Origin of the sequence: Mycetocola sp. 2940, from assembly GCF_040548835.1 — a bacterium.
In the GTDB taxonomy this organism is placed as follows: Bacteria; Actinomycetota; Actinomycetes; order Actinomycetales; family Microbacteriaceae; genus Mycetocola_A.
Genome location: NZ_JBEPSK010000001.1, coordinates 113049 through 343734, shown reverse-complemented (window position 1 = coordinate 343734; position 230686 = coordinate 113049). Strand labels below are relative to the sequence as shown.

Below are 230686 nucleotides of genomic sequence, written 5' to 3'. Positions count from 1 at the left end.
AGACGCAGGAATCGGCGTCATCGACTACGCCGGTGGAACCGCAGTCCACATCAACGCCGGTGCAGCCGCCCTCGCCCTTGCCCTTGTCCTGGGCAAGCGCGTTGGATTCCAGAAGGGCATCCAGAAGCCTCACAACGTTCCGCTGACCCTCCTCGGCGCGTCGATCCTCTGGTTCGGCTGGTTCGGCTTCAACGCCGGCGCCGAATGGCTCAACGGCCTCGCCAACACCGGCCTCATCGTGATCAACACGCTCGGCGCAACCGCTGCAGCGATCATCGGCTGGCTGGTCATCGAGAAGCTCAAGGACGGCAAGGCCACGTCGGTCGGCGCCGCATCGGGTGCCGTCGCCGGCCTCGTCGCCATCACCCCGGCGTGTGCCAACCTCACCCCGGGCTGGGCACTTCTGCTCGGTGTCATCACCGGAGCGATCTGCGCCCTGGCGATCGAGCTCAAGTTCAAGCTCGGCTTCGATGACTCCCTCGATGTCGTCGGCATCCACCTCGTCGGTGGCCTCGTCGGAACCCTGTACCTGGGCTTCTTCGCCACCGAGACCGGCCTCTTCCTCGGCGGCGGCTTCGAACAGCTCGCGGTTCAGTTCATCGCAGCCTTCGCCGTGCTGGTGTACTCCTTCCTCGTCGCCGGCATCGTCGGCTTCGCCATCCAGAAGACTCTCGGCTTCCGGGTGAAGAACGAAGACGAGATCGCCGGGGTCGACACCTCGGTCCACGGCGAAGAGGGTTACGCCCTCGAAGTCGTCTAGATCACACCTCGAAACGGGATGCCGCCTTCCGCGGCATCCCGTTTTGTCGTTTCCGGGGACGCTCCGCCGCCCGCCGTAGGATGAGGCCGTGGCATCCTTCAGTGCAGTCCTCCGTTCCGTCGTCGCGTCGCTGATGCGCACGACGAACATCAAGGCAGAAGTGGCTTCCCCGGGTCGGCCGAACGGTGCGACGGAACCGGGACGCTATGGCAGTACGGCCACCGTCGAAGTGGATGCCACGCGGGTCGGCCGAGTCCGGATGGCATATGTGCCGTCGACGGACGGCAACCCCGACCCGGGTGAGATCGTCTGGACCTGGGTGCCGTTCGAAGAGCGTGACGGCCGGGGCAAGGATCGCCCGGTGCTGCTCGTCGCCGCCGAGCCGAGCGGAGCGGCCCTTGCGGTGCAGCTGACGAGCAAACCGCATGGCGACGCTGAGAACTTCGTGTCGATCGGCCGGGGGAGTTGGGACGCCCAGGGCCGGCCGAGCTGGGTCGGGATCGAGCGGGTGTTCCGCGTCCATCCCGACGGGATGCGACGCGAAGCAGCCGCCCTCGACGCCGACCGTTTCTCGCAGGTGGCCGGTGCGATCAGGGCACGGTACGGCTGGCGTTGAACGGAGCACCACCCGAAGCGCGTTAGAATTTTTCCACCGATCCGGACGGGGAGTCTCATCAGAATCATCAGCTACAACCTCCGCAAGCATGCTGCAAGCGCCGAACTGATCGGCCTGGAAACGTTGTACGAAGCCGATGTCCTGTGCCTGCAGGAGGCCGACAGCGAGCTCCTGCCCGAGAGTGTGGGCAATCTGCGCCTCGCCGACTCCACCCGGGCGAACCGGCTCGGACTGGCGGTCTACTACAACGTCGACCGGTTCGAAGCGATCACGACGACAGCGTTCGAGCTGAAGAAGTCGATGCATGACCGGCTCTTCTCACCGGCCACGGAGCGACTGATCGCGACGAAGCTCTTCGACAAGGAGGCCGGCCGGGAGATGCTCGTCGCCTCCTTCCATGCGGCGCCCCTGACCGCACTGAACTCGCTGCGTCGCCATCAGATCAAGACGGCCCACGCGGAACTGCACTCGCTTGCCGAAGGCATCCCGACCGTGATGGTCGGCGACTTCAACTACCCGATCTTCAAGAAGAACCTGCGCCGCCGGATCCAGGAGATGGGCTACGAACTGTCCCTGAGTGACGAGCGGACCTATGCCCGTTATGTGATCTTCCGCGGGCACTTTGATTTCGTGACGAGTGTGAACATGGGCATCGACGAAGTGAAGACGCTTCCACGAGGGGCGTCGGACCACCGCGCGATCCTCGTCACCACGTCGTATCTTCCCTGAACAGGGGCTGTTTACGGGGCTCTGCGAGCGTGAGGGGTCGACAACGGGCCTCATCCTCAGTACCGTGCTCCAAAAGATGAGCATGTCTCACGATTGACTCGCGTGACGAACCCGCAGCCTGCCCCCGGCGGCGAGTCCCAGCCCGAGCGAAGAGGTCTTGACTGCTCTGTCATCACCCTCGCAAAGGAGCACGAGTGAAAGTTCATACCTTGACGGCAGCGGTCTGCGCCGCCGTTCTCACGACAGTCGCCCTCGCCACACCGGCGTCGGCCCGCGGTCAGTATCCCCCCATCGGCGTCGACCATCAGGTCCTCGCCGACGGGATGATGGCGCCGCTCTCCCTCGACGTACAACCCAACGGAACGGCGTGGATCACGCAGAACTTTCCCGGCGTCCTCACCAAGGTGACGGCGAAGGGCGAACAGGTCGACGTCCTCACCGGCAATGGCGACGAGATCAGTGCCGTGACCACACGCGGCAATACCGTGTACTACGCCCAGGTCTCGGCGGATGCCACCCATAGCCGCTCAGTGCTCATGAGCGTCACCGAGGGGAGTGCACCGGTGCAGGTGGCGGACCTCCGCGCCCACGAGGACCAGGAGAATCCTGACGCCGTGAACACGTATGGGTTCGTGGACCTGCCGGAGTCGTGCGCCTCACAGTTCGAGCCCGCCGCCGAGCCGTTCCTGCAGCCCACCTACGCGGGTGCAATCGACACGCACCCGTACGCCTCACTGGCGACGAAGGACGGGATCTACGTCGCGGATGCCGGGATGAACGCGATTCTCAAGGTGGGTTACGACGGAGACGTTTCAACCGTTGCCGTGCTGCCGCCGACGGAGCCGGTCGTTACGACCGCCGAGGTCATCGCTCTGTACGGCTTCCCCGAGTGCGCCATCGGCTATTCCTACCGGTTCGAGCCGGTGCCGACCGACGTCGAAATCGGTCCGGGAGGCTGGCTGTACGTCACCACGCTTCCGGGTGGGCCTGAGGACCCAAGCCTTGGCGAGCGTGGAGCGGTATACAGGGTCGACCCCTCCACCGGCGACGTTGAACTCTTCGCCACGGGCTTTGTCGGTTCGACGGGCCTCGCGGTCTCAAAGAAGGGTGTTGTGTTCGTCGCCGAGATGTTCGGAGGTGCGGACGGAACAGGACAGGTATCCGTCATCCCGCCGTGGGGCGGCGAAGCGGTAGCAGAGTTCCCGGTCTCGTCACCGGCGGCGATCGAACTCTCAGGGAAGAACCTCTACCTCACCAAGGATGCCTTCGTGCTCGGTCCGGAAGGCCCGCAGCCGATCGGCAAGCTGGTCAAGGTGGGCCTGACCGGCAAGTCGCTGAAGGCGTATCTCGGCTAGCAGCGCAACCAGGCGGAAGTGCCGTGCGCCACTGACCGGCGCACGGCACTTCTTTGCCTCAGCGGCCCTCTTCGGACAGGATCTCACGGACTGTCCTCACAGCCGTGCGCACGAAATGGGGGTTCGTGTCGCTGTAGTAGGGAATGATCAGCCCAGCCTGGTGCAGGGCGAAGCCACGCCCGCGATTCCATGTCCCGTCGTCCACCCGCAGCGTTGCCCGGAATTGCCGCCGGCCGGTCGGGCCGAAGACGCTCCACGCGGCGATCACATCCGCAGCCGGGTCGCCAACCCCGGCCCCTCCCCAGTCGAGAACCGCCGCCAGCCGGCCGTCGGCCACAAGGAGGTTCGGCCGAAGCAGGTCGGTGTGGATCCACACCGGGGCACCCGTCCACGCCGGTGTCTCGAGCGCCTCGTCCCAGGCCGCGGTTGCTGCCGTTGCGTCGATGACGCCAGCGGATGCCGCGAGGGCGTCGCGCGTGATGGCATCCAGTTCCCGGAGCGGCCTTCGCCCCGCCGGAGGAGCATTCGTGGGGGCGATACCCCGCAACTCGGTGAGAAAGTGCGCGAGGTCCCTGGCCGCCTGCACCTCGTCGTCGACGCCGTCGTCCGAGTACGGCGAGCCGTCGATCCACTCGTAGATGGCCCAGGGCATCGGGTAGAACGCCGTGGGGGAGCCCGCGCGCACCGGGCGGGGGATCGGAAGCGTCAGTTGTGACCCAAGCACCGGCAGCCACGTCAGCTCCCGCTCGAGATCGGGCGCCCACCGGGGCACGCGGGGGATGCGGACAAGAAGATTCTCACCAAGCCGGAACACGGCGTTCACGGTTCCCGTCGACCGAACCTCCCGAAGCGGCAGGCGTGCGAGATCCGGGACCTGGTCGGCGAGCAGGCGGGCCACCAGCTTCGCGTCGATCGCGACTTCGTCGTCGTGCATGGTCATGCGTTCTCGTCCCTGACAGAAAAAAGGCCCGCGGAATCCGCGGGCCTTTCGTTGTGGGCGATACCGGACTCGAACCGATGACCTCTTCCGTGTGAAGGAAGCGCGCTACCAACTGCGCCAATCGCCCAATTCGCGCGAACCTGGCGGTTCACAACGACGTCTTATCGTACCGGAACCGGACTGCCCTCGCGAACCACATGGCATCCGTTTTCGCGTCTTTCCGCCGCGAAATGACAACGCGGTAACTCGATTTTGTTTCTCGGCTCATCATCAAGTAGAGTCTTTCAAGCACGCAGGAATGCGAGCAAATGCGGATGTGGCGCAGTGGTAGCGCATCACCTTGCCAAGGTGAGGGTCGCGAGTTCGAATCTCGTCATCCGCTCGAGTGTTGGGGTTAGCCTTCGGGTTGACCACGGCATGTGGGCAACCACACGCGGTGGCGTGGCCGAGAGGCGAGGCAGCGGCCTGCAAAGCCGTCCACACGGGTTCGAATCCCGTCGCCACCTCACACTCAAAACTGAATTATCATGGCACGTAGCATGAGCGATTGGCGCAGCGGTAGCGCGCTTCCCTGACACGGAAGAGGTCGCTGGTTCGATCCCAGTATCGCTCACAGAGAAATAGCCCGGACAGAAATGTCCGGGCTACTTCTGATTAACGGCCGGATAGAACCGGCGCCCCCTGGACCGCATGCGCCGCGCTCCAGCAGCGGCGCTCCGGTGACGCAAAAGCACCCTATGAGCCCGCATTCGGTGCATTCGCGTCACCGGAACCCCGGATGCGCCAGCATTCGGTGCGTTTGCGTCACCGGAACCAGGATGCCGCACCACCTCCCGCAGACGGACGGCAGGCCGGCCCGCGGCACACACTCCGGTGACGCAAAAGCACCCTATGAGTCCGCATTCGGTGCATTCGCGTCACCGGAACCACCGATGCGCCAGCATTCGGTGCGTTTGCGTCACCGGAACGACGGATGCCGCTCCACCCCGCGGACAAAACGTCCGGGCTTTTCTTGCGTCGACGCGGTTGACCGCAGGCGCAAATTGAGCGATACTCACGTCCCTCCAAGGGGGGCTGCCTGTGAAAAAGCTGGGACCCTACACTCGGATCACTGAGCGCTTGACCCTACAAGCGCCGATGACTAAGGCAAGGCACATTCCATGGGTGATCCCGAGCCCACGGCTTTCGCACGCTCACGGACAGTGTCGTGCTGAGGGCCGGAGATGACGACATCGACAGTGTCGTACCCAGCCAGCGTGCACGCACGTTGTCACCCCGAGCGCAGGACCTGACGCTACTCGGAACGGTCTGGGTGGCCGGAATCGTCGTCACAACTCTTCCCCTGGTGAACTTTTCATTCGGTGCCGGCGTTCGCAGCTTCGCGCTCGACGTCATTCTCGACGCGGTGAACGCCTGCATCGCCCTGCTCGCCGCCTATCTCGTTCACGGCCGGTTCCTCCGTCAGGGACGACTTCAGGACCTCCTCCTGACCCATGGCCTCGTGCTGCTCGCTCTCGCTGGACTCGGGGTGACGATCCTCACAGACACGGTTGGTGGCGCCCCCGTACAGGCGGCCGGAATATGGCTTCCTGTCGCCGTCCTGTCGGTTGCCGCCGTACTCATCGCCGCAGCGGCTCTCGTGGATGCTCCGCCGATCCGGCGAGCGGAAACCCGGAAGTGGTCTGGCATCTCCGTGGTGACCGAGGTCTGTCTGCTCAGCGTTCTGTTGACGGTAATCAGCTCGTACGAGGATGAACTGTCGAGCTTCTTTTCGGCGGGCGAGACATCGACGGTGGCTGGCCACCCGCTCGTCGTCGCCGGCCACTGGTGGGTCGGGCTGTGGTTCTTCGTCGCATCCATCGCCTTTGCACACCGGTCGTCGTGGTCCCTCGACCCGCTCCTTCGCTGGACTGCACCCGCCTTCGCTCTCGCGGGTTTCGCGCGGGTGAACTATGCGCTCTTCCCCGAAGTCCATACCGAATGGCTGTATGCAGGCGATGTCTTCAGAACGGCGTGTTACCTCCTGCTCCTCGTTGGGGCCACCCGCGAAATCCGCCAGTACTGGAACGCCCAGGCAGGTGTAGCCGTCCTGGAGGATCGCCGGCGCCTCGCCCGGGAACTGCACGACGGCGTGATCCAGGAACTCGCATTCATCAAGTCACAGAGCCTCACCCTGACGGAGCCTTCAGCGACGCCGGTGCGTATCGTCAGCGCGTGCAACCGTGCGCTGGACGAAGCTCGGGCGGCACTCCAGGCGCTCGGCCAGACCGGGGACGAGCCGCTCGGCCTCATGCTGCACCGTACGGCTCAGGAGCTCGCCGAACGCCATGGCGTTGACCTCGAAGTCGATCTCGACGACTCGGTCGAGGCGGTCGCCGAACAGCAGCATGCCGTGCTGCGGATCACCCGCGAGGCCGTCTCAAACGCTGTCCGCCACGGTAAGGCCCAACGCGTGCGCATCATGTTGACCAAGACCGGCCACAGTCGCTGCCTGACGGTTACAGACGACGGCACCGGATTCGATTTGGCCTCAACGCTCGCCTCGGCGTCGGGATACGGGCTGACGAGCATGAGGGAGAGGGCAGAGCTGCTCCCCGGAACATTCACGATCTACTCGCAAAGCGGACAGGGAAGTGTGGTGACGGTGACATGGTGACGACAGACCGGATCAGTGTGGTGATGGCAGACGATCATCAACCGTTGCGGGCCCGCATCCGATTCGCACTCGAAGAAGGCGGCTGCGACGTTCGCGGCGAGACCGCCAGCGCCGATGAGGCTGTCCGCCTCGCCATCGAGCATCAGCCCGATGTCGCACTCCTCGACATTCACATGCCGGGAAACGGCATCCATGCCGCCCAGCAGATCAGCCGCGACGTTCCTGGAACGGCGATCGTCATGCTCACCCAGTCGACCGAGGACGAGGATCTCTTCGATTCGCTTCGAGCCGGGGCGTCCGGATACCTTCTCAAGGACACCGACCCCACGCTGTTGCCGGACGCCCTGCGAAGTGTGCTGCGGGGGGAGGCGGCCATGCCCGCCACTCTCGTGACCCGGATTCTCGACGAGTTCCGTGGGCCGACCAAGCGTCGGTTCATGCGCAAATCAGCGGCCGTGTCGAAGCTCAGCGCCCGGGAGTGGGAAGTGATGGAGATGCTGAGCCAGGGGCTTTCCACCGAAGACGTCAGCAAGCGACTGTTCGTGTCGCCGACGACAGTGCGGGTGCATGTGTCTGCAGTCCTCCGCAAACTCTCGGTCAGCGACCGGGAGAGTGCGTTCCGCTTGCTCCGTGACGAGTAGAAGACGCCCCCGTCAGTGCCAGGCCGATGAACGAGACGCCGAGCGCCTCAGCTTCATCGACGGTCAGTTCACGCGAACCGACGACGACGTAAGGCCCATCCGCGGCTCCGCTGATCGGATCCACCGACATACAGAGCCGCGCAACCACCCCGTCTTCCACGTCGAGGGGCGCACCCTCGTGCACCCAATCGTCTTCCCCGCGCGCCGCGTCGTGTCGGGTGACGCACCAGCACGGGCATTCAGACCGCGCGGTGATGTCGGTGACGGATTCTGCACTGTCTGACCGGGACATCTGAGGTCCTTTCGGTGGGGCCCAGCCCCCTGGGGGTGTTGCGGTGAGTAAGAGGAACCGGGCCCGTTCGGGCGGGCCCGGTTCCCCGTTTCAGCGAAGGCCGATGTTGACGTAGTAGGTCTGGCTGTCGTCGAGCTTGACGCCCACCCGCCAGTAGTTCCCACCCGTCCCGGTCTTCCAGTTGTAGATGTACTGCGCGCTGGCCGCGTCGAAGCGGAACACGCTTCCACTGTCAGCCGACACGGCGTACACCGACTCGTCGACAGCCGCCGTCATCGCACTTCCCTTCACCGGAGTCAGCCAGGTGGGCGCGACCGTCGATGAGACTGACGCTCCCGCCGCGTTCTTCAGCTGGAACTTCACCGGAACGGTGCTTCCTGCCTTGAATACGCTGGTCGACGTTCCGATCTGGTGAGCGGTGTCGTTGATCGGCTGCGCGAACCCTTCGAACCGGTAGATGACCCGGTACGTTCCGGTGATCGTCGTCGTGTTTCCCGCCTTGTCGACCGCGGTCGCGGTGTAGGTCCACGAGCCGACGCCGTTGGAGGTGCCACCGGCGACGGTCACCGAGCAGGATGCCACGCCGGAGAATTCGTCTGTGGCGGTGCAGGTCGCGGCTGGGGTGGAGCCCAGCGTGTAGATGCGGCCCTGGACGTTCACGTCTGCTGCTGTCAGCGCCGGCTTCTCCTGGTCGATCTGGATTCCGTCGACAACGACCGACCGGGTGTTCCCGGCCTTGTCGGTCGCCGTTCCGCTTGCCGTGTTCGTGCCGTTCGCCGAGAGGATCACGGGGTCGGGGCAGGCCGCGATTCCAGAGAGGGCATCCGAGCAGATGAAGGTCACCGTGACGGGTCCGCTGTACCAGCCGCTCGCCGTCAGGTTTCCTGCCGTCACAGCTCCGCTGATCGCCGGCGCCGTCTTGTCGAGCTTGACGGTGACGGAGTCGGTTCCCACGTTCCCTGCCGTGTCTCTGGCAGATCCGGTGATCACCTTGCCTGACGTTTCAGCCGAGACCATGACGGATGGGCTGATGGACGCGACGCCCGAGCCTTTGTCGTCATCCTTTGCCGAGAACTGGACGGTGACGGTGGAGTTGTTCCAGTCATCGGCGTTCGGTGCGGGCGACAGAGAGTGGCTGACCGTAGGAGCGATGTTGTCCCACTTGAGTGCGACCGCGTTCGGACTTTCGACGTTTCCTGCCTTGTCGACCGCGTAGTAGGTGATCGTTCCCGTGCCGCTGCCGGTCAAGGGAACCTCGACCGATGCGCTCGTTCCCGCGGTCACCTGGACCGGGCCACCGTCAACGCTGTACCGGATCTCCTGAACTCCGGAGAGCCCAGTCTGGTCGACCGCGTTCAGCACAACCGTGGCGGTGTCACCCTTGCAGTAGTCGTTGACCGCCGTGCAGGTGTTGTTGCTGGTCGAGCTGGGCGGAGTGCCGTCGATGTTGATCCCGCCGACCTTTGCGCCTGCACTCGAGTTGCCTGCCTTGTCGACCGACGGCTCGCTCGTGACGGACTGGTTGGCGCCGTCGCTCTTGAGCACCTGGCTGGTGGGGCAGAATCCGATCCCGGACAGAGCGTCCTTGCAGCTGAAGTCAACGGTGACTTCGCCACGGTACCAGCCGACACTGTTCGCCTCGGTGGTGGGCTGGCCGGTGACCACCGGAGACGTCCGGTCGATTTTGATGCCTCGAACGGATGCCTCCTCACTCGTGTTTCCCGCCTTGTCGCGAATCGTCACCGGTCCGGCGCCGAGGTCGACACCCTCACCGGTGACAGTGCTGGCTTCCGGCTGGGTCGCCGGGTCGAGCCCGGAGAGCCCGTCGTCGCCGACCCACTCCACCTGAACATCGCCCCGGTGCCATCCTGCGGCGTTGGGGGTTGCGGGGATGCCGACCAGGGTCGGCCGGGTCTTGTCGATGTTGATGCCATCGACGACTGCCTGACTGCGGTTGCCCGCAACGTCCACAGCATCGCCCTGAACGCTCTGGCCTGCTCCTTCATTCGTCTTCGTGGTGTCGCCCGCACAGCCGGCGACACCGCTACGGATCCCGGAACCGACGTCGTCACAGGTGAACCGCACGTCGACATCCGTCCGGTTCCAGCCTGCGGCATTCGCCTGAGGCGACGCGAGACCGGAGATCGTCGGAGCGATCGTGTCGACGTTCACCGACACCGTGTTCGTGCTGGCGCTTTCTTCCGCGTTGCCTGCGATGTCGACACTCCAGAAGGTGATCGTGTGGGTTCCCGTGGACAGGTCGGCGGTGAACGGTTCACCGTAGGTCTTCCGGGGGCCGTCGTCGATCGTGTAGTAGGTGGCTGCGACACCGGAGCCGTTGTCCGAAGGCTTGAACCCTACGGGGATTCCACTGGTCGTGAACCATCCGGTCTCCGGGGAGATCGGGTTGATCACCGTGGTGGTCGGCGCCGTCCGGTCGATCTTGACCGTGAGAGCGTCTCCGGCGGTTTCGACGTTGCCTGCCTCATCGGTGCTCCAGAAGATGATCTCGTGAACACCGTCACTCGAGAGTTCGAAGGTGCCGTCGTATGCCGTGGCGCTTCCTCCGTCGACCGTGTACTGGGTGGTCACAGCGGTTGAGAGGTTGTCGCTCCCGGTAAGGGTCACTGGAACCGCGGTGGCGAACCAGCTGCTCGCCGGAATCTCCGGGATGCTCGCGGCGGTGGTGGGAGCGGATCGGTCGATCGCGATGCCGGTCACCGTCGTGGTGACCGTGTTGCCCGCGACGTCGACGCAGCTGGCGGTTGACGACAGGTTGCTTCCCTCGCCCTGGACGATGTCGTCCTCGGGCTGAGCGGTCGGCCCGGAGAGCGCGTCGGTGCAGGTCCACGCGACCGTCACATCGTCGGTGTGCCACCCGCTGGTGAATTTGGCGGTGAGTACCGGCGCGGTCGTGTCGACGGAGACGCCGGAGACCGTGACGCTCGTGCTGTTGCCGGCGGCATCCGTAGCGGTGGCCGTCGTGGACTGGTTCGCGCCCTCACCGAAGGTGTGGCTGTCGGGTGCGTCGTTCACTCCTGACAGTTCGTCGGTCGCGGTGAAGTCGACGGTGGCCTCACTGTTGTACCAACCGGCGGCGTTCTTCGATTCGCGGATCTTCGAGCTGAGAGCCGGTGCCGTCTTGTCGACCCGGATTGTGGCGGAGTCGGTGGCGGTGTTGCCGGCCTCATCGGTTGCAGTGCCGTCCACCGTCGTTGTGCCTTCAGCGGTGACCGTGGTTGGGAGAGTGCACTCGGCGACTCCGGATCCCTGGTCGAGGCAGGTGAAGGTGACCGTGACATCCGTGTTGGTCCACGTACCGCCGGTGTAGTCCGACGGGGTGAAACCGTGCCGGATGCTCGGTGCCGTGGTGTCGATTCGGACCTCCGCGGTCTGGAGCTGCTCGGTGTTGCCGGCCGTGTCGGTGCTGAAGTAGGTAATCGTGTATGCGCCCTCGGTGTCGAGGGTGAAGCTGGCGCCAGTCTGAAGCGGGCCCCCGTTGATCCGGTACTGGGTCTTGGCTACGCCGGACAGGTTGTCAGCAGCGACCAGGGCGACGGTGACAGCGTCGTTCACCCATTCGTTCGACGTGCCGTCGATACCGGTGGTCGGAGCGGTCCGGTCAATATTCACCGGGGGAGTACTCGTGGCGGTCGTGGTCAGCCCGGCGCCGTTGACGGCGGATGCTGAGCTCGTCAGGCCACTGCCTTCTCCGGTGATCACTGTGTCGGCGACAGCCGAAGGAACGCCCGACTCGGGGTCGCTCGCCGTCCAGCGGACGGGAACGTCTCCGGCGTACCATCCGGCGCTGTTGGGTGCCGTCTTCGGCGCACCTGAGAGCAGGGGCGCCGTGGTGTCGCCTGCCGCGACGGTGACCGACAACCGGGCGATGTTCCCTGCTGCGTCCGTTGCCGTGCCGCCGACAACGGTCCCCGGCTGCACAGTCCTGGAATTTGAGTTCGTTCCATCAGCGAGACAGGTCACGGTGCCCGACGATGCGCCGCCTCCCGACAAGGAGTCCGGACAGTCGAAGGCGACGGTTGTCGTGCCATTGGGGTTCTTTACCTGGGTAGCGCTGATCGTGGGCGCGGACTTGTCAATCTTCACGGGGATCGATCCGGTACCGACATTGCCGACCCGGTCGCTCTGACCGGGTGAAGTGATCGTGCTGATCCCGTTAGCCGAAATCGTCGACGTCGAGAACGGCTGGCTTGTGGCCACGCCAGACCCGGAGTCGGTGGCCGTCCAGGCGAGCGTGACGTTGGTGTTGTTCCAGCCAGCCGCGTTCGGGGCGGGGGACAGGGAGCCGGTGATCACGGGAGCGGTGTTGTCGACCTGGTAGAGGGTCTGCGCGGTTGTGCTCGGCCCTGTGCAGTTGCCATTTTTGTTGAAGGCGTTCGACGCGTTGAGGGTGTATGCCTTCGCACCGTTGACCGAGTCGGCCGGGCCCCTGAAAACCCACGTCTGCTTCACGGTCTCAGACGTGAGGTCACCCGTGAAACCAGCCGGTACGCCGCTGATGCACGTCGCTCCATCAGTGGTCAGCGTCAAAGTCAGCGCAGCGCCGGCTTTCGCATAGAGCACGCCGCCGACGGTTGCCGTCCCGGCGCCGCCGCCCGAAAAGCTCGCGCTGGTTCCGGCCGCGTACGCAGGCGGAACGCTCAGCCCACTCGCGAGAAGCACGAGCACCGCGGCGACGGTGCTCCAGATTCGGCTGCGCAGAACCGGTCTGCGTGTCGGCTCATGTGGAGCCTGGAGCGGGCCGTTTCCGACGTCGATCATGAGAAGTCCTTTGGCTTGCGTGTGGGGCGCACGGGTCGAGTAATCGTTCGACGGTACGGGCGCGCCTGCTCCGAGGGCCAGCGTTACAGCGTTCAAATGCATGAACGCATCGCTGATCGGCGTTCAACTTCCTAAACGCGCCATCCCAGCGGATGGAGTGCCGTCAGGCTGCGAGCATCCCGAGGAAGACGCCCGCGAGCATCGCCGGCCCGAACGGAATCGCGGTCTTCAGGCTCGCGCGGCCCGACGTCAGGGCGATCAGGGACGTCAGACCGCCGATGAGGAAGCCGACAGTGCCGCCGATAACGAGCGGCATCCAGCCGAGGTATCCGAGCATGAGGCCGATCAAGGCGGCGAGCTTGACGTCGCCCATGCCGATGCCTGATGGCGAGATCACCGCGAGCACGAAGTAGAGCGCGAAGAGGCCGGCGCCGGCACACACCGCCCCGAGAAACGCAGCCCAGTCGCCGGTCATCAACGATGTGCAGGCAAGCAGCACGACCAGCGCACCGAGGCTCGGGTAGAGGACGGCGTTCGGCAGCCGCTTCTCGATGAGATCCACTGTGCCGAGAACGACCGCAACAGCAGCGAATACGCAAATTGCCGGCAGTAGCCATGCTGCACCGAACAGCGCCGCAGAGAGGGCAAACAGAAATGCTGTCGCGCCTGCAGTCGCTACGCGGGCGGGGAGCGGAAGGTGCCGTGGGCTTTTCAGGACTCTGCCAGTGACGGCGCCCAAAGCAACGCCGACGATGCCGCCCATCAGCCCGAGAACCGGCACCAGCCAGAACGGCGTCATGTCAGCGCGCGCGAAGACGAACGAGGAAACTCATACCTGCCGCTGATCATGCCGCGAGACTACCTCACGCATGGCGCGGCGGGACGGCACGGTCGATCCGGGAGCGTTTAGGGATTCGAACGCACCAGAGGTCCCTGTTTAGATCTTTGAACGCCTTCGTCTCGTGAGGGACCCTCAGCTTGCGCCAAGCTTTGCCAACACGGTCGACCCGGACCGGCTGCCAACAGATTGGAAGAACCTTGAAGCTCCATAAACGCATTCAGGCGCGCCTCAACGGCATGCGACACGAGGAAGGCGCGACCGCCGTCGAGTACGGCCTGGTCGTCTCACTCATTGCCATCTTCATCATTGGCGCCATCGGAACTATCGGAGCCGCGCTCCTCGGCATCTTCAATGGCGCCACAGCGGCGCTCTGACCACGCGCCTCATCTCCTCAAGCGTCATGCCAGAGCGGAGCACGCGCAGCCGGCGTTTAGGAATCTGAACGCACAACCGGGCGACGTTTAGTCCTTTGAACGATTTTCATCTGGTGAGGATTGCTCAGTTCCGCCTAGCTTTGCCGTTACCTGCTCGGTCGATCCGGACCAGCTGCCACAACAGATTGGAAAAACAATGAAGCTCTACACCCGCATCCAAGCCCGCATCAACAGCCTGCAGAACGAAGAAGGCGCAACCGCCGTCGAGTACGGTCTGATCGTGTCGCTCATCGCCATCTTCATCATCGGCGCCCTGACCTTCCTCGGAGGCGCGCTCGACGGGCTCTTCCGCGACATTGGCGGTCGTCTCTAAGCGCGACTTGCCAAATATCCGCACAGCAGCGGACCAACCGAGCAGTGGTGGTTCCCGATCAACATCGGGAACCACCATCTCACCCAGGAAAGGACCACGGATGTTCAAAACCCGCATCTCCAGAAGCGAAGATGGTGCCGCTGCTGTTGAGTTCGCGCTCGTCCTGCCGGTCCTCATCCTCCTCATCCTCGGGCTGATCGAGTTCAGCCTCGTCTTCAACACCCAGATCTCCCTCACGAACGCGGCTCGAGAAGGGGCGCGAGTAATGGCCATCCAGAATGATCCGGGCGTCGCCCGAGCGGCCGCGATCAACGCTGCACCGGGGGTGACCCCTGCCGTGACCGGGGGAAACATCGCCATCACCCCCGCGAACTGCGGGGCAGGGGACACCGTCACTGTCACCATCGACTACAACGCCGAACTGATCACCGGGTTCTTCGGTACAGCTCTCGGCCTGACCGGACGGGGCGTGATGCTATGCGGTGGCTGAATGAACGGATCCGCGACGACCGCGGAGCCACCGCTGTCATGGTCGGCCTTCTCATGGTCCCGCTGATCGGATTCCTGGCCATCGCTCTCGATGTCGGCGCACTTTACGCAGAACGGGCACAACTGCAGAACGGCGCAGACGCGGCAGCCCTTGCCATCGCCAACGATTGCGCGTTAGACGACTCCTGTGATAATGCCGCGGGCCTTTCCCAGACGTTCGCTAACGCCAACGCGAATGACGCCGCCGCAAACGTCGGCGGCATCAACTATCCGACGGCCAACAGCGTGCGCGTCGTAACCAGCACGAGAGACGCTGCCACGGGGGACGCCGCCATGCGGCATCCGTTCGCAGCGATGATCGGAACGGAGTTCTCCACGGTCGAAGCGGAGGCAACAGCTGAGTGGGGATCACCGGTTTCAAGCGCTACTGTCTTGCCGCTTGCAGTTTCCTTGTGCGAGTTCGAAAGGGCGATCGACGTCAACGGGATATTCACCGGAGAATTGCAGCTGTTTCGAATCGACATGAATACGCCCTGCCCCGGTCCGGATGGGCATCCCATCCCCGGAGGCTTCGGCTGGCTCGATCTGGTTGCCACCGGTGAATGCTCGGGCATCATCGAGCGCGAGACGCTGCCAAGTCGACCGGGCATCGCGTTCCCGAATACCCCGGCTTGTAATGCAGTGCTGACAAGTCTGGAAGGCAGCACCATTATCGTCCCGATCTTCGACGGAGGGACCGGCACAGGCGCCGGCGGCACCTTCCGTATCCACGGTTTCGCGGCGTTTGAGGTGACCGGCTGGCGGTTCACCGGTGGGCGCGTCAATGTCGATCCCGCAGCACCGGCGTGCACTGGATCCTGCCAGGGCATCCAGGGACGCTTCGTCGAGTGGGTGTCACCGGATGCCGCTGGCGTCGAGATCGGCGGGCCGGACCTCGGCGTTACCATCATTCGGCTTAGCAGGTAGGAGAAAGACATGAAAACACGACTGATCGGCGCAATCCTCGCCGTGGTACTCGCTGTGATCGGCACCGTCGTGCTTACCGGCTACGTCCGCACCGCAGACGCCCGCGCATCGGCAGGCGCCGAGATGGTGTCCGTATACGTCGTAAAGGAAGCGATCCCGGCCGGCACCAAAGCCGAAGACGCCGTAGCAAACTTTGAGGTCAAAGAAATACCCGCACTTGCCGCGGTTAAGGGACGCGTCACAAAGCTGGCTCAACTCGACGGTACCGTCTCTGACGTTGCGCTGGTTCCCGGCGAGCAGCTGCTGAGAAACCGCTGGGTCGCTCCTGAAGATCGCGATAACAGCGACGTGGCACTCCCGGATGGCATGCAGGAGCTCAGCATCGCGCTCCCGGTTGAGCACGTCGTCGGCGGGAGCGTCAAGGCTGGCGACACCGTCGGGATCGTCGTGTCCGCGACGCTGAAGATGCCCCCAGACGATAAGGAGATCCAGTTCACCGAGCAGATCTTCCACAAGGTCCTCGTGCTTGACGTGCAGAAGGGATCGACCACCCAGGCCAAGGAAGCCGCCGCGGCAGCAGACGACGCGACGTACGACACGATCATGGTGACCCTCGCGAGGCCAACCGACGACGTGCAGAAGATTGTCTGGGGGCAGGAGTTCGGTTCGGTCTGGCTGACTCTCGAACCTGAAGAGGCCGACGAAAGCGGATCCCGCGCCATCGACGGTGGGAAGGTGTTTACGCTATGAGCCGCGTGCTGCTCATCAGCCGCAGCCGCCGCTTCGAAACACGGCTCCGCTCGCTGATCGGGACCGACATGGACGCAATCATGGGCAACTCCGTCGCCAAGGGCGCGCCTGCTGTACTCCGGAGACTGGTGCCAGGGGATGAGCCCGTGGTAGCACTACTGGGACCCGCCTTGTCTTACGCCCAGGCGTACGAATTCTCAGCTGGTATATCCACGCTCTACCCGCGCACCAAGATCATGCTCGTGCGCGACTGCAAGGACTGGGAGAACGAAAGGTGGCTCACGACTATGAGGGTTGACGGAATAGCGAGTCCCGGGCTGGATGACCGGGCCCTGGTGGCAGCGGTCGAGAACCTGGCGGTCAGCCTATCCGAGGCGCCCCCGGTTGAAGCAGAACGGTTCGATCCGCGCCCCGCTGGCGAATCCGACCTTGATGGGTTCTCCAGTGACGCTTCGACGGACAGTGACGCTCCGACGGATAGTGACGCTCCGACTGACGAAGATTCCGTGTCCAACGAAGCAATTGCCTCCTCCATCGACGAGGAGTGGGGGACTCCTGATCAACAGGGGGGGCCGGTGGACGCGAATACGGTGGCCCAGCAGGACTCTGAGGAGACCTGGCCAGCCGCCACAGGCGAGTTGCAGCCAACGTCTCCCGCATTCAGGGGGCAGATCATCACGGTCGTGTCTCCGAAAGGCGGAATGGGCAAAACCACGGTCGCAACGAACCTGACCATCGGACTCGCGCGACTCGCACCGATGTCAGTGGTCCTCGTCGACGCAGACGTTCAATTCGGCGACGTGGCGACGGCGCTGGCGCTCGATCCGGTCTACTCCCTGCCGGACGCGGTGTCGGACGTCGCAGCAAGCGATGCGATGATCCTCAAGACCTTTCTCACTCCCCATCCCTCGGGGTTCTTCACGATTTGCGGTTCACCGTCGCCGATCGAGGGAGATCGGGTCACGGGTGAGCAGTTGAGCCACCTCATCGGCCAGCTCTCGCAGGTCTTCCGCTATGTCGTCGTCGATACGGCGCCGGGCCTAGGGGAGCACACCCTCGCAGCGATTGAACGGGCCGACGACATGGTTGCGATCTGCGGCATGTCGGTCACCAGCGGACGCGGCCTGCGCAAATATCTGGAGGTGCTGTCCTCGATCGGGATCATGCCACTCGAGCGGCACGTCGTCCTCAACTGCACCGATCGTTACAGCGGCCTCTCCGTTCGGGATGTCGAATCGACAACCGGTGTGCATATGGACGTCGCCGTCCCACGTTCCAAGGCAGTCGTGCTCTCCTCGAACCGCGGGATCCCCGTTCTGCAGGAGAAAGCGAAGAATCCGGCGTGGAAGGCCTACTCGGCCCTCGTACGCCGCTTCGATCCCTCCGTCGACCGATCACGGGGCCGGCACGCTAGAACGGTGGCCCTCAAATGAAACTCACTGATCGTGTCGACGCCGCCCGTCGTGACGGGCATGCTTCGGTAACCGACAGGACGGCGTTCCAGCGTCCAGTAGCCGTTGCGACACCGCACCCGCCTAGCGCAATGACGGACAACCCGCCGGCTCCGGTGGGGCCGGCAAGCGCCTCCGCAGCCGTGACTTCGGCTGCGGCTACGGCGGTCCCATCCGTTCCCCTTCCAATCGACCCTCTGTTCGAACTCAAGGAGAAGGCGGCGCAGGCGCTATTCGAAAGGCTCGGCGCCAGATTGAACGACCCGAACCTGTCGGAGGAACAATTGCACTCCTTCGCCAGGGCGGAGTTGAGCACCATCGTCGCCGCGGAGAAGGTGCCGTTGAACGCAGAGGAGCGCGCCCGGCTCATCGACGAGATCGGTGCCGACGTCCTCGGCTACGGCCCGATCGAAGCCCTGCTCTCGGAGGATGCCGTCACGGAGATCATGGTGAATGGCCCGGATCAGATTTTCGTTGAGCGTTCGGGAAGACTCAGGCTGGACCCCGCCCGCTTCTCCAGCGAAGCGCAACTGCGGAGGGTGATCGAGCGCATCGTCGCAAGGGTCGGCCGCCGCATCGACGAGTCGTCCCCACTCGTCGACGCGCGACTTGCAGACGGCTCGCGGGTGAATGCGATCATCCCTCCTCTCGCCGTGGATGGTTCCTCATTGACGATCCGGAAATTCGCACGTGAACCGTTCACGGTGACCGATCTCATCCGGTTCGGAACGATGAGCCCGGACATCGCCGCCGTTCTCGATGCTTGCGTCAAAGCGAAGCTGAATATCATCGTCTCCGGCGGTACCGGCACCGGCAAGACGACCCTTCTCAACGTGCTCTCCGGGTTCATTCCCGCGGACGAGCGGATCATCACCATTGAGGACGCTGTCGAACTGCAACTGCAGCAGGAACACGTGATCCGGCTCGAGTCGCGGCCGTCCAACATCGAAGGAAAGGGCGAAGTCACTATTCGCGACCTCGTGCGGAACTCCCTCCGCATGCGACCGGATCGCATCGTTATCGGCGAATGCCGCGGCGGCGAAACTCTCGACATGCTGCAGGCGATGAACACTGGACACGAGGGCTCGATCTCCACAGTGCACTCGAACTCCCCGCGTGATGCCATCTCCCGCCTGGAGACTCTCGTGCTCATGTCGGGAATGGATCTGCCCTTGCGGGCGATTCGGGAACAGATCGCCTCGGCGATCGACGTGATCGTGCAGATCAGCCGTCTCAAGGACGGGTCCCGCCGGATCACCCACGTGACCGAGGTTCAGTCGATGGAGGGAGACGTCGTGACTCTGCAAGACGCATTCGTCTTCGACCACTCGGCAGGCATCGGATTCGACGGAGCGCTGCTCGGGCACGCCGTTGCCACCGGTGTCCGACCGCGATTCGCTGAGCACTTCGCTGAGCTGGGAATACACCTCTCACCGCACGTCTTCCAGGCGAACCTGGCCTCGCGGGACATGCGATGAACGAGATCCTGTTCGTCGCCGGGGCGGTTGCAAGCCTGCTCGCGATCCTCACCGTGGTCTTCGTAGTGATCGCTCCTCCTGCCCCGCGGATCCCGGTGGAACGACGCCGGGCGCCGGGCGACATCCAGGCCTCAGGACTTACCCGACTGACTGACCGGACCGTCGGCGCCATCGACGGCGCGATCGTACGCCGCGGAAGAGCCCCATTCAGCGCCGAGCAGCTCGAACAGGCGAGCATCCGGATGAAACCGTCAGCGTTCCTCATAATGGTGATCGCTGCCGGACTGGTCCTCGCGATCGTCGGTCTGGTCGCCACCATCGGAACCCTGTGGATGTTTCCTGCGATGATCATCTTCGCGGCACTCGCTCCATTGGGCGCCACAATAATGCTCAATATCAGGGCTTCGAAGCGGCGCGCAAGATTCGCGGACCAACTCGATGAATCACTCACGCTCCTGGCGGGCGGGCTACGCGCCGGTCACAGTCTCCTCCGCGCGGTGGATGCGGCATCCCAGGAGACCGAGTCACCAACCTCTGAGGAATTCGCGCGCGTTGTGAATGAAACTCGCATCGGGCGAGACCTGGGGGATGCCCTGAGCAACACGGCGACGCGGATGCGCAGCGAGGACTTCGAGTGGGTGGCGCAGGCCATTGCCATCAACCGTGAGGTGGGCGGCAACCTGTCGTTGGTGCTCGACCAGGTCAGTCATACCATTCGCCAGCGCAATCAGATCCGACGGCAGGTGAAGGGCCTGGCTGCGGAGGGGAAGATGTCCGCCTGGATTCTCATCCTTCTGCCCATTGTCGTTTTCCTCTTCATTCTTTTGCTCCAGCCTTCGTACCTCGATGCCTTCTTCGGCAACATCCTGGGCATACTCGCCCTCATCGTCGCTGTGATTTTGCTCATCGTCGGCTCATTCTGGATGATGGCCGTCGTCAAGGTGAAGTTTTAGGAGCCACCATGATTGCCATACTCGCGTCGCTGGCCATCGCCGGCGGGTTCGGCGTCCTTGTCGGGATCCTCGTTGCAGGGGGGCGCAGGCAGGTTGCCGGCCACACGGCCGAGGGATTGCCTCCGGTGGCAGCGCCCCGATCTGCCGCCGCCACGCTCCGCGCAAGCGCGCCGAAGGGTTACCTGGCGATGCTAGATCGTCATCTCGCCCTGGCGGGGCGGCCCCCGTCGTGGACGATTGACCGCATCCTCATAGCCAAGCCTGTCCTCGCGACCGTCGGCGGCCTCATCGCGCTCGTCTGGATCAGCGGTGACCCGGTGCCATTGCGATTTCTGGGTGGGCTTGTCCTCACGGCACTCTGCATCTTTCTCCCAGACCTCCTCCTGTACAACAAGGGACAGAAGCGACAGGAAGACATCCAGAACGCCCTTGCCGACACTCTCGACCAAATGACGATCGCTGTCGAAGCCGGGCTCGGGTTCGAAGCGGCGATGGCAAAAGCTGCGACAAACGGCAAGGGGCCGCTCGCAGAAGAGTTCATCCGAACGCTGCAGGACATGAGCATCGGGCGGGCCCGCAAGGACGCCTACCAGGCCTTCGGGGACCGCACGACGTCGCCCGACCTTCGCCGGTTCACGCGCTCGGTGGTCCAAGCGGACACGTACGGGATTGCAATTGCATCGGTGCTGCGTATTCAGGCGGACGAGATGCGGCTACGGCGGCGCCAGCGAGCGGAAGAGCAGGCGATGAAAATCCCAGTCAAGGTCCTCTTCCCGCTGATTTTCACGATCCTGCCCGTGCTGTTCATCGTGCTGCTCACACCGGCTGCGCTTGGCATGATCGCGGCTTTCACCTGATCCGTCGCTCACGACAGCGCGCGGATTTCCAGCGTCGCTGGTATCCCGAGGAAACGGCCGAACCGGGCGACCGCATCCTGCAGCAGTGACATCTGGATCTCGGTTAGTTCGCCGAAGAGTGTGACTGCGACAGCGGGGCCGTCTTTGGTGAGCGTGCGTTTCCACGACCCCACCGTCCGGGCGTCGATCACGATCGCGCGCTCGATCAGGTCCGCCCGGGACGCCGCGTGGGCGAGAACGACCCGCAGGTCCTGGTACGCGACGATCGTCTCGTCGTACATCGGCAAAAGGAAGGCACCGGTCAGACGGTCGGGCCGCAGTGGGATGGATGCCGCGTCGCGCGCTGAGAACCACGCGATCCCGTTCTCGTCCACGACCGACTCGATCTTGTCCTCCAGCCGCGCCAGTGCCGCACGGCTGTCGCGCACCGGGAGGCTCGACCAGGTCGTGAAGTCCCGGACCGTCGCGGGCCCGTGACTCCGGACGTAGCGGAACACGAACTCGTCGAGGGCGGACTCGTAGGGCCGCTCGTCGCCGGCTGACACGGGAACACGGTCGTCGAAGAGGGCGTAGGTGTGCTGGCGCCCGCGGCGCGGACCGTTGCAGATCAGCTCGTTGAGCTCGGCGTGCATGAGGAGGTAGGCCAGCCGCGGACCAGCCGCTTCGATACCAGCCTCCGAAAGTCGAGCCGCGAGTTCCGCCCGGGTCCGGGTTGCTCCGCCTGCGAGGGCACCGGCGAAGACGCCATCTGCCCGGGCGAACACTCCGTCGTCGAGCTCCGCTCTGCGGTACCAGTACGCGTTGAGCGCGTGGACCCGTGGGCGAGTCAGCCGCAGGATCCAGCGGGCATCCTCCCGGGTAAGAAAATGCCAGGTCGGCCGCAGCACATGCGTCCGCACGATGTCACCCCGGCTGAACGCTTCCTCGACGTCCGCATCGGTGCAGTCCCGAACCCGCTCCGCCAGTGACCACTTGGCCTCGGCGAACTCCTGCGCCTGCACCGCCCCCAGCCAGCCGACGGCATCCGCCACGGTGTCGAACGGCTCGCCGGCGAGGCGCTGCGAAACGAGCCTGCGGCGGACGATGTCGAGCGGATCCACCTGCCTCCTCCGTCCCGATCACAGCCAACCGGCGGCGAGGTCATCCGTTCCGGTCGCAGTCATCTGGCCCACCGGGTGACCTCGTCCGAAACGGATGACTGCGGCAGCGAACTACGGCTTCAGCACAACCTTGATGCAGCCGTTCTCCTTCTTCTGGAACATCTCGTACATCTGCGGGGCTTTCTCGAGGGGCACCCGGTGGGTGACGAGGTCCTCGACACCGAGCGGGTCGCTCGGGTCCTCGACGAGGGGCATCAACTCGTCCCTCCACCGCTGCACGTTGCACTGTCCCATCCGGATGCTCACCTGCTTGTCGAACAGGGTCTTCATCGGCATCGGGTCTGCTTCGCCGGCGTAGACACCGCTCAGCGACACGGTGCCGCCGCGGCGGACGGAGTCGAGTGACGCATACAACGCCGCCAAACGATCGACGCCTGCCGTGTCCATGAGTTTCTTCGCGAGGGCGTCCGGCAGCAGGTTGACCGCGCTCTGGGCGAACGCCGCACCGGGGTTTCCATGCGCCTCCATGCCGACCGCTTCGACAACGGAGTCGGCGCCCCGACCGTCCGTCGCGTCGCGAATCTGCTCGACGACGTCGTCGGTCAGGTCAAACGTCTCGATGCCGTACCGCTCCGCCATCTCGCGGCGCTCAGGCACGGGTTCGACCGCCAGCACGCGATGCCCCAGGTACTTTCCGATGCGGCCGACGAATTGCCCGACCGGCCCAAGGCCCATCACCGCGAGGATGCCGTCGGACGGCAGGTCCGCGTAGACGACACCCTGCCAGGCGGTGGGAAGGATGTCACTGAGAAAGAGGTACCGATCGTCGGGCAGGTCATGGCCCACCTTCGTGGCGTTGAAGTCCGCCAGTGGGACCCGCAGGCGCTCGGCTTGCCCGCCGGGAACCGACCCGTACAACTCGGTGTACCCGTAGAGGGTCGCGCCCGTGCCCTTCTCGGTGTTCTGCGTCGTCTCGCACTGGGTGTGCAGCCCGCGCGTGCACATGTAACAGTCGCCACACGCAATCACGAACGGGATCACCACCCGGTCGCCGGGGAAGAGCCGGGTCACCGCCGACCCCACCTCTTCGACGACTCCCATCGTCTCGTGGCCGAGCACATCACCCTTGGTGAGGAACGGGCCCAGCATTTCGTAGAGGTGCAGGTCGGAACCGCAGATCGCGGTGGAGGTCACCCGGATGACGACATCCGTGGGTTTCTCGATACGAGGGTCGGGGACGGTCTCAACGGAGACGGAACGTTTTCCTTGCCAGGTGAGTGCCTTCATGCCCCTTTCCTACGCCTCTCCGGCGCGCGCGTCGATGCCTTGACGGTGCCATGCCCGCCCAGTAGCGTGACCGGGCGCGCCCTCGACCGCGTCGGGAAGGGAGAGAAAAACTTCTGCCTACCGCGCGGGCACACGCCGCGCAACGCACCATTCGCCGAGGGATGCAGTAACTAGGCTGCACTCATGAGCGCTGACATCGACGCACGTCCGAAGACCCCGAAGCCGACCCTGCGCGAGCTGTGGACGGACCGGGTCGGCTACCTCGGCACCCGGAGCATCCAACTCCTCGTCATCATCACGCTGGGCAGCGTGCTCGTCTACGCGATGGTGCAGCTCAAGCTGGTCGTCATCCCGCTGCTGATCGCCCTGATCGTCGCCGCCGCAGCGGCACCGGTGATCCTCTGGCTCCGCCGGTTCATGTCCAACCTGCTCGCCGCGTGGGTCGCGCTCCTCGGCGGAACGATCGTCTTCGGCGGCATCATCACCCTGATCGTGTTCGCTGTCCGCGACCAGTGGGACGAACTCGCGAAGTCAGCGGTCCAGGGATTCGACCAGCTTCTGACCTGGCTGGAGGATGGTCCGCTTCCGATCGACGAGCAGCAGATCCAGGATGCCCGCGACGCGACGATCGAGTTCCTCACCAGCAGCCAGTTCGGCACAGGTGCCCTCGCCGGGGTGTCGGCCGCCGCCAACTTCGTCACCGGCGCGCTCCTCGCAGTCGTCATCCTCTTCTTCTTCCTGAAAGACGGCGACTCGATCTGGAACTTCTTCCTCAAGCCCCTGCACGGCGAACGGTTCGCGCGCGGCAAGCGGATCGGCCACACCGGCGTGCGGGTCCTCGGCGGCTACGTGCGCGGCACAGCGTTCATCGCCCTGGTCGACGCGGTCTTCATCGGCGCCGTCCTCTTCATCCTCGGCGTTCCGCTCGCCCTTCCGCTCACCGTGATCATCTTCCTCAGCGGTTTCGTCCCGATCGTCGGCGCAACCGTCGCCAGCATCCTCGCCGCCCTCGTCGCGCTGGTCGGTACCGAGAACGGCCCGTTCACGGCGCTCATGGTCATCATCGCCGCGATCGTCGTGAACCAGCTCGAGGGCAACTTCCTCCAGCCCACCGTCATGGCCCAGTCGCTCAAGCTTCACCCGTTGGTCATCCTCGTAGCGCTCACCGCGGGAACGATCCTCGGCGGAATCACCGGTGCTGTGCTGTCGGTGCCGATCGCGGCCGTGGCGTGGGCGATCGTCAAGGTCTGGAACGGTCCCGATCCCTCGCTCGAGCGCCCCGAGAAGAAGAAGAAAAAGAAGGATCGGGCGCTTCCTGCTGCGAGCGCTACAACCCCTGCTCCGCCTGCGCCGTAGGCGGCATCGCGGCCTCTCGCGAAACGGATGCCACGGCATCCGTCGCGAAGCCGGCGAGGATCTCTGCGACTTCCGCCGCCTTCGTGTGCTGAACGACGTGCGCCGCACCGGGCACCTCCACGAGCCTGCCGTTCCGCGCCGTCGCCGTGAGCCGGGCCGACCAGCCGCGGGGGGCGATGGGGTCACGTTCGCCGCGCAGAACGAGCACGGGGACGGACACGAGCGGCAGTCTCTGCTCGGTCCGGTACCCGATCATCACCGGAAGCTCGGTGAGGTACCAGCGGATGCCACTGCGCACGTAATCCGTCGCCACGATCCAGTTCGCGACCGGCGTCTCCCGCAGCGTGTCCCGCGCGAGGCGCATGCCCTGCTGCCACGGCATCCGCGCCCTCTCGTCGACGACCGGGCCGGCCAACACGATTCCTGCGACGCCTGTCGGATGCACGGCAGCGGTCTCGACAACAAACTGGGTTCCCATCGAATGTCCGAGAAGGATCGCGCCGGCGAGGCCCTCCGACCGGAGAAACTCGGCGAGGAGCGCGGCGCCGGCTTCGACCGTCAGCTGGCGTTCGGGGCGCGGGGCGGCACCGAACCCGGGCAGGTCGACGACGTGGACGGTGCCGAAGCGGCAGAGCTCGCCGGCAAGACGCTCGAAGTATCGCGACGACACACCAATCCCGTGCACGAGGACGAAAGCCTGACTGCCCGCCCCCGGCGAGGCATCCCACCGCTTCACGAGCATGGTGAGGTCGCCGAAGACGAAGGTGGTTCGATCGTCGGCCCTCACGACCGCGTTCCTTCGAAGGCAGCATGCATGGGTGCTGAAAGTACTGGGGGATAGGACACGTCGTGGTTCCTCTCACGTCGTCGGGTGGGTTCACTCTAAGCCGCAACGGCCGCAAGCGGCTGAACGCACGAACGCGATCCCCGACGACGCTAAAGTTGGAGAGTCTTTACAACTAAGAGGAGCAAACCTACGTGTCTGACGGATTCGAAAGATTTACCGACCGTTCCGTTGTCGCGATGCGCGTCAACGGCGAGTTGAAGGATCTCGCGACGACGCTCACCGACACCGACGAGGTCGAAGCGGTGACGATCGACTCCGCCGACGGGCTCAGCATCCTCCGGCACTCCGCAGCACACGTGCTCGCCCAGGCCGTGCAGAAGGTGAACCCGGACGCCAGGCTCGGCATCGGCCCTCCGATCACCGACGGTTTCTACTACGACTTCGATGTGCCCGAATCCTTCACACCCGAGGACCTCAAGGCCCTGTCGAAGGAAATGGACCGGATCATCCGACAGGGCCAGCGCTTTGTTCGCCGCGTGGTCACTGACGACGAAGCGCGCGAAGAGCTCGCGAGCGAACCGTTCAAGCTCGAGCTGATCGGCCTCAAAGGCGGACCGGCCGAGGGCGCCGACAACGAGAACGTCGAGGTCGGGGGAGCGGAACTCACCATCTACGACAACGTCAACCCGAAGACAGGGGAGACGGAGTGGAAGGACCTCTGCCGCGGCCCGCACCTGCCGAACACCCGCATGATCGGGAACGGTTACGCACTCACCCGGGTCGCCGCCGCCTACTGGCGCGGTTCGGAGAAGAACCCCCAGCTCCAGCGCATCTACGGAACGGCCTGGCCGACCAAAGACGAGCTGCGGGCGTACCAGTCGCGCCTCGAGGAAGCCGCCAAACGCGACCACCGCAAGCTCGGTGCCGAGCTCGACCTGTTCAGCTTCCCCGACGAGATCGGGTCCGGCCTGGCGGTGTTCCACCCCAAGGGCGGAATCATCCGTTCCGAGATCGAGAACTACCTCCGCGAACAGCTGATCGAGAACGACTACGAACTCGTCAACACGCCCCACATCACCAAGGGTCACCTCTTCGAAACGAGCCAGCACCTCAACTGGTACCGCGACGGTATGTTCCCGCCGATGCACATCGACGAAGAGACGGATGCCGACGGCAACGTCACCAAGACGGGCCAGGACTACTACCTCAAGCCCATGAACTGCCCGATGCACAATCTGATCTTCCGGGCGCGCGGGCGCAGCTACCGGGAACTCCCGCTTCGGCTTGCTGAGTTCGGCACCGTGTACCGCTACGAGAAGAGCGGAACCCTCTCAGGACTGACCCGGGTGCGCGGCCTCACGCAGGACGACGCCCACATCTACGTCACGCAGGATCAGATCAAGGACGAGGTCGGCCGTCAGCTGCAGTTCGTGCTCGAGACGCTTCGCGGCTACGGTCTCCACGATTTCTACCTCGAGCTCTCGACCAAGGACCCGGTGAAGTTCGTCGGCGACGACGCGATCTGGGAGAGCGCGACGCAGACCCTGCGGGAAGTCGCCATCGACTCAGGCCTCGAACTCGTCAACGACCCGGGTGGGGCAGCGTTCTACGGTCCGAAGATCTCCGTCCAGGCACGCGACGCCATCGGCAGGACCTGGCAGCTGTCGACCGTGCAGCTCGACTTCAACCAGCCCGAACTGTTCGAACTCGAGTACACGGCCGCCGACGGCACTCGCCAACAGCCGGCGATGATCCACCGCGCGCTCCTCGGCTCGGTTGAGCGTTTCTTCGCGATCCTGCTCGAGCACTACGCCGGCGCGTTCCCGGTGTGGCTCTCACCGATCCAGGCGATCGGCATCCCGGTCGCTGAGGAGTACGCCCCCTACCTCGACGAGATCGCCGCGAAGCTGAAGAAGCGCGGCGTCCGTGTCCAGGTGGACCACAGCGATGACCGGATGCCCAAGAAGATCCGCACGCACACCAAGGCGAAGATTCCGTTCCAGCTCATCGCCGGCGAAGACGACCGCGCCAATGGCGCGGTGAGCTTCCGGTTCCGTGACGGAACGCAACTCAACGGCATCCCCGTCGACGAGGCGATCGAGAAGATCGTGTCGTCCATCGCAAGCCATGCGCAGGTGTCGACCGCATGGCTCGACTAGGACTGGACGACCACGCGGAACCGCACGAGCAGTCGGCGCCTGTGGCCGACTCCGTGGAAGCAGCCGCGCACCTCGCCGGGGTTCCGGACGAGTTCCAGCGGCTGTGGACGCCGCACCGGCTGGTCTACATCCAGCACGGGCAGCAGCCAGACAAGGACGACTGCCCGTTCTGCCATGCGCCGCAGATGAACGACGAGGATGCCCTCATCGTCGCGCGCGGGAAGCATGCCTACGTCCTGCTCAACCTGTTCCCGTACAACAGCGGCCATCTCCTCGTCTGCCCGTACCGCCACATCCCGACCTACGACCAGGCGTCAGCCGAAGAAGTGGCCGAGATCGGCGCGCTCACCCAGACGGCGATGACCGTCGTGCGCAGCGTGTCGAGGAACGACGGCTTCAACATCGGGATGAACCAGGGCATCGTCGCCGGTGCCGGCATCGCCGGCCACCTCCACCAGCACATCGTGCCCCGCTGGGCGCAGGACGCGAACTTCCTGCCGATCATCGCGAAGACCAAGGCGCTGCCGCAACTGCTCGGCGACGTACGCGCAGCCATCGCGGACGCCTGGCCCACCAACTGAACCAGTGCCGCTGCCCAGCGGCACGCTCTCCTCTCCCAACGATCTAGGATTGATTTCTATGACTAACAGCACCAACACCGGCGAACTGGGTTCCAACCGCGTCAAGCGCGGCCTTGCAGAAATGCTGAAAGGCGGCGTCATCATGGACGTCGTCACAGCCGAGCAGGCGCGCATCGCCGAAGACGCCGGAGCGGTCGCCGTCATGGCCCTCGAGCGCGTCCCCGCAGACATCCGCTCCCAGGGTGGCGTCGCACGCATGAGCGACCCCGACCTGATCGAGTCGATCATCGCCGAGGTCTCCATCCCCGTCATGGCGAAGGCACGCATCGGCCACTTCGTCGAGGCGCAGGTGCTGCAGGCGCTCAACGTCGACTACATCGACGAGTCCGAGGTGCTGAGCCCCGCCGACTACGTCAACCACATCGACAAGTGGGACTTCAACGTGCCATTCGTCTGTGGTGCGACGAACCTGGGTGAAGCCCTGCGTCGGATCAACGAAGGCGCGGCGATGATCCGCTCGAAGGGCGAAGCCGGCACCGGCGACGTCTCCGAAGCGACCAAGCACATCCGCAAGATCCGAAGCGAGATCGCCCAGCTGACTTCCATGTCGAAGGACGAGCTGTACGTCGCGGCCAAGGAACTGCAGGCGCCGTACGACCTCGTCGTCGAGATCGCCGAGACCGGCAAGCTCCCCGTCGTGCTCTTCACCGCCGGCGGCGTCGCCACTCCGGCGGATGCCGCAATGATGATGCAGCTCGGCGCCGACGGCGTCTTCGTCGGATCGGGCATCTTCAAGTCCGGCAACCCCGAGAAGCGCGCCGCGGCCGTCGTCAAGGCCACCACCTTCTTCGACGACGCCTCCGTGATCGCAGAGGTGTCACGCGGACTCGGCGAAGCCATGGTCGGCATCAACGTGTCCGATCTCGCCGCGCCGCACCGCCTCGCCGAACGTGGCTGGTAGCCGCACACCTCTCGTCGGAGTCCTCGCCCTCCAGGGTGATTTCCGTGAGCATGCGCTCGTTCTGCGCGGGCTCGGTGCTGATGTCGTGCACGTCCGGCGGCCGGAGGAACTCGCGGCCGTCGACGGGCTGATCCTGCCCGGCGGTGAGTCGAGCGTCCAGGACAAGCTGTCCAGGACGTTCGGGCTCGCCGAACCGCTGAAGCAGGCGATCCGCTCGGGGCTTCCCGTCTACGGGACCTGCGCTGGGTTGATTATGCTCGCCGACCGCATCGTCGGCGGTATCGCCGGGCAGCAGTCGCTCGGTGGACTCGACGTCACGGTGCGGCGCAACGCCTTCGGTTCCCAGCTCGACTCGTTCGAAACCGACCTCGACGTTCCGGTCCTCGGCGACGAGCCTGTGCACGCCGTCTTCATCCGCGCGCCGGTGGTGGACACGGTCGGACCGGCCGCAACCGCTCTCGCCTCACTCGCTGACGGTCGCGTCGTCGCTGTGGAACAGGGCAATCTGCTCGGCACGTCGTTCCACCCCGAGGTGACCGGTGACATCCGCTTTCACGCGTATTTCCTCGACAGGGTTCGGGCACACGCGGGCTGAACCCGGCAATTCGGCTCCGGTGATTTAGACTGGGGCGGTTAGACATCCAGTAAGGGAGCACATTGTCCGGACACTCCAAGTGGGCGACGACGAAGCACAAGAAGGCGATCACTGACTCGCGCCGTGCCAAAGCGTTCGCAAAGCTCATCAAGAACATCGAGGTCGCCGCGAAGATGGGCGGCGCCGACCTGTCAGGCAACCCGACGCTGGTCGACGCCATCCAGAAGGCGAAGAAGACCTCTGTCCCGAACGACAACATCGATCGCGCCGTCAAGCGTGGGGCCGGCCTGTCGGGCGAATCCGTCATGTACACGACGATCATGTACGAGGGCTACGCGCAGCACGGCGTCGCGCTCCTGATCGAGTGCCTCACCGACAACAAGAACCGTGCGGCCGCCGACGTGCGCACCATCATGAGCCGCAACGGCGGCACCATGGGTGACCCGGGCAGCGTTGCGTACAACTTCGCCCGCAAGGGCATCATCGTCGTGCCCGCGGCCGGAACGACCGAAGATGACATCCTCACCGCGGTCCTCGACGCCGGGGCCGAAGAGGTCGTCGACGAAGGGGAGACCTTCGAGGTCATCACCGAACCGTCCGACCTCGTCGCCACGCGAACGGCGCTGCAGGAGGCCGGCATCGATTACGACTCGGCTGACGCAGCCTTTGTTCCGAACCTCAAGGTCGAGGTGGATGCCGAGACGGCCCGCAAGATCTTCAAGCTCATCGATGCCCTCGAGGACTCCGACGACGTGCAGAACATTTACAGCAACTACGACCTGTCGCCCGAGGTCCAGGCTGAACTTCAGACGCAGGACGACTAAGCGGTGACCCTCCGGGTGCTCGGCGTCGACCCCGGCCTCACCCGCTGCGGGATCGGAATCGTCGACGTCGAGCCCAACCGGAAGGCTCGGCTGGTGTCGTACTCGGTCGTCAGAAGCGCTCTCGACACGCCGATCGACCAGCGACTCCTCGTCATTGGGCGGGGCATCGACGAGGCGCTCGACGAGTTCCTACCCCAGGCGGTCGCCGTTGAGCGGGTATTCGCCCAGCACAACCTCCGCACCGTGATGGGCACTGCCCAGGTCTCAGGGCTCGCGTTGCACGCCGCGGCGAAACGCAACCTGCGGGTCGGGCTTCACACGCCCTCGGAGGTGAAGGCAGCGATCACCGGGTACGGTTCTGCCGACAAGAAGCAGGTTGCGACGATGGTGGCCCGGGTTCTCGGACTGGCGGAGCCCCCACAGCCAGCCGACGCCGCTGACGCGCTTGCCCTGGCCATCTGCCACGCCTGGCGTGGCGGCATCCCGGCGCCCGGGGGAGCGGCGACCACCCTCACCCCCGCGCAGGAGGCCTGGGCGAAGGCGGAGAAGGCGTCTCGCGGCCGGTAGGTGTGGCTCGGTTGGGCCGGGTACCAGGCGTACGGTGGCGGCACCGGCATTCGCGTCCCGCGAGCGTCGGCCCGTGTGGCCGCGCGGCGCTTCAGTTGACCCGAATGCTGGAAATCCAGCCGCGAAACCGTCCTTTGCGTCCAACGAACTCGGAGCAGATCACCCGGCGACGCCACAAGACGCTGGAGACACAGGTGACACCTACGGAGCATCCGCGGCCGATCGACTCCCTCCGACCAGGCTTCAGGTGACCCTGATGCCGGGAATACGGCCGGGAAACCGGCTATTGCGTCCAACGAATCCCCGGTTTGCGCCGCCGGAGCGCTTCAGCTGACGCGAATGCCCAAGTCCCGGGCGCCACACGCCCTTCCAGTGACGCAGGCCCCGAAAAACGCCTCAAAACGTGCGTTCGCGTCACCGGAACCGGAGTCCCGCACTCCGCACCGCCTTCCGGTGACGCAAAGGCCCCGAAAACGCCTCAAAACGTGCGTTCGCGTCACCGGAACCGAAGCGCCGCGCGCCGCACCCGCTTCCAGCGCCCAACGCCCAACGCCCAACGCCCAACGCCCAACGCCCCGACCACGGTTCATCCGTCCCATCTGCCGGCACTCCGAAGCGGAACCCGACATTCGGGACGGACGAAAACCACTCGCCGTCCGTTCCCCGGCAGCGTGGCGATCCCTGCTCTGTCGGAGGCCCCACGTAGGCTGGAACAGTGATCTCAAGCGTACGTGGAACAGTGCTCTCAGCCGTGGGCGGCAACGTCATCATCGAGGTCGGCGGGATCGGTTACGCCGTGCAGGTCACGCCGGAGCATGCCCTCGCGCTGCGCGTCGGCGACCAGGCGTTCGTCCACACTTCCTTCATCGTCCGCGAAGACTCGATGAGCCTGTTCGGTTTCGAGACCCGCGAGCAACTCGCCGTCTTCGACCTCCTCACGGGCGTCACCGGGGTCGGCCCCAAATCCGCCCTCGGCGTCCTGTCGGTGCTCGGCCCCGGCCAGATCGCGACTGCCGTCGCCGCCGAAGACGACGCCGCCTTCCGCAAAGTGTCCGGGATCGGACCCAAGACCGCGAAGCTCATCGTCGTCTCCCTGGCGGGCAAGCTCATCGCGCACGCCGAACCGGCCGCGCGTGCCGCCGCAGTCACCCCGGCCGGAGACCAGGTGGTCGTCGCCCTCGTCGGACTGGGCTGGTCGGAGAAGATCGCCGCGGATGCCGTCGACAGCGTTCTCTCCTCCACCCCGGATGCCGCCGCCTTCCCGGTGCAGACCCTCCTGCGCCTCGCACTCGCGCAGCTCGGGCCGGCCCAGCACAGCTCAGCATCGACGGCACGCGCATGAGCGACTTCGACCTCACCGACCCGGCGCCCGAGTCCGACGCCGAGCTGGTGTTCGAAGGCGCCCTCCGCCCCCAGAGCCTCGGTGAGTTCGTTGGGCAGACCAAGGTGCGTGGCCAGCTCGAGCTCTTGCTCAAGGCCGCAGCCATCCAGGGTCGCACCGCGGATCACATCCTGCTCGCCGGTCCTCCCGGCCTCGGCAAGACCACGCTCGCAATGATCGTCGCGCACGAGAGCCAGAAACCGCTGCGGATGTCGAGCGGTCCCGCGATTCAGCACGCTGGCGACCTGGCGGCGGTGCTTTCCAGCCTCGTGCCGGGTGAAGTGCTCTTCATCGATGAGATCCACCGGATGGCCCGCTCCGCGGAGGAGATGCTGTACCTGGCGATGGAGGACTTCCGCATCGACATCATGGTCGGCAAAGGACAGGGCGCGACCTCTGTTCCACTCGACCTGGCCCCGTTCACCCTCGTCGGAGCGACGACGCGCTCGGGCATGCTCCCGAACCCGTTGCGCGACCGTTTCGGCTTCACCGCCCACCTGGAGTTCTACGACGCATCAGAACTCGAGCAGGTACTGCACCGTGCAGCACGGATGCTCAACTTTCCGATCGACGACGACGCGCTGGCCGAAATCGCCGGGCGGTGCCGTGGCACCCCGCGCATCGCGAACCGGTTGCTGCGTCGGGTGCGCGACTACGTCCTCGTCCACCGCACCGACGCAGACAAGGCATCCGTCCGTGCCGCGCTCAACCTTTACGACGTCGACGACCTGGGGCTGGACCGACTTGACCGCGCGGTGATGGAGATCATGCTCACGCGGTTCGGGGGAGGCCCGGTGGGGCTCAACACTCTCGCCGTCTCGGTCGGTGAAGAAGCAGAGACCGTGGAGAGCGTCGTCGAACCGTTCCTGGTCCGGATCGGGCTCATCACACGTACTCCACGCGGCCGGATGGCGACCCCTGAAGCATTTGCCCACTTCGGGGTGGCTCGCGCTCAGGGTTCTCTTCTGCCCGATGTTCTATAATTCTTAATTGGCCTCTCGGCTCCACCCCCAACCTTGCGATGAGCTCATCGCGGAAGGCTTCACAGAACTCATGATTCTTGACCCGCTCAGCATCGGCATGCTTGCCATTCTCGCCGTCCTCATCTTCTTCATGTTCCGCAACGGACAGAAGCGCAAGAAGGATCTCGAAGAGAAGCAGACGAAGATCGTCCCCGGCGCAGAGGTGATGACCAACTTCGGTGTGTTCGGCACCATTCTCAGCGTCAACGACGAGAAGGTCCAGGTTGAGACCAGCCCGGGCAACGTCCTCACGGTGCACCGCCAGACGATCGTTCGTTTCCTCGACGAGGAGCCGACCCCCGAGGCCACCGAGGAGGTCGTTGACGACGCTCCCGACCAGATCAACGAAGACCACCCCACCTACACCGCGGAGCCGGGATTCGGTGAGATCGTAGAGCCGACCGACACCAAGCCGGCCACCGATTCACGCGAGAAGAACACCGACCAGTAGTCTTCGTGAGGGACGCGGCGCTCTGTGGGCGTCCCTCACCGAATCTGCACCACCTCGAAGCGTCCCTCCCGCCCCTCAGCGGTACGGGGCGGTCACAGAAAGCTGAGTACGTCGTTGGCACAGTCGAAGTTGTCGCCCACCCGCATGGCCAGGCGTTCCCTGACCTGGCTGGGTGTCATCACCCTTGCGCTCCTTGCCGCCCTCGTGGGCGGCATCATGCTGAGCAGCGCGAGCTGGGCGCCCAAACTCGCGCTCGACCTCGAAGGCGGAACGCAGATCATCCTGCAGCCGAACATCGAGGACGGCAGCCAGGCAACTGCCGATCAGCTCAACCAGGCTGTAGCGATCATCCGTCAGCGGGTCGACGCCTCCGGCGTCTCCGAGGCGGAAGTCAACACCGAGGGCAACAACGTCGTCGTCTCCATCCCCGGCAAAGCCGATGAAGAGACCCGCAAGCGCATCGAAGCATCCGCGAAGCTGGAATTCCGTCCTGTTCTCGTCGCCGGCCAGCCTTCCAACACGTTCGTGGGGGAGGACGGCACCGAGACGCCGTACCCGACACCCGACCCGGCCCTGCCGAACACACCAACCGCGGAGCCGACCAGCCCGAGCGACCTCGCCCAGGTGACACCCGCCCTGCAGGCGCAGTTCCAGGCCTTCGACTGTGCAGCGCCGGTCGAAGCCGGGGTCATCCAGCCAGCCGATGAGCCGATCGTCGCCTGCGAGGTCGACGGCAGCGTCAAGTACATCCTCGGCCCGGTCGAGGTCGAGGGTTCCCGCATCACGGATGCCACGAACGGCATGCGCACGACCCAGTCCGGTGCGACCACCGGCGAGTGGGCAGTCAACCTGCGATTCGACGGCGAAGGAACCGACCAGTTCGCCGATGTCACCAGCCGGCTCAACGGTCTGGAAAGCCCGCAGAACCAGTTCGCGATCGTGCTCGACAACCAGGTCATCTCCGCGCCCCAGACGCTGGCTGTCATCAGCGACGGCAGACCCGAGATCTCGGGTAACTTCACCCAGGAAACCTCGAAGACCCTCGCCGACCAGCTCAAGTTCGGCGCCCTGCCGATCAGCTTCACCGTTCAGAGCTCAGACCAGATCTCCGCGACGCTCGGATCCAGCCAGCTCCAGATCGGTATCATCGCCGGCATCATCGGCCTGATCCTCGTCGCCATCTACACCCTGTTCCAGTACCGCCTCCTCGGCCTCGTGACCCTTGCGTCCCTTGTCGTGGCCGGCGTGCTCACCTACCTCGTGATCGCCATCCTGTCGTGGCGCAACGGCTACCGCCTCTCGCTGGCCGGTGTCGCCGGCTTGATCGTGGCGATCGGATTCACCGCGGACTCGTTCATCGTCTACTTCGAACGAATCCGCGATGAGCTTCGAGACGGGCGCGGCCTCGAATCGGCAGTCGAAGCCGGATGGCGCCGCGCGAAACGGACGATCTACGCATCCAAGGGTGTCAACCTCCTCGCCGCCGTCGTGCTGTACGTGCTCGCCGTCGGCAACGTGAAGGGCTTCGCCTTCACCCTCGGCGTGACCACCATCATCGACATCGTCGTCGTGCTCCTCTTCACCCACCCGATGCTCCAGCTCCTGGCCCGCACCCGGTTCTTCTCGAGCGGTCACCCGCTCTCCGGGCTCGACCCCCATGCGCTCGGAGCTGTCTACCGGGGCAGGGCGCAGTTCCGGCCGCCGACCGAAGTCAGCAAGGTGAAGGCATCAAAGTCCAGCCGTGAGGCGACCAAACGCCAGACGATCGCAGAACGCAAACAGGCCGAGCTGATCGCCGCTGGCGGAACGAAGAGCCAGGAGAAGGATTCCTAATGGCAAGCCTCACCACATTCGGTAACGACCTCTACACCGGCAAGCGATCGTTCAACTTCGTCGCCAACCGCAAGGTGTGGTTCAGCGTCGCCATCGCGCTCGTGCTTCTTTCGATCCTCGTTCCGATCGTCAAGGGCGGATTCAACCTGAGCTTCGAGTTCACGGGCGGGTCGCAGTTCACGATCTCACCAGTGGCCTCCGCAGACCAGGACAAGGCGACGGATGCTGTCGCGAGCGTCGTTCCCGAGGCCGTGGCCAAGGTCACGACGGTCGGCGAGAACTCGGTCCGGGTGCAGACCAACCAGCTCACCAACGACGAGACCGATGACGTGAGCGCCGCCCTCGCCACGGCGTTCGACGTCGACCAGAGCGCCGTCACGACGTCGTTCATCGGTGCTTCATGGGGTCAGGATGTCACCCGGCAGGCCATCACCGGCCTCGTGATCTTCCTCGCGCTCGCGTTCATCATCATGGCCCTGTACTTCCGCACCTGGAAGATGTCGGCTGCGGCGATGATCGCGCTGCTCGATGTGCTCGTCATCACGCTCGGGGTCTACTCACTCAGTGGGTTCGAGATCAGCCCGGCGGCGATCATCGGCTTCCTGACCATCCTCGGCTACTCGCTCTACGACACCGTCGTGGTGTTCGACAAGATCCGTGAGAACACCACAGAGGACGGGGAGAACGCACCACGAACGTTCGCCGAATCGGTGAACCTCGCTGTGAACCAGACCCTTGTGCGCTCGATCAACACGTCGATCGTCGCCGCGTTGCCTGTGGCAGCCATTCTCGTGATCGGTGACTTCATCCTCGGTGCAGAGACCCTCCGTGACATCTCTCTCTCGCTCTTCGTCGGCATCCTCATCGCGACCTACTCCACGATCTTCGTGGCGGCACCGCTGTACGCGCTGTTCCGGCAGAACGAACCCGAGATCCAGAAGCGGGATGCCAGGATCCTCGAAGCCCGAAAGCGCGCCGTTACAGAACCCGTCGTCGCCCACACGGTCTGACACCCGAGTTTGCGCGGGATAATAGAGCGTAAGGAGGCACACGATGACTGAAACACAATCGTCGAGCGCTTCCTTGCGACGCCTCGTTCCACGCATCTTCTCGAAGGCGCAGCCGGCCGGTGCCGTCGACCGGCTGGTCCGCACCGCCCGGATGCACCATCCGAAGGCCGACCTCTCGATCATCGAGCGCGCCTACACCGTTGCGGAGCAGGCCCACCGGGGGCAGAAGCGGCAGAGTGGCGAGCCGTACATCACCCACCCGGTCGCCGTGGCCCAGATCCTCGCCGACCTGGGGATCGGACCGAAGACCCTCGCCGCCGCCCTTCTCCACGACACCGTCGAGGACACCGGCTACCCCCTTGACGAGCTGCGGGCCGAGTTCGGTGATGAAGTCGCCATGCTCGTCGACGGCGTCACCAAGCTCGACAAGGTCAAGTACGGCGAAAGCGCGCAGGCCGAGACCGTCCGCAAGATGATCGTGGCGATGTCAAAGGATATCCGCGTCCTCGTCATCAAGCTCGCCGACCGCCTGCACAACGCCCGGACGTGGGGATTCGTCCCACCCGAGAAGGCCGCGAAGAAGGCCACAGAGACGCTCGAGATCTACACGCCGCTCGCGCATCGCCTCGGGATCCAGACGATCAAGTGGGAGCTGGAGGACCTCTCGTTCGCCGTCCTCTATCCGAAGCTCTACGCCGAGATCGAGAGCCTCGTGAAGCAGCGGACGCCGCAACGCGAAGAGCTCGTGCACCAGGTGATCGACTCGGTGAACGACGACCTCAAGGCCGCGAAGATCCGCGGCAAGGTCGTCGGCCGGCCGAAGCAGTACTACTCGATCTACCAGAAGATGATCGTGCGCGGTCGCGACTTCGACGAGATCTACGACCTCATCGGCATCCGGATCCTGGTCAATTCCGTGCGGGACTGTTACGCCGTGCTCGGTGCGATCCACGCCCGCTGGACGCCGATCCCGGGTCGGTTCAAGGATTACATCGCCACCCCGAAGTTCAACCTGTACCAGTCGCTGCACACGACGGTCATCGGCCCGGGCGGCAAGAGCGTCGAGATTCAGATCCGCACGCATGAGATGCACCAGCACGCGGAGTACGGCGTCGCCGCGCACTGGAAGTACAAGGAGAACGTCAACGGCAAGACCAGCGCGGGCGCGAAGGCCAACGAGAACGACATGGTCTGGCTCGCCCACATCTCCGACTGGCAGGCCGAGACCGCCGACCCGGGGGAGTTCCTCGACTCGCTGCGCTTCGAGATCGGCGCCAAAGAGGTTTACGTCTTCACGCCGAAGGGCCGCGTCATCGGGCTCCCCGCAGGGGCCACGCCCGTCGACTTCGCCTACGGCGTGCACACCGAGGTCGGTCACCGCACCATGGGCGCGAAGGTCAACGGCCGGCTCGTTCCGCTCGAGACCGAACTCAACAGCGGCGACGTCGTCGAGGTCTTCACCTCGAAGAACCCCGACTCCGGCCCGAGCCAGGACTGGCTGAGCTTCGTCAAGAGCACCCGCGCGCGCAACAAGATCCGGCAGTGGTTCACCAAGGAACGACGCGACGAGGCCATCGAGCAGGGCAAGGATGCCATCGCGCGCGCCATGCGCAAACAGAACCTGCCGTTGCAGAAACTGATGAGCCAGGACTCCTTCGCCGAGGTCGCGGCCCAGATGCGGTACGAGGACGTCTCGGCGCTCTACGCCGCCGTCGGTGAAGGACACGTCTCCACCCAGTCGGTGCTCGAGAAGGTCGCCGCGTTGCTCCAGGGCGACAGCGAGGCGGAAGCCGAAGCGATCGACTTCCCGGTGCGCGGACGCACCCGCAAACTGCCGCACAGCGACTCCGGGGTCCTCGTTCGCGGCGCCCCTGACATCCTCGTGAAGATGTCGAAGTGCTGCACCCCGGTGCCCGGCGACGACATCGTCGGATTCGTCACCCGCGGCTCCGGAGTCTCCGTCCACCGCAGCGACTGCCACAACGTGCAGGAACTGCTCAAGGAGCCCGAACGGATGATCGACGTGGAGTGGGCGCCGACGTCGAAGAGCGTCTTCCTCGTCAACATCCAGGTCGAGGCGCTCGACCGGGCCGGGCTGCTCAGCGACGTCACGCGGGTGCTCAGCGAACACCACGTCAACATCCTGTCCGCCACCGTGTCGACCGGCAGCAACCGGCTGGCGATCAGCAGATTCGTCTTCGAGATGGGCGACACCACGCACCTCGACCGGGTGCTCAACGCCGTGCGCAGGATCGACGCGGTCTACGACGTTTACCGGGTCAACGGCGGCTGATTCGGGTCGTCACCGACCCGCGCGGCATCCGTCGACAGCGCGTTCAGGACGCGCAAAAGCACGTCAGCAGCCATCTTCGGAGCCACTGCGCACATCGAGCGTCGAAACCCAGCGTCGCGCCTCATCGCCCCTGCTCGACGTGGATGGCCGCGATCCTCTCAACAGCGGCCCGTCGACCCGGCAGACGGATGCCGCTGGCGACGTCGTCCGGACGGATTCCGAACATCAGCATGAGGGCGTCGATGGCGAACCGTTCAGCAGCTCCGGGCCTATCCCGGCGAGCCAGGTCGAACACCGTCCGGACGGGCGTCGTCACCCGGATACACCCCATCCGGCACTCGTCGGCGTCTTTCATCGCAAGTTCCCGCAGCAGGAAGCGCCGCGGCAACCGGAGCGCCGCCCGTTCCTGGAGACGCACGCAGACTTCGTGACAGAACGGCGGAGCATCCGTCGCCCCGTGGAGCCAGGCCGCCGTCAGCCCCATCATGATGAGACGGCTGGTGCTCGCAGACGGCGGCAGCAACGCGGCCAGGGCGGTCGTCCGGAGCTCGAACCGGTCGGGCTCATCGGCGCAGACCCACGATTCGTCGACGGCGAAGAGCTCGCCGTCGAGCCTCGCTGCGGCGAGTTCGGCGGGCGGCAGCGTGCCAGAAGTGAGGACAACGGGGATGCGGGGCATGTCGACCAGCATGCACCGGTTCCCGCCGCCACAGCCGGTAGGGAGCGGCGGTGTGCACAGCCAGACCGGAGCCGGGCTATGTGGAGAAACCGGGTCAGGAGCCGGAAGAGGCCGCCCGGCGTCGCCGGATCGTATTGACCAGGTACCAGACGAGGGACCCGGCGATGACGCCGAGACAGACGCCAGCGACGACATCCGTCAGCCAGTGCGCCTGAAGGTAGGTGCGACTCCACGCCATGAGAACCACCCAGACCACGCCGAGCACCCAGGCGATCCAGTGGCGGAGCATGAAGCCGAAGATCACGGCGAGCGTTGCGGCCATCGCCGTATGGCCAGACGGGAAGGACGTCGGAACGGATTCCGCGAGGGAACCTTCCGGTCGCGTCCTGGCGACCAGGAAGGAGAGGGGGGAGGCCAGGACCACCGACGTCACCATCGCGGCCGCCACCATCAGGGCGGCGAGTTTCCAGCGCAGAAGCAGGAAGGTGACGACGGTCACGAGCCCGATGACGAGCATCCACATCGGCCCACCGACGACGGCGGGGACCCAAGCGATGAAGAGACCGATGTCTGACCGCTCGTCACCCATCAGGTCGTTCCACCAGAGGTCGACAGGCTCCGCGAGGTAGGACTTGCCGTAGCTGAGCACGCTCACGATGGCAAAGGTGATGAGGGCGGTGATGGCAGCGATCAGCGCGACGCGCAGCGAACGGTCAGATGCCTCGACCGGCGGTTTCGTTCGGCTGGATGTGTCGGCCTGTCCGGCGGTTGTTGCCATCGGTGTGCTCCCTGTGGTTGTTCGGCAGCACGTCGTAACGAGAACCGACTCGTGCAGGAGGACACTCTATCGCGGGCCGCTGCCGACCGGCCACACCGTGGCGCTGCCGCAGAAACAACGATGCCCGGCCGTGATTTCACAGCCGGGCATCTCGAGTCGGTCGCAGATCAGGACAGCGCGTTGAGCCAGAGCTTGCGCGCTTCGAGAGCGTCGGTCGCCTCGGCGATCTTCGCCTTGTCACCGGACGCCTTCGCCTCTTCGAGTTCACTTTCGAGCTTCGCGATGGCCGCGTTCAGCTGCCCGGCAAGACCCTCGGTTCGTGCCTTCGTTTCGGGGTTGTTGCGCTTCCAGTGGTCGTCATCGAGCGTGCGCAGGTGCTGTTCGACTTTGCGCAGGCGGTCTTCGACGTTCTTGACCTGGTCGCGGGGGACCTTGCCGATCTCATCCCAGCGACGCTGGATGTCGGCGAGAGCCGACCTCACCTTGTCGCGGTCGTTCTCGGCGAGGAGCGGTTCGGCCTCGTCCAGGAGAGCGAGCTTGGCATCGAGGTTTCCCTGGAACTCGACGTTGTCGCGGGCATCCACCTCGGACTTCGCCGCGTAGATGGCGTCACCGGCCGCTTTGAAGCGGGCCCAGAGCGCGTCGTCGTGACGCTTGCCTGCACGGCCGGACTGCTTCCACTCGTCGAGGAGCGCCCGGTAGCCAGGGATGCCGTCGACTCCCTTGTCGATCAGCGCTTCCGCCTTCTCGATCAGAGCCTGCTTACGCGACTTCGCGTCGCGGTGCACGGTGTCGAGTTCGGCGAAGAAGGCGCGACGGTTCTGCTCGATCGTCGACTTGGCCGCACGGAATCGCTTCCAGAGGTCGTTGGCTTCTCCCTTGGGAAGCTTCGGGCCCTCCTGCTGGTGCGTCTGCCACTGCGCGAACAGTGCGTTGATCTGCTCGGTGGTGTTCTTCCACTGGGCCTTCGCCGGGTCCTGCGCGGCCAGTTTCTCGGCCTCCTGGACGATGGCCGTGCGGGTGGCGAGCGCTTCGGCGACGGCGGCCTTCGCCTCTTCGCCCTGCTGCTCGGTCAGTTCACCCACCGTGGTGTCGAGGGCGGCGACCCGGGCCTTCAGACCCTCGAGGTCACCGACCGCGTTCGCGCCATCGAGGTTCTTCGCCAGGCGTGCGACCGCGGTCGCGACGTCGGCGGCGGGGGCGCCGCGCTTGACGCGCTGCTCGAGCAGCGTCACCTGGCCGGCCAGGTCGACGTACTTGCGCTCGAAGTAGGCCAGAGCCTCTTCGGCCGTTCCATCGGGATACTGGCCAACCTCGCGCCACTCTTCGCCCTCGCGGACGAAGACGGCGCCGGACTCGTCAACGCGACCCCATGGTTGCTGCTCTGAATTGGACACGTGCCTCACCTTGCTTGGATGTCACACTCGCGTGCGACCGGAAACTCTGCTCCAGCCTATTACCTTGGCGCCTGCGCCCGGCATAGCTATTCGATCGTGACACCGGTGATCGTGACCGGGATCGCCGGCGTGTCTGTGGTGCCTTCGGCGATTCCCTTGTCGGTCACCTGTGCCTTCAGCTCGTCGAGTCCGCTCGTCACGGTTCCGAGCACGGTGTAACCACCGGCCGAGTCCGACGGGATCGTGGTGTCTTCGTAGACGACGAAGAACTGGCTGCCGTTGCTGTAGGCGTTCTCGGCCTGCCTGGCCATCGCGATGGTTCCGGCCGGGTAGACATTGTCTGCGGGGGCGTTCTCGACCGGACCATAACTGTAACCGGGGCCACCGCTCCCGTCGCCTTCCGGGTCACCGCACTGGAGCACGAAGAAGCCATCGCTGGTGAGGCGATGGCATGGGACACCGGTGTAGAAGTCTTTCTGGGTCAGCGACACGAACGACGCGACTCCCTGCGGCGCCGCCGCCCCGTCGAGTTCGATCCCGAGCGGTACGTCGTTGATCGTCAGTGTGCCGGTCCAGGTGCGGCCTTCGGCCAGCGCCGGGTCCGGAACGTCGCCGACGTTCTCACCGGTCGGGGGCGTCGTCTCGGTGGGTTCCGGTTCGGCCGTGGCGACCGGCTTCCCCGGTCCGGCGGAGAAGTACGCGATCTGCGCGAAGGTGGCGCCGGCGGCGACGGCGACGATGGCGATCGCGGCGATCCAGTTGTCACGCACGCGGCGACGGACGCGGAACTGATGCATCGCCTGGCGGGCTTTGTACCCCTTGAGCCGTTCCCGGTTCTCACGAGCCGCACGGTCGTCGATCTTGTTGGGTGCCACGTGGATCCTCCATGGGTGCCGGTGCGCAATCGCGCGGGGGAGACGCTGGAGGCCTCCCCGCCCAGTGAAACTTTACGGTCACCCCATGGTCCCCACCAAATGACGACAGCTGATGCCGCGCTTAGGTTAGGCATGCCATACTTAGGCCATGCTTACCCTGAGCCCCGTGCCGGTCAAGGATTCCCGCCCGTCGTACCGCCCTTTCCGGGTAACCGTTGCCCGGGTCCAACCGCTGACACCCCACTTCATTCGGGTGACGTTCACCGGAGACGACCTCGACGTGTTCGGTGTCGACCGGCAGGACCAGCGGCTGAAGATCGTCTTTCCAGGCGAGACCGGGTTGAGCGACTTCGGCGCCGGAGATCCGCAGACCATCGCCGACGGCAGCTGGTACACGCGGTGGCGTGCGCTCCCGGATGCCGAGCGCAACCCGTTCCGCACCTACACGGTCCGTGCGGTGCGTCCTCAGCAGCGCGAGGTCGACGTCGACATGGTGGCACACGGAGACGGCGGGCCGGCCGCACGCTGGCTGACGAGCGCGCAGCCGGGCCAGGAGGTCGTGATCATCGGTCCCGACGTCCAGAGCGTCGACTCCGCGGTGGGTATCGACTGGCGCCCCGGCGACGCCCGCTGTGTGCTGCTCGTCGGCGATGAGACGGCGGCCCCGGCGATCTGCAGCGTCCTGGAATCCCTCCCACCCGGCCGCACCGCCCAGGCGTTCATCGAAGTTCCCGACGACGCCGACATCCTCGCGGTGAACGTTCCCGCCGGTTCGCAACTCACCTGGCTTCCACGGAACGGCGCCGCGAACGGCGCCGTTCTCGACCCGGCCGTACGCGCCTGGGTCGCCCGCAACCGGCCGGTCTACCGCGCTGCCCTCGCTGACGCGGCGCAGCAGGTCGACGACGTCGACATCGATCACGACCTGCTCTGGGATTCGCCCGCGGCGCAGGACACCGGGGATTTTTATGCCTGGTTGGCGGGCGAGGCGGGCGTGATCAAAATGCTGCGCCGTTTCCTGGTCAGCGAAACCGGGATCGATCGCAAACGGATCGCCTTCATGGGCTATTGGCGGACAGGGAAAGCCGAAGGGCAGTAATGGCGACAGCCCTTGTGGCAGCCTCCGCGGTGAGGGCTTCACCCCTCCGCAGACGGGTCGGGCTCCTCGTCGCCGTGCTGGTCCTTCTCGTCGTCGTTGGGGCGAGTCTCTGCCTGGGCACCCGGGCGACGTCGCTCGACGGCGTGCTCGGTGCGCTGTTCGCTCCGCAGCCCGACAACAACGACCATCTCGTCATCCGCGAACTGCGGGTGCCCCGCACTGTCATCGGTCTCGTCGTCGGATCGGCGCTCGCCCTCGCCGGCACGGTCATGCAGGGCATCACACGCAACCCGCTCGCCGATCCCGGCCTGCTCGGTGTCAATGCCGGAGCATCCCTGTTCGTGGTCCTCGCGATCGCCCTGTTCGGTATCACCGACCCCGGCGGATACATCTGGTTCGCGTTCGCGGGAGCCGCCGCGGCCGCCGCGGTCGTCTACGCCATCGGCGCGCTCGGCAGGGGAGGCGCCACACCCGTGAAGCTCGCCCTCGGCGGAACCGCTCTCACCGCCGGCATCACCTCGATCATCACCCTGCTGCTGATCACCGACATCGACACGTTGAGCAGCTACCGCTTCTGGTCGGTCGGTTCTCTCGTCAACCGTGACCTCGAAACAGTGTCGGTGCTGCTGCCCTTTCTCGTCCTCGGCGCCGCACTGGCCCTGTCGATCGGCCCCACCCTCAACGTCCTCTCGCTCGGCGACGACCTGGCCCGCGGCCTCGGTCAACGCATCGGCCTGTCGCGGGGTCTTGCAGCTGCGGCGATCGTGCTCCTCTGTGGGGCGGCGACCGCGCTGGCCGGCCCCATCGTCTTCGTCGGCCTGGTGATACCTCACCTCGTCCGGCCGATCACCGGACCCGACTACCGCTGGATTCTGGCGTACTCAGCGGTCCTTGGCCCGGTACTCCTCCTCACCGCCGACATCATCGGCCGTCTGATCAGCTATCCGGGCGAGATCGAAGCGGGCATCATCGTAGCGATGATCGGGGCCCCCGTTCTCGTCGCCATCGTGCGCCGGTCGAATCTGGCGGGGATCTGACATGACCTCGATGATGCGAGCGGATGCCTCCCTCCGCGCGGCAGCGGCCGTCCCGCGTCGGTCCACCCCGAAGGAACTCTGGGTTATCGGCATCCTGGTGCTTCTCGTGGTCGCCGTCGCCTGCGTCAGCCTCGCGGTGGGGGCGTACACCCTGTCGGTGGCGGATCTCGTGACGACGCTGCTCGGCCAGGGCGCCAGGGGAGACACCGTCATTGTCTTCCGTCTGCGACTGCCGCGGGTCGCCCTCGGCATCCTCACCGGGGCGGCATTCGCCGTCGCCGGCGCCCTGTTCCAGACGCTGCTCCGGAACTCGCTCGCCAGCCCGGACATCATCGGGATCTCGCAGGGCGCAAGCGTCTCTGCGGCGACCGCGATCCTCATCTTCGGCGCGAGCGGCTTCGTGGTCTCGCTCAGCGCCTTCGGCGGCGCCCTCGCGGTTGCCGCGGCCATCTACCTCTTGTCCTGGCGGAACGGCGTGAGCGGCTACCGGTTCGTGCTCATCGGCGTCGGTGCGGCATTCTTTCTCCAATCGGTGCTCGGCTACCTGCTGACGCGCGGCGACGTCCGGGAAGTGTCACAGGCGCTGGTCTGGATGGTCGGAGGCGTCGGAGGAGCCCAGTGGTCCGAGATCGTTGTGGTGGCGTGCGCCCTCGCGCTTCTGCTTCCGGTCGTCGCCGCGCTGGCCCCGCGACTCCGCGTGCTCCAACTGGGAGACGACGCAGCCGGAGGTCTCGGGGTAACGGTGGAACGCACCCGGGTTCTCCTCCTCGTCGCCGCCGTGGCGTTGTGCGCGGTGGCCACGGCGTTCGTCGGCCCGATCGCTTTCGTCGCCTTCGTGTCGGCGCCGATTGCCCGGCGCATCGTGGGGACGGGGTCACTCGCGCTGATCCCGAGCGCCCTCGTCGGAATACTGCTCGTCCTCTCCGCGGACTTCGTCGCCCAGCACGCGCTGCCGGGAGAACTGCAGGTGCCCGCGGGCATCATCACGGGCATCATCGGTGCCCCCTACCTGCTGTGGCTCCTGGCCACAGCCGATCGAGGAGGCCGTGGAGCATGACCCCGGAACCGGCATCGACCGAGCTGAAGCCTGGCCATGAACTCGTCGCCAGGAGCCTTGATCTGGCGTACGACGGCCGCACCGTCATCGCCGGCCTGGACCTCGCCATCCCGGACGGGGAGGTCACCGTCATCGTCGGCGCGAACGCCTGCGGCAAATCCACCCTGCTTCGCGGCGTGGCCAGGCTCCTGCGGCCGGCGGCGGGCGTCATCGAGCTGGACGGGAAGGAGATATCGTCCTACCCGGCGAAGGAATTCGCCCGCGTCGTCGGCATCCTGCCCCAGTCACCGATCGCCCCGGAGGGCATCACCGTCGCCGACCTGGTCGGTCGAGGGCGCTACCCGCACCAGGGACTGTTCCGCCAGTGGTCGAGCACCGACGGATCGGCGGTCGCCGACGCCATGCGGGTCACGTCGACGACGCAACTCGCCGGGCGGAGGGTCGAGGAACTCTCCGGCGGGCAGCGGCAGCGGGTCTGGATCGCCATGGCCCTCGCCCAGGACCCCGACATCCTGCTCCTCGACGAGCCGACGACGTTCCTCGACGTCACCCACCAGATCGAACTGCTCGACCTTCTCACCGAACTCAACCGCAGCCGACGGTCGACCATCGTCATGGTGCTGCACGACCTCAACCTCGCAGCACGGTACGCCGATCATCTCGTCGTGATGTCCGGGGGAGAGGTGGTCGCAAACGGCACGCCGGAAGACATCCTCACGGCCGACCTCGTCCGGCGCGCGTTCGGACTGGAGTCACGGATCATTCCCGACCCGGTCTGCGGCTCACCGATGGTCATCCCCATCGGCCGATTCCACCGCCCTCCGGCCTCTTAGGATAGGCTTACCTAAACTACTCGCTTCGAGACACCTGGAGACCTCAGTGTCCAACAGAACCCGACTCGCACTCGTCGCGGCCATCGCCGCGACCGCGCTCGCCCTCAGCGGCTGCGCCCCGGCCGGCGATGAAACGCCGAACCAGGCCCCCGCCGACGCAGGCGCATTCCCGGTCTCCATCGACCACGCCTTCGGCGCAACAGAGATCCCCGAGGCGCCCGAACGCGTCGTCACCCTGGGCTGGGGCTCGACGGATGCCGCCATCGCGGTCGGCGTCGTACCGGTGGGAATGGAAGCGCAGAGCTACGGCGGGAACGCCGAAGGCGTGCTCCCGTGGGTCGAAGAGGGACTGGCCGACCTCGATGCCGAGACTCCCGCGATCATCCCGTCGACGGTGGGGGAGCCCGCGTACGAAGAGATCGCAGAGCAGGCGCCGGACCTCATCCTCGCCGTGTATTCGGGGATCACCGAGGAACAGTACGACCTGCTCAGCGAGATCGCGCCGACCGTCGCCTACCCGGACGCCCCCTGGGCCACGCCGTGGACGGATGTCGTCACGACTGTCGGGGAGGCACTCGGAAAGAGCGCAGAAGCCGAGTCCGTGCTCGAGGACATCGAGAAGGTGACCGCCGAGCAGGCCGCAGCCCACCCGGAACTGAAGGGCAAGACGGTTGCGGCGGTCTCCGACTCTGGCGGAAAGTTCTATGTCTACAAGGCCGCCGATGCGCGCGTCGACTTTCTCTTCGACCTCGGACTCGTCGACGCTCCCGCTGTCGACGAACTCGCCACCGGCGATTCGAGCTTCTACTACGAACTGAGCTATGAGGAACTCGACAAGCTCAACAGCGACATTCTCGTGAGCTTCTCGGACACGCAGGAAGCCGCTGACACGTTCCTGAACTCGAGCTACGCAAAGACCATTCCCGCGGTCGCCAGCGGCGCCGTCGCATCCGTCGTCGGTGTCGAGCTCGTCGCGGCGGTCTCGCCGCCGAGCGCACTCTCGCTGACCTGGGGCATCGAGGACTACGTCGCGATCCTCTCCGAGGCTGCAGCACCCTCGAAGTAAGGACGGCTCGGGCCGCACCCTCGACACGAGCTGTCGGTGGGTGCGGCTAGCCTTGCATCATGGCAAACACCTCAGCGGCGCTGCAGTCGGGCAGTGTTCCGCTCGCCGTTCGGATGCGCCCCAAGAGCCTTGACGAAGTCGCCGGCCAGAAGCACCTGCTGAAACCGGGCTCGCCCCTCGTCAGCCTCGCCACGAGCAAGTCCGGCGACAAAGGCTCGGTATCGGTGATCCTCTGGGGCCCGCCCGGAACCGGCAAGACCACCATCGCGCAGTCGATCGCCCACAGTTCGGGTCGCCGTTTCGTCGAGTTGTCAGCCGTGTCTGCCGGGGTCCGTGATGTGCGCCAGGTGATGGACGAAGCGATGACCAGTCGCGACCTCTACGGCCTCTCCACGGTCCTCTTCCTCGACGAGATCCACCGGTTCACGAAGGCCCAGCAGGATGCCCTCCTGCCCGGTGTCGAGAACGGCTGGGTCATCCTCGTGGCCGCGACCACCGAGAACCCGTCGTTCTCGGTGATCTCGCCGCTTCTGTCGCGTTCTCTCCTGCTGACGCTCGAGCAGCTCACCGACGACGACCTCCGAATCGTCCTCGATCGGGCCATCGACGATCCCCGCGGCCTCGGCGGGCGTTTCGAGGTCACCGCCGACGCGCGCGACACGATCATCCGGTTGGCCTCCGGCGACGCCCGCCGCGCTTTGACCGCTCTGGAGGCGGCATCCGTCAGCGCGGACTCCCTCGCCCAGACCGAACCCGCCGAGGGCACAACGGAGCGGGCGGAGACGCCCGACCCCGATGACGATGACGATGACGATGACGATGACGACGCTCGGCCGAAGGAACCCGCGCCGACGCCGTCCAGCCATCGCCCGGTGATCACCGCCGACGTGGTCTCCTCCGCCGTGGACCGCGCGCTACTCCGGTACGACCGGAACGGCGATGAGCACTACGACGTCATCAGCGCCTTCATCAAATCCATCCGCGGGTCCGACGTCGACGCGGCTTTGCATTACCTGGCGCGAATGATCGAAGCGGGGGAGGACCCCCGCTTCATCTCGCGCCGGATCATCGTGTCGGCCGCCGAAGACATCGGCATGGCCGATCCACAAGCGCTCGTCATCGCCGTCGCCGCCGCGGACTCGGTGCAGTTCATCGGGATGCCCGAGGGCCGGATCCCGCTGGCCGAAGCGGTGGTGTACCTCGCGACGGCCGCCAAGTCGAACGCGTCATACCTCGCCATCGACCGGGCGATCGCCGACGTCCGTGCCGGCAACTTCGGGCGTGTTCCGAAGCCGATGCGCGACGCCCACTACGCCGGGGCCAAACGACTCGGCCACGGCAAGGGCTATCGCTACCCGCACGACGCCGATGTCGGCGTCGTCGAGCAGCAGTACCTGCCAGACGAGCTCCGTGGCGTCCGTTACTACCAGCCCACCCAGCACGGCAACGAACGGGATGTCTCGTCCCGCCTGGCGAAACTGCTGCGGATCGTGCGCGGCGGGCGCGGCTGACGCACCCGGGTCAGGCCCATGCGTGTTAGGATTGCTGCTGGCCTAGGCCCGGTTTGAATGTATGGCTGCACTGAATCGGGTTGACGGACATGTTCTTTAGCCGAACTGTTCCGGCTCACCCCTCTTACTTTCCGGTCGCGCTTCTGTGCGCCGGCACCACATCGTCAGAGATTCCATCGAAAGGAAACCGTGTCTACCAAGTCACGTACACGCAGCAAGACCCGCCTGTCCCGGGCACTGGGCATCGCCCTCACCCCGAAGGCAGCCAAGTACCTCGAGAAGCGCCCCTACGCTCCGGGTGAGCACGGCCGCACCAAGCGCAAGACCGACTCCGACTACGCCGTGCGTCTTCGCGAGAAGCAGCGCCTGCGCGCCCAGTACGGCATCCGCGAGAAGCAGCTGAAGATCGCGTTCGAAGAGGCTCGTCGGGTCAAGGGCCTGACCGGTGAGAACCTCGTCGAGATCCTCGAGACCCGTCTCGACGCTCTCCTCGTGCGTTCCGCCATCGCCCGCACCACCGCGCAGGCACGTCAGATGGTTGTGCACCGCCACATCCTCGTCGACGGCCAGCTCGTCGACCGCCCGTCGTTCCGCGTGAAGCCGGGTCAGCTCATCCACGTCAAGGCACGGAGCGAAGGCACCGAGCCGTTCCAGGTCGCAGCGGCCGGCGGACACGTCGACGTTCTTCCGAAGCTCCCGCCGTACCTCGAGGTCGAGCTCGACAAGCTGCAGGCGCGTCTCGTGCGCGCCCCGAAGCGTGCCGAGGTCCCCGTGACCTGTGAAGTCCAGTTCGTCGTGGAGTACTACGCAGCTCGCTAGGCATTCGCCTCACGCTGGAACGGGGTCGCGGCTATTGCCGCGGCCCCGTTCTTCGTTCCCTTACATCTTCGGCGGGGCCCAAGACTTCACCGATAGGATGAATCGCTTGGACGCATCCGCCCCTCAGTTATGCAAGGAGCCCCTATGAAGAACCTGCTCTGGTTGATCGCAGGAATCGGCGCCGGTTTCGTGGTTGCCCACGAAATCAACAAGACCCAGCGCGGCAAGGAATTCTTCGCCGACCTCGATATCAAGCTTCGGGAGTTCAGCGAGACGGTCGCCGACGCATACAAGGAGCGCGAAGCGGAACTTCGCGACAAGATCGACGACCTCGCCCGGAACGCGGAAGACGCGCTCGGCGATCTCAACAAAAACTGATTCCCGCGCTTCGGCGCACCCCCGAACTTCTCGAACGGACCCATGAAGACCGCTGATATCCGCCAGCGCTGGCTTGATTACTTTGCCGAGCGTGGCCACACCGTCGTCCCCTCTGCCTCGCTGGTCTCAGACGACCCGTCGCTGCTCTTCACCGTCGCCGGCATGGTCCCCTTCGTCCCGTACCTCACCGGCCTCGTTCCGGCACCGTATCCCCGGGCGACAAGCGTGCAGAAGTGCATCCGCACCAACGACATCGAAGAAGTCGGCAAGACCCCCCGCCACGGGACGTTCTTCCAGATGAACGGCAACTTCTCCTTCGGCGACTACTTCAAGGAGGGGGCGATCTCCCACGCGTGGGAGCTGCTCACCACCCCGGAGAACGCCGGCGGGTACGGATTCGACGAGAAAGACCTCTGGGTCACCGTCTACAAGGACGACGACGAAGCGATCGCCCTGTGGAAGAAGATCGCCGGCCTTCCCGAGGAGCGCATCCAGCGCCTGGACAAGGACACCAACTACTGGCACACCGGTCAGCCTGGGCCTGCGGGCCCCTGCTCCGAGATCTTCTTCGACCGGGGCCCGGCCTACGGTGCCGACGGCGGTCCTGCGACCGATGACGACCGGTACGTCGAAATCTGGAACCTCGTGTTCATGCAGTACCTGATCGGCGACGTGAAGTCGAAGACCGAGTTCCGGATCGAACGTGAACTCCCGCGCAAGAACATCGACACCGGCATGGGACTTGAACGCGTCGCGTTCCTCAAGCAGGGCGTCGAGAACATGTACGAGATCGACCAGATCCGTCCAGTCCTCGACCGCGCCGCCGAACTCGCCGGGCGCCGCTACGGCGCCGACCACACCGACGATGTGCGCATGCGCGTCATCGCGGACCACGTCCGCAGCTCGCTCATGCTCATGAGCGACGGGGTATCCCCGTCGAACGAAGGCCGCGGCTACATCCTCCGCCGCCTGATGCGCCGCAGCGTTCGCGCGATGCGTCTCCTCGGCTTCGACGGAGCGTCCTTTCCCGAGCTCTTCGCCGCATCCCGCGATGCCATGAAGAGTTCATACCCCGAAGTCGAGCACGACTACGCGCGGATCTCGCAGGCGGCGTTCGGCGAAGAGGAGACGTTCCTCCGCACGCTGGCCGGCGGGACCACCATCCTCGATCTCGCCGTCACGAAGACGAAAGGTGCGGGAAGCGCCAAGCTCCCGGGCGACACCGCCTTCCTGCTTCACGACACGTACGGCTTCCCGATCGACCTCACCCTCGAGATCGCGGAGGAGGCCGGACTGTCTGTGGACCGCACGGCGTTCGACGCCCTCATGGCGAAGCAGCGGTCGATGGCGAAAGCCGACGCGAAAGCCAAGAAGACGGCCCTCGCCGACCTCTCCGTCTACAGCGCGTTCCGCGCGCACGGCGAGACGGTGTTCACCGGCTACACCGAACTCGAAACGGAATCGCGCATCCTCGGCCTGATCGTCGACGGCCATTCGGTGACGACGGCAGCGGTCGGCGACATCGCCGAAGTGATCCTCGCCGAAACGTCGCTGTACGCGGAGTCCGGCGGGCAAGAAGCCGACCAGGGCCTCATCGTCGGCCCGGGATTCGAGCTCGAAGTCCTCGACGTCCAGAAACCCGTCAAGGGGCTCATCAGCCACAAGGTCCAGGTCTCCCGTGGCGAAGTCGGCGTGGGCAGCCTCGCCCGCAGCGTCGTCGACGCGGACTACCGCCGCGGTGCGAAACAGGCGCACTCCGGCACCCACATCATTCACGCGGCCCTGCGCCAGATCCTCGGCCCGAACGCGCACCAGTCAGGTTCGTACAACAAGGCCGGTTACCTGCGCCTCGACTTCACCTGGAACTCAGGCCTGTCGCCGGAGACGCGCTCCGAGATCGAAGAGGTCTCGAACAACGCCATCCGCGACAACCTCGAGGTCAGCACCCGCGAGCTGCCGCTCGACGAGGCCAAGTCGCTCGGAGCGATGGCGTTGTTCGGCGAGAAGTACGGCGACGTCGTGCGCGTCGTTGACATCGGGGGACCGTGGTCCCGTGAACTCTGCGCAGGCACCCATGTCGCATCCAGCGCCGAGATCGGCATGATCAACCTCGTCAGCGAGTCGAGCGTCGGATCCACCAACCGTCGGGTGGAGTCGCTCGTCGGACTCGAGGCGTTCCGCGACCTCGCCGCAGAGCGGGCCATCGTGTCACAGCTCACCTCCTCTCTGAAGACACCGCGCGACCAGCTTCCCGACCGGATCGCCGAACTTGTCGCGAACCTCAAGCAGGCCGAGAAGAAGATCCAGTCGTTCGAAGCGCGTGCGCTCTCGGAACGCATCCCCGCGCTGGTGTCCACCGCGCGCGACGGCGGCGGCTACCGCCTTGTGGCTGAGTCGCTCGGTGCACTCGCGTCACAGGACGACCTCCGTGCGCTGGTGACCGGTGTCCGTGAACGACTCGGGTCGGCGGCATCCGTCGTGGCGCTGGCTGCCACCGTCAACGATCGTCCGATCGTCATCGTCGCCACCAACGACGCCGCTCGAGGCCTGGGCGCGAAGGCGGGCCAGCTGGCCCGGACCGCCGCGGGGATTCTCGGCGGAGGCGGCGGCGGCAAGGATGACCTCGCCCAGGGCGGCGGTTCGGATGTCACAGCCATCCCGGCCGCGCTGTCCGCCATCGTCGACGCGGTCGCCCGCTAACCCGTGACGGATATGCGCGCGGGCGTCCGGCTCGGTATCGATGTCGGCAAGGCGCGCATCGGCGTAGCCCGGTCAGACGCACACGGGATGCTGGCGACCCCCATCGAGACGGTTCCTCGCGCAGCCACCGGGAACGCCGACATTGGTCGCATTCTCCAGATCGCGGCCGAGCTGGATCCGATCGAGATCGTCGTCGGCCTGCCACTCGCCCTGTCGGGCGGGCACACCGCGTCAACCGACGACGCTGTGACCTTCGCGACCGCGCTGGCCGCAGCATCCGGCATCCCGGTGCGGCTCGTCGACGAGCGTCTTTCCACGGTTTCGGCGCATTCCGCCCTGCGGACGTCGGGAAAACGGCAGAAGGGGTCCCGCGGAATTGTCGACCAGGTCGCCGCCGTCATAATCTTGCAGCATGCCCTCGACACGGAACGGGGCAGTGCGCTGCCACCGGGCTCGCTGGTCGGCACGAACGAAGGATCCCAGGAGTGACTGGACAGACGCCGCGCGACGATGCGTTCGACGCCATTTTCAGACCAGACGGCTCAGAGCCGCCCGCGCCTGCCGCGCCGGATGCCGCAGCACCGATGTCACGGCGTGAGGCACGGGAACAGGCTGCGCGTGCCAGCGCCGCCGCACCCGTCGCAAGCGACGAACCACCACGCGAGTTCCCGGAACCGGCTGAGCCGCCGGCGGGCAGGACTGGCCGGCGAGCGGCAGATTCGGAGTACCCGCCGCGCGAGAAGCGCGGGAAGCGCAAGAAGACCGGCTTGATCGCCGCCATCGTGGTCCTCGTCCTCTTCGCGGGTATCGGCGGAGGCGGGCTCTACGTGTGGAACACCTTCGAGCCGCAGATCCGCGAAGTGATGGGCTGGAAGGAGCCCGTCGACTACGTCGGCAAAGGCGACGGCGAGGTGAAAGTGGCGATCGCGTCAGGCGACGACGGCAGCGACATCGCGCGCACGCTGAAGAACAGCGGCGTCACCAAAACCACCGAAGCCTTCTACGAGCTGCTCCTCACCCAGTCGAGCGAGCCGGTCTTCCACCCGGGCGTCTACCTGCTGGCGAAGAAGATGAGCGCGCAGGCAGCCCTCGATGCGCTGCTCGACCCGGCGAACAAGATCGAACGGACCGTACTTCTGCGCGAGGGAATCACCGGTGCTGAGATACTCACCGAACTCTCCGCCGGCACCGAGATCCCGGTCGAAGAGTTTCAGGCCGCGGTGGCGGATCCGACCATTTATGGTGTTCAGTCCGGCGTGCCGTCGATCGAAGGCTGGCTCTTCCCTGCCCTCTACACGTTCGACCCGGACCTGACTGCCCAGCAGATCATCCAGGTCCTTGTCGACCGCACGATCCAGTCGCTCGACAACGCGGGCGTGCCTGAGGCGGACAGGGAGCGCATCCTGACGATCGCCTCCATCATCCAGCGTGAGGCACGACTGGAGGAGGACTTCTACAAGGTCAGCCGGGTGATCCAGAACCGCCTCGACACCAACATGAACCTCGAGATGGATTCCACCGCCCAGTACGCGGAGGTGACGGAACCGGGCTCGGTCTGGTCGACGAAGGAAGCCCTCGAGTCCGACAACCCGTGGAACACGTACACTCGCCCCGGCCTCCCGATCGGCCCGATCGCCAACCCGGGCGACACAGCCATCGCCGCGGCCATGGCGCCGGCGGAGGGAACCTGGCTGTTCTTCGTCACGGTCAATCTCGACACCGGTGAAACCGTGTTCACGAACACGGTCGCCGAGCACGGCGCCGCGGTTCAGCAACTCAAGGCCTGGTGCACGGCGAACCCGGGCAAGGGCTGCTGATGGTCGACCGTCTCGCCGTCTTCGGCTCCCCGATCGCCCACTCGAAGTCACCGGTGCTGCACCGCACCGCGTACCGGCTGCTCGGTTTCGACTGGGAGTACGACTCCCGTGACGTGGTCGCCGCCGACCTGCCCGGGGTCGTCTCCGGCCTGGGCGACGACTGGCGCGGATTGTCGCTGACCATGCCGCTCAAACAGGTCGCCTACGACCTGGCCGACACGCGGGATGCCATGGCGGAACTCACCGGCGCCGTCAACACCCTCCGATTCGTCGGATCAGGCGCTGGCCGCACCGCGTTCGGCTACAACACCGACGTGGCGGGGATCACCCGGGCCCTGGCCGCCATCGACGTCACCGAAGCAGCACACGTCCACATTCTCGGCGGGGGAGCGACCGCCGCCAGCGCCGTCGTTGCGGCTGCGGAACTCGGCGCGATCTCGGTGTCCGTGCTCGCCCGCTCACCCGAGAAGTCCGAGCCGCTCATCGCGCTCGGGCGGCGCGCCGGCCTCACGGTCGACCTGGCCCGCTTCGGCGACGCCGCGGAGCTTCCCCGGCCGCAACTCGTGATCAGCACCCTGCCCGGCCGGTCCGCATCACCTGTGGCCTATCCGGCGGACGTCCTCGCCCAGGCCGCCCTGCTCGACGTCGCCTACGACCCGTGGCCGAGCGAGCTGGCGACGACGTGGGCGGGGGCTGGCAGGCCGGTCGCGAACGGCCTGTCGATGCTCGTCCAGCAGGCCCTCGTGCAGGTGCGGATTTTTTCGTCCAACGACCCTTTCCAGCGGCTCGACCGCGAGGGCGACGTCCTCGCCGGCATGCTGGCATCCGTCGGCCTCGACGACCGCGGCATCCCCCTCGACTGAACTCGTCGAAGCCCGTCAACGGCTCCGTGCGGCCAGGAAGTCCGCGAAGAGAACGGAGCCGGTCCGGGTGCCAGGGGTGGTGTTGAGTCCCGCTCGGAGCGCGCGGAACATGCCCCCAGGCACCCGAAACGTCACCTGCCTGCGCTGATGCCGCTCTGCCTTCTGCCACTCGGTGGCGGCAGCGCCGGCAGGCCGACGTTCGGGACCGCCGAGGTCGGCCACCCGGCCGGCCGCAGCGCCGGTGGCGAGGGCGGCCAGGGCGTCGGCGACGTCGGAGACGTCGACCGACTGGACCATGACCGACGGGACGAAGAGCACCGGAAGTCGCCGCTGTGCGTCGAAGATCGAGGCGACGAGGGTGTGGAACTGGGTGGCGCGGAGGATCGTGAACGGCAGGCCACTGTTCGCGATCAGGGTTTCGGACCGCAGCTTCTGCCGGTACAGGAAGAACGGGATGCGGTCGACCCCGACGATGGAGATGTAGACGACATGCGGGGATCCTGCCGCCTGCGCGGCGCTCAGCAGGTTCGCCGTGGCCCTCGCGTCGTTGCGGCCTGTCGCGCAGTGCACGAGAACGTCTGCGCCTGCCACGGCCGGGCCGAGCCCGACATTCCGGACCAGGTCACCGGTCACGACACCGGGCCGGGACGAACGGCTCAGCACCCGCACGCTGTTCCCGGCGGCCCGCAGGCGGTCGACGACGAGCCTGCCCAGGTTGCCGGTACCCCCGGTTACCAGAATCTCCACCTGCGTCACCTTTCGTCGTCCTGAACCCCGATTCCCTGCAGGCTAGCGGATGGGCGGCGTTCGAGCGGGCATCGGTGCTGTGGAAGGATAGAGCCATGCTTCGTTGGCTCACTGCCGGAGAGTCTCACGGCCCGGAACTCATTGCAATCGTCGAGGGTCTTCCCGCCGGCGTCCCCGTCTCACTCGACGCCATTCGCGCCGACCTCGCCCGCCGGAAGCTCGGTTACGGCCGCGGTTCGCGGATGAAGTTCGAGCAGGACGAACTCAACATTTCGGGTGGGGTGCGCCACGGTTTCAGCCTCGGCAGCCCGGTCGCCGTGCGCATCGGCAACACCGAATGGCCCAAGTGGGTCGAGGTGATGAACCCTGAACCGGTCGAGGAGACCGAGAAGTCCCGCGGCCGCAGTGCGCCGCTGACCCGCCCGCGCCCCGGCCACGCAGACCTCGTCGGTATGCAGAAGTACAACTTCGATGAGGCCCGTCCCATCCTCGAGCGTGCGAGCGCCCGGGAGACGGCGGCGCGCGTCGCCCTCGGCGCCGTCGCGCGCGGGTTCCTCGCCGAGCTCGGCATCACCCTCGTCAGCCACACCCTGTCGATTGGACCCGTGCGGGTGCCGGAAGGCAGCCCGCTTCCGACGCCGGCTGACGTCGACCAGCTCGACGCCGATCCGCTGCGCTGTTTCGACGCCGCGACCTCCGCGCGGATGGTCGAGGAAGTGGATGCCGCCAAGAAAGACGGCGACACGCTCGGCGGAGTCGTCGAGGTGCTCGCTTACGGGCTGCCGCCTGGCCTCGGTTCGCACGTGCACTGGGACCGCCGGCTCGACGGGCAGCTCGCCCAGGCGCTCATGGGCATCCAGGCGATCAAGGGCGTCGAGGTCGGAGACGGCTTTCTCACCACCACCCGCCGGGGCTCGGACGCGCACGACGAGCTCTTCGCGATCGACGATGAGATCGTCCGGTCGAGCGACAAGGCCGGAGGCACCGAAGGCGGCATGAGCACGGGAACCGTCCTGCGGGTCCGGGCGGGGATGAAACCGATCGCGACCATCCCACACTCGCTCCGCACGGTCGACGTCGCCACCGGCGAGGCCGCCGGCGCGCACCACCAGCGCTCCGATGTCTGTGCCGTCCCCGCTGCCGGGGTCGTCGCCGAAGCCATGGTCGCCCTCGTCCTCGCCAACAGCGTCCTGGAGAAGTTCGGAGGAGACGCCGTCGAAGAGACCCGGCGCAACCTCCAGTCCTACCTCGCCGCCATTCCGGCCGGGCTGAGAACCGCGACGGAATCGACGCCAGAACTCCTGTGAGCGCAGCAGAGCTCCCGCTTCCCCTGGTCCTGATCGGACCGATGGGTGCCGGCAAAACGAAGATCGGCCGCCGGGTCGCCCGTGCGCTCGACGTGCCCTTCATCGACACCGACAAGCGCATCGTCGCCGAGCACGGTGAGATCACCGAGATCTTCGCCGACCGCGGCGAGCCGGCATTCCGTGAACTCGAGCGCGCCGCCGTCGTCGCGGCGCTGGCGGAGCCTGCAGTGGTTTCGCTCGGGGGAGGGGCCGTGCTGAACGCCGACACCCAGGCCGACCTCGCCGCGTGCACCGTCGTCCTGCTGACCATCACCGGTGAGGCGGTCGCCGCGCGGATCAAGACCGAAAAACGACCGTTGTTGAAGAACGGCACAGGCGAGTGGCAGCGCATCTACGACGAACGCCGCCCGGTCTACGAACGACTGGCGACGATCAGCTTCGACACGTCGAGCGAGCCGATCGAGCAGATCGCCGAACGAATTGCCGACTGGGCGAGAGGAACCGCATGACCGAGATCACCACTCTTGAGGTAACCGGAGACGCTGCGTACAGCATCGAGGTGGGCCGCGGCATCCTCGACCGTCTTCCTGCCATGCTCGGCGACCCGGTCGCGAAGATCCTGCTCGTGCACCCGCCCACCCTCGCGGCCAAGGCGGAACAGCTTCGCGACAGCCTCGCCGACCGGTACCAGGTTCTCCTGGCCGAGATCCCGGATGCCGAAACCGGCAAACGGGTCGAGGTCGCCGCATTCTGCTGGCAGATCATGGGGCAGGCGGACTTCACCCGCAGCGACGCCGTGATCGGTTTCGGCGGGGGAGCCACGACCGATGTCGCCGGGTTCGTCGCGGCCACCTGGCTCCGCGGGGTCCGCCTCGTTCAGGTCCCGACCTCAGTCGCGGGCATGGTCGACGCCGCGATCGGCGGCAAGACCGGGATCAACACGAACGAGGGCAAGAACCTCGTCGGCTCGTTCTACGCCCCGGCCGGCGTGATCGTCGACCTCGACCTGCTCGACACCCTTCCGAGGAACGAGATCCTCGCCGGGTTCGCCGAGATCGTGAAATGCGGTTTCATCGCCGAGCCCGAAATCCTCGACCTCATCGAAGCCGACGTCGACGCCGTCACCGACCCGACCTCCGACGCGTTCCGTCGGGTGGTCGAACTGTCGATCGCCCTCAAGGCGCGCGTCGTCAGCGAAGACTTCAAGGAGGGTGGCGTGCGCGAGATCCTCAACTACGGACACACCCTCGGCCATGCCATCGAACACGCGGAACGGTACCAGTGGCGGCACGGCGCAGCCGTTTCCGTCGGCATGATGTTCGCCGCAGAGCTGTCGCGACTGGCCGGGCGCCTTCCGGACGCCGTCGCCGACCGGCACCGGAGCATCCTCGATTCGCTCGACCTTCCGACCGAATACCCGGTCGGCCGCTGGAACACCCTGCTCGCGACGATGCAGCGCGACAAGAAGGCCCGCGCCGGGATGCTCCGCTTCATCGTGCTCGACGACCTCGCGAAGCCGACGGTGCTCGCCGGTCCCGAAACGGCGTTGCTCTTCGCCGCCTACCAGGAGATCGGTTCATGACCACAGTCCTCGTCCTCAACGGCCCCAACCTCGGGCGCCTCGGCTCGCGCGAGCCCGACGTGTACGGCAGCGGCAGCCTCGATGACCTTCGCGTGCTGCTCGAGAGCGACGCGCCCGACGACGTCACCGTCGACCTGCGGCAGACCAACGATGAAGCCGAACTGATCTCCTGGCTGTACGAAGCCGTCGACTCCGGCTGGCCGGTCATCCTCAACCCCGCGGCGTTCACGCACTACAGTTACGCGCTGAGGGATGCCGCCGCGCTCGTTTCGAAGGCCGGCCTCCCGCTGGTCGAAGTGCACATCAGCAACCCGCACGCGCGGGAGACCTTCAGGCACACGAGCGTCATCTCCGGTGTCGCGACCGGGGTGATTGCCGGCTTCGGGTTCGACTCGTACCGGCTCGCACTGACGGCTGTCACGCGCCTGAGCTGAACGCCGTCTTTGGCGCCTCACAGCCGCTGCAGGTAAACTCTGCAGAGACGGCCCCGTCGGGCCGGACCTCTTCCCACTGAAATGGAACCCCCTCTTCATGGCATCTACCGCCGACATCCGTAACGGAATCGTCCTCAACATCGACGGCCAGCTCTGGAACGTCATCGAATTCCAGCACGTCAAGCCGGGCAAGGGCGGCGCGTTCGTCCGCACCAAGCTGAAGAACGTCGTCTCGGGCAAGACCGTCGACCGCACGTACAACGCCGGCACCAAGATCGACATCGAGAATGTCGACCGCCGCGACTTCACCTACCTCTACCAGGACGGTGACTCGTTCGTGTTCATGGACGTCGCCGACTACGACCAGCTCAGCGTCCCCGCCGCCGTCGTCGGTGATGCCTCGAATTTCATGCTCGAGAACCAGGCCGTCACCATCGCCCTGAACAACGGCAACCCGCTGTACGTGGAGCTGCCGGCATCCGTCACTCTTGAGATCACCTACACGGAGCCCGGGCTCCAGGGCGACCGGTCGACCGGCGGCACCAAGCCGGCCACCGTCGAGACCGGGTACGAGATCCAGGTTCCGCTGTTCCTCGAGCAGGGCACCAGGGTCAAGGTCGACACACGCACCGGTGATTACATGGGCCGCGTCAACGACTAGTGAGCGCCCGCAGTAAAGCCCGCAAACGGGCCCTCGACATCCTCTATGGCGCCGATCTCCGGGACCTTCCGCTGCGTGAAGCGCTGACCGTCGAAGCGAAGCGCGCGGCGAGCGAACCGCAGCGTGAAGCATCCTGGCTCTACGCCCGCGACATCGTCGATGGCATCATCGACAACGCCGAAGAGATCGACGAGCAGATCGAGACGTACGCCCAGGGCTGGACCCTCGCGCGCATGCCCGCCGTCGACCGTGCGATCCTGCGGATCGGCGTGTGGGAGGTCTTGTTCAACGACGAGATCCCCGCCGCTGTCGCGATCGACGAAGCCGTGGAGTCGGCCAAGACGCTGTCGACCGACGACTCGGCCGGTTTCGTCAACGGCCTGCTCGGCAAGATCGCGCAGGCGAACGGCTAAGACCGCCTGGTTCGGACGCCCGTCGTCGCACTCCGGTGCGGTGGCGGGCGTTTCGGCGTTGCGGGAGAGTCCCGCCGCCGGTAGCGCACCCCGAGAACACGACCAACCCGGATGCCGCGCGGGTGTTCCTGCGCCGCGCGGGTGCATGTGATGCCGCGCGCGGCAAAATCGCCCGCGCGCCCGCGGGCACGACCATCAGGAACGAGCGTAGGCCCGTTGACCGGGCGATCAGGTCTGAGTATCGTGGCCCGGATCATGAGGGGGACGGCGCTACCGCGTTGGTACGCGCTTTCAGCACCTTTCAAAGGAGAGATCGTGTTCAAGAAATCCCTCATGGCGGTCGGGCTTGCCGCCGGCTTCGTCCTCATCCCCACGGCCGCCTCGGCCCTGGACTGTACCAACGTGTCCCGGCCGCCGGCCGCGTGCGGATCGGTGTGCACCGACGGCCCGATCATCAAGGGCAACTGGGCGTGGCTGCCCAGCGTCTTCCCTGGAGCTCCTGAGGCCTGGGCGTTCGTTCCCCCGGGAACCGTCCAGGGCTTCGGCCTCCCGGGTGAGAACGGCAACTACCAGAGCGGCGAAGGATACGCACTGCTCGTGAACGCCATCTGCGACTCCAACGGGTCCGTGCTGGTCAGCAGGCAGACCGAGCACGGCATCCAGCTCATGGAGGGTTGCCCCTAAACCCCGAACGCGAGTCAGCGGATCAGCGCCTCGCACCTCTCGACGACTTCGCCGGCGCCACCGGCGCCGGCGAAGTCGTCGGCCAGGCGACCGGCCGCCGCGCGGAACGACGAATCAGCCGCCACCCGTCGATACGCCGCGGCGACCTTCGCCGGCGACGGCGTTCCCGTCCTCAGGTCGATTCCGGCACCGCTATACGCCACCCGCGCCGCGATCTCCGGTTTGTCGATGTCGCCGCCGGCCACGATCAGGGGGATGCCGTAACTCAGCGCGGTCAGGACCCCGCCCCACCCGCCGTTGGTGATGACGACGCTCGTGAGCGGGAGCAACTCGTCGTAGTCCACCATCCCGGCGACGCGGGCATTCGGCGGCACCGGAAACGGCAGCCTCGATCCGTCGGCGTGCCCGGTCGCAGCCACGACCAGCACCGCGGCATCCGCCAGGCCGACCATCGTCGGACGCAACAGATCGTCCGGGTCGACGTTGAGAGTGCCCTGGGTGACGTGGACCACGGGAACCCGCGACTCGAGAACGTCGGCCCACCAGGCGGGGCGTCCGGATGCCGCCGGTCGCGTCCGGATGCGGCCGACATAGTGGGTGGTCGCGGGCAGGTCGCTCCGCGGGTAGTCGAGGGAGGCGAGCCCGCTCACGCAGGTCAGCGCCGATGAGACCCACGCGCTGGTGAACTGTGTCGTCGTGCGGGGGAGCCCGACCGCCTCGCGGGTTTCGTTCCAGGCGGTGTGGAGTTTTCTGCTCGCGAGTCGGAACAAGGCCCGGAGGACCCGATCCCTCGTCCGCCCGAGCGCACCACGGGCCGGCCGCAGCGCGAGACCCGACGGGGGCAGGTCCCGACTCGGCGTCATCAAGGGAATCACCGAAAGCGTCGCCCACGGCGCCGAAGTCCTCTCGGCCACGAGCGCCGCCCCGCAGCTCATGCCATCGGCGAGGAGGACGTCCCAGGGTTCCTCGTCCCACGCACGGCTGAGGTCACGGTACTGCCCGGCGCCGCTGCGAATGAACAGGTACTCGAGGTTGGTGCCGGTCTGGCGGAGGCCCTTCTTGCCGCGCAACTGTGGGAACGTGTCCTGGACCGCGTGCTCGTCGAAGTCCGGGGCGTCCTGCCACGGCACCACCCGGGCCCCGGCCGTGCGGAATCGATCCGCATAGGCGGACCCGGTGTACACGCGCACCGAGTGACCGCGGGACAGGAACTCGCCAACGACCGCCTCGACGGGCGCGATATGCCCGGCGAACGGCATCACCGCGACCATGATCCGTGCCATTTGCTGCCTCCCGGTGCCCGCGCCGCCGCGGTGCGCCAGTATCCACCCGAACCGGGCGGCGCCGGAAGGGGTCCGCCGTCAGACCGCCGGCCTCCGTCCGCTCGCGCGGGTGTATTCGCAGGGCGCGCGTGTTCTTTCACCCGCGTGAGACAAAACCACCCGCGCCGGCAAAGGGGCCGCAGTCTGCTCCCCGATCATCGCGGCCGACGCGGGAGAAGGTGAAAGCGGCGAGATAAGGACCGTACGGCCACAGCATCCTTATCCCGCGCCTTTCTCCTTATGCCGCGCCGAAGGCTCACAGCAGGCGGATGCCCCAACGCACGTTTCGCAGGAGAACGCACGCTTGTCAGGAGACTTCCGCCGAATCCGACCTGCTAACCGCACGATCTCCTGTTTTGCGGCCGAGCGGGCAGCACCAAAAAGGTGAAAGGGCACCAGTCAGGACGCACTGGCGGGTCTCAGCGGCCCCGCGGGACCACGAAGTGCGCGACCGCGGCGTCCCGACCGTCGAGCTCCGCCCAGGGAGTGAGGGTCTCGAGCACCGCGAACGCGCTCGTGGGATAGCGTGAGGCGGCGTCGTCTGCCGCGTCGCCGTCGGAGTCGTTCGACGCGAGGCGGGTGACCAGCTCCTGGACGCCCGGCATGTGCGCGACGAGGAGTACGCAACGGGCGGTGTCCGGCACGGCATTGACCACGGCGAGCATGCGCGCAGCTGACGCGGCGTAGAGCGCGTCCTGAAGCTCGGCATCCGGAACATCATCGCCCAATCCCGAACGAACCTCAGCGCAGGTCTGCTGCGCCCGCGTGGCCGTCGAGCAGAGGATGACGTCGGGGCGGATGCCGTTCTCCCGCAGCCAGGTCCCCGCCAGGCGTGCTTCGCGAAAACCACGAGGAAGCAGAGGGCGTTCGACATCGGGGACGCCGGGCGGCCAGGCCGACTTCGCGTGCCGCATGACCAGCAATCGGTTCGACTGATGCTCGCTCATGGCAGCAGCCTAGGGCGCCACCATACATCCGGACAGCCCGTCCATGGCCCGAGCCGTCCCGAACGTCCAGCCGCCGACTGGTAGGCTCGAACAAACAGACAACCTTTAAAGCCGTCCAGAGAGACGGAGAAGGGAGTCCGCATGAGTGCGCGCGTCGTACTTCAGCAGGCTGACATCGCCCGAGCGTTGACCCGGATCTCGCACGAGATCCTTGAGTCCAATCGAGGCGCAGACGACCTCGTCCTTCTCGGTATCCCGACCCGCGGGGTGCTCCTCGCCGACCGGATCGCCGCGATCATCTCCGACATCACCGGCACGCCGATGGAAGCGGGGGCGCTCGACGTGACCATGTACCGCGACGACCTCGCGAAGCATCCGACCCGGACGCCCGCCCCCACCCGCATCCCGGCATCCGGCATCGACGGCAAGACCGTGATCCTCGTCGACGACGTGCTCTACTCGGGCCGCACCATCCGCGCCGCCCTCGACGCGATCAACGACATCGGCCGCCCCCGCGCCGTGCGCCTGGCCGCCCTCGTCGACCGCGGCCACCGCGAACTCCCGATCCGCCCGGACTTCGTCGGCAAGAACCTTCCCAGCGCCCAGACCGAGCGCATCAACGTCCGGCTCGCAGAGCTCGACGGCGCCGACCTCGTCTCGATCGATTCGGCCCGCTGATGCGCCACCTGCTCTCCACCCGCGACCTCGACCGGGACGCCGCCGTCCGCCTGCTCGACGTCGCCGAAGACATGGCAGACACCCAGCAGCGCGAAGTGAAGAAGCTGCCCACCCTGCGCGGCAAGACCGTCGTCAACCTCTTCTTCGAGGACTCCACCCGCACGAGGATCTCGTTCGAAGCCGCCGCGAAACGCCTGAGCGCGGATGTCATCAACTTCAGCGCCAAGGGATCGAGCGTCTCGAAGGGCGAAAGCCTCAAGGACACCGCCCAGACCCTGCAGGCGATGGGGGCGGATGCCGTCGTCATCCGTCACCCCGCCTCGGGCGCCCCGCAGACCCTCGCCACGAGCGGTTGGATCGACGCCGGCATCCTCAACGCCGGCGACGGAACCCACGAACATCCCACCCAGGCACTCCTGGATGCGTTCACCATCCGCAAGCGGGTCCACGGCGCAGCCTCGCGCGGCCGGGACCTCGACGGACTGGCCGTGACCATCGTCGGCGACATCCTCCATTCCCGCGTGGCGCGGTCGAACGTGTGGCTGCTCACCACGCTCGGCGCCACCGTCACCCTCGTCGCCCCGCCGACTCTCGTGCCGGTCGACACCCGGCGCTGGCCGGTCACGATCGGCTACGACCTCGACGAAGCACTTGCCGCCGGACCGGATGTCGTCATGATGCTCCGCATCCAGGGCGAACGGATGCGAGACGCCTTCTTCCCGAACAGCCGCGAGTACTCGAGACGCTGGGGACTCGACGACGGACGACTGCACAGGCTGGAGCCGACTACCATTGTCATGCACCCCGGACCGATGAACCGGGGCCTCGAAATCTCCGCTGCTGCCGCCGACTCACCCATGTCAACCGTGCGCGAACAGGTCACCAACGGGGTTTCCGTGCGAATGGCCGCACTTTATCTGCTGCTTTCCGGCGATCGGGAGAACTAAGACAATGACAAACACCTACCTGATTTCCGGCGCCGCTTTACCGGACGGCTCGCGGACCGACATCCTGCTCCGCGACGGCGTCCTCGCCGAGCTTGGCTCGGGCCTGTCGGCCGCCGGCGCCCAGCGCATCGACGCCGACGGCCTCGTCGCACTGCCCGGCCTGGTCGACCTGCACACCCACCTCCGCGAACCCGGGTACGAGCAGAGCGAGACGGTGCTCACCGGCACCCAGGCCGCCGCAGCCGGCGGATTCACCGCCGTGTTCGCCATGGCCAACACCTCGCCGGTGGCCGACACCGCCGGCGTCGTCGAACAGGAGCTCTCGCTGGGGGAGCAGGCCGGCTACGCGACCGTGCAGCCGATCGGCGCCGTCACCGTCGGCCTCGCCGGTGAACGGCTCGCCGAACTCGGCGCGATGGCCTCCTCCCGCGCCCGGGTGCGGGTGTTCTCCGACGACGGCTCCTGCGTCTGGGACCCGCTGCTCATGCGCCGCGCCCTCGAATACGTCAAGAGCTTCGACGGCGTCATCGCCCAGCACGCCCAGGAGCCCCGCCTCACCGTCGGCGCGCAGATGAACGAGGGCGCCGTCTCCGGCGAACTCGGCCTCACCGGCTGGCCCGCTGTCGCCGAGGAGTCGATCATCGCCCGTGACGTCCTCCTCGCCGAGCACGTCGGCTCGAGCCTCCACATCTGCCACGTCTCCACGGCCGGGTCGGTCGACGTCCTGCGCTGGGCGAAAGCCCGCGGCATCCGCGTCACCGCCGAGGTCACCCCGCACCACCTGCTCCTCGACGAGGAACTCGTCCGCAGCTTCGACGCCCGCTACAAGGTCAACCCGCCGCTCCGGCGTCGTGAAGACGTGATGGCCCTCCGCGATGCGCTGGCCGACGGCACCATCGACATCGTCGCCACCGACCACGCCCCGCACCCGGTCGAGAACAAGGACTGCGAATGGGATGCCGCCGCCAACGGCATGGTCGGCCTCGAGTCCGCACTCAGCGTGGTGCACGCATCCGTCGTCGAGACCGGCCAGCTGGACTGGGCCGACGTCGCCCGCGTGCTCTCCTCCACCCCGGCACGGATCGGCCGGATCTCGAGCCACGGGCAGGGCCTCGTCGCCGGCGCCCCGGGGCACGTGACCCTCTACGACCCAGCCGCGACCCGCGCCTTCAGCACCGCCGACCTCGCCGGCAAAGGCGTGAACTCGCCGTTCCTCGGCCGCACCCTTCCCGGTCGGGTGGTCGCCACCTTCCACTCCGGCTTCGCCACTGTCCTCGACGGGAACCTCCGCCCGGCCGACGAAGTGGCTCGACTCGCCGCCGAGCAGAGAATGGCGACCCGTGCCTGACCGCCTTCTCCCGGCGATCCTCGTCCTGGGGCTGCTCGCCCTGCTGCTGCTGGGGATGTGGCTTGCGTGGCGTGCACGTGCACGGCGTGACGCCGGCGTCCCCGCCGGGCTTCCGCTGCCGGCGGACGGCATTCACCCGATCCTCACCACCGACGTGCTTTACGTCGCGACGACCCGGGCAGGACAGCCGCTCGAACGCCTCGCGATCCGCGGGCTCGCGTTCCGCGCGCGGGCCGAGCTCACCGTCGCCGACGAGGGCGTCGTCCTTGCCGTGCCCGGGCAGGACCCGATCTTCCTCGCGTCCGCGCAGCTCCGGTCGGCGCAGACCGCCACCTGGACCATCGACCGCGTCGTCGAATCGAACGGCATGATCGCGCTGTCCTGGCGATCCGCCGAGACGGATGTCGACAGTTACCTCCGCGTGATCGACGCCACCCGGCAGTCCGCCGTGCTCTCCACCCTGACTTCCCTCATCCCGGCACCGGCCAGGCCCGGGCCCACCGACTCCACCACCTCCACTGAGAGTGAGAAATAATGAGCAGCTCGAGTTTTGGCTCAGCGACACCGGCCGTCCTCGTCCTCGAAGACGGCAGCCGCTACGTCGGCCGCGCCTACGGCGCCACCGGCAAGACCCTCGGCGAAGCCGTGTTCGCCACCGGCATGACCGGCTACCAGGAGACGCTCACCGACCCGTCGTACGCCGGGCAGATCGTCCTCATGACCGCGCCCCACATCGGCAACACCGGTGTCAACAATGAAGACATGGAGTCGAAGAAGATCTGGGTCGCCGGCTTCGTCGTGCGTGACCCCTCGCGCGTCGTCTCCAACTTCCGCGCCGAGGACAGCCTCGACAACGACCTCACCACCACCGGCGTCGTCGGGATCAGCAATATCGACACTCGCGCCGTCACCCGCCACATCCGCGACAAGGGCGCCATGCGCGCCGGGATCTTCTCCGGCGAGTTCTTCGACCTGTCCGAAGGGGACCAGCTCGACCAGGTCCGCCAGGGCCCGTCGATGAAGGGCAGGAACCTCTCCCACGACGTCTCGACCATCGACCCGTATGAAGTTCCCGCGCAGGGCGACCGGGTGGGCCGCGTCGCCGTGCTCGACCTCGGCATCAAGACGTCGACGGTGAAGTACCTGGCCGAACGCGGCTTCGACGTGCTCGTGCTGCCGCAGAACGTCACCGCCGAGCACGTGCTGTCGCTGAACCCCGACGCGCTGTTCTTCTCGAACGGCCCCGGCGACCCCGCGGCATCCGACGACCATGTCACGCTGCTGCGCGCCGTCCTCCGTGAAAACGTGCCGTTCTTCGGCATCTGCTTCGGCAACCAGCTCCTCGGCCGCGCGCTCGGCTTCGGCACGTACAAGCTGCCGTTCGGGCACCGCGGCATCAACCAGCCCGTGCTCGAGAAGTCGACCGGCCGGGTCGAGATCACCTCGCAGAACCACGGTTTCGCCGTCGACCTGCCGATCGAGGGCGAACACCAGTCGCCCGAGGGATTCGGCCGGGTGACCGTCAGCCACTACAGCCTCAACGACCAGGTCGTCGAAGGGCTCGCCTGCCTCGACATCCCGGCGTTCAGCGTCCAGTACCACCCGGAGGCCGCGGCAGGCCCCAACGACGCCAACCACCTCTTCGATCGATTCCGCGACCTCGTGATCTCGAACCAGGCCAACCGAGCAGGAGACAACAACTAATGCCCAAGCGCGACGACATCCAGAGTGTCCTTGTCATCGGCTCAGGTCCGATCGTCATCGGCCAGGCGGCCGAATTCGACTACTCCGGAACCCAGGCCTGCCGCGTGCTCCGCGAAGAGGGCGTCCGCGTCATCCTCGTGAACTCCAACCCGGCCACGATCATGACCGACCCCGACTTCGCCGACGCCACCTACATCGAACCGATCACCTGGGAAGTCCTCGAGACGATCATCGCGAAGGAAAAACCGGATGCCATTCTGCCCACCCTGGGCGGGCAGACGGCCCTCAACGCGGCGATCCAGCTGCACGAGCACGGGATCCTCGAGAAGTACGACGTCGAACTGATCGGCGCGAATTTCGAGGCCATCAACAAGGGCGAGGACCGCCAGATCTTCAAGGACCTCGTGATCGAGTGCGGCGCAGACGTCGCGAAGTCCTACATCGCACACACCGTCGACGAGGCCATCGAATTCGCCGAGGACCTGGGCTACCCGCTCGTCATCCGCCCCTCGTTCACCATGGGCGGCCTGGGCTCCGGCTTCGCCTACACCCGTGACGAGCTCGTCCGCATGGTCACGGACGGCCTGCACCAGAGCCCCACCACCGAGGTCCTCCTCGAGGAGTCCATCCTCGGCTGGAAGGAGTACGAGCTCGAGCTCATGCGCGACACCGCCGACAACACCGTCGTCGTCTGCTCGATCGAGAACGTCGACCCGGTCGGCGTGCACACCGGCGACTCGATCACAGTAGCCCCGGCGCTCACGCTGACCGACCGCGAATACCAGAAACTCCGCGACATCGGCATCGACATCATCCGCGCCGTCGGCGTCGACACCGGCGGCTGCAACATCCAGTTCGCCATCGACCCGGCAGACGGCCGCATCATCGTCATCGAGATGAACCCGCGGGTGTCCCGTTCGAGCGCCCTCGCGTCGAAGGCCACCGGCTTCCCGATCGCGAAGATCGCCGCCAAGCTCGCCATCGGCTACCACCTCGACGAGATCCCCAACGACATCACGAAGGTCACCCCGGCGAGCTTCGAACCGACGCTCGACTACGTCGTCGTCAAGGTGCCGCGGTTCGCCTTCGAGAAGTTCCCGGCGGCGGATGCCACGCTCACCACCACCATGAAATCGGTCGGCGAGGCGATGGCGATCGGCCGCAACTTCGCCACCGCCCTCCAGAAGGCGCTGCGCTCGCTCGAAAAGCGCGGCTCCAGCTTCCACTGGGGCGAGGAGAACCGCTCGATCGACGAACTCCTCCGGGTGGCCGCCGTTCCCACCGACGGCCGCATCGTCGTCGTCCAGCAGGCGCTCCGCCTCGGCGCAACGCCCGAGCAGCTGTTCGAAGCCACCAAGATCGACCCGTGGTTCCTCGACCAGATCGTGCTCATCAACGAGGTCGCCGACTACATCCGTGACGCTGCGCGGCTCGACACCGACGTGCTCGTCACCGCCAAGAACCACGGCTTCTCGGACGTCCAGATCGGGCAACTGCGCGGCTTCGGCGAGGCCGAAGTGCGTGAGGTGCGCCACATCCTCGATGTGCGCCCGGTCTTCAAGACCGTCGACACCTGCGCGGGGGAGTTCCCGGCGCTCACGCCGTACCACTACTCCAGCTACGACGAAGAGACCGAGGTCACGCCCTCCGACCGCCGCAAGGTCGTCATCCTCGGCTCAGGGCCGAACCGGATCGGCCAGGGCATCGAGTTCGACTACTCCTGCGTCCACGCCTCCTTCGCTCTCCGCGACGCCGGGTTTGAGACGATCATGATCAACTGCAACCCGGAGACCGTCTCAACCGACTACGACACGAGTGACCGGCTCTACTTCGAACCGCTGACACTCGAGGACGTCCTCGAGGTCCTCCACGCGGAGAGCGCCGCCGGCGAACTCGTCGGAGTCGTCGTCCAACTCGGCGGCCAGACCGCCCTCGGCCTCGCCGCCGGCCTGAAAGCCGCCGGCATCCCGATCCTCGGCACCACCCCCGAAGCGATCAACCTCGCCGAGGAACGCGGTGAGTTCTCCCAGATCCTCGACGACGCCGGACTGCTCGCCCCGAAGAACGGCACGGCCACCGAAGTGACCGGCGCCGTCACGATCGCCGAGGATATCGGCTACCCCGTGCTCGTCCGCCCCAGCTTCGTCCTCGGCGGCCGCGGCATGGAGATCGTCTACGACAGCGCCTCCCTCCGGGACTATTTCCTCCGGATGGCCGACCAGGGCATCATCGGCCCCCAGCACCCGCTGCTGGTCGACCGGTTCCTCGACGACGCCATCGAGATCGACGTCGACGCCATTTACGACGGCACCGAGCTGTACATCGGCGGCGTCATGGAGCACATCGAGGAGGCCGGAATCCACTCCGGCGACTCGAGCTGTACCCTGCCGCCCATCTCGCTCGGCCGCGCCCAGATCGACCGGGTCCGTGAAGCGACCCTCGCGATCGCCCAGGGCATCGGCGTGCAGGGACTCCTCAACGTGCAATTCGCGATCGGTGCGGGCATCCTCTACGTGCTCGAAGCCAACCCGCGGGCCTCCCGCACCGTGCCCTTCGTCTCCAAGGCGCTCGGCATCCCGCTGGCCAAGGCGGCGTCGCTCGTCATGACCGGCTCGACGATCGCGGAGCTCAAGGAATCCGCGCTGCTGCCGCCCGTGGACGGCTCACGGATCCCGATGGATTCCCCGGTCTCGGTCAAGGAGGCCGTGCTGCCGTTCAAGCGGTTCCGCACGGTCGACGGCCGGATCGTCGACTCGATCCTCGGACCGGAGATGCGCTCCACCGGCGAAGTGATGGGCATCGACAAGGACTTCCCGCGGGCCTTCGCCAAGAGCCAGACCGCCGCGTACGGCGGAGTTCCGCTCACCGGCACCGTCTTCGTCTCGGTCTCCGACCGTGACAAGCGCTCCATCGTGCTTCCGATCCTGCGCCTCTCCGAACTCGGTTACGACATCCTCGCCACCGTCGGCACGGCAGAGATCCTCAACCGCAACGGCATCTCGGCGCGCACCGTCCGCAAGTTCAGCGAGGGCGACGAGTCCGAACTGGGCGAGCCGTCCATCGTCGAACTGATCAACCGCCACGAAGTCGACATCGTCATCAACACGCCGTCCGGCCGGAGCGGTCGCGCCGACGGGTATGAGATCCGCGCCGCAGCCGTAGCCGAAGACAAGGCGCTGTTCACGACGATCGCCGAACTGACCGCGGCGGTCGCGTCGATCGAAGCGGTTCGGAACGGCTTCGAGGTCCGCTCGCTGCAGGAATACGCCCAGGACCGGGCGCTCCGCGCATGACCGCCGGTTTCGCCTCCCGACTGGCCGGCGTCTTCGCCGGCCAGGGTCGGCTCTGCGTCGGCATCGACCCGCACGGCTGGCTCCTGTCGGAGTGGAATCTGCCGGACACTGCGGAGGGCGCCCGGGAGTTCGGGCTGCGCATCGTCGACGCCGCCTCCGGCCTCGCCGGGATCGTGAAACCGCAGGTGGCGTTCTTCGAGCGCTTCGGTTCGCGCGGCTTCGACGCACTCGAACAGGTGATCAGGGCGGCCCGCGAACAGGACATCCTCGTGATCGCCGACGCCAAACGCGGCGACGTCGGATCCAGCGTCGACGCGTACGGCGAAACCTGGCTTGGCGAGGGCTCGCCCCTCGAGTCGGATGCCGTCACCCTGAACCCGTTCCAGGGCGTCGGCGCACTGTCCGGCCCGTTCGAGCTCGCACACCGGAACGGGAAGGGCATCTTCGTCCTCGCCGCGACATCCAACCCGGAGGGGATCGCCGGTCAGAAGGCAAAACTCACCTCCGGAAGGACCCTCGCTCGGAGTATTCTCGACGACGTGACCACGTGGAATGCAGCGCACACGACCGGCCCGCTCGGGAACGTCGGCGTCGTCCTCGGGGCGACCCTCGACCTCGCCGAATTCGAGCTCGGCGATTCCCCGGTACCCGCTCCTCCCGTGCTCGCACCGGGATTCGGCCACCAGGGAGCATCCGTCGCGGACCTCACAACCATTTACGGGGCGCTCTCCGACGGCGTGATCGTCTCAGAGTCCCGTGCCCTCCTCGCGACAGGCCCCGCGCGCATCCGCCAGGCCGTTGCCGCCCGAGCAGAAGAGGTGAGACTGGCCAGTGCCTGAATCGACCGACAGAACACCACCGGACGTTGACCGGGTCGCCGCATCGCGCGCCGCCGTTGAAGCGCGTCGCGCGCGCGCGGCGCTGAAGAATGCCATCGCCGACGGCTCCACAACCGCCCTGTCCGTCCTCGACGACGGACTGGCGAACCCCGAAGGCGTCGCCGGCCGGATGCGCGTCACCGATTTTCTCCTGAGCGTGCCCGCCATCGGCCGCACCAAACTCGCCCGCATCCTGCAGGATTTGGGCATCTCGCCGTCGAAGAGGATCGGGGGACTCGGCCACAACCAGCGCGGTCGCCTGCGGAACTTCGTCATCGATCGTGAACAGCGCAACCGGGGGAGGCGCAAGAGCCGCCTCGTCGTGCTCGCCGGCCCCACGGCCGTCGGCAAGGGCACGGTGGCGACGCACATCAGGGAGAACTATCCCACTGTGCTCCTCTCCGTCTCAGCGACCACCCGCGCACCGCGGCCGGGAGAGGTCGAAGGTGTGAACTACTTCTTCGTCGACGACACCGAGTTCGACAGGCTCATCGCCGACCACGAACTTCTCGAGTACGCAACGGTGCACAACGCCTACCGGTACGGCACCCCGCGCGCGCCGATCGAGAAGGCGCTCAGCTCCGGCCACAGCGTTCTCCTCGAGATCGACATCCAGGGGGCCCGTCAGGTGCGGGATGCCATGCCGGAGGCCACCCTCGTCTTCCTCCTGCCGCCGAGCTGGGACGAACTCGTCCGCCGCCTGGTCGGCCGGGGGACCGAAGACGCCGAGGAACGGGACCGCCGCCTCAGCACCGCGAAGCATGAATTGGCAGCCCAGGATGAGTTCGATTACCGGGTCGTGAACCGCACCGTGGCCGAAGCCGCCCGGGAGGTCGTAGACTTGATGCAGACTCGCGGCCCGTCAGACACCGTTAAGGCGTAACGCGCGCCGCCGACAGACCTCTATTCTCCAATCCGCAACACACGAGGAGTGTGACTTCAGTATGGCTGAAAAGCCCAAGGGCATCATTGACCCGCCCATCGACGACCTGCTTTCCAAGGTCGATTCCAAATACGCCCTGGTGATCTTCGCGTCCAAGCGCGCCCGCCAGATCAACGACTACTACTCCGACCTGCACGAAGGAAGCCTCTTCGACAACGTCGGCCCGCTCGTCGACTCGCACGTCGAGGACAAGCCGCTCTCCGTCGCACTCCACGAGATCAACGAGGACAAGCTCGTCCTGCGTCCCATCGTCGAGTAACACGTCGTCCTCCCGATGACAGGTTCTCTGAATGTCGTTGTCGGCATAACGGGTGGCATCGCCGCATACAAAGCGGTCGGTGTCATCCGTTCTTTCGTGCTCGCCGGGCATCACGTCCAGGTGGTCGCCACCGCCGGGGCTCTCCGGTTCGTGGGCAGGCCCACCCTCGAAGCGATCTCGCGTAACCCGGTGCACACCGAGCTGTACGAGGGTGTCGCCGAGGTTCGCCACGTCGCCATCGGGCAGGCCGCCGACCTCATCGTCATCGCCCCCGCAACAGCGAACACGATCGCGCGTCTGGCCACCGGCCTCGCCGACGACCTGCTGGGCAACACGGTGCTCGCGAGCACGGCACCCGTCGTGATCGCCCCGGCCATGCACACCGAAATGTGGCAGAACCCGGCCACACAGGCGAATGTCGCCACGCTCCGCTCCCGCGGGGTCACCGTCGTCGGTCCGGCCAGCGGGCAGCTCACCGGTGCCGATTCAGGCCCCGGCCGGATGGAAGAACCCGAAACCATCGTGCAGGCCGCCCTGGCCCTGATGGACGGGAACCAGGAACCAGGCGACCTCGCAGGCACCCGGATCGTCGTCACCGCCGGAGGAACCCGCGAGCCGCTCGACCCGGTGCGCTTCCTCGGCAACCGCTCCAGTGGCAAGCAGGGCGTCGCCCTCGCCTCCGCAGCTGTGCGGCGTGGCGCCACCGTCACCCTCATCGCCTCCCACCTCGACGTCCCCCCGCCAGACGGCGTCACGCTGGTGCACGCACCGAGCGCCGCCGAGCTCCAGCAAGCGGTGACGGATGCCGCCGGTTCGGCAGATATCGTCATCATGGCCGCCGCCGTCTCCGACTACCGCCCAGCCGAGAGGCAGGACGCGAAGATCACCAAGCAAGATCACGGCGCCGAACTCACTCTGAGGCTCGTTCAGAACCCGGACATCCTCGCTTCTCTCGCGGCATCCGCCCGCCCGGGCCAGGTGATCGTCGGTTTCGCGGCCGAAACGACACCGGGTCACGACGAACTCCTGCGGGTCGGCCGGGCAAAGCTCGCCCGGAAGGGATGCGACTACCTCGTCGTCAACCGGGTCGGGTGGAACGAGGGGTTCGCGCTCGACACCAACTCGATCGTCGTCCTGGCGCGGGGAGGCGACGTCGCTGTCGAGGCATCCGGCAGCAAGCTCGACGTGGCCGATCACATCCTCGACGCCGTGACCGGCAGGGCGAGCGTCCCCGCTCGCTGACGCAGAACGTAACCGGAGTGCCTCCCAGCAGCCCGGCGATATAGTGATGATGGCCCTCCCAGCTGCACGATGTCGGTGGTCTCACCGACACTGGCCTGCGGGCGGCCCTCCCGAATTCTTGTTTTCGCCCCGTACCTTTTGGAGCTGGTATGACGCATCTGCGCCTGTTCACCTCGGAGTCCGTCACTGAAGGACACCCAGACAAAGTCTGTGACCAGATCTCAGACAGCATTCTGGATGCCATGCTCAAACAGGATCCAGACAGTCGCGTCGCCGTCGAAACCCTCGTCACCACCGGGCTCGTCCATGTCGCCGGCGAGGTCACCACCGAGGCCTACGTCGAGATTCCCGCGCTCATCCGCGAACTCGTCACCGACATCGGCTACAACCATTCCGACGTTGGCTTCGACGGCGCATCCTGCGGTGTCTCCGTTTCCATCGGCCAGCAGTCCCCGGACATCGCGCAGGGCGTCGACGACGCCTTCGAAACCCGCGAACTGGCGAGTTCCGACGCGCTCGACCACCAGGGAGCAGGCGACCAGGGCATCATGTTCGGCTTCGCCACGACAGAAACCCCGCAGTTGATGCCCGTGCCCGGGTGGATCGCCCACCGCCTCGCCGAGCGGCTCTCCGCCGTACGCAAATCAGGCGAGCTGGACTACCTGCGCCCCGACGGCAAGACGCAGGTGACGATCGGCTACGACGGGATCACCCCGCGCAGCGTTGAGACGGTGGTTCTCTCGACCCAGCACGAGGAAGGGATCGCCCTCGACCGGTTGCGCGCAGACGTCGAGGAACACGTCATCCGTCCGGTCCTCGACGGGGTCGACCTCGACTCGTCCGGTGTCAACTTCCTGATCAACCCGACCGGCCGTTTCGTCATCGGAGGCCCGGCCGGCGACGCCGGCCTCACCGGCCGCAAGATCATCATCGACACCTACGGCGGGGCCGCCCGCCACGGCGGCGGGGCGTTCAGCGGCAAGGACCCGTCGAAGGTCGACCGCTCAGCCGCATACGCGATGCGGTGGGTGGCCAAGAATGCTGTCGCCGCCGGTTTCGCCGACAAGCTCGAGGTGCAGGTCGCGTACGCGATCGGCAAAGCGGCGCCGGTCGGGCTTTACGTGGAAACGTTCGGTACCGCGAAGATCTCCGAAGAGACGATCGTCGACGCCATCCGGGAGGTCTTCGACCTGCGCCCAGCCGCGATCATCCGCGACCTCGACCTGAAACGCCCGATCTACGCGGCCACCGCCGCCTACGGCCACTTCGGCCGCGAACTTCCGGACTTCACCTGGGAACGGCTCGACAAGGTCGCCGACCTGCACAGCGCAGCCGGCATCTGATTGGCTCAGGGCGGAACATGACCGAGGGCGCCGCAACCGGAATTGCCCCACCCGCGCCGGCCCGGCGAACCACGACGGCCCGGGTCGTCTTCGACTCCCCGCTGCCGCAACTCGATCACCTCTTCGACTACCGGATCCCTCAGGAACTCGAGGCTGACGCGCTCCCCGGCGTGCGTGTCACCGTGCCGCTGCGCTCCGCCGGCCGTGTCGCCCGCGGCTATATCGTCGAGATCGTCGATGAGGCTGATGGTTTCGACGGGGAACTGAGCCCGCTCGACTCCGTGGTCTCTGCGGTCCCGGTGCTCACCCCCGAGGTGTGGGCGCTGGCCCGTAAGGCCGCCGACCGGGCCGCCGGCGGCGCCAGCGACATCCTCCGCCTCGCGATCCCCGCACGGCAGGTGCGCGTGGAGAAGACCTGGCAGCGCGAACAACTGGAAGGTGTGGCCGGGTCACCGGTGCCTGACGCACCGGAACTCGACGGCTACGGGCCCGCTCTCGCCGAGATGCTCGCCGCACACGGGCGGGTCGCGCTCGACGTTTCCCCGCAGGTCGTCCGTCTCGGCTCGGGCACCTGGGTCGGTCGGTGGGCGGTCACCCTCGCGCAGGCCGCCGCCCGTACCGTCTTCGGCGGCGAGACTGCGATCCTCGCCGTGCCCGACTACCGCGACAGCGACCAATTGTTCGCGGCGCTCAGCGAGTACCTTCCGGGCGACCGGATCACCCGCGTCGACGCGTCGCAACCGAACGCCGACCGGTACCGGGCGTTCCTCGACTGCCTGACCGACATCCCGCGCGTGATCCTCGGCAACCGGTCCGCCGTGTACGCGCCGGCAGCCGCGCTCGGCCTTCTCGCCATCTTCGACGACGGCGACCCGTTGTACTCCGAACCGCTCGCCCCGTACGTCCACGCGAGGGACGCCGCGCTCATCCGACAGCAACAGTCCGGGGCAGCCCTCGTGCTCGCCGGGCACACCCGCAGCGTCGACGCCCAGCGACTCGTCGAACTCGGGTGGGTCGAAGCGGTCAGCCCGGAACGCTCCGTCACCCCGCGTGTGCTGATCACGGCGAAGGCCGACCATGACGACACGGCCGTCACCGCGCGCATCCCGTCGATGGCGTGGCGCCAGGCGAAGGAAGCGATCGCCACCGGACCCGTGCTCGTCCAGGTCGCCCGGCCCGGATACGCGCCCGTTCTCGCCTGCGCCACCTGCTCCTCGGCCGCCAGGTGCGCCACCTGCGCCGGCCCCCTCGGCATCGCCTCCGCCGGCTCCGCGCCGTCCTGCACCCTGTGCGGGGCGATCGCCGCCGGCTGGACGTGCCCCACCTGCGAGGGCACCAAACTGCGCCTCGTCACCCGCGGCACCGGGCGCACCGCCGAGGAACTGGGCCGGGCGTTCCCCGGCGTGCCGGTGATCATCTCGGACGGCGACCGGCAGGTCACCACCGTCGAGGCCAGGCCGGCGCTCGTCATCGCCACCCGCGGCGCTGAACCCGTCGCGGCCGGCGGCTACGCCGCCGTCCTGCTGCTCGACGGCGACCGCATGCTCGCAGCGGAGCACCTCCGCATCGGCGAGGACTGCCTGCGCTGGTGGTCGAATGCGGCCGCACTCGCGCGCCCGGGAGCCCCCGTCGTGCTCACCGGGGTCACCGGCGACCTCGCCCGCGCTCTCGCCACCTGGACCCAGCCCGCGTTCGCACACACAGAACTGCTCGACCGTCGCGCGCTGCGGTTCCCGCCCGCCGTCCGCGCGGCATCCGTGTCCGGAGACGCGGCCGCCGTGGCCGCCGCCGTCACCGAGGTCCGCGACCTGCCCGGGGCGAGCATCCTCGGGCCGACACCCACCGACGACGGGGTTCGGGCGATCCTCCGGCTCGACTACGCGCAGGCCGGCGACGCGGCCCGGCTGCTCCGCGGCGCCGTCGTGCGGAACGCGACCAGGCGACGCAAGGCACCGCAGGGGAAAGCCGGTTACCGGCCGCCGCCTACACTGAAAGTTCGCTTCGACGACCCGGAGATCCTGTCATGACCCCCCGAGCTTCCGCATGAGACTGATTTTCGCCGGTACGCCCGACGTGGCCGTGCCCAGCCTGGAACGCCTTCGTGCCGGGGACCACGACGTCGTCGCCGTGCTCACCCGTGAGGATGCGCCGCTCGGCCGCAAACGCGTGCTCACGCCGTCGCCCGTCGCCCGCGCCGCCGCGGATGCCGGCGTTCCGGTGATCAAGGCCAACCGGCTCACCGACGACGTGACCGCGGCCATCGCCGACCTCGACGCCGACCTCGGAGTCATCGTCGCGTACGGCGGCCTGCTCCGCGAGCCGCTGCTGTCCACGCCGCGGCACGGCTGGATCAACCTGCACTTCTCGCTGCTTCCCGCCTGGCGGGGAGCGGCGCCCGTGCAGCACGCGCTGCTCGCCGGCGACACGATCACCGGTGCGAGCGTGTTCCAGCTCGTCCGCGAACTCGACGCCGGCGACCTGTTCGGCGTCCTCGAACACACGATCGACCCGGATGCGACCGCCGGGGCGCTCCTCGACGAGCTCGCCGACTCCGGGGCCGGCTTCCTGGCCGGCATCGTCGACGACATCGGTGCTGGATCAGCTCGAGCGGTTCCGCAGGCGGGCGCAGCGACCCTCGCCCCGAAACTGAGCATCGACGACGGCCGGCTGGACTGGACCGCCCCGGCGGACGAGGTGTACAACCGGTTTCGCGGCGTCACCCCTGAGCCGGGCGCCCACACCGAGATCAGCGGCACCCGGTTCAAGATCCTCGACGCGCGCCTGGCGCCGACCGCCACACTTCCCGCCGGTGCCGTCGACCGCTCCGACGGCCGCATCCTCATCGGCACCGCAACGTCGGCGCTCGAACTCCTGCGTGTCCAACCGGCAGGAAAGCCGGCCATGCCAGCATCCGACTGGTGGCGAGGACTCAGCCACGACCAGCCCATCCAGGCAGAGTAGGCCCGACACATGACTCCAGCACAAGGCCAAACGCCCGTCCAGCCCGCGCGGCGTATCGCCTACGACGTCCTCGCCGCGGTGAGCACCGACGACGCCTACGCGAACCTGCTCCTGCCGACACTCATCGCCAGAGCCGCCCTCAACTCCGCCGATGCGGGCCTCGCCACCGAGCTCACCTACGGAACGCTCCGGCTCCGCGGCTACTACGACCGGGTGATCGCCCTGGCCGCCGGGCGGGACATCGGCCAGATCGACACGGGAATCCTCGACGTCCTCCGGCTCGGCGCCCACCAGCTCCTCGCCACCCGGGTCGCGCCCCACGCCGCCGTCAACGAGTCCGTCGCCCTCGCCCGCATGGTCGGCTCACGCTCCGCCGTCGGGTTCACCAACGGCGTCCTGCGGACCATCTCACGGTCCACGCCCGAGGAATGGCGCGAACGCGTGCTCGCCGCGGCGACCAACGCCGACGACCGGCTCGCCGCCGACTACGCCCACCCGGCCTGGATTCTCCGCGCCTTCCGGCAGGCCCTCGCCCTCGAAGGCCGCGCCGACGAACTGCCCGCCCTCCTCGCCGCAGACAACCAGGCGCCCCGGGTGAACCTGGTCGCGCTGCCCGGTCTCGCCGAGGTGCCCGACGACGCCGAGACCGACCGGTATTCGCCGTTCGGCTTCACCCTCTCCGGCGGTGACCCGGATGCCGCGATCCGCCACGAGGACGGACGCCTGCGGGTGCAGGACGAAGGCTCCCAACTCGCGGCACTCGCGCTCAGCCGCGCCCGGCCGGTGACGGCGGGGGAACGCTGGCTCGACCTCTGCGCAGGCCCTGGCGGCAAGACCGCGCTGCTCGGCGCCGAAGCCGCCCTCTCCGGGGCGACCGTCACCGCCAACGAAATCGTCCCGGCCCGCGCCCAGCTCGTCCGCCGCGCCGTCGCCCCGGTACCCGGAGACATCGCCGTCACCGAACTCGACGGCACCCAGGTCGGAGAACTCCAGCCGGAAGCCTGGGACCGCATCCTCGTCGACGCACCCTGCACCGGCCTCGGCGCGCTCCGCCGCCGCCCCGAGGCGCGCTGGCGCAAGACCGCGAAGGACGTAGCCGACCTCACCGTGCTCCAGCAGTCGCTCCTGCTGTCGGCTTTCGACGCCCTCAAACCGGGCGGTGTGCTCGCCTACGTCACCTGCTCGCCGCACGTCGCCGAGACCCGCGGCGTGGTCTCCGATGCCCTCCGCCGGCTCGGCGACGCGGCCGAACTGCTCGACACCGCCGGGGCCGTGCAGTCGGTGGCCGTTGAGAAGCTCGACCTGCCCGATCCCGTCGCCGGCGAGACCGGCACGACGGTCCAGCTCTGGCCGCACCGCCACGGGACGGATGCCATGTTCATCGCCCTGATCGCCAAATCGCGGTCGACCGCTCGCACTCGTTAGGCTGGCGGGATGTCGATTCGAATCTCCCCGAGCATCCTGGCCGCCGATTTCGTCAACATCGAGCGTGACCTCGGGCGAATCAGCACCGCCGACCTCGTCCACGTCGATGTCATGGACAACCATTTCGTGCCCAACCTGACCTTCGGCCCGCAGATGGTCGACCGGATCCAGCAGGTGTCGGCGCTGCCGCTCGACGTGCACCTCATGATCGAAGACCCCGACCGCTGGGCCCCCGGCTACGCCGAACTCGGCGCGTACAGTGTCACCTTCCACGCCGAAGCCACCGCCGAACCCGTCACCCTGGCCCGGCGCCTCCGCTCGATCGGCGCCCGCGCCGGCATCGCCCTCAAACCGGGAACCCCGGTCGAGCCCTACCTCGACCTGCTCGCCGAATTCGACCAGGTGCTCGTCATGACGGTCGAGCCCGGTTTCGGCGGGCAGTCATTCATGCAGGAGACCATGCCCAAGCTCGAGCTGCTCCGGCAACAACTCGACCGCACCGGGGGAGACGTCTGGCTGCAGGTCGACGGGGGCATCAACGAGGACACCGTCGGTATCGCCGCGGCGGCCGGGGCCGACACCTTCGTCGCCGGCTCCAGCGTCTTCGGCTCCGACAACCCCACTCTGCGAATCAGCGCGCTGCGCGAGGCGGCGGCATCCGGGCACGCGCACGGCCCGTCATCGCGAAGCTAGTACCCTGATACCTGTGAAGACATTCGACGCCCTGTTCGCAGAACTCAGCCAGAAGGCTGCCGAACGCCCCGAGGGCAGCGGCACGGTTCGCGAACTGGACGCTGGCGTCCACGCCATCGGCAAGAAGATCGTCGAAGAAGCCGCCGAAGTCTGGATGGCGGCCGAGTACCAGAGCGACACCGAGACCGCCGAAGAGATCTCCCAGCTGATCTACCACCTGCAGGTGCTCATGCTCGCGAAGGGCCTCTCGCCGGAGGACGTCTACCGACATCTGTGAGCGCAGCCACAGAACGCCTCCACGACCAGACCTAACGACAAGAGACTTCCGCATGTTGAGAATCGCAGTGCCCAACAAGGGCTCCCTGGCTGAGACCGCCGCCCAGATGTTGTCCGAGGCGGGGTACGCCGGCCGCCGCGACCCCAAAGAGCTCCACCTTCGCGACGCCCCGAACGACGTCGAATTCTTCTTCCTCCGCCCGCGCGACATCGCCACCTATGTCGGGTCGGGGGCACTGGACGTCGGCGTCACCGGACGCGACCTCCTCCTCGACTCCGGCTCGAAGGCATCCGAGATCGAAAGCCTCGGTTTCGGTGACTCGACCTTCCGCTTCGCCGGACCCACCGGCCGGTTCACCGACCTCGCCGACCTCGCCGGTCACCGTGTGGCCACGAGCTATCCCGGCCTCGTCGGACGGTTCCTGGCCGGCCACGACATCGACGTCGATTTGGTTCCCCTCGACGGCGCCGTGGAATCCGCCGTTCAGCTCGGAGTGGCGGATGCCGTCGCGGACGTCGTCTCGACCGGCACGACACTGCGCAAGGCCGGCCTCGACATCTTCGGCCCGGTGATCCTCGAATCGACGGCTGTGCTGATCGGTGCGCCCCACGAGGCGAACGGCCTCGACACGCTCCGGCGCCGGCTGCAGGGCGTGCTCGTCGCTCGCCGTTACGTCCTCATGGACTACGACCTGCCCGCCGGCCTCCTCGACCAGGCTACCGACATCGCCGGCGGCATCGAGTCGCCGACCGTGTCGCCGCTTCGGGACAAGGACTGGGTCGCCGTCCGGGTGATGGTGCCGCGCGAGCGCACCAACCAGATCATGGACTCGCTGTACGAACTCGGCGCCCGGGCGATCCTCGTCAGCGCCATCCACGCGGCCAGACTCTAGGGAGCGAAACGATGACCGTTGCGTGCCGTGTGATTCCCTGTCTCGACGTCGCCGACGGCCGGGTCGTGAAGGGGATCAACTTCCAGAACCTGCGTGACGCCGGGGATCCCGTCGAACTGGCTCGCCGCTACTACGAGCAGGGTGCAGACGAACTCACCTTCCTCGACGTCACCGCTACCGTCGACAACCGCGCCACCACCTACGACGTCGTGACCCGCACCGCGGAGCAGGTCTTCATTCCGCTCACCGTCGGCGGGGGAGTGCGCTCGGTCGACGACGTTGCGCGGCTTCTTGGCAGCGGCGCCGACAAGGTCGGCGTCAACAGCGCCGCCATCGCCCGGCCTCCCCTCCTCGGTGAGATCGCCGACCGCTTCGGCGCGCAGGTGCTCGTGCTCTCGCTCGACGTCAAGCGCGGCGGGTCCACCCACTCCGGTTTCGTCGTCACCACCCACGGCGGCCGCACCGAGACGTCGATGGATGCCCTCGACTGGGCTCGTGAGGCGATCGAACGCGGTGCGGGCGAACTCCTCGTGAACTCCATCGACGCCGACGGCACCAAGCAGGGTTTCGACACCGAACTGATTTCACTCATGCGTGAGGTCAGCAGTGTGCCCGTCATCGCATCCGGCGGCGCAGGCAAGGCCGCGGACTTCGCGCCGGCCATCGCCGCGGGTGCGGATGCCGTGCTCGCCGCGAGCGTGTTCCACTCCGGCCTGCTGACCATCGCAGACGTCAAGAAAGAACTGACCCACGAAGGGATATTGGTGCGCTGATGAGTGTTGCCTCGACGATCCAGCAGATCCAGTTCGATGCTGACGGCCTCATCCCGGCCATCGTGCAGCAGTGGGACACCGGGGAGGTGCTCATGCTCGGCTACATGAACGACGAGGCCGTGCGGCGCACCCTCACCGAGGGCAGGGTCACCTTCTGGTCCCGGTCGCGGCAGGAATACTGGCGCAAAGGCGACACGTCCGGCAACGCCCAGTACGTCAAGGGCGCCGCGCTCGACTGCGACGCCGACACTCTCCTCCTCCAGGTCGAACAGGTCGGCGTGGCCTGCCACACCGGCACGCGCACCTGTTTCGACGCCCACGAACTCAGCCCCGCCATCGGCGACGAACCCGAGGACAACGCCGATGACGACGAGTAAAGGTACCGGAACGACGAGCCGGGCGGCGTTCGACGCACTCGCCCGCGACCACCGTGTCATCCCGGTGATCCGGGAACTCTTCGCCGACGGCGAGACCCCGGTCGGGATCTACCGCAAACTCGCGATCGGCCGCCCGGGAAGCTTCCTGCTCGAATCCGCCGAGCAGGGCGGGATCTGGTCGCGCTACTCCTTCGTCGGCGTTTCGGCCTTCGGCGTGCTGACCCAGCAGAACGAGTCCGTGCAGTGGATCGACTACGGCATCAGCCGGGAACGGGCGCTCGGCGACGTCGCCGGGCTGCGACCGCTCCAGGCCATCTCCGAACTGCACAGGCGCTGGGAGACCCCGCACGTCGAGGGCCACCCGCCGCTCACCGGCGGCCTGGTCGGATTCATCGGCTGGGAGGCGATCCGGCAGATCGAGAAGCTGCCGAACCGCCCGCCCAGGGAGTTCGACGTGCCCGGCCAGGCCCTGTGCTTCGTCGCCGACCTCGTCGTGCTCGACCACCGCAGCGGCACCGTCCAGCTGATCGCGAATGTTCTCAACGACGGGCTCGACGACGAGGCGACCCTGTGGCGCTCCGCGCAGGACCGGCTCGACGCCATGCAGTCCCGGCTGGCGCAGCCGAACGACGCGTGGCTGGCCGAGGTCGACCTCACCACAACACCGAACCCGCGGTTCCGCACGAAGAAGTCCGACTTCCTCGACGCCGTCGTCACTGCCAAGGAACGCATCCGTGACGGCGACATCTTCCAGGTGGTCGTCTCGCAGCGTTTCGACGAGGACTGCACCGCGGAACCGATCGACGTGTACCGGATCCTCCGGAGCCTCAACCCGAGCCCGTACATGTACCTCCTCAACCTGCACACCGTCGAGGGCACGCCGTACACGATCGTCGGCTCCAGCCCCGAAGCGCTCGTCAAGGTGCAGGGCAGGCGGGTCTTCACCCATCCGATCGCCGGCTCCAAGCCGCGGGGGGAAACCCCGGAGCACGACGTCGAACTCGCCGCAGAGCTCTCCGGCGACGCCAAGGAACGGGCGGAGCACCTGATGCTCGTCGATCTGGCGCGCAACGACCTCCTCAAGGTCTGCACTCCCGGCACCGTCGAGGTGACCGAGTTCATGCGGATCGAACGGTTCAGCCACATCATGCACCTCGTGTCGATCGTCGAGGGCGACCTGGTCGACAACGCCAGCCCGATCGACGTGTTCACCGCCACGTTCCCGGCCGGGACGCTCTCCGGAGCACCGAAGCCCCGGGCGCTCGAGATCATCGACGAACTCGAACCCGCCCAGCGCGGTGTGTACGGGGGAGTGGTCGGCTACTTCGCGTTCTCCGGCGACACCGACCTGGCGATCGCCATCCGCACGGCCACGATCGTCAACGGGGTGGCCCATGTTCAGGCCGGCGCCGGACTCGTCTCCGACTCCGACCCGGAGACCGAGTACCTCGAGTCTCAGAACAAGGCTGCGGCGCCGCTCCGCGCGGTCGCCGTGGCCAACGCGATGAAACGGATCCGATGACACCGGAGCCGCGACCGAGCAAGCGCGCGAAGTACGGGCTGATCCTGGCGTCGCTGCTCCTCAGCGGGTTCGCCCTGATCGCCTGGACGCAGACCTGGCTGACCGTCGAACTCGAGGCGGGCGCGCCGACGACCACCGTCGCCGTGGACGGAGCGATCGCAGCCCCGGCACTGGCCGCACTGGCCCTCGCCGGGCTGGCCCTCTCGGCCGCCCTCGCGATCGCCGGCCTCCTGTTCCGCATCCTCCTCGGCGTCCTCGACATTCTGCTCGGCGGCTGTATCGCCCTGTCCGCCGTGCTGGTGCTTCGTGCTCCGGTCGCCGCCAGTGAGGCGGCCGTCACCGACGTCACGGGGATCGCCGGCGCGGACTCGATCGCCGGCCTGGTGTCCGCCACCTCCCTCACCCTCTGGCCGGCAATCGCGCTTGCCACCGGCATCCTGCTCGCCATCGTCGGTGTGGGCGTCGTGCTCACGGCGAAACGCTGGCCGTCGTCGCCACGCAAGTATTCGGCGGTGCGGCTGGAACCGGTCGACAGCGATGCGATGCCCGACTCTGTCGACAGCTGGGACGACCTCACCCGGGGCGACGACCCGACTCGCTGAGCGCCTCCCTCGGCCAGCACGGCATAAGGAAAAAGGGCCAGGACAAGGATGCTCCGACACGATCCGTCCTTGCCTGGCGCCGATCTCCTTCCCCATGCTGATGCTCTCGCACGCTTCTCAGGAGATCGAACGCTTTGCACGACGAAGCGGCGGAAGCATCCTGATAACCGTGCAATCTCCTGCCAACCGTGCATCCAGGCATCCGTCTACCGCGTTCGGCCAGCACGGCGCAAGGAAAAAGGGCCGGGACAAGGATGCTCCGACACGATCCGTCCTTGTCTGGCGCCGACCGCCTTCCCCCGTGCTGATGCTCTTGGTGCACGATGCCGCCGCCCGCCGTCCCGCCCGTCCGCCGCGCTCGTTCAGCACGGCATAAGAAAAAGGGGCCGGGATAAGGATGCTCCTGCACGACCCGTCCTTGCCTGGCGCCGACCTCCTTATCCCGTGCCGATGCTCGCCAGAGCGCCACGCAGGCAACCAGCTGAGGCGCACGATGCCGCCGCCCGCCGTCCTCGCTCACCGTCCGCCGTCCGCCGTTCGCCATCCACGGCCCATCGCCGGTGCCCCGGGAGGAACCCATCCGCAACACCCGATAGACTTGTCCGGCACTGATTACCTGAAGGAGACCCATGAGCGCAGAGTCGACAGACCAAGGACACGGCCACTCACCGGCTGCCTGGACGGCGGTAGTGGTGATGCTGCTCGCGTTCCTCATCGGCACCGTCGCTTTCTGGCTGGACTGGGCCTGGCTGGTGTGGGCATCCGCAGGCCTCCTCGTCGTCGGAGCTCTTCTCGGCTGGATCCTCGCCAAAGCCGGATACGGCGTGAACGGCGACAAATACGTTCCGAAGGGTCACTGACCCCGTGCTGGCCGACCTCACGGCTGGCGCACTCCACGATGCACGCGAGCGTGAATTGTTGCGCCCGCTTTCCCGTGTTGAAGCCGCTGCGGCGGATGCTGCGCCACCCCTCGATGCCCTCTCCGCGCTGTCCCCGGCGTCAACCGTCAAGATCATCGCCGAGGTCAAGCGGGCAAGTCCCTCGCGCGGCGACCTCGCTGACATCCCTGACCCGGCGCAGCTTGCCGTCTCCTACGAGCGCGGCGGCGCCAGCGCCATCAGCGTGCTCACCGAAGGACGCAAGTTCAAGGGATCCCTCGACGATCTCGTGGACGTGCGCAACTCCGTCGGGATCCCGGTGCTCCGCAAGGACTTCATCTCGATCCCGTACCAGGTGTTCGAGGCGCGGGCAGCGGGGGCAGACCTCGCCCTGCTCATTGTCGCGGCCCTCGACCAGCGCACGCTCACCGAGTTGTACGCCCTCGTCACCGAGCTCGGCATGACGGCGCTCGTCGAAACGCACAGTGCCGACGAACTCGAACGAGCCCTCGACCTCGGCGCCGGACTGATCGGCGTCAACGCCCGCGACCTCTCGACGTTCGAACTCGACCGCGACCTGTTCGGCCGCCTGGCCCCGCAGATCCCGTCCGGAGTCATCCGGGTCGCCGAGTCGGCCGTCAAGACACCATCAGACGTCGCGCACTACCGCGAAGCGGGAGCGGACGTCGTCCTCATCGGGGAAGCACTCGTGACGAACGACCCCATCCTCACCCTCGGCGAATTCCTGGCGGTATAACTCATGGCACTTCTACGCGACGAAACAGGCCCGTACTTCGGCGATTTCGGAGGGCGCTTCGTGCCCGAATCCCTGATCGCCGCCCTCGACGAACTGTCCGAGGCCTGGGAGCTGGCCAAGCTCGATCCCGGCTACGCGGCTGAACTGATGGAGCTGCACAAGACCTACACCGGTCGTCCCTCCATCATCACCGAGGTGCCGCGATTTGCGGTGCACGGCGGGGGAGCCCGGATGATCCTCAAGCGCGAGGACCTCAACCACACCGGCTCGCACAAGATCAACAACGTGCTCGGGCAGGCGCTGCTCACCAAGCGCATCGGCAAGACCCGGGTCATCGCCGAGACCGGCGCCGGCCAGCACGGCGTCGCCACGGCGACCGCTGCTGCTCTCTTCGGGCTGGACTGCGTCATCTACATGGGCGAGGTCGACACCGAACGGCAGGCCCTCAACGTCGCCAGGATGCGCCTCCTCGGCGCCGAGGTCGTCGCCGTGAAGACCGGCTCGCGCACCCTCAAGGATGCCATCAACGACGCCATGCGCGACTGGGTGACCAACGTCGAGACGACGAACTACATCTTCGGAACCGTCGCCGGCCCGCACCCGTTCCCGGCCATGGTCCGCGACCTGCAGAAGATCATCGGCGAGGAGGCCCGCCAGCAGGTCCTCGACCTCACCGGCAAACTCCCGGATGCCGTCGCCGCGTGCGTCGGCGGGGGATCGAACGCGATGGGCATCTTCCACGCCTTCCTCGACGACGCCGACGTGGCCCTCTACGGCTTCGAAGCCGCCGGTGAAGGAGCAGAGACACTGCGCCACGCCGCGACCATCACGAAGGGCCGCCCCGGCGTGCTCCACGGCGCGCGCAGTTACCTGCTCCAGGACGAAGACGGCCAGACCATCGAGTCGCACTCCATCTCCGCCGGCCTCGACTACCCCGGCGTCGGACCCGAGCACTCGTGGCTCGCCAGCATCGGCCGCGCCAACTACCGCCCGGTCACGGATGCCGCGGCGATGAGCGCGCTCCGCCTGCTCAGCCGCACCGAGGGAATCATCCCGGCCATCGAGAGCGCCCACGCCCTCGCCGGCGCGCTCGAACTCGGCAAGGAACTCGGCCCGGACGCCATCATCCTCATCAACCTGTCCGGTCGCGGCGACAAGGACATGGAAACCGCCGGTCGGTACTTCGACCTGATCGACGCAGGAGCAGAACAATCGTGACCAGTGTGGCATCCGCCCTCGCCGCCAAGCGGAAGGCCGGAAGCGGCGCGCTGATCGGTTACCTCCCCGTCGGTTTCCCGACCTTCGACGAGAGCGTGGACGCCGCGGTGGCGATCGCCGAGAACGGCGTCGACGTCATCGAACTCGGCCTCCCGTATTCCGACCCGGTCATGGACGGCCCGGTCATCCAGAAGGCCACGCAGCACGCCCTCGCCAACGGGTTCAAGCTCCGCCACGGCTTCGAGGCCGTTCGACAGATCACCGAACGCGTCGACGTTCCCGTACTCGTCATGACCTACTGGAACCCCGTGGTGCAGTACGGAGTCGAACGGTTCGCCGACGACCTCGCCGCCGCCGGTGGCGCCGGCCTGATCACCCCCGACCTCATCCCTGACGAGGGTGCCGACTGGCTCGCCGCATCGGAACGAACCGGCCTCGACCGGGTGTTCCTCGCCGCGCCGTCGTCGAGCGACGCCCGACTCCGCCAGGCCGTCGACGCGAGCAGGGGCTTCGTCTACGCCGTCTCCACCATGGGCATCACCGGTGCCCGCAGCGACGTGGACTCGGCCGCGAAAATCCTCGTCTCCCGCCTCCGCGAAGCGGGCTGCGAGAACGCCTGTGTCGGACTGGGCATCTCGACCGCCGAGCAGGTCCGGGAGATCCTCGCTTACGCCGACGGCGCGATCGTCGGCTCGGCTCTCGTCAAGGCCCTCGCCGAAGGCGGCGTCGAGCGCGTCGCGGCGGTCGCCGCCGAATTGGCACAGGGAACCAGCAGCGCGAACTAGAGTTAACCGCGCACGAACGACAGCAACCCCAGAAAGGCATGGAACCACGTGTCCATCCACCTGAGCATCCCGAGCCCGGACATCAGTTCGATCCAGCTCGGTAACTTCACGATTCACTTTTATGCCATCTGCATCCTCGTCGGCATCGTTGCTGCCGCGTTCCTGACCAACGCCCGGCTGACGAAGCGCGGCGCCGAACCCGGTATCGTGCTCGACATCATCCTCTGGGCGGTACCGCTCGGCATCATCGGTGCTCGGATCTTCCACGTTCTCACCCACCCGGACGACTACTTCTACCCCGGCGCCGACCTGATGCGGGTCTTCTACATCTGGGAGGGCGGCATCGCCATCTTCGGTGCACTCCTCGGTGGCGCCATCGGAGCGTGGATCGGCTGCCGGCTGACCGGCATCCGGTTCTGGACCTTCGCCGATGCGGTCGCCCCCGGGCTGCTGCTGGCCCAGGCTTTCGGACGCTTCGGCAACTGGTTCAACCAGGAGTTGTTCGGAACGCCGACCACCCTGCCATGGGGGCTCGAGATCGACGAGTCGAATGCTGCCTGGCCCCTCGGCCTGCCGGCAGGCACCCTGTTCCACCCGACGTTCCTCTACGAAGTGATCTGGAACCTCGCCGGCGTCGCCGTGCTGCTCCTTCTCGAGCGGATGCTCAAGCTGCAGTGGGGCAAGGTGCTCGGCCTTTACCTGATCTGGTACGGCGCCGGCCGCATCGTCTGGGAATCGATCAGGATCGACCCGAGCGAGGTGTTCCTCGGCCTGCGGGTCAACGTCTGGGCTGCCCTGCTCGCCGTGATCGTCGGCATCGTTCTCCTCGTCGTCCAGCGTCGGCGGCACCCGGGGGTCGAGCCGGGACCGTACGTGGCCGGCCGGGGCTGGGAAGGTGCGCCCGCTGGGGTAGAATCTTCACGCACCGATTCGGATTACGTGGATCTCGGCGAGCCCGAGCAAACCGTTCCCGCATCGGTTGAGGCCGCCACCACAAGTGAGATCGGCTCAAAATCCTAGGTCTGCCCGCACCAACGGCTGTCAACCGATAAGACAATCGCCCGGCGTGTGAGATCATTCAGACCTCCCGCTGGGCGACGAACCCTCAATTTTTTTCCTGGGCCATCGTCGTCCCACCGCCGATATTTCCCTGTGAGGACGGTTATTCGATGGAGCCTCGACCCACTTTTTCCCAGTTCAGCCTCGTTCCCCCTGCCCAGGGTCTTTACGACCCTGCGAGCGAGAAGGACGCATGCGGCCTGGCGATGGTTGCCACCCTCCGTGGCACCGCGGGCCACGACATCATCGTTTCCGCGCTCGACGCGCTGCGAAACCTGGAACACCGCGGGGCCATCGGCTCCGACGCCGGAACCGGTGACGGTGCCGGCATCCTGACCCAGGTGCCCGACGAGTTCCTGCGCGCCGTCGCCGGCTTCGACCTGCCCGCTGCCGGGCAGTACGCCGTCGGCATCGCGTTCCTGCCCCTCGACGACGACGAGCGGGCTGACCTGAAGGCCGGCATCGAACGCCTCGCCGGGACCGAGGACCTCACCGTCCTCGGCTGGCGCACCGTCCCCACCGACGACGACAACCTCGGCCGGCTCGCCCACGACGCGATGCCCGCGTTCGAGCAGCTGTTCGTGTCGAGCACGATCACGACGGATGCCGGTGAGCCGATCTCCGGCATCGCCCTCGACCGCCAGGCCTTCCGTCTCCGCAAACGCGTCGAACGGGAACTGAACGGCTACTTCATCTCCCTGTCGTGCCGCACCCTCGTCTACAAGGGCATGGTGACGACGCTCCAGCTCGAGCCGTTCTACCCTGACCTCAGCGACGAACGGTTCACGTCGAAGCTCGCCATCGTTCACTCCCGCTACTCGACGAACACCTTCCCGTCCTGGCCGCTCGCGCAGCCGCTCCGGATGATGGCCCACAACGGTGAGATCAACACCGTCGAAGGCAACCGGAACTGGATGCGTGCCCGCCAGTCGCAGCTGGAATCGGAGCTCCTCGGAGACATCCGCCCCCTGCTCCCGATCATCACCCCCGGGGCGAGCGACTCGGCGTCCTTCGACGAGGTGCTCGAGCTGCTCACCCTCACCGGCCGCACCCTGCCCCACGCGATGATGATGATGGTGCCGGAGGCGTGGGAGAAGCAGACCGGTCTCGCCCAGGATCTCCGGGATTTCTACGAGTTCAACTCGATGCAGATGGAACCGTGGGACGGGCCTGCAGCGCTGACCTTCACCGATGGCACCCTCGTCGGCGCCACCCTCGACCGCAACGGTCTTCGGCCCGGCCGGTGGCTCGAAACCACCGATGGGCTGGTCGTCCTCGGAAGCGAGATCGGCGTGCTCGACATCGCTCCGGAGCGGGTGAAGCGCAAGGGCCGCCTGCGCCCGGGCAAGATGTTCCTCGTCGACACCGAAGCCCAGCGGCTGATCGAGGACGACGAGATCAAAGCCGAACTGGCCGCGTCGAAGCCGTGGGGCGAATGGCTCGACGCGGGGCGGATCAACCTCAACGACCTGCCTGAACGCGAGCACATCGTGCACACCCCTGCCTCGGTCACCCGGCGTCAGCGCACCTTCGGGTACACGGAGGAGGAAGTGCGCATCCTGCTGCGCCCGATGGGTCAGACCGGTGCCGAGCCCCTGGGCGCCATGGGATCAGACACCCCGATCGCGGCGCTCTCCAAGCGCCCCCGGCTGCTCTTCGACTACTTCACCCAGCAGTTCGCCCAGGTCACGAACCCGCCCCTGGACTCGATCCGTGAAGAGGTCGTCACCTCGCTGAAGCTGGGCCTCGGCCCGGAGCGGAACCTGCTCAGCTCCGGCCCCGAACACGCCCACCAGGTCGTGCTCGACTTCCCGGTCATCGACAACGACGAACTGGCGAAGATCCAGCACATCGACCCGGTACACGGCTCCAGGACGACAACGACGATCCGCGGGCTCTACCGGTTCGACGAGGGTCCGGATGCCCTCCGTAACCGCCTGACCGCGATTTGCGCTGAGGCGGACGAGGCCATTGAGGCCGGCGCCCACTTCCTCGTGCTGAGCGACCGCGACTCGAACAAGGACCTCGCCCCGATCCCGTCGCTGCTGCTGCTCGCCACCGTGCACCACCACCTGCTCCGTGCCGAGAACCGACTCAAAGTCGGCATCGTCGTCGAAGCCGGCGACGTGCGCGAAGTGCACCACGTCGCCACCCTGATCGGGTACGGCGCCTCAGCGATCAACCCGTATCTCGCGATGGAAACCTGCGAGGACCTCGTCCGCAGCGGAGTCATCGAGGGTGTCACCGCTGAGAAGGCCGTCCGCAATGTGATCTACGCGCTCGGCAAGGGTGTGCTCAAGATCATGTCGAAGATGGGCATCTCCACGGTCTCGTCCTACGCCGGAGCCCAGTGCTTCGAAGCCGTCGGGCTGAGCCAGGAATTCGTCGACGAGTACTTCACCGGCACCGAGTCGAAACTCGGTGGTGTCGGCATCGACGTGATTCAGACCGAGAACATCAAACGGCACCAGTCGGCGTACCCGCTCAACACCGCGGAGATCTCGCACGAACGGCTTGAGACGGGAGGTGAGTACTCGTGGCGCCGCGACGGGTCCCCGCACCTGTTCAACCCCGACACGGTGTTCCGGCTGCAGCACTCCACCCGCACCCGCCGTTACGACATCTTCCGCGACTACACTCGCCTCGTCGACGACCAGTCCGAGAACTTGATGACCCTCCGGGGGCTGTTCAAGCTGAAGACCGCCAACCGCGAACCCGTCCCGCTCGACGAGGTCGAATCGGTCGAGTCGATCGTGAAGCGTTTCTCCACCGGAGCGATGAGCTACGGCTCGATCTCGAAGGAAGCACACGAGACGCTCGCCATCGCGATGAACAGCATCGGCGCCAAGTCGAACACCGGCGAAGGCGGCGAAGACACCGACCGTCTGCTCGACCCGGAGCGTCGCAGTTCGATCAAGCAGGTGGCATCCGGACGTTTCGGCGTCACGAGCATGTACCTCACCCACGCCGACGACATCCAAATCAAGCTCGCCCAGGGCGCGAAGCCCGGCGAGGGCGGTCAGCTGCCCCCGACGAAGGTGTACCCGTGGGTGGCACGAACCCGCCACGCGACCGCGGGTGTCGGCCTCATCTCGCCGCCGCCGCACCACGACATCTACTCGATCGAAGACCTCAAGCAGCTGATCTTCGACCTCAAGCGGGCGAACCCGTCCGCGCGGATCCACACGAAGCTCGTCAGCCAGTCGGGCATCGGTGCGGTCGCCGCTGGTGTCGCCAAGGCGCTCTCCGACGTCATCCTCGTCTCCGGCCACGACGGCGGAACCGGTGCCAGCCCGCTGAACTCGCTCAAGCACGCGGGAACACCGTGGGAGCTCGGCCTCGCCGAAACCCAGCAGACCCTCATGCTCAACGGCATGCGCGACCGGGTCGTCGTCCAGGTCGACGGCCAGCTGAAGACCGGCCGTGACGTCATCATCGGCGCGCTGCTCGGCGCCGAGGAGTTCGGTTTCGCGACGGCGCCGCTCATCGTCTCCGGCTGCGTCATGATGCGGGTGTGCCACCTCGACACCTGCCCGGTCGGTGTGGCCACGCAGAACCCGGTGCTGCGGGAACGTTTCGCCGGCAAGCCCGAGTTCGTCGTGAACTTCTTCGAATTCATCGCGCAGGAGGTGCGGGAGTACCTGGCCGAGCTGGGGTTCCGCACGCTCGAGGAGGCCATCGGCCACAACGAGCTGATCGACACGAACACGGCGATCGAGCACTGGAAGGCGTCGGGGCTCAACCTCGAACCGATCCTCGTCGGTCCGGTATTCCGTCCGGGCGAGCCGAAGACCCACGCCCGCGACCAGCAACACGACCTCGACAAGCACTTCGACGTCGAGCTGATCAAACGAAGCCACAATGTGCTCGATCACGGGGGCTCGGTGCGTATCGACCTCCCGATCCGAAACACGGAACGGGCCGTCGGCACGATGCTCGGACACGAGGTCACCCGCCGTCACGGCGAGAACGGACTCCCGAGCGGCTCGATCGACGTGCGCCTGACCGGTTCGGCCGGGCAGTCCCTCGGCGCTTTCCTCCCGAGCGGGATCACGCTCCGGCTCGAGGGGGACTCCAACGACTACGTCGGCAAGGGCCTCTCCGGCGGCGAGATCATCGTGTTTTCGCCGAAGTCGAGCACCTTTGAAGCGTCCGAGAACGTCATCGCCGGCAACGTCATCGGTTACGGTGCGACGCAGGGCAGCATGTTCATTTCCGGTGTCGTCGGTGAGCGGTTCCTCGTCCGCAACTCCGGCGCGACCGCGGTCGTCGAAGGTGTTGGGGACCACGCCCTCGAGTACATGACCGGGGGACTGGCGCTGATCCTCGGCGCCACTGGCCGGAACCTCGGTGCGGGGATGTCCGGCGGAACCGCCTACATCTTCGACCTCAAGCCTGACCAGGTCAACCGTGAAGCCCTCGCTGCCGGTGAGCTGGAACTGACAGCGCTCGGCAGTGCCGACGTCGAGATCGTCCGCGACCTCCTCGAACGGCACCGGGCCGAAACCGGGTCGACGCTCGCAACCCGCCTGCTCGGCGCGTTCGACGAGAACATCAAGAAGTTTGTCAAAGTCCTGCCCCGCGACTACGCAGCCGTGCTGCGTACCCGCCAGGACGCCGTCACCGAGGGTCTCGACCCCGACGGTGACGTTGTCTGGGGCCGAATCCTGGAGGTAACCGGTGGCTGATCCCAAGGGATTCCTGAAAGTCACGGAACGGGAGCTGCCGAAACGGCGTCCCGTCCCGATCCGACTCATGGACTGGAAGGAAGTGTACGAACAGGGCGACCCCACGCAGTTGCGGCGTCAGGCCGGGCGCTGCATGGACTGCGGCGTGCCGTTCTGTCACCAGGGCTGCCCGCTCGGAAATCTCATCCCCGAGTGGAACGACCTGACCTGGCGCGGTGAAGGCAGGCAGGCCATCGAACGGCTGCACGCCACCAACAACTTCCCGGAGTTCACCGGTCGGCTGTGTCCCGCGCCGTGTGAGAGTTCCTGCGTGCTCGGGATCAACCAGCCCGCCGTGACCATCAAGCAGGTCGAGGTCTCGATCATCGACCAGGCCTTCGCCAACGGCTGGGTCGACTCGCACCCGCCGGAGAGCCTGACCGGCAAGACCGTCGCCGTCGTGGGCTCCGGCCCTGCCGGGCTGGCGGCCGCCCAGCAACTCACCCGCGCCGGCCACACGGTCGCGGTGTACGAGCGTGACGACCGCATCGGCGGACTCCTGCGTTACGGCATCCCCGACTTCAAAATGGAGAAGAAGCACATCGACGCCCGTCTCAAGCAGATGGCCGACGAGGGAACGCGCTTCCGTGCCGGGGTGAACATCGGCGTCGACATCAGCTGGAACGACCTGCGAGCCCGCTACGACGCCGTCGTCATCGCGACCGGTGCCATGGTTCCGCGTGACCTGCCGATCCCTGGGCGCGACCTCTCCGGGATCCACTTCGCGATGGACTACCTCGTACCCCAGAACAAGGTGGGCGCCGGCGACGACGTCGCCGGTCAGATCATGGCGGAGGACAAGCACGTCGTCGTCCTCGGCGGTGGTGACACCGGTGCGGACTGCATCGGAACGGCGCACCGCCAGGGCGCGGCATCCGTCACCAACCTCGCCATCGGCAAGCAGCCGTCACCGGTCAGGACCGAGACGCAGCCGTGGCCGATGATGCCGACCCTGTTCGAGGTCCAGAGCGCCCATGAAGAAGGCGGAGAGCGCGAATACCTCGTCTCGACGGTGGAGTTCCTCGCCAACGAATCCGGCGACGTCCGCGCAATCCGCGTCGCCGAAACCGAGTTCATCGACGGCCGCCGGGTACCGAAGAGCGGCACGGAACGGGAGATCCCCGCTGACCTCGTCCTGCTCGCGCTCGGCTTCACCGGCCCGGAGTCGGATTCCCTCGCCCCGCAGCTCGGGGTGCCGTTCGATGAGCGCGGAAACGTGGAACGCGACAACGACTACCAGACCAGCGAACCGGGCGTTTTCGTCGCCGGTGACGCTGGGCGAGGCCAGTCCCTCATCGTCTGGGCCATCGCGGAGGGACGCGCGGCAGCAGCAGCCGTCGACCGTTACCTCGAAGGCGAGACGAGCCTCCCGGCCCCCGTCCGCCCGACCGATCGCGCCATCTCGCTCTAGACTCAGAGGCGAGGCTTCGGCCCGCCCTCTTCTTCTCCCCTGAATCCCGCCAGCGCATTCCCGCGCAGAAATATGGAGCAACATCTATGAGACGAGCTAAAATCGTCGCGACCCTCGGCCCGGCAACAGCCAGCTACGAGGACATCCGCGCGATCATCGACGCCGGCGTGAACGTGGCGAGGATGAACCTCAGCCACGGAACCTACGACGTCCACGAAGGTGTCTACGCCAATGTGCGCAAGGCAGCGGCGGACGCCGGAAAGCCCGTCGCCGTGCTCGTCGACCTTCAGGGACCGAAAATCCGCCTCGGCAAGTTCGAGGGCGGTCCGTACGACCTCGCCGAAGGCGACATCTTCAAGATCACCACCGAAGACGTGCTCGGCACCCGGGAACTGTCCGGGACCACCTTCAAGGGACTGCCGCACGACGTCAAGCCCGGCGACTTCCTTCTCATCGACGACGGCAAGGTCAAGGTCAAGGTCCTCGAGACCGACGGCGTCGTCGTCACCACCGAGGTCATCGTCGCAGGAGCCGTCTCGAACAACAAGGGCATCAACCTGCCCGGCGTTGCCGTCAACGTGCCCGCTCTGAGCGACAAGGACGAAGCAGACCTCCGCTGGGGCCTCAAGCTCGGCGCCGACTTCATCGCCCTGTCGTTCGTCCGCAACGCCGAAGACATCCAGCGAGTCCACGAAATCATGGACGAAGAAGGCAAGCGCCTCCCCGTCATCGCCAAGATCGAGAAGCCGCAGGCGGTGGACAACCTCGAGGAGATCATCGACGCCTTCGACGGCATCATGGTCGCCCGCGGCGACCTCGGCGTCGAGCTCCCGCTCGAGGCCGTGCCGATCGTGCAGAAGCGCGCCGTCGAACTGTGCCGCCGCATGGCCAAGCCGGTCATCGTCGCGACCCAGATGCTCGAGTCCATGATCTCCAGCCCGATCCCCACGCGTGCGGAGACGTCCGACGTCGCCAACGCCGTCCTGGACGGTGCGGATGCCGTCATGCTCAGCGGCGAGACCAGCGTCGGTGAATACCCGGTGATCACGGTGCAGACCATGGCCCGCATCATCGAGTCGACCGAGGATCACGGCCTCGAGCGCATTCCGCCCCTCGGCACCAAGCCGCGCACGCAGGGCGGCGCCATCACCCTGGCCGCCAGCGAGGTCGCCGAATTCGTCGGGGCGCGATTCCTCTGCGTCTTCACCGAATCAGGCGACTCCGTCCGCCGGATGGTGCGCCTCCGTCACTCGATCCCCGTCCTCGGGTTCACCCCCGACGAAAGCATCCGCCGTCGCATGCAACTCAACTGGGGCGTGGAGACGTTCCTGGTCGACCGGGTCACCCACACCGACGCCATGTTCGGCCAGGTTGACGACGTGCTGCTGGGACTCGAGAAGGCGGAACTCGGTGAGAAGGTCGTCGTGATCTCCGGCTCCCCTCCCGGAATCTCCGGCTCGACGAACGACCTCCGTGTTCACAAGGTCGGCGACGCCCACCACGAAGTGGTGCCCGCCTACAAGAAGTAGTCGATACGTCAGTTCAGCGCGGGCCCGGGATACCGGACCCGCGCTGAGTCGTTTCCGCTACTGGTCCTCGGGGAGGAGGTCGTCGTCCGTCTCGAAGTCGATGTCGTCGATCGGACGCTCGTCATCGGGCAGGGCGTCGAAGTCGTCGTCCTCATCGGGGAGTACGGCCAGGTCCTCGTCGTCGTTGAACTCCACCGGGTCGTCGTCCGGTATCAGGTTGGTCATGGTGCGATTTCCTTCCCGCGTCCGAGCAGGGGTGGTCAGCACCCCCGTATCTTGCGAAAACACTAAGCTGGCGGCGAGCCGTGCTCAAGCCCTTGACCGGCTTCCGAGCACGGTGTTAACACGGAGCACGGGAGAAGCATCCCGGAAGAACGAGGTAAGGCGGATACATGGCAACGGACAACGGCCCGGAGCCTCGACTCCCCGACGCGGACGACATCGGGGACGGGCGACGTGAGACGGAGTCGGAACGGTTGGACCGCAACTGGGCCGATGTCCTCCAGGAGTTGAGAGTGGTCCAGGCCGGTACCCAGATCCTCACGGCGTTCCTCCTCGCGATCGCTTTCCAGCCCCGTTTCACCGAACTCGACCAGTTCCAGCTCTTCCTGTACCTGACGCTGGTGTCCGTCTCGATCGTCACAACCGTCCTCAGCCTCCTTCCGGTGAGCACCCACCGGATCATGTTCGGTCACCTCCTCAAGAAGGCAACCGTCGCCATCGGCGACCGGATGCTCCGCGCTGTTCTCGTGGGCGTCTCACTGTCGATGATCGGCACCGCGATGCTCATCTTCGACTTCGTGATCAGCCGCCAGGCGGGCATCATCGCCGCCCTCGTTGTCGCCGTCATCGTCGTCGCGTTCGGCTTCACGATTCCGCTCGCCGTGCGGAAAGCTGTGTCACGGCTGGACTCAGACGGGGTTCGCAAGGGCTAGGCACTCTCGCACCGCCTGGTGTTCACTGGTGGCATGAGAGCAATTTGGAAGGGCGCGATCACGTTCGGCCTCGTCAACGTTCCGGTGAAGGTGTACAGCGCCACGGAGGACCACGACCTGCCGTTGCACCAGGTGCATGACAAGGACGGCGGGCGTATCCGTTACCAGCGCCGCTGTGAGATCTGCGGCAAGATCATCAAATACGAGAACATCGACAAGGCCTACGAGGACGGTGACCGAACCGTCATACTCACCGCGGAGGACATGGCGTCGCTGCCGGAAGAGAAGAGCCGCGAGATCGAGGTCGTCGAGTTCGTGCCGAGCGACCAGGTCGATCCCATCATGTACGACCGCAGCTACTTCCTGGAGCCCGACTCGTCGTCGGCGAAGGCATACGTCCTTCTCCGTCGCACCCTCGAAGCGACCGACCGCACCGCGATCGTGCAGTTCGCCCTCCGCCAGAAGACGCGCCTCGGGGCGCTGCGTTCCCGCGACGGCGTCCTCCTCATCCAGACTTTGCTCTGGGAGGACGAGGTGAGGAAAGCGGAGTTCCCGGCCCTCGACGAGACGGTGCGCATATCCGCCAAGGAGTTGGAACTGTCGTCGTCTCTCGTCGACAGTTTCGCCGACGACTTCACCCCGGAGAAGTTTTCCGACAACTACCAGGACCAGCTTCGCAAGCTCATCGAAGCAAAGCTGGAGCAGGGCGACGCCGTCGACACGGATGCCACCTTCGGCGAGACCGGGGAGGACACCGGTGAGAGCGGCGAGGTCATCGACTTGATGGAAGCGCTCCGTCGCAGCGTGGAAAAGTCACGGGACGCGAAAAAAAAGACCACCTCGGCGAAGAAGAAGACCAGCAAGCCGGCGTGACGCGGATCACTCGGCGAGCGGTTTGACCGCAGGCCCCTCCAGAACCTGGCCCTCCGCCGTGTACCGCGATCCGTGGAGCGGACAGTCCCAGGTCTGCTCGGCGTTGTTCCAGGACACGATGCCGCCGAGGTGCGTGCAGACGGCCGACCGGCGACGTGTGATCCCGTTCACGGTGCAGATCGCCACCGGCGACACACCGTCGCGCACGACGATCCCGTCTCCTTCGGCCGGGTCCGTGGGCGGCGCAGGCGACAACTCGGCCGTTGCCCAGCCGTGGGCGAGGTCGCCGGCAACTTTCGCCCCCGCACCGAGAGTGCTCCCGACGGCGGTGAACGCGGGAGGCCGGCCCTCGAGACTCTCCGCCCAGGCCGGCCGGACGCCGGCCAGGCGTGAAGAGATCGCGATCCCCGCGGCAACCCCGTTGGTGAGACCCCATTTGGCATAGCCGGTCGCGACGAGCACGCGGTCGTCGCCGGCGGTGATCGGCCCGAAATGGGGCAACTCGTCCGTCGACCGGTAGTCCTGCGCCGACCAGCGATGTGACGCTTCGGTGCCGGCGAATGTTGTCGCCGTCCACTGGAACAGGTCGTCCACGCGCTCCGCCGTCGGCGCGCCTTTGCCGGCTCGGTGTCCGTTGCCTCCGACGACGAGGTAGCTGCCGTCCGCGCGATGGGCATCCCGGATCGACCGCGTCGGCTCGTCCACCGACAGGTACATTCCCTCGAGCGAGTGGCCGGGCCAGCGGCAGGCCACCGCATAGGAGCGTTGCGGTATCAGCGTGGCGAAGTGAGCGCCGCGCTTCGGAAACGGAGTGCCCGTGGCCACGACCACGCGCTCGGCGGCGACATCGCCCCGGCTGGTCGAGATCACGCACGGGTTGCCGGCTTCGATGGCGGTAGCCCGCACCCCTTCGATCACCAGTCCGCCGTGCCTTCTCACTGTGCGCACCAGCGCATCGAGAACGTCCATCGCGTCGACCTGGAACTGGTCGGGCAGGCTCACAGCCGCCGTGACGGAAAACGGCAGTTCGAGCGAGCGTGTCGCCGACACGGCGAGCCCCAGGTCGGATGCCGCGTCGAGTTCCGCCTCCACGGTGGGCGCGCCGGCATCGGTCGCCGCGTACGTCACCGCCGTCCGGGCGTCGAAGTGCACTCCGTTGTCCGTCGCGAACCTCCGCAGCCAGTCCTGCCCCGCCCGGTTCGCAGCCACGTACGCCTCGGCGTGTTCGTGGGACGCAGCCTCCCGGATCTGCGACAGTCGCGATCCCTGCAGCAGCGTCGCCTTGCCCGTGGTGTTCCCCGTGGTCACGGCACCCACCGACCGGGCCTCCAGCACGACGACGGACTGACCCTGCCCGGCCAGCATCGCTGCCGTGGCGAGTCCGGACAGTCCGGCGCCGAGGACCACGACGTCCACCCGGTCGAGAGCGCGCCACGCATCAGTGACGATCGCAGCCGGACGGTCCAGCCAGAGTGAGCGGTGCAGCGGCGAGGAACTCATGCGATCGATCCTTCGGTCAAGGGCGGGCGGGCGGTGCCGGGCCGCAGCCGGATAACGCTACTGGTGATGCCCGGCGCGGCGCCACCCCTTGAGCCCCGTCGCCGCCGCGACGTAGGGTTGCTCGGACCATCCGCCCGATACCCGCCACGCGGGTCCCAGGAGAGGCTTTGAGTGACCAATTCCGACCCCACGACGAAGTACAGTTCCGAGGACTTCCCGCGCCAGGAGCAGGACCAGCCCGGGCTCACCTCCAGGACCGACCCGCGTCCTGACCACGGTGAGGACAGCTATGTCGGTTCAGGCAAACTCAACGGCCAGGTCGCGCTGATCACCGGCGGCGACTCCGGGATTGGCCGCGCTGTCGCCATCGCCTTCGCCAGGGAAGGGGCCGATGTCGCGATCACCTACCTGCCCGAGGAGCAGGACGATGCCGAGGACACAGCGACCTTGGTCGAGGAAGCCGGCCAGCGTGCCCTCCTGCTTCCCGGCGACGTGCGCGACGAGCAATACAGCACCGACATCGTCGAACTCACGGTGGAGGAGTTCGGGCAGCTGAACATCCTCGTTCTCAACGCGGCATACCAGGAGAACCGCAAGGGCCTGGAGAACATCCCCACCCCTGAATTCGACAGGGTCTTCAAAACCAACCTGTACGGCCCCATGTGGACCGCCCGGGCGGCCATTCCCCATCTCAAACCGGGGTCATCGATCATCACGACGTCGTCGATCCAGGCGTTCCAGCCGTCGCCGGAACTGATCGACTATGCGATGACCAAGGCGGCGCAGGTCGCGTTCACCCGGGCGCTGGCAGACCAGCTGGGGGAACGAGGCATCCGGGTGAATGCCGTGGCGCCCGGGCCGATCTGGACACCGCTGATTCCCGCCACGTCGTGGCCGGACAAGGTGGTGACATTCGGGCAGGACACACCGCTCGGCCGAGCCGGCCAACCGGCAGAACTGGCACCCGCCTACGTCTTTCTCGCCTCCGAGCAGGCGTCGTACGTCTCCGGGGCGGTCCTTCCGGTCACCGGCGGCAAGAACCTGTGACCGGCGTCGCCGAGAAGAGGTAACATGCCCCGCGAGAGCAATCCGAGCCTGAAGGACCCTGAGCTGTATGAGGAACTCCGGAAAGAGGGGGCGTCGAAGCAGAAGGCTGCCCGCATCTCCAATGCCGCCGCGCAGAGCGGACGGAGCGCCGTTGGGCGCAAGGGCGGGGAATCCGGAAGTTACGAGGACTGGACCGTCGCAGATCTCAGGAAACGGGCCAAAGAGCTCGGCCTCACCGGCTACTCGCGCAAACGTAAAGCGGACCTCATCTCGGAGCTCCGCAATTCCTGAGAGCACGTCGGACGGCAGGAGGCCCGGTGCCCCGGCTGCGCAGGAGTGACACGACGGCTCCCGGGTTCGGTCGGAGACGAACCCGGTCCGGGTTCCGGTATGTCGATGAGGCAGGACGGCCCCTCCACGACGAGGCGGCGATCGAACGGATCACCGCGCTCGTCATCCCACCGGCGTGGACCGATGTCTGGATCGCCCCCCAGCCGAACGCCCACATCCAGGCGGTCGGCACCGACGGGGCCGGCCGACGCCAGTACCTCTACCACGAGGCCTGGTCCCGCAAGCAAGCGGAACGAAAGTTCGACCGTGCGCTGGACCTCGCCCTCGCGTTGCCCTCCGCCCGGCGGCTGGTGACGCTCGACCTGCGCGGCGTGACCGGTTCGCGGGAGCGCGCCCTCGCCGCGGGGTTCCGTCTGCTCGATTCCGCGAGGCTCCGGGTGGGCAGCGAACGATTCGCTCTCGAGCACGGCAGTCACGGGCTCACCACCCTGCTTTGCGGGCACGCCACCGTCAGCGGAGACACCGTGCTGCTGGACTTCCCCGGCAAGAGCGGTCAGGCGTGGTCGAGTGAGACCGAGGACGCCGACCTCGCCGCGGTGGTGCGTTCGCTCAAGACCCGCGGACCGCGGGCGCGACTGCTCGCCTGGAAGAGCGGCAGCACCTGGCGGCCCCTCCGTGCGCAGGAGGTCAACGACTACGTCCGCGAGCGGACAAACGGCGACTTCACCGCGAAGGATTTCCGCACCCTGCACGGGAGCATCATCGCCGCGACGGCGTTGCGGCGGCTCGGCCCTGCACCGAGCGCAACCCGATACGCGCGGAACGTGGTGATCGCCGTGAAGGAGACGGCGGATGCCCTCGGCAACACGCCGGCGGTCGCCCGGAGCAGCTACATCGACCCACGCGTCCTCGACCGTTACCAGTCGGGCGACCTGCTCAACGGTCGCGGGCTGGCGCCGGAAACGGCCCTCCGCAGGCTCATTCTCGGCACGGATGACGCCTGATGAGTGTCAACCCCTTGGGCAGCGCCGTGCTCGGGGGAAGAATGAGGCAATGACCTCCTCCGACCCCAGCGAAGCCCAGGCGGTCGCCCTCGCCGAAGCCATCGCGCACGCTGTGGACGGAACCCACTTCAGGATTGCGGTGGCGGAGTCCCTGACCAGCGGCCTGCTCTCCGTGCGACTCGGGGCGGCGCCGAACTCCTCGACCTGGTTCGCCGGGGGAGTGGTCGCCTACATGACCGAGACGAAACACCGGGTTCTCGAGGTCGGGGCGGGACCAGTGGTGTCCGCTCGCGCCGCCGAAGAGATGGCAACCGGTGTCGCGAAACTTCTCGGTGCGAACCTGTCGATCTCGGTCACCGGCGTCGGCGGTCCTGACAAGCAGGACGGCCAGGAGGTCGGGACCATCTTCATCGGCATCCATTCGCCGCGCGGCGAGCTCCACGTCGCGGAACGCCAGCTCGGCGGGAGCCCCGAGGAGATCGTCGACTCCGCCGTCGTGGCTGCGCTTCGCCTGCTCGAGGCTCGCGTACACGCCCTCGTCCAGCCGAGTGCACGCAGTCACTGAGTCAGCCGTGCCCGTGAGCGGCGGGCAGGGACCGCGACGCGACCCGGTCGGTGACGACGGCCAGAATCGTCCCTCCGAGGTAGGCGAGCAGGTCGGATGCCACGAAGGTCGTCCCGAGGACGTAACGGATCGGGGGCACCAGCCCGGCAGCGACCGTCGGCACGCCGGTGAGTTGCAGAAACTCGAGCGCGACACAGATGCCAAGCGAGATCGCGCCGATCCGCACCGCGGCCGCGGCGGGAACAAGAACCGCGACGACGAGGAAGAGGAGACCGGCGTACAGGATGCCGCCGCCCGCGTCGCCCAGCACGCCCGGAATCGAGCGGACCAGGATCCCGGCGACGACGACGATGCCGGCGAGGGCGAGGAGTGTTCCCCGGGGACGTCGCGGCGGAGCATCCGGAATGGACGGTGTCGAGCCCGGCGGGCGGGCGACGGGGTTCCAGGGCACGCCCCCATTCTGGCGGACGCCCCCGGTGCGCTGCGGCGTATCCTGAACCAATGACGAGCCGCCTGGAGTTGACCGACGTACTCGCCGACCTCTACCTGCAGACCCCGTCGGAGTTCGTGTCGGTGCGCTCCGACCGGGTCCGGGCCGCCCGGGGAGACGGCGACGCCGAGCTTGCCCGCCGGATCGGCCGGCTGCCGAAACCGTCGGTCGCCGCCTGGCTGGCAAACCTGCTCGCCGCGCGGCGCACGGCCGAGGTCGACGAACTCGTCGACCTCGGCGCGCTGATCCGGGATGCCGAGAAGAACCTCGACGCGGCCGAGATGCGTCAGCTCGGCAAGCAGCGGCTGCAGCTCATCCGGGCACTGGCCCAGCAGGGCAAGCAGCTGGCGAGCGAGGCCGGCCAGAAGGTGAGCCCGGCGGCCATGCTCGAGCTGGAACAGACACTGCACGCGGCGATGTCGGACCCGGCGGCGGCCGACGCCGTGCGAAGCGGACGCCTGCTCCGTTCCCTGGCGTCGAACGGAATCGAACCGGTCGATGTCGACGACGCTGTCGCCCTGCCTGAGGTCGCGGTCGCCCGGGCATCCCGTCCGGTCCTGTCGGTCGTCGAGAAGAAGCCGTCGGCCCGCGCCGTCGCCGAGGCCGAGAAGAAAGCGGATGACGCGCTGGCGCGCGTCGCCGAGGCCGACGCCGAACGGGCTGCCATTCGCGAGAAGCGGACGGCTCTCGCGGGGCGCCGGGCAGAGCTCGCCAGGGAACGCGACGACCTCGCCGAGCGGCTCTCGGCGCTGGACCGGGAACTGGCGAGCACCGAACGCGAGGAGAACGCGCTCAGCCGCGACGCGGCATCCGCCGACCACCGCGCCGACGTTGCCACCCGCGCGGCGGAGCGGGCGACGGAGAGGCTCCGGTCGCTCCGGAAGGCCTGAGTCGGCGGCTCGCGAGTCTGTCTGCCGGTACGGATGTGGACGCAGTTTGGGCCGAATACGTGATCTTCGGGCCTTCTGCCCACTATCGTGCTTATACAGGGGGTGCCCGCCCCGTCGGGAAAGGAAACCATGGGAAAGCTGTTGTATGGGCTTCCGGCTGTCGAGATCGAAGCTTCCGACCGTGAGTTGGCCCATCTGAGGGTCGTCATGATCACCAAGCTCCGGCGTGGCGAGATGTTCGCCTTTGCGGTCGACGGCCGCGTTGAGAACGCCGGCACAGGTCGGCGGATCCTCTGGGTCCACCCGTCGATCCCGCTGCAGTTCCAGTTCGACGGGACGGCTGAGGAGAAACTCAACCGGGAGTGGCTCGAAGAACTGATGTCCGCTGCCAACAGCGGCGGCAACCTGCGCCTCACCCCGGAGCCCACCGAACGCACCTGACACCAGGGCGTCGCCACAGCCTCCACGTCGGCTGTGGATCTGGACCACCGACGCGCGAGCGGCGTACAGTGGCATTCAACGGCAACCCAGGACCCCGGTCGCCCCATTCCGTTTCCGGACTGGAGGACACCGTGGCATCAGACGTTCCCGCTTTTCTTCCCCCTTCGTCCCCGCGACCGCCCAGGGCGCGCGACACGACGAGCGAATTCTCGGAGTTGGCGCAGAAAATTCACGCGTCAGGGCTGATGCGCCGACGGTATGGCTACTACTGGGCGAAGCTTGTCGCCCTTCCGGTCGCTTACGCTGTGGCCGTCACGGTGTTCCTGATCGTCGGCGACACGTGGTGGCAGTTGCTCGTCGCGGTCGGCTTCGCTGTGCTGTTCACGCAGACGGCATTCCTCGGCCATGACGCCGCCCACCGGCAGATCTTCCGGTCGGGCCGGTGGAACGACTGGACAAGCCTCATCATCGGCGACCTCTTCGTCGGCATGAGTTACGGCTGGTGGCAGCACAAGCACACCCGTCACCACGCCAACCCGAACAAGGACGGCGCCGACCCGGACATCGAGCTGCCGGTCATTTCATTCACGCCCGCACAGGCGGCGAAGCGCCGCAACCCGGTCACGGCGTGGGCGATCGCGCACCAGGGCGTCTTCTTCTTTCCGATCCTCCTGCTGGAGGGGCTGTCCCTGCACGCATCCAGCGTTCGCCGCGTTTTCAGCCGGGAGCCCATCGACCGGCGTTGGGTGGAGATCCTGTTCATTCTCCTCCGGCTGGGCGGCTACCTCGCCCTTGTCTTCGTCGTGCTGTCTCCCGGCATCGCCTTTGCGTTCCTGGGTGTGCAGCTGGGCGTCTTCGGCTTCTACATGGGAGTCGCGTTCGCGCCGAATCACAAGGGGATGCCGCTGGTTCCGCGTGACGCCAAGCTCGACTTCCTGCGCAGGCAGGTTCTCATGAGCCGGAACGTGCGAGGAACGAAGTTCCTCGACGTCGCTCTCGGCGGACTCAACTACCAGATCGAGCATCACCTGTTCCCGTCGATGCCGCGCCCGCACCTGCGCCGGGCGGCCCCGATCATCTCGGCCTACTGCCAGGAACGCGGAGTGACATACACGCAGACGGGACTGTTCGAGTCGTACGGGATCGTGCTGCGGTATATCAACCGGGTCGGGCTGGGCCAGAGCGACCCGTTCGACTGCCCGCTGGTGGCCCAACGATCCGCACTGTAAGCGACCGTCAGCCGTCTGTACGGTCCTCGACGTCTGCGGGCCGCGCCTCATGGTGGCGGCGACCGTGGGTGCGTCGGTCCTCCTTCATCTCCGCTTCGAACAGGTGGCGTTTGCCGTCGACCAGTTCCTGCCGGGCGCGGTCCTCAGCGGCGACGAACGCCCGGTAGTAGTTCGCGTCGTAGTCCTCGACGATCTGGAACGTCCACCGCCCCTCGATCACGTTGCGACCGACGATCTCAGCGTCGATCTCCGCGGCGAGGGCCTCGTGGCCGGCAGCGCGCAGCATCCCCACCGCCTCACCAAGAGCAAGGTCCGCCTTGCCGGTCAGGCGGTGGAAACCGTAGAGGTAACCCCTGGCGTGTTCCACGACCTCGAGGGCTTCAGACAGTTTGCCGAGCGCCGCGATTGTTTCGTCGCTGGCTGAATCCGGGCGTCGGTGGGCGGAATCGGGACCGGAGTCGGAGAGTGTCATAGCCAGCCATTATCCCGCCGGCGCACGGGGAACCGCTATCCCCGGCCGTGGCCTTCCGCGTTCCTCGCCGGCGCGGTACGGTCCGAGCATGAGAGCGGTATTCGTGTCGTGGATCGGGGTCGTCGTGATCGGCCTGCTCTGCATGCTTCTCGTCAGTCTTTCGGGGCGGTGAGTCCGATGAAGTCGATCTGGCGCGACCACGGCCTCAGCATCTTCTTCGGGACGATCTTCGTGCTGGCACTCGCCGGCCAGTCAGTCGCCGGGCTCCTGGTCTTCAACGAGGAACAGGCTGCGCACGGTGGCGAGCCGGTGTCGTGGGGGGCGTTCGTGACATCCAGTGCGTTCGTCGTCGACGTCGCCGAGAACTGGCAGTCGGAGTACCTGCAGTTCTTCCTCTTCATCCTCGCCACGATCTGGCTGGTGCAGAAGGGGTCGCCTGAGTCGAAGAAGCCGGGCGATGAGGGGATCGACTCCGACGAGAACCAGCTCGTCGGAGCATTCGCCCGCGAGGACTCGCCGAAATGGGCACGGGCGGGGGGCTGGCGGCAGGTCCTCTACTCGAACTCGCTGCTCCTCGTCATGGGCGGCGTGTTCGCGGTGTCCTGGTTCATCCAGTCGGTGGCGGGCACGGTGGTGTACAACGATGAGCAGCGCCAACACGGGGAGCAGACCGTCGACTGGCTCGGATACGTCACGACAGCGGACTTCTGGAACCGGACCCTGCAGAACTGGCAGTCCGAGTTTCTCGCTGTCGGCACCATGGTCGCGTTCTCGATCTACCTGAGGCAGCGCGGATCGTCGGAGTCCAAGCCGGTGGGAACACCCCACCATGAGTCGGCGACTGAGAGTGAGTGAAGCATGAGTGAGGACGAGCTCATCCGCTACGGCCGGAGCCTTCCCGGCGTCATCGTCGACACCGTCGGCGAAGGATCGGGGGCGCCGCAAATCGCGTGGGGCGACTCGTTCTTCTACTTCGATCCCGACGACGACCCGCAGAACCGGCTGCATCCGTTCACGACGATCGTGACGAAGGACTACACCGGATTCGACGAGGCATCCGACCTCGACCGCCCGGGCGTGTTCCGGCTCAACATCGCCGTCGGCCGTGCCGCGTTCGTCGACCTGCTCGGCTATGCACCGTCCCAGCACGCGGAACACGCCGGAGAATTCGACTACACCCAGCTGGACGAGCTGCTGCCGCACCCGGTCTACGCGGCGCAGGGCTGGGTGTCGATCCTCAACCCGGGGGAGTGGACGCTCGAGACGGCGAAAGGCCTCATCGCCGACGCCCGCGATCTCGCGGCGAAGCGGCACGACCGTCGCGCGTCGCACTGACGATCGGGGCGTCGCCGCCCCGCGTGACCGAAACTGCTGGACCAAACTGTTGTGCCGGTGGTGGGACTCGAACCCACACGTCCTTTCGAACAAAGCATTTTGAGTGCTCCGCGTCTGCCATTCCGCCACACCGGCTCGTAACAACGTGCACAAGAGTACCGTAGGATTAAGCCGTGACCGAGCCAGATGTAACCGCCCCCGCCCCGCGTCGAGTTGTCGTAGCCGAAGATGAATCCCTCATCCGACTCGACATCGTCGAGATCCTCCGAGACAACGGATTCGAGGTCGTGGGTGAGGCCGGCGATGGTGAGACGGCTGTCGCCCTCGCCACCGAACTGCGACCGGACCTGGTCATCATGGACGTCAAGATGCCCCAGCTCGACGGAATCTCCGCCGCTGAACGCCTGAACAAGGCGCAGATCGCACCGGTCGTGCTGCTCACGGCGTTCAGCCAGAAAGAACTCGTCGAACGCGCGAGCGAAGCGGGAGCCCTCGCCTACGTCGTCAAGCCGTTCACACCGAACGACCTGCTGCCCGCGATCGAGATCGCGCTGAGCCGGTACCAGCAGATCATCACTCTCGAGGCCGAAGTCGCCGACATGGTCGAGCGTTTCGAGACCCGCAAGCTCGTCGACCGGGCCAAGGGCCTGCTCAACGAGAAGATGGGCCTCACCGAGCCCGAGGCGTTCCGCTGGATCCAGAAGGCGTCGATGGACCGCCGCCTGACCATGCATGACGTCGCCCAGGCGATCGTCGAACAGCTCACCGCGAAGAAGTAACAACCGCGGCGTGTGACGCGGGCGGGCCGGTTCTCCGGCCCGCTTCGTCGTTAACGGATGCCGCCGCTTCATCTGACGCAAACGCCGACTTCCCCCGCCCGAAAACCGGCATCCGGGCCAAACGAACGCACGGTCGCGGCATCCGCGGCAGTTCATCTGACGCAGATGTCGACTTTCCACTCCGAAACCGGCATCCGGGCCAAACGAACCCACCCGATGCCGTCAGCCGGCCGGCAGGTCCTTGATCAGGTTCGTCATCCGGATGGTCGAACACCGGCGTCCCTGTTCGTCGGTCACTGCGATCTCGTGCACGGTCAGGGACCGGCCCAGGTGGATCGGCGTGCAGACGCCGGTGACGACGCCGGACGTGGCCGACCGCGTGTGGGTCGCGTTGATGTCGATGCCGACAGCAAGCTTGCCCGCGCCCGCCCACAGGTTGGCCGCCATCGAGCCGAGCGTCTCGCCGAGCACCACGTACGCTCCGCCGTGGAGCAGCAGGTCCGGCTGGGTGTTTCCCTCGACCGGCATCGTTGCCACGGCCCGGTCATCCGAGAACTCGATCACCTCGAAACCCATTTTCTGGGCCAGGGCGCCTCCGCCGCGCTTGAGCAGGTAGTCGCGGTCATTCGGTATCGAGTTGGTCATCGTCGCCTTCGCTGGTGCTCGAAACCCACTATCGCAAGTCGCTTGTAGGCTGGTGTGGTGTCGGACAACGAAAAGCCTACCCTCCTCGTCATTGACGGTCATTCCCTAGCATTCCGGGCGTTCTACGCGCTTCCGGTCGATAGTTTCTCGACCAAGGACGGCCAGCACACCAACGCCATCCACGGTTTTCTCGCGATGCTCATCAACCTGCTCCGCGACCACAAGCCAACCCACCTCGCGGTGGCCTTCGATATCTCGCGGTCCAGTTTTCGCACCCGGGAGTACCCGGAGTACAAGGGCACGCGGGGTGCGACCCCGTCGGAGTTCGTCGGGCAGGTGCCGCTGCTGCAGACCGCACTCGCGGCGATGAACATCACCACCCTGTCGATCGAGGACTACGAAGCCGACGACATCCTCGCCACGCTCGCCGTCCAGGGCAAGGAGCAGGGCTTCCGCGTCCTCATCGTCTCCGGCGACCGCGACACGATCCAGCTCGTCAACGACGACGTCACGCTGCTCTACCCGTCGCGCATGGGGGTCTCCGACCTCACGATGTACGACGCCGCCAAGGTGATGGAACGGTACGGCATCCAACCGCACCAGTATCCCGAAGTCGCCGCCCTCGTCGGCGAGACCAGCGACAACCTGCCCGGCGTGCCGAAGGTGGGCGAGAAAACCGCGGTGAAGTGGCTGAACCTCTACGGCACCCTCGACGGCATCCTCGAGAACGCCGACAAGATCGGCGGCAAAGTGGGGGAGAGCCTCCGGGAGCACAAAGAGAACGCGATCCGCAACCGCAAGCTCAACCACCTGCTCACCGACGTGGAACTGCCGGTCACCATCGACTCGCTCGTGAAGAAGCCGATCGACGAGCAGGCGGTGCGCGACATCTTCGGCCGGCTCGAGTTGCGGACCATGCTGGACCGCCTGTTCAAGGCGGAAGGCGTCGTGGAAGAGGGCGAAGCATCCGCCTCGCCTGCGACCGCAGCGCTGGCCAGCCCGGTGCCGCAGCAGCTCCTCGATGAGGAGCTCGGCGCCTGGCTGACGCGCGCCGTCGCCGCAAACCCCGACGGCCTCGGGTTCACCGTCGACGTGTACGACGGCAAGCCCACCGGCATGGGCATTTCGACGCCGACCGAGTGCGTCGCCGTCGCGTGGATTCCCGGTCGCGCCGACTACGCCCCGTTCGAGGAATGGCTGGCGAGCCCTGCCCCGAAGCTCATGACCGACGCGAAACGGCAGCTCAAGGCGCTCAAGACGGCCGGGCTCCGGTTCGACGGCCTCGCCTACGACACCCACGTCGCCGGATGGCTTCTGCGGCCCAGCGGCCAGGAGAAAACGCTGTCCGACCTCGTCAGCCGGTACCTCGACGAAACCCTGCCGGTGTCAGACCCGAACCAACTGGTCCCGGTGAACGAGCCGGCCTCAGCGCCGGTGGAGGCCTGGTACACGCTCCGCCTGGTCGGTGCCCTGACCGTGGCGCTCGACCCGGGCTCCCGCAACGTCCTCACCTCGATCGAGGTGCCGACCCTGCTCACCCTCGTCGACATCGAACTGCGCGGCGTCACCGTCAACCACGAACAGCTGACCGGGCTGAGCGCCGAGCTTGCCGCGAAAGCCGCCGACCTCGCGTCTCGCTGTTACGAGATCATCGGCCACGAGGTGAACCTCGGCTCGCCGAAGCAACTGCAGGAAGTCCTCTTCAACGAGCTCGACATGCCGAAGACCCGGGCGAACAAGACGGGCTTCTCGACGGATGCCGGCGCGCTGGCCGACCTGCAGGCCTCCAATCCGCATCCCTTCCTCGGCCTTCTGCTCGAACACCGTGACGCCACCAAACTGCGTCAGATCGTCGAGACCGTCGACAAGGCGATCGCGGCTGACGGCCGGGTCCACACCAGCTACGTGCAGACCGGGACCACAACGGGTCGGATCTCGTCGACCGATCCGAACCTGCAGAACATCCCCGTCCGCACCGAAGAGGGCCGTCGCATCCGGGCCTCGTTCGAAGCCGGCGAAGGTTACGAGACGCTGCTCACCGCCGACTACTCGCAGATCGAGATGCGGATCATGGCTCACCTCTCCGGTGACGAGGGGCTGATCGAGGCGTTCCGGTCCGGCGAGGACCTGCACCGCTTCGTCGGCGCCCGCATCTTCGGCGTCGACCCCGCCGACGTGACGAACGAAATGCGCACCAAGGTGAAGGCCATGTCGTACGGCCTGGCCTACGGGCTCAGCGCGTTCGGCCTGTCGAAGCAGCTGAGGATCGACTCGTCCGAGGCGAAGCAGCTCATGAGCGACTACTTCGCCCGGTTCGGCGCCGTGCGTGACTACCTCCGCAACGTCGTCGAACAGGCCGTCGAGGACGGGTACACCACGACGATCTTCGGCCGCCGCCGGCCGTTCCCCGACCTGAAGAGCCCCAACCGGGTGCTGCGCGACAACGCGCAGCGCGCCGCGCTCAACGCTCCGATCCAGGGCTCGGCAGCCGACATCATGAAGATCGCCATGGTTCACATCGAGGCCGACGTCGCCGCCCAGGGACTCGGTTCCCGCATGCTCATGCAGGTGCACGACGAATTGATCTTCGAGGTCGTCGCGGGGGAGTGGGATGCCCTCGAGGCGATCGTTCGCAGCCGGATGGCCGGTGCCGCGAACCTGACCGTTCCGCTCGACGTCCATGTGGGCCGCGGCCACAACTGGGATGCCGCCGCCCACTGAACTTCGTGACGCATCGGGCGCCGCTGTCCTATGCTCGACTCCATGACTGAACCCACGCGCACTCCGTCAGCCGTCGACGCCATCGCCGAAGACTGGGTCGACACGCTCGTCGAACTCGATCCGCTGGTCGGGACCTACATCGGCCGCACTGAGGCGAACGGCAGGTTCGGCGATTTCTCGCCCGCCGGGCACGAACGGTACGTCGCCGAAGTGAAGCGGACGCTGGCAGCGCTCGACGCCGCGCAACCGGTCGACGGCGTGGACGAGGTCACCAAGACCGACCTCACCAGCGAACTCCGACTCGACCTCGAGAGCGCAGACGCGCAGCTCCACCTGCGCGACCTCAACGTGATCGCGTCGCCCGCCCAGGGCATCCGTGAGATTTTCGACATCATGCCGACGGCAACCGTCGACGACTGGGCGAACGTCTCCACCCGGCTGAAGGCGCTGCCTGAGGCGATCGCCGGCTACGTCGAAACGCTCCGCCTCGGCATCGAACGCGGCATCACCCCGGCCAGGCGGCAGGTGGCTGAGGTCTTCGAACAGGCGAAGAGGTACAGCGCAGACGAGGGCTTCTTCGTCGAACTCGCCGCGACGGCCTCACCGAACGGCGGCCAGCTCCCGGCCTCTCTCGCCTCTGACCTCGCGGACAACGCCGGGCAGGCCGCCGTCGCGTACGCGTCCCTCGCGGACTTCCTGGCCCACGAGCTCGAGCCCGTCGCGCAGGAGCAGGATGCCGTCGGCCGCGACATCTATGCCCTCCAGTCCCGCCGGTTCCTCGGCGCCACGATCGATTTCGATGAGACCTACGAGTGGGGAATCGACGAGCTCGCCCGCATGGTCGCCGAGCAGGAGTCCATCGCCCGCGAGATCAAGCCAGGGGCGAGCGTCGAAGAGGCCATCGCCTTCCTCGACGGCGACTCGAGCCGCAAACTGCACGGCACGGATGCCCTGCAGAAGTGGATGCAGCAGACCAGCGACCGTGCGGTCGCCGAACTCGGTCGGAGCCACTTCGACATCCCCGAGGAGATCCGCACGATCGAGTGCATGATCGCTCCCACGCAGGAGGGCGGGATCTATTACACCGGCCCGACGGACGACTTCTCCCGCCCCGGCCGGATGTGGTGGTCAGTGCCCGAAGGTGTCACCGAGTTCGACACCTGGCGTGAGCTCACCACCGTCTACCACGAGGGCGTTCCGGGGCACCACCTGCAGATCGGGCAGGCGGTCTACAACCGGGCGAAGCTCAACACCTGGCGGCGGCAGCTTGCCGGCACCTCAGGCCACGCAGAGGGCTGGGCGCTCTACGCCGAACGGCTGATGGAACAGCTCGGCTATCTCGACGACCCGGCGGACCGGCTCGGGATGCTCGACGGGCAGCGGATGCGGGCGGCGCGCGTCGTGCTCGACATCGGCGTGCACCTGGGCAAACCCCACCCGGACGGCACCGGAACCTGGACCGCCGACGATGCGTTCGCGTTCCTGCGCAAGAACGTCAACATGAACGACGGGTTCGTCCGGTTCGAGGTGAACAGGTACCTCGGCTGGCCGGGCCAGGCGCCGTCGTACAAGGTGGGGCAGCGGATCTGGGAGCAGCTCCGCGACGAATACGCCCGCCGTGAAGGGAACGCCTTCGACATCAAGGACTTCCACCGGAAGGCCCTCGACCTCGGCGGCGTCGGCCTCGACACGCTCAAGCGCACCCTCCTCGCGGACTGATCAGGCACGCGCCGCTCGCCCTAGTGCGGCGTGGCCACCAGGATCCAGCCGGCGTACACCGCGAGAACGAGGTAGAAGGCAAAGGGCGGGATGTCTCGAGTGCTGACGAAAAGGGCCGTGTACGCCGCGGCCGCGACGAGCAGCAGGACGCCGATCCAGGTTTCGTACTCCAGGCTGGCCAGTCCGAGCAGGGCCAGGCCGACGAGGGTGAGCCAGACGTAGCCCAGCCAGGGTCCTGCTGGGAGCTCGCCGCGGGCGAACTCCTCGATCCGGTGTCCGCGCCTGGCACAACTGACGCTGAACAGCACCGCACCCGCGAGCATTGCCCCTCCAGCGCTGCCGGCAAGCAGCTGGGTCGGCCCCGACCAGGCCGTCGCGAGCACCAGCACACCCACACCCGTGATCACCGGACCGCCGGCGTAGAACCACTGCGCCGTCCGCCAGGCACCCGCCCGTGACCGCAGCAACGCGAGTCGTGCCTCGGGCGTCCGGGTCACGAACACTTGCGGCACGCCGAAGGCCGCGCCCGTGAAGAAGACGAGAATGCCGGCCAGGATGAGCCAGCCTGCCGTGCGGACGATCAGATCCGTGACATCCATCATGCACCACTCACATCAGGGGACCTGCTCTTCGCCGAACCCTACGCCGCCGCACGTTACGATTCAATGCCCACCCCGTCGCAGGGATGGGGAAGAGAAAGTGGAGGCAACCACCGAATGACCCAGATCGCCCTCGTCAGCCACGGCCTCACCGACCCCGCCCTCCGCGACGACGACCTTCCGCTGCTCCGGAACGCGCTCACGGCGGCCGGGCTTCCCACACGGGTCGTCCTCTGGACCGACCCGTCGGTCCTCTGGGAGGACTTCGGCCTGGTGATCATCCGGTCACCGTGGGACTACCCCGAGCAGGCAGCGGCGTTCCTCGACTGGCTCGACCGCGTGGCATCCGTCGTCCCTGTCGTCAACGCGCCCGCCCTGATCCGCTGGAACATCGACAAGACCTACCTGCGCGACATCCGGGCGGTTTCGGATGTTCCGCTCGTTCCGACGACGTTCTGCCTCACCCTCGACGAGGTGGAAACGGCTCGCGCGCAGCTTGGGTCTGCGCGCATTGTCATCAAACCGTCGGTGTCCGCCGGCTCGCAGAACACGGGGCTGTTCGACATCGGCGATCCTGCCGCGCGAACCCTGGCCGAGCACATCCTCGCTCTCGGCAAAACCGTGATGGTGCAGCCGGCGATCGACGGCGTGCAGGAGCGCGGCGAGCACGCCCTGCTCTACTTCAACGGCCGGTTCAGCCACGCCGTCTCGAAGGGCCCGCTGCTCGCCGTCGGCGGGGGACTGCTCGGCGGAACCTACGTCGAGACGATCGAGCCCGTCGACCCGGACCTGCGGGAGCGTGCGGTCGGCGATGCCCTCATCGCCGCGGCCAGGACCGTCCTCCTCAGGCGGGGACTGTCCGAATCGGACTCTCTCCCGCTTTACGCCCGGATCGACGTCGTGAACGACCCGGTCGCCGGGCCCCTCGTGCTCGAGGCGGAACTGTTCGAACCGTCGCTGTTCCTCGATTCAGCACAGGATGCCGTCGGCAATTTCGTGTCTGCGGTCCAGGAGAGACTGCTCCCGACAGACGATTCCGGCGCCCATTCTTAGGCGAGATGCTCATTTGCGGCCCGCCCGCGATTCCCGATAGACTGACATGTCACTTTTGTGACGATCTATCCGTTCGCCGGCACGGAAAACATCCTGAAAATCTCTACATTGGCAGGATCGTGTCGGCCCGAAATCAGTCCTTACTGGAGCAACCACTACATGACAACCGCAACGACCGCCAAGCAGGTCGCTATCAACGACATCGGATCGGCTGAAGACTTCCTGGCCGCGGTCGAGAAAACACTGAAGTTCTTCAACGACGGAGACCTCATCGAAGGTACCGTCGTCAAGATCGATCGCGACGAGGTCCTCCTCGATGTCGGCTACAAGACCGAGGGTGTCATCCCCTCTCGCGAACTTTCGATCAAGCACGACGTCGACCCCAGCGAGGTCGTCCAGGTCGGCGACATGGTCGAAGCCCTCGTCCTCCAGAAGGAAGACAAAGAAGGCCGCCTCATCCTCTCCAAGAAGCGCGCGCAGTACGAGCGTGCGTGGGGCGATGTTGAGAAGATCAAGGAAACCGATGGCGTCGTGACCGGTTCGGTCATCGAGGTCGTCAAGGGTGGACTCATCGTCGACATCGGACTCCGTGGCTTCCTGCCCGCATCGCTCATCGAGCTGCGCCGGGTTCGCGACCTCACGCCGTACCTCGGCCAGGAGATCGAGGCCAAGATCCTCGAGCTCGACAAGAACCGCAACAACGTTGTGCTTTCGCGTCGCGCGCTCCTCGAGCAGACTCAGTCCGAGAGCCGCACCACGTTCCTGAACAACCTCCAGAAGGGCCAGGTCCGCAAGGGCATCGTCTCGTCGATCGTCAACTTCGGTGCGTTCGTCGACCTCGGTGGCGTCGACGGCCTCGTCCACGTCTCGGAGCTCAGCTGGAAGCACATCGAGCACGCGTCCGAGGTTGTCGAGGTTGGCCAGGAGGTCACCGTCGAAATCCTCGAGGTCGACCTCGACCGTGAGCGCGTCTCCCTGTCGCTCAAGGCGACGCAGGAAGACCCGTGGCAGGTCTTCGCCCGCACCCACGCCATCGGCCAGGTTGCACCGGGCAAGGTCACCAAGCTCGTTCCGTTCGGTGCGTTCGTTCGCGTCGCAGACGGCATCGAGGGCCTCGTTCACATCTCCGAGCTCAGCGGCAAGCACGTCGAACTCGCCGAGCAGGTTGTCTCGGTCGGCGACGAGGTGTTCGTCAAGGTCATCGACATCGACCTCGAACGCCGCCGCATCTCGCTGAGCCTCAAGCAGGCCAACGAGGGCGTCGACCCCGAAGGCACCGAATTCGACCCGGCACTCTACGGAATGCTCACCGAGTACGACGACCAGGGCAACTACAAGTACCCTGAGGGCTTCGACCCGGAGACCAACGAGTGGAAAGAGGGCTTCGACACCCAGCGCGAGAAGTGGGAGCAGGACTACGCTGCAGCCCAGGCGCGCTGGGAAGCCCACAAGAAGCAGGTTGCAACGGCCGCGACGGAAGAGGCAGTTGCTGCCGCCGCTCCGTCGGCAGGTTCGAGCTTCTCCAGCGAGACGGCCGGCAGCGGCACCCTCGCCGACGACGAGTCGCTTGCGGCTCTCCGCGAGAAGCTCACGAGCAACTCCTAAGCACCACCACAGCGACTGGCCGGTCCCGACAGGGGCCGGCCAGTCGCCGTGTTCCGCTCCGACTCCGTGCCCTGCTTGTGGGGGACGAGCGATACCAGCCGACTGATACTGTTGGCGGTGAATGCTGCGAGTTGGGGGCGGCTCCTTATTCACTACAAACAACTGAAGGCGCGACGTGGACGTTGGTTCTCTGAGGCAATACCTGGCGACAGACATCTCCAATGAGAAAGCGCTGCGGAACAACCCGCAGCAGGAAAGAAGCCGTCAGAGTCTCGAGGCAATCCTCCGGGTCTGCGGCGAGATCATCGACGAATCAGGGCACGCCGGAGTGACGACCGCCGAGGTGGCCAAGCGCGCTGAGATGGCCATCGGAACGGTCTACCGTTTCTTCCCGGACCGCATCGCCCTCATGCTGGGCGTCTACCAGTACATGCAGGACCAGTACGTCGCCCTGTGCATCGACAAGCTGCTGGAAGCGAATCCCACGACCTGGCAGGAGACGCTGGGGATCATGACCGACACGTCGGTCCTCGCTCGGCGGACGATCCCCGGCTTCAAGGCAACCCAGTACCGGATCCTCGGCGACGAGGAGAGCCAGGAACAGTACCTCAAGGGCTCGAACGAGTTCGTCGCGGCCGTCGCCGGGCTGCTCGCCCAGTTCGACTTCCCGACCGACGAGCGGTGGCTGGTGCACCTCAACGTCGCCGTCGAGCTCTCCCGCGCCCTTCAGCGCCTGGCCTTCGACGCGTCAGCCGAGGGTGACGCGTGGCTGCTGGCTGAGGCCCGCTCCGTCCCGGTCAAGTACCTCGAGGGCCACCTCGTCCCGGTCGCCTGACCGTACGGGCGTCGGCGTGTACCTGATCGGCCTGACCGGGGGCATCGCCTCGGGCAAGTCCACGATTGCGAAGCGTCTCGCTGAACGCGGCGCCGTTCACATCGACGCCGACCAGCTGTCGCGGGAAGCCGTCGAACCCGGCACCGCCGCACTGTCGGCGATCGTCGATCGTTTCGGGTCCGGGATCCTGCAGCCCGATGGCAGCCTCGACCGGGCGGCTCTCGGCGCCATCGTGTTCTCCGATCCCGAGGCGCGGCAGGAACTCAACGCCATCGTGCACCCGGCCGTCAGGAACCTCGGCCTCGAGCGGATCGCCGAGGCCGTGCGCATGGACCCCGCCGCTGTCGTCGTCTATGACATCCCCCTCCTGGTCGAGTCGCGCAACGAGTACCCGTTCGACCTGGTCGTGGTCGCTCACGCAACGCCCGCCACGCGCCTGTCCAGACTCACCGGAATACGCGGGATGCCGGCGGAGGATGCCCGGCAGCGGATCGGCGCCCAGGCAAGCGACGAGGAACGCCTCGCCGTCGCCGACGTCGTGATCGACACCGACGGCAGTATCGACGAAACCCTGGCGCAGACAGACCGGTTGTGGGAGCAGGTACGGCCGGCGCCCGCCCTCTAGCACCGCCGTCAATGTCGGCGGACGTGCCTAGACTCGAAGTATGCAACCCACCCGCTCTGTGCACCCCTTCGAGGTCATCAGCGAATACACCCCGAGCGGCGACCAGCCCAAGGCGATCGCCGAGCTCAGCGGCCGCATCAGGGCCGGCGAGACGGACGTCGTACTGCTTGGTGCGACGGGAACCGGCAAGTCCGCGACAACCGCGTGGCTGATCGAAGCGGTCCAGCGACCCACCCTGGTTCTCGCGCACAACAAGACCCTCGCCGCCCAGCTCGCCAACGAGTTCCGCGAGCTGATGCCGAACAACGCCGTCGAGTACTTCGTCTCCTACTACGACTACTACCAGCCCGAGGCGTACGTTCCCCAGACCGACACCTTCATCGAGAAGGACTCATCAGTCAACGCCGAGGTCGAGCGGCTCAGGCACTCGACCACGAACTCGCTCCTGAGCCGGCGCGACGTGATCGTCGTGTCCACGGTGTCGTGCATCTACGGCCTCGGCAAGCCCGAGGAGTACCTGAACGCGATGATGGCCCTGCAGGTCGGCCAGCGGGTCGACCGGGACTGGCTGATCCGCAAGTTCATTTCGATGCAGTACAACCGCAACGACGTCGATTTCTCGCGCGGCAATTTTCGGGTACGGGGCGACACGATCGAGATCATCCCGGTCTACGAGGAGCTTGCGATCCGGATCGAGATGTTCGGCGATGAGATCGAAGGACTGTATTCGCTGCATCCGCTGACCGGTGACATCGTGCGCAAACTCGACTCGGTGTCGGTCTTCCCCGGTTCGCACTACGTTGCGAGCACCGACGTGATGCAGCGTGCGATCGGCACCATCCAGGAAGAACTCGAGGAACGCCTCGCCGAGCTCGAACGCCAGGGCAAGCTGCTCGAAGCCCAGCGGTTGCGGATGCGCACGACCTTCGACCTCGAGATGATGCAGCAGATCGGCTTCTGTTCAGGCATCGAGAACTATTCCCGGCACATGGACGGCCGCGCCCCCGGGCAGGCTCCGCACTGTCTCATCGACTATTTCCCCGACGACTTCCTCGTCGTGATCGACGAATCGCACGTCACCGTCCCGCAGATCGGTGCGATGTATGAGGGCGACTCGTCGCGCAAACGCACCCTCGTCGAGCACGGGTTCCGGCTCCCCAGCGCCCTCGACAACCGCCCGCTCAAGTGGAACGAGTTCAAGGACCGGGTCGGGCAGACCGTATATCTCTCGGCGACTCCCGGCCGCTACGAGATGGGGATCGCCGACGGCGTCGTCGAGCAGATCATCCGGCCGACCGGACTCGTCGACCCGCAGATCATCGTCAAGCCGTCCAAGGGCCAAATCGACGATCTGCTCGAGGAGATCCGGCTGCGGGCCGGCCGTGACGAACGTGTGCTGGTGACGACCCTCACGAAGAAGATGGCCGAAGAACTCACCGACTTCCTCACCGAAGCCGGCGTGCGCGTGCGTTACCTTCACTCCGACGTCGACACGCTCCGGCGCGTCGAACTGCTCAGCGAACTGCGCTCCGGGCTGTACGACGTCCTCGTCGGCATCAACCTGCTGCGGGAGGGCCTCGACCTTCCCGAGGTCTCGCTCGTGGCCATCCTCGACGCCGACAAAGAGGGATTCCTCCGCTCATCGACGTCGCTCATCCAGACCATCGGCCGCGCCGCGCGCAACGTATCAGGCGAAGTGCACATGTACGCCGATGTGCTCACCGATTCGATGCAACGCGCGATCGAAGAAACCACGAGACGCCGCGAAACCCAGGTCGCCTACAACCTCGAGCACGGCATCGACCCGACGCCGCTGCGCAAGAAGATCGCCGACATCACCGACGCCCTCGCGCGTGAGGGAGCCGACACCGCGCAGATGCTCGCTCACCGTGACGGCAAGAAGCGGAGTCCGACGCCTCGGCTGCGACGTGAGGGGATCGCGGCAGAAGGCGCCGCCCAGCTCGAGTCGATCATCGCCGACCTCAACGCGCAGATGCTGTCCGCCGCCGCCGAACTCAAGTTCGAACTCGCCGGTCGGTTGCGCGACGAACTGTCCGACCTGAAACGCGATCTCCGCCAGATGGAGAAGGCCGGGCACCTCGGCTGACCGTTCAGTCGTCGCCCTCTTCGAAGAGCGGCGCGCCGAGCCCGTGCGTGCCGATCAGCGGAACGAACGTGACGCCGCCGAGGTCGTCCACCCGGGGGAGCCGCTCGGGCCCGAGGGTGAAGCGCTGCAGTTTCTGGCCGAACCCCGGGGTGCCGACCGGCATCACCACGCGACCGCCTTCTTTCAGCTGCTCCAGCCAGGGATCCGGAACCCGGGGCGCCGCAGCGGCCACGACGATCGCGTCGTACGGGGCGGCATCCGGCCAGCCCAGGGTTCCGTCACCGGTCACCACGGTGACATTCGAGTAGCCGAGCCGCGCCAGGACCTCACGCGCACCGTCCGCGAGTTCCGCGTGCCGTTCGATCGACACCACATCAGCGACGATCTCCGCGAGAACCGCGGCCGCGTAGCCCGACCCGGTGCCGACATCGAGGACGTGGCTGTGCTCATCCACCCGCGCCGCCTCGACGGTGAGCGCGACGATATACGGCTGGGAGATGGTCTGCCCTGAACCGATCGGCAGGGGATGGTCAGCGTAGGCATTCGGCCGCGAGAGCCGGCGCACGAACTCCTCACGGGGCACCCGCCGCATCGCGTCGAGAACCCGCGGATCCCGGATGCCGCGGGCGGCGATCTGGTCAGCCACCATCCGTTCGCGCTTCGCGGCGTAGCCATCCATAGCTCATTGTCTACCCTGGGGACAGGGATGTCAGTGGGTCAAAGTAGACTCGTGGGGTGTCAATCTCGAAGGTAAACTCCACCTCAAAACTCAGCGTCCGCGGCGCCCGCGTGCACAACCTGCACAACGTCGACCTCGACATCCCGCGGGATTCCCTCGTGGTGTTCACCGGTTTGTCCGGCTCAGGAAAGTCGTCGCTCGCCTTCGACACGATCTTTGCCGAAGGACAGCGCCGGTATGTCGAGTCGCTGTCGGCATACGCTCGCCAGTTCCTCGGCCAGGTCGACCGCCCCGATGTCGACTTCATCGAAGGCCTCAGCCCGGCGGTGTCGATCGACCAGAAGTCGACGAACCGCAACCCGCGGTCGACGGTCGGCACGATCACCGAGGTTTACGACTACATGCGGCTGCTCTGGGCCCGCATCGGCGTGCCGCACTGCCCCGAATGCGGCGAGCCGATCCAACGGCAGACCGTCCAGCAGATCGCCGACCAGCTGATGGAACTCGAGACCGGCACCCGATACATGGTGACCAGCCCGATCGTCACGCAGAAGAAGGGCGAGTTCGTCGACCTGTTCAAGGAGCTGGCGGCCAAGGGCTACGCCCGCGCCCTCGTCGACGGCGAACAGATCCAGCTGAACGAGCCGCCGACGCTCAAAAAATCGTACAAGCACGACATCTCCGTGGTCGTCGACCGTCTGGTTGCCGGGCCCGACGCGCTCAGCCGTCTCACCGACTCGCTCGAGACGGCCCTGGGGCTCACCGACGGCGTTGTCCAGATCAAACTCGTCGACGAAGAGGGGCCTGACTCGATCCGCTCCTACAGCGAGAAACTCTCCTGCCCGAACAACCACCCGGTGCAGCTCACCGAAATCGAACCGCGCACCTTCAGCTTCAACGCCCCGTTCGGCGCGTGCCCCGAGTGTTCGGGCCTCGGCACGCGTATGTCGGTCGACCAGGACCTGCTGATCGGCGACGAGGACCTCAGCATCGACGACGGTGTGATCATCCCGTGGACGACACAGGGCAAGGGGCTGTACCAGTACTACGAGAAGCTGCTCGAGGGCCTCGCGCTCGACCTCGACTTCTCGCTGCGCACGCCGTGGAAGAAACTTCCGGCGAAGGTGCAGGAGGCGGTGCTGCGCGGCGAAAACTTCAAGGTGAAGGTCAAGTGGAAGAACCGCTACGGGCGTGAGGTGAGCTACACCTCCGGTTTCGAGGGTGTCATGCCCTACATCGAACGTCAGTACGCCCAGGCCGAAACCGATGTCCAGCGCGCACGCTGGGGCGAGTACCTCCGCGAGATCCCGTGCCCGGTCTGCGAGGGTAAGCGGCTGAAGCCCGAGGTCCTCAGCGTCCTCATCCACGGCGCCAACATCGCGGATGTCGCATCGCTCAGCCTCACCGACGCACGCGAGTTCATGGACCAGATGAACCTGACCGACCGTGAGGGCATGATCGCCGCGCAGGTGCTCCGCGAGATCAAGGTGCGGCTGGACTTCCTGATCCAGGTCGGCCTGAACTACCTCAACCTGTCCCGCACCGCCGGCTCGCTGTCCGGCGGTGAAGCGCAACGCATCCGGCTGGCCACCCAGATCGGCTCCGGCCTCACCGGTGTGCTCTACGTCCTCGACGAACCGAGCATCGGGCTGCACCAGCGCGACAACCGCCGCCTCATCCAGACCCTCGTCACCCTGCGTGACCTCGGCAACACCCTCATCGTCGTCGAGCACGACGAGGACACCATCCGGACCGCCGACTGGATCGTCGACATCGGCCCAGGCGCCGGAGTCAACGGCGGTACCGTCGTGCACTCCGGGTCATACGACGACCTGCTGTCGAACACCCGCTCGCTCACCGGCGACTACCTCTCCGGGCGCAAGGAGATCGCGGTCCCTGAGATCCGCCGGCCGGTGGATCCGGCCCGGATGGTCACGGTCGTCGGCGCCGAGGCGAACAACCTCCGCAAGGTGACCGTCGACTTCCCCCTCGGCATCTTCACCGCCGTCACCGGCGTGAGCGGGTCAGGCAAGTCCTCCCTCGTCAACGACGTGCTCTACCGGGTGCTGGCCAACAAGCTCAACGGTGCCAGGAAGCTGCCGGGCAAGCACACCCGGGTGACCGGTGTGGAACAGCTCGACAAGGTGATCCACGTCGACCAGGCGCCGATCGGGCGCACCCCGCGGTCGAACCCGGCCACCTACACCGGCGTCTTCGATCGCATCCGGAACCTGTTCTCGGAGACGATCGAAGCGAAGACGCGTGGCTACCTCCCCGGGCGGTTCAGTTTCAACGTCAAGGGCGGGCGCTGCGAGGCCTGCTCCGGCGACGGCACGATCAAGATCGAGATGAACTTCCTTCCCGATGTCTACGTGGCCTGCGAGGTCTGCGGGGGAGCGCGGTACAACCGCGACACCCTCTCGGTGCACTACAAAGGCAAGAACATCGCCGAAGTGCTCGACATGCCGATTTCGGAAGCCGCGGACTTTTTCGAGCCGATCACGTCCATCCACCGGTTCCTCAAGACCCTCGTCGAGGTCGGTCTCGGTTACGTGCGCCTCGGCCAGAGCGCCACGACGCTGTCCGGCGGCGAGGCGCAGCGGGTGAAACTCGCCACCGAGCTTCAGCGGCGAACGAATGGCCGAAGCATTTACGTGCTCGACGAGCCGACCACCGGGTTGCACTTCGAAGACGTACGCAAACTGCTTCTCGTGCTCAACAGCCTCGTCGACAAGGGCAACACCGTGATCGTCATCGAGCACAACCTCGACGTGATCAAATCGGCCGACTGGCTGATCGACCTCGGGCCCGAGGGTGGAGCCGGCGGCGGCAAGGTCCTCGCCACGGGCACCCCCGAGAAGCTGGCGACGGTGAAGAAGAGCCACACCGGCTACTACCTCAAGGAAGTCCTGGAGGCCGGCCAGGTCGTCGCTCGTAAGGCGGGGTAGTGGGCAAAACCCTCAGTTACCGGCCGCGCCCGGGGGAGATCCCGACGAGCCCCGGCGTGTACCGGTTCCGCGACGAGAATGCGCGCGTCCTGTACGTCGGCAAAGCAAAGAACCTGCGCGCGCGGCTCAGCAACTACTTCGCGCCGCTGCCGAGCCTGCACGAACGCACCCGGCGGATGGTCACCACGGCGAAAAGTGTCGAGTGGACGGTTGTCGGCAGCGACATCGATGCGCTGCAACTCGAGTACACGTGGATCAAGGAGTTCGAGCCGCCGTTCAACGTCAAGTTCCGTGACGACAAGACGTACCCGTACCTGGCCGTGACCCTCGGCGATGAGGCGCCCCGCGTGCTCGTCACCCGGAATCCCCGGATCCGCGGAGCCAAATACTTCGGCCCGTACCCGAAGATCTGGGCCGTGCACGAAACGATCGACCTGATGATCAAGGCATTCCCGATCCGAACCTGCTCGGACTCGAGTTACAAGCGGGCGATGCAGTCCGGGCGGCCGTGCTTCCCCGGTCAGATCGGGCGTTGCGGAGGCCCCTGTTCCGGTCGGGTCAGCCTCGACGAGCACCGTGCCATGGTGAACGACTTCGTCAGTTTCCTCAACGGCAACGACAAGCGATTCGTGACCGAGGCGACGAAGAAGATGCGCGAGGCCGCCGCAGTGCAGGATTACGAGGCTGCCGCACGGTACCGGGACCGGCTGCAGGCGCTCGAGGCGGTGCTCGACAAGAGCGCCGTCGTGCTCAAGGACTCGGTCGACGCGGACCTCTTCGGCCTCGCCCACGATGAGCTCTCCGCGGCCGTGCAACAGTTCATCGTGCGAGGCGGTCGGATCCGCGGTGTCCGCTCCTGGACGGTCGACAAGGAACTCGACCTCTCCACCGCCGAGCTCGTCGACAGCGTTCTGCAGCGGGCATACGATTCCGGCGCTGTCGTCGACATCCCGCGCGAGATCCTCGTTCCTGAACTGCCCGAGGATGCCGCCGAACTCGAGACCTGGCTGGCCGGGCTCCGCGGCAAGGGCAAGGTGCGGCTCCACACCGCCCAGCGTGGTGAGAAGGCGGCACTGATGCAGACCGCCGTGATCAACGCCAAGAACGCGCTCATGCTGTACAAGACCAGGCGCAGCGCCGATTTCGTCGCCCGCTCGCAGGCCCTGACCGATATCCAGACGGCGATCGGGATGGAACAGGCCCCACTGCGGATCGAATGCTTCGACGTCTCCCACCTGTCCGGGACCAACATCGTCGCGTCCATGGTGGTGTTCGAGGACGGCTTGCCGCGTAAGGACCAGTACCGGCGGTTCAGCATCGCGGAGTCCACCGATGACACCGAGTCGATCTACCAGGTGCTGTCGCGGCGCCTCGCCTACCTGACCGAACCCGAGGCCGGCGAGCTGGAGACGACCGACGCGGACGCCGCGGCGGAAGCCGTCGCCAAGCCGCGCAAGTTCGCTTACCCCCCGCAACTGCTCATCGTCGACGGCGGACAACCGCAGGTGCACGCCGCTCGCCGCGCGCTCCTCGAATCCGGGCGCGACGACATCCAACTCGTGGGAATGGCCAAGCGACTGGAAGAGATCTGGCTCCCGGACAGCGACTATCCGGTCATCCTTCCCCGCAACTCCGAAGCGCTGTTCCTGCTCCAGCGGGTTCGGGACGAAGCTCACCGCTTCGCCATCACCTACCAGCGGGCGAAACGACGAAACGACATCTCCAGCGTGCTGGCCGACATTCCCGGGCTGGGCCCGGCGAGGGTCAAGTCGCTGCTGCGGCACTTCGGCTCCGTTGCCAAGCTCAAACAGGCCACCCCCGAGGCGATCACCGAGGTCGCCGGCATCGGCCCCGCCCTCGCCTCAGCCATCCACGCCCAGTTGAACAGTCGGTAGGCTGGGGAGGGCAGCCGGACCAGGTCGGCCGCGCAACCGAAAGTGCAGGAAACCCGGTGGAGCAGCCGACCCCTCAGGAAGTACTGATTGTCACGGGCATGTCGGGAGCAGGCAGGTCCACCGTTGCGAATGCCCTGGAAGACCTCGAGTGGTACGTCGTCGACAACCTGCCCCCGCAGATGCTCCGACCACTGATCGATCTCGCCGAACGAGCCGGCGGAGCCCTTCCGCGGATCGCCGCGGTCGTCGACGTGCGCGGCCGGGACTTCTTCGGCGACCTGCAGCAGATGATCCAGTCGCTGCGGTCAGGCACGAAACTCCGGGTCGTCTTCCTCGACGCCACGGATGCCGCGCTCGTGCGCCGGTTCGACGCGGTCCGCCGGCCGCACCCGCTCCAGGGCGGAGGGACGATCCTGGACGGCATCGCGAGTGAACGCGCCCGGCTTTCCACGATCCGCGAATCCAGTGACATCGTCATCGACACATCCGATCTCAACGTTCACCAGCTGGCCACCAAGACGGCCGAATTGTTCGCCGCGGAAGGGACGCCGGGCGTCAAGCTCACGGTGATGAGTTTCGGCTTCAAATACGGGCTCCCATCGGATGCCGACACCGTCGCGGATGCCCGATTCCTGCCCAACCCGTTTTGGGTTCCCGAGTTGCGGGCGCATACTGGACTGGACGCCGAAGTCAGCGACTTCGTGCTCGGCCAGCCGGGCGCCCGGGAATTCCTGGACAGCTATGCGACTGCTCTCGCCCCGGTCCTGGCCGGGTATCAGCGGGAAAACAAACGATTCGCCACATTCGCCATCGGCTGCACGGGCGGAAAACACCGCTCCGTCGCCCTCGCACTTCAGCTCGCCGACAAGCTCGCCGAGCTGCCCGGGGTGGCCACGAACGTGAAACACAGGGACCTGGGGCGCGAATAGCAGCGCCAGGTTGCGTTATTGACTTCAACACACGAGATAGGACAACGATTGGCACTGACTGCTGAGGTCAAAGAAGAACTGGCCGGGATCGTGGAAGCCAAGACAGCCGTGCGGGCTGCCGAACTCACCTCGATCCTCCGCTTCAGCGGTGGGCTCCACCTCATCTCGAGCCGCATCGCCATCGAATCCGAGCTGGAGACCCCGCAGCTCGCTCGACGCATCCGCAAGGATCTCGCCGAGCTCTACGGTGTGCGCAGCGACGTCAGCATGATCAGCGGCTCAGGAACCCGCAGGGGCGAGTCCTACCTGGTGCGCGTTCAGGAAGGCGGCGAGACCCTCGCACGCCAGACCGGGCTGCTCGACGCACGGCGCCGCCCGATCCGCGGCCTGCCCAACCGGCTCACCACCGGCACCAAAGCCGAACTCGCCGCGGTCTGGCGTGGAGCATTCCTCGCAGCGGGGAGCCTCACCGATCCCGGACGCTCCGCCGCCCTCGAGATCACCTGCCCGGGCAACGAGTCGGCAATGGCGCTCGTCGGCGCCGCGGGCCGCCTCGGCGTCGCAGCCAAGGCACGCGAAGTTCGCGGCGTGCACCGTGTCGTCATCCGCGACGGTGAAGCGATCAGCGCCATGCTCGTGCTGATGGGCGCCCACGGCACCGTGAAGGCATGGGAGGAACTGCGGCAGCGCCGCGAGGTCCGGGCGACCGCCAACCGGCTGGTCAACTTCGACGATGCCAACCTGCGCCGCTCGGCTCAGGCCGCTGTCGCCGCCTGTGCCCGCGTCGAACGGGCCATGGAGATCCTCAGCGACGACATCCCGGAGCACCTGCGTTACGCGGGCGAACTCCGACTGAGCTTCCGAGACGCCAGTCTCGACGAGCTCGGCCACCACGCGGACCCGCCGATGACGAAGGATGCCATCGCCGGAAGGATTCGCCGCCTCCTGGCCATGGCGGACAAGCGGGCCGAGGATCTCGGCCTTCCCGGAACCGATGCCAACCTGCCCCCCGGCCTCGACGACGTCTGAACCGTGCCCCGTCTGTGCCCCCACCGGCTGAGGCGACCTGACTAGACTGGAAAAGTCGGCCTGCGCCGCTACACCCGCGGCCGCCGGCACAAGAAGAGGAGACATACCAAATGGCTGAATACACCCTCCCGGACCTCGCATACGACTACTCGGCACTCGAGCCGAGTATCTCAGGGGCCATCATGGAACTGCACCACTCGAAGCACCACCAGGCCTACGTGACCGGCGCGAACACCGCGCTGGCACAGCTGGCCGAGGCTCGGGATTCCGACAACCTCGCCAATGTGAACAAGCTCGAGAAGGACCTCGCCTTCAACCTCGGCGGCCACGTCAACCACTCGATCTTCTGGACCAACCTCTCACCGAACGGCGGCGACAAGCCGACCGGTGACCTCGCTTCGGCAATCGACGAGTTCTTCGGCTCGTTCGACAAGTTCCGCGCGCACTTCACCGCGGCGGCCCTCGGCGTGCAGGGTTCCGGCTGGGCCGTCCTCGCCTGGGACTCGATCGGGCAGAAGCTCATCGTCCAGCAGTTCTTCGACCAGCAGTCCAACTTCGCCGCCGGCACCGTCCCGGTGCTGATGCTCGACGTCTGGGAGCACGCGTATTACCTCGACTACAAGAACGTCCGCGCCGACTACGTCAAGGCGTTCTGGAACATCACCAACTGGGAGAACGTCGAAAAGCGCTTCCTCACCGCCCGTGAGAAGACCGCCGGGCTCCTGCTACTGTCATAACCGACATGGTCGTCCGGGGTTCCCCGGACGACCATTTCCTTCTTCCACCCCACAGTTCAACATCAAGAACGCGCCTCGGCGCCACAGAAACAGGAGAGATCCTTGTCCGTAAAGATCGGCATCAACGGGTTCGGCCGCATCGGCCGCAACTACTTCCGCGCAGCTCTCGCTAAAGGCAGCGACCTCGAAATCGTCGCGGTCAACGACCTCACCGATAACAAGACTCTTGCGCACCTCCTCAAATACGACTCCATCACCGGCCGCCTTGACGCGACCGTCGAGTTCGACGAAGAGAAGATCACCGTCAACGGCAAGGCCATCAAGGTCTTCTCGGAGCGCGACCCCGCCAACCTCCCCTGGGGCGAACTGGGCGTCGACATCGTCATCGAGTCCACCGGGTTCTTCACCAAGGCCGTCGACGCGAAGAAGCACATCGCAGCAGGCGCCAAGAAGGTCCTCATCTCCGCCCCGGCCACCGGCGAAGACGCCACCTTCGTCATGGGCGTCAACGAAGACCTGTACGACCCGGAGAACCACCACATCATCTCCAACGCGTCGTGCACGACCAACTGCCTCGCGCCGCTCGCGAAGGTCTTCAACGACGCGTTCGGCATCGAACGCGGCCTGATGACCACGGTCCACGCCTACACCGCTGACCAGAACCTCCAGGACGGCCCGCACAGCGACCTCCGCCGCGCACGCGCCGCTGGCGTCAACATCGTCCCGACCTCCACCGGAGCAGCGAAGGCCATCGGCCTCGTCCTCCCGGAGCTCAAGGGCAAGCTCGACGGCTTCGCGCTGCGCGTTCCCGTGCCCACCGGTTCGATCACCGACCTCACCGTCGAGTCGTCGCGCCCGGTCACCGTCGACGAGGTCAAGGCCGCGTACAAGACGGCAGCGGAAGGCCCCCTCAAGGGCATCCTGCTGTACACCGAGGACGAGATCGTCTCCAGCGACATCGTCACCGACCCGCACTCGTCGATCTTCGACGCCGGCCTGCTGCGCGTCATGGGAAACCAGGTCAAGCTCGTGAGCTGGTACGACAACGAGTGGGGTTACTCCAACCGCCTTGTCGACCTCACCGAGTACGTCGCAGACCGTCTCTAGAGACGCAGCCGTGTCGCTTCGCACTCTCGAATCGCTGGGCTCGCTAGCCGGCACGCGCATCGTCGTTCGGTGTGACCTCAACGTTCCTCTCCAGGACGGGGTTATCACCGACGACGGGCGCGTGCGCGCATCGCTGCCCACGCTGAAAACGCTCCTCGACGCGGGGGCCCGCGTCGTCGTCGTGTCGCACCTCGGTCGCCCCGAGGGTGCGCCCGACGCCCGGTACAGCCTCGCTCCCGTGGCGAAGCGTCTCTCCGAACTGCTCGGCTCAGATGTGTCCTTCGCCTCTGACACGGTCGGCGCCGACGCTCAGAAAGTTGTCGGCGCGCTCGGGGACGGCCAGGTCGCCGTGCTCGAGAACCTCCGGTTCAACCCGGGGGAGACCAGCAAGGACGAGGCAGATCGGACCGCTTTCGCCGAGAAGCTCGCCTCCTTTGGCGACGCGTTCGTCTCGGACGGGTTTGGCGTCGTCCACCGCAAACAGGCCAGCGTCTACGAGCTGCCGAAGCTCCTGCCCAGTGCGGCGGGCTTGCTCATCTCCACAGAGCTCGAAGTGCTCGACCGGCTCACCGAGTCGCCTGAGCGCCCGTACACGGTCGTCCTCGGCGGTTCGAAGGTCTCAGACAAGCTCGGCGTGATCGGTCACCTGCTGCCGCGGGTCAACACGCTCCTCATCGGTGGCGGAATGCTCTTCACGTTCCTTGCCGCCCAGGGCCACAAAGTCGGCTCGAGCCTCCTCGAAGAGGACCAGCTCGACACCGTCAGGGGCTACCTGGCTGAGGCAGAGAAACTCGGCGTGGACATCGTCCTGCCGACGGACGTCGTCGTTGCGGCCGCGTTCAGCGCGGATGCGGAGCACGTCGTGCAGCCCGCTGACGCGATCGAGAAGACTCCGTTCGGCGCATCGGGCCTCGGCCTGGACATCGGGCCTGACACGTCCGCCCGCTTCGCCGACATCATCCGTTCATCGAAGACGGTGTTCTGGAACGGCCCCATGGGCGTCTTCGAACTCGCACCCTTCGCTGCGGGAACGCAGGCTGTCGCGCAGGCGCTCACCGACGTCGACGGCCTCAGCGTCGTGGGCGGTGGCGACTCAGCAGCCGCTGTGCGCGCCCTCGGATTCGATGACGACCAATTCGGACACATATCGACCGGAGGTGGCGCGAGTCTCGAATTCCTCGAGGGCAAGCGGCTTCCCGGACTGGAGATTTTGGGATGGCAGCAATGACCGGATCCGTGCGACGGACCCCGCTGATCGCGGGCAACTGGAAGATGAACCTGGACCACCTCCAGGCCATCGCTTTCGTTCAGAAACTGGCGTGGGGCCTGGCGGATGCCAAGCACGACGTCGCGAGCGTCGAGGTGGCGGTCTTCCCGCCGTTCACCGACCTTCGCAGCGTGCAGACGCTCGTGGCAGCGGACAAGCTGCCGATCGCGTTTGGGGCACAGGACCTGTCCGAACACGACTCGGGCGCGTACACCGGTGAGATCTCCGGTGCGTTCCTCGCCGGCCTCGACTGCACGTATGTCCTGATCGGACACTCGGAGCGTCGCACGTTGCACGCCGAGTCGGATGAACAGGTTGCCGGCAAGGTCCGTGCGGCTCTGAAGCACAACCTCGTGCCGATCATCTGCGTGGGCGAGACGGCCGAGGACCTCGAGAAGCATGGTCCCAGCGCCGTGCCGGTCGCACAGCTCAAGGCTGCACTGGCCGGCATCACATCCACCGTCGACATCGTCGTGGCGTACGAGCCGGTCTGGGCGATCGGCTCCGGTCAGGCGGCCACACCCGAGCAGGCGGAGCAGGTGGCCGCAGCATTGCGCGCCGTCCTGGTCGAGACCCTCGGGGAGGACGTCGCGCAGAAGACACGCATCCTCTATGGCGGATCGGTGAAGGCGTCCAACATCGCCGGCTTCATGCGTGAACCGAACGTGGACGGAGCGCTTGTCGGCGGGGCCAGCCTCGACCTGACCGAGTTCTCGAGCATCGTCCGGTACCAGAAGCACGTCGGACTCTGACCGGCGCACGCTCACGCTATAATTGAGCGCGGTGCATGGAACTCCATGGCCGCCACATGAAAGGTCCTTTGTGGAGATACTTCAGGTCGTTCTGCAAGTGGTGCTCGGAATCACGAGCCTCTTGCTCACATTCCTCATCCTCTTGCACAAGGGGCGTGGCGGTGGACTGTCGGATATGTTCGGCGGCGGCATGGGTTCGAGCCTCGGCTCGTCCGGTGTAGCCGAGCGTAACCTCAACCGGTTCACTGTCGTACTCGCACTCGTTTGGTTCAGCTCGATCGTTGCGCTTGGTCTCATCACCAAGTTCTCCGCGGGCGTGTAGGAGGAACATATGGCTGCCGGAGGTAGCGCAATTCGTGGTTCACGCGTGGGTGCAGGCCCGATGGGCGAGCAGGACCATGGCTTCCATGCTGATCGTGTCGCAGTCTCGTACTGGGACATCCTCGGCAACGAGACGATTCGGCATTTCTCTGCCAGCCTTCCCGATGAAGAGATCCCTGAGACCATCGACAGCCCGTCGTCCGGCCTTCCGGCCGGGCGCAACCAGGCCAACCCGCCTGAGGTCGCCAAGCTCGAGCCGTACAAGACTCACCTGGCGTACGTGAAGGAACGTCGCACCGAAGAAGAAGCTGAGGCTCTTCTCGATGAGGCGCTGCAGCAGCTCCGCGCGCGGCGCGGAACGGCGTCAGCCCAGTAAGAAGCTCATCCGGCTCCGGCCGGAGCGACGAAAGAGCCCCTGTCCTCGGACAGGGGCTCTTTCGTCTGTCCTCGGACAGGGGCTCTTTCGTCTGTTTTCGGCGCGGAAGCCCGCCCGCCTGAGAGGCTGCGCGGGTCAAACGGCGTGGCGCGGGCGAAGGTTCGCCCGCGCGAAGCAGACACACCCGCGCCGTTGATCTCGGCTCCGCCCGTTGCGGAGGGACACCCCGCCGCTGACGGGGTGCACCGCCGGCGCGAAATCGGCGCTACGCGGGTCAAACGGCGTAGCGCGGGCGATATATCGCCCGCGTGAACCAGAAACACCCGCGCGACCTCCAGCTCACGACGCCGGATGCGACGCGTCAGTAGGCGGGCGCGATGAGGCTCTCTGGAACTTCGGATGCTGCGTCGGCGTCGACGAAGAACACCGTGCGCTTGCGACCCTTCATGCCGGCGATCGGAACCTCGGTGTATGCGGCACCGGCGAGGGCGAGCCCGAGGACCGAGGCCTTGTCCGCCCCTGAGAGTGCCACCCAGATCCGCTGCGACGAATTGATCGCCGGACGGGTCAGGCTGATGCGCTCAGGCGGCGGCTTGGGGGAGTTGCGCACCGCGACGACCGTCGCCTCGCGTTCGAGAACCTCCGGCCGATCAGGGAACAGCGACGCCGTGTGGCCGTCGGGACCGACCCCCAGAAACGTGATGTCGAATCGCGGCAGCGCATTGTCCCCGTCAGCGTGAGCGGCGAGTTCTTCCGCGTACGCCGCCGCTGCCTGGTCGAGATCGAGCGGACCATCTGAGGGCGCACAGGCGTGGATGTTGGCAGCCGGGATGGCGATATGGTCGAGCAGCGCCTCGCGCGCCTTCACCTCATTGCGTTCCGGATCCCCGGCCGGCAGCCAGCGCTCGTCGCCCCACCAGACGTGCACCCGGGACCAGTCGACGCTGTCCCGGGCGGGTGAGGCGTTGATGGCAGCCAGCACTTTGAGTGCGACACGGCCTCCCTCGAGCACGAGGTTCACCCGGTCGAGTTCGTCGAGCAGGTCGACGGTCTTGGTCAGGAACCGAGCCGTGATGGAAGCCGCCAGGGCGTCGCTGTCAGCATGCACGAGCACGCGTCGTTCATTCGTCATTGAGTTTTACCTTCCCCGGTGGCGCTCTCCACTGCGAGCTGGCGCACACCCTTGGTGATCACCTCACCGTACAACGGATCCGGGTCGAGTCGGCGCAGCTCTTCGGCGAGGCAGTCGCGAAGGTTCCGTCGCGGCAGGCTGAGCTCGTGCGTCGGCTGGTTCGACTGGGTGAGCTTTGCGACGGTGCCGTGCGGGCGTTCGAGCACGATGTCACCGCTGGCACGGGACAGCCGCACCCCGTGGATGCCGGTGTCGCCCGAACCACGCGGGGTCAATTCCTGCACCACAGGGACCTGGAGCTGCATCTGCAGCCAGGCGGCAATCAGCACGGTGGACGCTGAATCTGCCGCACCGGCGACCGTCACACCCGTCACGGGCTCATACGGTGGCTGGTCCAGCACGGCGGCGAGCTGTGCCCGCCAGAGGGTGAGCCTTGTCCAGGCGAAGTCGGTGTCGCCGGGTGCGTACGAACGGGAAAGATCGAGAAGGGCCGCGTGCGGGTCCTCGTGTTCCGATGCATCGGTGATGCGCCGCTGGGCGATCTGCCCGATGGCGGTGTTGGCGACATCCCCGGGCGCCTCGATCGGCCACCAGGCGACAACGGGGGCGTCGGGCAGGAGCAAGCCGTTGATGAGGCTCACTTCGTTGCCGGCAGCCTCACCGTACGCCCGGAGGATGATGACCTCGCTCGCGCCGGCGTCGCCGCCGACCCGGATCTGGGCGTCGATCTTCGCCGCTTCGTTCGCGCCACCCGGGATGCGTGAGAACACGAGCACACGCATCGGGTGCTCTCGCGACGCGTCGTTGGCGGCTTCGATCGCTTCTTCCTCTTCGCCGAGCTGCGAGACGATGACGAGCGTGAGCACGCGACCGAGCGCGACGGCGCCTCCGTCTTCCCGCAGGGTGACGAGCTTCTTCGAGAGTTTGCTGATCGTGGTGTCGGGCAGATCGACAATCATGGTCGCCTCCAGGTGCGTCCATCGCGAGCGAGGAGCTCGTCGGCGGAGTTCGGGCCCCAGGAGCCCGGCAGGTACTGTTCGAGCGGACCGCCCTGGGCGGCCCAGTATTCCTCGATCGGGTCGAGGATCTTCCACGACAGTTCGACTTCCTGGTGACGCGGGAACAGCGGCGGGTCGCCGAGCAGCACGTCGAGGATGAGCCGCTCGTAGGCCTCGGGGCTCGCCTCGGTGAAGGCGTGGCCGTAGCCGAAGTCCATCGTGACGTCGCGCACCTGCGTCCCGGCGCCCGGGACCTTCGATCCGAAGCGGATGGTCACGCCTTCATCGGGCTGCACCCGGATGACGAGGGCGTTCTGACCGAGCTCGGACGTCTGGCTTTCGGCGAAGAGGAACTGCGGCGCCCGCTTGAAGACAACCGCGATCTCCGTCACCCGCCGACCGAGGCGTTTGCCGGCCCGCAGGTAGAACGGGACGCCGTCCCAGCGCCGGGTCTTGATGTCGAGGCGCATGGCGGCGTAGGTCTCGGTCGTCGACTCGGGCGACATGCCGTCCTCCTCGAGGAAGCCGGGCACCTTTTCGCCGCCCTGCCAGCCGCCGGCGTACTGCCCGCGAGCGGTCGCCGTACCGAGGTCGTCCGGCAGGCTCACTGCAGCCAGGACCTTCTCCTTCTCGGCACGAAGATCCTTCGCGTCGAACGAGAGAGGCTCCTCCATCGCGGTGAGGGCGAGGAGCTGCAGGATGTGGTTCTGGATGACGTCGCGCGCGGCGCCGATTCCGTCGTAGTACCCGGCCCGTCCGCCGACCCCGATGTCCTCGGCCATGCTGATCTGCACGTGGTCGACGTAGTTCGAGTTCCAGATCGGTTCGAACATCTGGTTGGCGAAGCGCAACGCCAGAATGTTCTGCACCGTCTCCTTGCCCAGGTAGTGGTCGATCCGGAACACCGAGTCCGGCGGGAACACCGACTCGACGACGGTGTTCAGCTCACGTGCTGTCTTGAGGTCCGACCCGAACGGTTTCTCGATGACAACGCGGCGCCACTGGCCGTCGCTGGCATCCGCCAGTCCGGAGCGGCGCAGCTGTTCGGTGACCGTCGGGAACGCCTTCGGGGGGATCGACAGGTAGAACGCGTGGTTGCCCATGGTGCCGCGTTCGGCGTCGAGCTTCCGGACGGTTTCCTTCAGCTGTTCGAACGCCGAATCGTCGCCGAATTCACCGGAGACGAAACGGATGCCCTGCGCAAGCTGTTTCCAGACTTCCTCCCGGTACTCGGTCCGTGCATAAGCCTTGACGGCCTCGTGCACGACTTCCTCGAAGTCCTGGTCCTCCCAGTCCCGCCTGGCGAAACCGACCAGGGAGAAACCGGGAGGAAGCAGGCCTCGGTTCGCGAGGTCGTAGACGGCGGGCATCAGCTTCTTGCGTGACAGGTCTCCTGTCACGCCGAAGATGATGAGCCCGCTCGGGCCGGCAATGCGGTTCAGACGACGATCAGAATCCAACCGCAGGGGATTGGACTCGGGGGTGATATCCACGGGGGACATGCAGCTCCTCGGTAACGGCCAACCAGCGTGAGCTAGTTGATGGCCTCAAACAGTGACACGATGTTGTTTTCAGGGTCCGTCAGGTGCAGAGTGACGACCGGTCGGCCGGCATCCGCCAGCACACTGGCGTCGCCCTGGGCCTGTGCCTGAAGCAGCTGGCCGAAGGTGAACGGTCGACCGGGAACCTCCAGGTCGGTGGGGGAGTCCTGCGTGATCTGCAGGAACACGCCCACCGCCGGGCCACCCTTGTGGAACTGGCCGGTGGAGTGCAGGAACCGGGGGCCCCACCCGAAGGTGACAGGCCGTCCGGCGATACCCGCGAGCATGCTCCGGATGCCTTCCAGCTGGGGAAGCGCCACCCGGTCGACATACGCCTGGACCGCGAGGTACCCGTTGTCGTCGAGCTGGGCGACAAGCGCGTCGACCGCCTGCTTCACCGTCGTCGCGCCACCGAGAACTGCGGCGTTACCGCGCACCTCGATGCCGTTCTCGGAGAACAGCGGCTCGGTTGGTTCGGGGCGGGCGTCGAGGAGGCCGCGGGTGGCGATCTTCGCCGATTCCACGTCGGGCTGGTCGTACGGGTTGATCCCGAGGATGCGGCCGGCGATGACGGTCGCATACTCCCAGACCAGGATCTGCGCGCCGAGGGTGCCGGAGACGAGGATCTCACCCTCGTGGCGGTCCCGGGGGAACAGGTGCACGGCGTCGGCGTCGTCAACCAGCCGGACCACCTGAACGTCGGCGTACTCGCCGGAGAGTTCAGGCGCGAACGTGTCGACGACGACGGGCAGCAGCCCTGTGCCCTGCTTGCCGGTGGACTCAGCGATGAGCTGCTCGGCCCAGTCGGCGAACCCGACGATGTGGGTTCCGTCAGCGACGATCGCGAGCTTGTCGCGAAGCGGAGAGGTCCCGGCGATGGCGGCGCCGAGGATCAGGCCCGGGTTGTGCTTGTCGTCGATCGACAATTCGACGGCGACCGAATCGGCCTCGTCGAGGAGCGCGCCGACATCGACGCCGGCCAGCCCGGACGGCACGAGGCCGAACGCGGTGAGCGCCGAGTACCGGCCGCCGACGTTCGGGTCCGCGTTGAAGACCCGGTAACCGGCCTCGCGGGCCGACGCGTCAAGCGGCGAGCCCGGGTCGGTGACGACGATGATGCGACCCCGGGGGTCGATCCCGGCGTCGGTGAACGCCTTCTCGTACGCGCGACGCTGGCTGTCGGTCTCGACGGTCGACCCGGACTTCGACGAGACGACGAGGACGGATGCCTCCAGCCTGTCGGCGAGGGCCGCAAGGACCTGCCCGGGTGCTGTCGAGTCGAGGACGGTGAGGTTGCCGCCGAGCGTGCGGGTGATCACCTCGGGTGCGAGCGACGAGCCGCCCATCCCGGCGAGAACGACGTGTTCGACACCGGCATCCGTCAGCTCGGCGCGAAGCGCCTCGATCTGAGCGACGAGGGGGCGCGAAACGCTGGTCGCCTCGGTCCAGCCGAGTCGCTTGGACGCCTCCTCTTCCGCCTCAGGACCCCACAGTGCGGCGTCCTGTCCGGTGATCCCCGAAGCGACCATGTCGGCCACGAGCGTGGGGACGACCGCGTCCACGGCAGCCTTCGCGGCGCCGGAGACGTGGATCTTGAAGCTCATTTTGCGGCCGCCAGTGCCTGCGTGACGGTGTCGAGGAGTTCGTTCCAGGAGACGATGAACTTCTCAACGCCTTCCTTCTCGAGCAGCGCGGTGACCTCGTCGTACGAGATACCCAGGCCGGCGATCGCGTCGAGGACCTTGTTGGCCTCGGCGTACGAACCGGTGACGGTGTCGCCGTCGATCTGGCCGTGGTCGAAGGTGGCCTCGAGGGTCTTCTCCGGCATGGTGTTGACGACGCCGTCAGCGACGAGCTGGGTCACGTAGAGGGTGTCGGGAAGGCTCGGGTCCTTGACACCGGTCGATGCCCACAGCGGACGCTGCTTGTTGGCGCCGGCGGCGAGGAGACCCGCTGCACGCTCGGAAGCGAAGGTCTGCTCGAACACTTCGTAGGCGAGCTGCGCGTTTGCGACACCCGCTTTGCTCTTGAGCGCGAGGGCCTCGTCGGTGCCGACGGCCACGAGGCGCTTGTCGATCTCGGTGTCGACGCGCGACACGAAGAACGAGGCGACGGAGTGGATGGTCGACAGGTCGATGCCGGCCGCCTTGGCCTGCTCGAGACCGGTCAGGTACGCGTTCATGACCTCGCGGTAACGCTGGAGGCTGAAGATGAGCGTGACGTTGACGCTGATCCCCGCGGAGATCGCCGCAGTGATCGCTTCGAGGCCCTCGACGGTGGCGGGGATCTTGATCATCACGTTGGGCTTGTCGATCTTGGCCCAGAGTTCCTTCGCCTCAGCGATGGTGGCTGCGGCGTCGTGGGCGAGGCGGGGCTCGACCTCGATCGAGACCCGGCCGTCGAATCCGTGTGAGGCGTCGTAGATCGGCCGGAACAGGTCGGCAGCGCGTGAGACGTCTGCGGTGGTGATCTCGAAGACCGCCTCGGTGACGTCCTTGCCGGCTGCGGCGAGTTCGGAGACCTGCTTGGCGTAGCTCTCGCCCTTGCTGAGCGCCGCGGCGAAGATCGTCGGGTTGGTGGTGACGCCGACGACGTTGCGCGTGTCGATGAGCTGCTGCAGGCTGCCCGAGTCCATGCGGTCGCGGGACAGGTCGTCGAGCCAGATGCTGACGCCGGCGGTGGAAAGCTGGGCGGTGGGGGTGTTCTCAGTCATGATTCTCCTAGTGCCCGGCGTTACTTGCCGAGCGATTCTTTAGCGGCGGCGACGACGGCTTCAGTGGTGATGCCGAACTCGCGGAAGAGGGTCTTGTAGTCGGCGGATGCTCCGAAGTGCTCGATCGACACGGAACGGCCGGCGTCGCCGACGATGTCCCGCCAGCCCAGCGCCAGGCCGGCCTCGACCGAGACCCGCGCGGTGATTGCCTTCGGGAGGACCTTCTCCTGGTAGGCGGCATCCTGCTCGGAGAACCATTCGACGCAGGGTACGGAGACGACGCGCGCGTTCACTCCATCGGACTTGAGCGCTTCACGCGCCTCGACGGCGAGGTGGACCTCGGAGCCGGTGGCGATGAGGATCACGTCAGGGGTGCCGTTCGGCGCCTCAGCGAGGATGTAGGCACCCTTCGCCACGAACGAGGCATCCGCGAAGGTCTCACCGGACGCTTCGCCGTCGCCACGCTCGAACACGGGGATGTTCTGACGGGTCAGCGCGATACCGGCGGGGCCGCCACGGCGGGTGAGGATTTCCTGCCAGGCGTAGCCGACCTCGTTCGCATCACCGGGGCGCACGACGGCGAGGTTCGGGATGGCACGGAGGGTGGCGAGCTGTTCGATCGGCTGGTGCGTCGGGCCGTCTTCGCCGAGGGCCACGGAGTCGTGGGTCCAGACGAAGATCGACGGCACGTTCATCAGCGCAGCGAGCCGGACGGCCGGACGCATGTAGTCGCTGAAGATGAGGAAGGTTCCACCGTATGCGCGGGTGGGGCCGTGCAGGGCGATGCCGTTGAGGATCGCGCCCATCGCGTGCTCGCGGATACCGAAGTGCAGTACGCGACCATGCTCGTTGCCGGTCCACTCACCGGTGGAGTGCTCACTCGGAACGAAGGAGGCGGCCCCCTCGATGGTGGTGTTGTTGGACTCGGCGAGGTCGGCGGAGCCGCCCCAGAGTTCCGGGATGACCGGTCCGAGCGCGTTGAGGACCTTTCCTGATGCCGAGCGGGTGGACACGTCCTTGCCAGGTTCGAAGACCGGGAGGGCGTCTTCCACACCGTCGGGAAGGTTGCCAGTGAGCAGGCGGTCAAGCAGGGCGCCCTTCTCCGGGTTCGCTGCCTTCCAGGCGTCGAAGCCCTTCTGCCATTCGGCACGCTCGGTTGCGCCGCGGTCGACGGCCTTGCGGGTGTGGGCGAGGACCTCGTCGGCGACGACGAAGCTTTCGGCCGGGTCGAAACCGAGGACTTCCTTCACCGCGGCGAGTTCGTCAGCGCCGAGAGCCGAGCCGTGGATCTTTCCGGTGTTCTGCTTCTTCGGGCTGGGCCAGCCGATGATCGTCTTGAGGATGATCAGTGAGGGGCGGCCGGTTTCGGCCTTGGCGGCCTCGATGGCGTCGTTGAGGGCGTGGATGTCCTCCACGTAGTCGCCGGTCTTCTTCCAGTCAACCGTCTGCACGTGCCAGTGGTACGCCTCATAGCGCTTGGCGACGTCTTCGGTGAAGGCGATGTTGGTGTCGTCCTCGATCGAGATCTGGTTGCTGTCGTAGATGGCGATGAGGTTGCCGAGCTGCTGGTGGCCGGCGAGCGAGGAAGCCTCGCTCGTGATGCCTTCCTGCAGGTCGCCGTCGCCGGCGATGACGTAGACGAAGTGGTCGAACGGGCTCTTGCCGGCAGCGGTGTCCGGGTCGAGCAATCCGCGTTCGTAGCGTGCCGCGTAGGCGAAGCCGACAGCGGAGGCCAGTCCCTGGCCGAGCGGCCCTGTGGTGATCTCGACACCGTCGGTGTGGCCGTACTCCGGGTGACCGGGGGTGAGTGAACCCCAGGTGCGCAGCGCCTTGAGGTCGTCGAGTTCGAGGCCGTACCCGCCCAGGTAGAGCTGGACGTACTGCGTCAGCGAGCTGTGGCCGACGGAAAGCACGAAGCGGTCCCGTCCGAGCCAGTGCTGATCGCTCGGGTCGCGCCGCATGACCTTCTGGAACAGGAGGTAGGCGGCGGGGGCGAGGCTCATCGCCGTACCCGGGTGGCCGTTCCCAACCTTCTCGACCGCATCCGCTGCGAGGAGGCGGGCGGTGTCAACCGCCGTGTTGTCAATGGAATCCCATTGCAAAGCTGCCACTTTAGTGACCCTTCTGATCGGAATCGACGGGCCATCTCTGGCCCGCCGATGAGGCGCGAAATCACGCACATTGGCTTCATTGGCTCCGCTGGACGCGACTGTTCCTGGAGAAAGCAGGAAGTAATAGCACCGCGAACGGTTTGGCGAGCGTCTCCAGTATAGGGAACCCTGCACACAGGTGCCCGGTTCGTTACGCCAGACCGCGAGCCGGTCGGGCGGCCATGCCCTTCTGGACTTCTCGCCTAGAATGGGGGAGCAAGCCACCGGTTAGAGGAGCGATGAACATTGCTGTAGAAGACCGCGTCACGCCACAACGCGTGAGCGCCGTCGACAAGGTCAAGGGGTACATCTCCCTCACAAAACCTCGCGTGATGGAACTCCTCCTGGTGACGACCGTCCCGGTGATGATCCTCGCGCAGGGGGGCATCCCGAACCTCTGGCTCGTGCTCGCGACCGTGATCGGCGGAGCGCTCAGCGCCGGCTCGGCCGGTGCGTTCAACTGCTACATCGACCGCGACATCGACAAGGTGATGAAGCGCACGAGCAACCGGCCGCTCGTCACCGGCGTGCTGACGCCGCGCGAAGCGCTCGTCTTTTCCTGGGTGCTCGCCGCCGCATCCACCGTCTGGCTGTACCTGACGACGAATCCGCTCACCGCGGCGCTCTCGGTCGGGGCCATCTTCTTCTACGTCGTGATCTACACGCTCTGGCTGAAGCGCTGGACCTCGCAGAACATCATCTGGGGCGGGATCGCCGGCTGCTTCCCGGTGCTGATCGGCTGGGCCGCCGTCGCCAACTCCCTGGGCTGGGCGCCGTTCATCCTCTTCGCCGTGGTCTTCCTCTGGACACCGCCGCACTACTGGCCTCTGTCGATGAAGTACCGCGACGACTACAAGTCGGCCGGAGTGCCTATGCTCTCCGTGGTCCGCGGTCGCGCGCAGGTCGGTCTGCAGGTCATCCTGTACGCGTGGGCGACGGTCGCGTGTTCGCTGCTGCTCGTGCCTGTGGCGTCGATGGGGATCGTGTACACGGTCGTGGCCGTGGCATCCGGTGGCTGGTTCATCTACGAGACCCACCGCCTGTACAACCTGGCGATCCGCCACGAGAAGGTGTCGCCGATGCGCGTCTTCCACGGGTCGATCAGCTACCTCACGCTGCTGTTCCTGGCCGTCGGAATCGATCCGCTGCTGCCGTTCTGACGCCGGATCCCGTGCCCGAGTCCGAGGTCCACGCGCCCGGCGGGGGCATGATCGTCGGTGCGCTTGCACGTGATCTCGCGGCGTGGCATCCGCCCAGCCCGGGCATGGCCCGGCTTCGTGACGATTATCTTGCTTTCCTGGACGAGCGAGGAAGCCGAGCCCTCGATCGGGACGGCGGCAGGGAACATCTGACGTCGAGTTGCTTCGTCTTCACTCCCGACCGTTCCAGCGTCCTGCTGTGTTTCCACCGGAAGGGCCGCTTCTGGGTGCAGCTCGGCGGACACATCGAGAACGCAGACGCATCGGTGTCGGAGGCCGCGTTCCGCGAGGCCGTCGAGGAGGGCGGCATCCCGGTCGACCCTGTGTCGGTCCTCCCGGTCGATGTGGACAGGCACGCGCTCAGTGCGGGCTTCGGCCGCTGCGCCGTGCACTGGGACGTCGGTTTCGCGGCGACGGCGACGGCAGGCTCCGTGCCCGTGGTCAGCGACGAAAGCGACGACGTGCGATGGTGGCCGGTGGATGCCCTCCCGTCAGCCGTTCCTGGCGGGTTCGGCGACCGGCTGTCCCGAGTGATCGAGGCCCTTTCGGAGCGTCCGTAGCGCCGTCAGAACCTCACACCGGCGGATTCTGGGGGAGAGGTTTGTGACGGCCGGGCGTGCCCCGCACCCTCGAGTCACCGCGAAATGCTGCTCCGCAGCATCCCGAACGACAACTCCCGTCAACTCGACGTTCGATCGGTCCGGAAGGGGGCCGCTACGACGGCTGGAGCGTCTCGGCGGGTTTCGTCTCGACCGGGACCGCCGCCGGCGTCTTGAGGTTGAGCACCGTCACCGTCATGGCGGCGGCGAGAACGCAGGCGAGCACCATGTGCAGGCCGACGAGGATCCCGGGCAGCCCCATCCGCGCCTGTGCCACACCGACGATGATCTGTACGCCCTCCACCGCGAGGAGGAGCCCCGAGGGAAATCGGAGACTCGGAACCGGCAACAGCCACGCGGCTGCGACGATGACCACGGTGAGCGCAAGCGTGATGTAGGCCGGCCAGGAATGCACGTGCTGCAGCAGTTCGGGATTGAGCCCGTTCCGCGCCGCGCCCTTGTCTCCGGCATGCGGGCCGGACCCGGTCGTAAGGATGCCGACGACGATGGTCACCGCGACGAAGAACGAGGCCGCGTGGGTGACCGCTGCGAGCCATACCGGAACAGATCGCACCCTCGCGCCGTTGCCTTCGTAGACCCGGAAGACGAGCACGGCGGCTAGCACGACGAGGACGATGCTGAGCACGAAGTGCAGGCCGACCACGTACGGGTTGAGCCCGCTGAGCACGGTGATGCCGCCGACGACGGCCTGGAACAGCACGCTGCAGGCGGGAATGAGGGTGAGGATGAAGAGGTCGCGACGCTGCTTGCGGTACTTCAGCACGAACAGGAGCGCGAAGATCGCGATGATCTGAAGCACGAAGAACAGGGTGCGGTTGCCGAACTCGATCACGCCATGGATGCCCATCTCGGGCGTCGAGACGAACGATTCCGCGGTGCAGCGCGGCCAGGTCGGGCAGCCCAGACCGGAACCGGTGAGTCGCACCGCGCCACCGGTGCCGACGAGGATGGTCTGCGCGGCGAGGTTGAGCCACGCAACGACGCGGACCCGACGGTCGACGCTGGCCGGAAGCCAGTCCCAGAATCGTCTGCCGGCCTGTGCGATCGTATTCACTGTCGAGTGTTCCTCTACTTGTGTTGTTACTGTGACTGGTTGGTCGCCTGCTGCTATTTGCCACCACAACCTGTAGAATCATGGGGTTCAAGCATTTAAGTCTGGCGCTCGCCAGCGAACGGCGCGGGAGCAGCGCGGCCCCCGTCCTTGGACAATTGTAGATACGCAAATCAGCCGCCCGCACATTCCTGAGCAACACCTGTTGTTCCGGCGTGCGCGGGAATGCGACGCGCAGAAATCCTGTTACGCAGCTGAGAAGGAAAGAGGTTGACATGTCAGACGTTCTGATTGACCGCCCCGAACTCGCAAGCCTTGGGCAGTACGAATTCGGCTGGGCGGACTCTGACGCCGCGGGCGCTTCGGCCCGACGCGGTGTCTCGCCAGAAGTCGTCACCGACATCTCCCACCTCAAGAACGAGGCCGACTGGATGCTGCAGCGCCGGCTCAAGGGCCTCGCCCTGTTCGAGCGCAAGCCGATGCCCACCTGGGGAGCAGACCTCTCCGAGATCGACTTCGACAACATCAAGTACTTCGTCCGCTCCACTGAGAAGCAGGCGCAAACCTGGGAAGACCTCCCGGACGACATCAAGAACACGTACGAGAAGCTCGGCATCCCCGAAGCGGAGCGCCAGCGCCTCGTCTCCGGTGTCGCCGCCCAGTACGAGTCCGAGGTCGTCTACCACCAGATCAACGAGGACCTCGAACGCCAGGGCGTCATCTTCATGGACACCGACACGGCTCTCAAAGAGCACCCGGAGTTCTTCGAAGAGTACTTCGGCACGGTGATCCCGGCCGGAGACAACAAATTCGCCGCGCTCAACACCGCCGTCTGGTCGGGCGGATCGTTCGTCTACGTGCCGCCCGGCGTGCACGTCGAGATCCCGCTGCAGGCGTACTTCCGGATCAACACCGAGAACATGGGCCAGTTCGAGCGCACCCTGATCATCGCCGACGAGGGCAGCTACGTTCACTACATCGAGGGCTGCACGGCCCCGATCTACAAGTCTGACTCGCTGCACTCCGCCGTTGTTGAGATCATCGTGAAGAAGAACGCCCGCGTTCGCTACACGACGATCCAGAACTGGTCGAACAACGTCTACAACCTCGTCACCAAGCGCGCCACGGCCGCCGAAGGCGCGACGATGGAGTGGATCGACGGAAACATCGGTTCCAAGGTCACCATGAAGTACCCGTCCATCTTCCTCATGGGCGAGCACGCCAAGGGCGAGACCCTCTCCGTCGCGTTCGCCGGCCCCGGCCAGCACCAGGACGCCGGCGCGAAGATGATCCACATGGCGCCGTACACGCAGTCGTCGATCGTCTCGAAGTCGATCGCCCGCGGGGGCGGCCGTGCCGGTTACCGTGGTGAAGTCCGGGTGGATGCCAACGCGCACCACTCCGCGAACACGGTGCGCTGTGACGCGCTCCTCGTCGACACGATTTCCCGCAGCGACACCTACCCGGCCATCGACATCCGCGTCGACGACGTGCAGCTCGGCCACGAGGCGACTGTCTCCAAGGTCAGCGAGGAGCAGCTCTTCTATCTCATGAGCCGCGGAATGCCCGAGGACGAAGCCATGGCGATGATCGTCCGCGGCTTCATCGAGCCCATTGCTCGCGAGCTCCCCATGGAATACGCACTCGAACTCAACAAGCTCATCGAAATGGGCATGGAAGGATCGGTCGGCTAAATGACGATCTCCGCGCCGGAAGCAACAACCACGAAGCTCGAGAACACCGGGCAACTGGGTTACAAGAAGCACACCGACGGCGGATGGGGACTCGTCCCGATCCAAACCCGTTCCGAACGATTCGCGTCGACGAAGGTCGAAGATTTCCCCGCCGTCACCGGGCGCGAAGCGGTCTGGAAGCTGACCCCGATCGACCGGGTCGCCGACCTCATCGACGGGCCGCTCGACGGCAGTGTCCACGACATTGACGCGTCGCTCGTCGACGGAGTCGACGTCCGCTGGGTCGACCGCAGCGACGCGCGCATCGGAAGCGCGGGCACGCCCGAGGAACGCGCATCGGCGAACGCCTGGACTCAGTTCGACCAGGCCCTCGCCATCACCGTTTCCGGTGAAGAGGCGAAGACCGTCCGGGTTCGCCGCTCCGGGCTCGGCAACGGTCCGCGTGCTGCGCACATTCTCCTCGAAGCCAAGCCGTTCAGCACCGGACTGGTCATCCTTGCCAACGCCGGCCAGGCACGCCTGACCGAAAACGTCGAAATCATCGTCGGCGAAGGTGCCAACCTCACGGTCGTCACCGTCCAGCAGTGGGACGACGACGCCGTGCACCTCGCCTCGCACTTCACCACCGTCGGCCGTGACGCGCGCGTCAAGCACGTCGTCGTCACCCTCGGCGGCAGCGTGGTGCGGGTCAACCCGTCCACCCACCTCAACTCCCAGGGCGGAGAGGTCGAGGCTCTCGGGCTGTATTTCGCAGATGCCGGACAGCACCTTGAACAGCAGGTGTACGTCGACCACGACGCACCGCACACCCGCAGCCGCGTCACCTACAAGGGCGCCCTCCAGGGCGCTGGCGCACGCACCGTGTGGATCGGCGACGTGCTCATCCGCCAGACCGGCACGGGCACCGACAGCTATGAGCAGAACCGCAACCTCGTCCTCACCGACGGGACCCGTGCGGACTCCGTGCCCAACCTCGAGATCGAAACCGGCGACATCGCCGGTGCCGGCCACGCCAGCGCGACCGGCCGTTTCGACGACGAGCAGCTGTTCTACCTGCAGGCTCGCGGCATCCCCGAAGAAGAGGCACGCCGCCTCGTCGTCCGCGGGTTCCTCACCGAGATCGTGCAGCAGATCGGCGACCCCGAACTGCAGGAACGGCTCGAGATCGCCATCGAGGAAGAACTGAACGGAACCAGCCTGTCGACGGACGGACACTAGACGTGGCTGAACTCGTCTGCGCCCTCGGCGACCTCAAGGTCAACGAGGCCAAACGCGTGGTCGTCGGCGGCAAGGCGATCGCCCTGGTCCTCGACGGCAGCGGCGATGTCCACGCGATCGGCGACACCTGCACCCACGGTGACATTTCGCTGTCCGAGGGATTCGTCGAAGACGACACGCTCGAATGCTGGGCGCACGGCTCCCAGTTCTCCCTCCTCACGGGCAAGCCGCTGTCGCTGCCCGCCTACGAACCCGTCCCGGTCTACTCCGTGGAACTGACCGACGGAAACATTTACATCGACCCGACCGTAACGAAAGAGATCTGAGCTCATGGCTGTACTTGAAATCCGCGACCTGCACGTCAGCGTCCAGACCGAACAGGGATCCAAGCCCATCCTGCGCGGCGTCGACCTCACCATTCACAAGGGCGAGACCCACGCCATCATGGGCCCCAACGGCTCGGGCAAGTCGACCCTCGCGTACACGATCGCCGGCCACCCGAAGTACACCGTCGACTCCGGGACGATCACCCTTGACGGCCAGGACGTCCTCGCAATGACCGTCGACGAGCGCGCCCGTGCCGGCCTGTTCCTCGCCATGCAGTACCCGGTCGAGATCCCCGGCGTCACGGTGACGAACTTCCTCCGCACCGCGAAGACGGCCATCGACGGAGAGGCACCGCCCATCCGCCACTGGATCAAGGACGTCAAGTCCTCGATGAAGAACCTCCGGATGGACTCCACCTTCGCCGAGCGCAACGTCAACGAGGGCTTCTCGGGCGGCGAGAAGAAGCGCCACGAGATCCTGCAGATGGAGCTTCTCAAGCCGACCTTCGCCGTTCTCGACGAGACCGACTCCGGCCTCGACGTCGACGCACTCAAGATCGTCTCCGAAGGCGTGAACCGGGCCAAGGAGAACACCAACCTCGGTGTTCTCCTCATCACCCACTACACGCGCATCCTCCGCTACATCAAGCCCGACTTCGTGCACGTCTTCGTCGACGGGCGCATTGCCGAGCAGGGCGGCCCTGAACTCGCCGACCGTCTCGAAGACGAGGGCTACGACCGCTTCCTCGCCAACGAAGCGACGGCGTAAGCTTCAATCATGGTGACCACACTGAGCCCGCAGCGCTTCGACGAAGTCGAAGAAGCCCTCAAGGAAGTGATGGACCCCGAGCTCGGCATCAACATCGTCGACCTCGGGCTCATCTACGACCTCGGCTGGGATGACGAGAACAACGCGCTCATCATCCACATGACCCTCACCTCTGCCGGCTGCCCCCTCACCGACGTGCTCGAGGAGCAGACCGCGCAGGCGCTGGACGGCGTCGTCGAGGCGTTCCGGATCAACTGGGTCTGGATGCCGCCGTGGGGCCCCGAGAAGATCACCGACGACGGCCGCGACATGATGCGGGCGCTCGGCTTCTCGATCTGACCGAGTCCGAACGGATATCGTCGGAGGATGACACGTGTCTCCTCCGACCCGATCGACGTTCTGCGTTCCCGGACGAGCGAGAAGTGGGCTGACCACCCGGCCGACGTCCTGCCGATGTTCGTGGCCGAGATGGACTACCCCCTCGCCGATCCGATCCGTCGCGCGTTGCACGAGGCGATCGACCGCGGAGACGCCGGCTATGTGTCCTCGCACAATCCCCTCGCGGCCGGCTTTCGCGGGTTCGCTCAGCGACGCTGGAACTGGGACCTGAACGGTGCCCGGCTCCTGACGACCGCCGATGTGAGCATGGGCATCGTCGAAATCCTCCGCCGGGTCACCGAACCGGGAGACAAGGTCGTGATCACGCCGCCGGTCTACCCGCCGTTCTTCGACCTGGTGGCCGAGGCGGGAGCATCCGTTCTCGCCGTTCCGCTCAGGGAAGCGGAGAATGCACTCCGGCTCGACCTCGCGGCACTGGAACGGGCGTTCGCCTCTGGTGCCCGCGCCTTCGTGCTCTGCAACCCGCACAACCCCCTCGGGCACGCGCACACCAGGGACGACCTGGAGACGCTGGCCCGGCTCGCCGTCGTCCACGGCGTGACCGTGATCAGCGACGAGATCCACGCACCACTGACCCAGCCGGGCACGACCTTCACCCCCTACCTGAGCGTCTCGGCGGAGGCCCGTGCGTCGGGCTTCGCGGTGCATTCGGCGAGCAAGGCATGGAACATCGCCGGCCTCAAGTGCGCCACGATGGTGGCTGCGGGGGAGGGGCCGGCCGGAATTCTCGACCGGATGCCGTCCGAGGTGTTCTGGCGGACCGGCCAGTTCGGGATGCTCGCAAGTGCGGCCGCGTACGCGGACGGGGAGGACTGGCTCGACGGCGTTCTGGAGGCGATCGCCCGCAATGTGGAGAGCCTCGACCGCCTGCTCCGTGAGCACCTCCCCGAGGTGCGCTGGCACCGCCCCGACGCCGGCTACCTCGTCTGGCTCGACTTCCGGGGCCGCGGGTGGGGAAGCGACCCGGCCGAGCGGATCCTCGAGGAGGCGAGAGTCGCACTCAGCGCCGGGTCGGAGTTCGGCGAACCGGGTGCCGGATTCGCGCGGATGAACATCGCCTGCTCACCCGAACTGCTCGACGAGGCGATCCGCCGGATCGCTGCCATCCCGCCAGGTGAACGGGGCCAGAGCCAGTCCTGAGAGGAGCGGGCCAGCTCCCAGCCGCGACAACGTAGACTATGAGGTTGACCCCTGACTTTTCCGCGCCGTCTTTGGCGCGCCCCGACGAACTGGACCTGTTTTGCTGAGTGTGCACGATCTCGAAATTCGCGTCGGGGCACGGGTTCTCATGGACGAAGTCAACTTCCGCGTGTCCGCCGGAGACAAGATCGGCCTGGTCGGGCGCAACGGTGCCGGCAAGACCACATTGACCAAGGTGCTCGCCGGCGAATTGCCGGCCTCGAACGGCAAGGTCGAACGCTCGGGCGAGCTCGGCTACCTGCCACAGGACCCGCGCTCCGGCGACCCCGACGAACTGGCGCGCACACGCATCCTCAACGCCCGCGGGCTGGGGAGCCTCGTCCTCGGCATGCAGGAAGCCACGATGGGAATGGCCTCAACGGATGCCGCGACAAGCGCCGCCGCGATGAAGAAGTACGGGAATCTCGAGGAACGGTTCCAGATGCTCGGCGGTTACGCGGCCGAAGCGGAGGCCGCGTCGATCGCCAGCAACCTCAACCTGCCCGACCGGATCCTGGACCAGCAGCTGAAAACCCTGTCCGGCGGCCAGCGCCGACGGATCGAGCTCGCCCGGATCCTGTTCTCCGATGCCCGAACGATGATCCTCGACGAACCGACGAACCACCTCGACGCCGACTCGGTGACCTGGCTCCGCGAGTTCCTCAAGACCTACACCGGCGGCTTCATCGTGATCACCCACGATGTCGAGCTCGTCGGCGAGACCGTCAACAAGGTGTTCTACCTCGATGGCAACCGCCAGGTCATCGACGTGTACAACATGAACTGGAAGAACTACCAGCGCCAGCGCGAAGCCGACGAGGAACGCCGCAAGAAGGAACGCGTCAACGTCGAGAAGAAGGCGACCTCGCTGCAGCTGCAGGCGGCAAGGTTCGGCGCCAAGGCGTCCAAGGCTGCGTCAGCGCACCAGATGGTCGCCCGCGCCGAGAAGATGCTCTCCGGCCTCGATGAGGTGCGTACCGTCGAACGGGTCGCCAAGCTGCGCTTCCCCGACCCGGCCCCGTGCGGCCGGACGCCGCTGATGGCGTCGAACCTGTCGCGCAGCTACGGCTCGCTGGAAATCTTCACGGCCGTCGACCTCGCCGTCGACCGCGGCTCCAAGGTCGTCGTTCTCGGCCTCAACGGCGCCGGAAAGACGACGCTGCTGCGAATCCTGGCGGGCGTCGACAAACCGGACACCGGGCAGGTCGAACCGGGCCACGGCCTCAGGATCGGCTACTTCGCCCAGGAGCACGAGACGCTCGACGTCAAGCGCAGCGTCCTCGAGAACATGGTGTCGAGTTCACCGAACATCACGGAGACCGAGGCCAGGAAGGTCCTCGGCTCGTTCCTGTTCACTGGCGACGACTCGCACAAGCCCGCCGGTGTGCTCTCCGGTGGCGAGAAGACGCGTCTGGCCCTCGCCATGATCGTCGTCTCAGGGGCCAACGTGCTTCTGCTCGATGAGCCCACGAACAACCTCGACCCGGCGAGCCGCGCCGAGATCCTCGACGCCCTGGCGCACTTCACGGGCGCTGTCGTGCTGGTCAGCCATGACGAGGGCGCCGTGCAGGCCCTCAACCCCGAGCGGGTTCTGATCCTGCCCGATGGTGTCGAGGACCACTGGAACAAGGATTACCTCGAATTGATCGAGCTGGCCTGACCCTCTGGGTGCAAAAGACGCAACCAACCGGGATTACAGCTACCTCGAATTGATCGAGCTGGCCTGATCCATCGGTCCGAGAGGGCCGTTCGTCCGCCGGGGAGCGCCCCTTCGGAACCACTCGAACGGCGAGATGACGCGAGATGTCGTTCAGGATGCCGGGACGCAGCGTCTCGCGGCAACTCAGGCGAGCGAGCAGCGATGTGCGGCGAATCGACGATCGTTGCGGCCCCGTACGCCCGATCGACCGGGCCCAAAGGGCTGCTCGCCCGATCGATCGGTCCGCGAGGCTCGTCCGTTCGCCGGAGAGCGCCCCTTCGGAACCACTCGAACGGCGAGATGACGCGAGATGTCGTTCAGGATGCCGGGACGCAGCGTTTCCCGGCAACTCAGGCGAGCGAGCAGCGATGTGCGGCGAATCGACGATCGTTGCAGCCCCGTATGCCCGATCGACCGGGCCCAAAGGGCTGCTCGCCCGGTCGATCGGGCCCAAAGGGTTGCTCGCCCGATCGATCGGTCCGCGAAACTCGTCCGTTCGCCTGAGAGCGTCCCTTCGGGACCACTCGAACGGCGAGATGACACGAGATGTCGTTCAGGATGCCGGGACGCAGCGTCTCGCGGCAACTCAGGCGGGCGAACAGCGATGTGCGGCGAATCGGCGAACACGTGTCATCGATCGCGCGAAACACGACAGCTACAACGAGCCGATCGGACTCTCAGCGCACGGATGCGTCGAGGATGTCGTCCTCGACGTCGGCGTCGGAGCGCTTCGCCACGCGTTTGCGCTCCCGCGCGGCCGCACGGGCCTGCTCCGCCGGGTCCTCGGCATTGAGGTGCCGGTACTCCTCACGGATCGCGTAGCCGAGGAACGCAAACCCCAGCAGCCCGAAGACGATCCACTGCAGCGCATACGACAGGTGTGAGCCCTCGTCGAGTTCGGGCTTGAAGGCGGGGAGCGGCCGGTCTTCGGCCGGAGCAGGCGTCTCGGACGCCATCAGGCCGTACGCGGCGGTGTACACCGGCGCGTCGATCCGCTCGTCGAACTGCGACAGTTCCACGGTGGCGATCTGGCCCTCGGCCGCGCCCCGACCTGTCAGGGCGGGCTCGCCTGGCTTCAGCCGCGCGGTCACGGTGACGTCACCGGCCGGCGGATCAGGTACCACATCGGGCAGATCCTGGGCGCTGCCGGTCGGCAGCCACCCCCGGTCCACCACGAAAACCCTGCCGTCCGGCAACTGCAGCGGCGTCAGGACCTCGAAACCCGGCTGCCCGTTGCGCGGCCGGTTGCGCACAAGAACCTGTTCCTCTTCCAGGTAGGTCCCGGTGAGAAGAACAGGTGTCCATTCCTGATCGTCGTTCCATGCGTCGAGGGAGCGGAGCACATCGTCGAGGGGAACCGGGTCGTCCTCGTAGTTGTCGAGGACCCGTGAGTTCTCCAGGCGCTTCTCTTCGAGCCGGGACACCTGCCAGTTGGAGAGCAGCACGCAGACGACGGCGAAGACCACGGCGACGGCAAGGTACCCGAACCACCGCTTGCTGATCACGAACCGCCAGTTGCTCACGGTGCGTCCTCCGGGGTCGAGGTGGCCAGGGGTGCAGTGGTCACGGGAAAGTCCCGCGCGGCGAGGAAGTCGCGCAGGTAGTCGTGGTGGTCGTCACAGGCCAGCCACACCTTCACCCGGTCTTCGGAGTGGATCTTCGGGTTTCGCCACTCGATCCGCCATCCGGCCGTGGCTGAGCAACCGGCCCGTGAACAGCTGAACTGCCCGGGCTCCTGGAACAGTCCGATCATGACGCCTGACGGTCCGGCTCGTCTTCGGGCTGATCCCGCTCGGGATGCTCGGGAAGAGCCACCACCCCGCCGGGGCGCAGCACCGTGGCGTTGGAGACCGGCGCCCCCACGTTGGCGAGCACGACGGCTACGTAGGGAAGACAGATCGCCCCGGCGGCGCAGACGAACAACCACCACCCGTCGGCGAACAGCATCAGCACCAGGCACACCACTCGGATGCTCATCGCAATCGTGTACTTGAGCATTCGTGCCCGCCGGTCGGCATCAGGCGACGGCGGCAGTGAGGTGATGGATGGCTGTTTCATGCACTCCAAGACTACGCTTGTTTGCGCACCCCCAGCAGGGTTCGCCAGGGATATCCAGTTCCGCGAATGCTGGGAACATCCCCAACCACGGAAGGCCGACATGCCCCACTCTGAGATCTCCCCGCGCACGGTACTCGTCACAGGAGGGAACCGGGGAATCGGCTTCGCCATCGCCGAGGAGTTCGTGGCCCTGGGGCACCGGGTGGCGGTGACCGCACGGTCCGGTGACGGCCCCGCCGGGAGCCTCACCGTGCGCGCCGACGTGACGGATGCCGCGTCGATCGACGCCGCATTCACCGAGATCGAGCAGAAACTCGGCCCGGTCGAAGTCGTCGTGGCCAACGCAGGAATCACCAGGGACACCCTCCTGATGCGCATGAGCGAGGACGATTTCGACAGCGTGGTGAACACGAACCTCGGCGGTTCGTTCCGCGTCGTCAAACGGTCATCGAAGGGGATGCTGAAGGCACGCTTCGGCCGGATCATCCTGATCTCCAGCGTGGTCGGCCTCTACGGCGGACCCGGCCAGGTGAACTACGCCGCGTCGAAGGCCGGACTGGTGGGAATGGCCCGCTCGATCACCCGTGAACTGGGCGCGCGGGGCATCACAGCCAACGTCGTCGCCCCGGGTTTCATTGAGACGGACATGACCGCGGAACTTCCCGAAGCCACACAGGCCGAATACAAGAAGGGCATCCCTGCCGGCCGGTTCGCCACGCCGGTGGAGGTCGCGAAGGTCGTCGCCTGGCTCGCCGGCGACGACGCCGGCTACATCTCCGGCGCGGTCATCCCGGTCGACGGCGGCCTCGGCATGGGCCACTGACGCCGGCTCGCATCGGTGTGGGGCTGGGCGCACCCGCGACGCAGCATCCGGTTCACGCGGACCGATTCGCGACACGCCGCCGCAGAAGCCCCGCCACGCCGACGCCCACCGAAACCATCCGTCTGAACACTCGTGAAGCGACCGGATGCCGCCGGCCGCCCGGCCACGCGCATCCGTTTGCCCACACGCCGGGGTGGGGCTGGGCGCACTCGCGACGCAGCATCCGGTTCAGGCGGACCGATTCGAGACACGCCGCAGCAGAAGCCCCGCCACGCCGACGCCCACCCAAACCATCCGTCATGGACAGGGGTCAGTTCGATGGCGCCGGCTCAGCCGCGCAGCCCGAGCAGGGGCAGGACGTCGGCGAGGTCGACGCGGTCGAGGACCACGTCGGCCCGCTCACGGACCGCGGGTTTCGCGTTGAACGCGACGCTCAGCCCGGCGACACCCATCATCAGCAGGTCGTTCGCGCCGTCGCCGATCGCGATCGTCCTCGAAGGCGGCACCCCGGCATCCGCTGCCCACTCGAGCAGAGCGGATGCCTTCGCGCCCGCATCCACGATCGGCCCGTCGACGCGCCCGGTCAGCTCGCTGTCGGTGATCTCGAGCCGGTTGGCCCGCCAGACGTCGAGTCCGAGGATCGCCGCGAGGGGGTCGAGGAGTTCGTGGAATCCACCGGACACGACCCCGACCCGTCCGCCGGCCGCCTGGATGCCTGCGATCAGTTCGTGAACGCCGCGGGTGGGCCGGATCCGGGAGGAGACGGTCTCGAAGACGGTGTCGGGGAGCCCGGCGAGGGTGGCCACGCGGCCGCGGAGGCTTTCGGCGAAGTCCAGTTCGCCGCGCATGGCCCGTTCGGTCACATCGGCGACGAGGTCGAGGGAGCCCGCCTCCTCGGCGAGGAGTTCGATGACCTCATTCTCGATCAGGGTGGAGTCGGCGTCGAGCACGACAAGGAACCGGGCCGGCGCCTGGGGCGCCGGCGGAAGGGTGGAACTCATCGAGAAACGCGCACTCCCTTGCCCACCACGGTGAGTCCTGAATCGGTCACGGTGAACCCTCGCGCCCGGTCACGGTCGTGGTCCACCCCGAGGGCGGCGCCTTCCTCGACGACGACATCCTTGTCGAGGATCGAGCGCTTCACCGTGGCGTCCGGTCCGACGACGACACGGTCGAACAGCACCGAATCGACGACCTGGGCACCGGATTCGATGTTCGACCAGGATCCGAGCACGCTGCGTTCGATGTGCGCCCCCGAGATCAGCGAACCGAGCGAGACGATCGAATCGATGACCTGGCCCAGGTTGCCCTTCGCGTCACGCACGAACTTCGCCGGGGGAGAGTTGAGCTGCTGGCTGAAGATCGGCCATTCGCTGTTGTAGAGGTTGAAGATCGGCAGGGTCGAGATGAGGTCCTGGTGCGCCTCGAAGAACGAGTCGATCGTTCCCACGTCGCGCCAGTAGTACCGGTCGCGGTCGGTCGACCCCGGCACCGTGTTGTTCTTGAGATCGAAGACGCCGGCGTCTCCGCGGGCCACGAAGTCGGGGACGATGTCTCCGCCCATGTCGTGGTTCGAGTCCGTCCGCTCGCCGTCGCGGGTGACGGCGTCGATGAGCGCGTCGGTGTTGAAGACGTAGTTGCCCATCGAAGCGAGCACCTCATGCGGCGCGTCGGCGAGCCCTTCGGCGTTGATCGGTTTCTCGAGGAACTCGGAGATCTTCGTCGGATCGTTCTTGTCGAGCTGGATCACGCCGAACTGGTCGCTGAGTTCGATCGGCTGGCGGATCGCCGCGACGGTTGCGCCCCGACCCGAGTCGATGTGGGCCTGGACCATGTCACGGAAGTCCATCCGGTAGACGTGGTCGGCACCGACGACGACGACGATGTCAGGCTTCTCGTCGCGGATGAGGTTGAGGCTCTGCAGGATCGCGTCGGCTGAGCCGGAGAACCAGCGTTTTCCGAGCCGCTGCTGCGCGGGGACCGACGCGACATACGAGTTGAGGAGACCCGACAGCCGCCAGGTCTGCGACACGTGCCGGTCGAGGCTGTGCGACTTGTATTGGGTCAGCACGACGATCTGGGTGAAGCCCGAATTGATGAGGTTCGACAGGGCGAAGTCGATGAGCCGGTACTGCCCGGCGAACGGAACTGCGGGCTTGGCCCGGTCCGCCGTGAGGGGCATCAGACGCTTCCCTTCGCCACCGGCGAGGACTATGCCAAAGATCTTCTTCGTTGCGACCATGCCCCAACACTAGAGGCAACCCCATACCTGTACTAGCGTTCGAGTCATGCGAGTTGATCTTCTCACCCGGGAATACCCACCAGAAATCTATGGAGGAGCCGGTGTGCACGTCGCCGAGCTCGTCTCAGCCATGCGGGGGGAGATCGACGTCACCGTGCGCTGCTTCGGCGACGACCGCAGCGAGGCGGACACCTTCGCCTACCGAGTCCCCGCCGAACTGGCCGGCGCGAACGGGGCCCTCACGACCCTCGGCACCGACCTGCTCATGGCTCAGGATGCCGCGGGGGCCGACCTCGTGCACTCGCACACCTGGTACGCGAACGGCGCCGGGCACCTCGCGAAGATGCTCCACGGCATCCCGCACATCGTGTCGGCGCACAGCCTCGAGCCGCTTCGGCCGTGGAAGGCAGAGCAGCTCGGGGGCGGATACCGCGTGTCGAGCTGGATCGAGAAGACCGCGTTCGAGGCAGCGGATGCCGTCATCGCGGTGAGCAATGGCATGCGGCGCGACATCCTCCGCAGCTACCCGGCCCTCGACGAGTCCCGCGTGCACACCATCTACAACGGCATCGACCTTGCCGCCTGGCAGCCCGTGCACGACGACGAACTCGTGCGGTCGCTCGGGATCGACCCGACTCGCCCGAGCATCGTCTTCGTCGGCCGGATCACCCGGCAGAAGGGCCTGCCGTACCTGCTCCGCGCGGCCGCCCTACTGCCGGCCGACGTGCAGCTCGTGCTCTGCGCCGGCGCCCCCGACACGCCCGAAATCCTTGCGGAGGTCGAGGCCGGCGTGCGTGAACTGGCGAAGACCCGGTCAGGCGTGGTCTGGATCGACCGGCTGCTGCCCCGGAACGAACTCTGCGCCGTGCTCACCGCCGCCACGACCTTTGTCTGCCCGTCGGTGTATGAACCCCTCGGCATCGTCAACCTTGAGGCCATGGCCTGTGGTGCGGCCGTCGTCGGTACCGCGACCGGCGGCATCCCCGAAGTCGTCGACGACGGTGTCACCGGCCGTCTGGTTCCCATCGAGCAGGTCACCGACGGCACCGGCACGCCGGTCGACCCCGACCGGTTCGTTGCGGACCTTGCTGCCGCCCTCACCGCCGTGGTGTCGGATCCCGACGCCGCCCGGGCGATGGGTGAGGCGGGCCGCGTGCGGGCCGAACGGGAATTCAGCTGGGATCGGATCGGCCGCGAGACCATCGCGTTGTACCGCTCGGTTCTCGCCCCCTGACGGGCGAGCCTCGGCACGGCCGGGCGGATCAGACGGATAGGCTAGACGACATGTCGAGCGTTTTGCAGTTGAGTGACGTGTCCGTTGTGCGCAACGGCCGCGCGATCGTGGATTCCGTGTCCTGGACCGTCGAAGGGGACCAGCGCTGGGTGGTCCTCGGCCCGAACGGGGCGGGGAAGACCACCATCCTGCAGCTCGCGTCGACGCTCATGCACCCGAGTTCGGGTTCCGTCGAGATCCTCGACGCCGAACTCGGCAAGGTCGACGTCTTCGAATTGCGCCCGCGCATCGGAATCGCGTCGACGGCGATGGCCCGCCGGGTGCCTTTCGACGAGACCGTCCTCAATGTCGTCATGACCGCCGCCTACTCGGTCACCGGGCGCTGGAACGAGGACTACGAAGACATCGACGAGAAGCGCGCGAAGCGCGTTCTCGCCGAGTGGCATCTCGACGACCTCGCCGAGCGACGCTTCGGAACCCTCAGCGACGGCGAGCAGAAGCGGGTGCAGATCGCCCGTTCCGTGATGACCGACCCCGAGCTGCTTCTCCTCGACGAGCCGGCCGCCAGCCTCGATCTCGGCGCACGCGAAGAACTCGTCAAGCTGCTCGGCGGTTATGCCCAGTCTGAAGAATCTCCGGCCATCGTCATGGTCACCCACCACGTCGAGGAGGTGCCGGTCGGGTTCACCCACGCCCTGCTCCTCGACGACGGCAAGATCGTGGCATCCGGCCCGATCGCCGAGGCGCTCACGAGCGAATCCCTCACCACGACCTTCGGCCTTCCGATCGAGCTGACCGAGACCGACGGGCGCTACAACGCCCGTGCCCGGTGACGCCCGGCATCTGATAAAGTAGGTAGCTGGTCCGATGACCACAAGCTTTCTTGCCGCGCAGTCCGTGCGGGCGGGACTGAAACACAATCTCCTCTCAACTCACAAGGAAGTCCTCATGAAGACTGACATCCACCCCGACTACAAGCCGGTTGTTTTCCGCGACCTCGCCTCAGGCGCCGTGTTCCTCACGCGTTCGACCGTAGGAAGCTCGAAGACCATGGAATGGGAGGACGGCAACGTCTACCCCGTCATCGACGTTGAGATCTCCTCCGAGTCGCACCCGTTCTACACGGGCAAGCAGCGCATCATGGACTCCGCCGGACGCGTCGAGAAGTTCAACAAGCGCTTCAAGGGCTTCGGCGCGTAGACCCGAACGCGCAGCGTTCGAGTCGGAGCGGATCGAGCGACCGGCCACGCTTGGCCGGGCAGCCGAGATCACTGAGACCCGAACGCGCAGCGTTCGCTGTAACTGTAAAAAACCCGCGACCACACGGTCGCGGGTTTTTTGTTGCCCGCACTCCAACGCAGAAGCCCGCCGCCCTCACGGGTGACGGGCTTCGGTCATGGCCGGGGGAATGCGCTCAGCGGACGGGCCAGCCGGTGGATGCCACGAAGGTCGCGTCGCGAGTGCGGCGCATGTAATCCTGAAAGCTGTCGGCCTGGTCCTGGCACCAGCCGGCCTGCAGCCGGTGCAGCTCGAGCGCGTCGACGGCGAGTGAGTTCCCGTGCGTCCGGGCGATGGCCAGCGCCACCCGGCCGGCGGCTATCGCGTCGGCGCCCGCATCGTGCGCGTCAGTGAGCTCGACGCCGTAGTGCAGCGCGGCAGCCTGGAGGGTGCGCTTGCCCTTGCGGTACCGGTCCATGGCCTTGTCGAGAACGAGCGGGTCGATCACCGGTGTCGGGTCGACGAGCGGCGCGACGTGGTGCCTCACGGCCTCGTGGAACAGCAGGGAGAGGTCGTAGGGGGCGTTGTAGATGACCACGGGGATGCCGGCCTCGAAGTAACCGCGGAGCTCGGCCACGATCTCCGAGACGACGATCGGCGCCGGGCGGCCTTCGGCCTGCGCGCGTTCCGTGCTGATCCCGTGCACGGCCGTCGCCTGCTCGGGGATCGCGACTCCCGGGTCGGCGAGCCAGTCCCGCCGGCGCACGACGTCGCCCTGGTTGTTCAGCAGTCCCACGTTCGCACTCACGATGCGGCTGGTGATCACGTCGATGCCTGTCGTCTCCAGGTCGAAGACCGCCAGCGACTCGGACCAGGGTGTTACTGCTGTTGTCTGCACCGGGCTCACGTTAGGGCGCACCACCGACACGTCGTCGGTCACGCGTGACGCCGCTGCGAGAAGGGGGAGTCGGTCGGGCGGGCGATGTGCAGCCAGTAGAAACTCTGTGTGGCGATGGTGAGCGTCACCTCGCCGTTTTCGTCGAACGGCGGGAACTCCCCGCCGCCGAACAGGTCGAACAGCCGGCAGCCGGCGAGTTCAGGCGCGATGATCTTCGTCGCGATCGGGTGGTGGGAAAAACTGAAGACGCAGAGAATATCTTCCTTCTCGTCGCCGATATGTCCTCCGACGTGTCCGCCTGTTCCCGAGTAGCTGCGAACGAAGCTGAGGACGGATTCATGATTGTTCGACACCACCTCGACGGAGCCGAGACCGAACGCCGGGTGACCCTTGCGGACGTGGATGACGTTGCGCACCCAGTGCAGCAGCGACCGTGACTGGGCCAGCTGGGATTCAACGTTCACGAGGGTGTAGTTGAAGACGAGGGACTGGACGACCGGGAGGTAGAGCTTGCCCGGGTCGGCCGAGGAGAACCCGGCGTTGCGGTCAGGCGTCCATTGCATCGGGGTCCGCGACGAGTCCCGGTCGGCGAGCCAGATGTTGTCGCCCATGCCGATTTCGTCGCCGTAGTAGATGAACGGGCTCCCCGGCAGGGAGAACAGGAGCGCGTGAGCGAGCTCGAGTTCGGCGCGTGAGTTGTCGAGCAGGGGAGCGAGCCGGCGGCGGATGCCGATGTTCGCCCGCATCCGCGGGTCGTACGCGTACCAGCCGTACATCGCCTGCCGGTACTCCTCGCTGACCATCTCGAGGGTGAGTTCGTCATGGTTGCGGAGGAACACCGCCCAGCCCGCCCAGTCCGGAACGTCGGTGGCCTCGGAGAGCACACGCACGAGTTCCTCTGCCTGCTGCGACCGCAGCGAGTAGAAGATTCGCGGCATCACGGGGAAGTCGAAGGCCATGTGGCATTCGGGCTCCTCGTCGGTACCGAAGAACGCCGCCACTTCGCGGGGCCACTGGTTGGCCTCGGCGATCATCACCCGGCCGGGGTACTCCAGGTCGACCATCGCGCGAAGCTTCTTGATGAACGCGTGCGTCTGAGGTTCGCCCTCACCATTGCCGCCGTCGGACTCGTAAAGGTAGGGGATGGCATCCAACCGGAAACCGTCAACACCCATGTCGAGCCAGAACCGGACGATGTCGAACATGGCGTCATGGACGGCCGGGTTCTCATAGTTGAGGTCCGGCTGGTGGGAGAAGAACCGGTGGAAGAAGAACTGACGCCGTTCAGGATCGAACGCCCAGTTGGAATCCTCTGTGTCGGTGAAGATGATGCGGATGTCTGGATACTTCTCGTCGGTGTCGCTCCAGACGTAGAAATCTCCGTACGGTCCGTCCGGGTCTTCGCGGGATTCGCGGAACCATTCGTGCTGGTCGGAGGTGTGGTTGAGCGGCATGTCGATGATGATGCGCATGTTGCGCTCGTGCGCCTTCGTCACCAGGTCCTTGAACTCATCGATGGTGCCGAACTCCGGAAGAATCGCCCGATAGTCGGAGACGTCATAGCCACCGTCGCGCAACGGCGAGGTGAAGAACGGCGGGAGCCAGAGCGCGTCGACGCCGAGCCACTGCAGGTAGTCCAGCCGGGTCGTGAGACCCTGGAGGTCCCCGGCTCCGTCTCCGTTGCTGTCGACGTACGACCGCACCATGACCTCGTAGAAAATGGCCCGGCGATACCACAGGGGGTCGCGGGCGAGGCCGGGAAGCTGGATGGGGGCGGTGAATGTCACGGGGTACCGATTCCGAGTCTCTGGGGCGCGAGGTGTGAGTCCCCGCGGTCGTGGGTACGAGTCTATGGGGAGGGTCGTACGGTGCCCGGGAGCGAAAAGCCTAAACTGGGATTCCCCATGACTGATCGTTCCCCCTACTCCGCGCGACTGGGTCGCATCCCTGTTTCCCGACGGTCCGTCCGCACCGGCGAAAGCCTCACCACCTACTGGGAGTACGGTTCGCCGGGGGACCACCCGACGATCGTCATGGTGCACGGATTCCGCGGCGACCACCACGGCCTCGAGCCGGTGGTCGCCCACCTCGAGGGCTTCCATATCCTCAGTCCCGACATCCCGGGTTTCGGCGAGTCGGAGCCGATGAAGGCCGTCCATGACATCGACGGGTACGCCGCCTGGCTGAACGACTTCGTCTCCGCCGTCGACCTGCCCGAGCCTCCGGTGGTCCTCGGCCATTCCTTCGGCTCGATCGTCGTGTCGGCCGCGCTGGCGCGCACGCCGCTGCGTGCCCCCCGGGTGATCCTCGTCAACCCGATCGCTGCGCCGGCACTTGCCGGGCCACGCGGCATCCTCACCCGGCTTGCCGTCTTCTACTACCAGCTGGCAGCCTGGCTGCCCGAGCGGCTCGGGTTCGCCCTGCTGCGCAACCGGGCCATCGTTCGGGTGATGAGCGAGACCATGGCGAAGACGAGGGACAAGGGCCTCCGCCGCTGGATCCACAACCAGCACGACCTCTACTTCAGCGCGTTCGGCAACCGGGCCGTCGTCCTCGAAGCGTTCCAGGCATCCGTCGGCAACGACGTCAGCGAATTCGCCGCGGACATCGTCGACCGCACGCTCCTGATCGCAGCCGACCAGGACGACATCACCCCGATCGCCGCGCAGCACGTCCTCGTCGAACGGTTCCCCGATGCCTCGCTCGAGATCCTCCCGAGTGTCGGTCACCTCATCCACTACGAGGTCCCCGAGCAGGCGGCCGGGCTCATCCGGTCGTTCCTGGAGGTCCCGGCGTGAAGCTTTTCGTCGACTGCCGTTGGGTGACCGAGGACCCCGACGACCAGCTCAGCCGGATGTCGCGGGGCATCGTCCACGCCCTTGCGGAACGTCGCTCATTCGTGATGATCGTGGGGCCGTCCACGGCCCTCACCCTGCTCCCCGCCCTTCCCTGGGAACTGCTGCCGTCGCCGTACAGCCCCGCAGAGGTCCTCACCGGCAAGAAGCTCAACAGCGTCGGGGCAGACGTGGTGTTCACACCGGCGCCCGGCTGGACGGGTTTCGGCCGTCGGTTCGCGCTCCTCGTCGGGGGCGGCACGCCGCATCCGCGAGCGGACGACGGTCTCCTGCACCGGCTGCGGACGTGGCCGTGGCGGTCCCGTCTGATCCGCCGCTGGATGATCAGGTCCGCCGACGTGATCCTCGGGGTGTCTCCCGCACAGCAGCGGGTCCTGCTCGGAAACAGCGCCGCCGACCAGCCGGTCGTCACCCTGCACACCGAGGATGCCGCGAGCGTGTCGCCTGCGGTCTGGCGGGAGTCGGCCGCGCAACTGGACGCCGTCATCGACGACGCGTATGCCGCGGTGCGAGCCCGTCGGGATGCCGCCGCCTCCTGAGCCCTTCGGATGCCGCCGCGCCGGTTGCGCGGCCGCGGTACCTATCAGCACGGCATAAGGACAAGAGCGCCGGATAAGGACCACAGGCGCACAGCGTCCTTTTCTCGGGGCTTTTTCCTTGTGCCGAGTCGATGGACCCGCGAGCTCGTCTGCAGCCGCGCGTTCTCCTGCGCGGACGGCAGCCGCCTACACATCAGCACGGGAGAAGGAAAAGAGCGCCGGATAAGGACCGCACGCGCACAGCATCCTTACCTCGGGCCTTTCTCCTTATGCCGAGCCGGTGGGGATCCACCCGTCGCACCCATTACGCTGCCGGAGAAGTCGCTTTACAGGCGCAGGCGCCATCCACTGGGATGAGGGGATAGACCTCCTCGTACTCGGCGGCAGAGGCTTCGTCGGACCAGCGCTCGCGGCCGACGGGTTGGCGAGAGGCTGGAACGTCACCACGCTCAACCGCGGCACCCGCCCCGTCGACGGACGCGTGACCGCTCTGACCGGCGACCGCTCCACTCCGGGCGGACTGGATGCCCTCGGTGGCTCACGAGCATGGGCGGCGTGCCGCCGCAGCGCCCCGACCGTCCGGCGGTCGGCCTCGACCCCGGGCTCGAATCCCGGATCCTCGCCGCAACCTGACGCGCCGGAACGAGGGGGTCCTCAGTCGAGCAGTCTCTCGGCCAGCGCCGCGAGGGTCTCAGACGCCCCCGAGTCGAGCTTCACGGTGGCTTTCGCATCGCCCTTCGTCTCGCCGCGGTTGATGATCACGATCGGGCGTTTGCTTCGGCGCGCGTGTTCGAGCAGGCGGATGCCGGAATTCACGACGAGCGAGGATCCGGCGATCACCAGCGCGTCGGCTTTGGCGACGAGGTCCCTGGCTTCGGAGAACTTGTCGGTCGGCACGAACTCGCCGAAGAAGACGACGTCCGGTTTCAGCGGGCCGCCGCAGATCGAGCAGTCCGGCGCGACGAAGTTCTCGACGTGGGCGATCTCGGCGTCGCCGTCCGGGTTGAGGGTGACGGCATCCGGTTTCGACAGCCACGGGTTCTCCCGGTCGATCCGAGCAGCGATGCTCGACCGGGCGAACGTCTGGCCGCAGTCGAGGCAGTGCACCCGGTCCATCGAACCGTGCAGGTCGACGACCCGCCGCGACCCCGCACGGACATGGAGTCCGTCCACGTTCTGGGTGACCACGCCGGTGACGAGACCCGCCTGCTCGAGGGTGGCGAGCATCCGGTGCCCCGCATTCGGCTGGGCGGCGTCGAACATCGCCCAGCCCAGGTGGCTGCCAGCCCAGTACCGCTTGCGCGAGGCATCGTTGAGGAGGAACTGCGACACCGTCATCGGGGTCCGCTTCGGGGCGCCCGCGCCCCGGTAGTCGGGGATACCGGAGTCGGTGCTGACGCCCGCCCCGGTGAGAACGGCAAAGGTGCCTTTGGAGAGGACGGCGTAGGCTGCATCGAGTCCGCGTTCGTCCAGCTCCGGCGTCGAACCGGTAATCATGGTCATGTTGCCTCCGAAACCGCGCCTGCTCCGAGCATAAACAATTCAGATGTCGGGATTGTTTCGGTCGGCGGGGCGGGGCCTTCATTGAGACTAACCCACCACCCGAAGGAACTCCCGTGCAGATCGTGCCCATCTCCACCCTCGACGTCGACGGCCTCTCCGACTACGCCCGGCTCACCGACGTGGCGCTCCGCCGGGTGTCGGAGCCGGAGGGCGGGCTGTACATCGCCGAGTCGCACAAGGTGATCGCGCGGGCGATCGCCGCAGGGCACCGGCCCCGCTCAGTGCTGCTGCAGGAACAGTGGCTGCCCGACGTCGCACCATTGCTCGAACAGTTCCCCGACATTCCGGTGTACGTCGGCTCCTCGGACGTGCTCGAAACCCTGACCGGCTACCACATGCACCGCGGCGCCCTCGCTGCCATGCACCGGCCGGAACTGCCCCGCATGGAGGACCTGCTGACGGATGCCACGCGTGTCGTGATTCTCGAGGACATCGTCGACCACACCAACGTCGGCGCGATCTTCCGCTCGGTGGCCGGGCTCGGTGCCGACGCCGTCCTCATCACCCCCCGCTGTGCCGACCCGCTCTACCGCCGGAGTGTCCGGGTCAGCATGGGCACCGTGCTGCAGGTGCCGTGGACGCGCATGCCCGAGTGGCCGGAGGCACGTCGACTCCTCGACGCCGCCGGGTTCCACGTCGCCGCCCTCGCCCTCGATGACCGGGCCGTCTCGCTCGACGCGTTCGCCGCGCACCCGCCGGAGCGGGTCGCCCTGACCCTCGGCACGGAGGGCGACGGGCTCAGCAGGCAGGCCCTCGACGCGGCCGACTCGACAGTGATGATCCCGATGCTCCACGGCGTCGACTCGCTCAACGTGGCATCCGCCAGCGCTGTCGCGCTCTGGGCGCTGCGCCCGCCGGCGGCCAACCCCGCCGGGTAGGATTGTGCGGTGACAGACTTCCGCCATCCCTCACACGAGCGGATGTACCGGCGCAGGCGAGTGACGGTCTTCAGCCTCCTCGCCGTGGTGCTTCTCCTCATCGGCTACGTGTCCCTTGCCACACTCCGTCCCATCCCCGCCAACGCGGCCGACCTGGAGCCCGCGGCGGAGATCAGCCAGCCGGCGACACCGCTGGTGTGGCCCGACTACGGCGTCGGCGCGATCGGCGCCGTGGGCATCGACGGAATCCTCGGCAGCCTCGGCACGCAGGAATCCACTCCGATGGCGAGCATCACCAAGACCGTGACCGCCCTTGTCGTACTCGACAGGATGCCGCTGGCGGCGGGGGAGGACGGCCCTGAGCTGACCCTCACCCAGGCAGACGCCCGCATTTACGCCCAGACGATCGCCGAAGGAGGCTCAGCGTCGCCGGTCGTGCCCGGTTCGGTCTTCACCGAACGCCAGCTGCTCCAGGCGATGATGCTGCCGTCGGCGAACAACTACAGCATCACGCTCGCGAACTGGGCGTTCGGGTCGATGCCGGCGTTCCTGTCTGCGGCGAGCGACTGGCTGGCGGCGCACGACCTCGCCGGTACCCGCCTCGCGGACTCCAGCGGGCTCAGCAGCAAGAGCACGTCCACCGCCGCCGACCTCGTGGCCATCGGCGAACTGGCCCTCGCCCACCCCGTGCTGTCGGAGATCGTCCGGGAGGAATCCGCCGAACTCCCGGTGATCGGCACGGTGCAGAACACCAACAAGCTGCTCGGCAGCCACGGAGTGATCGGGCTCAAGACCGGAACCACCGATGCCGCCGGAGCCTGCCTGCTCTTCGCAGCCGAGGCGACCGTGGGGAGCGAATCGCTCACCTTCGTCGGGGTCATCCTCGGCGCCCCCAACCATCGCCAGCTCAACCAGGCGGTCGCCTCCCTGATCGACAGCGCGACAGCCGGGTTCACCGAGGTGCAGCTCGTCGAAGCCGGCGACATGTATGGCAGCTACACCGCACCGTGGGGCGCCAGTTCCGACATCGTCGCGTCTGAATCGGCGAGTGTGCTGGTCTGGCAGGATGCGCCGGTGACGGTGGCTGCGACGGCATCCGACCTCGAATTCGGTGAGGACGGCAGCGAAGTCGGTTCCGTCACCTTCGAACACGACGGCGAGACCATCGTCGTGCCTCTCGTCCTCGAGGAGGAACTCGACGGAGCAGACCTCGGCTGGAAACTGGCCAACGCGTTCGGCTGACCGGGACCGGGCTCAGCGCGATTCGATGAGGGATTTCAACCGGGCGAGCTGCACCCCGTCCTCTTTCGCGATCGCCGAGCGGATCACCTTTCCCAGCAGTTTCATCGGTCCGCGGGTGTCGACGTCGGCGACGAGGGACACGGTCGTGGCATCACCCGCTGGTTCGAGCGAGTAGGTGTAGTCGGCGAGCACTCCCGGCGCCGAACTCGACATGGTGATGCGGCGGCCGGGTTCCAGTGCCGTCACGGTGGACGAGCGGTCTTTGCCGCGGGCCGAGAAGGTGAGCTCGGTACCGACGCCGATGTCGCCGGCGGCGCGCATGTCGCTCACTCCCGGCATCCACTCGGATGCCGTCGACCAGTCGGTGAGGGTCGCCCAGACCTCGGATGGTGACGCCAGTATGGTCTTCGTGTCAGAAAACGCTTGAGGCATGATGCCTCCTTTCCTCGGATGGAGACTACGAGAGCCGGCGCCTGCCCGGATTGGATATTCTTTACCCGCACGAGGGAAACCCGATGGACTATCTGCAGAGCGAACCGAGCGCCGCACTCGCCGGAGTGGTGCGCTCCCTCTGGCTCGTGCGCGGGCCGGCGCAGCATCGGCTCGAACGCATCTTCCCGATGCCGTTCGTGCACCTGATCGTCAACCTGTCGGGACCGTACCGCGCCACCGACCCGCTGACGGGGAGAACGGCCGGGCCGCTGACGGGCGTGTTCTGCAGCGGCCTGCAGTCGCATTTCACGCTGAGCGAGAACCCGAGCCGGTTGTTCAACCTCGGCGCCGTTCTCGACCCGGATGCCGTGGGCCGGCTCGGTCTGGAACCCTCGGCCATCACGGGTCGGGTCGTGACCGTCGACCTGCCTGCGCTGGCGACGTTTCGCGAGGCAGCCCTGGCGCCGGATCTCGATACGGCCGCGGGCGGCCTTCTCGATCGGCAGAAGATGCTCGACGCCCTCGACGCCGCCCTGGTGCTGTCGCTGCGCGACGAGGCGCCTGATCCCGTCGTCCGACACGCCGTCGCCGCGCTCAACGAGCAGCCGTCGCGCTCCGTCGCGTCGCTCGCGTCCGAGTGCGGCCTGTCGCACAAGAGCCTCATCGACCGTTTCCGCCGGGCGACCGGCGTCACCCCCAAGTCTTACGCGACCGTCGTGCGGTTCCACCGGCTGATCGACGAACTGCCGCTCGGCGAGGACGTGCCGTGGGCAGACCTGGCCGCGGCGACCGGGTACTACGACCAGTCCCACGTCATCCGGACGTTCAAGGCGTTCACCGGTTTCACCCCGCAGGACTACTACAGGATCGCCCGCATGCACGGCCGTGAGTCGGCGCGGTTCGTCCCCGTGGGCTGACGGTTCCCATTCTCGAGCGCCGAACGCCCGCCCTCACTCCTCTGAGCGGGTGTACCGTTCGGCGATCGGCCGTTTGGCGGTGACGAAGTCCCCTGACGACTGGTGGCGGATGCGACGGATCACCCAGGGAACGAGGTACTCCCGGGCCCAGGCAAGGTCGGACGTCCGCGCCTGGCGCCACGTCGACAACGGCATCGGTTCGGGCTTGAGCGGTTGGAGGTCGTTCTCGACCGCGAGCGCGTCAAGCACCATCCGGGCGACGGTGTGGTACCCGAGGGCGTTGAGGTGCAGTCGGTCCGGTGACCACATGCGGGTGTCCTGCACGTCGGTCAGCGACCACAGGTCGGCCACGATGCAGTCGTACTTCGCGGCGACCGCACGGAGGTTCTCGTTGTAAATGGCCACCTTGCCCCGAATCCCACGGAAGACGGGCGAGAAGCCCACGTCCACGGCGGTGAACATGACGACCGTGGCGTTGTCCCGCCGCAACCGGCGGACCCCCTCCTCCATCCGAGCAGCCGTCAGGTCGGGATCGGATCCCGGGCGGATCATGTCGTTCCCGCCAGCGGAGATCGAGATCAGGTCGGGGTGCAGGTCGAGTGCCGGCTCGACCTGTTCGGCGACGATCTGCGCGATGAGTTTGCCGCGGACGGCGAGGTTCGCGTAGGCGAAGTCCTCGACCCCCTGTGCGAGGACCTCAGCGACCCGGTCCGCCCATCCCCGGTGGCCGCCGGGCAGGCTGGGCTCCGGGTCACCGATTCCCTCGGTGAACGAGTCGCCGACGGCCACATAGCGCGACCACGGGTGCGGTCGCGGCCTGAACCTGTCGCCGACGCCTTCGAGGTACGTGAAGTTCTGTCCTTTGTCGTCCCTGGTGTCGTTCACGCGTTCTCCCTCCCATCCGGGTGATGCTACCCCCGGCCGCCACGCCAGGGCACCCCCCTCGGTTCGCCCGTCGGAGGCAAAAAGGGTAGGTTACCGTCAAGTGAGCACAGAGATTTCTTCGGGGGAGACGGCGACCATGGATGCCGCAACAGGACTCCGAATCGGAACCTCCGCCGCCGAGCATCTCTCGCCCGCATTCCCCGAACGAGCCGCCTGGGGCACCGTCTCAAAGTTGCGCGCGTGGCAGGAAGAGGCGATCACCACCTACTTCGCCACCGAGCCGAAGGACTTCCTGGCCGCGGCGACACCGGGCGCGGGGAAGACCACGTTCGCCCTCCGGCTCGCCGCCGAACTGCTCGCCCGCCGGACCGTCGACCGCATCACCGTCGTCGCACCGACCGAGCACCTCAAACGGCAGTGGGCGGATGCCGCACACCGCGCAGGCATCCGGCTGGACCCCACCTTTACGAACGCCGCCGGGCGGTACGGGAGGCACTACCACGGGGTCGTCGTCACTTACGCGCAGGTCGCCGTCCGGGCTGCGTTGCACCGGGACATCACCGCGTCGTCGAAGACCCTCGTCATCCTCGACGAGGTGCACCACGGCGGGGACGCCCTGAGCTGGGGCGACGCCATCCGTGAGGCCTTCGACCCGGCCACCCGGCGCCTGTCGCTGACCGGGACGCCGTTCCGCTCCGACACCGCCCCGATCCCGTTCGTGACCTACCTGCCCGATGCGCAGGGCATCCGCACCTCGCTGACCGATTACAACTACGGCTACGGGCGTGCCCTCGCCGACGGCGTCGTGCGCCCCGTGATGTTCATGGTCTACGCCGGTCACATGCGCTGGCGCACCAACGCCGGCGATGAAATGGAAGCCCGGCTCGGCGAGGGCAACACCAAGGACATCACCTCGCAGGCCTGGCGCACGGCGCTGGACCCGGCGGGGGAGTGGATTCCCCAGGTGCTGCAGGCGGCCGACCGGAGGCTCAGCGAGGTGCGCCACGGCATCCCGGATGCCGGCGGGCTCGTCATCGCGACCGACCAGACCTCCGCGCGCGCCTACGCAGCCATCCTCACCAACATCACCGGCGAAAGCCCCACCGTTGTGCTCTCCGATGAGAAGGAGTCCAGCGACCGGATCGACGAGTTCTCGAGCGGCACCAGCCGCTGGATGGTCGCCGTCCGGATGGTCTCCGAGGGCGTCGACGTACCCCGCCTCGCCGTCGGCGTGTACGCGACGAGCGCGTCGACACCGCTGTTCTTCGCCCAGGCGATCGGCCGGTTCGTGCGGGCCCGGCGCCGCGGCGAGACGGCATCCGTTTTTCTCCCCGACGTTCCGAACCTGATGAACCTCGCCACCCAGCTCGAACTGGAGCGCGACCACGCGCTCGACCGCAAGAGCGACGGCAGCGGCGAAGGCGACCTGTGGAACCCCGAGGACGCGATGGTCGCCGAGGCGAACCGTGAGTCGAAGGGGTCGGATGCCCTCGGCGACGACGTCAAATACGAGGCGATGTCATCGTCGGCCACCTTCGACCGGGTCGTCTACGACGGCGACGAATTCGGCCAGTGGGCCGAACCGGGCACCGAAGAGGAACTGGACTTCATCGGGCTGCCCGGGCTGCTCGAACCCGAGCAGGTGCACGAACTGCTGACCCAGCGCCAGGCGCGCCAGGCGAAGCGCTCGTCGACGAAAGCCCAGCAGGCCCCCGCCGAGCCGTCGACGGATGTTCCGCCGCCGCTGTATCGCACGCTCAAGGAACAACGGAGCCTGCTCAACAGCCTCGTCGGGCTGTACGCCAAAACCGTCGGCCAGCCGCACGGTCTCGTGCACGCGGAGCTGCGGCGGATGTGCGGCGGGCCTGCCGTACAACAGGCGAGCGTCACCCAGTTGCAATCCCGGATCGAATGGCTGCGGAAGAAGATGAGCGGCCGGCGCTGACCCGCTGCCTCGGCCCGGTTGACAGTGTGAACCGGGCGGACCACAATGTGCGTGAAATCGCCGCGCCGCCCCGCCCCAGGGCTGGACCGACCCGGGAGATGCCCACCTCGGGACGCCCGAACACCCCGGCTGCTCTCAGCCAGGACGGACGACCCCGTCGTCCTTCGCTCAATTCATAAGCGCAGGTAAAACACATGAAGAGAACACAGAAGTTCGCCGTGGCGGCGGGACTGGCCGCCCTCCTCTGCACCGTCGGTCTCGCGTCAGGGGCCGTGGCCACCCCCGAGTCGCCCGGTCTCACCCGGACACCTCCGGTGACGGGAACGCTCGACGGAACGAGCAGTGGGCCACACAAGGTTTCGCAGGACAAAGTCGAGCTGAAGACGAAGACCGAAACATCAGTCACAACCTTCGAACTCACCTACCCGCCTGGGAGCTTCTCCGGCTGGCACGCCCACCCCGGGATCGTCATCGTCGTGGTGAAATCCGGGACAGTCATTCGCCAGACCGGCTGTGGTGAGGGGGAAGAATTCACCGTCAATGAGGCGTTCACGGAGGTCGGGCCCCACTACGTCAGCAACGAGGGAGATGTGGATGCTGTGTTGTCGATCACACGCATCTACCCGAAGTCGGCGACAGCCGGGCGCATCGACCTGCCAGCGCCGGTGTGCCCCTGAACGCCGGTTAACAGCGAAGAGCCGGACCATTTCTGGTCCGGCTCTTCTACTGTCTCAACACAGTGTGCGCGAAGGGGGACTTGAACCCCCACGCCCGTAAGGGCACTAGCACCTCAAGCTAGCGCGTCTGCCATTTCCGCCACCCGCGCATGTGTTCGGCACCGCAGTATTACCGGCGCCGAGGTAAAACTTTAGCACGGTTTTCGGTCGGTGTTTGCACGTGGGACAAACCACTCGGACGGTAGCGTGGGGGCATGCTTTCCGCCGCCTCCAGCCCGTCCGAAACTCCCGCCGAACTCGATGAGACGGTGAGCGTGGCCCGCGACCTCATCCGCATCGACACCACCAATTACGGTGAAGGACGCTCCAAGGGCGAGACGGCGGCGGCCGAGTACGTCGCGAACTACCTCCGCGAACTCGGACTGGAACCGGAGCTGTTCGACTCGGAACCCGGACGCACCAGCGTGATCGCCCGGGTCGCCGGGCGGGACAGCTCGCTCGGGGCCCTCGTCGTGCACGGCCACCTCGACGTCGTCCCCGCCGACCCCGCGAACTGGAGCGTCGACCCGTTCGCAGGGGAGATCAAGGACGGGATGCTCTGGGGCCGCGGCGCCGTCGACATGAAGAACATGAATGCGATGATCCTCACCGCCGTCGCCGAGTTGCTGCGGGCGGGGGAGCGGCCCGCACGCGACCTCATCCTCGCGTTCTTCGCCGACGAGGAGAACGGCGGCGTGTACGGTTCGCACTACCTCGTCGACACCCGCCCCGAACTGTTCGCCGGGGCGACCGAAGCGATCAGCGAAGTCGGCGGGTATTCGATCTCGATCGACGGCAAACGGGCCTACCTCGTGCAGACCGGTGAGAAGACGCTCCTCTGGGTCAAGCTCATCGCCCGCGGCCCTGCCGCGCACGGCTCCCGCGTCGTCCCGGAGAATGCCATCACCCGGCTCGCCGAGGCCGTGGCCGCCGTCGGCAGGCAGGACTGGCCGATCCGGCTCACCGCGACCACCACGGCGCTGCTGGGGGAGGTGGCGCGCATCCTCGGCGTCGAACCGCAAGCGCTCGGACCGGACGAACTCGCCCTCGCGACCGGTACGGCATCCGGGTTCATCCAGGCGTCGCTCCGCACGACCACCAACCCGACGGTGCTGACCGCCGGGTACAAACACAACGTCGTGCCTGACACGGCGGAGGCGCTCGTCGACATCCGCACGCTTCCGGGTGAAGAGGATGCCGTCCTCGCCGCCGTGCAGGAACTCGTCGGGCCCGACGTCGAAATCGAGGTGATGCACCGCGACGTCGGCCTCGAGAACGAGTTCTCCGGACCGCTCATCGACGCCATCCGCGGGACCCTCGCCGCCCACGACCCGGGCGCGGACGTCCTGCCGTACCTGCTGCCGGCAGGAACCGACAACAAGGCGCTGTCGAAGCTCGGCATCACCGGCTACGGTTTCGCGCCCCTGCGGCTGCCTGAGGACCTCGACTTCCCGGCGATGTTCCACGGCGTCGACGAACGGGTCCCGCTCGACGCATTAGTCTTTGGCAGGCGGGTTCTAACGGATCTCCTCCGCAGCTACTAACCCTTCAACGGCAGGACATTCTTCACCCGTGGACTTTCTCAACGCGATCATCCTTGGCCTTGTACAGGGCCTGACCGAATTCCTCCCGGTATCGTCGAGCGCCCATCTGCGCATCGTCGGGGAGTTCCTCGGCACCGGCGAAGACCCGGGCGCGCGGTTCACCGCCATCACCCAGATCGGCACCGAACTCGCCGTCATCATCCTGTTCTGGGGTGACATCACCCGCATCATCGGCGCCTGGTGCAAGGCACTGGTCGGCAAGATTCCGCGCAACGACCCTGATGCGCGAATGGGCTGGCTGATCATCCTCGGCTCACTGCCGATCGTCGTGCTCGGTCTGCTCTTCCAGGACCAGATCGAGACGACGCTCCGGTCGCTGTGGTTCACCGCGTCGATGCTCATCGGTTTCGGCATCCTCCTCGGCGTTGCCGACTGGATCGGCCGCAAGAACCTCAAACTCGAGAACCTTGGCTACCGTGACGGAATCATCTTCGGCTTCGCCCAGGCGCTCGCCCTGATCCCCGGTGTCTCCCGTTCAGGCGGCACCATCACCGCCGGCTTGTTCCTCGGCTACGACCGCGCTTCAGCCGCGCGCTACGCGTTCCTCCTCGCCATTCCCGCGGTGGTCGGCAGCGGGTTCTTCCAGATTTTCAAGTCCATCGCCGACCCGTGCCTGCCCGGCGCCACCGACTGCAAACCGGAGATCTACGGCCCGCTCGAGACCCTCGTCGCGACCGCCGTCGCGTTCGTCGTGGCCCTTGTCGTGATCAAGTTCTTCATGAGCTACATCTCGAAGCGCAGCTTCATGCCGTTCGTGGCCTACCGGATCGCACTCGGCCTCGTGCTGTTCGCCCTGCTCGGTACCGGAGTGCTCGACGCCGTGTAACCCGCGAGACACCAGAAAGGGCTCGCTGATCGGCCGTCTCGGCCGCCCAGCGAGCTCTTTTCGGTATCTCACCGTCGGGTGTCTGACCAGCGGCGCGTCTTTCGGCCCCCGCCGACCGGATTAGGCTGGGACGGTGAAGGCATGGAACAGACCTGAGATCCCGACCCTTCCCGGCCTTTCCTCGGCGCCGTGCCTCTATGACACGGCGACGCGTGGGCTTGTGGAGGCGCACACCGGCGACACCGCACGGATCTACGTCTGTGGCATCACCCCGTACGACGCCACCCACATGGGCCATGCTGCGACGTACCTCGCCTACGACACCCTGCAGCGGGTGTGGCTCGACGCCGGTCTCGAAGTGCACTTCGCCCAGAACGTCACCGACATCGACGACCCGCTCCTGGAACGGGCTGCCGCCACCGGGGTGGACTGGCAGGACCTCGCCGCGAGCCAGGTGGACCTGTTCCGCCGCGACATGGAAGCGCTGAGCATCCTCCCGCCCGAGGACTACGTCGCCGTGACCGAAGTACTCGACGAGATCGCCGACGCCGTGCGCCGCCTCGTCGCCGCCGGGGTGGCGTACGAAGTGCCGACGCCCGACAGCTCCGCGGGATCCGACATCTACTTCGACTGCGCCCTCGCCGCCGACGACGACCTCTGGGCCCTCGGGAACATCAGCAACCTGGATTCCGCGGTCATGGAGGAGCTCTTCCGGGAACGCGGGGGAGACCCCGACCGCGACGGAAAACGCGATGTCCTCGACCCGTTGCTCTGGCGTGCGGCCCGTGACGGTGAGCCGTCCTGGGCAAGCGCCGTCGGCGCCGGCCGGCCGGGCTGGCACATCGAATGCTCCGTGATCGCCCTGATGGAACTCGGCCGTGACTTCACCGTGCAGGGCGGCGGCTCAGATCTCGTGTTCCCGCACCATGAAATGAGCGCAGGCCACGCTGCCGCGTTGAGCGGGCATCCGCTCGCGAAGGTGTACAGCCACACCGGGATGGTCGCCTACCAGGGCGAGAAGATGTCGAAGTCGCTCGGCAACCTGGTCCTCGTGTCGAAGCTGCTGGCAGCGGGCGTCGACGCGCGCGCGATCCGGCTGACTCTGCTCGCGCACCACTACCGCTCGGACTGGGAGTGGACAGACAGCGCCCTCGAGACCGCCCAGGACCGGCTCGCCACCTGGTGTTCCCGCCTCTCCGGAGACACCGGAACGGGCGACCTGCCCGCGCTGGAGGTCCTGGCTACCGTGCGCGAGTCGCTCCGTGTCGACCTGAACACGCCGAAGGCCCTTGCCCAGATCGACTCCGCCGTGGCTCTCGGCGTCGACGACCCGGCTCTGTTGCGGCGCGCGATTTCGGCGCTGCTCGGGGTCGCCCTCTAACGAGGACGGCTTCAGCGGGGAGTCGGGGGCTCGTTGCGCCCGTCGCCCTTGCCGTCCGCCGACCGCCGCAGGTAACGTTCGAACTCTTTCGCGATCGCTTCACCGCTGGCCTCCGGCGATTCGACGGTGTCTCGCGCCTGCTCGAGCTGGCGGATGTACGCCGCCATGTCTTCGTCCTCGCTCGCGAGCGCGTCGATGCCCTGCTCCCACTCGGCGGCCTCCTCGACCAGGTCGCCGCGGGGAATCACGACGTCGACGATCTCCTCGAGCTTGTCGATGAGGGCGAGCACCGCCTTCGGCGACGGTGCGTTGTGGACGTAGTGAGGCACGGATGCCCAGATCGCGAGGGTCGGGATGCCGGCGTCCTCAGCTGCCTCGGCCACGACGCTGAGGATACCCACCGGCCCTTCGTACACGCTCCGTTCGACCTGCAACTCCGCCCGCACCTCGGGGTTCTCGCTCGACGTGAAGATCGAGATGGGTCTGGTGTGGGGTACATCGGCCAGCATCGCTCCGAGGAAGACGACGGCGGAGATGTCTGCCGCGAGGGCGGCGTCGACGATCTCGGCCGTGAACGCCTTCCAGCTGCGGGAGGGCTCCACACCGACCAGGAGGTAGATGTTGCCGCCGTTGTCACCGGAGACGTTCAGGTTCGCGTCGTCCGCGAGAGGTTCAACCGGAACCAGCGGGGCTGACGGACCGTACAGGGTTGTCGTCGGCCAACTGAGGCGACGTCTGGCGTCGTCGTCGATGCCGATCACGGGGCGGTTGAACTGGTAGTCGTAGTACAATTCGGGGTCCAGTTCGAGCAGCGGCGCCACGTCGAGCTGTTCCTGGAGCACCCGGACGGCGCCCGTCGCCGCTTCGCCGGCGTCGTTCCAGCCTTCGAACGCGACAACAAGTAGTCGACCCTTGAGCAAGAGTTCCCCATTCCGTGGATGCGCCCGCGAGATGTCACGGGCATCTTCCAAGAATAGGCGCAGTCCGTTCCCGGGTAGCATTGAAACCCGTGACTACACAGCTTCCCGCCGCCGTCCTCTGGGACATGGACGGCACACTCGTCGATACCGAACCGTACTGGATCACCGCGGAGACGGATCTGGTCGAATCCTTCGGCCACACCTGGACCTACGAGGACGCCATGACGCTCGTCGGTTCCGGGTTGTGGGAGTCCGCTCGGATCCTCCAGTCCCACGGTGTCGACCTGCCTGAAGACGACATCGTGCAGCACCTCACCGGCCGAGTGCGGGACCGGCTCGCGAAGGACGGGGTCCCCTTCCGACCCGGCGCCAGGGAACTGCTCAAGGAGCTTCGAGACCGCGGTGTGAAGACCGCGCTCGTGACCATGTCGATCCGGGCGATGGCGGAGCAGGTGCTCTCGCACCTCGACTTTCCGGCGTTCGACGTCCTCGTTCCCGGCGACGAGGTCGAGTACCCGAAACCCCACCCCGAGCCGTACCTGCGCGCCGCGTCGCTTCTCGGGGTCTCGATCCTCGACTGCGTGGCCATCGAGGACTCCCGCGCCGGCCTGGCATCCGCCGTCGCCTCCGGCGCCGTCTCGATCGCCGTGCCGCACGCGGTGACGATCCCCGACGGCCCCCACACCATCTGGCCCACCCTGGCCGGCAGAACAATCACAGACGTGACGGCACTCTTCGCCGCTTCACGCAGCGAAGGAATCCCACGATGACCGCAGAACCCAGCGCCGAGCGTCCCCTCGACGAACGCCCGCAGAACGCCGGGCCGTTCCGGGTCGGCGACCGTGTGCAACTCACCGGCCCGAAGGGCAAGCGCAACACGATCACGCTCGAGCACGGCAAGGAATTCCACACCCACCGCGGGATCGTCGGCCACGACAGCATCATCGGCCTCCCCGACGGCTCCGTCATCACCACGAGCGACGGCATCGAGTACCTGGCCCTCCGCCCGCTGCTGGTCGACTTCGTCATGTCGATGCCGCGCGGCGCCGCCATCATCTACCCGAAGGATGCCGCCCAGATCGTCGGCCAGGCCGACATCTTTCCCGGCGCAACGGTCGTCGAGGCCGGTGTCGGATCCGGTGCCCTGTCGCTCTGGCTGCTCCGCGCGATCGGCCCGACCGGCCGGCTCGAATCGTTCGAGCGTCGCGACGAGTTCGCTGATGTGGCCCGCGGGAACGTCGCCACCTTCTTCGGCTACGACCCCGACAACTGGCGCGTCTCGGTGGGGGATCTCTCGGATTCCCTCCCGAACACGGTCGAACCGGCATCCGTCGACCGCGTCGTCCTCGACATGCTCGCCCCGTGGGAGAACATCGACGCGTGCGCGACCGCGATGAAACCGGGCGGCGTGCTCCTCTGTTACGTCGCCACGGTGACCCAGCTCTCGCGCGTGGCCGAGGCCATCCGCGGCACCGGCCAGTTCACCAACCCGGAGTCGAACGAGACGATCGTCCGCGGCTGGCACGTCGAAGGCCTCGCCGTGCGGCCCGATCACCGCATGATCGGCCACACCGGCTTCCTGATCACCGCCAGGCGGCTGGCCGACGGCGCCATCCTGCCCGAGCTCAAGCGTCGGCCGAGTAAGTCCGACTTCAGCGACGACGATGTGGAACTGTGGACCCCAGGCGCCCTCGGCGAACGGAACGTCAGCGCCAAGATCCTTCGCAAGCGCGTCCGCACCGCCAACAATTCCGCGCAGCTCAGCCGCTCGCGGTCGTTCGGCGAGCCCGCGGGCGACGCCGACAGCCCCCCGGAACCCGACGAAACCCCCAGCCACTAAAATGGCCACGCGACCCACTCGCATCCGCCCTCCAGCATCGAAGAGAGATCACGTGCGCAAGGCACCAGCACTGCTCCTGTCCGCCGGCCTGTTGATGGCCACCCTCACCGGCTGCGCCGCGCCGTCTGCGGCGGATTCCTGCGAGCCGTCGGCGCCGAACGGCGCCGCGTCGAAACTGATCGACGTGTCCGGCTCGTTCGGTGAGACACCGACGGTCAGCATGCGGACGCCGCTGAAGGCAAAGCAGGCGGAACGCACCGTCGTCATCGAGGGCGACGATGAGGACCACGTCTTCACCGGCGACCAGAGCGTCAGGATGAGCCTCGGCCTCTACGACGGCGCGACCGGTCAGCCGATCGAGCAGAGCGCGTACGCCGAGCCCGAAGTCTATTTTCCGGCGCAGCTCCACCCGGGCATCGTGTCGGCCCTGACCTGCGCCACCCCCGGAACTCGGATCGCCATGACGGTTCCTGAAGGCGACCAGACCGCGGTCATCGTCGCCGACGTCTTCGACGTCTTCCTCGCGAAGGCGGACGGCGCCGACCGGCCCGTGCTCGAACCCGGGTTCCCGTCGGTGGTCACCGCGGAAGACGGCACCCCGGGTCTGACCATCCCCAGCTCCGACCCGCCGAGCGAACTCAAGGTCGCTGTGCTCAAGGAGGGTGACGGCGAGGTGATCGCCGAGGACACCGAAATGGTCGTCCACTACACCGGTGCGCTCTGGACTGAAAAGACGATCTTCGACTCGTCCTGGCAGACCGGTTCACCGGCGGTCTTCACCTCCGATGGGATCATCCCCGGCCTGGGCACGGCGCTCGTGGGCAAGAAGGTCGGATCGCAGGTCCTCGCCGTGATTCCGCCTGAGCTCGGCTACGGCGACCAGGCCAACGCGGCCATCCCGGCGGACTCGACACTCGTGTTCGTCGTCGACATCCTCGGCGCACTGCCCTGACCCAACAGGCCGGGCACCGCCCGCCGCAAGGAGTGTGATGTCATGCCGGAACCCACCGAAGCCGCGGGGTCGCGCGTCGCCGTCGAAGAACGACTCTTCAGCCTCGTGCTCGCCCTGCTCGCCACCGAACAGGGCCTGACCAAGTCCGAGATCCTCTCGACGGTGCAGGGATACCGGCAGCGGTTCTCCAGCGCGGGCAGCAATGCCAACCTGGAGCGCCAGTTCGAGCGCGACAAGGACGACATCCGCGAGCTTGGCATCCCCCTGGAGACCGTCGAAGCGCCGGGAGACCCGGGGAACAACCAGCTCACCCGGTACCGCATCCCGAAGGGTCAGTACGACCTGCCCAAGGAACTCACCTTCTCGCCGGCCGAGATCGCCATGCTCTCCCTCGCTGCGTCGGTCTGGCGGCAGGGTTCCCTGTCAGCGGAGTCCCGCCGGGCCATCCTCAAACTCCGTTCACTCGGCATCGAATCCGACGAACCGGTCATCGGCTACGCACCCCGCGTCCGGATCCGGGAGAGCTCGTTCGAGCCGCTCCGGCAGGCACTCGAACGCCACAGCGTCGTCACCTTTCCGTACCTGAAACCGGGGGAGTCGACGGCGAAGACCCGCACGGTCGCCCCGCTCGCCCTGGTGCAGCACCACGGCCGGTGGCACCTCTCCGCCCATGACCTCGATGTCGGAGACGGGCGGACATTCCTGCTCTCCCGGATCGTCGGACCGGTGCAGCAGGTTCACCGCACGTGGACGCCGCCCGAAGGCGGCGGACACGCTGAACGCTCACTGGCCGCCCTCGACGCCCTGTGGGAGTCGCAGCGCGCCGTGATCCGGGTGGAGCCGAGGACGGATGCCGCCACGCGGCTGTCGAAGCGGGCATCCGCCGTCGACGACGGAACCCTCGAACTGCACTACACCGACGTGGACGTGCTCGCCGACGAACTCGCCGCGTATGGCCCCGAGGTCCTCGTCGAATCGCCTCAGCGTCTCGTCGACGCCGTCGTCGCCCGCCATGTCAAAACGGTCAGGACCCACCGCGGCGGATCCGGAACAGGGGGCAACCGTGGCTAAACCCGCACTGCACGCACGAGACAAACTCGCCTTTCTTCTGGCCCTGGTGCCCTATCTCATGGACCACGGCCACGTCAGCGTGGCGGATGCCGCCCGGCACTTCGGCGTGGACGAGGAGCAGATCCGCGAGTCGGTGCGCCTCATCGCCGTTTCCGGCGTGCCGGGGGAGACGAGCTCCTACCAGCACGAGGACCTGTTCGACATCGACTGGGACCTGTTCGAGGAGAAGGACGAAATCGTCATCACCCACCTCGTGGCCATCGACGACTCTCCCCGGTTCTCGGCCCGCGAGGCTGCCGCCCTTCTCGCGGGATTGCAGTACCTGTCATCGCTGCCCGAGCAGGCCGACCGGGACGTCCTCGGGACCCTGATGTCGAAGCTCGCCCTCGGTTCGAGCGGCCGACCGTCCGAGGTCGCCGTCGGTTCCAGCCAGGTCGACGCCACCCTGGCGCTCATCCGCGACTCCGTCGCTGCCGGGCACCAGATCGAATTCGACTACCTCAACTCGCGGGGCGAAGCCGAGAAACGTCGGGTGGACCCCCTGCGCATCCAGTCACTCGACCAGGACTGGTACCTGCGCGGCTGGGACCATCTCCGACAGGCGGTGAGGACCTTCCGGCTCGACCGCATGAGCAACCTCGACGCGACCGATGAGCCGATCAGTCACCACGCTCACGACGTCGCCCTGTCGGAGAGCCTGTTCGAAAGCTCGGACACCGACCTCGCCGTCGTCGTCGAGCTCCCCGACGATGCCATCGGCATGATCGCCGACTACCTCACCACGGATGCCCCGGTCCCGGGCAGGAACGGCCGGTCACGGGTGACACTCCACGTGGCACACGACCACGGGCTCAAACGGCTCATCGCCGGTCTCTCCGGCGTCGTCACGGTGATCGGTCCGGACACGGCTCGGGCCCGCGTGGCCGACTGGGCCCAGGCAGCTCTCGACCGCTACGCTGAGCGGACGAACCGGTAACGCCCACTCAGGCAGATTCCGGGTTCAGCGCGGTAAACTTGCGCGGACACAGACAGGATCAAAGGACACATCATGGGAATCTTCGGCAACGCGTTCAGCGGGTGGCACCTGCTCGTCATTGTGTTCCTCGTGCTTCTTCTGTTCGGTGCTCCCAAGCTCCCCGCCCTGGCAAAGAGCGTCGGCCAGTCGATGAAGATCTTCAAGAGCGAGATCAAGACCGACAAGGACACCACCGACCTCAACGCCGCTGACACCACGGTTCCGCCGGTGTCGCCCACGGCAACGCAGGCTCCCGCGGATCCGACCATCGTGAACCCCGGTACGGGCGCTCCCGGATCCCAGACGAAACCGTAGGGTTCATGGCCGCCCGCATCAAACGGGGCAGGAACGCTGACGGCCGGATGTCGCTCGGTGAGCACCTGGTCGAGCTTCGCAAGCGCCTCTTCATCAGTGCCATCGGTATCGTCGTAGCGATGATCGGCGGCTTTGTCATCTCCGACTTCGCCATCACAGCCATGGCGACCCCGATCACGGAGATCGCCGTCGACCGCGGCCAGGCGCTGCTGAACTTCGACAATGTCACCGGCGCATTCGACCTCCGGATGAAGGTCGCCTTCACGATCGGGATCGTCGTCTCCAGCCCGATCTGGCTCTACCAGATCTGGGCTTTCCTCGTGCCCGGGCTCACGCGCAAGGAGATCGGGTACGCCCTGGGTTTTCTGCTGAGCGCTGTTCCGCTGTTCCTCGCCGGGTGCGCCGCCGGCTGGTTCGTCATGCCGCACATCGTCGAGCTGATGGTCGGTTTCACCCCGGCGGACGCCTCCAACTTCTTCAATGCGGGAATCTACTTCGACTTCGTGCTCAAACTCGTCCTCGCCGTGGGCATCGCCTTCGTCGTTCCTGTGTTCCTGGTGCTCCTCAACTTCGTCGGTGTCCTGAGCGCGGCGACCATCATCAAGTCCTGGCGGGTGGCGATCCTCGTGATCGCGCTGTTCTGCGCCATCGCGACCCCGGCCGCCGACGTCGTCTCGATGTTCATCCTGGCCATCCCGATGATCCTGCTGTACTTCGCCGCCTATGGAGTCGCTTTCCTGCATGACCGTCGCGCCGCCAGACGGCAGCTCGCCTTCGAGGCAGAATTGGCCCTGTGACCGTCAACCTTTCCCCAGCCGAGCGCTACGCGGCCGCCCAACGAAAAACCCCGCTTCTCGATGCCTTCCGGGCGCGGCAGCGATTCGACCTCGACCCGTTCCAGATCGAAGCCTGCGCGAGCGTCGAAGCAGGCAACAGTGTGCTCGTCGCTGCCCCGACCGGTGCGGGCAAAACGATCATCGCGGAGTTCGCCATCTATGCGGCAATGCAGCGTACCCGGTCGAAGGTCTTCTACACGGCGCCGATGAAAGCGCTGAGTAACCAGAAGTTCAACGAACTCGTCGCCGAATACGGCGCCGGATCCGTCGGCCTGCTCACCGGAGACACCAACATCAATGCCCGGGCGCGCATTGTGGTGATGACCACCGAGGTCCTCCGGAACATGCTCTACGCCGACTCCGACCTGCTCACCGACCTGGCCTACGTGGTCATGGACGAGGTGCATTACCTGGCGGACCGGTTCCGCGGTGCGGTATGGGAAGAGGTGATCATCCACCTCCCGCAGGACGTGAGGATGGTGTCGCTGAGCGCGACCGTGTCGAACGCCGAAGAGTTCGGGGACTGGCTTCAGGCCGTCCGCGGCCACACGGAGGTCATCGTCTCGGAGGAGCGACCGGTGCCCCTCGACCAGCACGTGCTCATGCGCGGTAAACTGATCGACCTGTTCGCGGCGCCGAGCCTCGCCGAGACATCCTCCGTCAACCCCGAACTGGTGCGGATGGCGCAGTTCGGCGGCCGGTCGCTGAACACGAAACAGTACAACGACGTCAGCCGGTACAACGCCAAACGCGGCCAGCGCACCGGGCAGCGCGTCGACCGTGGCCAGGTCGTCGAGCTGCTCGATGAACACCACCTGCTCCCGGCGATTTTCTTCATCTTCAGCCGGGTGGGCTGTGACCAGGCCGTCACCCAGGTGCTGCGCTCAGGCATCCGTCTCACCGATGCGCATGAACGCGACGAGATCCGCGAGATCGTGGAGGAGCGCTGCTCTGCGCTGCAGGACGAGGACCTCGGCGTGCTCGGCTACTGGGAGTGGCTCGACGGGCTCGAGCGGGGCATCGCAGCCCACCACGCCGGCATGCTGCCTGCGTTCAAGGAGGTGGTGGAGGAACTGTTCCGCCGCAAGCTGGTGAAGGCTGTGTTCGCGACCGAGACGCTTGCCCTCGGCATCAACATGCCGGCGCGCACGGTCGTGCTCGAGAAACTCGAGAAATTCAACGGCGAAGCGCGTGTACCCATCACGCCGGGGGAGTACACCCAGCTGACCGGCCGCGCCGGCCGCCGCGGAATCGACGTGGAAGGGCACGCGGTCATCGCCTGGCAGGAAGGCCTGCACCCACAGTCGGTGGCATCGCTGGCCTCCCGGCGCAGCTACCCGCTCAACTCGAGTTTCAAGCCCACCTACAACATGGCCGTGAACCTCATCGACCAGTTCGGCCGGGAACGCACGCGCGAAATCCTCGAGTCGTCGTTCGCCCAGTTCCAGGCCGACCGTGCGGTGGTCGGGATGGCCCGCAAGGTGCGGGAGCAGGAGGGCTCGCTGTCGAAGTACCGCGAAGCCATGGCCTGCCACCTCGGCGACTTCACCGAGTATGCGGGAATCCGCCGGGAGCTCACCGACCTCGAACGCAAGAACACCTCGCCAGAACACCAGTCACGGTCGCAGAACGATCGCCGCCAGCGCCAGCTCGTCGCGCTGCGCAAGCGCATGCGGGCGCATCCCTGCCATGGCTGCGCCGAGAGGGAGCAGCACGCGAGGTGGGCTGAGCGCTGGTTCACCCTGAAACGGCAGACCGACCAGCTCAGCAGGCAGATCTCGACCCGGACGGGCGCCGTCGCCAAGATCTTCGACCGGGTGACCGACGTTCTGCTCGAATACGAGTACCTTCTTCCCGCCGAAGGAGGAGAGGTCGAACTGAGCGCAGCCGGCCGCACCCTCAAGCGCATCTACGGCGAACGGGACCTCCTCGTGGCCGAAGCCCTGCGGCGGGGCGTGTGGAACGACCTCGACCCGGCGAGCCTCGCGGCCATGGCCTGCTGCATCGTCTTCGAACCGCGTCGTGACGAGGGAATGATGGCGGACCGGTTCCTGCCGCGGGGAGCATTCCGGGTGGCGCTCGACAAGACACAGGACCTCTGGGCGCGGCTCGACGACACCGAACAGGAGAACCGCCTCCCGGGCAGCGAACCGCTCGCCACCGGCCTGTGTGTTGCCATGCACAAGTGGGCGCGCGGCTCGGGCCTCGACGTCGTGCTGACCGAGGCCGACATGGCGGCTGGGGACTTCGTCCGCTGGACGAAACAGACCATCGACCTGCTCGACCAGCTCTCGGTCGTCGCCGACGGCGGCGTCGGGCGCAACGCGCGCAAAGCACTCGAAGCGATCCGACGGGGAATCGTGGCCTACAGCGCCGTGTGATCCGAGCCCGGTTGGGCACCATAGGCTGGAAGAGTGACAGCCCCGACGCGCCCGCCCGTACCCCTCGCCGCCGCCGTCGTTCTTGCCGCGGCGTCAGGACCGGTCCTCGACGCCGGGTTCCCGGACAAGGGGATCTGGCCGCTCGCGTTCGTCGGCGTCGGCCTGATCCTCATCGTCCTGATCGGCCGCAGCGCCTGGGGTGCGCTGCTCACCGGGTTCGTCGCCGGCGTGTCGTTCTACCTGGTCCACGTGTCGTGGGTGTCGTTGTACCTCGGCCCGGTTCCCTGGATCGCCCTGTCGGTGCTGGAGTCGATCTTCTTCGCCCTCGGCGCACTCCTGATCACCCTCGCGTTCCGCTGGATACCGCAGGTCTTCTCGACGCCCCTCGGCCGGGTGGGCCTGCTGCCGCTCGTGGTCGCCGGGCTGTGGACGGCCCGGGAAGCCCTCGTCAGCACCTGGCCGTACGGCGGCTTCGCGTGGGGGAGGGTTGCGCTCAGCCAGTCGGAGAGCCCGTTCGCCCCGCTGGTCGCGTGGATCGGCATCAGCGGGCTGAGCTTCATCGTCGTCTGGCTCGTCGCCTTCCTGCTCCAGTTCCTTCGCGAGCCCAACGTATCGATTCCCTCGCTGCGCCTTCTCGCCCCCGCAGCCGCCGTCGCCGTCGTGCTTGCGCTGCCCGCCTGGCCGGTTCTCCTGCAGGGCACGTCCGCCATCGCCGCCGTGCAGGGCAACGGCAAGGCCGGATACTTCGACGAGCGCGAACCGGGTGACATTCTCTCCGCCCAGGCCTCCGCGACCCTTCCCCTCATCGGCACGCCGGTCGACATGATCGTCTGGCCCGAGAACGGCACCGACCTCGACCCGGTGACCGTGCCGCAGGCGGCATCCGTCCTGGACTACCTCAGTGCCCGGGCCGGTGCCCCGATCATCGCCGGAACGATCATGGAGCGGGACGGGCGCTACTACAACACGTCGCTGCTCTGGAAGGCGGGTGAGGGCGCTGTCGACTACTACGACAAACGTCACCCTGTCCCGTTCGGTGAATACGTGCCCGACCGCGCGGTCTGGGAACCGTTCGCGCCTGATCTGATCGGGCTGATCGGCCGGGAGTACACGCCGGGTACCCGCGACAACGTGTTCGACGTCGACGGCGTGATCGCCGGGATCTCCATCTGCTTCGACATCGTCGACGACGCCCTGACCCGTGAGGCGGTCGATCGGGGAGCCCAGGTGATCATCGCCCAGACCAACAACGCCGACTTCGGTCGGACCGACGAGAACCAGCAGCAGCTGGCGATCGCCCGGCTCCGCGCGATCGAAGCCTCCCGGAGCGTCGTGAACGTGTCGACGGTCGGCACCAGCCAGATGATCGGCCCGGACGGAGCCACCCTCACCGAGATCCCCGCGTACGAGCCCGGGCACATGGTGTTCGACGTTCCGCTGGTCTCGGGAAAGACCCCGGCGATGGTCGCCGGCGGCCAGATCGAAACCCTGGTGTCCTTCTTCGGGCTCGGCGCGCTCATCGTCGCCCTGCTTGTCGGCACGAAAAACGGGCGCCAGCGTAATGCTGACGCCCGGATGGTGGACGGTGTTTAGGCTCCGACCTTGTGCTGGCCGCGACGTGCGCGCAGGAACGTCAGGCGCTCCTCGAGAAGTTCCTCGAGTTCGTCCCGACTGCGCCGTTCAAGGAGCATGTCCCAGTGGGTGCGGGCCTGCTTCTGATCTGAGCGGTCGATGACGACCGGTTCTGAACCGACCATCAGCACCGCTTCGCCGCTGCAGTGCCGGCATTCCCAGGTGTCCGGGGCTTCCGCGTCGGCCGCGAACATCAGCGCGGTCTCGTGGTTACACTCCGGGCACAGGTACACCGACCGTGCTCGTTCCGAAAATACGACGCCGTCTTCGCTCTGAAGGCTCTGGGCGCCGAGGCGCATTCCGCGCAAACTACGATCTGCCATCTTATGGTCCCCTCTCGCTCGCTAGGTCCAGTTATAGACCCCCAAGCTGGGCAATGCATTGTCTTTGGGAGATTTCTCGCAGCCTGCACTCAGACTCGGCCTCGGATGGCCCGGTCGGCGACGAGGGGAAGGGCCACGTCGGCGCGGTCGGTGATGAGGCCATCGACGCCGAGGTCGAGGAGGCGGTGCATGTCATCCGGCTCGTTCACCGTCCACACGTGGACCTCGACGCCGGCGCGGTGGAACGCCCGGACCGAGCGGCCGGTGACCAGGCGCAGGTTCCGGTGTTTCTCGGGGATCTGGACACAGCGGATGCCTCCGAGCGCGGAACGCACGAGCGTCACCGACCCGACGCGGGCGCCGACGAAAGCGCGGGCGAACCGCTCGGATGACGCGGATGAGGCGACTCCCGGGAGGGAATCGATGGCGCGCGTTCGCCGTGCCTCGTCGAAGGAGGTGAGAAGGACCCGGTCGACGGCGCGTTCGGCCAGGATCGCGCGCACAACGGGTCCCGCGGCCTGCTCAGCCTTGACGTCGATGTTGAAGCGGGCGTTGGGGAACGTGACGAGTGCGCCGGCGAGTGTAGGCACGCGGTGCCCACCACCGAGGTCGAGCTGGCGCAGCTGGCTCAACGTGAGATTGCGCACCGGATGCGACACCCCGTCCGCCACGATCTCCGGGTCGTGAACGAGAACAGCGACGCCGTCAGCGGTGGCGTGAGCATCCGTTTCGAGGTATACGGCGCCGACGTCCACCGCCGCCTGGAACGCGGCGATCGTGTTCTCCGGCACGGCGAGGGCAAGTCCGCGGTGCGCGAGAATGCGCGGACCGGGCGGGTCGAAGTACCGCGAGGCCGCGTTCTCGCCGGCCATTCCTAACCGGAGACCGGCGGGAGCGGAGACGCCGGGGGAGGGGACGCCGGTGGGGTGTCCGGCGGGAAGATGCTCGACGGAATGTCGGGGGTGGGCGCGGTCGGGGTGTACGGTTTGTCGTCGCCGGGTCCGGGGATGAACGCCTTGCCGAGCCCTTTGAGGGCCTCGGTCAGTTCGGACGGGATGATCCACAGTTTGTTCGCTGACCCGTCGGCCAGTTTGGGCAGGGTCTGCAGGTACTGGTAGGCCAGCAGTCTCGGGTCGGGGTCCCCACGGTGGATGGCGTCGAAGACCGTGGCGATCGCCTGGGCTTCACCCTGCGCGCGAAGGACGGCAGCCCTCGCGTCGCCTTCCGCGCTGAGGATGGCCGCCTGGCGGGCGCCCTCGGCGGTGAGGATCGCCGACTGTTTCGTTCCCTCCGCAGTGAGGATCAGGGCGCGACGGTCGCGTTCGGCCCGCATCTGCTTCTCCATCGAATCCTGGATCGACAGGGGCGGGTCGATCGCCTTCAGTTCGACGCGGCCCACCCGGATGCCCCATTTGCCTGTCGCCTCGTCGAGGACGACCCGGAGCTGCCCGTTGATGTTGTCACGGCTCGTGAGAGCTTCTTCGAGGTTGAGTCCACCGACGACGTTACGAAGGGTGGTCGTGGTGAGCTGCTCGACGGCGCCGAGGTAGTTGGCGATCTCGTAGGTGGCGGCGCGGGCATCCGTCACCTGGAAGTAGACGACGGTGTCGATCGACACGACGAGGTTGTCCTCGGTGATCACCGGCTGTGGCGGGAACGAGACGACCTGCTCGCGCATGTCGATCAGCGGGCGCACCCGGTCGATGAACGGGACGAGGATGTTCAGCCCCGGCTGCAGAGTCTTGTGATACCGGCCGAGGCGCTCCACGACGCCCGCCGTGGCCTGGGGGATGATCCGGATGGCCCGGAACAGCACCACCAGGATGAAGATGAGAACGACGATCGCGATGATCCATCCGACGGTCGTTCCGACGAGTTCAGCCGGAGTCACTGGAGCTTCCTTTCATTCGGCACGACCACGGCGGTCGCTCCTTCGATCGCGAGGACACGGATGGCGGTGCCCGGTTCCAGGCTTCTCGCGGGGGAGTCCGTGGGGACGACAGCGGTCCACAACTCGCCGTTCGAAAGCTTGACCTGGCCGCCGTGACCGGAGACGGTCTGCACGACCTGGCCGCGCGACCCCAGCAGGGCGTCGACGTTGCTTTTCGCCGGGTCTTCGCCTTTCCGCAGCGCGCGAAGAAGCGGGGGGCGGACGACGAGCAGGAACAGAACGGATGCCGCGGCGCCGATCAGGAACTGCGCCCACCATGGAACTCCGAGCAGGCCGGACAGAAGTCCGACGACGCTGCCGATCGCCAGCATGAGGAAGGTGAATTCGAGGCTGAGCATCTCGATGGTGATGAACAGAAGAATCAGGACCAGCCAGATCACCCATGTGTACTGTTCGATCCAGTCCATGACTCGCCCTTCCGGCCGTCACCTGTGAGGCCAGTGTTACTGCTGAATCTAGCAGGTAGGCCGCTGACCGCGGCGAGTTCTTGGTAGTCTCGGAGGCTGGGATTGCCGCCGTCGCGCACCGCCACCGTTTTGAAGGAGTTCCCATGTCCAACCCTCTCTCCGCAGGTTCACTCGCGGGCAAGAACATCCTCGTCACCGGGTCGTCACGGGGCATCGGGGCTGACACCGTCCGCTACTTCGCCGAGGCAGGCGCGAACGTCGTCATCAACTTCCGCAACAAGGAGGCGCGCGCCGTCAAGCTCGCCGACCAGATCCGGGCGGCAGGCGGAACGGCGATCACGGTGGGCGCAGACCTGACCGACCCGGCATCCGTCCAGGCGATGTTCGACACGGTCGCCGAGAAGTACGGGCACCTCGACGTGCTCGTCCTCAACGCGTCGGGCGGCATGGAGAGCGGCATGGCCGCCGACTACGCCATGCAACTCAACCGGGACGCCCAGGTGAACGTGCTCGACGCGGCGCTGCCGCTGCTCGGCGACGGGTCGCGAGTCGTCTTCGTCACGAGCCACCAGGCCCACTTCATTCGCACGACGCCGACGATGCCCGAGTACGAGCCGGTTGCGCAGTCGAAACGCGCCGGCGAGGACGCCCTCCGCGCCCGCATCCCGGAACTCGCCGGCAAGGGGATCGACTTCGTCGTCGTCTCGGGCGACATGATCGAGGGCACCATCACCGCGACGCTGCTCGAGCGCGCGAACCCCGGGGCGATCAGCGCCCGCAAGGATGCCGCTGGCAAGCTCTACAACGTGGGGGAGTTCGCCGCGGAGATCGCTCTCGCAGCCGTGGAACCGATCCCGGCAGAGAACACCCGCTACGTCGGGGACACCGCGGACTTCGGCTCCGAGTAGGGCTCCCCACCCGAACCGCCCGCACCGGTGGACAACTCCGGTGCGAGGTGGCACGATCCTGTACGTGACCAGCCAGAGCGCCACGACCCAGCACCTCCACGACCTTGCGATTCTGCGCCGGGTTCGCGACAGGATCGACAGGGAGTACGCCGAGCCGCTTGACGTCGAGGCCCTTGCCCGCGGCGCGAACATGTCTGCCGGGCACCTCAGCCGCCAGTTCCGGCTTGCCTACGGCGAGTCGCCCTATGCGTACCTGATGACGCGGCGCATCGAACGCGCGATGGAGCTTCTGCGACGGGGCGACCTCAGCGTGACAGAGGTCTGCTTCGCCGTCGGCTGTTCATCGCTGGGGTCGTTCAGCAGCAGGTTCAGCGAACTCGTCGGGGTCCCGCCCAGCCTCTACCGGCGCGATGCGGCGAACTCGCTGGCCGGCATGCCGCCGTGCGTGGCGAAACAGGTGACGAGGCCGACCAGGACACGGGAAGCAGCGACCGCTGCACCGCATCTGGTCTGACGACCATGGACGCTGATCCGTGTGACCGGCATCGCTAAGCTCGAACCGGTCCGACCGAGCCCAGCGACACCATCTCAGGCAGAAGCATCCGCCCCCACAGGAGAGAAACGATGAGCACCATCACGAGCACCGACACCGAAGCCCGCACCACCCACGGCGCCGACAGTCACGATCGGATCCGGGTGCAGGGCGCACGGGTGAACAATCTCAAGGACATCAGTCTCGAGATCCCGAAGCGCCGCCTGACCGTGTTCACCGGCGTATCCGGTTCGGGCAAGAGTTCGCTGGTGTTCGGCACCATCGCGGCAGAGTCACAACGGATGATCAACGAAACCTACAGCGCGTTCCTGCAGGGTTTCATGCCGTCGCTGGCACGGCCGGACGTCGACGTGCTCGAGGGGCTGACGACCGCGATCATCGTGGACCAGGAACGGATGGGCGCCAATTCCCGCTCGACGGTCGGCACCGCGACCGATGTCAACGCGATGCTGCGCATCGTGTTCAGCCGGCTCGGCCAGCCCCACATCGGCTCGCCCCAGGCTTTCTCCTTCAATGTCGCGTCGATCAGCGGAGCGGGTGCCGTGTCGATCGAGCGTGGCGGGAAGACGGTGAAGGAACGCCGCAGCTTTGAGATCACCGGCGGGATGTGCCCCCGCTGCGAGGGCATGGGCACGGTGAACGACATCGACCTGACCCAGCTTTACGATGACTCCAAGTCACTGGCTGAGGGTGCACTCACCATCCCCGGCTACAGCCAGGACGGGTGGATGGTGCGGATCTTCGCCGAATCCGGTTTCGTCGACCCGAAGAAGCCGATCCGGGACTACACCAAGAAGGAACTCAACGACTTCCTGTACAAGGAACCGACGAAGGTGCAGCTTCAGTCGATGAACATGACCTACGAGGGGCTGGTCCCCAAGGTCCAGAAATCGTTCCTGTCGAAGGACCGTGAGGCGATGCAGCCGCACATCCGCGCCTTCGTCGACCGCGCAGTCACCTTCACGACCTGTCCCGACTGCGGGGGAACCCGTCTCAACGAGGGTGCCCGGTCGTCGCGGGTTGCCGGGCTCAACATCGCGGATGTGTGTGCCATGCAGATCAGCGACCTGGCGTCGTGGGTTCGGGAGCTCCATGAACCGTCGGTAGCGCCGTTGCTGGCCGCCCTGGGTGACACGCTCGACTCCTTCGTCGAGATCGGGCTCGGTTACCTGTCCCTCGACCGGCCTGCGGGAACCCTGTCCGGTGGTGAAGCGCAGCGCACGAAGATGATCCGGCACCTCGGGTCGTCGCTCACCGACGTCACCTATGTCTTCGACGAGCCCACCATCGGCCTGCACCCGCACGACATCGAACGCATGAACACGCTGCTGCTGCAGCTCCGCGACAAAGGGAACACGGTGCTCGTCGTCGAGCACAAGCCCGAGATGATCGCCATCGGTGACCACATCGTCGACCTCGGCCCCGGCGCAGGCACGGCGGGCGGTTCGATCTGCTTCGAAGGAACACTCGACGAACTGCGGACGAGCGACACGCTCACCGGTCGCCACCTGCACGACCGGGTCGCCCTCAAAGACACGGTTCGCCCGCCGAAGGGCGCACTCGAGATCCGCGGGGCGACGAAACACAACCTGCAGAACGTGGATGTCGACATCCCGCTCGGCGTGCTCGTGGTGATCACCGGTGTCGCCGGATCCGGCAAGAGTTCGCTCGTGCACGGGTCGATTCCGCCCGGTGCCGGCGTGGTGTCGATCGACCAGGGAGCCATCCGCGGCTCCCGGCGCAGCAACCCCGCGACGTACACGGGGATGCTGGAACCGATCCGGAAGGCGTTCGCGAAGGCCAACGGTGTGAAGCCGGCGCTGTTCAGCTCAAACTCCGAGGGCGCGTGCCCGGTCTGCAACGGCGCCGGGGTGATCTACACCGACCTCGGCGTGATGGCCACCGTCGAGTCGCCGTGTGAGGTGTGCGACGGCAAGCGGTTCCAGGCCGAAGTGCTCGAGTACAAACTCGGCGGACGCGACATCAGCGAGGTCCTCGCCATGTCGGTGACCGAGGCCGAGGAGTTCTTCGGCGCGGGGGAGGCACGCACACCGGCCGCCCACGCGATCCTGGACCGGCTCGCCGATGTGGGACTCGGCTACCTTAGCCTCGGTCAGCCGCTCACGACACTGTCCGGTGGTGAGCGGCAGCGGCTCAAGCTGGCCACGCAGATGGCTGAAAAGGGCGGCATCTACGTGCTCGACGAGCCGACCACGGGGCTCCACCTCGCGGATGTCGAAAATCTGCTCAGACTGCTCGACCGGCTCGTCGACTCGGGGAAGTCGGTGCTCGTCGTCGAACACCATCAGGCGGTCATGGCCCACGCCGACTGGATCATCGACCTCGGACCGGGAGCCGGCCACGACGGTGGCCGGGTCGTCTTCGAAGGAACGCCCGCCGACCTGGTGGCGGCACGGTCAACCCTGACGGGCAAGCACCTGGCCTCGTACGTCGGCCGCTGACCTGCAGACTCCCTTCATTCCTCCCGAAAGACGGGAAGGCCACCGGAATCCGGTGGCCTTCCTGTCCTACGAACCGGTAACGACTGCCGGCTACGCGGAGGTCCTCACGGAGAAGCGCCGAAGCACCAGGCCCGCCGCCATCATCAACGCTGCGGCGACGATGGCCAACCACGGCGATGTTCCCGTCTCAGCGAGAGCGGACACTTTCTCAACGCGCACTGCATCTTCTGGAACCTCAGGGGTTTCCACAGTGGACGTTGCCTCCACCGGGGCAGGGGCCGGCGCGGGCGTCACGGCCGGTTCAGTCACGGCCGGTTCAGTCACGACGGGTTCAGTCACGACGGGCTCAGTCACGACCGGTTCAGTCACGACGGGCTCAGTCACGACCGGCTCAGTCACGACCGGTTCAGTCACGACCGGCTCAGTCACGACGGGCTCAGTGACGACCGGCGGAGGCGTTTCACCTTCGGGAGCGCACACGATGAAGAGCATCGATTTCTTCGTTATCTCGGCGCCCGCCGTCTGCTTGACAGTCGCTTCGACGCGCACCTTGTAGTCGTAGTCCTGTGCTACGGCCGGTTCGATGTTCTTGAGATCTTCGGTCAGGTCGACGTAGAGGGACCCGCTGAAGTCGTTTCCGCCGTCAGGGTCGGCGTCCTCGAGCGTAACCGTCCGCTGTTCGAGTACTTCGCCATTGCCAGAAGGCTGCATTGCGGTGAAGCTGACCGGCACCGTCGCTGTGTCGAAACCGAAGAAGTCGACGCGGAAGTCGCAGCCCACCTTGACTTCATTTGATGTCTCGGCGTCGGTGAGTTCCTGGTTCTCGATAGAGATCGAACCCCGAGCGGAGCCGTTGCCCTCAGCGAAGGCCGGCGCAGCGCCGAGACCGATCACAAAAGGCACCAGGCCAAGAACTGCTGCCACGTGTTTTGCGTTTGCCATTTAATATCTCCTATAGGGGTCGGTAATCAAGGCGCGCAGAATCCCGGTGTTGACACGTCGACGCTTTCGGGAGCGAGGCCGTACCCGGGATGGGCGCGCGCCACGCTAACACGGCAGCACTTACCCCGAATTGGGGTGCAGGTGCGGGGCGGTCCCGGTGGTAATGGGGTTTTCGGGGGAGTCAGTTTCACCAACGTCCGCGCATTATGTCAAGTAAAAGCGCGACTGGTCCGGTCCGGGGATGCCGCTGGCTCACCTCGAACGTCAGGCGTCGTGCGGGCCCGCTGACGAGGCCGCGGCGCCGCCCAGGCACAGCGGCGCCGACCGGCCAGCCCGTGCCGATCTTCGTTGGGGGCGGCGACGAGGGTTCGGGGCGTGGAGCCGGCGCGCCATTCTCGGAAGGGGCGGATCCTTCGACCTCCGCAGCCTGCCCCCACTTTCCTGGAATGCCGATAATGCACATTATGTCAACAAACCGATTCCTGCTCCGGAAACCACGCTCCCCGGCCGCTCCCGAAGCCGCTCCCCGGACACAACGGGCACGCCACCGACATCACGCGTTCCGGGCGGAAACACGCGGCGTATCGTGTGAAGCCGCCCGACGTGCGTGAGTTGGCGCGTGGTCAGGTTTGCTGCGCCGACGCAGTCCGAAGCCCGTCGCGGTACGACGGGTAGCGCGGCGACCAGCCGAGTTCCCGCTTCGCCTTGGCATTGGACACCAGCATGGACACATCGTTGAGCACCACCCCGCCGTACGGCGCCACCCGCTTGAGCAGCCAGCCCGGAACGACCAGGGGTTTCGGGGCATGCCTGGCTTCGGCGACCCCGGTGATGAGCTCACGGAAGGTTGCAGGAGTGTCGTCGACAATGTTGTACGCCTCCCCTCCGCGGGCGTGTTCGAGGGCGACCACCGTTGCGGCGGCGGCGTCCTGGTGGTGCACGAACGCGAGCCTGCCGCCGTTCCGGGCGACCGGGAGCGATCGCCGGCGCAGCATCCGGACGACCGTGTCGACATCGTCCCCGTAGAGCAGACCGTAACGGAGGGCGATCCCCTCCACGCCGTCGGCCTGGAACGCCTGGCGTTCGGTCGAGGCCATCGCGGCGATATGGGGGTCGAACGGGCTGCCGTCCGTGCGCCCGAACGGTGAATCCTCGGTGAGGACCTGGTCGCCGTGGTCGGAGTAGCCGTATCCGAACACGATCGACTGGGTCACGAATCGCGTGGCACCCACCTCGCGGGCCAGGTCCAGCAGATTCGCTGTTCCCTGGATCCGAAGGTCGTTCGTTGCCGCCATGCCGGCGTGCCCGACCGGTGGCTTCTTCAGCGAGGTCGCCTCGTGGAGAACCGCATCGGCCTCGGCGCCCCTGGCCACGTGCAGGAGTTCGTCGCGGTCGAGGATGTCAGCGATCATGGCACGGGCACCGAGCTGTGTCAGTCGCTCGACGCCGTCCGTCGAACGCGTGATGCCGTGCACCGTGTGGCCCGCGGCAAGGAGGCGCTCGACGATCGGAATCCCGAGCACCCCAGTCGCGCCGGCCACGACGACCCTCATCGCCGCACGCCCCGTTTCGGGCCGATCCTCGTCAATCGTCCTCTCCGTCGGTGGTCTCAGCGTCGGGAGCCTGCTCGATCCCGAGGGCAGCGGCGGCCGCGGCGATCCGTCGTGCCAGGGTCAGGTCGCGGTGGGTAACCCCTCCCTCGTCGTGCGACGTCAGCGAGAATCCCACAGATCCCCAGCCCAGCGTGACGTCCGGGTGGTGGTTCAGCTCGTTGGCGATGTCGGCCACCTCCGCCACCAGTCGCGCGCCCGTGGAGAAGTCGGGCGTCGAGAAGGATGCCGTGAGGCATTCGTTCTCGTGCCGAAAGCCACTCCCCCGCAACTCGTCCGAGGTTTCAGCGGGTGACAGGGTCGGCTGGCGCGTCATCAAGGATTCTTGGCGGTGCGTCGCGGGCCGCGCAACGGCATCCCGAATTCGTCCAACGGCGAGTGGTTCGGGTGCTCCAGACTGTGATCGATGGGCGCAGGGCACTCGAGGACGGCGTTGCGTGTCGAATGGTCGATGGTGTGCTCCCCCATCGGATGACCGCACACCGGGCAGGTGGGACCGTTGGTGGCGGAGGCGTCATCGGTGCCTTCGGTAATCGGCGGAGGGCCGAAGACCGGCATGAGTTTTCGGTCGATCCACGCGGCCGAGCGAACCAGCCGGCCGTCCGTGGTCTCCGTCTTCTTTGATCGGACCATGTCGACATGGTAGCGCTGATTTGACGAAACAGCACGGGACTGCTATGGCGAGTCAACGCGCAGCCAGGCGGTGCAGGGATCAGTCTTCGCCGAAGCCGGAGGCGACCAGGTCAGCGAGGGCGTCGACCGCAGCCCTGCCGTTCGGGTCAGCGGTGGCGATCTCCGCGTCGCGGCCCCGGACGAGTCCGAGCGCCATGATCGCCAGCAGGCTTTTCGCATCCTTCCCGTTCACGGTGACGCGGGCGGAGAACGTGCTGGCGAGCTTGACGAAATCCGCCGCCGGGCGCGCGTGGAGGCCGTCCCGGTTGATCACGGTGACAATCCGGGAATAGCCCTCCCGACCGACCGAGGGCTGTTCGGGCGCGGGGGGCGAGCCGGTCGCCGTCCGTGCCGCAGCCGCGACCCCGTCGCGGTCTTCGCCGGTCTGGGCTGCGACAGCCGCCGCCACGCCGCCCTCCACGAGCGGAGCGTCGACGATGAGCACGCGGGATCGCTGCTCGTCGTCGAGAAAGTCCAGGGCTGTCTCAGCGGTGAGGATCGCGGACCCCAGGTCGCACAGGATGACCGCCCCGTCGCCGGAGTCCGCCTCCCCGATGGCAGCAGTGACGAGGTCGAAGCTCGTTCCGATTCCGCCGTCGTCGGTGCCGCCGGCCGCGAGGAGCGGAACATCCGGTGCCATCTGGCGAGCGAGCTCGACGAGACCATCGGCAATCCGTGCGCTGTGCGACACGAACACGAGGCCCACCGTCATGCTGTTGCCGGTGTGGCGGCATCCGCAGCGGCGCGCAGCAGCAGCAAGGTCGACTGCGCCCCCGGATCCCGATGTCCGATCGCTCGTTCGCCCAGGTAGCTTGCCCGTCCCTTGCGGGCGACGAGCGGCTCCGTCGATTCCGCTCCCGCAGCGGCAGCCACCGCCGCGGACTCCAGGATCTCGGGCTCGCTCGCTCCGGTCGCCAGGGCGGCATCGGCGGCGTCGACGGCCGGGGTCCAGGCGTCGATCATCGTCTTGTCCCCGGTCTGGGCCTTGCCGCGCAGGACGATGCCGTCCCGGGCTGCGCGGAGGAGGGCAGCAACGGCGGTGCCGTCGAGCTCGGACAGGCCGGCGACGGCTCCGGCAGCCTTGAGGTACGCGGTCCCGTACAGCGGACCGGATGCCCCGCCGACGGTCGAGATGAGGGTCGTCGCGACGATTTTGAGCACATCAGCCGGGAGGGCGTCGTCGGCGACGTCGTCGAGCTTGGGGAGCACTGCGGAGAACCCACGGTCCATGTTCTCACCGTGGTCACCGTCGCCGATCTCCCGGTCAAGGGTGATCAACTCCACCCGGTTCTCCGCGATGACGGCGGCGCTCGCCCTGACCCAATCGATCACCCACGCGGTACCCAGGCTCATGAAGCTTCCTCTCGTCGTATTTCGATCACGGTATTCAGCGTCCCCAACGGAGAGCCGCGGTCTGGACCGGCGCATCCCACAGCCCGGTGAGCTCGTCGTCGAGCTTGAGGACGGACAGCGACATGCCCTGCATCTCCAACGACGTCGTGTAGTTGCCCACGAGCGAGCGGACGACCTCGATCCCCCGCTCCGCGAGCACCTGCGCCGCACGGCGGTAGGCGATGTAGAGCTCGATCTGCGGCGTACCACCCATGCCGTTCACCAGCAGGAGGACCTGATCGCCCGACACGAAGGGGATGTCGTCGAGGATCGGCCCGAGAAGACGGTCGACGATCGCGTCGGCCGGCTGAAGTTTGATCTTCTCGCGGCCCGGCTCCCCGTGGATCCCGATTCCGATCTCGATCTCATCGTCCTCGAGCGCGAAGCTGGGCTCACCGGCGTGCGGGACGACGCAGGGTGTCAACGCGACTCCCATCGACCGAACCTGGGCGATGACCTTCTCGGCGACGGCGGTGACCTGATCCAGGGAGTCGCCCCGCTGGGCGGCCGCGCCGGCGATCTTCTCGACGAGGACCGTTCCTGCCACTCCCCTGCGCCCCGCGGTATACAGCGAGTCCTGGACCGCGACGTCGTCGTTGACGATCACGCTGCGCACCTCGACCCCGTCGGCGGCGGCGAGGTCGGCGGCGGTCTCGAAGTTGAGGACGTCTCCGGTGTAGTTCTTGACGATGTGCAGCACCCCCTTGCCGCCATCCACAGCCGCTGTCGCAGCGACGATCGGGTCGGGGGTCGGCGAGGTGAAGACCGCGCCTGGGACTGCCGCATCGAGCATTCCATAGCCGACGAACCCACCGTGGAGGGGTTCATGCCCGCTGCCCCCGCCGGAGACGATCCCGACCTTGTCCGATGGTGCATCCGCCCGGACGAGGAAGACCGGCTCCGTGGATGCCCTGACGATATCGGCATGGGCTGAGGCGAATCCCTCGACCGCTTCGGTGACAACGTTCTTCGGGTCATTGATGAGTTTCTTCATGAAGATCTCCTCTGCTGGCGAACCGGAACCTGCTGCCGGCTGGGGCAGCGTGCACTCAACCTAGCGGCCGCGTCGCGCGGGCGTAAGGGGTTCAGGCCTGCGGGGACCGACCGCGGGTGGCGCGCACCCACTCGTCGAGTTTCGCTGCCGCGCGCCCGGAATCGATCGACTCGCGGGCGACCTCCAGTTGTGCGGCGAAACGCTCGAGAATGCCGAGCTGCATCTGCGAGGGGTCCTCGGCGAGGCGATAGGCGACGAGGCCTGCGGCGGCGTTGAGCAGGACGATGTCTCTCACCGGGCCCTGCTCCCCCGCCAGGACACGGCGGACGACGTCGGCGTTGTGCTGGGGGTCCCCGCCGATGAGGTCACTCATCGTGGACCGCGAGATCCCCAGGTCTCTCGGGTCGAGGTCGTGCTCGGTGACCAGCCCGCGGCTGATCTCCCAGATGTGGGAGTGCCCGGTGGTGGTGAGCTCGTCGAGCCCGTCGTCACCGCGGAAGACGAGCGCCGTCGCGCCGCGCGTCTGGAACACGCCGACGAACAGGGGCACGCGGTCCAGCTGGGCGACACCGACCGCCGATGCCTCCGGCCTGGCCGGGTTGCACAGCGGGCCGAGGTAGTTGAAGACCGTCGGCACCCCGAGGTCGGCGCGCACCGGGGCGGCGTGCCGGAATCCCGGGTGGAAGGCAGAGGCGAACGCGAAGGTGATGCCGGTTTCGGTGAGGGCGGATGCCACGGCGTCGGGTGAGAGCGCCAGGTCGAGTCCCAGCGCCGACAGCACATCGCTGGCGCCGGAGGTCGAGCTCACCGCTTTGTTGCCATGCTTGATGACCGGAACACCGCTCGCAGCAACGACGATGCATGCCATCGTGGAGATGTTGACAGTCCCGAACCGGTCTCCCCCGGTGCCGACGATGTCCAGCGCCATCGAATCGACCGGGAGTGCGACGGATTTGTCGAGGATGGCGTCGCGGAATCCGACGATCTCGTTCACCGACTCGCCCTTCGCACGCAGGGCGACGAGGAACCCGGCGATCTGTGCCGGGGTGGCCTCCCCGCTGATGACCTGTTCCATCGCCCAGGTGGCCTCTGCCACGCTCAGGTCGTCGCCATTGAGGAGCGTGGTGAGGACATAGGGCCAGCTTGGGGAGTCAGACATGACTCAAATGTTATCGACCGAGGCGCCCGGGGCGAATTCACGGCTGATTCCCGGGCGCCGCTGAGGGTTCCTGAACCTCCGAGACTTGCCGGAGGAGCTGTGAATGCGAAAAACCCGCCGGGATATCGGCCATAATGGAGAGGTGACGAGCACTTCATTGAACTATGCGGCGAGAGCCCCGAAGATCAACAGGCCAAACACTGTCGCTGTGGGCACCATCGTGTGGCTCGGCAGTGAGGTCATGTTCTTCGCGGGGCTTTTCGCGATCTATTTCACCCTCCGTTCGGTAGCCCCGGACCTGTGGGCCAGCGAGACCGCCCTGCTGAACATTCCGTTCTCGACGGTCAACACGATCATCCTGGTGGCCTCATCGTTCACCTGCCAGTTCGGAGTGTTCGCCGCGGAGCGGATGCAGCCCCGATCGGTGGGCTGGAAGCCCAGCCAGTGGGGCATGGTCGAGTGGTTCTTCCTCACCTACGCCCTCGGTGCGATCTTCGTCGCCGGCCAGATCTTCGAGTACGCCACGCTGGTGAGCGAGGGCGTCTCTCTCTCGTCCAACGCCTACGGCTCGGCGTTCTACTTCACCACCGGATTCCACGGGCTCCACGTCACCGGAGGTCTCATCGCTTTCCTCCTTGTGATCGGTCGCGCATACGCCGTCAAGTCGTTCGGCCACAAGGAAGCGACAAGCGCCATCGTCGTCTCCTACTACTGGCACTTCGTCGATGTCGTCTGGATCGGCCTCTTCTTCGTCATCTACGTACTTCAATAGCAATCGGAGACAGCACAGCAATGCCCAGGACAACATCACGTTCCGCGTCCATGAGCCGGAAGCAAGGTCGCCGTAGCCCGCTCGCCACGATCTCGCTCCTCGCCGTCGGCCTCCTCTTCACCGGTGGCGCCTACGCTGCCTTCTCGACGAGCACCGCCAGCGCCGAGACCCCGGCCGCCGTCAGCGCTGCCAGCGTCGAAGACGGAGAAAAGCTCTTCCAGGCCAACTGCGCCTCCTGCCACGGCCTCGCGCTCGAAGGAACCGAGAACGCGCCGAGCCTCATCGGCGTCGGCGCGGCAGCTGTGGACTTCCAGGTGGGCACCGGGCGGATGCCGATGCAGGCGCACGGGCCGCAGGCCCCGCAGAAGCCGGTCCAGTTCACCGAAGACCAGGTCCTCTCCCTTGCCCAGTACGTCGCATCGACCGCACCCGGCCCGGCCATTCCGGACGAGTCCCTGCTCGACGGCGAAGGCGACGTCGCCAACGGCGCCGAACTGTTCCGCATCAACTGCGCCATGTGCCACAACGTCGCCGGAGCCGGTGGAGCACTCACCGAAGGCAAGTACGCACCGGGCCTGACCGGTGTCGAGCCCGAGCACATCTACGAAGCCATGGTCACCGGACCGCAGAACATGCCGGTCTTCAACGACACGAACCTCACCCCTGAAGACAAGCGGGATGTCATCTCGGCACTCAAGTTCATGGAAGAGAACCCCTCCCCGGGCGGAAACCAGCTCGGTTCACTCGGCCCCGTGGCCGAGGGACTCTTTCTCTGGATCTTCGGCCTCGGAAGCATCGTCGCGATGACCGTGTGGATCGCCGCACGGTCGAACTAGGCACCAGGCTTTCGGACAATGCGCAGAATCACTAAGGAGCAACATGGCACAGGACGATAACAGCGGCACGGACATCGCCGCTGCCGACTCGTCGAGCACCGGCCACGGCACAGAACACGCCGTCGGCACGGCGATTGTGACCAGGGACGCGGTTCAGAACCCGGGTTTCCCCCCTCACCGTCACCGGGTCACCGACCTGGACCCGCAGAAGGAGAAGAGCGCCGAGCGCACCGTTTACACGCTCTTCTACCTCTCCATCGTCGGCAGCGTGCTGGCCATTGCGGCGTACATGGCGTTCCCGATCGTGCCAGAGGACATCGCATCCGTCCGGCTCAACAACCTCTTCATCGGTCTCGGCCTGACGCTGGCGCTGCTCGCGCTCGGTATAGGAGCCGTGCACTGGGGCAAGTCCCTCATGGCGGCTGAGGAAGGCATCGACCTTCGCCACCCCGTGCGGGGCAGCGAAGAGACCCGGGCGCGGGCAGTCGAGATCTTCGACGAGATGAACCAGGACTCCGGGTTCGGCCGTCGCTCCCTGATCCGCAACAGCCTCATCGGTGCTCTCATTGCGTTCCCTCTGCCTGCCGTCGTCCTGTTCCGCGGTCTCGCCCCCGAGAACCAGAACCCGGTCGACCTTCTGAAGCACACGATGTGGGAAGCCGGCGACAAACTCGCCCGTGACCCCTCCGGTCTGCCGATCAAGGCATCCGACGTCACCATCGGCTCCGTCTTCCACGTGATCCCCGAGAAGCTGGCCGAAGTCGGCCACAGCGAGGGCTACCTCGAAGAGAAGGCCAAGGCCATCGTCCTGCTCATGCGCCTGAAGCCCGAAGACCTCGTCGAAGACGAGGACAAGAAGGACTGGTCGTACGACGGAATCGTCGCATACTCCAAGGTGTGCACCCACGTCGGCTGCCCCGTAGCCCTGTACGAGCAGCAGACTCACCACCTGCTCTGCCCGTGCCACCAGTCGCAGTTCGACGTCACCAACCACTGCGCCGTGATCTTCGGACCCGCGGCACGTCCCCTTCCGCAGCTTCCGATCGCTATCGATGACGAGGGCTACCTCATCGCGCAGAGCGATTTCCGCGAACCTGTGGGCCCGAGTTTCTGGGAGCGTCATTGAACACCGTCACGGCTCCGGCCGAACCCACGACACCGACACCGGTCAAGAAGTCCGGTGGCTTCACGGCAGCGGCCTCGAACTACATCGACGAGCGGACGAGCGTCTCGATCATCGTCAAGGAGCTCGGTCGAAAGATCTTCCCTGACCACTGGTCGTTCATGCTCGGCGAGGTGGCGCTGTACAGCTTCGTCATCATCCTGCTGTCCGGCACATTCCTGACGTTCTTCTTCGAGGCGTCGATGGCCGAGGTCCACTACGAGGGCTCCTATGTGCCGCTCAAGGGCATCGAGATGTCCGCGGCCATGGCGTCCACGCTCGACATCTCTTTCGACATCCGCGGCGGCCTTCTCATGCGCCAGGTTCACCACTGGGCGGCACTGCTGTTCGTGGCGTCGATCGGCCTGCACATGCTCCGGATCTTCTTCACCGGCGCGTTCCGCAAGCCACGCGAGCTGAACTGGGTGATCGGATTCATCCTCTTCATCCTGGCCATGGCCGAGGGATTCACCGGCTACTCGCTGCCTGACGACCTGCTCTCCGGAAACGGACTCCGCATCATCGACGGCATGGTGAAGGGCATCCCGCTCATCGGAACCTGGACGTCGTTCCTGCTGTTCGGCGGCGAGTTCCCGGGCACCGACATCGTCGGCCGGCTGTACTCGCTGCACATCCTGTTGCTGCCGGCGATCATCCTCGTGCTCATCGCCCTCCACCTCCTCTTCGTCGTGGTGCACAAGCACACCCAGTACTCAGGTCCTGGACGCACGCCGGAGAACGTCGTCGGTTACCCGATCATGCCCGTGTACGCGTCGAAGGCCGGTGGGTTCTTCTTCATCGTCTTCGGCATCGTGATGCTCATCGCTTCGCTGTTCACGATCAACCCGATCTGGAACTACGGCCCGTACGACCCGTCCCCGGTCTCTGCCGGCACCCAGCCTGACTGGTACATCGGCTTCGCCGACGGCATCCTCCGGCTGGCGCCGTCGAACTGGGACATCGTCCTCTTCGACCACACCTTCTCGTTCGGGATCCTGGTTCCGCTCACCGTTGTCGGGCTGTTCATCATGATCGTGTTGTTCTACCCCTTCATCGAGGCGTGGATCACCGGTGACAAGCGCGAGCACCACATCCTCGACCGTCCCCGCAACGCCGCCACCCGCACGGCGATCGGCGCAGCCGGTGTCACCTTCTACGCCTGCCTCTGGGCGGCAGCGAGCTCCGACATCATTGCGACGCACTTCAAGGTCACCATGGAAGGTGTCATCCACACTCTCCAGGTGCTTCTCTTCGTCGGACCGGTGATCGCCTACTTCATCGCCAAGCGGACCTGCCTGGCGCTGCAGAAGAAAGACCGCTCCATCGCCCTCCACGGGTACGAGTCTGGCCGTATCGTCCGCCTCCCCGGTGGCGAGTACATCGAGGTGCACGAGCCCGTCGATGACTTCGAGCGCTGGAAGCTCGTCAGCCACGAGTCGTACCAGCCGCTGATGATCCGCCCGGACTCGCGCGGACGCATCACGGTGGCCCAGCGGGCACGCGCGGGACTCTCCCGGTGGTTCTTCGAAGACCGCATCGACCCGATTACCCGGGGCGAGCTGGAGTCCTCGCACAACAACCACCACTAGGACGACTCACTATCGATCGGGCAGCGTTGACCCTCCACCGTTTGGCAGGGGGGCTTCGCTGCCCGTTCTGTTTCTCCGCCGGATCCGGCTCGCTGCCGCTCTCCCCCGCCGGCGCGCTCGTCCTCGGCTGCGACAACGGGCACCGGGTCGACGTGAACAAACGCGGCTACGTGTCCCTGCTGCCTCCCCGGACCCGAGTGGTCGGCGACAGCGCAGAGATGCTGGCCGCCCGGGCGCGGTTCTTCGCCACCGGGGCATACCGGCCGATCGCTGATGCCGTCGCCGCGGCCTGTGCTGCGGCCGTCTCCAGCCCGCCCGGCCGGATCGCTGAGATCGGATGCGGCACCGGTTACTATCTCGAGGCTGCCAGCGCCGCCCTGGCGGCCGAGGACATCCTCGCCGCGGATCTGTCGCCTGCCGCCGTCCGCGCCGCCGTGAACGGGGTTTCCGGTGCTGTGGGCGTGGTTCTCGACGTCTGGCAGCCGCTCCCCCTCGCCGACGCGTCGCGCGACGTCCTGCTCAGCGTCTTCGCCCCGAGGAACCTGCCCGAGTTCGCCCGTGTGCTCCACACGGACGGATGCCTCGTCGCCGTCGTTCCCACGGGGAACCATCTCCGTGAGGCGCGCGCCGCCGGGCTCGCGCTCGACGTGCCCGAGGGTAAGGCGGACGAGCTGGCCCTGGCAGCGGAACCCTGGTTCGACGAAGAGGCGCGCACCGAGGTCGAGTTCTCCATGACGCTCGACGACGACGCCCTCGGACTGCTGATCGGCATGGGCCCCTCCGCCCACCACGGTCTCACTGCCGACGACAGCAGCGTTCCGGCGCCCGACCGGATCACGGCATCCGTCACCGTTCTTACGCTGCGCCGACGGTCACAGTAGGAGATCCTGCCTGAGGTCCGGCGTGTCACACCCGCCCGGCGGCGTGTCGGTCGAAATCTCCTGATTATGAGGTGGGGCAGCGCGGGCCGCCCGGTGGCTCCCCCAGCACTCGGGTCCGACGCGGCGCTCAACGGAGGAAGACAGACTTTCCGCTGCTCCTCACGTCGTAACGGCACCCGTCACGGTTCTCACCTTCAGGCTCCGGCCACATCTCACCCTGCGGCTTCGGCCACAGTAGGAGATCCTGCCTGGGGTCCGGCGTGTCGCACCCGCCCGGCGGCGTGTCGGTCGAGATCTCCTGATTATGAGACGGGGCAGCGCGGCCCGGTGGCGGCTCCCCCGCCGGCCTTGCGCGGGGGCAACGAACCGGCAAACGGCCAGGCGCTGAAGCGCCTGGCCGTTCGTCGATCTGAGGTTGTCAGTGGGCGTGGTAGCCCCGGTAATACTCGTACGTCCAGCCGATCACGGCGACGAGCAGGAGCGGTGCGGCAATGAAGGACATCCAGAATCCGACGGAGAGTCCAAGCATCATGAGCGCCCCACCGCCGGCCATGATGATCGGCCACCAGCTCCACGGGCTGAAGTGCCCGAGTTCAGGGTCACCGTCATCGATGTTCGCGCTGAGGATGTCTTCGGGCAGTTCGCCGCCCTGGTGGCGGTGCACCCGGTTGAGGTAGAAACCGAGGAACAGCGACAGGATCGCCGACAGCCCCAGGGCGACGGCTCCGACCTCCTCGATCTCGCGGGTGTCCGTCAGGCTCCAGACGATGTACAGCACGTCGGCAAGGCCGAAGAAGACGGCAAGGATCCAGAAGAGGTTGACGTTCGCTTTCATTACTTCACTTCACCTTCCGCGCGGTCGTACGTTGGGGCATCCGGGGCATCCTTCGCCGGTCCGATACCGACGGGGATGCCGGCTTCGGGGTGGTTCAGGTCGAAGGCCGGGCGCTCGGAACGAATGCGCGGAATCGACGTGAAGTTGTGGCGGGGCGGCGGGCAGGAGGTCGCCCACTCGAGCGATCCGCCGTAACCCCACGGGTCGTTGACGGTGACCTTCGGCGCCTTGCGTGCGGTGACGTAGACGTTCAGGAAGAACGGCAGCATCGACAGCGCGAGGATCATCGACCCGACCGAGGACAGCTGGTTCATCCAGGTGAACCCGTCCTCAGGTGAGTACGTCGCGTACCGCCGGGGCATACCGACGACGCCGAGCCAGTGCTGGATGAGGAACGTCGTGTGGAACCCGATGAAGAGCAACCAGAAGTGCCAGTAGCCGAGCCGCTCGTTGAGCATCTTGCCGGTCCACTTGGGCCACCAGAAGTAGAACCCGCTGAACATGGCGAAGACGACGGTACCGAACACGACGTAGTGGAAGTGCGCCACAACGAAGTAGGTGTCGGACACGTGGAAGTCGAGCGGCGGGGAGGCCAGGATCACACCGGTGAGGCCACCGAACGTGAAGGTGATCAGGAAGCCGATCGCCCAGAGCATCGGGGTCTCGAAGGTCACCGATCCGCGCCACATCGTGCCGACCCAGTTGAAGATCTTCACACCGGTCGGAACAGCGATGAGCATCGTCATGAGGGCGAAGAACGGCAGCAGGACGGACCCGGTGACGTACATGTGGTGCGCCCACACGGTGACAGACAGTGCCGCGATCGAGATCGTCGCATAGACCAGCGTCTTGTACCCGAAGATCGGTTTGCGGCTGAAGACGGGGAAGACCTCGCTCACGATGCCGAAGAACGGCAGCGCGATGATGTACACCTCGGGGTGGCCGAAGAACCAGAACAGGTGCTGCCAGAGGATCACTCCGCCGTTCTCGGCGTCGTAGATGTGGGCGCCGAACACCCGGTCGGCGCCGAGCGCGAAGAGCGCGGCCGCGAGGACCGGGAAGGCCATCAGGACGAGGAGCGACGTGACGAGGGTGTTCCAGGTGAAAATCGGCATCCGGAACATGGTCATGCCGGGTGCGCGCATCGTGATGATCGTCGTGATGAAGTTCACGCCACCGAGGATCGTTCCGAAGCCGGAGAGTGCAAGACCGAGCACCCAGAGGTTTCCGCCGATACCCGGCGAGAACGTCGTGCTCGACAACGGCGCGTAGGCGAACCAGCCGAAGGATGCCGCACCCTGCGGGGTGAGGAAGCCACCGACGGCCAGCAGGCTGCCGAACAGGAACAGCCAGAACGCGAACGCGTTGAGCCGCGGGAAAGCGACGTCAGGGGCACCAATCTGCAGCGGCATGAGCGCGTTGGCGAAACCGGCGAACAGCGGCGTCGCGAACATGAGCAGCATGATCGTGCCGTGCATGGTGAACAGCTGGTTGTACTGTTCCTTCGTCTCCAGGATGCTGAGACCCGGCTCGAACAGCTGCGCCCGGATGATCAGCGCCATCACGCCGCCGATGAGGAAGAACAGGAACGAGGCGATCAGGTACATGTACCCGATCGTCTTGTGGTCAGTGGAGGTGATCCAGCTGACGAGGACGTTGCCCTTGCGCTCGACGGTGTTCTTGTTGAGAACACGGGCCTGCCCGGCCGGAATCTCGAGTGTCGTAGCCATGGCTAGTTACCTTCTTCCTCGGCGCGCTCGACGGCATCGGTCCCTGGCAAGTTGGTGTTGCGAGAGAACTCTTCGTCGAATTCGCCGATCTGGTCCTTGTCGGCAAGCGACTGCAGGTAGTCGTCGTACTCGGCCTGCGAGACGACCTCGACGTTGAAGAGCATGAGCGAGTGGTATTCGCCACAGAGCTCGGCGCACTTTCCGGCGTAGGTTCCCTCACGTTCAGGAGTGAACGACATGTAGTTGGTTTTTCCGGGGAACATGTCCTTCTTGTAGAGGAAGTCGATGACCCAGAACGAGTGGATGACGTCGCGCGATTCGAGAGCGATGGTGACGTCCGCGCCGACCGGCAGGTACAGGGTCGGGAGCTTCTCCTGGTCGATGGTGCCGCGTTCGGCGCCTTCTTCCTGCTCACCCTGGACGCCGGCGGACCAGACGTCTTCGCCGTTCACTGCTTCTTCGTAGATGAAGTCCCAGGCCCACTGCTTCGCGAAGACCGAGATCTCCACGTCGGGGTCGTCGTGCTGCGTCTCAATGGCAGCCTGGTCCCGCGCCGTGAAGGCGAAGAACCCGAGGACGAGGATGAGCGGCACGATCGTGTAGAAGATCTCGATCGGCATGTTGTAGCGCATCTGGACCGGCAGGCCGGTCTGGCCCTTCCTGCGGCGGTAGACCACGATGGCCCAGATGATGAGCCCCCAGGTGAGCAGACCCACGAGGAGGAGGATGATCCACGAGGTGACCCACAGACCGGCTACCCGCTCGGTGTGGTTGGTGACGGGCGGTTCGCCCTCCACAAAACCTGGGAGATAGCCGTGCAGTTCGGCCTGGGTACAGCCGGCCAGAACCACGGCAAGCGTGAGAGCAACCGGTATAGCAGCCCATCGGAGTCGACGATTCGAGCGCACCTGGGACCTTTCGATGACAGTGTTATTTCAGCCATCAGTCTAGCCCGATCCCACGCGCGGCTCTGGACCATTTCGGGCCCGTCGCCCGGATTCCAGCGGCTCCGCCCGGGTTAAACGGTGCAGGGGACGCACCGTTCCCGGCGCGTCCCCTGCACGAAAACCTGAATATCCGCCTAGTGGAAGCTGTCTCCGCAGGCGCAACTGCCGCCTGCGTTGGGGTTGTCGATCGTGAAACCCTGCTTCTGGATGGTGTCTTCGAAGTCGATCGAGGCGCCGTCGAGGTACGGAACGCTCATCTTGTCGACGATGACCTCGACGCCGTTGAAGTCGACAGTGGCGTCTCCGTCGAGGACACGCTCGTCGAAGTACAGCTGGTAGATGAGGCCGGAGCAGCCGCCGGGCTGCACAGCGACCCGGAGTCGGAGGTCGTCGCGACCTTCCTGCTCGAGCAGGCTCTTCACCTTGGCTGCTGCCGTGTCGCTCAGCCCGACGCCGTGAGCGGGCGGGGCGGATGTCAGCGTCGTGTCGCTCATGACTCTCCTTGGTAGGTCGTGCTCGCAGGTATTGCGAATTCCGGATTCATTCTACGCATCTCAACCGGGCGAGTCCTGTGGGAATTCCCGGCCAGGCGAATGCGGCCTCAGCGCTCGTTCGCGTTCAGGCGACCGAGCAGCAGCGCCTCAGCGAGGATCGAGCGGGAGAACACCCCGAGGTGCAGGGATTCGTTCGGGCTGTGCGCCCGGGAGTGCGGGTCCTCCACCCCGGTGACGAGGATCTCCGCTTTCGGGAACTCGCGCACCAGGTCGGCGATGAACGGAATCGACCCGCCGACGCCGAGCTCGACAGGTTCGACGCCCCAGGCATCCGCCATCGCGCGTTTCGCCTCGCCGACCGCATATCCACTGGTGTCGACGAGGAACGGGTCGCCGACGTCGAGGTCGTCGATTTCGATCGTCGCCCCGAACGGCGCGTTCGCCGTGAGATGACGCTCGATCGCGTCGGCGGCATCCCTGGCGCTCTGGCCGGGGGCGACCCGCGCGCTGATCTTGACGGAGATGGACGGGGACAGGGTGTTGGATGCGTTCGCGACGGTGGGGGCGTCGATGCCGGTGACGGTGATCGACGGCTGCGACCAGATCCGGCTGAGGATCGGGCCGGTGCCGATCGGCCTGGTCCCCGGCAGCAGTCCGGCTTCTGCGCGGAGCTGCTCCTCGGAGTACTCCGGGGTCTCCCCCTCGTGCCGGGTGAGGCCGTCGACGGCGACCGAGCCGGCGTCGTCCCAGAAGGTGGCCAGGAGTCGGATGCCGGCGAGCATGGCATCCGGGACCGCTCCCCCGAACATCCCGGAATGCGAGGCGTGCTCGAGGGTTCGGATGGTGAGGCGGAACGTGACGTTGCCGCGCAGGGCGATGGTGAGCGCCGGCGTCTTCTCGTCCCAGTTATTCGAATCCGCGACGATGATGGCATCCGCTGAGAGCGCCTCACGGTTGGCGGAGAGGAAATTGGCGAACGAGCGGGAACCGAACTCCTCTTCGCCCTCGATGAAGAGCGCCAGGCCGAGGTCGAAGTCGTCTCCGACGGCGTCGGTGAGGGCGCGGAGCGATGCGATGTGCGCCATCACGCCCGCCTTGTCGTCGGCGGCGCCGCGCCCGTAGATGCGGTCGCCGCGCACGGTCGGTTCGAACGGCTTCGAGTCCCAGTCCTCGTCCTTCCCGGGCGGCTGGACGTCGTGGTGCGCGTAGAGCATCACCGTGGGCCGGCCGTTCCTGGCCTTCCTGGTGGCGAGCACGGCGGGTTGCCCGAGTTCCGTCCCTTCGCCGATCGGGGCCTGCCGGATCTCGACGCTGTCGAAGACCCCGGTCGCCTCCGCCAGGGCCGCGACCGCCTCAGCGCTCTGCCGCACGTGGGCCGGATCGAAGGCAGCCCAGGAGACACTCGGGATCCGCACCAGGCGCGACAGGTCGGCGATCGTCGACGGCAGCCCGGTCGCGACCGACTCGCGGATCGCTTCGTCGACGGCAGAAAGTGAAGGGACGTGCTCGGCGGTATCGGTCATGCAGGTAATCTTAAGAGATATCCAGCGCAAGGACTCATCGTGACCAAGCACACCCCAGACTCGTCTTCCGAGCCCGTTCTCGAAACCGCCCAGGAGACGGCTGACCGTCTCGCCGGCGGCAAGGGCCGCCCCACCCCGACCCGCAAGGAGAGGGAAGCGCTCAATAAGCGCCCGCTGGTGCCCGGCGACCGCAAGGAAGCGGCGAAGGCAGCGAAGGCCAAGATGGCCGAGTCCCGCGAGAAAGCCCGTCTCGGCCTGGCCGCCGGCGACGAACGCTACCTTCCGGTGCGTGACCGCGGCGTGCAGAAGCGCTTCGTCCGCGACGTCGTCGACTCCCGCTTCAACGTCGGTGAGTTCCTGATCCCGGTCATGTTCCTCGTGATCGTCCTCACCCTCTTCCCCGCGGTGGTTCAGGTCTATGCGATGCTGCTGCTGTGGGTGTTCTTCGCGATCGCCGTGCTCGACGCGATCTGGCTCGGCTTCCAGGTCAAGAAGAAGCTCGCCGCGAAGTTCGGTGAGAACTCGGTCGAGCGCGGTGTGCGCTGGTATGCGGCGATGCGCGCGTTCCAGATGCGTGTGCTGCGTCTGCCGAAGCCGCAGGTCAAGCGCGGGCAGCGCCCCGTCTGAGGCTGATCCGGCTCAGGCCGCGGTTCGGCGTTCGCTGAGACCGCGGTTGATCTGGCGCGCCCAGAGTGGTCCCTGGTAGAGGAACGCCGTGTAACCCTGCACGAGGGTGGCACCGGCCGCCAGCCGTTCGGCGACATCCTCTGCGGTCTCCACGCCGCCCACCGAGATCACGCAGAGCCCTGCCGGGACGACGGAGCGGATGAGCCGCAGCACCTCGAGCGACCGAGCCGCGAGCGGGGCTCCGGAGAGTCCCCCCGCTCCCGCGGCTTCGACGACGGCAGCGGGTGTCGACAGCCCGGTTCGGGCGATCGTGGTGTTCGTCGCGATGATCCCGTCCAGGCCGACCTCGACAGCGAGTTCCGCGATCCGCCGAACCTCGTCGTCAGTGAGGTCGGGCGCAATCTTCACCAGGAGTGGTGTGGCACCGGCGGCCTGCTTGACGGCGGTGAGGAGCGGTGCGAGTTTGTCGAGTTCCTGCAGGCCGCGGAGTCCCGGCGTGTTCGGCGAGCTGACGTTGACGACGAGGTAGTCGGCGACGGGAGCGAGCAGCCGCGTGCTGGTGAGGTAGTCGGCGATGGCGGCTTCGACGCCGACGACGCGGCTCTTGCCGATGTTGACCCCGAGGACCGGGCGCCCGGGGACGGTCCGGATACGGGCCAGGCGACGCGCAGCGGATGCCGCTCCCCCGTTGTTGAAACCCATCCGGTTGATCACGGCGCGGTCGGGCACGAGGCGGAACAACCGCGGCTTGGGGTTCCCGGGCTGGGAGTGCGCGGTCAGGGTTCCGACCTCCACGTGGCCGAAGCCGAGGGCACCGAGCCCGATCACCGCGTCGCCGTCCTTGTCGAACCCGGCAGCGACACCGAATGGGCTGTCGAAGTGCAAACCGAGGGTGTCGACACCGAGGTCGGCCTGCGGCCGGGTGAAGCGCCGGGCCACCCGGGCGAGCCCGAGTGCGGGCAACGCCTGGATCGCAACGAAGGCGAGGTGGTGGGCGCGTTCAGGATCAAGCCTGGACAGGACGGAGGTGAAGAGAATGCGATACATGCCGTTGCAAGGTTACCCTGCAGCCGGTGTCACGCCTGCGCGGGCTCCGCCGTGGCTTCCTTTGGAGCATCCGTCGTCTCGTGCTCGTTCCGAAGCAGGGTGATCGCGTCCTCGAAGTCCTCGAGTGAATCGAACGCCTGGTAGACACTGGCGAACCGGAGGTAGGCGACCTCGTCGAGCTCGCGGAGCGGCGTGAGGATCGCGAGCCCGATCTCGTTGGCGTCGATCTGGCTGGTGCCGGTCTGCCGGATCGACTCCTCGACCTTCTGGGCGAGCACAGCGAGGTCGGAGTCCGTCACCGGCCGGCCCTGGCACGCCTTGCGCACGCCCGAAACGACCTTCTCCCGGCTGAACGGCTCGACCACTCCGCTGCGCTTGATCACGTTGAGGCTGGCGGTCTCGGTCGTCGAGAAGCGTCGACCGCACGACGGGCACTGCCGGCGCCGGCGGATGGAGAGTCCATCATCGCTGGTGCGTGAGTCGATGACGCGGGAATCGGGGTGACGGCAGAACGGGCAGAACATGGATCAAGACTAGCCGAGGGCGCAGGGCTGCGGTCTGGTCTGGTCTGGTCTGGTCTGGTCTGGTCTGGTGGAAGCCGCGGGCTGCCGACCGGGGCGCGTTCAAGGCTTGGCGCGGGTGTTCCGGCCGGCCTCACGATCGGCCGCGCGGGTATCCCGGTCGCGCGCGGGTGCGATCGCGCCCGCGCCCGACGAAAACACCCGCGCGAGCGCGGAGCGACGAGCCGGCCGGCCTCAGGATCCGCCGCGCGGGTATCCCGGTCGCGCGCGGGTGCGATCGCGCCCGCGCCCGACGAAAACACCCGCGCACCGTCGTATGTGGACATGATCAGCACCACGGGATGCCGTGCCGCAGCCATGCACGAGGCATCCGCCCTTCCGGTCGCGCGAGGGGCTCGGAACGGCAGCGACCCGGTGCTTTTGCGCACACCGAAAGACGACCGGATGAGCGGTGCAAGCTGCGGCTGGATCGCTCCTGCACACGCGCGGGTCTTTCAGTCGCGCGCAGGTGCGATTGCGCCTGCGCCCGGGCAAAAAGACCCGCGCAAGCCCTTCCGAGAGGACCCGGACGTCATCCAAGCCACGGATGCCGTGCCACGGGTTCTCCACGGCCGTCCTTCCGACGACTCGCTCCCCAGACCCTGCGCGGGTCTTTCAGGCGCGCGCGGGCGCGGTTGCGCCCGCTCCCGGCGAAAACACCCGCGCGAGAGCGGAGCCGACGAGCAGGTCCGACCTCAGGATCGCCTGCGCGAGCGCCGAGACGACGGGCAGCACCTGATGTGCCCCGGCCGGGTGAACATGATCGCCGGCAACTCGGAGTCGGCGAACCTGGCGGCTCAGTCCGTCGGGAACCGCGCCGTGACGGCGTCACCGTGCGCGGGGAGTGCTTCAGCGCGCGACAACGCGACCACCTGCGCGGCCACCTCGGCGAGGGCCGCCCGGTCGTAGTCGATGACCTGCTGCGGGCGCAGGAAGGTGTACGCGCCGAGCCCGGAGGAGAACCGCGACTGACCTCCGGTGGGCAGGACGTGGTTGGAGCCGGCGAGGTAGTCCCCGAGGCTGACGGGCGAGTGTGCCCCGAGGAAGATCGCGCCGGCGCTCGTGATGGCACCGAGGACGGCTTCGTTGTCCGCGGTCTGGATCTCGAGGTGCTCAGGCCCGTAGGCGTTGCTGAACCGGGCGGCTTCGTCGAGGTTGTCGACGAGCACGATCGCCGACTGCGGTCCGCCGAGCGCTTCGGTGACCCGGGCTGAGTGCTCGGTCGTTCCCGCGAGCGTGCCGAGGTGTGCTTCGACCGCGTCCGCCAGCTCGGGCGAGTCGGTGACGAGGAGCGACGCGGCCGCTTCGTCGTGCTCGGCCTGGCTGACGAGGTCCGCGGCGACGAGCAGCGGGTCTGCCGAACTGTCGGCGATCACGAGGATTTCGGTCGTCCCGGCTTCGGAGTCGATGCCGACCACGCCGCGGACGAGCCGTTTGGCGGCGGCGACGTAGATGTTGCCTGGCCCCGTGACCACGTCGACCGGGTCGAGACCGAGCGACGGGACGCCGTACGCGAGGGCGCCGATCGCGCTCGCGCCGCCCATCGCGTAGATCTCGTTGATGCCGAGGAGCCCGGCTGCGGCGAGGATGGTGGGGTGTACCGCTCCCCCGTGCTCGCGCTGCGCCGGCGACGCGAGGGCGATCGAACCGACTCCGGCGACCTGCGCGGCGACGACGTTCATGACGACACTGGACGGGTACACGGCCTTGCCGCCCGGAACGTAGAGTCCGACCCGGTCGACCGGTTGCCACCGCTGGCGAACGGTGGCCCCGGGCGCGAGAGTTGTCGTCACCGGGTCGGGGACCTGGGCGCTGGTTGCACTGCGCACCCGCTCGATAGCCGCCTCGAGGGCGCTGCGGACACCCGGGTCCAGTGCGTCCACCGCGGCGCTGACACCGGCAGGGTCGACTCGGATGGCCACCCCGTCCACCCCGTCGAACTGGGCCGCGTGACGCTGGAGGGCCTGTTCGCCGTCCGCCCTCACCTCGTCGATCAGCCGGCTGGCGGCATCCGACGCGACGGAGACGTCGACGACCGGTCGTGGGATGAGAGAGAGCAGTTGCGCGCGGGTAGGCTTGATTCCGCGGAGGTCGAGAGTCTGGATCATGGCGATCCCAGCTTATCTGCCACGCCCTGGCCGGATGCTTCCTCCGGCGGGTGCGCGCACGGCCCGGCCGGCATCCGTCTTGAGAGAAAGCACACAGCGATGAATTCGATGCAACCCGACCTCGACGCCTTCAAAGCTGCTTTCCGCCGTCACGCAGCCGGAGTCGCGGTGATCACTGCACGGGACGCAGCGGGAGTGCCCGTCGCGTTCACGGCGACGTCTCTGGCGTCGCTGGCCGCCGTTCCACCGCTTGCGACGTTCAACATGGCGCGAAGCGCGAGTTCGTGGCCGGCGATCGCCTCGACCGAACGGGTCGCCATCCACATGCTCGGCGCACGGAACCGCGGGCTCGCAGAGATCATGAGCGGCGATCACGCCGCCCGGTTCATCGGTAACCACTGGCACGAGGGGGCTGACGGCCTGCCGATTCTCGACGGCGTCACGACGTGGATGAGCGGCAGAATCATCGAACGGCTGTCGGTGCACAACAGCGCTGTCGTCGTCGTGCAGATCGAGGGCGGAGAGATCGGCCCGGACGACGAGCCACTCATCTACCACGAGCGGCGGTACGTTCGTCCGGGCGACATCGCCTGACCTCACCCCCGAGTGATGCCTTCGATGTTCCGCAGCACGCCGATTCGCCCGTCGTCGTGCCGCATGACGAGCTCCGACCCCCGATCGACGATGGCGAGTGCCCACGCGGTCGGGCCGATCTCGAAGACCGTCGCGCCGGAGACCTCGTCGACGACAGGACGCGGCACAGGTGAGTAGACCCAGAACGGCTGGGTCGAGAAGACCGCGGTCGGCGCCGAAGCGATGGGACCGGAGTCGTCGGACGCCTCGGCGCCAGACGCGTCCGCTGCGGCGCGGGCCGAAACATGGCTGAACGCTGAGACAGGCGCTGGCCCGGAGGCGTCGCTGTCCTGGTCGTCGTCGCTGTCCTGGTCGTTGTCGCTGTCGTGGTCGTCCCGGTATTTATCGAACGGCACCGCGGCGACCCCCTGCGGGTCGACGGCGGGGACCTCGGTGGCAACGACCGGGTCGACGGATGCCGGTTCGACAGCGACCGGGGGTGCCTCTCGTTCGTCGTCGGACTCGATCGGCAGTGCCCGCGTCGCTTCGGCATCCGAGGGACGCTCGCCAGCGGAAGCGGAAGCCGCAGGCTGGTCCTCAACCGCCTGCTGGCCCTCAACGGCCTGCTGGCCGGGAGCCCGCGTCGGCTCGACCGGCCGCGCGTCTGGGGCTGTGTCCGGCGCCTGCTCCGGGATGGACGTGTGCTCCGGCGGGTAGGCCGCAGCGCCCACCGGGGCGACCGCGCCGGTGGAGGAGAGGAACAGGGCGACGGGCTCGTCGACAGGCGGGGCGGCCTGGGATCCCTTGCGCTGGTAGGCGGCGAACTCTCCCGGTCCGGCCTTCGGCATAGACAGGCCGGACTCGCGGGGGTACGGCGCAGGCTGCTGCGGCGCTGCCGCGGGACGCTCGGCGCGCGGGCGCCGCGGGACCGCGTTGGCAGGACGCGCAACGGGATGGGCGTCGACCGGGGGCCGGCCGAGGAAGTCGGCACTGAACAACGGGATCCAGGGTGCGATGGTCGTGACGACCACCGCGAGGAGGGAGAACAGAAGTCCGACGACCACGCCTGCCCCTGGTTCGAGGATGTCCGACCCGCCACCGAACCAGGCCGGGAACCCCAGGATGAGGAAAAGGGCGCCGAGGTAGAAGCCGGCGGTGACGAGGGAAGCCGCCGACGCGAACTGGTCGACAGACAGCGAACCCACCGAAAGACGCCGGGTCCGGGCGAGCCGACGGGCAACGACAAGCGCGGCGGCGGCAACGAGGAGGAGCGCCGCGGGCAGGACGAGCCAGGGCGCGGGAGACCAGGCGCTCGCGTAACCGAAGACATCCGCGTAATCCCCCGCGAGGAACGGCAGGAAGGAGGCGATCAGGACGAGGGCGGCCGCCCCGAGGAAGAGCGCTTCACGCAGTGTGAACGGTCCGACGCCGTAGGGCACGCCGTTGCGGTCGACCTTGGGGCGCGGCGGCCGAACCGGCCGTGATGCGGCGGGTGCCGGTTGCTGCGGGGACGCCGGAGCGAACGGCTGCTGCGCGTAACCGGGTTGCGGGTAGCCGGGTTGCGGGTAGCCGGGTTGCTGGTAGCCGGGCTGCTGGTAACCGGGTTGCGGGGCCGCACCCGGTGGCGCATAGGAAGGCTGCGGAGCGGGGTACGGCTGCGGCGGATATCCACCGGCCTCGCCGTAGGGCGGCCGCGGCGCGAAGGGTGGCTGCTGCTGGGGCTCCCCCGCGACCGGCCCTGTGCCTTCCGGGTGTTGCGGCGTGTTCGGGTTGGTCATGGGGTATTCCTTCGTTTCTGGCAGTCCGGACGGTCGCCACCACGGGCATGCGTCCGGTTCGAGCGTAGTGTCAACCGAGGCAATTCGGGCCGAGGAGCGACTTCAGTTCGCCGAACAGGTCCGGGGTCACCTTGACCGGGTACGGGATCTCGAACACGCGTGCGACGTCGCCGCGCACCAGCTTCAGCCGCACTTCGGCGTCGCCCGAGTGGCGGGTCAGGATGCCACCGAGTTGCGTCACGAGTTCGGTCGTGGCACGGGCGTCTGGCATCGTGAGGGTCAGCGGGCCGGAGATGCCGCCCTGCTCCACGTCAGGCGAGAAGATACTGTACGCGTGCAGGTTCATGCCGTCGTCTCGCATGCTCACACGGCCGCGCACGACGACGACGGAGTCGTTGATGAGTGTCGGGGCGAACTCCTGGTAGGCCTTACCCATGAACATGACGGTGATCTCACCGCCGAAGTCCTCGACCTGGATCATGCCGTACTGGTTGCCCGAGGTTTTCGCCACCCGGTGCTGCACGCTGGTGGTGAGGCCCGCGATGGTCACGGTGTCGCCGTCCTGCGTGTGCTCCGACGTGAGCAGGTCGGTGATCGTGGTCGTGGCGTGTTTCGCGAGCTGCAGTTCGAGTCCGGCAAGCGGGTGGTCAGAGACGTACAGGCCGAGCATCTCGCGTTCGAAGGCGAGTTTGTCTTTCTTCGACCACTCCGGGCGGTCCGGTGCGGACTCGGCCGGCGCGTCCAGGTCGAAGATGCCGCCGAACAGGTCCACCTGTCCGTTGGCCTCATTGCGCTTGAGGCTGACCGCCGAATCGACGGCATCCTCGTGGATCTCGATGAGACCCCGGCGGGTGGCGCCGAGCGAGTCGAACGCGCCGGCCTTGATGAGGGATTCCATCGTGCGTTTGTTGGCCACCTGCAGCGGCACTTTGCGGAGGAAGTCGTGGAACGAGGTGAACTCGCCCTCCGACTCCCGCGCCGCACGAATCGCCTCGACGACGTTGAATCCGACGTTGCGGACCGCGCCGAGCCCGAATCGGATGTCCTCGCCGACGGCGCGGAAGAACCCGATCGACTCGTTCACGTCGGGCGGGAGCACCTGGATTCCCATCCGGCGGCACTCGTTGAGGTAGATCGCTGCTTTGTCTTTGGAGTCGCCGACGCTCGTGAGCAGGGCGGCCATGTACTCGGCCGGGTAGTGGGCCTTGAGGAAGGCGGTCCAGTAGGAGACGACGCCGTACGCGGCGGAGTGCGCCTTGTTGAATGCGTAGTCCGAGAACGGCAGCAGAATGTCCCAGACCGCCTTGATGGCGGCGTCGGAGTAGCCGCGTTCGCGCATGCCGCCGCTGAAGCCCTCGAACTGCTTGTCGAGCTCCGACTTCTTCTTCTTGCCCATGGCGCGGCGGAGGATGTCTGCCTGGCCGAGCGAGAAGCCGGCCAGCTTCTGCGCGACGCTCATCACCTGCTCCTGATAGATGATCAGGCCGTGGGTACCGCCGAGGATCTCCTGGAGGGGTTCCTCGAGTTCGGGGTGGATCGGCGTGATCGGCTGCAGGCCGTTCTTGCGCAGGGCGTAGTTCGTGTGGGAGTCGGCGCCCATCGGCCCGGGCCGGTACAGGGCGATGACCGCGGAGATGTCTTCGAAGTTGTCGGGCTTCATCAGCCGCAGGAGGCTGCGCATCGGCCCGCCGTCGAGCTGGAACACCCCGAGGGTGTCACCGCGGGCGAGGAGTTCGTAGGCACCCGGATCGTCGAGCGCGAGTTCCTCGAGTTCGATCCGGGTGCCGCGGTTCGACTCGATGTTGTCGAGGGCGTCGCTCACGATGGTGAGGTTGCGCAGCCCGAGGAAGTCCATCTTGATCAGTCCGAGGGCCTCACACGCCGGGTAGTCGAACTGCGTGACGATCTGGCCGTCCTGCTCGCGCTTCATGATCGGGATGATGTCGATCAGCGGATCGCTCGACATGATCACGCCGGCGGCGTGCACGCCCCATTGCCGCTTGAGGTTCTCGATGCCGAGAGCGGTGTCGAACACGGTTTTCGCTTCGGCATCCGTCTCGACGATCGTCCGGATGTCGACGGCTTCCTTGTAGCGAGGGTGCGTCTTGTCGAAGATCCCGGTCAGCGGGACGTCCTTGCCCATGACGGGCGGCGGCATCGCCTTGGTGAGCTTGTCGCCCATGCCGAAGGGGAACCCGAGCACGCGGGAAGAGTCCTTGAGCGCCTGCTTGGCCTTGATCGTGCCGTAGGTCACGATCTGGGCAACGCGCTCATCGCCGTATTTCCGGGTGACGTAGTTGATCACTTCACCCCGTCGCCGATCGTCGAAGTCGACGTCGAAGTCAGGCATCGACACACGGTCGGGGTTGAGGAACCGCTCGAAGATCAGACCATGCACGATCGGGTCGAGATCGGTGATCCTCATTGCGTACGCGACCATCGATCCGGCTCCTGAGCCACGGCCGGGACCGACCCGGATGCCGTTCTCCTTCGACCACTTGATGAAGTCGGAGACGACGAGGAAGTACCCGGGAAAACCCATCTGCACGATGACGCCGGCCTCGTAGTTCGCGCGGGCGCGCACGTCGTCAGGGATGCCGTTCGGGTAGCGCGAGACGAGGCCCCGTTCGACCTCCTGGATGAACCAGGTCTCCTCGGTCTCACCGGCGGGCACGGGGAAGCGCGGCATATAGCTGGCGCTCGTGTTGAACTCCACGTTGCAGCGTTCGGCGATCGCGAGCGTGTTGTCGCAGGCGTCCGGGTGGTCGCGGAAGATCTGGCGCATCTGCTGTGCGGACTTGAGGTAGAACTCGTCGGCGTCGAACTTGAACCGGTTCGGGTCATCGAGGGTCGACCCGGACTGCACGCAGAGCAGAGCCGCGTGCGCCTTCGCGTCGTGGGCGTGCGTGTAATGGAGGTCGTTGGTGGCGACGAGCGGCAGGTCGAGCTCTTTGGCCAGACGGAACAGGTCCGTCATGGTGCGACGCTCGACGTCGATGCCGTGGTCCATGACTTCGCAGAAGAAGTTGTCCTTGCCGAAGATGTCGCGGAACTCGGCGGCCGCCGCTTTCGCCTCGTCGTACTGTCCGAGCCGCAGCCGCGTCTGGATCTCGCCACCGGCACAGCCGGTCGTTCCGATGATCCCCTTGGCGTAGGTGGAGAGCAGTTCGCGGTCCATGCGGGGTTTGAAGTAGTACCCCTCGATCGACGCGAGCGACGACATCCGGAACAGGTTGTGCATTCCCTCGGTCGTCTCGGAGAGGAGCGTCATGTGCGTGTACGCGCCGCTGCCCGAGACGTCGTCACGGCTCTGCGCGCTGGTTCCCCACTTCACCCGCGTCTTGTCGGTGCGGTGGGTGCCCGGGGTGATGTACGCCTCGGTGCCGATGATCGGTTTGATCCCGGCCGAGGTTGCCGTGCGCCAGAAGTCGAACGAGCCGAACATGTTGCCGTGGTCGGTGACCGCGACCGCCGGCATCCCTTCGGATACCGCGGCGTCGATCAGGGGTTTGACGCGGGCGGCGCCGTCGAGCATCGAGAACTCGCTGTGAACGTGAAGGTGAACGAATGAGTCGTCAGATGCGGGCAAGACTTCTCCGGAGAACTGGGTGGCTGAACATCCAGCCTAATCCTCACGGAGGACATCGAGGGCGTGCTGCAGATCGGCGGGGTAGGCCGCGTCGTAGGTGACCCACTCCCCCGACCCCGGGTGCGTGAACGACAGCTGTGCGGCATGGAGCCATTGCCGGGTGAGGCCGAGCCGTGCCGAGAGTCTGGGGTCTGCGCCGTAGAGCGGGTCGCCGACGCAGGGATGCCGCTGCGCTGCCATGTGCACGCGGATCTGGTGGGTCCTGCCGCTTTCGAGGTGGATCTCGAGCAATGACGCGCTCGGGAAGGCTTCGACCGTTTCGTAGTGCGTGATCGACGGCTTGCCATCGGCCGTGACGGCGAATTTCCAGTCGTGCTTCGGGTGCCGCCCGATCGGCGCGTCGATCGTACCGGTGAGGGGATCCGGGTGGCCCTGCACGACGGCGTGGTACACCTTGTCGACCTCACGGTCGTGAAAAGCGCGTTTGAGGTGCGTGTAGGCCTGTTCGCTCTTGGCGACGACCATGAGTCCGGTGGTTCCGACGTCGAGCCGGTGGACGATTCCCGCGCGCTCGGCCGACCCCGAGGTCGACACGGTGTAGCCGGCCCCGGCGAGGGCGCCGAGGACGGTGGGGCCGGTCCAGCCGACCGAGGGGTGCGCGGCGACGCCGATGGGTTTATTGACGACGATGATGTCGTCGTCGTCGTGAACGACGGTGAGGTCGCTCACGATCACGGGCACCACAACTGGCTCCTGCCGCGGGGTCCAGCTGACTTCGAGCCAGGCACCGGCGTGCAGCCGGTCTGACTTTCCTGCCGGGCGGCCGTCGACGCTCACGCCACCGGCCTCGGCGACGTCAGCGGCGAAGGTCCGCGAGAACCCGAGCACCTTCGCGAGGCCGGCATCGACACGTTCGCCGTCGAGCCCGTCGGGGACGGGCAGGCTCCTCGTTTCCATCAGGCGTCCGAGCGGTGCGGTTCGACGCGCGGCTCGGCGCCGTCGGCCGGGTGATCGGTGTCTGCTGCGGGGCCTGGATCCGTCGCGACCGCAGGGGCATCCGTGTTGGCGTGCTTCGACGACACCGTCCGGGTCCCGTCGAGGTTGACGCCGCGGATCGTGAGCAGAATGAACAGGCCCATGCTCGTGACGATGCAGATGTCGGCGATGTTGTAGATCGCGGGGATCATCCACGGAGTGGAGATGAAGTCGATGACGTGTCCGAGACCGAACGAGGGTTCGCGGAACAGCCGGTCGGTGAGGTTGCCGAGCACGCCCCCGAGAAGGAGCCCGAAGACGACGGCCCACCCCATCGATCGGATGCGTCGGGCGAACGCGATGATGACGACGGTCACGACGGCCGCGAGGATCGAAAAGATCCAGGTGCTCCCTGCGGCGAGGGAGAACGCCGCGCCGGGGTTTTTGACGAACTGCAGGAGAAGCAGATCGCCAAGAACCTTCACCTGCTCGCCCTCCGGCAGGGTGGAGACGACGAGGTATTTGGTGAACTGGTCGAGCGCGAGCGCCGTTGCCGCGAGGACCGCGACAACGACGAGCGCCCGAATCCGGGGAGGCCCAGCCGGCGTGTTCTTCGGCTGGGCCGTTTCTTCTGGCAAGAGTTAGACGTTGGACTTTTCGCTGGTCACGTAGCCGGAGCCCGTTCCCTGCGCGCTGGGGCCGCCGTTGGCGTCGAGCTCCTTGAGCTGGCTCTCGATGTAGCCACGGAGCTTCTGGCGGTACTCCCGCTCGAAGATACGCAGTTCGTCGATCTTCTTCTCGAGGGTTGAACGCTCCTCGTTGAGGATGTTCATCTGCGCACGCTGCTTGGCCTCGGCCTCGGCAACGACCCGCGCCGCGGTGGCGTGCCCTTCGGCGACGAGGGAGTCGCGCTTCTCGGCGCCTTCACGGACGTGCTCGTCGTGAAGACGGCGCGCCAGCTGAAGCAGGCTCGAGGAGGATTCTGAGTCGTCCTGCCCGGAGGCAGGTGTCGGAGCGGGCGCTGCGGGCGCTGCGACCACGGGAGCGGCGGCAGGCGCTGCCTCAGCGGCGGGCTGAGCCTGGGTCTCGCCGGCGTCCGAACCCTCGAGACGTGCCTTCAGCTCGTTGTTCTCCTGCAGCAGGCGGCGGAGCTCGACGACCACCTCGTCCAGGAAGTCATCGACTTCGTCCTGGTCATAGCCCTCGCGGAACTTGGTCTGCTGGAACTGCTTGTTGACTACATCTTCCGGAGTTAGCGCCATGGCTTCCCACCTCTTACTTGTTTGAGCTCGAATGGACGTGCCTACGCTAGCAAACACCAGCAGCGACTGCTGGCGGGCGTAACAGGTTGGGCACGTGGATAACAGGATACCCCGCCGTGATGATCAACGCAGGAGATTCACCAGCGTCATCGCGATGATGACGCAGAGCATGGTGATGCTCCAGCCGAAGTCGAGGGCGAAGGCGCCGATCCGCACCGGCGGCAGGATGCGGCGGAAGAACCGGATCGGAGGATCCGTCAGCGAGAAGACGAGTTCGGCAGCAACCAGCCCGGTGCCGGTCGGTCGCCATCTCGGTTTGAACGAGCGAACCAGATCAAGGCCGAATCGCGCCCACATGACGAAGAAATAGAGCAGGAGGGCAAAGTAAAGGATGCCTCGGAGAAGCGAAAGAACGGAGTCCACCCCTCAATTATTGCTGAGCGAAGAAGGTGGACTCTGCATCAGCGACAGCACCGCCTGCATCGCCGAGCACGGCGACGTGAGCGGGTGAGAGCAGGAACACCTTGCTGGTGACGCGTTCGATCTTGCCGTAAAGACCCTGCGACAGGCCGCTGGCAAAGTCGATGAGCCGCTTGGCGTCGCCTTCGCTCATCTGCGAGAGGTTGATGATGACGGGAACTCCGTCACGGAACGTCTCTGCGATGACCTGTGCGTCGCGGTACTGCTTGGGGTGCACCGTGAGGATCTCGTTGAGCTCGACGGGGGCGGCCTGTTTGGTGGCCGTCGGCCGGCGCAGGGGGGTCACGGGGGCGCGGTTCTGGACCGGTGCCGCGGCAGGCGTGTTGGTGTTCGACTGGCTGTGCGTGTTCGACGCGGCAGGCGCCGCGGCGGGAGCAGCGGTCTGGTTTTCCTCGTACTCGAGATCATCGTCTGCGAGGCCAAGGTAGACCATGGTCTTCTTCAGCGGGTTGGACATCGCTACCTCCGTTTGTGCGGTTCCTACTTCTATGAGATTAACCGGGGGAAGGCCGGTTACCCGTTATTGCAGTCCCAATGCGAAGGTGTGTCGCGCCTTCGGCGATCGCCTCGCGGTAATCGTGGGACATTCCTGCTGAGATCCTGCTCGCGTTCGGCGCCAGGGCGACCACCCGATCCGAGAGGGATCGAAGCCGCGCGAAAGCCTGCCGCGGCTCTTCACCGAGCGGAGCGACGGCCATCACACCGAGCAGCCGAAGCGACGGTGTCGCCAGCACCTGCTCGACGAGGGGGTCGAGCTCGTCGGGGACCACGCCGCCGCGCGCCTGATCGGTCGTGAGGTTCACCTGCACGAAACAGTCGAGCGGAGTCTCGCGTGCGGCGCTGAGCGCTGACACGAGGGCTGGCCGGTCGATGGAGTGCACGACGTCGGCGTAGCCCGCCACCTGCCGCGCCTTCTTCGACTGCAGCTGACCGACGAAGTGCCAGGTCACGTCGTCGAGGTCGGTGAGTTCCTGCGCCTTCGCCGACGCCTCCTGGTGGCGGTTCTCCCCCAAGTCCCGCACCCCGAGCTCGTACAGCTCGCGAAGAAGCGGCACGGGCTGGAACTTGGTCACGACGATGGTTGTGATGTCGGATGCCGCCCGGCCGGCTGTCGAGGCGGCATCCGCGATGCCTGCCCGCACACGCGCCAGGCGCTCGGCCAGCGAAAGCTGGTCGAGCGCCTGGTCGTCGCCGTTCGGCACCGTTACTTGAGGAAGTCGGGGATGTCGAGTTCGTCCTCGTCGGCGAAGGCCGGGTCGGCCGTCACGGGCGGAGTCGCGAGGGACTGTTCGGTGACCTTCCACGACGGCGACGTGTCGGTGAGGACCGTTCCGCTTGCGACCTTCTCGCTGCCGCCCACGGCGGCCACGGCGGCCGGAGCGCTGGTCTGCACGCCACCGGAGGTGATCACGGCATCGCGTGCCGATTCACCCTGGCGCGACGGCGGTTCGCCGCCGTCGAAGCCCGCAGCGATGACCGTGACCCGGACCTCGTCACCCAGGGTGTCGTCGATGACGGCGCCGAAGATGATGTTGGCTTCGGGGTGCACGGCTTCCTGCACGAGCCGTGCAGCGTCGTTGATCTCGAAGATGCCGAGGTTGGAGCCGCCCTGGATCGAGAGCAGCACACCGTGCGCTCCTTCGATCGACGCCTCGAGCAGAGGCGACGCGACGGCGAGTTCGGCCGCCTTGATGGCCCTGTCGGCCCCGCGCGACGAACCGATCCCCATGAGGGCGGATCCTGCGCCCTGCATGACGCTCTTGACGTCGGCGAAGTCGAGGTTGATGAGCCCCGGCGTGGTGATCAGGTCGGTGATTCCCTGCACACCGGCGAGGAGGACCTGGTCGGCGGTCGAGAACGCCTCGAGCATGCTGATGCCGCGGTCGCTGATCTCGAGGAGCCGGTCGTTCGGAACGACGATGAGGGTGTCGACTTCTTCCTTCAGCTTCGCGACGCCGAGCTCGGCCTGGGCCTGGCGGCGGCGGCCTTCGAAGCCGAACGGCTTGGTGACGACACCGATGGTGAGGGCGCCGATCGACTTGGCGATCCTGGCGACGACGGGGGCGCCTCCGGTTCCGGTTCCGCCACCCTCCCCCGCAGTGACGAAGACCATGTCGGCCCCGGCGAGGGCTTCCTCGATCTCTTCAGCATGGTCCTCGGCGGCGCGGCGGCCGACCTCGGGATCGGCGCCGGCGCCGAGACCACGGGTGATCTCCCGCCCGACGTCGAGTTTGACGTCGGCGTCGCTCATGAGCAGCGCCTGCGCGTCGGTGTTGATGGCGATGAACTCGACGCCGCGAAGGCCGAGTTCAATCATTCGATTGACAGCATTGACGCCGCCGCCGCCAATGCCGACGACCTTGATCACGGCAAGGTAGTTCTGGTTTGTAGTCACGTCCGGCCTCCGGTAGAAACCCTCAACCTCAGGTTAAGGCTTAAAGTTATGCTCAGTATGCATTTCTTAGACCTGACGTTAGGCGTCGCGACCCGGACACGCGGGAGGAGACCCCGCGTGTCGCGAAGTCTGGACGATATTTCTATGCCGTGGCCGTCAGCGGACGACGGCGACATCCGGTGACGAGACGTCGTACTCGTCGACCTCGGGTTGCGCCTTCATCAGCGCGGCGAGCGTATACGCCTTCAAGCCGGACTCCTCGGCGCTTCCCCAGACGACGGTCGCCTCGGAATCACGAAGGGTGAGCCGGACGTCGTCCTTCGTCGTCGCCGTGACCGCGTCGACGCGCGCGAACAGGTCGCCGGGCAGCGCCCGAAGGACGGCTGCCGCCGCCCCGAAGCCCTCGGCGTCGATGCCCCCGTCGACCGCGATCAGCGGATACTGTTCGGGTTTCTCTGCGTGAGACTCCACCACGACACCGGCGGCATCGACGATGAGGAAACCCTCCCCCGTCTGGAGTGCGCCAACCGGCGTGCGCTCGACGAGCCGGATCACGAGGGTGCTGGGGGGACGCGCCTCGACCGCATAGGACTCGATCAGCGGGTAGCTGACCAGGGCGGCCTTGATGGCCCGCTCGTCGACCATCGGGAACGGCGAACCCATCTCACCGGCGAGGTCGGCAACGATGGCGTCGGAGTTGACCCGTTCTGCCCCTTCGACCTGGATGGTCCGGACGGAGAGGATCGGTGTGTAGGCGAGAAGACACGCCAGCGCCGCGAGGCCGGCGATCCCACCGAGGACGAACAGCCACGTCCGGCGCCGACGTCGGGCCTGTGCGGTGAACCGTCGAACCTCGGCGCGCTCGACCCGCTTGCGCTGCCTGCGCGCCTCACGAAGCCCTGGGGGCTTCGCCGGCGAAACGACCCGGACGTCGTCGGTGGACGGGGTCAGTGGAATCGGCTCGGCAGGGCGCGCGTCCGGCGACGGATCGCCCGATGGGCCCGACGGGCGCGCCGAACCCGGCCGGTTCGGCTCGGGTGTCGACGGTCGCTGGGGCGTGAACCCTGAGGGCCGTTTCATGGCTAGCCCCTGGCTGCGGTCAACGAGCCGAGCAGCTGGGGCACAAGGCGGTAGACGTCGCCGCAGCCGAGCGTGATGACGTAGTCGCCGGGCCGCGCGATCGATGCGACGTAGTCAGCGGCTTCCTGCCAGTCCGGAATGAACGCCACCCGGGACGGGTCCTCGAACCGGCCGGTGACGAGTTCACCGGTCACTCCGGGCTCCGGGTCCTCGCGGGCGCCGTACACGTCGAGCACGACGGTCTGGTCGGCGTGGGATTCCAGCGTCGCCGCGAACTCCCCCGCCATGAGCCGGGTGCGGCTGTAGAGGTGAGGCTGGTGCACGGCGATGATGCGCCCGGCCCCGACGACGGTCCGCGCCGCGCTCAGCGCGGCCGCGACCTCGGTGGGGTGGTGCGCGTAATCGTCGAACACGCTGACTCCGTCGACGGTACCGTGGAGTTCGAACCGGCGTTCGGTGCCGCCGAACGCCGCGATGGCGGCGAGCGATTCGGACGCGCCGAAACCAAGCCCCACGAGCACGGCGAAAGCACCCGCGGCGTTGATGGCGTTGTGTTTGCCGGGCACACGCAAGGTGGCGCCGTTGTCCTGGCCCTCATAGCTCACGACGAAAGAGACCGGTCCCTCTGAGCTGATCGAGTGCACCCGCACGTCGGCGTCGGCTGCTTCACCGAAGGTGAGGACGCGCTTGCCCTCGAGTTTCGCGGTGACCCGGACCGCTCCGGGGTCGTCTGAGGAGATGACGACGAGTTCGGATGCTTTCTGCGCGAACGCCACGAAGGCGTCATCGAACGCCTCGAGCGAGCCGTAGTGGTCGAGGTGGTCGGCGTCCACGTTGGTGATGAGTGCGACGGATGTGTCGTAGTACAGGAACGACCCGTCGGATTCGTCGGCTTCGACCACGAACAGGTCTCCGGTTCCCGCGGCACTGGAGACACCGAGGGACTCGATCACTCCACCGTTCACGAAGCTGGGACTCTCCGACAGGCCGAGCAGGCCGGTGACGATCATGCCGGTCGACGTGGTCTTGCCGTGCGCACCGGCGACGGCGACGAGGCGCTGCCCGCTGACCAGCGCGGCGAGGGCCTGCGACCGGTGGAGGATCGGGATGCCGCGCTGCTGGGCGAGGACGTATTCCGGGTTGGTGGGCCACAGGGCGCTGGTGACGACCACGGTGTCAGCATCGCCGACGTTGGCGGCGTCATGCCCGATGGCCACCGTTGCACCCAGCTCCCGGAGGGCTGCGATGTTGGACGAATCCCGAACATCCGAGCCGGTGACGGTGTGGCCGGCGGCGAGCAGGAGGCGGGCGATACCGCTCATGCCTG

At 66.6% G+C, this 230686-nt stretch carries 216 protein-coding genes, 6 tRNA genes and 1 pseudogene (2 of these 223 only partly in view); 150 read left to right on the top strand and 73 right to left on the bottom strand.

The window, feature by feature from the left end; all coding sequences use genetic code 11:
- From ABIE24_RS01650 to ABIE24_RS01635, 4 genes are all read left to right on the top strand, one after another.
- Positions 1-760: the 3' portion of an ammonium transporter gene (locus ABIE24_RS01650; RefSeq protein WP_354496158.1), read on the top strand. It extends 473 nt beyond the left edge of the window; only the last 760 of its 1233 coding nucleotides appear in the window; the start codon falls outside the window, past its left edge; the stop codon is at positions 758-760.
- An 88-nt stretch (positions 761-848) separates the two neighbouring features.
- Entirely contained in the window at positions 849-1376 is a 528-nt protein-coding gene (locus ABIE24_RS01645; RefSeq protein WP_354496156.1) for a type II toxin-antitoxin system PemK/MazF family toxin, read from the top strand.
- Positions 1377-1433: 57 nt separating this feature from the next.
- Positions 1434-2105: an endonuclease/exonuclease/phosphatase family protein gene (locus tag ABIE24_RS01640; protein ID WP_354496429.1), complete on the top strand. Its 672-nt coding sequence runs from the start codon at positions 1434-1436 to the stop codon at positions 2103-2105.
- Positions 2106-2299: 194 nt separating this feature from the next.
- On the top strand, positions 2300-3460 hold the full coding sequence (locus ABIE24_RS01635; protein ID WP_354496154.1) for a ScyD/ScyE family protein: 1161 nt from the start codon (positions 2300-2302) through the stop codon (positions 3458-3460).
- Positions 3461-3518: 58 nt separating this feature from the next.
- Here ABIE24_RS01635 and ABIE24_RS01630 read toward each other — a convergent pair whose 3' ends face one another.
- Both ABIE24_RS01630 and ABIE24_RS01625 read right to left on the bottom strand, forming a co-directional pair.
- Complete coding sequence (locus tag ABIE24_RS01630) at positions 3519-4400, bottom strand: aminoglycoside phosphotransferase family protein (RefSeq protein WP_354496152.1); 882 nt, start codon at positions 4398-4400, stop codon at positions 3519-3521.
- Positions 4401-4454: 54 nt separating this feature from the next.
- Positions 4455-4527: transfer RNA gene (locus ABIE24_RS01625), tRNA-Val, on the bottom strand.
- Between the two features lie 183 nt (positions 4528-4710).
- On the opposite strand from ABIE24_RS01625, the gene ABIE24_RS01620 reads away from it, so the two are divergent.
- The 5 genes from ABIE24_RS01620 (at position 4711) to ABIE24_RS01600 (ending at position 7697) form a co-directional block, all read left to right on the top strand.
- Positions 4711-4782, top strand: a tRNA-Gly gene (locus ABIE24_RS01620).
- 53 nt (positions 4783-4835) lie between these two features.
- Positions 4836-4906 (top strand) — tRNA-Cys (locus tag ABIE24_RS01615).
- A gap of 35 nt (positions 4907-4941) precedes the next feature.
- Positions 4942-5013 (top strand) — tRNA-Val (locus ABIE24_RS01610).
- A 594-nt stretch (positions 5014-5607) separates the two neighbouring features.
- The gene (locus ABIE24_RS01605; RefSeq protein ID WP_354496150.1) at positions 5608-7056 is read left to right on the top strand and encodes a sensor histidine kinase; all 1449 of its coding nucleotides are present in this window, start codon (positions 5608-5610) and stop codon (positions 7054-7056) included.
- A complete protein-coding gene (locus tag ABIE24_RS01600; protein ID WP_354496148.1) occupies positions 7050-7697 on the top strand; it encodes a response regulator in 648 nt (215 codons plus the stop codon). The genes ABIE24_RS01605 and ABIE24_RS01600 overlap by 7 nt, the downstream gene beginning before the upstream one ends.
- Here the strand turns inward: ABIE24_RS01600 and ABIE24_RS17650 are convergent.
- The 3 genes from ABIE24_RS17650 to ABIE24_RS01590 form a co-directional block, all read right to left on the bottom strand.
- Positions 7654-7989, bottom strand: coding sequence for a DUF6907 domain-containing protein (locus ABIE24_RS17650; protein WP_502916220.1), 336 nt, complete (start codon positions 7987-7989; stop codon positions 7654-7656). The genes ABIE24_RS01600 and ABIE24_RS17650 overlap by 44 nt on opposite strands.
- A gap of 90 nt (positions 7990-8079) precedes the next feature.
- Positions 8080-12771 carry an OmpL47-type beta-barrel domain-containing protein gene (locus ABIE24_RS01595; protein WP_354496146.1) on the bottom strand — a complete coding sequence of 1564 codons (4692 nt, stop codon included), beginning with the start codon at positions 12769-12771 and terminating at the stop codon, positions 8080-8082.
- Positions 12772-12934: 163 nt separating this feature from the next.
- Positions 12935-13570, bottom strand: coding sequence for a prepilin peptidase (locus tag ABIE24_RS01590; protein WP_354496144.1), 636 nt, complete (start codon positions 13568-13570; stop codon positions 12935-12937).
- Positions 13571-13809: 239 nt separating this feature from the next.
- Between ABIE24_RS01590 and ABIE24_RS01585 the strand changes: the two genes are divergently transcribed.
- The 9 genes from ABIE24_RS01585 to ABIE24_RS01545 all read left to right on the top strand — a co-directional run bounded on the left by ABIE24_RS01585 (position 13810) and on the right by ABIE24_RS01545 (position 21303).
- Positions 13810-13986, top strand: coding sequence for a Flp family type IVb pilin (locus ABIE24_RS01585; protein ID WP_354496142.1), 177 nt, complete (start codon positions 13810-13812; stop codon positions 13984-13986).
- Between the two features lie 196 nt (positions 13987-14182).
- Positions 14183-14359 carry a Flp family type IVb pilin gene (locus ABIE24_RS01580; RefSeq protein WP_354496140.1) on the top strand — a complete coding sequence of 59 codons (177 nt, stop codon included), beginning with the start codon at positions 14183-14185 and terminating at the stop codon, positions 14357-14359.
- Positions 14360-14459: 100 nt separating this feature from the next.
- Positions 14460-14849 (top strand): TadE/TadG family type IV pilus assembly protein, encoded by a 390-nt coding sequence (locus ABIE24_RS01575; protein ID WP_354496138.1) that lies wholly within the window; start codon positions 14460-14462, stop codon positions 14847-14849.
- Positions 14837-15814: a TadE/TadG family type IV pilus assembly protein gene (locus tag ABIE24_RS01570; RefSeq protein WP_354496136.1), complete on the top strand. Its 978-nt coding sequence runs from the start codon at positions 14837-14839 to the stop codon at positions 15812-15814. Before ABIE24_RS01575 ends, ABIE24_RS01570 begins: the two co-directional genes overlap by 13 nt.
- A 9-nt stretch (positions 15815-15823) precedes the next feature.
- Positions 15824-16564: a Flp pilus assembly protein CpaB gene (gene cpaB, locus ABIE24_RS01565; RefSeq protein ID WP_354496134.1), complete on the top strand. Its 741-nt coding sequence runs from the start codon at positions 15824-15826 to the stop codon at positions 16562-16564.
- On the top strand, positions 16561-17997 hold the full coding sequence (locus ABIE24_RS01560) for a CpaE/TadZ family protein (protein WP_354496132.1): 1437 nt from the start codon (positions 16561-16563) through the stop codon (positions 17995-17997). The genes cpaB and ABIE24_RS01560 overlap by 4 nt, the downstream gene beginning before the upstream one ends.
- The gene (locus ABIE24_RS01555; RefSeq protein WP_354496130.1) at positions 17994-19493 is read left to right on the top strand and encodes a TadA family conjugal transfer-associated ATPase; all 1500 of its coding nucleotides are present in this window, start codon (positions 17994-17996) and stop codon (positions 19491-19493) included. Before ABIE24_RS01560 ends, ABIE24_RS01555 begins: the two co-directional genes overlap by 4 nt.
- The gene (locus tag ABIE24_RS01550) at positions 19490-20446 is read left to right on the top strand and encodes a type II secretion system F family protein (protein WP_354496128.1); all 957 of its coding nucleotides are present in this window, start codon (positions 19490-19492) and stop codon (positions 20444-20446) included. Before ABIE24_RS01555 ends, ABIE24_RS01550 begins: the two co-directional genes overlap by 4 nt.
- A 125-nt stretch (positions 20447-20571) precedes the next feature.
- Positions 20572-21303 carry a type II secretion system F family protein gene (locus ABIE24_RS01545; protein WP_354496126.1) on the top strand — a complete coding sequence of 244 codons (732 nt, stop codon included), beginning with the start codon at positions 20572-20574 and terminating at the stop codon, positions 21301-21303.
- 8 nt (positions 21304-21311) lie between these two features.
- Here ABIE24_RS01545 and ABIE24_RS01540 read toward each other — a convergent pair whose 3' ends face one another.
- Complete coding sequence (locus ABIE24_RS01540) at positions 21312-22403, bottom strand: winged helix DNA-binding domain-containing protein (RefSeq protein ID WP_354496124.1); 1092 nt, start codon at positions 22401-22403, stop codon at positions 21312-21314.
- Positions 22404-22514: 111 nt separating this feature from the next.
- Complete coding sequence (locus ABIE24_RS01535; RefSeq protein ID WP_354496122.1) at positions 22515-23690, bottom strand: zinc-dependent alcohol dehydrogenase; 1176 nt, start codon at positions 23688-23690, stop codon at positions 22515-22517.
- Between the two features lie 183 nt (positions 23691-23873).
- Here ABIE24_RS01535 and ABIE24_RS01530 point away from each other — a divergent pair, with 183 nt between their 5' ends.
- Complete coding sequence (locus ABIE24_RS01530; protein ID WP_354496120.1) at positions 23874-25046, top strand: AI-2E family transporter; 1173 nt, start codon at positions 23874-23876, stop codon at positions 25044-25046.
- Here ABIE24_RS01530 and ABIE24_RS01525 read toward each other — a convergent pair.
- A complete protein-coding gene (locus ABIE24_RS01525) occupies positions 25018-25833 on the bottom strand; it encodes an alpha/beta fold hydrolase (protein ID WP_354496118.1) in 816 nt (271 codons plus the stop codon). The two genes, ABIE24_RS01530 and ABIE24_RS01525, sit on opposite strands and share 29 nt — an antisense overlap.
- Positions 25834-26069: 236 nt before the next feature.
- Between ABIE24_RS01525 and thrS the strand changes: the two genes are divergently transcribed.
- The 12 genes from thrS (at position 26070) to ABIE24_RS01465 (ending at position 39510) form a co-directional block, all read left to right on the top strand.
- A complete protein-coding gene (thrS, locus tag ABIE24_RS01520) occupies positions 26070-27992 on the top strand; it encodes a threonine--tRNA ligase (protein ID WP_354496427.1) in 1923 nt (640 codons plus the stop codon).
- Positions 27980-28573, top strand: a complete 594-nt coding sequence (locus tag ABIE24_RS01515; RefSeq protein ID WP_354496116.1) for an HIT family protein — start codon at positions 27980-27982, stop codon at positions 28571-28573. Before thrS ends, ABIE24_RS01515 begins: the two co-directional genes overlap by 13 nt.
- A 58-nt stretch (positions 28574-28631) precedes the next feature.
- Positions 28632-29534, top strand: a complete 903-nt coding sequence (gene pdxS / locus ABIE24_RS01510) for a pyridoxal 5'-phosphate synthase lyase subunit PdxS (RefSeq protein WP_354496114.1) — start codon at positions 28632-28634, stop codon at positions 29532-29534.
- Complete coding sequence (gene pdxT / locus ABIE24_RS01505) at positions 29524-30129, top strand: pyridoxal 5'-phosphate synthase glutaminase subunit PdxT (protein ID WP_354496112.1); 606 nt, start codon at positions 29524-29526, stop codon at positions 30127-30129. Before pdxS ends, pdxT begins: the two co-directional genes overlap by 11 nt.
- A gap of 62 nt (positions 30130-30191) precedes the next feature.
- Positions 30192-30953, top strand: coding sequence for a YebC/PmpR family DNA-binding transcriptional regulator (locus ABIE24_RS01500; RefSeq protein ID WP_354496110.1), 762 nt, complete (start codon positions 30192-30194; stop codon positions 30951-30953).
- Positions 30954-30956: 3 nt separating this feature from the next.
- Positions 30957-31520 (top strand): crossover junction endodeoxyribonuclease RuvC, encoded by a 564-nt coding sequence (gene ruvC / locus ABIE24_RS01495; RefSeq protein ID WP_354496108.1) that lies wholly within the window; start codon positions 30957-30959, stop codon positions 31518-31520.
- A 715-nt stretch (positions 31521-32235) separates the two neighbouring features.
- Positions 32236-32862, top strand: coding sequence for a Holliday junction branch migration protein RuvA (gene ruvA / locus ABIE24_RS01490; protein ID WP_354496106.1), 627 nt, complete (start codon positions 32236-32238; stop codon positions 32860-32862).
- Positions 32859-33884: a Holliday junction branch migration DNA helicase RuvB gene (gene ruvB, locus ABIE24_RS01485; protein ID WP_354496104.1), complete on the top strand. Its 1026-nt coding sequence runs from the start codon at positions 32859-32861 to the stop codon at positions 33882-33884. Before ruvA ends, ruvB begins: the two co-directional genes overlap by 4 nt.
- 70 nt (positions 33885-33954) lie before the next feature.
- The gene (yajC, locus tag ABIE24_RS01480; protein WP_354496102.1) at positions 33955-34374 is read left to right on the top strand and encodes a preprotein translocase subunit YajC; all 420 of its coding nucleotides are present in this window, start codon (positions 33955-33957) and stop codon (positions 34372-34374) included.
- A gap of 144 nt (positions 34375-34518) precedes the next feature.
- Positions 34519-36207, top strand: coding sequence for a protein translocase subunit SecD (gene secD / locus ABIE24_RS01475; RefSeq protein ID WP_354496100.1), 1689 nt, complete (start codon positions 34519-34521; stop codon positions 36205-36207).
- Complete coding sequence (gene secF, locus ABIE24_RS01470; protein ID WP_354496098.1) at positions 36207-37217, top strand: protein translocase subunit SecF; 1011 nt, start codon at positions 36207-36209, stop codon at positions 37215-37217. The genes secD and secF overlap by 1 nt, the downstream gene beginning before the upstream one ends.
- 43 nt (positions 37218-37260) lie before the next feature.
- Positions 37261-39510, top strand: a complete 2250-nt coding sequence (locus ABIE24_RS01465) for a RelA/SpoT family protein (RefSeq protein ID WP_354496096.1) — start codon at positions 37261-37263, stop codon at positions 39508-39510.
- Between the two features lie 121 nt (positions 39511-39631).
- Here the strand turns inward: ABIE24_RS01465 and ABIE24_RS01460 are convergent, their stop codons facing one another.
- From ABIE24_RS01460 to ABIE24_RS01445, 4 genes are all read right to left on the bottom strand, one after another.
- Positions 39632-40189: a type IV toxin-antitoxin system AbiEi family antitoxin gene (locus ABIE24_RS01460; protein ID WP_354496094.1), complete on the bottom strand. Its 558-nt coding sequence runs from the start codon at positions 40187-40189 to the stop codon at positions 39632-39634.
- A gap of 94 nt (positions 40190-40283) precedes the next feature.
- Complete coding sequence (locus ABIE24_RS01455; RefSeq protein WP_354496091.1) at positions 40284-40967, bottom strand: phosphatase PAP2 family protein; 684 nt, start codon at positions 40965-40967, stop codon at positions 40284-40286.
- Between the two features lie 167 nt (positions 40968-41134).
- Positions 41135-42364 carry a DUF349 domain-containing protein gene (locus ABIE24_RS01450; RefSeq protein WP_354496089.1) on the bottom strand — a complete coding sequence of 410 codons (1230 nt, stop codon included), beginning with the start codon at positions 42362-42364 and terminating at the stop codon, positions 41135-41137.
- 86 nt (positions 42365-42450) lie between these two features.
- Complete coding sequence (locus ABIE24_RS01445) at positions 42451-43239, bottom strand: peptidylprolyl isomerase (RefSeq protein ID WP_354496087.1); 789 nt, start codon at positions 43237-43239, stop codon at positions 42451-42453.
- Between the two features lie 148 nt (positions 43240-43387).
- Between ABIE24_RS01445 and ABIE24_RS01440 the strand changes: the two genes are divergently transcribed.
- From ABIE24_RS01440 to ABIE24_RS01385, 12 genes are all read left to right on the top strand, one after another.
- Complete coding sequence (locus tag ABIE24_RS01440; protein ID WP_354496085.1) at positions 43388-44338, top strand: siderophore-interacting protein; 951 nt, start codon at positions 43388-43390, stop codon at positions 44336-44338.
- Complete coding sequence (locus ABIE24_RS01435) at positions 44338-45375, top strand: FecCD family ABC transporter permease (RefSeq protein ID WP_354496083.1); 1038 nt, start codon at positions 44338-44340, stop codon at positions 45373-45375. The genes ABIE24_RS01440 and ABIE24_RS01435 overlap by 1 nt, the downstream gene beginning before the upstream one ends.
- 1 nt (position 45376) lies before the next feature.
- Positions 45377-46432 carry a FecCD family ABC transporter permease gene (locus tag ABIE24_RS01430; RefSeq protein WP_354496081.1) on the top strand — a complete coding sequence of 352 codons (1056 nt, stop codon included), beginning with the start codon at positions 45377-45379 and terminating at the stop codon, positions 46430-46432.
- Entirely contained in the window at positions 46429-47265 is an 837-nt protein-coding gene (locus ABIE24_RS01425) for an ABC transporter ATP-binding protein (RefSeq protein ID WP_354496079.1), read from the top strand. Before ABIE24_RS01430 ends, ABIE24_RS01425 begins: the two co-directional genes overlap by 4 nt.
- Positions 47266-47311: 46 nt before the next feature.
- Positions 47312-48331, top strand: a complete 1020-nt coding sequence (locus ABIE24_RS01420) for an iron-siderophore ABC transporter substrate-binding protein (RefSeq protein ID WP_354496077.1) — start codon at positions 47312-47314, stop codon at positions 48329-48331.
- Positions 48332-48390: 59 nt separating this feature from the next.
- Positions 48391-49842: a replication-associated recombination protein A gene (locus ABIE24_RS01415; protein ID WP_354496075.1), complete on the top strand. Its 1452-nt coding sequence runs from the start codon at positions 48391-48393 to the stop codon at positions 49840-49842.
- Positions 49843-50031: 189 nt separating this feature from the next.
- On the top strand, positions 50032-50661 hold the full coding sequence (gene rpsD, locus ABIE24_RS01410) for a 30S ribosomal protein S4 (protein WP_297359944.1): 630 nt from the start codon (positions 50032-50034) through the stop codon (positions 50659-50661).
- Between the two features lie 144 nt (positions 50662-50805).
- Positions 50806-51039, top strand: coding sequence for a hypothetical protein (locus ABIE24_RS01405; protein ID WP_090712773.1), 234 nt, complete (start codon positions 50806-50808; stop codon positions 51037-51039).
- Between the two features lie 42 nt (positions 51040-51081).
- A complete protein-coding gene (gene alaS, locus ABIE24_RS01400) occupies positions 51082-53739 on the top strand; it encodes an alanine--tRNA ligase (RefSeq protein ID WP_354496072.1) in 2658 nt (885 codons plus the stop codon).
- Between the two features lie 12 nt (positions 53740-53751).
- Complete coding sequence (ruvX, locus tag ABIE24_RS01395) at positions 53752-54228, top strand: Holliday junction resolvase RuvX (protein ID WP_354496426.1); 477 nt, start codon at positions 53752-53754, stop codon at positions 54226-54228.
- Positions 54225-55556: an endolytic transglycosylase MltG gene (gene mltG / locus ABIE24_RS01390; RefSeq protein WP_354496070.1), complete on the top strand. Its 1332-nt coding sequence runs from the start codon at positions 54225-54227 to the stop codon at positions 55554-55556. The genes ruvX and mltG overlap by 4 nt, the downstream gene beginning before the upstream one ends.
- Entirely contained in the window at positions 55556-56419 is an 864-nt protein-coding gene (locus ABIE24_RS01385) for a shikimate dehydrogenase (protein WP_354496068.1), read from the top strand. Before mltG ends, ABIE24_RS01385 begins: the two co-directional genes overlap by 1 nt.
- Positions 56420-56434: 15 nt before the next feature.
- Here ABIE24_RS01385 and ABIE24_RS01380 read toward each other — a convergent pair whose 3' ends face one another.
- Positions 56435-57166, bottom strand: coding sequence for an SDR family oxidoreductase (locus ABIE24_RS01380; protein WP_354496066.1), 732 nt, complete (start codon positions 57164-57166; stop codon positions 56435-56437).
- Positions 57167-57261: 95 nt separating this feature from the next.
- On the opposite strand from ABIE24_RS01380, the gene aroC reads away from it, so the two are divergent.
- The 7 genes from aroC (at position 57262) to ABIE24_RS01345 (ending at position 62247) form a co-directional block, all read left to right on the top strand.
- Positions 57262-58473 (top strand): chorismate synthase, encoded by a 1212-nt coding sequence (gene aroC, locus ABIE24_RS01375; protein ID WP_354496064.1) that lies wholly within the window; start codon positions 57262-57264, stop codon positions 58471-58473.
- Positions 58474-58514: 41 nt separating this feature from the next.
- Complete coding sequence (locus ABIE24_RS01370; protein WP_502916226.1) at positions 58515-58982, top strand: shikimate kinase; 468 nt, start codon at positions 58515-58517, stop codon at positions 58980-58982.
- Positions 58979-60055: a 3-dehydroquinate synthase gene (gene aroB / locus ABIE24_RS01365; RefSeq protein ID WP_354496060.1), complete on the top strand. Its 1077-nt coding sequence runs from the start codon at positions 58979-58981 to the stop codon at positions 60053-60055. The genes ABIE24_RS01370 and aroB overlap by 4 nt, the downstream gene beginning before the upstream one ends.
- A complete protein-coding gene (locus ABIE24_RS01360) occupies positions 60052-60489 on the top strand; it encodes a type II 3-dehydroquinate dehydratase (protein ID WP_354496058.1) in 438 nt (145 codons plus the stop codon). The genes aroB and ABIE24_RS01360 overlap by 4 nt, the downstream gene beginning before the upstream one ends.
- 97 nt (positions 60490-60586) lie before the next feature.
- On the top strand, positions 60587-61150 hold the full coding sequence (gene efp / locus ABIE24_RS01355) for an elongation factor P (RefSeq protein WP_354496056.1): 564 nt from the start codon (positions 60587-60589) through the stop codon (positions 61148-61150).
- Entirely contained in the window at positions 61150-61563 is a 414-nt protein-coding gene (gene nusB / locus ABIE24_RS01350) for a transcription antitermination factor NusB (RefSeq protein ID WP_354496054.1), read from the top strand. The genes efp and nusB overlap by 1 nt, the downstream gene beginning before the upstream one ends.
- Before the next feature lie 315 nt (positions 61564-61878).
- Positions 61879-62247: a hypothetical protein gene (locus tag ABIE24_RS01345; protein ID WP_354496052.1), complete on the top strand. Its 369-nt coding sequence runs from the start codon at positions 61879-61881 to the stop codon at positions 62245-62247.
- 14 nt (positions 62248-62261) lie between these two features.
- Here ABIE24_RS01345 and ABIE24_RS01340 read toward each other — a convergent pair whose 3' ends face one another.
- Together ABIE24_RS01340 and ABIE24_RS01335 are read right to left on the bottom strand one after the other, a co-directional pair.
- A complete protein-coding gene (locus ABIE24_RS01340; protein ID WP_354496050.1) occupies positions 62262-63530 on the bottom strand; it encodes a glycosyltransferase in 1269 nt (422 codons plus the stop codon).
- Positions 63531-63988: 458 nt separating this feature from the next.
- Entirely contained in the window at positions 63989-64516 is a 528-nt protein-coding gene (locus tag ABIE24_RS01335; RefSeq protein WP_354496048.1) for a SixA phosphatase family protein, read from the bottom strand.
- A gap of 138 nt (positions 64517-64654) precedes the next feature.
- On the opposite strand from ABIE24_RS01335, the pseudogene pyrR reads away from it, so the two are divergent.
- The 29 genes and pseudogenes from pyrR to pyk form a co-directional block, all read left to right on the top strand.
- Positions 64655-65194: pseudogene (gene pyrR / locus ABIE24_RS01330) on the top strand (bifunctional pyr operon transcriptional regulator/uracil phosphoribosyltransferase PyrR); the annotation flags it as partial.
- Positions 65194-66141: an aspartate carbamoyltransferase catalytic subunit gene (locus ABIE24_RS01325; protein WP_354496046.1), complete on the top strand. Its 948-nt coding sequence runs from the start codon at positions 65194-65196 to the stop codon at positions 66139-66141. The pseudogene pyrR and the gene ABIE24_RS01325, both read left to right, overlap by 1 nt.
- 4 nt (positions 66142-66145) lie before the next feature.
- Complete coding sequence (locus tag ABIE24_RS01320; RefSeq protein ID WP_354496044.1) at positions 66146-67489, top strand: dihydroorotase; 1344 nt, start codon at positions 66146-66148, stop codon at positions 67487-67489.
- Complete coding sequence (locus ABIE24_RS01315; protein WP_354496042.1) at positions 67482-68024, top strand: PH-like domain-containing protein; 543 nt, start codon at positions 67482-67484, stop codon at positions 68022-68024. The genes ABIE24_RS01320 and ABIE24_RS01315 overlap by 8 nt, the downstream gene beginning before the upstream one ends.
- Positions 68024-69193, top strand: a complete 1170-nt coding sequence (gene carA, locus ABIE24_RS01310) for a glutamine-hydrolyzing carbamoyl-phosphate synthase small subunit (protein ID WP_354496040.1) — start codon at positions 68024-68026, stop codon at positions 69191-69193. The genes ABIE24_RS01315 and carA overlap by 1 nt, the downstream gene beginning before the upstream one ends.
- A complete protein-coding gene (gene carB, locus ABIE24_RS01305) occupies positions 69193-72486 on the top strand; it encodes a carbamoyl-phosphate synthase large subunit (RefSeq protein WP_354496038.1) in 3294 nt (1097 codons plus the stop codon). The genes carA and carB overlap by 1 nt, the downstream gene beginning before the upstream one ends.
- Positions 72483-73325, top strand: coding sequence for an orotidine-5'-phosphate decarboxylase (pyrF, locus tag ABIE24_RS01300; RefSeq protein ID WP_354496036.1), 843 nt, complete (start codon positions 72483-72485; stop codon positions 73323-73325). Before carB ends, pyrF begins: the two co-directional genes overlap by 4 nt.
- A complete protein-coding gene (gene gmk / locus ABIE24_RS01295) occupies positions 73318-74247 on the top strand; it encodes a guanylate kinase (protein WP_354496035.1) in 930 nt (309 codons plus the stop codon). The genes pyrF and gmk overlap by 8 nt, the downstream gene beginning before the upstream one ends.
- 61 nt (positions 74248-74308) lie before the next feature.
- Complete coding sequence (rpoZ, locus tag ABIE24_RS01290) at positions 74309-74566, top strand: DNA-directed RNA polymerase subunit omega (RefSeq protein ID WP_090712805.1); 258 nt, start codon at positions 74309-74311, stop codon at positions 74564-74566.
- Between the two features lie 15 nt (positions 74567-74581).
- Positions 74582-75808: a bifunctional phosphopantothenoylcysteine decarboxylase/phosphopantothenate--cysteine ligase CoaBC gene (gene coaBC, locus ABIE24_RS01285; RefSeq protein ID WP_354496033.1), complete on the top strand. Its 1227-nt coding sequence runs from the start codon at positions 74582-74584 to the stop codon at positions 75806-75808.
- 149 nt (positions 75809-75957) lie between these two features.
- Entirely contained in the window at positions 75958-77151 is a 1194-nt protein-coding gene (metK, locus tag ABIE24_RS01280) for a methionine adenosyltransferase (RefSeq protein WP_354496031.1), read from the top strand.
- Positions 77152-77168: 17 nt separating this feature from the next.
- The gene (locus ABIE24_RS01275; protein WP_354496029.1) at positions 77169-79178 is read left to right on the top strand and encodes a primosomal protein N' family DNA-binding protein; all 2010 of its coding nucleotides are present in this window, start codon (positions 77169-77171) and stop codon (positions 79176-79178) included.
- Positions 79179-79194: 16 nt separating this feature from the next.
- Positions 79195-80112: a methionyl-tRNA formyltransferase gene (fmt, locus tag ABIE24_RS01270; protein WP_354496028.1), complete on the top strand. Its 918-nt coding sequence runs from the start codon at positions 79195-79197 to the stop codon at positions 80110-80112.
- A 9-nt stretch (positions 80113-80121) separates the two neighbouring features.
- Positions 80122-81537 carry an RsmB/NOP family class I SAM-dependent RNA methyltransferase gene (locus ABIE24_RS01265; RefSeq protein WP_354496026.1) on the top strand — a complete coding sequence of 472 codons (1416 nt, stop codon included), beginning with the start codon at positions 80122-80124 and terminating at the stop codon, positions 81535-81537.
- Between the two features lie 9 nt (positions 81538-81546).
- The gene (gene rpe / locus ABIE24_RS01260) at positions 81547-82230 is read left to right on the top strand and encodes a ribulose-phosphate 3-epimerase (RefSeq protein WP_354496024.1); all 684 of its coding nucleotides are present in this window, start codon (positions 81547-81549) and stop codon (positions 82228-82230) included.
- Between the two features lie 13 nt (positions 82231-82243).
- The gene (locus ABIE24_RS01255; protein ID WP_354496022.1) at positions 82244-82507 is read left to right on the top strand and encodes a phosphoribosyl-ATP diphosphatase; all 264 of its coding nucleotides are present in this window, start codon (positions 82244-82246) and stop codon (positions 82505-82507) included.
- A 52-nt stretch (positions 82508-82559) separates the two neighbouring features.
- Positions 82560-83399: an ATP phosphoribosyltransferase gene (gene hisG / locus ABIE24_RS01250; protein WP_354496020.1), complete on the top strand. Its 840-nt coding sequence runs from the start codon at positions 82560-82562 to the stop codon at positions 83397-83399.
- 11 nt (positions 83400-83410) lie between these two features.
- On the top strand, positions 83411-84172 hold the full coding sequence (hisF, locus tag ABIE24_RS01245; protein ID WP_354496018.1) for an imidazole glycerol phosphate synthase subunit HisF: 762 nt from the start codon (positions 83411-83413) through the stop codon (positions 84170-84172).
- Positions 84172-84549 (top strand): phosphoribosyl-AMP cyclohydrolase, encoded by a 378-nt coding sequence (gene hisI, locus ABIE24_RS01240; RefSeq protein WP_354496017.1) that lies wholly within the window; start codon positions 84172-84174, stop codon positions 84547-84549. The genes hisF and hisI overlap by 1 nt, the downstream gene beginning before the upstream one ends.
- Positions 84536-86071 (top strand): anthranilate synthase component I, encoded by a 1536-nt coding sequence (locus tag ABIE24_RS01235; protein WP_354496014.1) that lies wholly within the window; start codon positions 84536-84538, stop codon positions 86069-86071. Before hisI ends, ABIE24_RS01235 begins: the two co-directional genes overlap by 14 nt.
- Entirely contained in the window at positions 86068-86673 is a 606-nt protein-coding gene (locus ABIE24_RS01230) for a Trp biosynthesis-associated membrane protein (RefSeq protein ID WP_354496012.1), read from the top strand. Before ABIE24_RS01235 ends, ABIE24_RS01230 begins: the two co-directional genes overlap by 4 nt.
- Before the next feature lie 629 nt (positions 86674-87302).
- Positions 87303-87533, top strand: coding sequence for a DUF6704 family protein (locus ABIE24_RS01225; RefSeq protein WP_354496010.1), 231 nt, complete (start codon positions 87303-87305; stop codon positions 87531-87533).
- A gap of 4 nt (positions 87534-87537) precedes the next feature.
- Positions 87538-88308: an indole-3-glycerol phosphate synthase TrpC gene (trpC, locus tag ABIE24_RS01220; protein ID WP_354496007.1), complete on the top strand. Its 771-nt coding sequence runs from the start codon at positions 87538-87540 to the stop codon at positions 88306-88308.
- Between the two features lie 3 nt (positions 88309-88311).
- Positions 88312-89526 (top strand): tryptophan synthase subunit beta, encoded by a 1215-nt coding sequence (trpB, locus tag ABIE24_RS01215; RefSeq protein ID WP_354496006.1) that lies wholly within the window; start codon positions 88312-88314, stop codon positions 89524-89526.
- On the top strand, positions 89520-90311 hold the full coding sequence (trpA, locus tag ABIE24_RS01210; RefSeq protein ID WP_354496424.1) for a tryptophan synthase subunit alpha: 792 nt from the start codon (positions 89520-89522) through the stop codon (positions 90309-90311). Before trpB ends, trpA begins: the two co-directional genes overlap by 7 nt.
- Before the next feature lie 48 nt (positions 90312-90359).
- Positions 90360-91331: a prolipoprotein diacylglyceryl transferase gene (gene lgt, locus ABIE24_RS01205; protein WP_502916219.1), complete on the top strand. Its 972-nt coding sequence runs from the start codon at positions 90360-90362 to the stop codon at positions 91329-91331.
- Positions 91332-91480: 149 nt separating this feature from the next.
- Positions 91481-96058 carry a glutamate synthase large subunit gene (gltB, locus tag ABIE24_RS01200; protein ID WP_354496004.1) on the top strand — a complete coding sequence of 1526 codons (4578 nt, stop codon included), beginning with the start codon at positions 91481-91483 and terminating at the stop codon, positions 96056-96058.
- Positions 96051-97508, top strand: coding sequence for a glutamate synthase subunit beta (locus ABIE24_RS01195; protein ID WP_354496002.1), 1458 nt, complete (start codon positions 96051-96053; stop codon positions 97506-97508). Before gltB ends, ABIE24_RS01195 begins: the two co-directional genes overlap by 8 nt.
- A gap of 86 nt (positions 97509-97594) precedes the next feature.
- Entirely contained in the window at positions 97595-99037 is a 1443-nt protein-coding gene (pyk, locus tag ABIE24_RS01190; RefSeq protein WP_354496000.1) for a pyruvate kinase, read from the top strand.
- Between the two features lie 57 nt (positions 99038-99094).
- Here pyk and ABIE24_RS01185 read toward each other — a convergent pair whose 3' ends face one another.
- Positions 99095-99262 carry a hypothetical protein gene (locus ABIE24_RS01185; protein WP_354495997.1) on the bottom strand — a complete coding sequence of 56 codons (168 nt, stop codon included), beginning with the start codon at positions 99260-99262 and terminating at the stop codon, positions 99095-99097.
- 167 nt (positions 99263-99429) lie between these two features.
- On the opposite strand from ABIE24_RS01185, the gene ABIE24_RS01180 reads away from it, so the two are divergent.
- Together ABIE24_RS01180 and ku are read left to right on the top strand one after the other, a co-directional pair.
- On the top strand, positions 99430-99972 hold the full coding sequence (locus ABIE24_RS01180) for a DUF6328 family protein (RefSeq protein WP_354495994.1): 543 nt from the start codon (positions 99430-99432) through the stop codon (positions 99970-99972).
- A 33-nt stretch (positions 99973-100005) separates the two neighbouring features.
- Positions 100006-100845: a non-homologous end joining protein Ku gene (ku, locus tag ABIE24_RS01175; RefSeq protein ID WP_354495993.1), complete on the top strand. Its 840-nt coding sequence runs from the start codon at positions 100006-100008 to the stop codon at positions 100843-100845.
- Between the two features lie 6 nt (positions 100846-100851).
- Here the strand turns inward: ku and ABIE24_RS01170 are convergent, their stop codons facing one another.
- Positions 100852-102345 carry an FAD-dependent oxidoreductase gene (locus ABIE24_RS01170; protein ID WP_354495992.1) on the bottom strand — a complete coding sequence of 498 codons (1494 nt, stop codon included), beginning with the start codon at positions 102343-102345 and terminating at the stop codon, positions 100852-100854.
- Between the two features lie 171 nt (positions 102346-102516).
- Between ABIE24_RS01170 and ABIE24_RS01165 the strand changes: the two genes are divergently transcribed.
- From ABIE24_RS01165 to ABIE24_RS01150, 4 genes are read left to right on the top strand one after another with little or no spacing between them, the layout of a single operon-like run.
- Positions 102517-103392: an SDR family oxidoreductase gene (locus ABIE24_RS01165; protein ID WP_354495990.1), complete on the top strand. Its 876-nt coding sequence runs from the start codon at positions 102517-102519 to the stop codon at positions 103390-103392.
- A 24-nt stretch (positions 103393-103416) separates the two neighbouring features.
- Positions 103417-103683, top strand: a complete 267-nt coding sequence (locus tag ABIE24_RS01160; protein ID WP_354495987.1) for a DUF7218 family protein — start codon at positions 103417-103419, stop codon at positions 103681-103683.
- Positions 103684-103709: 26 nt separating this feature from the next.
- Positions 103710-104687, top strand: a complete 978-nt coding sequence (locus tag ABIE24_RS01155) for a DNA topoisomerase IB (RefSeq protein ID WP_354495985.1) — start codon at positions 103710-103712, stop codon at positions 104685-104687.
- 49 nt (positions 104688-104736) lie between these two features.
- Positions 104737-105252 carry a CinA family protein gene (locus ABIE24_RS01150; RefSeq protein WP_354495982.1) on the top strand — a complete coding sequence of 172 codons (516 nt, stop codon included), beginning with the start codon at positions 104737-104739 and terminating at the stop codon, positions 105250-105252.
- A gap of 1 nt (position 105253) precedes the next feature.
- Here ABIE24_RS01150 and ABIE24_RS01145 read toward each other — a convergent pair whose 3' ends face one another.
- The gene (locus tag ABIE24_RS01145; protein ID WP_354495980.1) at positions 105254-105703 is read right to left on the bottom strand and encodes a ribosomal maturation YjgA family protein; all 450 of its coding nucleotides are present in this window, start codon (positions 105701-105703) and stop codon (positions 105254-105256) included.
- Positions 105704-105753: 50 nt separating this feature from the next.
- On the opposite strand from ABIE24_RS01145, the gene ABIE24_RS01140 reads away from it, so the two are divergent.
- From ABIE24_RS01140 to ABIE24_RS01130, 3 genes are all read left to right on the top strand, one after another.
- The gene (locus ABIE24_RS01140; protein ID WP_354495978.1) at positions 105754-106632 is read left to right on the top strand and encodes a transposase; all 879 of its coding nucleotides are present in this window, start codon (positions 105754-105756) and stop codon (positions 106630-106632) included.
- A gap of 129 nt (positions 106633-106761) precedes the next feature.
- Complete coding sequence (locus ABIE24_RS01135; RefSeq protein WP_354495976.1) at positions 106762-107073, top strand: DUF7882 family protein; 312 nt, start codon at positions 106762-106764, stop codon at positions 107071-107073.
- A gap of 131 nt (positions 107074-107204) precedes the next feature.
- Positions 107205-108302, top strand: coding sequence for a fatty acid desaturase family protein (locus ABIE24_RS01130; RefSeq protein WP_354495973.1), 1098 nt, complete (start codon positions 107205-107207; stop codon positions 108300-108302).
- A gap of 7 nt (positions 108303-108309) precedes the next feature.
- Here the strand turns inward: ABIE24_RS01130 and ABIE24_RS01125 are convergent, their stop codons facing one another.
- Positions 108310-108774 carry a hypothetical protein gene (locus ABIE24_RS01125; RefSeq protein WP_354495970.1) on the bottom strand — a complete coding sequence of 155 codons (465 nt, stop codon included), beginning with the start codon at positions 108772-108774 and terminating at the stop codon, positions 108310-108312.
- Between the two features lie 177 nt (positions 108775-108951).
- Between ABIE24_RS01125 and ABIE24_RS01120 the strand changes: the two genes are divergently transcribed.
- Both ABIE24_RS01120 and ABIE24_RS01115 read left to right on the top strand, forming a co-directional pair.
- Positions 108952-109629: a DUF6766 family protein gene (locus ABIE24_RS01120; RefSeq protein ID WP_354495968.1), complete on the top strand. Its 678-nt coding sequence runs from the start codon at positions 108952-108954 to the stop codon at positions 109627-109629.
- A gap of 3 nt (positions 109630-109632) precedes the next feature.
- Positions 109633-110109: a DUF6194 family protein gene (locus ABIE24_RS01115; RefSeq protein ID WP_354495966.1), complete on the top strand. Its 477-nt coding sequence runs from the start codon at positions 109633-109635 to the stop codon at positions 110107-110109.
- Between the two features lie 52 nt (positions 110110-110161).
- Here ABIE24_RS01115 and ABIE24_RS01110 read toward each other — a convergent pair.
- Positions 110162-110244, bottom strand: a tRNA-Leu gene (locus ABIE24_RS01110).
- Positions 110245-110282: 38 nt separating this feature from the next.
- Between ABIE24_RS01110 and ABIE24_RS01105 the strand changes: the two genes are divergently transcribed.
- Complete coding sequence (locus ABIE24_RS01105; protein ID WP_354495964.1) at positions 110283-110888, top strand: ANTAR domain-containing response regulator; 606 nt, start codon at positions 110283-110285, stop codon at positions 110886-110888.
- 222 nt (positions 110889-111110) lie between these two features.
- Here ABIE24_RS01105 and ABIE24_RS01100 read toward each other — a convergent pair whose 3' ends face one another.
- Positions 111111-111533, bottom strand: coding sequence for a hotdog fold thioesterase (locus ABIE24_RS01100; protein WP_354495963.1), 423 nt, complete (start codon positions 111531-111533; stop codon positions 111111-111113).
- Positions 111534-111590: 57 nt separating this feature from the next.
- Between ABIE24_RS01100 and polA the strand changes: the two genes are divergently transcribed.
- Positions 111591-114254 (top strand): DNA polymerase I, encoded by a 2664-nt coding sequence (polA, locus tag ABIE24_RS01095; RefSeq protein WP_354495961.1) that lies wholly within the window; start codon positions 111591-111593, stop codon positions 114252-114254.
- Positions 114255-114296: 42 nt separating this feature from the next.
- Entirely contained in the window at positions 114297-115973 is a 1677-nt protein-coding gene (locus ABIE24_RS01090; RefSeq protein WP_354495959.1) for a DUF885 domain-containing protein, read from the top strand.
- A gap of 20 nt (positions 115974-115993) precedes the next feature.
- Here the strand turns inward: ABIE24_RS01090 and ABIE24_RS01085 are convergent, their stop codons facing one another.
- On the bottom strand, positions 115994-116575 hold the full coding sequence (locus tag ABIE24_RS01085) for a hypothetical protein (protein ID WP_354495958.1): 582 nt from the start codon (positions 116573-116575) through the stop codon (positions 115994-115996).
- Between the two features lie 114 nt (positions 116576-116689).
- Between ABIE24_RS01085 and ABIE24_RS01080 the strand changes: the two genes are divergently transcribed.
- The 5 genes from ABIE24_RS01080 to uvrB all read left to right on the top strand — a co-directional run bounded on the left by ABIE24_RS01080 (position 116690) and on the right by uvrB (position 122797).
- The gene (locus ABIE24_RS01080) at positions 116690-117625 is read left to right on the top strand and encodes an ATP-grasp domain-containing protein (protein WP_354495956.1); all 936 of its coding nucleotides are present in this window, start codon (positions 116690-116692) and stop codon (positions 117623-117625) included.
- A gap of 159 nt (positions 117626-117784) precedes the next feature.
- Positions 117785-119230, top strand: coding sequence for a 30S ribosomal protein S1 (gene rpsA / locus ABIE24_RS01075; RefSeq protein WP_354495954.1), 1446 nt, complete (start codon positions 117785-117787; stop codon positions 119228-119230).
- 175 nt (positions 119231-119405) lie between these two features.
- A complete protein-coding gene (locus ABIE24_RS01070) occupies positions 119406-120065 on the top strand; it encodes a TetR/AcrR family transcriptional regulator (protein WP_354495952.1) in 660 nt (219 codons plus the stop codon).
- Positions 120066-120081: 16 nt separating this feature from the next.
- The gene (gene coaE / locus ABIE24_RS01065) at positions 120082-120690 is read left to right on the top strand and encodes a dephospho-CoA kinase (protein ID WP_354495950.1); all 609 of its coding nucleotides are present in this window, start codon (positions 120082-120084) and stop codon (positions 120688-120690) included.
- Positions 120691-120730: 40 nt separating this feature from the next.
- On the top strand, positions 120731-122797 hold the full coding sequence (uvrB, locus tag ABIE24_RS01060; RefSeq protein ID WP_354495948.1) for an excinuclease ABC subunit UvrB: 2067 nt from the start codon (positions 120731-120733) through the stop codon (positions 122795-122797).
- A gap of 4 nt (positions 122798-122801) precedes the next feature.
- Here uvrB and ABIE24_RS01055 read toward each other — a convergent pair whose 3' ends face one another.
- Positions 122802-123476 carry a protein-L-isoaspartate(D-aspartate) O-methyltransferase gene (locus tag ABIE24_RS01055; protein ID WP_354495946.1) on the bottom strand — a complete coding sequence of 225 codons (675 nt, stop codon included), beginning with the start codon at positions 123474-123476 and terminating at the stop codon, positions 122802-122804.
- A gap of 56 nt (positions 123477-123532) precedes the next feature.
- Here ABIE24_RS01055 and uvrA point away from each other — a divergent pair, with 56 nt between their 5' ends.
- From uvrA to ABIE24_RS01005, 10 genes are all read left to right on the top strand, one after another.
- A complete protein-coding gene (gene uvrA, locus ABIE24_RS01050) occupies positions 123533-126424 on the top strand; it encodes an excinuclease ABC subunit UvrA (protein WP_354495944.1) in 2892 nt (963 codons plus the stop codon).
- A complete protein-coding gene (gene uvrC / locus ABIE24_RS01045) occupies positions 126424-128319 on the top strand; it encodes an excinuclease ABC subunit UvrC (protein WP_354495942.1) in 1896 nt (631 codons plus the stop codon). Before uvrA ends, uvrC begins: the two co-directional genes overlap by 1 nt.
- 56 nt (positions 128320-128375) lie before the next feature.
- A complete protein-coding gene (rapZ, locus tag ABIE24_RS01040; RefSeq protein ID WP_354495939.1) occupies positions 128376-129248 on the top strand; it encodes an RNase adapter RapZ in 873 nt (290 codons plus the stop codon).
- A gap of 48 nt (positions 129249-129296) precedes the next feature.
- Complete coding sequence (gene whiA / locus ABIE24_RS01035) at positions 129297-130277, top strand: DNA-binding protein WhiA (RefSeq protein ID WP_354495937.1); 981 nt, start codon at positions 129297-129299, stop codon at positions 130275-130277.
- Between the two features lie 110 nt (positions 130278-130387).
- Positions 130388-131014 (top strand): superoxide dismutase, encoded by a 627-nt coding sequence (locus tag ABIE24_RS01030; protein ID WP_354495935.1) that lies wholly within the window; start codon positions 130388-130390, stop codon positions 131012-131014.
- Positions 131015-131116: 102 nt separating this feature from the next.
- Complete coding sequence (gene gap / locus ABIE24_RS01025; RefSeq protein WP_354495933.1) at positions 131117-132121, top strand: type I glyceraldehyde-3-phosphate dehydrogenase; 1005 nt, start codon at positions 131117-131119, stop codon at positions 132119-132121.
- 10 nt (positions 132122-132131) lie between these two features.
- Positions 132132-133349: a phosphoglycerate kinase gene (locus ABIE24_RS01020; protein ID WP_354495931.1), complete on the top strand. Its 1218-nt coding sequence runs from the start codon at positions 132132-132134 to the stop codon at positions 133347-133349.
- A complete protein-coding gene (tpiA, locus tag ABIE24_RS01015; RefSeq protein WP_354495929.1) occupies positions 133346-134140 on the top strand; it encodes a triose-phosphate isomerase in 795 nt (264 codons plus the stop codon). Before ABIE24_RS01020 ends, tpiA begins: the two co-directional genes overlap by 4 nt.
- 70 nt (positions 134141-134210) lie before the next feature.
- Positions 134211-134462 carry a preprotein translocase subunit SecG gene (gene secG, locus ABIE24_RS01010; RefSeq protein WP_354495927.1) on the top strand — a complete coding sequence of 84 codons (252 nt, stop codon included), beginning with the start codon at positions 134211-134213 and terminating at the stop codon, positions 134460-134462.
- A 9-nt stretch (positions 134463-134471) separates the two neighbouring features.
- Positions 134472-134837, top strand: coding sequence for an RNA polymerase-binding protein RbpA (locus tag ABIE24_RS01005; protein WP_354495924.1), 366 nt, complete (start codon positions 134472-134474; stop codon positions 134835-134837).
- Between the two features lie 361 nt (positions 134838-135198).
- Here the strand turns inward: ABIE24_RS01005 and pgl are convergent, their stop codons facing one another.
- The 6 genes from pgl to tkt are packed head-to-tail and all read right to left on the bottom strand — an operon-like array spanning position 135199 to position 143332.
- Positions 135199-135969, bottom strand: coding sequence for a 6-phosphogluconolactonase (gene pgl, locus ABIE24_RS01000; RefSeq protein WP_354495921.1), 771 nt, complete (start codon positions 135967-135969; stop codon positions 135199-135201).
- Positions 135966-136928: a glucose-6-phosphate dehydrogenase assembly protein OpcA gene (locus ABIE24_RS00995; RefSeq protein ID WP_354495919.1), complete on the bottom strand. Its 963-nt coding sequence runs from the start codon at positions 136926-136928 to the stop codon at positions 135966-135968. Before ABIE24_RS00995 ends, pgl begins: the two co-directional genes overlap by 4 nt.
- Positions 136925-138469, bottom strand: a complete 1545-nt coding sequence (zwf, locus tag ABIE24_RS00990) for a glucose-6-phosphate dehydrogenase (RefSeq protein ID WP_354495917.1) — start codon at positions 138467-138469, stop codon at positions 136925-136927. The genes ABIE24_RS00995 and zwf overlap by 4 nt, the downstream gene beginning before the upstream one ends.
- A gap of 32 nt (positions 138470-138501) precedes the next feature.
- A complete protein-coding gene (locus tag ABIE24_RS00985) occupies positions 138502-140112 on the bottom strand; it encodes a phosphoglucose isomerase-related protein (protein WP_354495915.1) in 1611 nt (536 codons plus the stop codon).
- Entirely contained in the window at positions 140109-141221 is a 1113-nt protein-coding gene (gene tal / locus ABIE24_RS00980; RefSeq protein WP_354495913.1) for a transaldolase, read from the bottom strand. Before tal ends, ABIE24_RS00985 begins: the two co-directional genes overlap by 4 nt.
- A gap of 20 nt (positions 141222-141241) precedes the next feature.
- The gene (gene tkt, locus ABIE24_RS00975; RefSeq protein WP_354495912.1) at positions 141242-143332 is read right to left on the bottom strand and encodes a transketolase; all 2091 of its coding nucleotides are present in this window, start codon (positions 143330-143332) and stop codon (positions 141242-141244) included.
- Between the two features lie 278 nt (positions 143333-143610).
- On the opposite strand from tkt, the gene ABIE24_RS00970 reads away from it, so the two are divergent.
- Together ABIE24_RS00970 and ABIE24_RS00965 are read left to right on the top strand one after the other, a co-directional pair.
- A complete protein-coding gene (locus tag ABIE24_RS00970; RefSeq protein WP_354495910.1) occupies positions 143611-144531 on the top strand; it encodes a heme o synthase in 921 nt (306 codons plus the stop codon).
- Positions 144532-144542: 11 nt separating this feature from the next.
- Positions 144543-145130, top strand: coding sequence for an NUDIX hydrolase (locus ABIE24_RS00965; RefSeq protein WP_354495908.1), 588 nt, complete (start codon positions 144543-144545; stop codon positions 145128-145130).
- 154 nt (positions 145131-145284) lie between these two features.
- Here ABIE24_RS00965 and ABIE24_RS00960 read toward each other — a convergent pair whose 3' ends face one another.
- Positions 145285-146244: a COX15/CtaA family protein gene (locus ABIE24_RS00960; protein WP_354495906.1), complete on the bottom strand. Its 960-nt coding sequence runs from the start codon at positions 146242-146244 to the stop codon at positions 145285-145287.
- A 272-nt stretch (positions 146245-146516) separates the two neighbouring features.
- Between ABIE24_RS00960 and sufB the strand changes: the two genes are divergently transcribed.
- From sufB to ABIE24_RS00925, 7 genes are all read left to right on the top strand, one after another.
- The gene (gene sufB, locus ABIE24_RS00955) at positions 146517-147935 is read left to right on the top strand and encodes a Fe-S cluster assembly protein SufB (RefSeq protein ID WP_354495904.1); all 1419 of its coding nucleotides are present in this window, start codon (positions 146517-146519) and stop codon (positions 147933-147935) included.
- Between the two features lie 6 nt (positions 147936-147941).
- Positions 147942-149153: a Fe-S cluster assembly protein SufD gene (gene sufD, locus ABIE24_RS00950; protein WP_502916225.1), complete on the top strand. Its 1212-nt coding sequence runs from the start codon at positions 147942-147944 to the stop codon at positions 149151-149153.
- A 2-nt stretch (positions 149154-149155) separates the two neighbouring features.
- Positions 149156-149479 carry a non-heme iron oxygenase ferredoxin subunit gene (locus ABIE24_RS00945; protein WP_354495900.1) on the top strand — a complete coding sequence of 108 codons (324 nt, stop codon included), beginning with the start codon at positions 149156-149158 and terminating at the stop codon, positions 149477-149479.
- Between the two features lie 4 nt (positions 149480-149483).
- On the top strand, positions 149484-150248 hold the full coding sequence (gene sufC / locus ABIE24_RS00940; protein WP_354495898.1) for a Fe-S cluster assembly ATPase SufC: 765 nt from the start codon (positions 149484-149486) through the stop codon (positions 150246-150248).
- A 9-nt stretch (positions 150249-150257) separates the two neighbouring features.
- The gene (locus ABIE24_RS00935) at positions 150258-150587 is read left to right on the top strand and encodes a metal-sulfur cluster assembly factor (RefSeq protein WP_354495895.1); all 330 of its coding nucleotides are present in this window, start codon (positions 150258-150260) and stop codon (positions 150585-150587) included.
- Positions 150588-150614: 27 nt separating this feature from the next.
- Complete coding sequence (locus ABIE24_RS00930) at positions 150615-151787, top strand: MalY/PatB family protein (RefSeq protein ID WP_354495893.1); 1173 nt, start codon at positions 150615-150617, stop codon at positions 151785-151787.
- A gap of 100 nt (positions 151788-151887) precedes the next feature.
- Entirely contained in the window at positions 151888-153486 is a 1599-nt protein-coding gene (locus ABIE24_RS00925; RefSeq protein WP_354495891.1) for an ABC-F family ATP-binding cassette domain-containing protein, read from the top strand.
- A 716-nt stretch (positions 153487-154202) separates the two neighbouring features.
- Here the strand turns inward: ABIE24_RS00925 and ABIE24_RS00920 are convergent.
- Genes ABIE24_RS00920 through ABIE24_RS00910 form a run of 3 tightly spaced genes read right to left on the bottom strand, consistent with a single transcriptional unit; the run spans position 154203 to position 155583 of the window.
- Positions 154203-155048 carry an SURF1 family cytochrome oxidase biogenesis protein gene (locus tag ABIE24_RS00920; RefSeq protein ID WP_354495889.1) on the bottom strand — a complete coding sequence of 282 codons (846 nt, stop codon included), beginning with the start codon at positions 155046-155048 and terminating at the stop codon, positions 154203-154205.
- Positions 155045-155278 (bottom strand): hypothetical protein, encoded by a 234-nt coding sequence (locus ABIE24_RS00915; protein WP_354495887.1) that lies wholly within the window; start codon positions 155276-155278, stop codon positions 155045-155047. The genes ABIE24_RS00920 and ABIE24_RS00915 overlap by 4 nt, the downstream gene beginning before the upstream one ends.
- The gene (locus ABIE24_RS00910) at positions 155275-155583 is read right to left on the bottom strand and encodes a DUF3099 domain-containing protein (RefSeq protein WP_354495885.1); all 309 of its coding nucleotides are present in this window, start codon (positions 155581-155583) and stop codon (positions 155275-155277) included. The genes ABIE24_RS00915 and ABIE24_RS00910 overlap by 4 nt, the downstream gene beginning before the upstream one ends.
- Before the next feature lie 100 nt (positions 155584-155683).
- Here ABIE24_RS00910 and fabG point away from each other — a divergent pair, with 100 nt between their 5' ends.
- Positions 155684-156406 (top strand): 3-oxoacyl-ACP reductase FabG, encoded by a 723-nt coding sequence (gene fabG / locus ABIE24_RS00905; RefSeq protein WP_354495883.1) that lies wholly within the window; start codon positions 155684-155686, stop codon positions 156404-156406.
- A 329-nt stretch (positions 156407-156735) separates the two neighbouring features.
- Here fabG and serB read toward each other — a convergent pair whose 3' ends face one another.
- The gene (gene serB / locus ABIE24_RS00900) at positions 156736-157407 is read right to left on the bottom strand and encodes a phosphoserine phosphatase SerB (protein ID WP_354495881.1); all 672 of its coding nucleotides are present in this window, start codon (positions 157405-157407) and stop codon (positions 156736-156738) included.
- A complete protein-coding gene (locus ABIE24_RS00895; RefSeq protein WP_354495879.1) occupies positions 157404-158648 on the bottom strand; it encodes a glucose-1-phosphate adenylyltransferase in 1245 nt (414 codons plus the stop codon). The genes serB and ABIE24_RS00895 overlap by 4 nt, the downstream gene beginning before the upstream one ends.
- Positions 158649-158694: 46 nt before the next feature.
- Between ABIE24_RS00895 and glgA the strand changes: the two genes are divergently transcribed.
- From glgA to ABIE24_RS00880, 3 genes are all read left to right on the top strand, one after another.
- Entirely contained in the window at positions 158695-159882 is a 1188-nt protein-coding gene (gene glgA, locus ABIE24_RS00890; RefSeq protein ID WP_354495877.1) for a glycogen synthase, read from the top strand.
- 50 nt (positions 159883-159932) lie between these two features.
- Positions 159933-160715: an ABC transporter ATP-binding protein gene (locus ABIE24_RS00885; RefSeq protein WP_354495875.1), complete on the top strand. Its 783-nt coding sequence runs from the start codon at positions 159933-159935 to the stop codon at positions 160713-160715.
- A 115-nt stretch (positions 160716-160830) separates the two neighbouring features.
- The gene (locus tag ABIE24_RS00880) at positions 160831-161082 is read left to right on the top strand and encodes a type B 50S ribosomal protein L31 (RefSeq protein ID WP_354495873.1); all 252 of its coding nucleotides are present in this window, start codon (positions 160831-160833) and stop codon (positions 161080-161082) included.
- Positions 161083-161296: 214 nt separating this feature from the next.
- Here ABIE24_RS00880 and ABIE24_RS00875 read toward each other — a convergent pair whose 3' ends face one another.
- Both ABIE24_RS00875 and treS read right to left on the bottom strand, forming a co-directional pair.
- A complete protein-coding gene (locus ABIE24_RS00875) occupies positions 161297-161998 on the bottom strand; it encodes an exonuclease domain-containing protein (protein ID WP_354495871.1) in 702 nt (233 codons plus the stop codon).
- 38 nt (positions 161999-162036) lie between these two features.
- Complete coding sequence (gene treS / locus ABIE24_RS00870; RefSeq protein ID WP_354495869.1) at positions 162037-163785, bottom strand: maltose alpha-D-glucosyltransferase; 1749 nt, start codon at positions 163783-163785, stop codon at positions 162037-162039.
- Between the two features lie 117 nt (positions 163786-163902).
- On the opposite strand from treS, the gene ABIE24_RS00865 reads away from it, so the two are divergent.
- Both ABIE24_RS00865 and ABIE24_RS00860 read left to right on the top strand, forming a co-directional pair.
- Positions 163903-164796 carry an alpha/beta fold hydrolase gene (locus tag ABIE24_RS00865; protein ID WP_354495868.1) on the top strand — a complete coding sequence of 298 codons (894 nt, stop codon included), beginning with the start codon at positions 163903-163905 and terminating at the stop codon, positions 164794-164796.
- The gene (locus tag ABIE24_RS00860) at positions 164793-165392 is read left to right on the top strand and encodes a hypothetical protein (RefSeq protein WP_354495866.1); all 600 of its coding nucleotides are present in this window, start codon (positions 164793-164795) and stop codon (positions 165390-165392) included. Before ABIE24_RS00865 ends, ABIE24_RS00860 begins: the two co-directional genes overlap by 4 nt.
- A 654-nt stretch (positions 165393-166046) precedes the next feature.
- Here ABIE24_RS00860 and ABIE24_RS00855 read toward each other — a convergent pair.
- The gene (locus tag ABIE24_RS00855) at positions 166047-166895 is read right to left on the bottom strand and encodes a Sir2 family NAD-dependent protein deacetylase (protein ID WP_354495864.1); all 849 of its coding nucleotides are present in this window, start codon (positions 166893-166895) and stop codon (positions 166047-166049) included.
- Positions 166896-167008: 113 nt separating this feature from the next.
- On the opposite strand from ABIE24_RS00855, the gene ABIE24_RS00850 reads away from it, so the two are divergent.
- Positions 167009-167833, top strand: a complete 825-nt coding sequence (locus ABIE24_RS00850; protein WP_354495863.1) for a TrmH family RNA methyltransferase — start codon at positions 167009-167011, stop codon at positions 167831-167833.
- A 9-nt stretch (positions 167834-167842) separates the two neighbouring features.
- A complete protein-coding gene (locus tag ABIE24_RS00845) occupies positions 167843-169075 on the top strand; it encodes a D-alanyl-D-alanine carboxypeptidase family protein (protein ID WP_354495861.1) in 1233 nt (410 codons plus the stop codon).
- Between the two features lie 12 nt (positions 169076-169087).
- Here ABIE24_RS00845 and ABIE24_RS00840 read toward each other — a convergent pair whose 3' ends face one another.
- A complete protein-coding gene (locus ABIE24_RS00840; RefSeq protein WP_354495859.1) occupies positions 169088-169507 on the bottom strand; it encodes an SRPBCC family protein in 420 nt (139 codons plus the stop codon).
- A gap of 83 nt (positions 169508-169590) precedes the next feature.
- Here ABIE24_RS00840 and ABIE24_RS00835 point away from each other — a divergent pair, with 83 nt between their 5' ends.
- Positions 169591-170424, top strand: coding sequence for a helix-turn-helix domain-containing protein (locus ABIE24_RS00835; RefSeq protein WP_354495857.1), 834 nt, complete (start codon positions 169591-169593; stop codon positions 170422-170424).
- 33 nt (positions 170425-170457) lie between these two features.
- Here ABIE24_RS00835 and ABIE24_RS00830 read toward each other — a convergent pair whose 3' ends face one another.
- Positions 170458-171213, bottom strand: a complete 756-nt coding sequence (locus ABIE24_RS00830) for an SGNH/GDSL hydrolase family protein (RefSeq protein ID WP_354496420.1) — start codon at positions 171211-171213, stop codon at positions 170458-170460.
- A 232-nt stretch (positions 171214-171445) separates the two neighbouring features.
- Between ABIE24_RS00830 and ABIE24_RS00825 the strand changes: the two genes are divergently transcribed.
- Positions 171446-173254, top strand: a complete 1809-nt coding sequence (locus ABIE24_RS00825) for a DEAD/DEAH box helicase (protein WP_354496418.1) — start codon at positions 171446-171448, stop codon at positions 173252-173254.
- A 194-nt stretch (positions 173255-173448) separates the two neighbouring features.
- Complete coding sequence (locus ABIE24_RS00820; protein WP_354495855.1) at positions 173449-173931, top strand: cupin domain-containing protein; 483 nt, start codon at positions 173449-173451, stop codon at positions 173929-173931.
- 65 nt (positions 173932-173996) lie between these two features.
- On the opposite strand, the gene ABIE24_RS00815 is transcribed toward ABIE24_RS00820, so the two are convergent.
- Positions 173997-174080: transfer RNA gene (locus ABIE24_RS00815), tRNA-Leu, on the bottom strand.
- Between the two features lie 105 nt (positions 174081-174185).
- Between ABIE24_RS00815 and ABIE24_RS00810 the strand changes: the two genes are divergently transcribed.
- From ABIE24_RS00810 to mshC, 3 genes are all read left to right on the top strand, one after another.
- Complete coding sequence (locus ABIE24_RS00810; RefSeq protein ID WP_354495854.1) at positions 174186-175514, top strand: M20/M25/M40 family metallo-hydrolase; 1329 nt, start codon at positions 174186-174188, stop codon at positions 175512-175514.
- Between the two features lie 28 nt (positions 175515-175542).
- Positions 175543-176400, top strand: coding sequence for an undecaprenyl-diphosphate phosphatase (locus ABIE24_RS00805; protein WP_354495852.1), 858 nt, complete (start codon positions 175543-175545; stop codon positions 176398-176400).
- 133 nt (positions 176401-176533) lie between these two features.
- Positions 176534-177781, top strand: a complete 1248-nt coding sequence (gene mshC / locus ABIE24_RS00800; protein ID WP_354495850.1) for a cysteine--1-D-myo-inosityl 2-amino-2-deoxy-alpha-D-glucopyranoside ligase — start codon at positions 176534-176536, stop codon at positions 177779-177781.
- 11 nt (positions 177782-177792) lie between these two features.
- On the opposite strand, the gene ABIE24_RS00795 is transcribed toward mshC, so the two are convergent.
- A complete protein-coding gene (locus ABIE24_RS00795; RefSeq protein ID WP_354495848.1) occupies positions 177793-178752 on the bottom strand; it encodes a proteasome assembly chaperone family protein in 960 nt (319 codons plus the stop codon).
- 38 nt (positions 178753-178790) lie between these two features.
- Here ABIE24_RS00795 and ABIE24_RS00790 point away from each other — a divergent pair, with 38 nt between their 5' ends.
- The 9 genes from ABIE24_RS00790 to lnt all read left to right on the top strand — a co-directional run bounded on the left by ABIE24_RS00790 (position 178791) and on the right by lnt (position 188704).
- Entirely contained in the window at positions 178791-179471 is a 681-nt protein-coding gene (locus tag ABIE24_RS00790) for an HAD family hydrolase (RefSeq protein ID WP_354495847.1), read from the top strand.
- Positions 179468-180541 carry a tRNA (adenine-N1)-methyltransferase gene (locus ABIE24_RS00785; protein WP_354495845.1) on the top strand — a complete coding sequence of 358 codons (1074 nt, stop codon included), beginning with the start codon at positions 179468-179470 and terminating at the stop codon, positions 180539-180541. The genes ABIE24_RS00790 and ABIE24_RS00785 overlap by 4 nt, the downstream gene beginning before the upstream one ends.
- Positions 180542-180593: 52 nt before the next feature.
- Complete coding sequence (locus tag ABIE24_RS00780) at positions 180594-181493, top strand: FKBP-type peptidyl-prolyl cis-trans isomerase (protein ID WP_354495843.1); 900 nt, start codon at positions 180594-180596, stop codon at positions 181491-181493.
- A gap of 42 nt (positions 181494-181535) precedes the next feature.
- The gene (locus tag ABIE24_RS00775; RefSeq protein ID WP_354495842.1) at positions 181536-182564 is read left to right on the top strand and encodes a helix-turn-helix transcriptional regulator; all 1029 of its coding nucleotides are present in this window, start codon (positions 181536-181538) and stop codon (positions 182562-182564) included.
- A complete protein-coding gene (locus ABIE24_RS00770) occupies positions 182557-183540 on the top strand; it encodes a helix-turn-helix transcriptional regulator (protein ID WP_354495840.1) in 984 nt (327 codons plus the stop codon). The genes ABIE24_RS00775 and ABIE24_RS00770 overlap by 8 nt, the downstream gene beginning before the upstream one ends.
- A 72-nt stretch (positions 183541-183612) precedes the next feature.
- Positions 183613-183894 (top strand): twin-arginine translocase TatA/TatE family subunit, encoded by a 282-nt coding sequence (gene tatA / locus ABIE24_RS00765; protein WP_354495839.1) that lies wholly within the window; start codon positions 183613-183615, stop codon positions 183892-183894.
- Between the two features lie 47 nt (positions 183895-183941).
- Positions 183942-184691 carry a twin-arginine translocase subunit TatC gene (gene tatC, locus ABIE24_RS00760; RefSeq protein WP_354496416.1) on the top strand — a complete coding sequence of 250 codons (750 nt, stop codon included), beginning with the start codon at positions 183942-183944 and terminating at the stop codon, positions 184689-184691.
- Positions 184688-187111 carry a DEAD/DEAH box helicase gene (locus ABIE24_RS00755; protein WP_354495838.1) on the top strand — a complete coding sequence of 808 codons (2424 nt, stop codon included), beginning with the start codon at positions 184688-184690 and terminating at the stop codon, positions 187109-187111. The genes tatC and ABIE24_RS00755 overlap by 4 nt, the downstream gene beginning before the upstream one ends.
- Positions 187112-187144: 33 nt before the next feature.
- The gene (gene lnt, locus ABIE24_RS00750; RefSeq protein WP_354495836.1) at positions 187145-188704 is read left to right on the top strand and encodes an apolipoprotein N-acyltransferase; all 1560 of its coding nucleotides are present in this window, start codon (positions 187145-187147) and stop codon (positions 188702-188704) included.
- On the opposite strand, the gene ABIE24_RS00745 is transcribed toward lnt, so the two are convergent.
- The 4 genes from ABIE24_RS00745 to ABIE24_RS00730 all read right to left on the bottom strand — a co-directional run bounded on the left by ABIE24_RS00745 (position 188701) and on the right by ABIE24_RS00730 (position 191424).
- The gene (locus tag ABIE24_RS00745; protein WP_354495834.1) at positions 188701-189066 is read right to left on the bottom strand and encodes an RNA polymerase-binding protein RbpA; all 366 of its coding nucleotides are present in this window, start codon (positions 189064-189066) and stop codon (positions 188701-188703) included. The genes lnt and ABIE24_RS00745 overlap by 4 nt on opposite strands.
- 89 nt (positions 189067-189155) lie before the next feature.
- A complete protein-coding gene (locus ABIE24_RS00740) occupies positions 189156-189938 on the bottom strand; it encodes a glycerophosphodiester phosphodiesterase family protein (protein WP_354495832.1) in 783 nt (260 codons plus the stop codon).
- Between the two features lie 2 nt (positions 189939-189940).
- Complete coding sequence (locus tag ABIE24_RS00735) at positions 189941-190918, bottom strand: SPFH domain-containing protein (RefSeq protein ID WP_502916224.1); 978 nt, start codon at positions 190916-190918, stop codon at positions 189941-189943.
- Positions 190919-190953: 35 nt separating this feature from the next.
- Positions 190954-191424: an NfeD family protein gene (locus tag ABIE24_RS00730; protein ID WP_354495828.1), complete on the bottom strand. Its 471-nt coding sequence runs from the start codon at positions 191422-191424 to the stop codon at positions 190954-190956.
- 143 nt (positions 191425-191567) lie between these two features.
- On the opposite strand from ABIE24_RS00730, the gene ABIE24_RS00725 reads away from it, so the two are divergent.
- The 3 genes from ABIE24_RS00725 (at position 191568) to ABIE24_RS00715 (ending at position 195347) form a co-directional block, all read left to right on the top strand.
- Entirely contained in the window at positions 191568-192332 is a 765-nt protein-coding gene (locus tag ABIE24_RS00725; protein ID WP_354495826.1) for an SDR family oxidoreductase, read from the top strand.
- Between the two features lie 64 nt (positions 192333-192396).
- Positions 192397-192846, top strand: a complete 450-nt coding sequence (locus ABIE24_RS00720) for a helix-turn-helix transcriptional regulator (RefSeq protein WP_354495824.1) — start codon at positions 192397-192399, stop codon at positions 192844-192846.
- Between the two features lie 110 nt (positions 192847-192956).
- Positions 192957-195347: an ATP-binding cassette domain-containing protein gene (locus tag ABIE24_RS00715; RefSeq protein ID WP_354495823.1), complete on the top strand. Its 2391-nt coding sequence runs from the start codon at positions 192957-192959 to the stop codon at positions 195345-195347.
- A 90-nt stretch (positions 195348-195437) separates the two neighbouring features.
- Here the strand turns inward: ABIE24_RS00715 and ABIE24_RS00710 are convergent, their stop codons facing one another.
- The 8 genes from ABIE24_RS00710 to trpD form a co-directional block, all read right to left on the bottom strand.
- On the bottom strand, positions 195438-196289 hold the full coding sequence (locus tag ABIE24_RS00710; protein ID WP_354495822.1) for a hypothetical protein: 852 nt from the start codon (positions 196287-196289) through the stop codon (positions 195438-195440).
- Positions 196290-196912: 623 nt separating this feature from the next.
- On the bottom strand, positions 196913-197842 hold the full coding sequence (locus ABIE24_RS00705) for an NAD-dependent epimerase/dehydratase family protein (protein ID WP_354495821.1): 930 nt from the start codon (positions 197840-197842) through the stop codon (positions 196913-196915).
- 31 nt (positions 197843-197873) lie between these two features.
- Positions 197874-198215 carry a 4a-hydroxytetrahydrobiopterin dehydratase gene (locus ABIE24_RS00700; RefSeq protein ID WP_354495819.1) on the bottom strand — a complete coding sequence of 114 codons (342 nt, stop codon included), beginning with the start codon at positions 198213-198215 and terminating at the stop codon, positions 197874-197876.
- Entirely contained in the window at positions 198215-198532 is a 318-nt protein-coding gene (locus ABIE24_RS00695; protein ID WP_354495817.1) for a hypothetical protein, read from the bottom strand. The genes ABIE24_RS00700 and ABIE24_RS00695 overlap by 1 nt, the downstream gene beginning before the upstream one ends.
- A gap of 79 nt (positions 198533-198611) precedes the next feature.
- A complete protein-coding gene (gene dhaM / locus ABIE24_RS00690; protein ID WP_354495816.1) occupies positions 198612-199283 on the bottom strand; it encodes a dihydroxyacetone kinase phosphoryl donor subunit DhaM in 672 nt (223 codons plus the stop codon).
- Positions 199280-199924, bottom strand: coding sequence for a dihydroxyacetone kinase subunit DhaL (gene dhaL / locus ABIE24_RS00685; RefSeq protein WP_354495815.1), 645 nt, complete (start codon positions 199922-199924; stop codon positions 199280-199282). Before dhaL ends, dhaM begins: the two co-directional genes overlap by 4 nt.
- 34 nt (positions 199925-199958) lie before the next feature.
- Entirely contained in the window at positions 199959-200957 is a 999-nt protein-coding gene (dhaK, locus tag ABIE24_RS00680; protein WP_354495813.1) for a dihydroxyacetone kinase subunit DhaK, read from the bottom strand.
- 91 nt (positions 200958-201048) lie between these two features.
- Positions 201049-202116 (bottom strand): anthranilate phosphoribosyltransferase, encoded by a 1068-nt coding sequence (gene trpD / locus ABIE24_RS00675; protein ID WP_354495811.1) that lies wholly within the window; start codon positions 202114-202116, stop codon positions 201049-201051.
- A 103-nt stretch (positions 202117-202219) separates the two neighbouring features.
- Here trpD and ctaE point away from each other — a divergent pair, with 103 nt between their 5' ends.
- Genes ctaE through ABIE24_RS00650 form a run of 5 tightly spaced genes read left to right on the top strand, consistent with a single transcriptional unit; the run spans position 202220 to position 207356 of the window.
- The gene (gene ctaE, locus ABIE24_RS00670) at positions 202220-202888 is read left to right on the top strand and encodes an aa3-type cytochrome oxidase subunit III (protein ID WP_354495809.1); all 669 of its coding nucleotides are present in this window, start codon (positions 202220-202222) and stop codon (positions 202886-202888) included.
- 20 nt (positions 202889-202908) lie between these two features.
- Complete coding sequence (qcrC, locus tag ABIE24_RS00665; protein WP_354495807.1) at positions 202909-203724, top strand: cytochrome bc1 complex diheme cytochrome c subunit; 816 nt, start codon at positions 202909-202911, stop codon at positions 203722-203724.
- 43 nt (positions 203725-203767) lie between these two features.
- Positions 203768-204850: a cytochrome bc1 complex Rieske iron-sulfur subunit gene (qcrA, locus tag ABIE24_RS00660; protein ID WP_354495805.1), complete on the top strand. Its 1083-nt coding sequence runs from the start codon at positions 203768-203770 to the stop codon at positions 204848-204850.
- Positions 204847-206475 (top strand): cytochrome bc1 complex cytochrome b subunit, encoded by a 1629-nt coding sequence (gene qcrB / locus ABIE24_RS00655; RefSeq protein WP_354495803.1) that lies wholly within the window; start codon positions 204847-204849, stop codon positions 206473-206475. The genes qcrA and qcrB overlap by 4 nt, the downstream gene beginning before the upstream one ends.
- 41 nt (positions 206476-206516) lie before the next feature.
- Complete coding sequence (locus ABIE24_RS00650) at positions 206517-207356, top strand: methyltransferase domain-containing protein (protein ID WP_354495802.1); 840 nt, start codon at positions 206517-206519, stop codon at positions 207354-207356.
- A 418-nt stretch (positions 207357-207774) separates the two neighbouring features.
- On the opposite strand, the gene ABIE24_RS00645 is transcribed toward ABIE24_RS00650, so the two are convergent.
- The 5 genes from ABIE24_RS00645 to ABIE24_RS00625 all read right to left on the bottom strand — a co-directional run bounded on the left by ABIE24_RS00645 (position 207775) and on the right by ABIE24_RS00625 (position 212885).
- Positions 207775-208191, bottom strand: coding sequence for a cytochrome c oxidase subunit 4 (locus ABIE24_RS00645; protein ID WP_354495800.1), 417 nt, complete (start codon positions 208189-208191; stop codon positions 207775-207777).
- Positions 208191-209921, bottom strand: a complete 1731-nt coding sequence (ctaD, locus tag ABIE24_RS00640; protein ID WP_354495798.1) for an aa3-type cytochrome oxidase subunit I — start codon at positions 209919-209921, stop codon at positions 208191-208193. The genes ABIE24_RS00645 and ctaD overlap by 1 nt, the downstream gene beginning before the upstream one ends.
- A gap of 2 nt (positions 209922-209923) precedes the next feature.
- Positions 209924-210829 carry an aa3-type cytochrome oxidase subunit II gene (gene ctaC, locus ABIE24_RS00635; RefSeq protein WP_354495796.1) on the bottom strand — a complete coding sequence of 302 codons (906 nt, stop codon included), beginning with the start codon at positions 210827-210829 and terminating at the stop codon, positions 209924-209926.
- 173 nt (positions 210830-211002) lie between these two features.
- The gene (gene erpA / locus ABIE24_RS00630) at positions 211003-211362 is read right to left on the bottom strand and encodes an iron-sulfur cluster insertion protein ErpA (RefSeq protein WP_354495794.1); all 360 of its coding nucleotides are present in this window, start codon (positions 211360-211362) and stop codon (positions 211003-211005) included.
- A gap of 107 nt (positions 211363-211469) precedes the next feature.
- Entirely contained in the window at positions 211470-212885 is a 1416-nt protein-coding gene (locus ABIE24_RS00625) for a dipeptidase (RefSeq protein ID WP_354495792.1), read from the bottom strand.
- A gap of 39 nt (positions 212886-212924) precedes the next feature.
- Here ABIE24_RS00625 and ABIE24_RS00620 point away from each other — a divergent pair, with 39 nt between their 5' ends.
- The gene (locus ABIE24_RS00620; RefSeq protein ID WP_354495791.1) at positions 212925-213512 is read left to right on the top strand and encodes a DUF3043 domain-containing protein; all 588 of its coding nucleotides are present in this window, start codon (positions 212925-212927) and stop codon (positions 213510-213512) included.
- 12 nt (positions 213513-213524) lie between these two features.
- On the opposite strand, the gene ABIE24_RS00615 is transcribed toward ABIE24_RS00620, so the two are convergent.
- From ABIE24_RS00615 to hisD, 3 genes are all read right to left on the bottom strand, one after another.
- A complete protein-coding gene (locus ABIE24_RS00615) occupies positions 213525-214559 on the bottom strand; it encodes a quinone-dependent dihydroorotate dehydrogenase (protein ID WP_354495790.1) in 1035 nt (344 codons plus the stop codon).
- Between the two features lie 29 nt (positions 214560-214588).
- Positions 214589-215083: a transcriptional regulator NrdR gene (gene nrdR, locus ABIE24_RS00610; RefSeq protein WP_354495789.1), complete on the bottom strand. Its 495-nt coding sequence runs from the start codon at positions 215081-215083 to the stop codon at positions 214589-214591.
- Between the two features lie 833 nt (positions 215084-215916).
- Complete coding sequence (gene hisD / locus ABIE24_RS00605; RefSeq protein WP_354495788.1) at positions 215917-217227, bottom strand: histidinol dehydrogenase; 1311 nt, start codon at positions 217225-217227, stop codon at positions 215917-215919.
- Positions 217228-217326: 99 nt separating this feature from the next.
- Here hisD and ABIE24_RS00600 point away from each other — a divergent pair, with 99 nt between their 5' ends.
- A complete protein-coding gene (locus ABIE24_RS00600) occupies positions 217327-217821 on the top strand; it encodes a flavin reductase family protein (RefSeq protein ID WP_354495787.1) in 495 nt (164 codons plus the stop codon).
- Between the two features lie 2 nt (positions 217822-217823).
- Here the strand turns inward: ABIE24_RS00600 and ABIE24_RS00595 are convergent, their stop codons facing one another.
- The 11 genes from ABIE24_RS00595 to murC form a co-directional block, all read right to left on the bottom strand.
- A complete protein-coding gene (locus ABIE24_RS00595) occupies positions 217824-219578 on the bottom strand; it encodes a hypothetical protein (protein ID WP_354495786.1) in 1755 nt (584 codons plus the stop codon).
- Positions 219579-219648: 70 nt separating this feature from the next.
- The gene (gene dnaE / locus ABIE24_RS00590; protein WP_354495785.1) at positions 219649-223167 is read right to left on the bottom strand and encodes a DNA polymerase III subunit alpha; all 3519 of its coding nucleotides are present in this window, start codon (positions 223165-223167) and stop codon (positions 219649-219651) included.
- A 36-nt stretch (positions 223168-223203) separates the two neighbouring features.
- Positions 223204-224124, bottom strand: coding sequence for an RluA family pseudouridine synthase (locus tag ABIE24_RS00585; RefSeq protein WP_354495784.1), 921 nt, complete (start codon positions 224122-224124; stop codon positions 223204-223206).
- Positions 224124-224780 carry a signal peptidase II gene (gene lspA, locus ABIE24_RS00580; protein WP_354495783.1) on the bottom strand — a complete coding sequence of 219 codons (657 nt, stop codon included), beginning with the start codon at positions 224778-224780 and terminating at the stop codon, positions 224124-224126. The genes ABIE24_RS00585 and lspA overlap by 1 nt, the downstream gene beginning before the upstream one ends.
- A 3-nt stretch (positions 224781-224783) precedes the next feature.
- Positions 224784-225404: a DivIVA domain-containing protein gene (locus ABIE24_RS00575; protein ID WP_354495782.1), complete on the bottom strand. Its 621-nt coding sequence runs from the start codon at positions 225402-225404 to the stop codon at positions 224784-224786.
- A 123-nt stretch (positions 225405-225527) separates the two neighbouring features.
- On the bottom strand, positions 225528-225827 hold the full coding sequence (locus ABIE24_RS00570) for a YggT family protein (RefSeq protein ID WP_354495781.1): 300 nt from the start codon (positions 225825-225827) through the stop codon (positions 225528-225530).
- 7 nt (positions 225828-225834) lie between these two features.
- On the bottom strand, positions 225835-226341 hold the full coding sequence (locus ABIE24_RS00565) for a cell division protein SepF (RefSeq protein WP_354495780.1): 507 nt from the start codon (positions 226339-226341) through the stop codon (positions 225835-225837).
- Between the two features lie 37 nt (positions 226342-226378).
- Positions 226379-227086 carry a YggS family pyridoxal phosphate-dependent enzyme gene (locus ABIE24_RS00560; RefSeq protein WP_354495779.1) on the bottom strand — a complete coding sequence of 236 codons (708 nt, stop codon included), beginning with the start codon at positions 227084-227086 and terminating at the stop codon, positions 226379-226381.
- Positions 227087-227088: 2 nt separating this feature from the next.
- Positions 227089-228279, bottom strand: coding sequence for a cell division protein FtsZ (ftsZ, locus tag ABIE24_RS00555; RefSeq protein WP_354495778.1), 1191 nt, complete (start codon positions 228277-228279; stop codon positions 227089-227091).
- Between the two features lie 156 nt (positions 228280-228435).
- Positions 228436-229359: a cell division protein FtsQ/DivIB gene (locus tag ABIE24_RS00550; protein WP_354495777.1), complete on the bottom strand. Its 924-nt coding sequence runs from the start codon at positions 229357-229359 to the stop codon at positions 228436-228438.
- A 2-nt stretch (positions 229360-229361) separates the two neighbouring features.
- Positions 229362-230686 carry the 3' portion of a UDP-N-acetylmuramate--L-alanine ligase gene (gene murC, locus ABIE24_RS00545; RefSeq protein WP_354495776.1) on the bottom strand. 73 nt of this gene lie beyond the right edge of the window, so the window shows 1325 of its 1398 coding nt (coding positions 74-1398); its start codon lies beyond the right edge, outside the window; its stop codon occupies positions 229362-229364.

What these genes read in the sequence shown, in the direction of transcription:
- ABIE24_RS01630 (WP_354496152.1), bottom strand. Translation starts at nt 4,400, where the DNA reads ATGACCATGCACGACGACGAAGTCGCGATCGACGCGAAGCTGGTGGCC.
- ABIE24_RS01600 (WP_354496148.1), top strand. Translation starts at nt 7,050, where the DNA reads ATGGTGACGACAGACCGGATCAGTGTGGTGATGGCAGACGATCATCAA.
- ABIE24_RS17650 (WP_502916220.1), bottom strand. Translation starts at nt 7,989, where the DNA reads ATGTCCCGGTCAGACAGTGCAGAATCCGTCACCGACATCACCGCGCGG.
- ABIE24_RS01595 (WP_354496146.1), bottom strand. Translation starts at nt 12,771, where the DNA reads ATGATCGACGTCGGAAACGGCCCGCTCCAGGCTCCACATGAGCCGACA.
- ABIE24_RS01590 (WP_354496144.1), bottom strand. Translation starts at nt 13,570, where the DNA reads ATGACGCCGTTCTGGCTGGTGCCGGTTCTCGGGCTGATGGGCGGCATC.
- ABIE24_RS01580 (WP_354496140.1), top strand. Translation starts at nt 14,183, where the DNA reads ATGAAGCTCTACACCCGCATCCAAGCCCGCATCAACAGCCTGCAGAAC.
- ABIE24_RS01575 (WP_354496138.1), top strand. Translation starts at nt 14,460, where the DNA reads ATGTTCAAAACCCGCATCTCCAGAAGCGAAGATGGTGCCGCTGCTGTT.
- ABIE24_RS01570 (WP_354496136.1), top strand. Translation starts at nt 14,837, where the DNA reads ATGCGGTGGCTGAATGAACGGATCCGCGACGACCGCGGAGCCACCGCT.
- cpaB (WP_354496134.1), top strand. Translation starts at nt 15,824, where the DNA reads ATGAAAACACGACTGATCGGCGCAATCCTCGCCGTGGTACTCGCTGTG.
- ABIE24_RS01560 (WP_354496132.1), top strand. Translation starts at nt 16,561, where the DNA reads ATGAGCCGCGTGCTGCTCATCAGCCGCAGCCGCCGCTTCGAAACACGG.
- ABIE24_RS01555 (WP_354496130.1), top strand. Translation starts at nt 17,994, where the DNA reads ATGAAACTCACTGATCGTGTCGACGCCGCCCGTCGTGACGGGCATGCT.
- ABIE24_RS01550 (WP_354496128.1), top strand. Translation starts at nt 19,490, where the DNA reads ATGAACGAGATCCTGTTCGTCGCCGGGGCGGTTGCAAGCCTGCTCGCG.
- ABIE24_RS01535 (WP_354496122.1), bottom strand. Translation starts at nt 23,690, where the DNA reads ATGAAGGCACTCACCTGGCAAGGAAAACGTTCCGTCTCCGTTGAGACC.
- ABIE24_RS01530 (WP_354496120.1), top strand. Translation starts at nt 23,874, where the DNA reads ATGAGCGCTGACATCGACGCACGTCCGAAGACCCCGAAGCCGACCCTG.
- thrS (WP_354496427.1), top strand. Translation starts at nt 26,070, where the DNA reads ATGCGCGTCAACGGCGAGTTGAAGGATCTCGCGACGACGCTCACCGAC.
- ABIE24_RS01515 (WP_354496116.1), top strand. Translation starts at nt 27,980, where the DNA reads ATGGCTCGACTAGGACTGGACGACCACGCGGAACCGCACGAGCAGTCG.
- pdxS (WP_354496114.1), top strand. Translation starts at nt 28,632, where the DNA reads ATGACTAACAGCACCAACACCGGCGAACTGGGTTCCAACCGCGTCAAG.
- ruvB (WP_354496104.1), top strand. Translation starts at nt 32,859, where the DNA reads ATGAGCGACTTCGACCTCACCGACCCGGCGCCCGAGTCCGACGCCGAG.
- yajC (WP_354496102.1), top strand. Translation starts at nt 33,955, where the DNA reads ATGATTCTTGACCCGCTCAGCATCGGCATGCTTGCCATTCTCGCCGTC.
- secD (WP_354496100.1), top strand. Translation starts at nt 34,519, where the DNA reads ATGGCCAGGCGTTCCCTGACCTGGCTGGGTGTCATCACCCTTGCGCTC.
- secF (WP_354496098.1), top strand. Translation starts at nt 36,207, where the DNA reads ATGGCAAGCCTCACCACATTCGGTAACGACCTCTACACCGGCAAGCGA.
- ABIE24_RS01465 (WP_354496096.1), top strand. Translation starts at nt 37,261, where the DNA reads ATGACTGAAACACAATCGTCGAGCGCTTCCTTGCGACGCCTCGTTCCA.
- ABIE24_RS01460 (WP_354496094.1), bottom strand. Translation starts at nt 40,189, where the DNA reads ATGCCCCGCATCCCCGTTGTCCTCACTTCTGGCACGCTGCCGCCCGCC.
- ABIE24_RS01455 (WP_354496091.1), bottom strand. Translation starts at nt 40,967, where the DNA reads ATGGCAACAACCGCCGGACAGGCCGACACATCCAGCCGAACGAAACCG.
- ABIE24_RS01440 (WP_354496085.1), top strand. Translation starts at nt 43,388, where the DNA reads ATGCTTACCCTGAGCCCCGTGCCGGTCAAGGATTCCCGCCCGTCGTAC.
- ABIE24_RS01435 (WP_354496083.1), top strand. Translation starts at nt 44,338, where the DNA reads ATGGCGACAGCCCTTGTGGCAGCCTCCGCGGTGAGGGCTTCACCCCTC.
- ABIE24_RS01430 (WP_354496081.1), top strand. Translation starts at nt 45,377, where the DNA reads ATGACCTCGATGATGCGAGCGGATGCCTCCCTCCGCGCGGCAGCGGCC.
- ABIE24_RS01425 (WP_354496079.1), top strand. Translation starts at nt 46,429, where the DNA reads ATGACCCCGGAACCGGCATCGACCGAGCTGAAGCCTGGCCATGAACTC.
- ABIE24_RS01415 (WP_354496075.1), top strand. Translation starts at nt 48,391, where the DNA reads ATGGCAAACACCTCAGCGGCGCTGCAGTCGGGCAGTGTTCCGCTCGCC.
- ABIE24_RS01405 (WP_090712773.1), top strand. Translation starts at nt 50,806, where the DNA reads ATGAAGAACCTGCTCTGGTTGATCGCAGGAATCGGCGCCGGTTTCGTG.
- alaS (WP_354496072.1), top strand. Translation starts at nt 51,082, where the DNA reads ATGAAGACCGCTGATATCCGCCAGCGCTGGCTTGATTACTTTGCCGAG.
- ruvX (WP_354496426.1), top strand. Translation starts at nt 53,752, where the DNA reads ATGCGCGCGGGCGTCCGGCTCGGTATCGATGTCGGCAAGGCGCGCATC.
- ABIE24_RS01385 (WP_354496068.1), top strand. Translation starts at nt 55,556, where the DNA reads ATGGTCGACCGTCTCGCCGTCTTCGGCTCCCCGATCGCCCACTCGAAG.
- aroC (WP_354496064.1), top strand. Translation starts at nt 57,262, where the DNA reads ATGCTTCGTTGGCTCACTGCCGGAGAGTCTCACGGCCCGGAACTCATT.
- ABIE24_RS01370 (WP_502916226.1), top strand. Translation starts at nt 58,515, where the DNA reads ATGGGTGCCGGCAAAACGAAGATCGGCCGCCGGGTCGCCCGTGCGCTC.
- aroB (WP_354496060.1), top strand. Translation starts at nt 58,979, where the DNA reads ATGACCGAGATCACCACTCTTGAGGTAACCGGAGACGCTGCGTACAGC.
- ABIE24_RS01360 (WP_354496058.1), top strand. Translation starts at nt 60,052, where the DNA reads ATGACCACAGTCCTCGTCCTCAACGGCCCCAACCTCGGGCGCCTCGGC.
- efp (WP_354496056.1), top strand. Translation starts at nt 60,587, where the DNA reads ATGGCATCTACCGCCGACATCCGTAACGGAATCGTCCTCAACATCGAC.
- ABIE24_RS01340 (WP_354496050.1), bottom strand. Translation starts at nt 63,530, where the DNA reads ATGGCACGGATCATGGTCGCGGTGATGCCGTTCGCCGGGCATATCGCG.
- ABIE24_RS01335 (WP_354496048.1), bottom strand. Translation starts at nt 64,516, where the DNA reads ATGAGCGAGCATCAGTCGAACCGATTGCTGGTCATGCGGCACGCGAAG.
- ABIE24_RS01325 (WP_354496046.1), top strand. Translation starts at nt 65,194, where the DNA reads ATGCGCCACCTGCTCTCCACCCGCGACCTCGACCGGGACGCCGCCGTC.
- ABIE24_RS01320 (WP_354496044.1), top strand. Translation starts at nt 66,146, where the DNA reads ATGACAAACACCTACCTGATTTCCGGCGCCGCTTTACCGGACGGCTCG.
- carA (WP_354496040.1), top strand. Translation starts at nt 68,024, where the DNA reads ATGAGCAGCTCGAGTTTTGGCTCAGCGACACCGGCCGTCCTCGTCCTC.
- carB (WP_354496038.1), top strand. Translation starts at nt 69,193, where the DNA reads ATGCCCAAGCGCGACGACATCCAGAGTGTCCTTGTCATCGGCTCAGGT.
- pyrF (WP_354496036.1), top strand. Translation starts at nt 72,483, where the DNA reads ATGACCGCCGGTTTCGCCTCCCGACTGGCCGGCGTCTTCGCCGGCCAG.
- rpoZ (WP_090712805.1), top strand. Translation starts at nt 74,309, where the DNA reads ATGGCTGAAAAGCCCAAGGGCATCATTGACCCGCCCATCGACGACCTG.
- coaBC (WP_354496033.1), top strand. Translation starts at nt 74,582, where the DNA reads ATGACAGGTTCTCTGAATGTCGTTGTCGGCATAACGGGTGGCATCGCC.
- metK (WP_354496031.1), top strand. Translation starts at nt 75,958, where the DNA reads ATGACGCATCTGCGCCTGTTCACCTCGGAGTCCGTCACTGAAGGACAC.
- ABIE24_RS01275 (WP_354496029.1), top strand. Translation starts at nt 77,169, where the DNA reads ATGACCGAGGGCGCCGCAACCGGAATTGCCCCACCCGCGCCGGCCCGG.
- fmt (WP_354496028.1), top strand. Translation starts at nt 79,195, where the DNA reads ATGAGACTGATTTTCGCCGGTACGCCCGACGTGGCCGTGCCCAGCCTG.
- ABIE24_RS01265 (WP_354496026.1), top strand. Translation starts at nt 80,122, where the DNA reads ATGACTCCAGCACAAGGCCAAACGCCCGTCCAGCCCGCGCGGCGTATC.
- rpe (WP_354496024.1), top strand. Translation starts at nt 81,547, where the DNA reads ATGTCGATTCGAATCTCCCCGAGCATCCTGGCCGCCGATTTCGTCAAC.
- hisG (WP_354496020.1), top strand. Translation starts at nt 82,560, where the DNA reads ATGTTGAGAATCGCAGTGCCCAACAAGGGCTCCCTGGCTGAGACCGCC.
- hisF (WP_354496018.1), top strand. Translation starts at nt 83,411, where the DNA reads ATGACCGTTGCGTGCCGTGTGATTCCCTGTCTCGACGTCGCCGACGGC.
- hisI (WP_354496017.1), top strand. Translation starts at nt 84,172, where the DNA reads ATGAGTGTTGCCTCGACGATCCAGCAGATCCAGTTCGATGCTGACGGC.
- ABIE24_RS01235 (WP_354496014.1), top strand. Translation starts at nt 84,536, where the DNA reads ATGACGACGAGTAAAGGTACCGGAACGACGAGCCGGGCGGCGTTCGAC.
- ABIE24_RS01230 (WP_354496012.1), top strand. Translation starts at nt 86,068, where the DNA reads ATGACACCGGAGCCGCGACCGAGCAAGCGCGCGAAGTACGGGCTGATC.
- ABIE24_RS01225 (WP_354496010.1), top strand. Translation starts at nt 87,303, where the DNA reads ATGAGCGCAGAGTCGACAGACCAAGGACACGGCCACTCACCGGCTGCC.
- trpB (WP_354496006.1), top strand. Translation starts at nt 88,312, where the DNA reads ATGGCACTTCTACGCGACGAAACAGGCCCGTACTTCGGCGATTTCGGA.
- gltB (WP_354496004.1), top strand. Translation starts at nt 91,481, where the DNA reads ATGGAGCCTCGACCCACTTTTTCCCAGTTCAGCCTCGTTCCCCCTGCC.
- pyk (WP_354496000.1), top strand. Translation starts at nt 97,595, where the DNA reads ATGAGACGAGCTAAAATCGTCGCGACCCTCGGCCCGGCAACAGCCAGC.
- ABIE24_RS01185 (WP_354495997.1), bottom strand. Translation starts at nt 99,262, where the DNA reads ATGACCAACCTGATACCGGACGACGACCCGGTGGAGTTCAACGACGAC.
- ABIE24_RS01180 (WP_354495994.1), top strand. Translation starts at nt 99,430, where the DNA reads ATGGCAACGGACAACGGCCCGGAGCCTCGACTCCCCGACGCGGACGAC.
- ku (WP_354495993.1), top strand. Translation starts at nt 100,006, where the DNA reads ATGAGAGCAATTTGGAAGGGCGCGATCACGTTCGGCCTCGTCAACGTT.
- ABIE24_RS01170 (WP_354495992.1), bottom strand. Translation starts at nt 102,345, where the DNA reads ATGAGTTCCTCGCCGCTGCACCGCTCACTCTGGCTGGACCGTCCGGCT.
- ABIE24_RS01160 (WP_354495987.1), top strand. Translation starts at nt 103,417, where the DNA reads ATGCCCCGCGAGAGCAATCCGAGCCTGAAGGACCCTGAGCTGTATGAG.
- ABIE24_RS01150 (WP_354495982.1), top strand. Translation starts at nt 104,737, where the DNA reads ATGACCTCCTCCGACCCCAGCGAAGCCCAGGCGGTCGCCCTCGCCGAA.
- ABIE24_RS01140 (WP_354495978.1), top strand. Translation starts at nt 105,754, where the DNA reads ATGACGAGCCGCCTGGAGTTGACCGACGTACTCGCCGACCTCTACCTG.
- ABIE24_RS01135 (WP_354495976.1), top strand. Translation starts at nt 106,762, where the DNA reads ATGGGAAAGCTGTTGTATGGGCTTCCGGCTGTCGAGATCGAAGCTTCC.
- ABIE24_RS01125 (WP_354495970.1), bottom strand. Translation starts at nt 108,774, where the DNA reads ATGACACTCTCCGACTCCGGTCCCGATTCCGCCCACCGACGCCCGGAT.
- ABIE24_RS01120 (WP_354495968.1), top strand. Translation starts at nt 108,952, where the DNA reads ATGAAGTCGATCTGGCGCGACCACGGCCTCAGCATCTTCTTCGGGACG.
- ABIE24_RS01115 (WP_354495966.1), top strand. Translation starts at nt 109,633, where the DNA reads ATGAGTGAGGACGAGCTCATCCGCTACGGCCGGAGCCTTCCCGGCGTC.
- ABIE24_RS01100 (WP_354495963.1), bottom strand. Translation starts at nt 111,533, where the DNA reads ATGACCAACTCGATACCGAATGACCGCGACTACCTGCTCAAGCGCGGC.
- ABIE24_RS01090 (WP_354495959.1), top strand. Translation starts at nt 114,297, where the DNA reads ATGACTGAACCCACGCGCACTCCGTCAGCCGTCGACGCCATCGCCGAA.
- ABIE24_RS01085 (WP_354495958.1), bottom strand. Translation starts at nt 116,575, where the DNA reads ATGATGGATGTCACGGATCTGATCGTCCGCACGGCAGGCTGGCTCATC.
- ABIE24_RS01080 (WP_354495956.1), top strand. Translation starts at nt 116,690, where the DNA reads ATGACCCAGATCGCCCTCGTCAGCCACGGCCTCACCGACCCCGCCCTC.
- rpsA (WP_354495954.1), top strand. Translation starts at nt 117,785, where the DNA reads ATGACAACCGCAACGACCGCCAAGCAGGTCGCTATCAACGACATCGGA.
- uvrB (WP_354495948.1), top strand. Translation starts at nt 120,731, where the DNA reads ATGCAACCCACCCGCTCTGTGCACCCCTTCGAGGTCATCAGCGAATAC.
- ABIE24_RS01055 (WP_354495946.1), bottom strand. Translation starts at nt 123,476, where the DNA reads ATGGATGGCTACGCCGCGAAGCGCGAACGGATGGTGGCTGACCAGATC.
- ABIE24_RS01030 (WP_354495935.1), top strand. Translation starts at nt 130,388, where the DNA reads ATGGCTGAATACACCCTCCCGGACCTCGCATACGACTACTCGGCACTC.
- tpiA (WP_354495929.1), top strand. Translation starts at nt 133,346, where the DNA reads ATGACCGGATCCGTGCGACGGACCCCGCTGATCGCGGGCAACTGGAAG.
- ABIE24_RS01005 (WP_354495924.1), top strand. Translation starts at nt 134,472, where the DNA reads ATGGCTGCCGGAGGTAGCGCAATTCGTGGTTCACGCGTGGGTGCAGGC.
- pgl (WP_354495921.1), bottom strand. Translation starts at nt 135,969, where the DNA reads ATGACGAATGAACGACGCGTGCTCGTGCATGCTGACAGCGACGCCCTG.
- ABIE24_RS00995 (WP_354495919.1), bottom strand. Translation starts at nt 136,928, where the DNA reads ATGATTGTCGATCTGCCCGACACCACGATCAGCAAACTCTCGAAGAAG.
- zwf (WP_354495917.1), bottom strand. Translation starts at nt 138,469, where the DNA reads ATGTCCCCCGTGGATATCACCCCCGAGTCCAATCCCCTGCGGTTGGAT.
- ABIE24_RS00985 (WP_354495915.1), bottom strand. Translation starts at nt 140,112, where the DNA reads ATGAGCTTCAAGATCCACGTCTCCGGCGCCGCGAAGGCTGCCGTGGAC.
- tal (WP_354495913.1), bottom strand. Translation starts at nt 141,221, where the DNA reads ATGACTGAGAACACCCCCACCGCCCAGCTTTCCACCGCCGGCGTCAGC.
- ABIE24_RS00970 (WP_354495910.1), top strand. Translation starts at nt 143,611, where the DNA reads ATGAACATTGCTGTAGAAGACCGCGTCACGCCACAACGCGTGAGCGCC.
- sufB (WP_354495904.1), top strand. Translation starts at nt 146,517, where the DNA reads ATGTCAGACGTTCTGATTGACCGCCCCGAACTCGCAAGCCTTGGGCAG.
- sufC (WP_354495898.1), top strand. Translation starts at nt 149,484, where the DNA reads ATGGCTGTACTTGAAATCCGCGACCTGCACGTCAGCGTCCAGACCGAA.
- ABIE24_RS00935 (WP_354495895.1), top strand. Translation starts at nt 150,258, where the DNA reads ATGGTGACCACACTGAGCCCGCAGCGCTTCGACGAAGTCGAAGAAGCC.
- ABIE24_RS00930 (WP_354495893.1), top strand. Translation starts at nt 150,615, where the DNA reads ATGACACGTGTCTCCTCCGACCCGATCGACGTTCTGCGTTCCCGGACG.
- ABIE24_RS00915 (WP_354495887.1), bottom strand. Translation starts at nt 155,278, where the DNA reads ATGATCGGACTGTTCCAGGAGCCCGGGCAGTTCAGCTGTTCACGGGCC.
- ABIE24_RS00910 (WP_354495885.1), bottom strand. Translation starts at nt 155,583, where the DNA reads ATGAAACAGCCATCCATCACCTCACTGCCGCCGTCGCCTGATGCCGAC.
- fabG (WP_354495883.1), top strand. Translation starts at nt 155,684, where the DNA reads ATGCCCCACTCTGAGATCTCCCCGCGCACGGTACTCGTCACAGGAGGG.
- serB (WP_354495881.1), bottom strand. Translation starts at nt 157,407, where the DNA reads ATGAGTTCCACCCTTCCGCCGGCGCCCCAGGCGCCGGCCCGGTTCCTT.
- ABIE24_RS00895 (WP_354495879.1), bottom strand. Translation starts at nt 158,648, where the DNA reads ATGGTCGCAACGAAGAAGATCTTTGGCATAGTCCTCGCCGGTGGCGAA.
- glgA (WP_354495877.1), top strand. Translation starts at nt 158,695, where the DNA reads ATGCGAGTTGATCTTCTCACCCGGGAATACCCACCAGAAATCTATGGA.
- ABIE24_RS00885 (WP_354495875.1), top strand. Translation starts at nt 159,933, where the DNA reads ATGTCGAGCGTTTTGCAGTTGAGTGACGTGTCCGTTGTGCGCAACGGC.
- ABIE24_RS00880 (WP_354495873.1), top strand. Translation starts at nt 160,831, where the DNA reads ATGAAGACTGACATCCACCCCGACTACAAGCCGGTTGTTTTCCGCGAC.
- ABIE24_RS00865 (WP_354495868.1), top strand. Translation starts at nt 163,903, where the DNA reads ATGACTGATCGTTCCCCCTACTCCGCGCGACTGGGTCGCATCCCTGTT.
- ABIE24_RS00855 (WP_354495864.1), bottom strand. Translation starts at nt 166,895, where the DNA reads ATGACCATGATTACCGGTTCGACGCCGGAGCTGGACGAACGCGGACTC.
- ABIE24_RS00840 (WP_354495859.1), bottom strand. Translation starts at nt 169,507, where the DNA reads ATGCCTCAAGCGTTTTCTGACACGAAGACCATACTGGCGTCACCATCC.
- ABIE24_RS00835 (WP_354495857.1), top strand. Translation starts at nt 169,591, where the DNA reads ATGGACTATCTGCAGAGCGAACCGAGCGCCGCACTCGCCGGAGTGGTG.
- ABIE24_RS00825 (WP_354496418.1), top strand. Translation starts at nt 171,446, where the DNA reads ATGGATGCCGCAACAGGACTCCGAATCGGAACCTCCGCCGCCGAGCAT.
- ABIE24_RS00820 (WP_354495855.1), top strand. Translation starts at nt 173,449, where the DNA reads ATGAAGAGAACACAGAAGTTCGCCGTGGCGGCGGGACTGGCCGCCCTC.
- ABIE24_RS00810 (WP_354495854.1), top strand. Translation starts at nt 174,186, where the DNA reads ATGCTTTCCGCCGCCTCCAGCCCGTCCGAAACTCCCGCCGAACTCGAT.
- ABIE24_RS00785 (WP_354495845.1), top strand. Translation starts at nt 179,468, where the DNA reads ATGACCGCAGAACCCAGCGCCGAGCGTCCCCTCGACGAACGCCCGCAG.
- ABIE24_RS00775 (WP_354495842.1), top strand. Translation starts at nt 181,536, where the DNA reads ATGCCGGAACCCACCGAAGCCGCGGGGTCGCGCGTCGCCGTCGAAGAA.
- tatA (WP_354495839.1), top strand. Translation starts at nt 183,613, where the DNA reads ATGGGAATCTTCGGCAACGCGTTCAGCGGGTGGCACCTGCTCGTCATT.
- tatC (WP_354496416.1), top strand. Translation starts at nt 183,942, where the DNA reads ATGTCGCTCGGTGAGCACCTGGTCGAGCTTCGCAAGCGCCTCTTCATC.
- ABIE24_RS00745 (WP_354495834.1), bottom strand. Translation starts at nt 189,066, where the DNA reads ATGGCAGATCGTAGTTTGCGCGGAATGCGCCTCGGCGCCCAGAGCCTT.
- ABIE24_RS00740 (WP_354495832.1), bottom strand. Translation starts at nt 189,938, where the DNA reads ATGGCCGGCGAGAACGCGGCCTCGCGGTACTTCGACCCGCCCGGTCCG.
- ABIE24_RS00730 (WP_354495828.1), bottom strand. Translation starts at nt 191,424, where the DNA reads ATGGACTGGATCGAACAGTACACATGGGTGATCTGGCTGGTCCTGATT.
- ABIE24_RS00725 (WP_354495826.1), top strand. Translation starts at nt 191,568, where the DNA reads ATGTCCAACCCTCTCTCCGCAGGTTCACTCGCGGGCAAGAACATCCTC.
- ABIE24_RS00715 (WP_354495823.1), top strand. Translation starts at nt 192,957, where the DNA reads ATGAGCACCATCACGAGCACCGACACCGAAGCCCGCACCACCCACGGC.
- ABIE24_RS00710 (WP_354495822.1), bottom strand. Translation starts at nt 196,289, where the DNA reads ATGGCAAACGCAAAACACGTGGCAGCAGTTCTTGGCCTGGTGCCTTTT.
- ABIE24_RS00705 (WP_354495821.1), bottom strand. Translation starts at nt 197,842, where the DNA reads ATGAGGGTCGTCGTGGCCGGCGCGACTGGGGTGCTCGGGATTCCGATC.
- ABIE24_RS00700 (WP_354495819.1), bottom strand. Translation starts at nt 198,215, where the DNA reads ATGACGCGCCAGCCGACCCTGTCACCCGCTGAAACCTCGGACGAGTTG.
- ABIE24_RS00695 (WP_354495817.1), bottom strand. Translation starts at nt 198,532, where the DNA reads ATGGTCCGATCAAAGAAGACGGAGACCACGGACGGCCGGCTGGTTCGC.
- dhaM (WP_354495816.1), bottom strand. Translation starts at nt 199,283, where the DNA reads ATGACGGTGGGCCTCGTGTTCGTGTCGCACAGCGCACGGATTGCCGAT.
- dhaL (WP_354495815.1), bottom strand. Translation starts at nt 199,924, where the DNA reads ATGAGCCTGGGTACCGCGTGGGTGATCGATTGGGTCAGGGCGAGCGCC.
- dhaK (WP_354495813.1), bottom strand. Translation starts at nt 200,957, where the DNA reads ATGAAGAAACTCATCAATGACCCGAAGAACGTTGTCACCGAAGCGGTC.
- trpD (WP_354495811.1), bottom strand. Translation starts at nt 202,116, where the DNA reads ATGTCTGACTCCCCAAGCTGGCCCTATGTCCTCACCACGCTCCTCAAT.
- ctaE (WP_354495809.1), top strand. Translation starts at nt 202,220, where the DNA reads ATGCGAAAAACCCGCCGGGATATCGGCCATAATGGAGAGGTGACGAGC.
- qcrC (WP_354495807.1), top strand. Translation starts at nt 202,909, where the DNA reads ATGCCCAGGACAACATCACGTTCCGCGTCCATGAGCCGGAAGCAAGGT.
- qcrA (WP_354495805.1), top strand. Translation starts at nt 203,768, where the DNA reads ATGGCACAGGACGATAACAGCGGCACGGACATCGCCGCTGCCGACTCG.
- ABIE24_RS00645 (WP_354495800.1), bottom strand. Translation starts at nt 208,191, where the DNA reads ATGAAAGCGAACGTCAACCTCTTCTGGATCCTTGCCGTCTTCTTCGGC.
- ctaD (WP_354495798.1), bottom strand. Translation starts at nt 209,921, where the DNA reads ATGGCTACGACACTCGAGATTCCGGCCGGGCAGGCCCGTGTTCTCAAC.
- erpA (WP_354495794.1), bottom strand. Translation starts at nt 211,362, where the DNA reads ATGAGCGACACGACGCTGACATCCGCCCCGCCCGCTCACGGCGTCGGG.
- ABIE24_RS00625 (WP_354495792.1), bottom strand. Translation starts at nt 212,885, where the DNA reads ATGACCGATACCGCCGAGCACGTCCCTTCACTTTCTGCCGTCGACGAA.
- ABIE24_RS00615 (WP_354495790.1), bottom strand. Translation starts at nt 214,559, where the DNA reads ATGTATCGCATTCTCTTCACCTCCGTCCTGTCCAGGCTTGATCCTGAA.
- nrdR (WP_354495789.1), bottom strand. Translation starts at nt 215,083, where the DNA reads ATGTTCTGCCCGTTCTGCCGTCACCCCGATTCCCGCGTCATCGACTCA.
- hisD (WP_354495788.1), bottom strand. Translation starts at nt 217,227, where the DNA reads ATGATCCAGACTCTCGACCTCCGCGGAATCAAGCCTACCCGCGCGCAA.
- ABIE24_RS00600 (WP_354495787.1), top strand. Translation starts at nt 217,327, where the DNA reads ATGAATTCGATGCAACCCGACCTCGACGCCTTCAAAGCTGCTTTCCGC.
- ABIE24_RS00595 (WP_354495786.1), bottom strand. Translation starts at nt 219,578, where the DNA reads ATGACCAACCCGAACACGCCGCAACACCCGGAAGGCACAGGGCCGGTC.
- ABIE24_RS00585 (WP_354495784.1), bottom strand. Translation starts at nt 224,124, where the DNA reads ATGGAAACGAGGAGCCTGCCCGTCCCCGACGGGCTCGACGGCGAACGT.
- ABIE24_RS00575 (WP_354495782.1), bottom strand. Translation starts at nt 225,404, where the DNA reads ATGGCGCTAACTCCGGAAGATGTAGTCAACAAGCAGTTCCAGCAGACC.
- ABIE24_RS00565 (WP_354495780.1), bottom strand. Translation starts at nt 226,341, where the DNA reads ATGTCCAACCCGCTGAAGAAGACCATGGTCTACCTTGGCCTCGCAGAC.
- ABIE24_RS00550 (WP_354495777.1), bottom strand. Translation starts at nt 229,359, where the DNA reads ATGAAACGGCCCTCAGGGTTCACGCCCCAGCGACCGTCGACACCCGAG.